The following is a 204692-nucleotide window of genomic DNA, read 5'->3' as shown; positions in this document are numbered from 1 at the left end:
GGCAACACTGCCACTGCGGTTCAGAAAGTAACTATCAACGATACTGCTGCGCCAACCATCACAGCTCCGGCAAATGTAACGGCTTCGACTGATTCAGGCTGTAGTGCTGCGTCGGTTGTTCTGGGAACACCAGCAACGGATGACAACTGTGGCGTTGCGACAGTAACCAATGATGCTCCTGTTTCTTTCCCATTAGGGGATACCAATGTAACATGGACGGTAACAGACAACAGCGGCAACACTGCCACTGCGGTTCAGAAAGTAACTATCAACGATACTGCTGCGCCAACCATCACAGCTCCGGCAAATGTAACGGCTTCGACTGATTCAGGCTGTAGTGCTACGTCGGTTGTTCTGGGAACACCAACAACGGCTGACAACTGTGGCGTTGCGACAGTAACCAATAATGCTCCTGTTTCTTTCCCATTAGGGGATACCAATGTAACATGGACGGTAACAGACAACAGCGGCAACACTGCCACTGCGGTTCAGAAAGTAACTATCAAGGATACTGCTTTGCCAACCATCACAGCTCCGGCAAATGTAACGGCTTCGACTGATTCAGGCTGTAGTGCTACGTCGGTTGTTCTGGGAACAGCTGTAACGGATGACAACTGTGGCGTTGCGACAGTAACCAATAATGCTCCTGTTTCTTTCCCATTAGGGGATACAGATGTAACATGGACGGTAACAGACAACAGCGGCAACATAGCCACTGCGGTTCAGAAAGTAACTATCAACGATACTGCTTTGCCAACCATCACAGCTCCTGCTGATGTTACAGTAACAATTAATCCACAAGATGTAACAGCTACTGTTAACTTAGAAACACCCACAGCAGCAGATAATTGTGGAATTGCATCAGTAACAAACGATGCTCCTGTTTCTTTCCCATTAGGGGATACCATTGTAACATGGACGGTAACAGACAACAGCGGTAACACTGCAAAGGCAATTCAAATGATAAGAATTAATAAGCAGTCCTCTTTAACAGCTACTATGACACAAACAAATGTCTATTGTTATGGAGAGGCTAACGGTTCAGCCAGCGTTTTAACTACTGGAGGAACCGGTCCATATTCATATAGTTGGAACACAGGAGAAACAACAGCTACTATTGAGAATTTAACTGTTGGAACTTATCATGTTACAGTAATGGACACAAAAGGATTAAAAACAACAGCCGATGTAACTATAACGCAACCTGAAATATTATCAGCACAGATTATAGTAGATGATGAGAGTTGCAGTGGATGTAAAAATGCTTTTGCAAATGTAGTAGCTGCTGGGGGTACATTACCTTATACTTATAGCTGGAGTACAGGAGCAACTACAGCCAGCGTTAATAATCTGGCAGAAGGAATTTATAATGTGGGGGTAATGGATGCTAATGGGTGTATGGTTATTAGCGAAATTACAATAACTAAACCAACGAAAGATGATGGTTTGAAAATCTTCAATGCTCTCACGCCAAACGGAGATGGTATTAATGACGAATTTATTATAAAAGGAATAGAATACTATCCTAATAATACACTCGAAATATATAATCGTTGGGGAGTTAAGGTTTATGAGACTGAAAAATATGGTCAAAACGGAAACTATTTCCGTGGTATCTCAGAAGGAAGGGTTACACTTAAACAGGATGACGGATTGCCTACAGGAACTTATTTCTATATTTTGAGGTATTCTGATGTTGAAGGAAAAGTGAGAGAGAAATCAGGATATTTGTATCTAACAAAATAAGGGTAAATTATCAGATGTAGTGTTGGTGATTAATTATTCCATATAAGATTAGCAGAAAACAACTATTTTATTATTATTGCAGTAAAAAGAAACTAAATATTTTTTTTTAAAGTGCACCTTAAAGTTTAGACAAATATATAATTAAGTTTAATAAAAAATGAGCTCGATATTTAATTGGGCTCATTCTTTTTAAATTAAGTTTACTTCTCAATTATATAGTGTCTGATATTTCCTTACTATCTATTTTTAAATTCTTTAATTGAAGTATATTTCTTCAGATAAAACAATTCAAATTTAAATATGTCAAAAAGTTTTCTATATAGACTATTGTCTAATGCTTTTATTCTCAAACTTCTGTCAGCTTGCTTAAAATATGGGAATTTTCAAGTAAAAGGCTCGAGTTTTGCACCCAGAAGTTCACTTTCACTTTATTACAATCATTAAAAAACACCTTATTTTAAAGCTGTTTTTTTGTTCCACAAATTTCTAGAATTTGATTAACAAACAAACGCTGTTACCAATTGAGCTTGCCTATTTATAGCCTGTATTTTAAAAAATGTTTTGTCATAAAAAAATGTCCTAAAACACCAATTTTAAAACTTTTTATAGACCATTTTTTCCCACCGATTAAAAGATATTTGAAAATATTTTTTAATAAAAAATGAAAAAACACATTTTAATTTTTAGCAGTATAGTAATTTTATTTTCTTGTTGTAATAAAGAGGCTTGTAGTGAAACGCTTTCAGCAGTTGAAAAAAACATCACACACCCTAAACCTCCCAAAACCGATGGGCCTCCCCGCATCTTGTTTATAGGAAATAGCCAAACAGAATATTTTGTGAGTACTCCAATATTGTTTAAGGAATTTTGCAACGTAAATAATCTATCAATCAATATTGACCAACTAATAACCGCAGGTGTTTCATTAAAAAAAGTTTATGAAACAAACAAAACAGAAGCTAATCAAATTCTTTCTAATAAGGATAAAGATGGTAATTATTATGATTATGCAGTTATTCAGGAATCAACTATCATAGCATTATCTGAAATTGAGACTTATAAAGCGAATGTGAAAATGATTGTTGAAAAAATACATAAAAACAGTCCAGATGTTGCTGTTTACATTTACCAAGGAATATCCCCCGCATCTTATACAAATTCTGATTTTATAAAATATCATAATGAAATGCGCAAAAATGCCATTTCAGTTATGAGACTTATAAAAAATGCTGGTTTATTAAGAGTCGGTGATGCCGTTAAAGATGCTTATGATGGTAAAAATGGTTATAAATATTTGGTCGCAAACAAAGACAACTTACGCTATGGAAAACATACTCTTCACCTTATAAACGATGGTGGTTTTATACAAGCAACTTTACTTTTTGCCACCATTTTCGATAAAAAACCAATCATTCCCAAAAAACTTCTATTAATTACGGGAACTAAATATTATGACAACCTAAGAAAACAAGAAGTTGTTAAGGCTATTAGCAATCCAAATGCCTTAAAAGAAATAGCTTTTAATAATCGTTAGTTTATTTTAATCAGCAACCAAGTACAACCCGACAAATAAGAAACGTACTGAAAGTTAGATTCTGCTAAAAAATTTAAACATCGGGAATCAAATGTATAGATAAAAAAAGATTTGTCTAATTTTCAATGATTTCAATTTTCACAAAAACTACACCACCGCTTTTATGGGATGCAATATCCATAAATGCATAAACATAACCAAACTATTTCAACTATCGGCGCACAATATGTTTCACTGCTAAAAGGTTTGAATTTTACATAAAGAAGTTTATTAAAACAAAAAACCTATTTCATTCCGAAATAGGTTTTTTGTTTTTTATTCAGATCGTTTTCTCGAATTCCTCACAATAATAAAAACCGAAAACGCAAAAACGATAAAATACACAATTGCGAGCGCTGGTTTGTCAAATTTCATATTCTCAAAATCAAATTGCTTATACAATGTCACACCTAAAATGACTGCTATAATCCAAAAAACAAATGTTCCTTTCTTATTTTCCATATTTTTAAGCTTTTAAGGTAAATTAATTTAGTCCTTAACTGTATTTTTATTGCTAAATATAAAACTAATTCCGGCACAAGAAAAGAGGTATTTTCAATCTAATCAAAAATTCATCACTTTTACATCAAACTCAAATCTTTCTATTTATATCAGATTATCAGATGATTACCAAAAAAAAATAGTATAAAAATTTGCGTAGTCAAATAACTACATATATATTTGTAGCCAAATAACTTCACAATGAATTTAAGACGAGATGTATTTCAGGCAATTGCCGACCCAACAAGGAGAGCTATATTATTACTAGTGACTTCGCATTCGATGACAGCAGGCACAATAGCATCTAACTTTGATACGGCACGCCCAACGGTTTCAAAACACTTAAAAATTCTAACGGAATGCGAATTATTACAGCAGACACAAAACGGTCGGGAGGTTTACTACAGTATCAATGCCCAAAAAATGAAGGAAGTTGCCGAATTTATCGAACCTTTCAGAAAAATGTGGGACGACAGATTCAACAAACTCGAGGACATAATGAAAAACTACAAACCTGAAAATTAAGCCAACATGGAACTAAAAACAAAAATAAATGCAGAAGACGGCAAACAGGAACTTGTGATTACAAGAGAATTTGATCTTCCTGTCGAATTACTTTTCAAAGCCTACACAGAACCTGAAATTGTAGCACAATGGATGGGAACCAAAGTATTAAAATTGGAAAACAAAAAATATGGCGGTTATCAATTTGAAACCAGTGATCCAAAAAGAAATGTAGTTGTTCAGATGAATGGCGTTATTCACGAATTTATTCCTAACCAAAAAATTACAAGAACATTTGAAATGGAAAACTCGCCTTTTGCTGTCCAATTAGAATTTCTCGAATTTGAAGCTCTCACAGAAAACACCAGCAAACTCACCATGCAAATTGTTTACAAATCAAATGCACTTAGAGACCAAATGCTTCAGCTTCCATTTAAACAAGGACTCAACATGGCGCACAATAGACTACAAGAAATAGTAAGCAAATTAAAATAAACACATCATGACAAAGAGAAACAAAATAATATACTGGGTTGCCACACTTTGGCTGTCATTAGGCATGCTGTCAACCGGAATCGTACAAATCTTGCAGGTAAAGGAAGAAGTAGACATGATGGCGCATTTAGGTTATCCGCTTTATTTCATGGTCATATTAGGTGTTTGGAAATTACTCGGCGTTATCGCAATACTAATTCCTAAATTTCCTGTTTTAAAAGAATGGGCTTATGCCGGTTTCTTTTTTGCAATGTCAGGTGCTATCTTTTCGCATTTTTCCCGAGGAGACGAAGCCATAGCCTATTTTGGACCGACATTATTACTTGTTTTAATTGCTCTTTCTTGGTATTTTAGACCTGCGGACAGAAAAACGATTTCAGTTTAACCAATAAAATCAAACAGCATGAATCCGAAAGTTGATTTTTATTTTAATGATGCCAAAAAATGGCAGGAAGAATTAAAACAATTAAGAATGATTGCACTCGATTGCCAGCTTACCGAAGAATTAAAATGGGGTACGCCCTGTTACACCTTCGAAAAAAGCAATATTGTTTTAATCCATGCTTTTAAGGAGTATTGTGCTTTTTTATTTTTCAAAGGTGCTTTACTAAATGATACCGACGGAATTTTAATTCAGCAAAGCGAAAACGTTCAGGCGGCACGTCAAACTCGCTTCACAAATCGTAAAGAAATTGTTGACTTAAAAGCAATATTAAAAACATACATCTACGAAGCAATCGAAATAGAAAAAGCGGGTCTTAAGGTTGAATTAAAAAAGACAGCCGACTACGAAGTGACGGAAGAATTTCAAAAGAAATTAGACGAAGACAAACAGCTGAAAAAAGCTTTTGAATCCTTAACTCCCGGTCGACAAAGAGGGTATCTTCTGCATTTTTCACAACCAAAACAATCCAAAACCCGCGAAGCCAGAGTCGAAAAATCGATTCCGCAAATTCTCGACGGAAAAGGATTAAACGATTAATTAAAATTAATTCAAATGAAGGTAAAAGATATACTAGTACAACTTGAAGCTTTAGGCGATGAAAAAATGCGTGTTCACAATAAAAAACGAGGCGCAGGCGACAATCAGTTTGGAGTTAAAATGGGCGATATTCGAACGTTGGCCAAAAAGATAAAAACCAATCATGAATTGGCATTAGAACTTTGGGACACCGAAAATGTTGACGCCCGATTTTTAGCTACCTTAATTATCGACCCTAAGAAGCTTTCAAATAATCAAATTGCCAGAATAGTTTCTTCCGAAAAATTCACACACATCGCCGACTGGTTTTATTCGTACGTAATAAAATTATATTCCGATAGAGAAACTTTACGACAAGAATGGATGCATTCATCAGATGTTATGCACGCACGCGCTGGCTGGAGCCTCACAAGTGGCTGTGTAGCGCGCAATCCAGAATTAGTTAACATTCCGGCGCTTTTAGACACAATCGAGTCGGAAATGCCAAAAGCAGCTCCTGAAATACAATGGACAATGAATAGCACGCTGGCAACTATCGGAATTAATCATCCTGAATATCGCGAACGTGCGTTGTCTATTGGAGAAAAATTAGGTATTTACAAAGATTATCCAACTTCTAAAGGCTGCACCTCACCTTTCGCCCCAATTTGGATTAATGAAATGGTTCGCAGACAAGGTTAAAATTATTGTTCTAATTATTTTCAACACATAGAAACATAGTTTTGCAACCTAAAAGGCGCTTCACTAATTTAAAAACACATAAAGCCGGACGGCAAATAAAGCATCATGAGCAAAAATAAATTATCACAGGAACATCAGGAAGAAATCATCAGCATTTTGAAAGCGCGATTTGAAAAAAACAAAACACGCCATGAAGCTCTTGACTGGAATAAAGTACAAGAGAAATTAGAAGCGAATCCGGACAAACTTTGGTCCATTCTTCAAATGGAAAAAACTGAAGGCGAGCCTGATGTTGTCGGCTACGACAAAAACACAAACGAATATATTTTTTTCGATTGCGTTGCCGAAAGTCCAAAAGGCCGTCGCAGTCTTTGTTACGATCGTAAAGCCCTAGATTCACGAAAAGAACACAAACCAAAAAACAGCGCTTTGGATATGGCCGAAGAAATGGGAATTGAAATCCTGACCGAAGAACAATATCGCCAACTTCAGGAACTCGGGAATTTTGACACTAAAACTTCAAGCTGGATCGCGACGCCTTCAGATGTTCGCAAACTGGGCGGTGCTTTATTTTCAGACTTTCGTTATGGCAGGACTTTCGTCTATCACAATGGTGCAGAATCTTATTATGCAGCCAGAGGTTTTCGCGGATTTATTAAAGTTTAACATTATCTAGGAGCTATTTCCTGCTATCCTTCCAAATCTTTTGTGCCTCCCGAAGCCTCGGGACCGGCACAAAAGGATTTTCCCTCCCATCAGGGCTAGGGAACTTATTTCCATAAGAAACACTCCCAAAAATAACCACATCCTTTTATCAATAATCATTTAAATTAAATCACGATTATTTCACAAAAGAACTTCTCCTACAAAATAAAACTTTCATAAATTCGTTGAGATTAATTAACCTACTAACCTAATCCCAAATTGGTTTATGAAAAAATTATTACTATTATCATTTATTATGATCAGCTGCTCAACATGGGCACAATCCGCAACGGCTTATTTTGACAAAGCCATGAAAAAGGCCGAAGCCGGCAACACAAAAGGCGCCATCGCCGATTACACTAAAGCAATAAACATGAATTCTAAATTTGTAGAAGCCTACCAAAACCGCGCCGTTGCAAAATTCAACACAAACGATTTAAAAGGAGCTCTTGCAGATTTCAACAAAACAATCGAATTAGATGACATGAATGTTTATGCCTACACAGGAAGAGCAAACGTTCATTACAAATTAATGAATTACAAAGAAACCATCGCTGATTGTACTTCATCGCTCGGTTTAAATCCAAAAGATTATGTCGCTTACAATTTGAGAGGTTTGGCATATAACAAAATTGGAGATAAAAAAAATTGCTGTAAAGATTTCACTAAAGCAATCGAATTAGGCAGTCAGAGTGCCATAAAAAACAAAAAAACGTTCTGTAAATAAAATCAAAATAAATTTTAAATATCAAAAAGCAATCTGTAGAAAATCATTTTTCAGATTGCTTTTTTTGTTAAAACACCTCAGCTATTTTCATATAAAAGATATCCTTACATTTGTTCTTTAAACTAACCTTGAATGGCACTTCTTAAAAAAATAAACAACCACGCACAAACCGATAAAAATTCTGGATTCGGGACTAATGCAAACAGTTACGGCGGGAGATTTGTAAATAAAAACGGCACTCCGAATATCGAAAAACGAGGAATGAACATACTGCGCCGCATCAGTTGGTATCACACCATGATTGACATGCCCAACTGGAAATTCATGCTTATTTTATTTACTTTTTACATCGTCATCAATTTTATTTTTGCAATACTTTATTACGTAATCGGGATCCAGCATCTTGATGGTATTGCGCAGTCACAAAGTGTACTGACACAATTTGGCCAGGCTTATTTTTTTAGTGCACAAACTTTCACCACAGTAGGATACGGACATATTAGTCCAACCGGGTTTTTAACCAGCGCATTATCTGCTGCTGAAGCTCTTATTGGTTTATTAAGTTTTGCCATTGCAACAGGTTTATTTTTTGGAAGATTTAGTAAACCCACTGCTTTTTTAAAATTCTCACACAATGCATTAATTTCTCCATACGGCGAAGGCAAAGGATTAATGATTCGTCTTGTCCCTTATAAAAATACCAATTTTACAGATGCAAAAGCAAAAGTCACACTCGGAATGAGTATTGAAGAAAACGGTGCACAAACAAATAAATTCTATAATTTAGAACTCGAATTAGACAAGATTAATGCACTCTCATTAAGCTGGACATTGGTTCATCCTATAACAGAAAATAGTCCTTTATACAATTTCACCGAAGAAGATTTTAAAAGAATTCATGGCGAAATTCTAGTCTTTATAACCACTTTCGATGACATGTACAGTAACACAGTAGCAGCTCGAACATCTTACACTTTCAATGAAATTATTTATGGTGCAAAATTCGTAGCCATGTACAACAGAAGCAAAGATGCCTCAAAAACTATTTTGTATCTGGACAGCTTAAATCAGTATGACACAACAAACCTCTGATAATCCAATCATTTTAATCAACTTTTAAATATAGTTTCAGTTTTTATTCTATTTTTGTTTATCCAAAAATCATATAATGATAAACAATATAAAAACGGTTTTTAGCATAAAGGACCTTGAAAACTTATCAGGAATAAAAGCACACACAATTCGTATATGGGAAAAAAGATACAATATCCTTGAACCAATGCGAACTGATACCAATATCAGACTTTATAACGTACACAATTTACAGAAGTTATTAAATATAACTTTACTACATGAATACGGTTACAAAATATCTAAAATAGCCACTTACCAGGAGGAGAAAATTCCGCAATTGGTTCGTGAAATCATTTCAAAGAAAAATTCGCAAAATTATGCCATCACATCATTTAAGATGGCGATGATGAATTTTGATCAGGAATTATTCTTTAACACATTTGACTGGCTTATTTCAGAAAAAACATTCAGCGAAGTTTTCAAGGATCATTTTCTTCCATTATTAAAAGAATTAGGCTTACTATGGCAGTCTGAAACGATAACGCTTGCAAATGAGCATTTCATGTCGCATTTGATCAAACAAAAGATTTTAATTTATACTGAAAGTCTTCAGATTTTAAAACCTACTAATACGGAACGCGTCTTTATACTTTCATTACCACTTAATGAGGCGCATCAAATTGGGTTATTATACATGCAATATGAACTTTTATTAAAGGGATACAAAACTATTTACTTAGGAGAAAGTATGCCTCTTGAAAATTTACAGGATCTTATTAAACATTTTGAGAACATTACGTTCGTTTCTTTCATGACCATTCAACCAGATCGCCGCGTAATTAACCAATATGTAAAAACAATGGGGCAGAAATTACTGGAAAAAAATAACGAAATCTGGCTTATGGGTAACATGATTGAACATATTGACGAAAAAGTTTTACCTGAAAGAATAAAACTTTTTTACACAATGGAGGAGACACTCGAAAGAATATAGTTTTTTTTGTTTATAGTTTTTGTATATTTGTTAGACAAATGAAAAAAACTATTGCTATAATTGGTTCAGGCTTCTCCTCTTTAGCCGCTTCATGTTATCTTGCTAAACAAGGTAACAAAGTGACTATTTATGAAAAAAACGAAACGATCGGCGGTAGAGCAAGACAGTTTAAACAAGATGGCTTTACCTTCGATATGGGACCAAGCTGGTACTGGATGCCAGATGTTTTCGAGCGTTTCTTCAATGATTTCAATAAAAAATCTTCTAATTATTATGAGCTCATCAAACTAAATCCAGCTTATCGGGTTTATTTTGGGGTGAATGATTTCATAAATATTTATGATAATCTTGAAGAAATAAAAACCACTTTTGAAAACATCGAGAAAGGAAGTGGTTCAAAACTTGATTCTTTTATCAATCAGGCAAAAAGTAATTATGACATCGCCATCAAAAACCTGGTTTATCGTCCGGGAGTTTCTCCATTAGAATTAATCACCCCCGAAACGATATTCAAATTAAATCAATTCTTAAGTACTGTAAGTACTGATATCCATAAGAATTTTACGAACCAAAGATTAATTCAGATTCTCGAATTCCCGGTTTTGTTTCTTGGTGCCAAACCATCAAAAACACCTTCTTTTTATAATTTTATGAATTATGCCGATTTTGGTTTGGGAACATGGCATCCGAAAACCGGAATGTTTGATGTCGTTCGCGGAATCGAAAAACTGGCACTTGAATTAGGCGTTACTATTGAAACCAATTCACCAATAGAAAAAATTATTGTTGAGAATACAACCGCCACCGGAATTGTAATTAACGGAAAAATCATAACAGCAGACATCATTTTAAGCGGTGCTGATTATCAGCATACTGAAATGTTATTGGAAAAAGAATATCGCGTTTACTCTGAAAAATATTGGGAAAGTCGTGTTTTTGCACCTTCCTCTCTTTTGTTTTTCGTTGGCTTCAATAAAAAAATAGAAAATATTACACATCACGCCTTATTTTTTGACGTCGATTTCAACCAGCATGCAGCAGATATCTACGACGATCCAAAATGGCCAGAAAACCCGTTATTCTACGCCAATTTTCCATCAAAAACTGATGAATCTGCAGCACCAAACGGAATGGAAAGCGGTTTCTTCCTGATTCCTTTAGCTCCCGGAATAAACGATACTGAAGAACTTCGAGAAGTTTATTTCGAAAAAATAATTACCCGCTTTGAAAAGCTTACACAACAAAAAATTAAAAACAACATTATATTTAAAAAGTCCTTTTGCAAGAATGATTTTGTGAGTGATTACAACGCTTACAAAGGAAATGCTTACGGAATGGCCAATACGCTTTTGCAAACTGCTTTTTTAAGACCAAAACTAAAAAGTAAAAAAGTACGTAACTTATATTTTACCGGACAATTGACCGTTCCTGGCCCCGGTGTTCCTCCTGCCTTAATTTCAGGAAAATTAGTCGCTGAGTTAATTCAAAAATCTCTAAGATCATAAAAAGATGAAATCAATATTTGACACAGTTTCTTTCCAATGCAGCAGATTGGTTACCAAGAACTACAGCACTTCATTTTCCCTTGCCGTAAAAATGCTTGCCCCAAGTATACAAGATGGTATTTACAGCATTTATGGGTTTGTTCGTTTTGCCGATGAAATAGTAGACTCTTTTCATGATTATGACAAAGAAAACCTCATTAATGATTTTGAGAAAGAACACTACAAAGCAATGGAAATGGGCATTAGCCTCAACCCCATTTTAAACTCCTTTCAGCATACCGTAAAACAATATAATATTACCGACGATTTGGTTCAGGCATTTCTTAAAAGCATGAAACTAGATTTGATAAAATCAACTTACAACACACAAACGGAATACGAAGATTACATTTACGGTTCTGCAGATGTTGTTGGCTTAATGTGCTTAAAGGTTTTTGTAAAGGGAAACAATCAAAAATATGAGCAATTGAAACACGAAGCGATGCGATTAGGATCAGCCTTTCAGAAAGTAAATTTCCTCAGAGATTTGAAAGACGATAATTTAGTTTTGAACCGAAATTATTTTCCCGGAGTCGACTTAAAATCTTTCGACGAAGATGCAAAAAACAAAATCATCGATGAAATTGAAACTGATTTCAAAATCGCTTATCAGGGAATTGTAAAACTTCCAATGGAAGCGAAATTTGGCGTTTATACTGCTTATATCTATTACAAAAAACTGCTTAATAAACTAAAAAAAACACCTTACCACGAAATTGGGAATTCGAGAATCAGAATTTCAAATTATACCAAAGCGGGACTTTTAGCCCAATCTTTTGTAACTTACAAACTGAAATTGGTATAGAGATTCGCGTTGTTTATGTAATTCCGACGAAGGAGGAATCTCCGCGACGTGAGCAACCACCAAGGATTTCTCCTTCGTCGCAATTGACAAGAGAGAATAAATTTTATTCTTTTGAGTTAATCTTTTACCATTTAAAGCTAAACTCTTAAAGTTTTAAGCAATAATTTTAATACTTCAACAAATAAAAAATGATTTCTTTTTTAATCTTATTAGGTGTATTTCTGTTCATGGAATGTGTGACCTGGCTTACGCACAAGTACATAATGCATGGATTGATGTGGTATTTTCACGCCGATCATCATCAGCCTAAATACGAGCATACTTTTGAGCGAAATGATATTTTCTTTGTCATTTTTGCTGTTCCGAGTATCGTTCTTTTTTATTTTGGTGTTCAGGGCGGGTTCAATTACTTGTTTTTTATTGCTTGTGGCGTAACTTTATACGGCATGTGTTATTTCCTGATTCACGATGTTTTGATTCATCAGCGTTTTAAATGGTTCAAAAACACTAAAAACAAATACCTCATCGGGTTACGAAAAGCACATAAAATACATCATAAGCATTTAGGAAAAGAAGAAGGAGAATGTTTCGGAATGTTATTTGTTCCTTTTAAATATTATAAAATGTAAATTGATTTATGAAAGTATACAAAATAGAAACCGTTCAACATGTCAATGCCAGTGTCAAAGAATGCTGGGATTTTTTTTCAAGTCCGAAGAATCTTCAAACGATAACACTCGATAATATGAGTTTTAAAATTCAGGATTTCGACAACAAGCGCATGTATGCAGGCCAAATTATTACGTATACTTTAAGACCTCTATTTGGAATTAAAATTAATTGGGTTACGATTATTACAGTTTCAAAAGAAAACCAATATTTTATAGACGAACAGCGTTTTGGTCCGTATGCATTATGGCATCATAAACACTTTTTTGAACCCACTGAAACTGGTACAAAAATGACTGACATTGTACATTATGCTTTGCCTTTCGGATATTTAGGACGCATGATGAATCGTCTGATTGTAGAAAACAAACTGAAAACCATTTTTAAGTACCGATATAATAAAATCGAAGAATTGTTTAATTCAAAAGTATTAGTTGAAAATCAAATCGATAAAAAGCATTTAATATTTAGCAAGCTTTAATCAGCTGAGAAACCATTTTCTCTTAAAATTCCTTTTTATAAAATAAAATCTACGTTTCTATCTGTCTAAGACAGAAACTATATATTTCTTCAGAAAAGATTAAAAATGACAAAACAAAAAGTTACTTTTTTCTGGTTTCGACGCGATTTGCGTTTAGAAGATAACACCGGATTATTTCATGCTTTACAATCAGAATTTCCGGTAATTCCGCTATTTATTTTTGATGATGATATTCTGGAAAACCTGCCAAAAAATGACGCGCGAGTGAGTTTTATTTATGATTCACTTCAAAAAATAAACGAGCAACTTCAAACCATTGAATCTTCAATTTTAATCAAAAAGGGAAAAACTACTGATGTTTGGAAAACGCTTTTAGGAGAATTTGATATTCACAAAGTGTTTTTTAATAAAGATTATGAGCCGTATGCAATTCAACGTGATTTGGCCATTTCTACCTTGTTAAAACAAAAAAATATCGAATCTTTTTCCTTGAAAGATCATGTTATTTTTGAAGAAAAAGAAATCACAAAATCAGACGGACTTCCCTACACCATTTATACGCCTTACAAAAATAAATGGCTCGAGAAATATCATTTTTCAGGGCAAGCTCCGGAATTTGATACCAAACCCCTACTATCCAATTTTGCTAAAAAACAATTTCAATTTCCTGAGTTATTAGATATTGGTTTTGAAAGAAGTGCTATAAAAGTGCTTCCGCATAACTTAACTCAAATAGCAAATTATAAGGAAACCAGAGATTTTCCGGCTTTAGACAGCACTTCTTATCTTTCGCCGCATTTGCGTTTTGGAACCGTTAGCATTCGGAAACTGGTGAATTGGGCCAACCGAAAAAACCAGACTTTTTTAAGTGAATTGATTTGGAGAGAGTTTTTTATTCAGATCCTTTTTAGCTTTCCGAATTGCGTGAGCCACAATTTCAAGCCGGCTTACGATAGTATTCAGTGGCGCAATAACGAAGATGATTTCAAACGCTGGTGCACCGGGACAACTGGTTATCCAATGGTCGATGCCGGAATGCGTCAGCTTAATGAAACCGGTTATATGCACAATCGCGTTCGTATGGTTGTAGCCAGTTTTTTATGCAAGCATTTGCTGATTAACTGGCAATGGGGAGAAGCTTATTTTGCCGAAAAATTATTAGATTTTGAGTTGGCGTCAAACGTAGGAAACTGGCAATGGGCAGCAGGAACGGGTTGCGATGCCGCGCCTTATTTCAGGGTTTTTAATCCGGAAATTCAACAAAAGAAATTTGACGAAAAAGGAATCTACCTCCGTAAATGGATTCCGGAATTTGATTTGGGTTATGATGAACCTATGATTGATCACGCTTTTGCGAGAGATCGGGCGATTGCGACTTATAAGGCGGGGATACTTAAATAAATTCCAATTTTTTAAATCCCAAATTCCAATTTTTTTATTCGCTACAATTGGAATTTGGAATTTTTATATTGGAATTTCCCCTCCTAATATTTCAAATAATTCTCCACTACAATCTTAGCCTTCAAATCAAACATCAAATTGTATAAACCAAAGAAAGTCCTGTTCATGTAAATAAAATGTTTTGAACCACGGTTTCCGTTCATTTTTTTGAGATTGGTATCGTTTGAGAAACGCTCGCCTAATTTGGCAATACTTTGAAAAAATGTTTCATCAGCAAAATCGAAAGTTTCGTTTTGAAAAGGTTTCGTGAAAAGCGATAATAAATCATGAAACATCTCTGTAAAATATTCAATTTCTGCAGGCGAATCATCTGGACGAAGAATTTCTAATTCAAATAATTTCTCATTGAAACGATTTGGATCCGTTATGATTTTTTTATTGATCAATTCAAAATATGGAATATAAAAATCGTTCGGAATTAGTTTCATACACCCAAAATCAAGTGCAATTAATTGGTTATTTTCATCTACCAAAAAATTTCCCGGATGCGGATCAGCGTGTACTTTTCGTAAAACATGAATTTGGTACATATAAAAATCCCACAATGCCTGCCCAAGTTTATCCCCAACTTCACGATCTATATTTTTTGCGGTAAATTCCGAAAGATGAATTCCTGTCATCCAATCCATTGTAATGATCTTCTCTGATGAAAATTCAGGATAATAATTTGGGAAAATTATGTTTTCGATTTTACTGCAGGCCTTAACAACTTCCTGACTTTGTTTCAGTTCAAGCAAATAATTGGTTTCTTCAATCAGTTTGTCTTCGACTTCTTTAAAATATTTATCAGAATCTTTTCCCTGCAAATTAAACATTCGGATAGCAATAGGTTTTACCAGCGCCAAATCAGACGAAATGCTGTTGGCAACACCCGGATATTGAATTTTAACTGCCAGTTTTTTGCCATCCTTAACAGCCAGATGAACCTGACCAATGCTAGCAGCGTTTACCGAATTAGCATTAAATTCATCAAAAATCTCATAAGGCGTTTTGCCAAAATTGGTTTTAAAAGTCTTCAAAACCAAAGGTGCCGAAAGTGGCGGAACGGAAAATTGCGACAACGAAAATTTCTCCACATAAGCCTGAGGCAAAAAGTTTTTGTCCATACTTAACATCTGGGCGACCTTTAGTGCACTTCCTTTTAGACTTTTTAATCCGTCATAAATGTCTTCGGCGTTATTTTCGTTTAGTTTATCACGGGTTAAATCAGAATTTACCATTTTTTCAGCATAATGCTTAATGTAGTTCACTCCTACTTTTGCTCCGGTTTGGACCAATTTACTGGCCCTTTCTATTTTTGAAGTTGGTATATAATCGATTGTTTTCATTGCTTGCTGTATATTTTTTCCTTGAACAGAAATTTTCCAAAATCAATCAAATGGTTCATTGGCGCGACATTCATCAATTCGAACGAAGCATTAACAGATTTTTCGATAAAAATATCTGTTTTTTCAAAAGCCGCAGATTCATCATCGACCCAGAATTTAATCGTCATCATGAGTTGCAGCCATGCGCTTTCCTGAATGGCTTTTTCCTGAAATTTTTGAAGTTTTTCCTGTTCCAGTCTGTAATCGTCTGTCAGGATTTCAGAAACATATTCTTTGAATGCCTCACGAAGCGAAGTGAGCTGTACGAGATTTTTTAATGGATTTCTGTCGAGTTTCAGTGATTGCAAAACATAACTTCTATTAGCAGTTAGAACTTCGAAGAAAGTAAAATAAAAACTCAACATTTTATTCTTCATATCGTATTCCTGATATTCTGAATTTTTGTGCAATAAATCAATTGTATTGACTAAAAAGAGCCTGAATATCTCTTTTTCTAAACCTTCCAGCGTTCCAAAAAAAGTATAAAATTCCGTTTCTGCGAAATCATTTTCTTTTGCAAAATGATAGACTGATTTTGGTTTTTGTCCTTTTTCTAAAACTTCATTCATGTACATTGAAACGATATCTTCCTTGCTGATTATCTTCTTTTTAGTAGCCATTTGATTTAAATTTAGAATTCGCCTTAAAGGTAAGCAATGTTTAAGTATCTTTACATAAGCTTAAACAGGATGCACTGTTAAATATATTATAATATCATGTCTGCAAATGTTTTATTAACCGGAGGCACTGGATTTGTTGGTAAACATCTAACTGATGTTCTTATCGACAGCGGATTTTCGGTGTCTGTTTTAAGTCGTTCGACCAGAAAAAATACGCCATCCATTACTTATTATAGATGGAACCTTAAAGATAATTTTATCGACAACGAAGCTATTCTGAAAGCCGATTATATTATTCATTTGGCCGGCGAAGGAATTGTAGAAAAACGGTGGACTAAAAAGCGTAAAAAAGTAATCTTAGAAAGTCGCATCAAACCCATTGAACTTATTCATACTATTCTAAAAGACAACAATAAATCCTTGGAGGCATTTATTTCAGCTTCTGCGGTTGGAATTTACGGCGCGATAACCAGACAGGAAATTTGCCTTGAAAATACGCCTCCGGCAGATGACTTTTTAGGAACAACATGTCAAAAATGGGAACATGCTGCTGATCAGATAAGTTTATTGGGAATTAGAACGGTAAAAATCAGGACCGGAATTGTTTTAGGTAAAAATGAAGGGTTTCTAAAAAAAATTATGCCCAGTTTTAAAGCCGGTTTCGGAACTATATTAGGCTCAGGAAAACAATATTTACCCTGGATTCATGTCGAAGATTTATGCCACATTTATCTAAAAGCAATAGTTGACACTGAAATGCAAGGCGCATACAATGCCACAATTACGGACAATACCACAAACGCCACTCTTTCGAGAATGCTGGCACATTTGTACGGATATACGATGTGGGTACCAAAAATACCAGCATTTTTAATCAAACTATTTTTAGGGGAAATGAGTGTTGCAGTTTTAGAAGGACAACGTGTTTCATCTGAAAAAATACAAAAGACAGGTTTTGAATTTCAATATACCGATATAGAAACCACACTTTCGCATAGTTTGTCATAAGACCTATTCCTTTATTTTAAAGTTAAAAAAATTAGGTCTTCGCTACGGATAACTCCTGTCAAATCTGTATTTGCTGTTTTCGAAATTTTTGCTTCTATTTCTTTCGGCAATTCAATATTAAAGTCGGTTATCGAAATTGGGAAATCAGAATGGATCAGGATCCCGTCGTTTACTTTTTTCAGGAATGCCTTCACTTCAACTTCTTTTGATTTTCCGCGAACGGTCAATTTTCCTTTTATTGTATATTCTTTTTCGATTTCAGTGATATCTTTCAAATCAAATTTGGCAATTTTACCTTTAAAAACTGCTTTTGGATATCGATTACTCTCCATATAATTGTCATTAAAATGCTCTTGCATTAAATCTAGTTTAAAGCGAAAATCTTTGACAACAACGGTACAGATGAAAGCGCTGGTTTTAGGTTCTAAAACAATAGCGACAGATCTATTTACAGCTTTTACTTCCTCAAACAAAGGCACAGAAGCTTCAAAATTTACAGTGGCCGTATTGGTTATAAATTTCTCCTGAGCAAATAAAGAAAATGCTGAAAAAAGCAAGATTAATAATGTAGTTCTTTTCATAATCGTCAACAATTAAACAATTATGTCATTCGGTTTTTTAGTATAATTAACTAAAAAAAGAAATCAGATTTTTAAAAATCGAATGGCAATACTCCGTGAAAATATAGTAACTTATCTATACACTTAAAGTTACGCAATTTTTTAGAGGTAAGTTGCTGATTTTATGCTAAATATTTGTGAAAAGTTTAAGGGTAAAAATATGGAATGTATTTTTTTCAATGCTTTTTTTTTAATTATTGTACTTCAGTACAAATCTCAACTAAAAACCCATCTAAATCTCTCACATACGCTACTACTTGTCCCCATGGTTTTGCGGTTGGTTCTTTTATCAAAACGGCACCAAATGAAGTCGCTTTTTGAACCAGTTCCGGAACATCATCTGTTATAAAACCAATTTCGATTGCAAAAGGTTTATTATCTAAATGACTTTCAATAAACCCATCTTTTACGTTTTGAGCTGCGAGGTTTTTTGAAGCAAATGAAAGTGTCGTTTCTCCGGTTATTAATTCCCCATAATCATTGCCTGGGGCTATAAATTTTCTAGAAAAACCAAAAACATTTTCATAAAACACAATTGATTTTTCTACATCTTCAACATATAAAATTGTATACCCGAATTTTACCATTTTAATCCATTTTTAATTAAAGTAAAGTTGCTACAACTTTAACACATAGACACATAGATTATGCGAACTTAAAAATAGGCGTTTCACTTTTTAAAAATACATATAGCTCACTATGTGCAAGAAATGTATTTCTTTTTGTTAACTTTTTTCTTAAAAATAAAATCTATGTTTCTATGTGTTAAATTAATTTTCTAACTAATTTCCAAAAGCACATTATATTGATCTAAACTCGCCAAATCTTCAATCGAATTTACTTTTGTGGTTTTCTCATGTTCCTGAAATTCTTTTTTAGCCTCATTATGTTTAATCGCTTTTCTAAAACGACGAACCTCCTCAAGATTTGATAAAATTAATCCGGGAACCTGAACGCTTTTGCCTTCTTTATCTTTGGCAACCATTGTAAAATAAGAAGAGTTACAATGTTTGATTGCTCCTGTCTGAATATTTTCTGCTTCAACACGAATTCCTACTACCATCGAACTTCTTCCCACATAATTAACTGAAGCTTTCATGGTAACCAATTCGCCCACCTCAATAGGTTTCAGGAAATTTACCGTATCAACTGAAGCTGTCACGCAATAATTACCGGAAAATTTTGATGCCGAGGCAAAAGCAATCTGATCCAGTAATTGAAGAATATAACCTCCGTGGATTTTTCCACTAAAATTGGTATGCGAAGGCAGCATCAATTCTGAAATACTAATTTTTGATGATGAAACGGGTTTGAAATCTGCAGTCATATATATGATGGTATTATTTTAATGATTGATTTTCTTCGGTATTTGAAGCTCTGGCAATAATATTTTCCGGAAGCGACTTTTTAGCCTTTGCTCCCATTTTTTTCAATTTTTCTACGCTCGAAATTAAGTTTCCTTTTCCGTCTACCAATTTATTCATGGCGCTGTCATATTCATTTTTAGTGTCTTTAATTTTGTTTCCTATTCTAACTAAATCAGAAACAAAACCTTCAAATTTATCGTATAAAGCTCCGGCCTGTCTCGCAATTTCGAAAGCATTTTCCTGTTGTTTCTGATTGCTCCACATACTATCAATAGTACGCAAAGTCGCCAATAAAGTGGTTGGTGTAACAATTACGATATTGCGATCAAAAGCTCTATTATATAAGGTAGAATCTTCGTTTAATGCAATGGCAAAAGCTGGTTCAATGGGAATAAACAGCAAAACAAAATCCGGGCTTTCTATTTGATACAAATCGTGATAATTTTTACTTCCGAGTTGTTCTACATGCCTTTTTATAGACGAAACATGTTCTTTTAGAAAATCAATTTTCAGAAGTTCTGATTCTTCGTTGATCCATTTTTCATAAGCAACCAATGAAACTTTAGAATCTACAATCATTTTTTTTCCGTCGGGCAAATTAATGACAACATCAGGAAAAACCCTGCTTCCTTCCGAGTTTGTAAAACTTTGCTGCACTTCGTATTCCCTGCCTTTTTCTAGTCCGGATTTCTCTAAAACACGCTCTAAAACCAGTTCTCCCCAATTTCCCTGCATTTTGCTTTCACCTTTTAAAGCTTTGGTTAAGTTCAGGGTTTCTTTGCTCATTTGTGCATTCATTTCGCTCAAACCTAAAATCTGCTGACGTAATGCGGCATGATAATCGATACTTTCTTTGTGTGTTTGTTCAACTTTTTGCTCAAATCCCTGAATTTTATCCTGCAAAGGCAACAAGATATTTTTCATGTTCTCGTTATTTTGTTCCGTGAATTTAACCGATTTCTCTTCGAGGATTTTATTTGCCAAATTTTCAAACTCTTTCGTGAATTTTTCCTGAAGTTCACTAATCTCCGCTTTTTGCTCTTTATGACGTTCCCATAAATTCTCGAAATCAACTTCTTTTTTAGAAAGCTGAATGGCAAGACTGTCTTTTTCGGTTCGAATACTTTCTTTTTCTGAATTATTGGATTGCAGCACTTTTTCAAAATTTCTCCTTTCGTTTTCAAACTGCTCCTTTTGTAATTGAAATTGATTCGCATTCGCATTTAATCGTTCTTCCAAACTCACTTTTTCAGATTGAAATTTAGCCGAAAACAGCATCTTTCCTAAGTAAATCCCTAGAAATAGCGCTACAACAAAAGCCATTAAAACCGGAAGAAATTCAAACATAACTTAGTTTTTTTTTACGTAAAAGTACGCAATAATACGTAGAGCTTAATTTTTAAAATTAAAATTTCACGAATTATTGTCAATTCTAAATTAAATAAACATTCAAAAAAAAACAGCCTAAAAAAAAAATAAACGCAACCATTTACAAAAAGTTCATCTACTAAATATAACCTATTAAAATAATACCATGAAAAAATTAATGCTAGGCTTGTTTATAGCTTTCGGATTTAGTGCCTGTTCTCTTAGTAACGATGAAATGAATGTAGATTGTGGAACAAATACCGATGTGGCTTTTACAGGATTTCCTCTTTTATGTAATTATAGTGTCAAAAAATTAGAAGAAAATGCCACGGCTTATGTTTTTAGCACACAAGAAAAGATGGAAAGCTACTTTACAAAACACGAAAATACTTGTACAGTTCCAAGCGATCCTACTATCGATTTTACCAAAAACTATTTGGTAAGCATTTTTGCCGGACAAAAACCTACTAGCGGCTATGAGATAAAAATTACTTCTATTATTGAAAACAATTGCGAAATTGTAATCAATTTTTACGAAAAAGCTCCTCAAGTTGGAGAGGTCGTGACACAAACACCTACGTATCCGGCAGATTACATCCTGATTCCTAAAACTTCCAAATCAATTATTTTTAACAGAAATACAGAGAGTCCGGACAATATGGTAATTGGAACATATTTTAGTAAATGCACAGGAGCTGCTTGCCAAAAGTTTTTTCAGATAAACGAATTTAATATTTTGAATTTTCAAAATGTGGTAAGCGGTAATTACGATTTTAAGCAATATAAATATACTTCAACTGGAAAAAGAGGTGAATATACTTTGTTTTTGAAAAATGTCCCAGCAGAAATTTTGAACTTAAAAGGACTAACAAAAATCTACGGTGCGCCAGATTCAGCAGATCAGGGAGGTATTTATTTTGAGTTGAAACAGGGTGCAGTTGCAACCAAAGTTTATATCGACATTAATGACACTGCTGATCAAAGTGCAGAAATAAAACTTTTCAAAAAAGCAATCCAGGATAAAATCACGAGTTTAAAATAATCTGATTATGAAAAAACTTTCTATATTATTTATTGTATTTAGCCTTTTCACGACAGGATATTCTCTGGAAACTAAAGTTGTAAGTTCAGGTTCTATTATCAATACCTGGATTTGGGAAAAATCAGTTGGAGGAACAACTAATCCTTATACGGCAACACCAAAAACTACAGGTTTCAACAAAAAAATAGTATTTACTCCGGAAGGGAGAGTTATCACTTATAAAAACGATGTAGAAATTAGAAACAGTCCTTATCAGATCGAAAAAGGCACAGGTATTTTTGACCATTCACAACATGACCTGATAACTTTTGAAGGGAAAACCTACATCATAGAAAATCTTGATAATCAAAACTTAACAATCGTCAGTAATAGTCAGGATGCAACGCGAAGCATTTATAAAAGGTAGTTTTTTAAGTTTATAAAAACTATTTTTGCAAAACCAAATAAAAACCATTTTTGAAAGACGATTTAGATATATATATCAGGCAATGCATGGAAAATGACAGAGGCGGACAACTGAAAATTTATCAGTTGTTCTCTCCTGTCTTATATGGTATTTGCTTGAAGTATATGAAAAATGAAGACGATGCGAAGGACGTTTTCCAAGAGGCATTTGTAATTGTTTTTCAAAAAATAAGCCAATACAAATTCGAAGGAAGTTTTGAAGGCTGGCTAAAACGTATTTTCATTAATAAACTAATCGAAACTTTAAATAAAAAGAAAAAAGAAAGTTTCTTTTTAGATGTTTTTGATCCTGATACTGATTTTACCGAAGAACAAGAATTAGATATTATTCCGATAGAACAAGAAAAATTACTGGAATACATCCGGGATTTACCTGATCAGTACCGGACGGTTTTTAACTTGTATGTTTTTGAAAAAATGAAACACAAAGACATAGCCGAATTATTAAAAATTTCAGAAGGAACATCAAAATCAAATTTAAATCGGGCGAAACGAATTTTGCAAAAAAGGATTTTGAGCATAAAAAATTTTAAAATAGCATGAAAAAACAAAACATAGAAGATATTTTTTCATCAATGGAAAACTTTTCAAGTATTCCGCCCCCAGAATTGTGGGCAAACATTGAGGAAAAATTAGACAAACCAAAAAAGAAAAAAAGAGCTATTCTTTGGTGGTCAGCAGCGGCATGCCTATTATTGGGCTTGCTATTGCCTTCTGTTTTATATTTTAGCTCAAATAAAGGAGCCGGAAGCATAAATAATGGCGCCGGAGGAAATAATAGTGTCGTTATCGAAGAGAATAAAAATGCGAATAAAAATGATGTAAATAATTCCAAAACAATCTCTACAGAAGAGACTAACCTAAACAAATCAAATGTTATCGAAAATTCTTCAGTAGAAAGCACAAAAAATAATACAGACCAAAACCAAATAAAAGAAACGGCGGTTGCTCATTCCGATTCTAACAATAAATCTAATACTCCAGCTTTAAAATCAAATTCCGAAAAAAGAAATGCAAATCAGGCGGTAGCCGAAAAAACTTTTAACGCCGGAAAACAAAACCAATTCAATTCACATTCAAATAATCAAACGCCCAATGCCATTTTTGAAAATCAATTGAATTCAAATTCTGCTGCTATTGCTTCAAACAATTCAAATTCAAATTTGAGCAATACGCAAACTACAATTTCTCAAAATAAAAAAGAAGTTGCGGCTACAACTGTTAAAACAGAAAAAGCGATTGCCGCTAATAATTCTCCAAAAACCAATTCTAAATTCAATGATGTTTTGAGTAAACAAGATTCTGTACAATTGGCTGAACTTCAAAATTTAGAAAAAGGAATTATAGCCCCTGAGGTTAAAAAAGAAAATGAAAAGGACACAAAAAAATCCAAAGCAGAAAAATGGGCTCTTGAAGTTTTTGCCGGAGTCGCCAATTCTGAAAATTATAAAAATGAAAAAACTTTAGGCAACGTCAACGATTCTAAACAAAGTAGTACGTACGGTGTTAAAACTAAATATAAAATCAATAAAAAATGGGCAGTTGGCTCAGGTTTTAAAATCAACGAATTAGGTCAAAGCGTGGCTAACGTTTCATACATAAGAACAAAAAACGATTTCTTTTTTGCTCCTGGTGATTACGTTCAAAGTTCTTCTTCACCTCAAATGTCAGTCGGTTCCGATGTGGTTTTGGTGTCAAACGCGACAAAAAGCACACTAAAAAGTGATAACATTGAAAGTGGGAATCTAGAGCAAAGTCTAAGATATTTTGAAATGCCTTTAGAGGTTTCGTATGCTGTCTTTTCTAAAAATAAAGCCACAATCAGTGTGAATACCGGCGGTTTTGTAGGCAAATTAATTTCTAACAATGTTGCTTTAGATGGTAATTCTATTGGTGAAAATGTTAGCGCAAATGATTTTGTGTATGGTTCAACATTAAGCAGTACCATACAATATCGTGTTTACAAAAAAACAAATGTATTTGTTGAACCTGCAATGAATTATTACATAAATCCGCTTAACACACAATCTTTCAATCAATTTCAATGGGGGTTGAATTTTGGGTTGAATGTTTCATTTTAGTAAAAATCAACCCTTTGCAATAGTTCTAAGCCAACCATAATTCTTTGAAACAAATCATCATAAAATGACAATTAAAAACTCTTGGTCAAATCAACAATCGATCGCTTCAGATTTAATTTTAGCCTTTAAAAAAGTTTACGATTGTTTTGATTTCGAGTACAGCCAACCTCAACAAGAAAGTGAAAGTACTGATTACAGTGCTTACCGTTTTTATCTTAACGAAAAGCATATTTGTTACAGAGAGGCCAAAATTACACCAACAAAAATTGGGCAATTTGTTACTTTATGGAAAAGAACAAGACAAGGAACCATTCAGCCTTTTGATGTTTCGGATGCAATCGATTTTGTTTTTGTCAGTGTTAGGAAAGATAATCTTTTAGGGCAATTTATATTTCCTCAAGCGGCTTTATTAGAAAAAGCAGTTTTTTCAACTGAATTCAAAGAAGGAAAAAGAGCTATAAGAGTTTATCCGCCCTGGGATGAAACAACCAACAAACAGGCTCAAAAGACACAGCAATGGCAGCTGAAATATTTTTATGAAATAATGCCAGACTTAGATTTGAATTCTTTCGAAAAATTAATTACTGAATTTTAAAAGTCTTACCAGAAATAAAAAAGGCATCCGTTGTGGATGCCTTTTTACATTATTACACTTATTTTTTTATGATTTTATTGCTATAAATCACCTTATTATTTTCGGTTAAGGTATAGATATAAATGCCAGATTGTAAACTGCCTATCGGAATTTCTACAGTACTTTTATCTTCTCCGCTGTTAATTTCGACAGCGTTTCTTAATAAGCGGCCATGAATGTCATAAAGTTTTAATTTCAATTTCTTATTTTCTTCTGTCTTTACAGCAATAGTTACCAAATCTGTTGCCGGATTTGGATATACTTTAACCGAATAACTGTTTTTGTTTTCGAAATCTATCGTCGATAAATTGTCTTGCTTCAACTCAAAACGAGCAATTACAGGTCCGTGATCTGAAGTTGTAGTGGTGTAATTTGCAATATCGTTACGCGGATCGTAAACAGCAACTGAATTTGGAATATATTGATCCGACAATTCATTAGAAATAACAATATGATCTAAAAATCCGCCAGAGCTTAAAAAGCTATAAGCACCAGCCTGACTAATTCCTAAAGTAAGTGCACTATAATTATTTGTGTCTTCTACTATTTTTTGATAAGAAGAAGGATTTCCTGCAATAACAGACGATTTAACATCATCATTAAAATCTCCCAAAATCATAAAATTAGAATTCGGATAATGAACATCAAGACTGTCTTTTAGCAGTTCTGCATCATATTTACGCATATTGTATTTCGAAATATCAGCTCCGCTATTAGCACGCGCATGAAGATCAATCAGATTAATTTCTTTTTTGATTCCGCCAATATTAGTTTCTATGGTAACCATATAAGGCAAACGTCCTGAAGCAAAAAAACTGTCATCCCCATCCGCACTAGGATAATTGGCTAATGTCACAGTATTAGCACGTATCTGATCATATAAATCCTTAAACATGACACGAGTTTTCTTTACTGTTGTCGTTTGCGTATTATAAAGAACCACTAATTTTTGAGGAGGAAATTTTGGATCAGGGTCTTTAAAAGAATATGACCATGATGTCGAAATTGTTTTATCGAATTTTTTTCCGTTAATACTTATTTGAGAAATCAAAGAATTTAAAGACGGTTCATCTGAAACTTCCTGAACCACATAAACATCGGCATTTAACTTATTCATTATTTTTGCCACATTCTCAACTTGCAAAACGTCATCAGTCGGGCCAAATTCTTGACCATCACTTCCGATTACATTAGAACCAAAAAACTCCAAATTGTAAGTTACAATATCGAAAGTATCTGCTTTTAGAATAGAAGAACCTGTCACTGAGCCAATTTGTTTATTTAATGACGTTCCTGTACTTGTTATTGTACCCGAAATTGTTGGCAGTTTTACAGAAGGCACAAATCTTGCATAAATTGTTTTTCCAGCCGCAGCCTCCGCTTCACTGACAATTACACTTGATTGAAAAGTAATATTATCCAGAGACAATTCAAAATTTGTAGAAACAGCAAGTGTAATGTCATTATAACCAACCGCTTTAAAAATAAAAGGCTGACTTGCTGATACATTGCCGACATTTAAATCGCCAAAATCCAAATTAGGTTTTGAATCTACATAAGATGTTTCATTAGAAATTAAAACATCATCTAAAGACCATTCTGCAGCATTATTACTTCCACCAGCTGTTGTTTCATAAACCCAGGCGACATAAGTATGATCTGTTTTATAAGCACTTAAATCTATAAATTCTGACTTAAAGTAAGTTCCTGTATTTGTTGGAAACTTGCCGTTCAGTTCTGTCCAATTAAAGTTTTCAGGATTACCTTTTCCATCATAATCAACAGAAACCATTAATTTCAAGCCAGGTCCGTCATAAAACTTTCTTGAGTAAAAAGATAATAATGGAATATTATTAAAGTTATTCAAACGTAATCTTGGCGAAATTAACCAATCCTTGCTGGCGCCTGCATCAGAATATCCATTTGCTAAAACAGCTCCTGTTCCGGTATTCACATTTCTTGTTACAATTGTTTGCGCCCATTTATTTAAACTTCCTGCAACATCATATTGGGTCCAGCCACTATTTGTTAATACGTTTACATCGTTAAATCCTTGTTTGTAAGGATCGATTCCGATTCCCGATAAAGCAAGTGTTTTAGTGGTGGCACCTACAGATTCATGTGTTATTCCTCCAGAGAAATTCCCAACTGCATTTGGAGTAAACCTAACATAAACCGTTTGTGCCGCAGCAAGTTCAGCTGTTGTAAACGTAATAGAAGATCCGAAAACATTGTTATCTTTTGATATTGTAAAATTTGATGAAGTCGAAGTTAGCACAACATCATTGGTAAGATTAGTACCTTGAATTTGATAGTTCTTAATTTCTGATGGATAAGTAGCTTCCGAAACGCCTAAATCAAGCGAAGCAATTGCAGTTGATAAAGTTGGAAGCGCACCATTTAATGTTATTGCATCAACCTTATTTACAACAGTTTGCAGATTTCCGTGAGCATCTTCTGAAACAGAAAAAACCGAATATGCAGTATTTGTATTTAAGCCCGTAAAACTATTTACATATACCTGAGATGGATTCGTAATACTTATGAACCCAGCCTGTAAAGCAGTCACATCATTTGCATCAACACCTGCTTGTATATGAGCGATGCTTGGTGTTGCACTTCCTGCTGGTAATAAAACATAATACGTTTTTGCTACTTCATCCAATTTACTTGAAAAATCAAAACTATTTGTTGAAATATTATCAACTTTTGGAAAACCTGTTTCATAGACAGGAGCAAAAATATCACTTCGAATATCAATATTATCAATTGCAAATGAAGGACGCGCACCAGCTCCTGACACCTGTCTGGCAATCCATCTTATTTGAACAACGGGTTGATTATCACACACCGGGGGCAATTTTACTTTTATTTTTTTCGAATTTACCGGCGTGGTGTTGCCTGAGTCCGTTTGGAGTTGGGTGTTACTTTGGTATGCCGAAAAAGGTAATGTAATAAAATTACCACTCGTTCCTATACGATATTGCAACGCCATTTCACTAACGCGGGTATTACCATTGCCATCATAAGGGTTACGAACTAACATAGCATCATAAGTGACCTGTATATTTTGTTGTTGAGACAATGTTGTTGTTGAAAAAGCAAAACCGATGGCCAGATCCACATTATTTGTATCAAGAAAACCTATTTTACCTTTATAATTGTGAATATTACCACTACTAGTTGATGCAGTACTATTGGGCGTTAAAGCTTTGTCTGAAAGCAAATTAATATTATAATCAGTTCCCGGAGAAGTTAAACTTGCTGCCCAGCCTTGAAATCCCACCGGATACGTTACTGAACTATGAGCTAAAGTTGATACTTCATCAAAAACCTGCTCATACGGCAAAGGTTGCGCTGTTGGATTGGTTTGTCCAAAGAGGGATACCGAACAGCAATAAAAAAAACTTAAAAAAGCCAAAAAATGGCGCACGGAGTAGCTGTTTTTCATAGGTTAAGAAATTGAGTTTTAGGGACTAAAGTTATTGCCTTTAAAGTTAACAGAATATTGTAAAAATATCAACTAATTGTAAGTTATTTTTAAATTTTATGTAAGTAAACATCAAATTATTCAAATATAATTCAAGAATTAGAATTTAAAATCTCCGCCATAGGCTGTTTACACTCAAGTTTTAAGGAAATTTCATAAAAAACATAAACATCAGATAATAAGAATTATAAACAAAAAAGCCTTCTGAATTCAGAAAGCTGTTTTTAAATTTATAATTCGTCAAATTTACTCCTCATCCAACTTCATATTTCCCCGATCTTCGTGATTGTCGGGATGTGAATTCGGGTAACGATTTGGAGTAACATCCGAATTTCGATCTTTATTTTCTACCGTTCTATTTGCTTCTTCTTCGGTTGAAACACCCCGGTTTGCATTTGGATTATCAGGATCTATTTCGCTCGAAACTTCTTTGATGTTTTCATTTACATTTCTGGCTCTGTCTACAATTTCTTTATTTCCTGATGCATCTGCAACGATTTCCTTTTTAAGTTCTGAGTCGTGCAATTCAGTATCGTGAGAAATATTTTTACCTTTCGATTCGTCTATATTTTTTTGCGCTCCATTTATTTTTTTAGAGCCGAGATTATTATTTTCCATGGCAATTTACTTTAGCATTAATACATAATATTACGAATTTTAGATTTGAAAACTAAGTCCTTTAACATAGCTTTTGGATTATAAAATTATTCACAACATCATAATTATCAAATTAATACTAAATTAGTATAACATTTTTCCGCAATTAAAAATCAAAATTATGAACTTTTTCAAATCAAAAACAAGTTGGTCAAATGCAGAATTTATCATCATAAAACTATGCATCGCTACGGCGTATCTTTTAATCGGAAGTTATTTTCATGATTTCTTTAAGGATTATTACACGCCGTTATTAATCTTATTTGGCATAACGGTAATCTGGTTCGTTTATTTATGGGTACAGAAAATGAAAAACAGAACGTAAGGATAAATTGGAAATACTCATTAAACAAAACTATCTTTGCACCAAAAATACAATATGCATCAACACTTCATTCTTTTTAAACCTTACGGCTACCTCAGCCAATTTATTTATGAATTAAAAAGAAAGAAAAAGCTTTTGGGCGAATTACACAATTTTCCTGAAGGAACGATGGCGATTGGCCGTTTGGACGAAGATTCTGAAGGACTACTTTTACTAACTACAGACGGAAAAGTAAGTGAACAAATACGAAGCAAAAAAGTCGACAAAGAATATTATGTCCAGGTTGATGGCATTATTACTCCTGAAGCGATTGAACAACTCCAAAAAGGTGTAGAAATTGGTTTTGATGGCGGAAAATACATAACCAAACCCTGTTCTGCTTTTATAGTTACTGAAATTCCTGATTTTGGCCCGAGAGCTAAAAAAATCAGAGATGAACGTCATGGACCAACTTCCTGGGCCTCCATAACTGTAAACGAGGGAAAGTTTCGCCAGGTTCGCAAAATGACCGCAGCGGTTGGTTTTCCTACTTTGAGATTAGTTCGAGTTAGAATAGGAAATGTATATTTGCAAAACCTAAAAGCCGGTGAGGTTTTAGAGGTTTCCGATTTTCAATTAGATAATTTGCCAATTAGATAATGAGATAATTGCTGGAAACTCACAATTCATAACTCATAACTCAAAAAAATGCTAAACGTTGTTCTTGTAGAACCAGAAATACCAAATAATACCGGAAATATCGGACGCTTATGTGTGGGCACGGAAAGCCGTCTTCATTTAATTCATCCGTTCGGATTTGTAATAAATGATAAAAACCTCAAACGTTCGGGTTTGGATTATTGGGTACATCTTGATGTGAACGAATATCAAAATATAGAAGAATGGATTCAGCAGATTCCGGATCAATCACGCGTTTTTTTGATGAGTTCTCATGCTGAGAGATCTTATTTAGAAACTGATTTTCAGGATGGAGACTGGTTGGTTTTCGGAAAAGAAAGTGTTGGTTTAAGCAAAGAGGTTTTGGATAGATTTGAAAATCACTTAACAATTCCGATGTCAAAATTAATCCGCAGTTTTAATATTGCGAATTCTGTAGCTTTTGTGGTTGGTGAAGCTAAAAGACAAATTGGGTTGAAGAATGTTTAATCGATTATTTGTTTAAGTGGTTAATCGATTTATATAAGCAGTTTTCTCAAAGTTTTTATTAAGCATCTACACTAGTTCTCGCAAAGTCGCAGAGTCGCAAAGCTTATTTTTAATTTTTTCTTTGCGACGCTGCGACTTTGCGTGAAATATTAAAATTATATACTTTTATTACTTTCTAAACTTTCCTAAGTAATCACAAACTTCCCTTTTTCGGCATCAAAAATAATATGTTCGTCTTTGAATAAAGTCGCAAAACTTCCTTTTGAAATTAAATTACATGGCTCGTCCTGAACAACAAATTCCGGAGTCATAATAATCATTTCGTCACTTAACTGAATCGCCAAATCGATATCATGCGTGGAAAATAAAATACACTTTTGAGTTTCCTGCGTTAGCCTTTTCAACAATTTGAAAAGCGAAACTTTATGCAGTAAATCTAAATGTGTGGTTGGTTCGTCCAGAATAATTAAAGGTGTGTCTTGCGCCAAAGCTCTTGCAATTAAAACTTTCTGCAATTGTCCGTCACTGATCTCAAAATGTTTTTTTGTTGCCAGATGTTCAATTTGTGTCAATGACATCGCTTCCTGAACTTTTTCAATGTCGGTTTCTGTTAAAGTTCCCACCCAATTGGTGTAAGGCTGTCTTCCCAAAGCAACTAATTCAAAAACTGAAAGATTGCTTGGGGGTAATTTTTCGGTTAAAACCAAACTTAAATTTTGTGCTAGGTCTAAAGGTTTGTAGGTATTTATATTTTTATCGTTCAAAAAAACATTCCCGGCCAAAGGATGCTGTATTCCTGTGATCGTTCGTAACAAGGTTGATTTTCCAATTCCGTTTGCACCAATTAAAGCGATCAGTTTTCCTGAATTAAGATTCAAATTTAGATTTTCGGCAATAGTCACAGTTGCTTTCTTGGACTTGTAGCCAATACTTAAATTTAAAGTGTTTAATATGGTTTTCATTTCTTTAAGGTACTAAGGTTCTGAGATGCTAAGGTGCTAAGCTTTTTTCTAAAAGATTAAAACATCTGTGTAAAATCCGTTTTATCTGTACAATCTGTGGGCAAAATATTATTGAAAATTTCTTTTTCGAACCAAAAGCCAAACCACAACCGGCGCACCAATTATAGAGGTTATTGCATTTATTGGCAGCGTAACATCAAATCCGGGCATTTGCGAAACGACATCACAAAATAACATAATAATAGCTCCAAAAAATAATGTACTCCAGAACAAAACAGTGTGATTACTCGTTTGAAAAGTTAGTTTCGCAATATGCGGAACTGCTAACCCCACGAAAGCAATCGGGCCGGCAAAAGCAGTAATGCTTCCTGCCAAAATACTGGTAGCAAAAATAATAATCAATCGGGCTTTATTAAAATTGAGTCCCATGCTTTTCGCATAATTCTCTCCTAAAAGCAAGGCATTTAAAGGTTTTATACTCGCAGCACTTAAAAGCAAACCAATCAAAACACAGATCGCAAGAATTCCAACCGTTCCCCACGAAAGATTTCCAAGACTTCCCATTGACCAAAAAGTGAATTTCTGAAGTTGCTCGGCTGTACTAAAATAAGTCAAAACACTAACTATTGCCGTGGTAAAACTTCCAAACATTAAACCCACAATCAAAATTGCCATAGTATCTCTTAATTTTTGCGAAACCAGCAAAACCAATAATAAAACAAGTGAACTCCCAAAGGTTGAAGCAATAACAATTCCGTATGACGACAAAGCAATTTCCCTTAAAAAAGAAGGCAAAAATCCGGCCCCTAAAATCACAAAAGCCACACCTAAACTGGCCCCGGAACTCAATCCTAAAACATAAGGCCCCGCAAGCGGATTACGAAACAACGTCTGCATCAATAAACCACTTATCGACAAACCTGTTCCTACTAAAACCGCAGTAATTGCTTTGGGCAAACGGTAATTGATAATGATATATTCCCACGTTGTTTTACTGGCGACTCCTCCTGTTAAACTCGTATAAACATCCTTGAACGGAATCGTAACCGAACCCAGGCTGATACTCACAAAAAACATCAAAATCAGACCAATAGCAAGTATGAAAAATAAAATCGTATTTCGTTTTTTGTTTGCCAATTTAGTTCAGTTTAGATGCGAAAGTAAATTCGTAGCTTGGTAATAAATCAGGGTGAAAAATCTTGATATAATCTTTTAAAACCAAATCAGGACGGCTTGGAGATAATTCGTAATAAATAGTTCCTCCTGTAGCACCCAATTTTCCTTCAAAAGTATAAATCGTTTTATTTTTAAAAGCATCAAATTCAACATAATGCGGATTAAGTTTTTCAAATTCTGCTAATGATTTTACGGATCCGGTTGCAATCCAGTAATTCGCTGTTTTTGCTTTATCCAGCACTTTTTCGAAAGACAAACCTTCGCTTCCGGTTCCTTTCAAATCTGCCCATAAATAATTGGATTGCGCATCATTCATAAATTGCGCCACCCAGCTATTTCCTTTTGCTACATACCACACATCTTCGTACATCGAACCATATAAAACTGTAGAAGTTGCTGGTTTATCCGCGACTAATTTCTTAGCCTGTTCGTAACTCAAAACAATTTTATCAAACAATTCTTTGGCCTTGTCTTCTTTTCCAAATAAAGCTCCGTAAAGTTTAATCCATTCGGCTTTTCCAAGTGGGGATTGTTCCATCCAATCGGCCTGAATGAATACATTTAAACCACTTTTTTTCAGATTATCCAACATCGGATTATTATTGTCCACACCAAAAGTAACAATCAAATCGGGTGATAATTCTATCAATTGTTCGATATTTAATTTTTCGTTTTGCCCCACATTTTTCACAGAACCTTTGTCTATTAATACTCTGGTTTTTTCAGAAGAAATATAATCAGTATGCGGAAAACCCACTAATTTATCTTCGACATCCAGCATTTCCAGATATGGGATATTTGTCGTAGAGGTTACAACAACAGATTCTAAAGGAACTTTTATCGAAGTATATTGCTGCAGACTATCCGGAACTTTTGCGTCTTTTTCTTTTAACACATACGTGAAAGTTTTATTCGCATTTGGCCATGGATTTGAAACCTTTACTACTGAAAATCCCTCGTATTTTACGATAGAAAATCCCGAAGCATATTCGATACTATTTTTAGGAATTGGAGATTGGGCAACTTCTATAGTTTCATTTTTTTTACATCCGATAAGGAGAAAAAAAGACAAAACAAAAATCGATTTTGGTAATAAATGTTTCATAAACTGGTTATACTATTTTGGAATTTTAAATCGTTAATACTCAATATCAGTACAGATTTTGAATACTGAAATTTCACAAATTAATTTTTCAATAACCACAAAGGTAAGGCAATTTCTAAATTTTTTGTTTACTTTTATTCTTACAAAATGCAACAAACCTATCTTTTACCTATTATGAATACCACAAAAACAAAAGTTTGCTCAAGTTGCGAATCTATTTTTAGCTGCGGAGATATTTCTGTTGAAAACAAATGCTGGTGTAATGATTTTCCTCCTATTTTCAATCTAGCTGAAGGAGGCGACTGTCTGTGTCCGACTTGCTTTAAAGAGGCTTGCGTAGACAAAATTGATGCATATGTAGAAACGATGACACCTAAAAAAGCACTTCAAAATAAAGCAATATCTTTACCAAAAACCGAAAAACTTTTAGAAGATTTGGATTACTATATCGAAAATGGCAATTATGTTTATACAACCTGGTTTCATTTGAAACGTGGGAGCTGTTGCGGTAATGATTGTCGTCATTGCCCTTATTAATTGTTAATTATAAATTATTAGTTGTTAATTATGAAAAACAACATTGTTAAAGATAAAAGTTTTGATTTTGCCATCAGAATTGTCAAATTATATCAATATCTATGCATTGAGAAAAAAGAATTTACACTTTCTAAACAACTCTTGAGGTCTGGAACAAGTATCGGTGCAATGGTTCGAGAAGCAGAACATGCAGAAAGCAAAAATGATTTCATCCATAAATTTGCCATTACACAAAAAGAGGCGAATGAAACCGTTTACTGGTTAGAGTTATTAAAAGCCACTGATTATTTAAATGACAAAGAATTTGAAAACATCAACACTGATGCCGTCGCAATTTTAAAACTTATAACAAGCATTCTTAAAACCACGAAAAATCAGCTCGTTTCTAAAACAGTTTCTTCTTAAAATTAACAATTAATAATTTACAACTAACAATTAATAATGATTTACCTAATTACCGGAGGCGAACGATCAGGAAAAAGCAGTTATGCGCAAAACTTAGCGCTACAACTTTCAAATGAACCAATGTATGTAGCAACAGCCAGAAAATGGGATGATGATTTTCAGACCAGAATTGACCGCCATCAACAAGAACGCGACGAACGCTGGACCAATATTGAAGAGGAAAAATATTTAAGCAAAATTGATTTTTCAGGAAAAGTAGCTTTGATTGATTGTGTCACTCTTTGGCTGACCAACTTTTTTATAGACCATAAAAACGATGTTACTTTAAGTTTGGAGGAAGCTAAAAAAGAATTTCTTTCGATTGCCAATCAGGAAAATGCCACATTAATTATTGTTACTAACGAAATTGGAATGGGCGTGCATGCCGAAACTCACATCGGCAGAAAATTCACAGAATTACAAGGCTGGATGAATCAGTTTTTAGCTTCAAATGCAAACGAAGTTGTTTTGATGGTTTCCGGAATTCCGGTAAAAATTAAAGGTTAAAAATGAAATTCCAATTTTTTTAAATTCCAAATTCCAACGCTATACTTTATCTTTACCTAAATCTTTAAACTTTTAAATTCTATATTGAAATCGAAATTGGTTTTTGCAATTGTTATTTCATTAGAATTTGGAATTTAAAAAAATTGGAATTTAAAAAATGACTTATTTAGATGATATTTTAAAATCGCGCCGTGATACCCGACATTTTACGACTGATGAAGTGCCAGATGAAGTAATTGAAAAAGCTTTGCAGGCAGGACATTGGGCGCCATCGGTTGGACTGACCGACGCTACACGATATTATCTCATCAAATCGGGAGAAGTAAAAAAGGCTATCAAAGATTTATTTTTGGATTACAATAAAAAAGCCGAATCGCTTACGGATAATCCCGAGCAAAAAGAACATTATAAATCATTGAAATTAGAAGCTATTGAAGAAGCACCAATCGGACTTATAATTGCTTACGACCGATCTGTTCTGAATCAGTTTACAATCGGCACTGTTGGCAGTAATGAAGCTGTAAAATTTAGTTCGGTTTGTGCAGCTCAGAATATCTGGCTTTCACTTACTGAACAAGGTTATGGCATGGGCTGGGTTTCGATTTTGAATTACCATCAGTTTAAAAAAATCCTTGATTTACCCGAAAACATTGAACCTTTGGGTTATTTCTGCGTTGGAAAACCGGCAACGAATTATAACAATCAGCCGATGTTGCAGCAATTGCATTGGAAACAAAAATCGGAAGCTCCTATTTGTTCAGAAATTACAAATGTCACAGAAAGTTATATTTCTGATTTGAAATTAAAATCTGAAACTAAGGTTCAGCATAGAAATGATTTCAGCAAACTTCTGCAAGAAAAAATAGATTCTAAAACCAAACCAATTGGCTCTTTAGGAACTTTGGAAACTTTGGCTTTTCAGATGGCGACGGTTTTTGAAAGTCTAAGTCCGAAAATCATAAATCCGAATATTGTTGTTTTTGCCGCAGACCACGGAATTGCAAATCACGGTGTGAGTGCGTATCCACAAGATGTAACACGACAAATGGTGGGGAATTTTCTCGAAGGAGGTGCTGCAATTAATGTTTTCTGCAAACAAAATAACATTGAATTATCGATTGTTGATGCCGGTGTTAATTATGATTTTCCGACAAACGCCAATTTAATTAATGCTAAAATTGCCAAAGGAACACAATCATTCCTGCATGCGCCAGCCATGAGCGATACCGAATTGCAATTGTGTTTTGAAAAAGGAAAATCAATTGTTGATGATATTGCAAAATCAGGGTCGAATTGCATTGGTTTTGGTGAAATGGGAATTGGAAATACTTCAACTGCTTCTGTATTAATGAGCCTTTTGACAGGTTTTTCGATTGAAGATTGTGTTGGAAAAGGAACTGGTGTAGAAGATGAAAAATTACTTCAAAAACAGGAATTTCTAAAAAGCGCCATTGCAAATTATTCCGGTCAAGCCGAATTGAAAGAGCAGTTGGCTTATTTTGGAGGTTTCGAAATCATACAAATGGCAAGTGGAATGCTGACTGCTTACGAAAATAAAATGCTGATTTTAGTTGACGGTTTTATTTGCAGTGTAGCATTTTTAATTGCATCAAAAATAAATCCTGAGATTATAAAAAATGCCGTTTTCTGTCATTGCTCCGCAGAAAAAGCGCATCAAAAATTACTTCAATATTTAAATGCAAAACCAATTTTAAATCTAGATTTGCGCTTGGGCGAAGGAACAGGCTGCGCAATTGCTTTTCCAATTTTGAAATCGGCAGAAGCTTTTTTGAATGATATGGCAAGTTTTGAAAGTGCGGGAGTTAGCAGGAAGTGATGAAGTCTCTTATTTGTCATTTCGACCGAAGGGAGAAATCACACTAGAAACTCACACACAGTACGTCGCTCTCTGGATGTGATTTCTCCCTTCGGTCGAAATGACAAAACACACATAAATTTATAACAAATCAAATGAAAAAAGAACTACATATTTTCTTTACCTGCTTAATGTTTTACACCAGAATCCCATGTCCAAAAAACATTGACCACAATCCGGATTATTTGAACAAAGCCACACGCTATTTCCCTTTTATTGGCTGGATCGTTGGTAGTATTTCTTTTTTAGCTTTTTATGTTTTTGCTCAATTTCTTTCTATTGAAATCGCTGTTATTCTGGCAATTATAGCATCAATTTTAACCACTGGTGCTTTTCATGAAGATGGTTTTGCCGATGTCTGCGATGGTTTTGGCGGGGGCTGGACCAAGGAAAAAATCCTGATGATTATGAAAGACAGCGCCATTGGTGCTTATGGAGCGATCGGACTGGTTGTATTATTTTTATTGAAATTCAAATTGCTTTCCGAATCGGTTTCTATTTTTCAAATTGAAAATGCTATTGGACTTTTACAGGTTTTCCTGTTATTTATTTCTGTTCACGCTTTAAGCCGTTTGGCCGCTATTTCAATTATTTTCACACATGAATATTCTCGTGATGACGCTACGAGCAAAAGTAAACCAATTGCAAAAAAACACAGTTGGAAAGAAATTTTTGGTGCCTTTTTCTTCGGATTAATTCCATTGCTCGCACTCTCCTATTTTCAATATAAAATGCTTTTAATTTTAATTCCTGTTTTCATAACTCGTTATTTTTTAGCTCGTTATTTCCAGAAATGGATTGACGGATATACTGGAGATTGCCTGGGTGCAACACAACAAGTCTGCGAAGTTGTTTATTATTTAAGCTTTCTTTTTTTATGGAAATTTATTTAGTTCGCCATACCGAAACGTCCTGCGAAAAAGGGATTTGCTACGGACAAGCTGATGTGGATTTAGCTAAACCTTTTGAATCGATTTTTGAAAATATTCTTTCGCAATTACCTTCGGAAGCAATTATTATTTCAAGCCCTTTGAAACGTTGTGTGACTTTGGCAAAATACATTCAGAACAATATTAAAACTATTTCGTATCACGAAGATAAACGATTGATGGAAATGAATTTTGGAGATTGGGAAATGAAAAAATGGAACGATATTCTGCCCGAACAACTCAATCCGTGGATGGAAGATTTCGTCAATATTCCTGCTTCAAACGGAGAATCATTTGTTGAATTACATAAACGTGTTGGTTCATTTTTATCCGATTTGGTTTCAAAAGAAATTAAAAACCCAATTGTTGTCGTTTGTCACGCCGGAACCATCAGAAGCATTTTATGCCATCAATCTTCATTGCCTTTAAAAGATGCTTTTCAAAATAAAGTTGATTTTGGTGAAGTCATTAAAATTCCCGTCTAAGCGAGTTTATGTTTAGAATTTCACTTAAAAAGCAAAACAAATTTGAAAATTCAATAATTTTAACTTTATATTTGCGCCAAATTAAGGTTGTGTTTTATAAATTTTAAAAACACATTAAAAGGGAATCAAGTAAAAAAATCTTGAGCTGTACCCGCAACTGTAAGCTTTGTTCTGAAAAGAATGCTTGTTGTTAACTACAAAACCACTGCTCGCTCCGGCGAATGGGAAGGTAAACAACAAGACGCAAGCCAGGAGACCTGCCTTCGTAACAAATATCGAGCTCTCGGGAAAAAGAGTGTAGAAATTATGACTTTAAAAAAACTTTTTGCTTATTGTTTGCTGTTGTTGTGCCAGATTCTTTCGGCGCAGAATGACTCTATTACAAATCTAAAAGCTGTTGTAGTTTCTGATGCTAATCTAAAAAAATACTCCACTTCACAATCGGTTTTAAAACTCAATGATTCTGTAATCAATAAAAGTGAGGCTTTATTAACCGATCTTTTAAACTTCAATTCAACTATTTATTTCAAAGAATATGGACGCGGAATGCTTTCGACGGTTGCTTTTAGAGGAACTACTGCATCGCAAACGGCAGTAATCTGGAACGGAATCAACATAAATTCTCAAATGAATGGAAGCACCGATTTTAATACAATCTCAGGTTCTGATTACAATTCAATAAGTGTGAAAGCCGGAGGCGGAAGTGTTATTTATGGTAGTGGAGCGGTTGGCGGAACTGTACATTTAAATAACGATTTGAGTTTCTATAAACGTTTTGAAAATAATCTGCGACTTGATTACGGAAGTTTTAATACAATCGGAATCAATTATAAAACCAATATTTCGAACGAAAAATGGAGCGCACAAATTGGTTTTTCTAATAATAGCTCGACAAACGATTATAAATATCTGGATCGTTATAACTGGAAAGGCGAACAACGCTGGAACCAAAACGGACAGTATGACATTTTCACCATGAGTGCGAATGTGGGCTATAAATTAAACTCAAAAAACAGCCTGAAATTATACAGTCAAACTTCTAACACAGACCGAAATACCTCTTTAATCTCAGAGTCAGAAACCAAAAGTAAATACATTAACGGTTTCAATAGAAATTTACTGGAATATGACGGGAATTTCGGCAAGTTTACCACCAATTTAAAAACCGCTTATATTTTCGAAAACTATCAATATTTTGCTGATAATTCGACTAACCAATATACTTTCGGAAAAACGGAAAACTTTATTGCCAAGGCTGATTTAGGATATACTCTTTTCAAATCGACTCAGATAAATGGAATTTTAGACTACAGCCGAACCAAGGGTTTTGGAAGTGGTTTTGGAGATAATACACGAGAAATTAGTTCTGCTGCATTATTGGTTAAACAGGATTTTTCTAAAGATTGGAAAAATGAATTTGGCATTAGAAAAGAGTTTACGGACAATTATAAATCGCCAGTTTTATTCTCTTTGGGTTCCTCTTATCAATTTGGAACATTATATAATCTGAAATTGAATTTGTCCCGAAATTTCAGAATTCCAACTTTCAATGATTTATATTGGGAAGAAGGCGGAAACCCAGATCTTAAACCTGAAAGTTCTTATCAGGCAGAAATTGGAAATGTTTTCACTTATAAAAACATTGCTCTTACGCAGACATTTTATTACATCAAGATCACAGATTTACTGCGTTGGGTTCCTGGAAGTAACGGAATTTGGACGCCCCAAAACACAGATAAAGTTAACAGCTACGGAGCAGAAACCTTGCTGAGCTGGAAAAAACAGTATGGTAAAAATTACTTTGGCGCTAATGCTACTTATGCTTACACGGTTTCTAAAGATTTAGCAACAGACAAACAACTTTTTTTTGTTCCTTTTAATAAAGTTACCGCTGCCGTTTCATATTCCAGGAATCGTATTTCGGCTTATTATCAATTTTTGTATAACGATTTTGTCTATACACAATCTGATAATGATCCGAATGAAATTGTGGATGCCTACACGGTTTCAAATATTGGAATCGACTACGATTTTAAATTTTTAAGTTCTTTCAAACTAGGATTCCAGGTTCTAAATCTTTGGAACGAAAATTATGAGAGTCTTGAAAACCGGCCAATGCCAGGCCGAAATTTTAATGTGTATTTAAACCTTAAATTTTAATATAATGAAGTTAACCAGATTATTTTTCGCAGCATTAAGTGCCTCCCTTTTTGTTTCTTGTTCAAACGATGATAGCACTGACACACCCAAAGGAGTATATGATAACGGTTTTTTCATCTTAAACGAAGGAAATTCAGGCGGCGGTTCAGTTTCATTTGCCAGTGATGATTTATCAAATTTTACGGCAGATGTATACAAGACAGTAAATGGTGGTGATTTTGCCGGAGTATATCTTCAAAACATCTTTTTTGATGGTGATAAAGCATATATTATAGCAGGTGGATCAAACGTAATTAACGTTGTAAACCGTTACACTTTTAAATTAATTGCAAAAGTTGAAACTGGTCTTGCTAATCCAAGATACGGAGTTGTGAAAGACGGTAAAGCCTATGTAACCAATGCTAATACTTACTCTTACGTGAATGCTGCAACAGGTAATACAGATGATTATATTGCAATAATCGATTTAGCCAGCAATAAAGTAGAATCCAAAATAGAACTGGGTGCAACTGCAAACAGAATTTTATTGGAAAACAATAAATTATACATTACAGATTTTTACAACGATAAAGTATTGGTTGTAAATCCGGCAACAAAAGCATTAGAAACCCCGATAACAATTGGTGACAGTGGAGACACTATGGAAGTTAAAGATGGTGTATTATACGTTTTAAGAGCTCCTTATGGCGATAATAGAAGTGAAATTGTAAAAGTAAAATTAGCTGACAAATCAATTACTAAAATCACCTTCCCTGTAACATTAGACAGAGCTGGGTATTTAGATATAGAAAAAGACAAAGTGTATTATACCATTGCAAAATCAGTTTATGCAATTAGTACTACTGCAACTGCAATTTCAACCACTCCAATATTTACGGCTGGTATTCCAACGACAGGTTCAATTTACGGTTTCGCTGTAAACAACGATAAAATTTATATTGCTGACGGAGGTGACTTCGGGTCGAACAGCAAAGCTTACATCTACAACTTAAGTGGAAGTCTGCAAAAAGAATTAACTGTTGGTGTAGGACCAAATGGTTTTTACTTCAACAATTAATATTACTTGTTTTAGATTAGTTTTTGGATTTTTTTGTTAAAAAAAAGGCTTTCATTTCTGAAAGCCTTTTTCGTTTTATTATAATTTTATTTTAATGCTTTTAAAAGACCTTCCGGTGCTTTTTCATTATACATTTGGTTTCTGATTCCGTTCATTGCTTTAGCATTCGTGAACGTTCTTAAAGCCAGTGTTTTGTCCTGTTGTATTTTTTTAGCAGTAGAACCCGTGATTTTTGAAATAGTCAAATTCAGTAATGGTTCAGATGGATCTCCTAAAACTCCCATATTACTAATATATTCTAATTGCTCATAAGTGGGTGGCAAACCATTTGTATATTCACCAAAATCAGCAGCATTTACAATTTTCAAAACTAAAGGCTGCATAGCATATTTATGATTTGGATTTCGATTTGTTTTTCCAAAACTTGGAGAATCATATAATGTAACTGAACCCACATTTTTACCCACCGTCGTCTCTCCGACCTGGACTACAGAAATATAAGGTGCAAGTCCGTTGATTACCAATTCACTTGCCGACGCAGTACCATCTGTAGTAATAATATAAATTTTGCTCAGATTCAAACTATTAATTGCAGCTCCGTCAAGTTTATCAACAAATCTAACATTTAATGATTCCGGTTCTTCGCTTTCATAATACTCATTTACTTTTGCATTCCATTTTTCTTTCGCAAATATTTTATCAGTAAACTGGCCTGTAATCATACTGGCAAGACGCGATGCAGTTTGTATAGACCCACCGCCGTTGTATCTTAAATCCAAAACAAAATCAGTTATTCCTTGTGATTTCAATGTTGCAAAAGCATCATTAAGTTGTGCATCATAATTAGCATAAAATCCATTATACATCAAATAACCAATTTTATGACCACCAGAAACTATTACCTTATTAATAAAAACAGGATTTTCATCTAAAGTCGTTTTAACAAGAGATACGCTTTTGCCATTTGTTGCAACTGTTGTTCCGTTGAAACTAGCCATATTCAAGGTATAGCTGTCAGCATTCAAAAGCGCTTGATAATTTGAAACCGTAAGTTGGGTTCCGTTCACGCCAGTAAATAAATCACCACGTTTAATATCTTTGGTTGAAGCATCAGAATTAGGAAGAATATAACGTACAAAGCCCACTAATTCAGTAGTACTATTTGGTTTATAACTCAGTCTAAAGTCAACTCCGTCATTTTTTGTTGTTCCCTGAAGTTCTTGTTCCAAAACAGTATAATCGTCAACAATCCAGCTAAAGCGGTCAATTGCTTGTCCTTTTGGGAATTTACTGATTGGCTTATTCAACAAATCCTGAAATAAATCTTCTGGCTTAGCATATCCTCCCAAAAAAGAGTTGAGTGATTCTTGAGAATTAAAACGATCATCCGCTAAATTCGGGACATCTGCCTGCCACAAATAAAACTGATTTAGTCCTTTCCAGACAAAGTCATTAACCTGCAAATCTGCAGGAGCCGCAACATCGTCCTGATCTTCACAGGATTGTAAAGCAAATGCCAATAAGAATATTAGCAATAAACTTTTTAATATTGTTTTCATATAATTAGTTATGAGTAGTATCAATAATATATTAACGTAAAAATACTACCTTTAGTTTTAACAGTAATCAATTTCAAGACGTTTTTTCATCAATATAAGTTTTTTCCAAAAAAAAATAAAAGTATTGTAACAAAAATAATAGTGTCTCGTCTTGACTATATAAGCTAACGAATAACCAACCAATTTTATGAATCAGAATGTGTTTATAGAATTAATAAATCCTTTTAAAGACAAAGTTTTTCGTCTGGCAAAAAGATTACTAACCAGCACCGAAGAAGCAGAAGATGCTACTCAGGAAGTAATGGTGAAATTATGGAATAAAAAAGACAGTTTAGACACCTATAATAATATTGAAGCTGTTGCGATGACAATGACCAAGAATTATTGTCTCGATCAGTTAAAATCTAAAAGAGCAGGAAATTTAAAAATCGTTCATAATAATTTTACAGACCGCGAGCCTCAATTAGATAAAAAATTAGAAGATTCAGACAGTCTGGATTGGGTCGAAAAAATTATAAGCCAGTTACCGGAGCAACTCCAAATATTAATTCAGCTTCGCGATGTTGAGCAATATGAATTTGATGAAATTGCAAAAATTGTCAACATGAATGAAACTGCGATTCGGGTAGCACTTTCGAGAGCGAGAAAAAAAATAAGAGAATCAATGGTTAATACACACAGTTATGGAATTAGATAAAATAGAAAATATATTAGAAAAATACTTTCAGGGAGAAACCACTATTGCTGAAGAAAATGAATTAAAAGAATATTTTTCTTCGCCAAATGTTGCGCAGCATTTAGAGCAATACAAACCGATGTTTGGTTACTTCTCTCAGGTAAAACAACAAAAAACGACGCAGGAAATTCCACTACAATCTAAAAAACAAAATGTGGCGTGGTTATCAATTGCAGCTTCAGTTGTTGTTTTACTCGGAATTGGGACCTTTTATTTTGTGAGCCAAAAAACTACAGTTCCAGCTGTAGCGCAATCAGAATTAGGAACCTACGATGATCCGGAAGAAGCCCTTGCCGCAACGCAAAAAGCTTTGGCCTTATTATCAAACAATGTTAATGTAGGTATTGGAAGTGTACAATACATTAAAGAATATGAACAATCAAAAAACAAAATTTTTAAACAGTAATTAAATTCAATCAAAAATGAAAAATTTCATCATAACACTAGTTTTCGCCTTTGTTACCACTACTTTTTATGCTCAGGGAGCATTTGACAAATTTGATGGTCAGGACGACGTAACCTCTGTAATCGTAAACAAAAAAATGTTCGATTTAATGAGCAAAGTAAAAGTTGATGCATCCGATAAAGAAATGCAGCAATACATCAGTCTGATTAAAAAATTAGACTATCTAAAAGTGTTCACAACAAAAAACCCTAAAATCGAAGCCGAAATGAAAGCTGCAGCCGATAAATATGTTAAAACGGCCGGCTTAGAAGAATTAATGCGAATTAATGATAGCGGCAGAAATGTAAAAATATCTGTAAAATCAGGAGCGACAGACTCTCAGGTAAGAGAATTGTTAATGTACGTTGATGGTGCAAAAGACGATGAAACAGTTTTACTATCATTAACAGGTAATTTTGATATCAACGAAATCTCAGTACTAACAGACAAGATGCAGCTTCCTGGTGGTGCTGACTTAAAAAAAGCCTCTAAAGGCAAAAAATAATCATGAAAGCCAGCGTTTTTACCACAGCCCTTTTAGTATTACTAACTTTTGTAAGTTGTAATTCTGAGCCTTCATTACAAAAGTATTTCGTACAGAATAGTGATAATAAAGATTTCATTGTACTTGATGTTTCACCTAGTATTTTAAACTTAGAGAAAACAAAATTATCAGCAGAGCAAAATGAAGCTTTAAAATCTTTCGACAAAATGAACATTTTGGCATTCAAAGCCAACGATAAAAATCAGGCACAAGTTGAAACAGAAACAGCAAAAGTTAAAGCGATTCTGAAAAATCCAAAATATCAGGAACTAATGAAATTTGGTTCAGGTAAAGACGGCGCTTCAGTAAGTTATGTTGGTACAGATGAAAACATTGAAGAATTTGTAATTTTTGCCAACAGAAAAGAAAATGGTTTTGCAGTGGTTCGCGTACTGGGAAAAAATATGAATCCGAATAACATCATGACATTAATGTCTGTTTTGAAAAAATCAAAAATAGACATGGAACAATTGAAGCCTTTGCAGCAATTGATGAATAAAAAATAATACATTTTTATTTTAAAACAAAAAAGCTCCATTTTCATGGAGCTTTTTTTATAATAAGAAGATTAAACTTAATAATTTTTTAATATTTATTTTTAATATATAAGAATTAACTTATATTTGTTCTTAATTTAAAAATAAAAAACATGGTACAAAAAACGTCGAATGCATTTATAGCAGCATCTTGGGTTGCTCTTGGAGCTGGAATGATTGGCTACATCGTAGGACTTACTAGAGCCGAAATGCTTCTGAACGAAAAAGGATATTATTTTACAGTTTTAATGTTTGGATTATTTGCTGTGGTTTCGCTTCAAAAAAGCGTTAGAGACAGACTTGAAAAACTTCCTGTAACCGATATCTATTATGGAATCTGCTGGTTTGGAACTCTATTATCAATAGTATTATTAGTAGTTGGACTTTGGAATGCAACTATTCTACCAAGCGAAAAAGGTTTCTATGCTTTTGCCTTTTTATTATCTCTTTTTGGTGCTATTTCAGTACAAAAAAACACAAGAGATAATATGACTTTCGACAATGAGTAAGGTCTAGACAACTATTACAAAACAAAAAAGCTCCATTTTCATGGAGCTTTTTTTATATCTGTATTTGAGATTATTTACTCAAATACATTTTTCTTCTTGAATACAATTCATAGAATTGATCGTCTTTCAAGTCATCAATAAACAAGATGCTTTCTCCAGTCGATTTCATTTCAGGTCCTAATGCTTTGTTTACATTATGGAATTTACTAAAAGAGAAAACCGGCTGTTTAATCGCGTATCCTTTTAATTGAGGCTTAAAGTCAAAATCAGTTACTTTATTGTGTCCTAACATTACCTTCGTAGCGTAGTTTACATAAGGTTCTCCGTATGCTTTTGCAATAAACGGTACAGTTCTCGAAGCTCTAGGATTTGCTTCGATGATGTAAACTGTATCATCTTTTATCGCAAACTGAATATTGATCAAACCAACAGTTTTTAAAGCTCTTGCGATTTTAAGAGTATGATCTTTTATCTGTTGCATTACGAATTCTCCTAAGTTGAAAGGAGGCAAAGTCGCATTACTGTCTCCAGAGTGAACTCCGCAAGGCTCGATGTGCTCCATAATTCCGATGATGTAAACATTACCATCAGCATCACAAATTGCATCCGCTTCCGCTTCGATTGCTCCAGCCAAATAATGGTCTAAAAGCAATTTATTTCCTGGAATAGTTTTCAATAAATTGATAACGTGCTCCTCTAATTCTTTTTTGTTGATTACAATTTTCATTCCCTGACCTCCTAATACATAAGAAGGACGAATCAATAATGGGAAGTCTAAAGTATCTGCAAGAGCAGATGCTTCATCAGCCGTTTCAGCTATTCCGAATTGTGGGAAAGGAATATGTAATTCTCTCAATAAATCTGAGAAACGTCCTCTGTCTTCCGCTAAATCAAGTGCATCAAAACTAGTTCCGATGATTTTCACTCCGTATTTAGATAATTTTTCAGCCAATTTCAAAGCCGTCTGACCACCTAACTGAACGATTACACCTTCTGGTTTTTCGTGCTGAATGATGTCGTAAATATGTTCCCAGAAAACGGGTTCGAAGTATAATTTATCCGCTGTATCAAAATCAGTCGAAACTGTTTCAGGATTACAGTTGATCATAATTGTTTCGTAACCACATTCTTTTGCTGCCAAAACTCCGTGTACACAAGAATAATCAAACTCAATTCCTTGTCCAATTCTGTTTGGTCCGGAACCTAAAACGATGATTTTCTTTTTGTCTGTTACAACACTTTCGTTATCAACATATTTTTCACCGTTTGCTTTTTCGATCTCAGCTTCAAAAGTTGAGTAGTAATAAGGTGTTTTTGCTTTGAATTCTGCCGCACAAGTATCAACCAGTTTAAACACACGGTTAATGTTCTTGTCCATTCTTAAAGTATGAACTTCACTTTCAAGACAGTTCATCATGTGAGCGATTTGTCTATCAGCAAAACCTTTTTGTTTCGCTTCAAGCAGTAACTCTCTTGGAAGATCAGCAATTTTATAGTTCGAAATTTCTTTCTCTAAAGTATAAAGCTCTTCGTATTGTTTTAAGAACCACATATCGATTTTGGTAATCTCATGAATACGGCTCAACGGAATTCCCATTGCAATTGCATCATAAATTACAAAAACACGATCCCAACTCGCAAAAGTTAGTTTCTCGATAATTTGTTCGTAGTTTTTATATCCTTTTCCGTCAGCTCCTAATCCGTTTCTTTTAATTTCTAAAGATTGAGTCGCTTTGTGTAATGCTTCCTGGAAAGAACGTCCAATTCCCATTACCTCACCAACAGATTTCATTTGAAGTCCTAAAGTTCTGTCGGCACCTTCAAATTTATCAAAGTTCCAACGTGGTATTTTAACGATTACATAATCTAAAGTTGGTTCAAAAAGAGCCGAAGTAGATTTTGTAATTTGGTTTTGCAATTCATCTAAGTTATACCCTAAAGCCAGTTTAGAAGCAATTTTAGCAATTGGATAACCCGTTGCTTTCGATGCTAAAGCAGATGAACGAGACACACGAGGATTAATCTCGATCGCTACGATATCTTCTTTTTCATCTGGCGAAACTGCGAATTGTACGTTACAGCCTCCTGCAAAATTTCCGATACTGCGCATCATTAAGATGGCATAGTCACGTAATTTTTGGAAAGTTGTATCTGATAAAGTCATTGCTGGTGCAACTGTAATCGAATCTCCGGTATGAATTCCCATTGGATCCATATTTTCGATTGAACAGATAATCACCACGTTATCATTTTTATCTCTCAAAAGCTCCAACTCATATTCTTTCCAACCCATCAAAGCTTTATCAATTAAAACCTCATGTATTGGCGAAGCTTCAAGTCCGCGCGTTAAAAGATCATCAAAATCTTCTTTTTTGTAAACGATTGCAGCTCCCGTTCCTCCAAGTGTAAACGAAGGACGAATTACAAGCGGAAAACCAAATTCCTGAGCGATTTCTTTTCCTTCTAAGTAAGAAGTCGCTGTTTTTGCAGGTGCAGTTGGTACATTAATTCTTTCTAAAAGCTGTTTAAATTGCTCTCTGTCTTCTGTAATATTAATAGCATTTACATCAACTCCGATTAATTTAACTCCGAAATCCTGCCAAATTCCTTTTTCTTCAGCTTCCAAACACAAATTCAAAGCAGTCTGACCTCCCATTGTTGGCAAAACGGCATCAATTTGTGGATGTTCCTTTAGAATTTCAATAATCGATTTTGTAGTTAGTGGTTTTAGATAAACATGATCGGCCATAGTTGGGTCGGTCATAATTGTCGCTGGATTTGAGTTTATCAAGATAACTTCAATTCCTTCTTCACGAATAGAACGTGCAGATTGAGATCCTGCATAATCGAATTCGCAAGCTTGACCAATAACAATAGGACCTGATCCTATTATTAAAACTGATTTTATTGATGTGTCTTTAGGCATTTTATTTGTATTGTGTAGTTATATAAAGTACTTTAAAAAACATTCGTAGTGTATTCTAAACTAGAACGTTGCAGCTTTTTTACCGACAAGGTATAAAAAAAGGCGATACTAAAAAAGTAATCGCCTTATGTATGTTTATACAAACATTATTTTTTGTGTCTAGGTTCACTAGAAACAGTCAATTTATGTCTTCCTTTTGCTCTTCTACGCGCTAGAACTTTTCTTCCATTCGCAGAAGCCATTCTGTCCATAAATCCGTGCTTATTTCTTCTTTTTCTTTTCGATGGTTGAAACGTTCTTTTGCTCATTGCTTTGTATCTTTAAAATGGTATCTAATATCTCTTTTCTGTTTTTGAATATCGTTATTCTAAAACCGAGTGCAAATATACAAAGACTTTTTTTTCTGGCAAGTACTTTAATAAAAATATTTTTAATTCATTTTACTATATTTGCAATCTCAAATATACATCTATTATGTTTAACAAAAATATTAAGCTTATTTTAGCCGGACTTCTTGTAGTTGCTGGCATTTGGCAATTTACAGAGAGTAATATCGGGAATGGTATTTTCCTTATATTATTGACTGCAATTCCTATTTTTCTTTATTTCAAAAACGAATTCATCCTTTTAGCCTTCCTAAAATTAAGAAAACAAGATTTCGAAGGAGCTAAAAACTGGCTGGCATACATCAAAAATCCGGAATCGGCATTAGTTAGAAAACAACAAGGATACTTTAATTACCTACACGGAATCATGTTATCTCAAACCAATATCAATCAGGCAGAGAAACATTTCAAGAAAGCAATCGAACTTGGTTTATCTATGGATATGGATTTGGCAGTAGCAAAATTAAACCTTGCAGGAGTTGCCATGTCACGCAGAAGAAAGCTTGAAGCGACTAATTTATTGAACGAAGCTAAAAAATTAGACAAGCAAGGCATGCTGAAAGAGCAAATCACAATGATGAAAGATCAAATGAAGAAAATCTAAACTTCTTTAAATTACAATATTCTAAATCCCAAATTCCAAAAGAGTTTGGGATTTTTTTGTCAATACGATCGTTTGGGATTTGGAATTTCTTTATTGGAATTTCTTTTTTTTTATTAGAAGCTATTTCCTGCTGTCCTTCCAATCTTTTGTGGTGTCCCGAGGCTTCGGACCACCACAAAAGGATTTTCCTCCCGACACTTCGGGGCCATCAGGGCTAGAGCACTCATTTTCACAAGTAGATTATATCGATTATTTGTATTTTCACACAGTATGTCATCCCGAGGAACTAGCGATGACAAGATGAAGCAGAATGCTTATACATAAATCTTTGTCAAAGTTTAAAACTTTGACAAAGATCTCATAACGATGATCGTTTTGAATTTGGGATTTGGGATTTAAAAATTGGAATTTTACAAACTTCTAATCTTCCAATATAATCGAAGGCAAATTCTCATTCAGCCATTTATATTTATTGAGAATCATAACGTGAGTTCCTCCTTTTACGATAATACAGCTCTTAATATATTTTATCGGAAAAACTTCGTCTTTATCGCCATGAATATGAATTACATTTTCATCACGTTCATTTCTATCCCATAAAATTACATTTTCAACCGCCCATTGTAGGTAATTAAGATCCCGCATCGCCAGAAACTTCTCGTACAGTTTAATACGTTTGTTGATTTTTTCTCCAAAAGAATATTTTGCAAGATTTTCAATATTCAGAATTAGCTTCATCGGAATCAGCTTATAGGCTTTTGTAGTTTTTCCTATTTTCATTCTTCTAGGGAATTCCGTGTTACTTCTAACGCTCGAAATAATAATTATTTTTCGAACCTGAATATGCTTTGCCATTTCCTGAACCAGAATTCCACCAAAGGAAACTCCAATCAAAACCGGATTCTCGTGTTTTATCTTTTTAGTAATTCGAAGCGCGTAATCAGATAATGATTCTTTCGGTTGTGGAATTTCCCATTCCAGCAAACACATTTCAAAAATAGATTCATCTAAATTAATTCTTTCAAAAATGGTCGAGCTTGCAGCCAAACCAGGCATAAAGTATACAGGAATTTTGCTCATTCTTTAAAAACGGAATTATAATTACTGATTTTAATTTCAAGTTAAATTTACTTTTTTTAATAATAGACACAGCAAATCTTACACCATAATTACAAATTAGACCATATAAACCACAAAAAGACTATCATTAGCAGTCTTTAAAAAATAATTCCATATTGAAAATCAAATGATTACCTTTGTAGTCCAAATCTATATTTACGTTTTAAACCTACTAAAAACATGTCAAATTATGGAACCTATTGAAACAACTATGGAAATTAAAGACAACACTTTTGCAAGACAGTTTGAAACCATAGCCCCCGAAGGATTACTTTCTGTCGAATATTCATTTCAGGAAAAGAAAATTTTCCTAACCAAAATCAATATTCCGGAAGGCTTCGAAGACCAGGATTTTATTGATACGTTACTCCGAAACATCATGGAAATCGTCATCGAAAAGAAATTCAAACTAATGCCAATTCACCCAAAAATTGTACAGTTTATCAAGAAGAACCCTAAGTACAAAGAACTACTTCCTCCGGGAATCAGAATTTAATCAAATAAAAAAGCACAAGTTGATTCTTGTGCTTTTTTAGTTTTATATGTTTTGAAAAATTATTTTTCAATCTCTCTCATAGAATCCATTTTTTTATGCGCCAGGAAACCAGCAACATCTTCAAAATGTTCTTTTACACGTTTGTTTCCAAATTCGAAAACCTTAGTTGCTAATCCGTCAAGGAAATCACGGTCGTGAGAAACCAGGATTAAAGTTCCGTCAAAATCACGCAATGCATCCTTAATAATATCTTTGGTTTTCATGTCTAAGTGATTCGAAGGCTCATCCAGAATCAACAAGTTAACAGGCTCCAACAATAATTTAATCATTGCCAAACGCGTTTTCTCTCCTCCTGAAAGCACTTTTACTTTTTTGGTAATATCATCACCCTGAAACATAAATGCTCCTAAAATATTTTTAATCTGCGTACGAATATCTCCAACCGCAATAGCATCAATAGTTTCAAAGATCGTTGCATTTTCATCTAACAAAGAAGCCTGATTCTGAGCAAAATACCCAATTTGTGAATTATGACCAATATCAACACTTCCTTCGTCGATACCAATTTCTTTCATAATTGCTTTAATCATCGTCGATTTTCCTTCACCATTTTTACCTACGAAAGCCACCTTTTGACCTCTTTCGATAACAATGTTGGCATCTTTAAAAACTACATGATCTCCGTACGATTTAGACAAATCTTTCACCACAACAGGATATTGTCCCGAACGTGCTGCCGGCGGGAATTTTAATTTCAAAGCTGAATTATCTACTTCATCAACCTGAACGATCACTAGCTTTTCAAGCATTTTAACACGCGACTGAACTGCATCTGTTTTAGAGAATGTCCCTTTAAAACGATCAATAAAAGCTCTGTTATCAGCAATCATTTTTTGTTGTTCGTCATATGCTTTTTGCTGGTGAATACGACGATCTTTTCTTAATTCTAAGTAATGAGAATACTTCGCTTTGTAATCATAAATTCTTCCCATTGTAACTTCAATAGTACGATTTGTAATATTATCTACAAACGCTCTATCGTGCGAAATTACCACAACAGCCTTAGCCTGATTTAATAAAAATTCTTCTAACCACTGAATACTTTCGATATCCATGTGATTGGTTGGCTCATCCAGCAAAATCAAATCTGGTTTTTGTAGAAGGATTTTCGCCAATTCAATACGCATTCTCCATCCTCCTGAAAATTCAGAAGTCTGACGTGTGAAATCTTCGCGCTCAAAACCTAAACCAACTAAAATTTTCTCAACTTCAGCTTCATAATTTACTTCTTCAATTGCATAATATTTCTCGCTCAAGTCTGAAACTCTTTCGATCAATTTCATGTATTCGTCACTTTCGTAATCGGTACGAACGGTTAATTGCTCGTTGATTTCATCAATTTCAGATTTCATTTTAAAAATCTCACCAAAAGCTTTTGAAGCTTCTTCCATTACAGTCGAACCATCTTTTGTCAATAAATGCTGAGGCAAGTAAGCCACAACAGCGTCTTTTGGAGTCGAGATACTTCCGGTAGAAGGCTTGCTTTGACCTGCAATTATTTTTAAAAGTGTCGATTTTCCCGCACCATTTTTACCCATAAGGGCAATTTTATCATTTTCATTTATAGCAAAAGAAACATCGCTAAATAATGTAGTTCCACCAAACTGAACCGAAATATCGTTAACTGTAATCATTTAGATTTTTAGATTTTAAGACTGCTTAGATTTTTAGATTTCTCAGCAAGTATTTTTTGAAGGTGCAAAGATAGATTTAATTAGAGAATGTGGCAATTCTAAATGTGGCAATTTGTCAATTAGATAATTAGATAATTTTTTAAATTCATAACAACAAAACCCGACAGGTTTTAAAAAGCTGTCGGGTTTGCTAAAATTATCTAATTGACACATTGACTAATTATCTAATTAATCCTTTCTCCATTTTTTAGTCTCTTCAAAAATATGTTCTAAAATTGATGATTCGGTTTCGTCAAAATCAATATTTCTGCGACCCATAACCAGTTTTGCAGTTTCGAAAGCTTTTTTGGTTACGTAAGTCGTAAATCCCGCAGCGCCGCCCCAGGAAAAACTCGGAACAAAATTGCGAGGAAAACCGCTTCCAAAGATATTAGCACTCACCCCTACTACAGTTCCCGTATTGAACATGGTATTAATTCCGCATTTACTGTGATCTCCCATCATTAAACCACAAAACTGAAGTCCGGTTTTAGCAAAACCTTCGGTTTCGTAACTCCATAACTTCACTTCTTCGTAATTGTTTTTCAGGTTCGAATTATTACTGTCTGCACCAATATTACACCATTCACCCAAAACAGAATCTCCTAAAAATCCTTCATGCCCTTTGTTTGAATTTGCAAAAAGAACCGAATTTTTAACTTCTCCCCCTATTCGTGACCCAGGTCCAACGGTTGTCGCTCCGTACACTTTAGCCGACATTTTTACCATGGCATTTTCGCATAAAGCAAAAGGTCCGCGAATTACAGTTCCTTCCATGATCTCAGTATTCTTACCTATATATATAGGACCAGTTGAAGCATTTAAAGTCACAAATTCTAATTTAGCTCCTTCTTCAATAAAAATATTTTCCGGCGCAATAACATTTACGCTTTTCGGAATTGACTGTGATTTTCGATCTTCCGTTAAAAATTCAAAATCGGCGCGAATGGCAGCATCATTTTTAGAAAAAATATCCCAGGTATGTTCGACAGTTAAACAATCGTCGTTATATTGAATGATTTCATAAGAATCGAAATCAACTTCTTCCTGGTTTTCAGTAGTAAAAAAAGCAATTACATCTTCTCCTTTAAAAATAGCCTGATTTTCTTTTAAATCAGAAACCATTTCAGCAAGCGTATCATTTGGTAAATACGCTGCATTGATCATTACATTTTCTTCCATTTCCACCATCGGAAATTTGGCAGATAAATAATCTTCAGTAATTGTTGTTATGGTTGAGCCCAAGCGCGCCTCCCATTTTTGACGAATCGTCATAATTCCGATTAGAATATCAGCAACAGGTCTTGTAAAAGTAAAAGGTAATAAAGCATTCCGGACAGGACCGTCAAAAAGAATGTAATTCATAAATAAAAAATTTGGTACTTGTTAAAATCTTGATTTGGTTATCGAGTTCAAAGTTACAAATATTTTATTTGTTCGATAAAGCATGTTGCTATACAAAAAGACAAATACAATTATTTTTTTCGCCACAAATTCACGAATTATTTAAAACTTAAACATAAAACTAATTCGTGAATTCGTGGCGTTTTTTTTAGCTCAATTTATGCCATAAAAAAAGCCTTCCAAATTGGAAGGCTTTTGTATAAATAAAAACAGTTATTAGTTTTTAACGTGTTTTGCATATTTAGTTTTGAATTTATCAATACGTCCTGCAGTATCGATAAGTTTAGATTTACCAGTATAAAAAGGGTGAGATGTTCTAGAAATCTCCATTTTTACAACTGGATACTCAACTCCGTCAACTTCAATTGTTTCTTTTGTATCTGCAGTAGATTTAGTAATAAAAACTTCGTCATTTGACATGTCTTTAAATGCAACTAATCTGTAATTTTCTGGGTGAATTCCTTTTTTCATCTTTTCTTTTATTTATTGTTTAGAGCATTTTTATTTTGAAGCTTTTCCATGGTTAGAAAAAGGTGTAAACATATCTACTCTTTTTTGTTTAAAACTTTTAATTATTTTTGAGTGTGCAAATTTACAATTCTTTTTTAATAAACAAACATTTAGCTCACTTTTTTTAGCAAAATTCAAAAAGCTTTTTTTCTCTCTCATTATATTGGGAATTGCTATATTTGTGGATTAATTTTAAAACATATAGAAATATGATTAGTGAAGTTATTAAAAAGAACGGGATTACTTACGGAATTATTTTAGGTATTGTTTTAGCATTGATTACTGCTACAATGTACGCAATTGATTTAAAATTGTTTGTTTCTGGCTGGATTACAGCGGTAAAAGTAGTTATTTATTTAGCTATTAGCATTTTAGCATTATCAAAAACAAAGAAAGAATTGGGGAATATTTTTCCATTTAAATCAGCTTTCACTACATGTTTTATAACTGTCCTTGTTGGTATTTTAATTGCTACATTATTTGACATTATATTATTCAATTTTGTTGATCCGGGCGCAAAAGAAACTTTAAGTGATATAGTTGTTAAATCAACTGTAGAATTCATGCAAAAACTTGGAACGCCAGCATCAGCCATAAATGATGCAATAGCCAAAATGAAAGAAACAAACAACTTTGATACGCTACAGATACTAAAAGGCACTATTTTCGTAATAATTATTGGTGCTATTTTCAGTTTAATTATGGCGGCATTTTTTAAAAGCAAAACTACACAAGAATAAAAAAATAAATGAATTTATCTATACTTATACCGCTTCTAAACGAGGAGGAATCACTGAAAGAACTCTATTCGTGGATTATTAAAGTGATGCAATCTAACAATTACTCTTATGAAATCATTTTTGTGGATGATGGAAGTACGGATGATTCTTGGAATATTATTGAAAGCTTTTCAAACGAGAATCCAAATGTAAAAGGAATTCGTTTCATGAAGAATTTTGGAAAATCACAGGCTTTGCATGCTGGTTTTGCAAAAGCAAAAGGTGATGTCATTATCACTATGGATGCCGATTTGCAGGACAGTCCTGATGAGATTCCGGGTTTATATGATATGATCACCAAAGAAAAATTCGATTTGGTTTCTGGTTGGAAAAAGAAACGTTACGACTCTGTGGTAGCAAAAAATTTACCTTCAAAATTATTTAACTGGGCTGCGAGAAAAACTTCCGGAGTTGAATTGAATGATTTTAACTGCGGATTAAAAGCATACAAAAATACGGTTGTAAAAAACGTTGAAGTTTCGGGCGAAATGCACCGTTACATTCCGGTTTTGGCAAAAAATGCCGGTTTTAATAAGATTGGAGAAAAAGTTGTAATTCACCAGGCGCGTAAGTATGGTGAAACCAAATTTGGAATGGAGCGGTTTATAAACGGTTTCCTGGATTTGATTACGATTTGGTTTTTATCGAGATTCGGAAAAAGACCAATGCACTTGTTTGGCGCAATGGGTTCTTTGATGTTTATTATCGGATTTTTATTGGCGGGATATATTGGAATTTCAAAATTGTACCATATGTATAATGGTATGAAATACAGCTTGATCACCAGTAATCCTTGGTTTTTTATCGCTTTAACAACAATGATTTTAGGAACTCAATTATTTTTGGCAGGTTTTCTTGGTGAAATTATTTTGAGAACTAAAAACAATGAATCTCGTTACAAAGTAGCCCGAGAGGTTAATTTTTAACGTAAATCACTAGCCCTGACAGAAGGGAAAATCCTTTTTTATTGTTTTTTCTACAATAAAAAAGATTGGAATGATGGCAGGAAATAGCTTCTGAAAATTATTATTACTAAAATATAAAATATACGAATGATGAATATAGCACCTGATATTTTGAATGCTGTAAACGAATGGTTAACGCCAACATTTGACAAAGAAACTCAAGCGGCGGTTAAGGAATTAATGACTACGTCGCCTAAAGAACTAGAAGAAAGTTTTTATAAAAATCTTGAATTTGGAACTGGCGGAATGCGTGGTGTGATGGGCGTTGGAAACAACAGAATCAACAAATACACGCTTGGAAAAAATACGCAGGGTTTATCTGATTATTTACATGAAGTTTTCCCAAATCAGCCTATAAAGGTTGTTATTGCTTATGATTGTCGTCATAACAGTAATACCTTGGCTAAGGTTGTTGCGGATGTTTTCTCGGCAAACGGAATTCAGGTTTATTTATTTTCTGATTTACGACCAACTCCTGAGTTGTCTTTCGCGCTTAAATATTTAGGTTGCCAATGCGGAATCGTTCTTACAGCATCGCACAATCCACCGGAATATAACGGTTATAAAGTGTATTGGGAAGATGGTGGACAAATTGTCCCTCCGCAAGATGCGGCAATTATTAATGTTATCGAAAATTTAGGTTACGATAAAATTAAGTTTGACGCAAACGAAAGCTTAATAAAATATATTGATACTGAAATCGATAAGGCTTTTATAAAATCTTCTATCGAAAATGCCAGTTTTAATACTCCGGCTGAAGCCAAAGATAATTTACAGATTGTTTTTACTTCATTGCACGGAACTTCAATAAAATCTATTCCTGATACTTTATCTCAGGCTGGCTACAAAAATGTCCATATTGTTCCTGAGCAGGCAATTCCTGACGGAGACTTTCCAACGGTAAAATCTCCAAATCCTGAAGAACCTGAAGCTTTAACTATGGCTTTGGCTTTGGCTGATAAAACAAATTCGGATATCGTTGTTGGAACAGACCCTGATTGTGATCGTCTTGGTGTTGCTGTTAGAAATAACGAGGGCAAAATGATTTTATTGAACGGTAATCAAACCATGGTTTTAATGACTTCTTTCTTATTGAAACAATGGAAAAAAGCAGGAAAAATCAATGGAAAACAATTTGTAGGATCGACCATTGTTTCCACTCCAATGATAATGGAACTGGCAACAAGTTACGGCGTTGAATGCAAAGTGGGTCTGACTGGTTTTAAATGGATTGCCAAAATGATTAAAGATTTCCCGGAACTTCAATTTATTGGCGGTGGTGAGGAAAGCTTTGGTTTTATGGTTGGCGATGCTGTTAGAGATAAAGATGCCGTTGCTGCTACCTTATTAATATGTGAAGTTGCTGCGCAGGCAAAAGCCGCAGGAAGCAGTGTTTACAAAGAACTTTTACAACTGTATGTTGAAAATGGTTTTTACAAAGAATATTTGGTTTCACTAACCAAAAAAGGAATGGAAGGGTTACAGGAAATTAATCAGATGATGATTGATTTACGTAAAAACCCATTAAAAGAAATCAACGGGCAACGTGTAATTATGGTTGAAGATTACGACTCATCAATTGCTTTGAATTTATTGACTGGCGAAGAATCTGAAATGGATATGCCAAAATCAAATGTATTGATTTATTATACTGAAGACGGTTCGAAAATCTGCGCAAGACCAAGTGGAACGGAACCAAAAATAAAATTCTACATTAGCGTTAATGCAGAATTGGATTCAGTTGCCAATTTTGATGCTGCAGAAAGTTTCTTAGATGAAAAAATTCAGAATATCATTACTGATATGCGATTGAAATAAAAATAATGAGTGACAAACTCTTTATAATCAAATTACAATTGTGCACACATTGTGTGCACAATTAAGTATCTCTAAATATTTAGGACTCTAATTTACGTTTAGAAATAATGTAAATTAGAGTTTTTTTATTAAAAAAAAGCAAAAAAAAAGCAAAAACAAACCAATTGGATTAATTTTGTGCAGTGAAAAATCTCCTGAACAAATTAATTATTTAATGCTCGATAACGACGAACAAATCAAAGTATCAGCATATTTAACCCAATTGCCAGAAAAAAAATTACTGCTGGAAAAACTCGAAAGAGCCATTGCCATAGCAGAAAATAACATCAAAAAATAAATGAGTAATTTCAAAAAAATAGTTCCTTTTATATATCCGTATAAAAAATACGCCTATCTAAACATCTTTTTTAATGTTTTGTACGCACTTTTCAGCACACTTTCGTTTGTTGCCTTAATACCAATGCTTCAGGTTTTATTTGAAAAAGGAAAAACAATCACAACAAAACCAGTATATACAGGATTACTACACATTAAGGAATACGGAGAAAATTATTTAGGTTATTATATCACCACTGCAAAACAAGATCACGAACCTGGTTTTGTATTATCTATTATGGTGGGAATTATTATTTCGATTTTTTTACTTAAAAACTTAGCTGATTATTTAGCTATGTTTTTTATTAATTTTTTGCGAAATGGTGTTTTAAAGGACATGCGAAATGCTTTGTACAAAAAAACACTGGAATTACCTTTGGCTTTTTATTCTGAAACAAGAAAAGGAGATGTTATCTCAAGGATTTCTGCTGATGTAAATGAAGTTCAAACCTCATTTTTGGCTATCCTTGAACTTATCGTAAAAGAACCTTTAACGATAATTTTCACGATCAGTACTATGCTTATTATCAGCACTAAGTTGACATTGTTTGTATTTATTTTTATTCCTGTTTCCGGTTATATTATTTCATTAATTGGAAAACAACTTAAAAAACAATCAAGCAAAGCACAACAAGAACAAGGTACTTTTTTATCTACTATTGAAGAAACAATTGGAGGTCTAAAAGTAGTAAAAGGATATAATGCTGAAAATTATTTTAATACTGTTTTTCAAAATTCAACAGAACGCTTTTTCAAATTATCGAACAGCATTGGAAATCGCCAAAACTTAGCTTCTCCGGCAAGTGAATTCATGGGAATCACTGTAATTGCAATATTACTTTGGTACGGAGGTCAAATGGTTTTGATTGAAAAAACACTTGATGGCCCGTCGTTCATTGCCTATATGGGACTAGCATACAATATTCTGACTCCTGCAAAAGCAATCTCTAAAGCTTCATACGGAGTTAAAAGAGGAAATGCTGCAGCTGAACGTGTTCTTGAAATTTTAGAACAGGAAAACACCATTACATCTAAAGATAGAGCTGTTGAAAAAACAACTTTCGATGACAATATTAAAGTTCAGAATATCAACTTTAAATATGAAGATGAAACGGTTCTAAAAGACTTTTCTCTTGAAATTAAAAAAGGACAAACTGTTGCACTTGTTGGGCAATCTGGAAGTGGAAAAAGTACTATTGCAAACTTATTGACTCGTTTTTACGATGTGAATGAGGGAACGATTTCTATTGACGGAATCAACATCAAAGACATGAATTTACAGTCGCTGCGTAGCTTAATGGGCTTGGTTACACAAGACAGCATTTTATTTAATGACACTATCAAAGCCAATATTGCATTAGGAAAATTGGATGCAACTGACGATGAAATTATCGAAGCATTGAAAATTGCAAATGCTTTTGAATTTGTAAAAGAATTGCCTTTAGGAATTTATACAAATATTGGTGACAGCGGAAACAAACTTTCTGGAGGTCAAAAACAACGTTTATCTATTGCTCGTGCAGTATTGAAAAATCCTCCGATTATGATTTTGGATGAAGCAACTTCAGCATTGGATACGGAAAGCGAAAAATTTGTTCAGGTCGCTTTAGAGAATATGATGCAAAACAGAACTTCGATTGTAATTGCGCACCGACTTTCAACCATTCAAAAAGCCGATGTTATTATTGTAATGCAAAAAGGAAGGATCGTTGAACAAGGAACTCATGACGAATTAATCGCTCACAACGGCACTTATAACAAATTGGTTACAATGCAGTCTTTCGAGTCATAAGATTCAAAAAAAACAACTCATTTACACAGATTAAGGAAATATTAAAACTATATTTAATTTCTTTAATCTGTGTTTTATTTCTAACTTTATGTAGATTATTTAATTTTCCAAAAATGTATCTTAATAATCCAAACATAAAACTTCCTGACGACCCCGATACTATTGTCTGGAAATACCTTGACTTATCTAAATTTCTTGATTTACTGCTTTCGAAAAAGTTATTCATGTCGCGTTCTGATAAATTCGAAGATCAGTATGAAGGCACTTTTAGCGAACCTACTTTTGAAGAGATTAAAAAACTCGCCATTGACAATCCTGACTTTTTAAAATACTACAAAACACAGCGTGAACAAGTTGCGATTAGCAGCTGGCATATCAACGAATACGAATCGTTTGCCATGTGGCAGATTTTCACCCAAAACAGTGAAGGTTTAGCGATTCAGTCAACCATTGGAAGATTGCAAAAAGCAGTAAAACCAGAAAATAATTTCGATCAATATATTGGTGAAGTAAATTATATCGATTACAGGAAAGAATATATTCCGTTTGATGATTTGTTCTTTCCGTTTTTATTTAAACGAAAAAGCTTTCAATATGAACGCGAAGTCAGGATTCTAACCGACACTTCAAAAAGCACAATAAAACTAAACGACGGCTTAAAAATCAATGTTGACATCAATCAATTAATTGAAAAGATATACATCCACCCAAAATCTGAAAACTGGTATAAAAAGCTCGTTATCGAATTGGTGGAACGCCTGGGATTTGGCTTTGAAATTGAAAAATCAGATTTGGAAAGCGATATTTTGATTTAGATAAATACACTTAAACCATTACACTATAGTGTTAAATTTCATAAAAAAGTTTTCTTTTTGTAAGAAAAAAATTATATTTGAATTTATGCCGCATTTGGATCAATTATTCTATTGAATTTGAAACTCACGTAAATCTCTAATTTTAAAAATAAAAAAATGTCAAAAAAAATTTTAACATTGGGAATGCTAGTAGCATTTTTTTTCACTTCTTGTAAAGAAACACCAAAACAAGAGACAGTAAAACAAGAAACACCAAAACAGGAAACAAATAAACAAGATGTCTCTGTATCTAAAGCGAATAAAGAAACCAATCCATTAATTGGCTCCTGGATAGAACCAATTCCTGGTCAGGAAAAAAAAGTACAAGGAATAAAGATAAATGATGACGGTACTGCAGAATCTATCAATATGGCAACATTACTTTATAAAAAATGGTGGGAAAAAGATGGAAAATTAATTTTAGTATCTGAAAGTATTGGAAATCATAGCTCCGGAATTGACACTCTGGAATATAAAATCGTTGTTCTTAACAACACAGATTTAGAGCTAAAAGATGGAAATTATAGTTTAAAATATAAAAGACAATAAAACGCAAAGTGTGACCAAAAGTGGATATCTATTTTCATGATTTTTTATGGCATTTTGGTTTTTCAACGTCATATTTCATTAAAAACAAAATTCCAATTCTATAATTAAAAAAGCCATTTGAAAATATAAATTCTCAAATGGCTTTTTTAATTATAAAGATTTAAAACCTTAGAATCTCAGTACCTCAGCACCTTAGAACCTCAGATAGGTTTATAACTTTTAACTTCCCACTTTTTAGAGGCCAAATCAATGTAATGATAATGCAAGACATCATTTTTATCGAATTGTCCATTTTGGTTGGTATCTTCGATTGTTCTAAAGTATAAACGACTTTTAGATTCTATTAAACTCCAATCAACCAATTCCTGAAAATCTTCTGAAATCTTAGTAAAATTTTCTCCACTAATATTACTCAGGTACAAAGTTTTAATATCACTGGTATCAATTTTACCATCTTTATTGGTGTCAGCATCGGCTAATGTATAAACCATAACTTGGTTTTGAGTTCTGTCTGCAACGGCTTTTAGATATGTTGCAGTTAAAATCAAAGCAGGTTTATCTGTTAAAGGACGAATCGAATCTGAATCAACTCTTTGAAATTTCAGGTTTTGCAAATAACCTGTGATTTCATATTCGCCTAAGTTTGAAATCGTAAAGCTCACATCATTTACACTCGAAGATCCATAACGTGCTTTTGAACCTCTTTCAAAAACCCTTAAATCTCCAACCGGATGAATTAAATAATTTGTTCCCTGCATCTGAATAGGCAAATCAGCCACTTCTATTTGCGTAGAATCAGTTTTCGTTATAACTTTTGCTTTATTTGAAGCATCATAAATTACTTTCGGCTTCTGCGCTTCATCTTTACAACTCACTACTGTACCGATGATTACTAAGGCGATATATTTTAAATAGTTTTTCATTTAAGCTAATTATATTGGAATATCAAATATAGTATTTTTGATTGTATTATTTATTGTTACTAACCAACTCGAAGTCTTGTATATTTTTCAAACGTTAAAAATTCATTTCTTATTGCCGAGTTAAAAATCCAATATTAAAACCTCGCATTAATTTTCACATTAAAAACTCTGGAAGTCATATAATTTGGAATAGCGTATTGATTTTTAGAATATACATCGCGAACCCATGTATTGGTAATTGCATTTTGATTATTGAAAAGATTATAAATCTCTAATCCTACGGATAATTCTTTAAAGCTTTTCAACCAATTTGCTTTAGCCACTTTAGTACTACTGTCCACAAAAACTTTTGCAAAACCAATATCTGCCCTTCTGTAATCATTCAATCTGTTTTGATACAAATAAGGATCTGAATATGCCGGCGCACCACTTGGCAAACCCGTATTATAAACTAGATTCAAATACAATTTCACACTTGGAATATTCGGCATATAATCCTGAAACAACATTGCGAATTTCAAGCGCTGATCTGTTGGTCTGGCAATATAACCTCTATTTTCATAATTTTCTTCGGTCTTCAAATAACCAAAACTAACCCACGATTCAGTTCCGGGCACAAATTCGCCGTTCAATCTAAAATCTAAACCTTGCGCATACGCTTTTGCATTATTGTTGGCAATATATCGAATTCGGACATTATCAATTGAATATACATTTACATCAGAAAGTGATTTGTAATATAGTTCCGTTACCCATTTGAAAGGGCGATTCCACATTTTGAAATTATAATCATTGCTTAAAACGATGTGAACGGATTCCTGCGCTTTCACATTCGGATTCACCACTCCATCTATATCACGAAGTTCCCTGTAAAAAGGTGGCTGATGATACAATCCTCCAGAAACCCTGAAAACCATATCCATATCCCAATCTGGTTTTATGGCAAATTGTGCACGCGGACTAAAAACAATTTGATTTTTTCCTTCTACAGCTGCTCCGGAAACATTCCAGCTCTGAAAACGAGCACCTATATGATACCAAACCTGATTAGAACCAATTGCAGTTTTCTGGTTCCACTGTGCATAACCCGAAATTCGATTTATAGTATTAAAATTTGTCGCACGAATGTCCTGATAAGGTAAAAGTGATCCGGTATAAGGCTGATAAGGCTGATTGTTTTTAGGCAGAATCACCAAAGGAGGATTTATAGAAAAGCCAGCAGAATCGATTACTTCCCATTCTACCACTCTATCGCGAATTGATTCTCTTGTATATTTTAAGCCAAATTCTAACTGCCTGTCATTTTTCCATTCTTTAAAACCTTTGATTTCGATGTTTGCAATTAAAGCATCTAAATCATTTCGGGCATGATTGAGCTGAGAACCAATGCCACGTGTGAAATCAATATTTTCAGTGTCATCATCAGTAATATTTCCTAAACGATATTGTGCCGAAATATCAAAATGTTCCTGCTCTTTGGTATGAAATAACGAGCCTATTAATTTTAAAGTAAAATCCGGCGCAACTTTGTAAGTTGTTTTCAGAGCCCCAAAATAAGTTTTGTATTGGTCATCTTCCTTTCCATCATAATAAACCCGCAACGCCATTGGCTGATCTACTGTTCCGAATTTAGTCTCACGGCTTAATGGTTCGTATAAATATGTATTTTGAGATATATTCCCTAAAAAGCTCATTTGCCATTTTTTGGAAATGTCGTACGTAATATTCGTTTGAATATCCGCAAATGTTGGTGTATAGTTCGTTTCTGTATCCTGACTATTTACCAGCAAACTATTATTTCTATAACGAACACCGGTAACCGCAGACCATTTTTTATTTTTAGAAACAAGATCGACTGCAGCACTTCCTCCTAAAAAACTAGCTTCAAAAGCAGCTCCAAACTGAGTTGGTTTTCGATATGTAATATCCAAAACTGATGATAATTTATCTCCAAATTTTGCCTGAAATCCACCTGCAGAGAAATCTACATTCTGCACCAAATCGGTATTAGTAAAACTTAAACCTTCTTGTTGTCCTGAACGAATTAAAAACGGACGATATACTTCGACTTCATTGACATAAACTAAGTTTTCATCATAATTCCCTCCACGAACTGCATATTGTGTACTCAGTTCATTATTAGAATTTACCCCTGGCAAAGTTTTCAGAATATTTTCGATTCCGGCATTTGCCCCGGGAATCCTTTTTATTGTAGCAACATCTATGGTAGTAATTCCCTGAACGCGTTTTTTATTTTTGGAAGATACAAATACCTCTCCCATTTGTTCTTCAGAATTATTCATTATTGGATTAAAAACAAAAATTTCATCGGGCGTTAAATTCACTGTCAAACTCATCATTTTTAAAGAAATATGAGTGAAGATCAAGGATATTTTTTTATTCGAAGGTATTTCAATTTCAAAATATCCATTTGAATCAGATTGCGCGACATTACTTAAAGCAGTAATATTCACATCTGAAACCGGGCGATTTTCATGATCTAAAATAATACCTTTTACGTGAGCATTTTGAGCAAATGAGACGCAGCTGCATAAAAAAAGGAAAACAACTATTAATTTCTGATGACTCAAATGCTTTTGATTTTATTTTTGTTGACTTCTAAAAAAATGAGTTTCAAAGATAGCAGAATTACCTACATTATCCATCACTTCAATTTTTAAATCATTTGCTCCTTCAGCCAATAATGCATCATCAAATTTATGCGTTATTTTTCTGGTTTTGTTATCATATTCAAATAAGACCCAACTTCCGTTTAGATATCCATTGTACGATTTAATACCTGATAAACTATCATTGATGGTAAACTGAATTGCTTTCACATCACTAATCCATTTACCCTCAATTGGTTTTGTAATTGCAATTGTAGGAGCGATCGTATCGAGAACTAAACCAAATTGTCCTAACGTTTTGGACTTGGCAGTAAAAACATCATTTTTTCTTGTTGTTGCATTAAAACTTTTACTACTTCCACTAATTCTACCAATAAAAAGTTTGTCACGAAGATTTTCGGCATACGAACTGTCTTTAATGGTAATTGTAAAATTGGAATGAACAGGAACAACATCATCATGAATATAAATACGGTTATTTTTTACATCAAAATTCAAATTAAAATCATCATAAAAAGTGCCTGCAGGGAAAAATACCGACATATTATCTTTTTCGAAATTGGAATCTTTATTGACTTTTATGAAATATTTTGAAGTTACAGGTTCTGCATTTACGATTGGCGTTTCAATATCATATTCAATTGGAACAGTTATCGAACTTAAATTCCCAAAATAATCCGAAACCTCAATGCGATAAGACAAAGCCAAATTTGGTTTAACCGGAATAACCCCATGAAGAGAATCAGATTTAACTATACTAAGGGCAAAAGGCGTTTTCATAAAAAGCTTTTGCACACGCTGTCCAGATTTTTTATATTTTGGATAATCAATTAATGCGTTGACAAAACGCATTTCATCAAAAGAATACGTATTGAACTGATAATTATAATTTGGATCTCCGTTGATAAATGTGGAAACATTAAAAACTCCATTTTTATTAAAAGAAACATCATCAAAATCTACAGCCGAAATTCCAAAACCTATTTTTCCATTTGCTTTTACCTTGCTCGCCAGATAAGTTCCATCTTTTTGAAGTGAAACATTTAGCAGCAATGGCTGTTTAGATTGATTTACCGTTGTATTATCCAATGGATAAACATACAGACTTGAAATAGTTGGTTTTTTATTATCGTTTAAATTTTTATCATATCCAAAAAACATTGGATTAACAACAAACTCCGACTTTGTATCTCTAATTTCAAAATGTAAATGAGGGCCTTCAGACGAACCTGTATTTCCAGAAAGCGCAATCAGCTGGCCTTTCGTAACAGGCAATTCACCCGGTTTTAGGAACATCTCAATTTCAAAAGCTTTTTCTTTATAATGCGTTTTTTGAACATACTCCTGAATTGCGCCTACCGTGGTTTGCAAATGTCCGTAAACAGATGTATAACCATTAGGATGCGTGATGTAAATACATTTTCCGTTTCCAAAAGTGGAAATTTTTATTCTCGAAACGTATCCGTCAGCAACTGCATAAACATTCAGACCTTCTCTTTGATTCGTTTTTAAATCGAAACCAGCGTGAAAATGATTTGGCCTCAGCTCCCCAAAATTACCAGAAAGCTGCATCGGAATATCTAAGGGCGGGGCAAAATAATCTTTTGGATATTGAGTCTGAGCAAAGATAAACTGGCAAAATAATATTGTAAATACTGAAAATCTCATAAGGAACATTTTTGCTAAGATAAAAAAATAACAGGCGAAATCCGACAATAAATAAGACAAAAATACAATTGATTGAATTTCATTAATTTGTCTATTTTTAATGCAAAAAAATCGATAAAAAATTGCATTAATAAAAAGGAATACTAACTTTGTATGATTAAGTAATGAATAGGATTTATAATGAGTGTAATTGCCGAAATAATTGATACTCTTGAATATAAAGTCGAGAAGCTTTTTGAAAAATCAAAAGGTTTAGAGAAAAACAATCAGGAATTACGATTACAATTAGCCAAAGCTACGCAAATCATCCAGAAACAATCTGAAGAAATGGAGGCTTTGAAGAAGCAATATGATACACTTAAAATAGCCAATTCGTTGCTCGGCAGCGACAATAACAAGAGAGAGACAAAGCTTAAAATAAATTCATTAATTCGCGAAATTGATTACTGTATAGCACAACTATCAGATTAGAAAAACATGGACGGAAAGCTTAGAATTAAAATATCAATTGCAGACCGCGTTTATCCGTTAACGGTTGAACCGGTTCAGGAAGAAGGACTTAGAAGTGCTTCGAAAAAAATTGATGCCATGATTAAGCAATTCGAAGAAAGTTACGCGGTTCGTGACAAACAAGATGTATTGGCTATGTGCGCACTGCAATTTGCATCACAGGTCGAACAAAAACAAATTGATAATGCGATAGATGGTGAAGAAACCATCGAAAGAATTAAAAGATTAAATTCGCTATTAGATCAATATCTCGAAAATTAAACGTTCTTTACAGAAACTAAGATACTGCCTACATTAGTTCACAATTGGTAAACTCAACACTAACAATTTAGAATGAGCAAATCATCACTACTATAGCATGCCTTGCTTCGGCTAGGAAACTTGAACAGTGAGTTAGCTCAAAACTTGTCTTTACGAGTTTATTCAAGCAATTAATGTAGGCTTTTTTTATATATAAATTTAAACAAACATGGACATAATAACGATCATTATTTCAGGTATTATAGGTATTGCAGCAGGTTTTGGAATAGCTAAAATTATCGAAAAAAGCAATATTTCTAACCTAATTAAAAATGCTAAAAAAGAGGCAGCTTCAATTTTAAAAGATGCTAATTTAGAAGCTGAAAATATTAAAAAAGACAAAATCCTTCAGGCAAAAGAACGATTTATAGAATTAAAATCAGAGCACGAACAAGTTATTTTGGCGAGAGACAAAAAAGTAGCTGAAGTAGAAAAAAGAGTTCGCGATAAGGAATCTCAAGTATCAAATGAGCTTTCGAAAGCAAAAAAAGTTAATGATGATTTTGAAGCTAAAACATTAGAATACAACAACAAAATTGAAGTTTTAGACAAAAAGCAAGCTGAAGTTGACAAATTACATAAGAGTCAGTTACAGCAATTAGAAGTTATTTCAGGACTTTCTGCAGAAGAAGCAAAAGAGCAATTAGTGGAAGGCTTAAAAGCTGAAGCTAAGAGCAAAGCTATGTCTCACATTCAGGATACTATTGAAGAAGCTAAACTTACTGCTCAACAAGAAGCTAAGAAAATTATCATCAATACAATTCAGAGAGTTGGAACTGAAGAAGCAGTTGAAAATTGCGTTTCTGTTTTCAATATTGAATCTGATGATGTAAAAGGTAGAATTATTGGCCGTGAAGGACGTAACATTAGAGCTTTAGAAGCTGCAACAGGCGTTGAAATCATTGTTGACGATACGCCTGAAGCTATTATTCTTTCTTGTTTCGATCCAGTTCGTAGAGAAATTGCCCGTTTGTCCTTGCACAAATTAGTAACTGACGGACGTATTCACCCAGCGAGAATTGAAGAAGTTGTTGCTAAAACAGCTAAACAAATCGATGACGAAATTATCGAAGTTGGTAAACGTACTGTAATCGACTTAGGAATTCACGGTTTGCATCCTGAATTGATTAAAGTGGTTGGTAGAATGAAATACCGTTCATCTTACGGACAGAACTTATTGCAGCACTCGAGAGAAGTTTCTAAACTTTGTGGTATCATGGCAGCCGAATTAGGATTGAATGTAAAATTGGCTAAAAGAGCTGGTTTACTTCATGATATTGGTAAAGTTCCGGATACTGAAAGTGATTTACCTCACGCATTATTAGGTATGCAATGGGCGGAGAAATACGGTGAAAAAGAAGAAGTTTGTAACGCTATTGGAGCTCACCACGACGAGATTGAAATGAAATCATTATTATCTCCGATTATTCAGGTTTGTGATGCTATTTCAGGTGCAAGACCAGGCGCAAGACGTCAGGTTTTGGATTCATATATCCAACGTTTGAAAGATCTTGAAGAAGTAGCATACGGATTTACAGGTGTAAAAAATGCTTATGCAATTCAGGCCGGTAGAGAACTTCGTGTAATTGTAGAAAGCGAAAAAGTTTCTGATGATAATGCAGCAAATTTATCATTTGAAATTTCTCAAAAAATCCAAACAGAAATGACTTATCCGGGTCAGGTAAAAGTAACTGTAATTAGAGAAACCAGAGCAGTTAACATTGCGAAGTAATCTCTTATACTTTATAAAAACAACAAAAGGCTATCAATCGATAGCCTTTTGTTGTTTTTATATTTATCTCAAACCTTTACATGTCATTAAATACGATTTTAAAACTTGTACCTACTCCTACTTCACTTTCAACTGTAACAGTTCCTTTCATAGCTTCAATTTGATTTCTGGTAATGTATAAACCAATCCCCCTGGCTTCTTCATGCTTATGAAAAGTTTTATACATTCCGAACAACAATTCGCCATGGACAGCAAGATCAATACCTAAACCATTGTCTGTAATTTTCAATGATTTATAACCTTCCTGCTCAATTCCAAAATCAAAAATTATAACAGGATCCCTGTCAGGATGCGCATATTTAATCGCATTCGTAGCAAAGTTTAACAAAACACTTTCAAGATAGGCAGGATTAAAATTTATAGTCAGATACTTCGGTACATTATTAATGATAGTAACCTTTTTTTCCTTGTCATACCCTTTAATAGTCGCGATGGTCTTTTCGATGTATTCACAAAGTTTTAAAGGAACAACAGCAATATTAATGTTACTTTGGGTTTTCACAATCTGCGTTAAATTTGAAATTGTGTCATTAAGGTCGTTTGAAACCGTTCTTAAATGCACCAACATTTCATTTACAGTCTGTTTATCAACATCGGCATCAATAAAGTCTAAAATTGATTTTATATTTCCGGCCTGTGTATTTAAATTATGCGAAACGATATGTGAAAAATTTAAAAGCCGACTATTTTGATCGCTATATAATTTCATTGTCTTGATAAGCTCCAACTCTTTTTCCTTTTGCAAAGAAACATCTGTATGCGTACCCAAAACACGCAATGGTCTGCCGTTTTCATCTCTTTCTATCACTTTTCCACGGTCTAGAATCCATTTATAATTTCCGCTTGAAGTCATAACACGATGATAATTTTCATAGTACGGAACCTTATTATCGAAATGTTCGTGTATATCGGAATAATATTTAGGTAGATCATCTGGATGTACAATTTTATCCCAACGCTCAGGATCATCAAATATATCATTTGATTCTAATTCCAATATTTTAAGCGAAAGTGATGAATAGAAGACTCTATTCGTAACCATATCCCAATCCCAGACACCAACTGTTGATGCATCAAGTGCAAATTGAAATCGTTCCTCAGAAATTCGGAGTTTCTCTTCTTTATCTTTTAAATCAGTAATATCAGAAACATGTCCGAAAAAACTAACACTTCCATCATGAGACAATTCTGTTTTAGAAGAGACCTTAAACCAACGCAACCCTCTTTTTGGCAAAATAGCCCTAAATTCAATCTCCCACGGCTGTACCTCCCGTCGCGCCTTCAACAAAGACTGAAAAAACAACTCCTGGTCTGACGGGAATATACGATCATAAATAATTAGTTTGGTTTCATTTGAAAATGTACCTGATGTAAGTTCAAAGATCTCATTAGCCGATTTACTTATTAAAGGAAAATAATAATTATTATTTCTGTCTATAACAAATTGAAAAAGCAAATCAGGCATTTCAGCCAATAATTTTTTATAAAAATTATTAACTTCCAAACAATCCTCATTCCCATATAAATCAAAGCCCATACAATACTTATTTAAACAAATTGGATTATCAAAATAACCTTTTAAAACCAAAAAGTGCAGTTTATCGATTTTATCTGCATTTAACAGAATTTAACATACAAGATATTAATTTTTCAATAAAAATGCCAATTATCAAAATAAAATTATTTTCTTGGGTGAAAAGAATGCATTACTTCTTTCAAAAAACTTCTGTCTAAGTGCACATAAATTTCTGTTGTCGTAATCGATTCATGACCCAACATAAGTTGAATTGATCTTAAATCGGCACCATTTTCTAATAGATGGGTTGCAAAAGAATGGCGCAAAGTGTGGGGACTAATATTTTTTTTCAGACCGATTTTTACTGCGAGATCTTTTATGATTGTAAAAATCATGGCGCGCGTTAATTGATTACCTCTACGGTTTAAAAACAAGGTATCTTCAAAACCTTTTTTGATAGTTAAATTTACGCGAACATCTTTCTGATAAATCTGAATATATTTCTGCGTCAATTTGCCAATCGGAACAAAACGTTCCTTGTTTCCTTTTCCGGTAATTTTTATAAAACCTTCCTCAAAAAACAAATCTGAAATCTTTAGCGAAACTAATTCTGAAACACGAAGTCCGCAACTATACAAAGTTTCCAGCATGGCTCGATTTCGTTCCCCTTCGTTCGAACTTAAATCGATTGCTGCAATAAGCGCATCAATTTCCTGAACAGCCAAAGTATCAGGTAATTTACGTCCTGTTTTTGGGGTTTCAATTAATTCCAAAGGATTATCATTTCTATAATCCTCAAAAACCAAATAATTAAAAAAACTTTTAAGTCCTGAAATAATACGTGCCTGCGAACGCGGATTTACTTGTTTAGAAATGTGATATATAAATTGTTGAATGGTTTCATCAGTAATTTTTAAAGGAGAAATTTCTATTTTATTTTCATCCAAAAAAAGACAAAGTCGTTCAATATCGAAACCATAATTTTCGATTGTGTTTTTAGACAAACCTCTCTCGATTCGTAAATACGATTGATAATCTTTTATATAGCGGTTCCAATTCATATTTACAAAGTAAAACATTTTTTGAGCATAAAAAAACCTTCCTAATTCGGAAGGTTTTTTTATATAATTATCTTTCTATTGAACACGCATTGGCTCAACACTTATAGAATATAATCCAGAATTATACTCTCTTGTAGTATAATCTGTCCCAGATTTACTAACAATAATATTATCTGCAAAATTTACGATAACTTCACCCAACATATCATTACCTTGAGTAAACGTTTTTTGCACAGTAGCAGTGCTAGTATTTTCTAAACTGGCTCCGAACTTCAATCCAACTTTTTGTATTGTTCCTTCTATTGAAAAATTTGTTGCAAACTTGACAGTTCTACTATCTGTTAGCACAGTTGTTTCTGTTAAATCAACCTCTTCGATATCTATTTTAATAGAAGATGCATATTGATCTAAATCCCAATTAAATATTGGTATATTTAAATCCATTTTTTTTAAAGCACTAATACCATTAAAAATATAAATAGTTCCACCAAAAAGAGTACTCTTTCTAAATTTAATATCAAATAAATCCTCACCTTTAGCTGTAAAATACTTTATAATTTCACTTCCTACACCATTTTTTGCATTAACAATTATTCTTACTTTAAACTCAAAATAACCACCAGTCCAAGCAGATTTTTGAACTGCACTAAAGCCATACACCTCACTATAATATGTGTCGCCAGTTTGATCGGCAATTTTATTATATGCCGCTGTTGGGTCTCCTTGTAAAGAAAACGACTTAATCCCTTCTTGAAAGTCATATTTAAACGGCCCTTTTGGACTTGACGGTGTAATATTATAGTAAATATAATCTCTCTGCCATCCATCAACATTACCGCCAGTATAAATATCATATGCAGTCACTATTTTAGAATCTAATAAATTTGGATTTACTGTTCGTGATGTCGTATTATTCAATTTCTTTGATCCGTCAAAACAATCATCTATAAATTTATAATCTAAACCATTAATTTTAGCGACATAACTTGTTTTAATATTTTTAGCTGAGGAATCACTACTAATTACAATTCTTTCATTATCTTTTAAAACAATTACAGGAAACCCAGGAGTATATTTTGCTTCAAGAACTTCTTCACTTCCGTCCTGATTTATAATTGGAATATCATTACTTGTAGTAAGTCTAATTGCTACTTTAGGGACTTGATTTGCAGTATCCCATATTTTTGCAGAAAACGAATTTTCAGGTAGTTCAGGAACTAATATAGTTAACGTAGGATTATTAAATTCAATTTGATTTAACAATTCTTCACTCCCTAAATTTTTCAAAATGCTTTCTCTAACTGTTAGATTATTTTCAAGTTTTTCATTCTTGATTATTTGATACAAAACCTCATAATCATTATCAAACATTTTCAAAGATTCATTCTTAATTAAATCTCTTAACATTTTACTTTCCTTCAATGATTTCATAAGTGCTTTACCGAACTCTCTTTTTAAGCTCGAATTGGCATCGTATAAATTATCAACTTTTAATTCATTATTCGATTTACCCTGAAAACTTTTATCATTCCCATCCTGATTATCACAACTAATAATACCAAGAGAAATCACGCCTACTAAAATCAGCATTTTAAAATTTACTTTCATAATATTTATTTTTAAAATTTAAATTATAACCTAAAAAAAAGCCTTCCCAAATAAATCAGGAAGGCAAGAACAAATTAACTAAAAATCGTTTTTTTTTAGAAGTGTAATGCAAATCCAATGTTAAATTGGAAAGCGCTTTTAGAAGCGTCCTCATTTAAAGATACATTGTAACGAATACCTGGTTCAACAGAAACATTTTTTCCAACAAACCAAGCATACCCACCTTGTAATCCTAAATAAGAAGGATTTTCGTCATAGCCTTTATAACTCATTCCGTTATAAGAAACCTCTAAAGGAAATTTGTTCGCTACATAGTACTTAGCACCAACTTTGTAAGCGAAAACACTGCTATCTCCACCGTCATCTCCGTAACCTAAACCTAACTTTACAGCTAAATTATTAGCTACAAAATAACCACCTTCGGCTCCTACATTCCAAGATGTATCTCCATCCTGAGATGTCAATCCAAATGATGTAGATCCAACTCCAGAACCAAAACCAGTGTTAGCCTCAATTAACCATTTTCCTTTTGCGGTTTGCTCTTGTGCGTTTACGAAACCGAAAGCCAATACTGCAACAGCAGCAAAAATAATTTTTTTCATAATTCTTTATTTTTAAAATTTGGCACAAAATTAAGAATTAACCTACTAAAAAATATCGAGCTTTAAACAGAAAAACAACAAAATAGGACAAAGTTTAAACATCAAATTAATACCTTGAAAAACAATGTTTTAAAAATTTATTATCAAAATAAAACACGCAAATGAATAAAAAAGAAGACTTTTATTACTATTTAACCCCAAAAAAAAACAATAAAACTACCATTCTGTAGTTTTGTTACTGTAGTTTTGTCAATATAACAACAATTTTAATTTAAAAAATCATGAAAAAAGCACTTTTAATAGCTGTAATGTTCCTTGCAACTTCAGCTACAATACATGCACAATTATTAAAACTCGGAGTAAAAGCAGGGGTAAACTTTGCAAGCCAGCCTGGTGACGCATCATTAAACGGTGTAGCATTTGATAAAGACGGAATTACCAGCTATCATATTGGAGTCGTGGCAGAAGTAAAATTATTAGAAAAATTCGCTATTCAACCAGAGCTTTTATATTCAACTCAGGGAGCAACGTACAAATTTGCTGATGCACAGGAAGATTTTAAAAATGAATTAGCCTATTTATCTATCCCTGTAATGGCTAAAATCTATATGACAAAATCATTAAGCTTAGAAGTTGGACCGCAAGCTTCATTTTTATTAAGCCAAAAAAACAAAGTAAATATCGAAGATGCTAATACTTTTGATTTTGCTCTTAACGCAGGTTTAGGATTAAAAATCACAGAAAGTATATTTGTACAAGGTCGTTATAGTTTAGGATTAACAGATGTTTCTCCAAATGCGGATATTAGAAACTCAGTAGTGCAACTTTCAGCTGGATTTATGTTCTAAAAAGAATATCACATAGTTTTATAAAAACCGTTCTATTAATTGGAACGGTTTTTTTATTTTTACATGCTTTGTGAAATGTTTTCTGTGAATTCTAAAATGAACCCAGATCACTTTAATAAATTAAAAATCATCTATGAAAATCTGCATCATCAACGGACCTAATTTGAATCTTTTAGGAAAAAGAGAACCTGAAGTTTACGGAAGCCAAACTTTTGAAGATTATTTTGAAACGTTGCAACAGAAATTCCCAAACATTGAACTTTCCTATTACCAAAGTAATATTGAGGGTGAACTGATTGGTAAAATTCAGGAATGCGGATTTACTTATGATGGTATAATTTTAAATGCCGGCGCTTACACCCATACTTCGATTGGTTTAGGTGATGCCATAAAAGCGGTCACAACTCCGGTGATTGAAGTACATATCTCAAACACTTACGCCCGCGAAAGCTTCAGACATCAGTCATATTTATCAGGAAATGCCAAAGGTGTTATTTTAGGATTTGGATTAAAAAGCTACGAATTAGCAATCCTATCTTTCCTGTAAAGTATTTTAACAAATTATTAATAAGCTCGCTTATAACTTATTATATTTTTGTGAGAGAAAAAACTTTCATGAGAAACTATACTTTACTTGCCTTTTTATTTTTTTCCATTTCAAACTTTGCGCAAATCAAAGGAACTATAACCGACGAAAAAGGAAATCCTTTGCCGTTTGTTTCTGTTTTTGAGGAAAACACCTATACCGGAACCACTTCGAACGAGCAAGGAAATTATCAGCTCAACGTAAAAGAAATTGGCAAAAATAAAATAACTTTTCAGTATTTAGGTTTTAAAACTCAGAAAATAGCCGTTGCTACAGATTTAAAAACAGTTATTTTAGATGTAAAACTTCTGGAAGAAAATTTCGAATTAAATGAAGTTGTAATTGATCCGAAAAACAATCCTGCCAACGCGATTATAAAAGGTGCGATTGCACACAAAAAAGAAAACTCGGAAAAAACAGCACGATATACTGCCGATTTTTATTCGAAAGGAATGTTTAAAGTCAAAGATTTACCAAAGAAGATTTTGGGACAAAAAGTTGATTTAGGTGAAGATATGTCTTCAAACCTAGATTCCACAGGAACAGGAATCCTTTATTTATCTGAAACTATTTCAAAAATTACATTCGAAAAACCCAATAAACTAAAAGAAAAAATCATTGCTTCTAAAATTTCCGGAAACAATAAAGGATATAGTTACAATACGGCATCTTTATCCACTTATGATTTTTACGAAAATACTTTAGAATTCGATGTAAACCTCATCTCGCCTATTGCAAATAATGCTTTTAATTATTACAAATATAAGCTTGAAGGTACTTTTTACAATGACAACAATCAGCAGATTTACAAAATTAAAGTAACCCCAAAACGTGATAAAGAACCTGTATTTGAAGGTTATATTTACATTGTCGACGATAGTTTTGCGATTTATGCGATTGATCTGGATATAAAAGGATATCGCATGAAAAATGAATTTACGGAAATAATGACGCTAAAACAGAGTTTCAGTTATAATTCAAAAAACAAAATCTGGTCTAAAAATGCGCAGACACTTTCGTTTAATGCAGGTATTTTTGGAGTTAAATTCTCAGGAACATTCAATTATATCTATTCTAATTATGAATTTCCAGCTTCATTTGAAAAGAAAACGTTCGGAAATGAAATTGTAGCTTTTGAAGCCAATGCCAATAAAAAAGATGATGCTTTCTGGAATGAAATACGTCCGATTCCCTTAACGATTGAAGAAAGCTCAGATTATAACAAAAAAGATAGTCTGCAAACTATCAGAAAATCCAGAAAATATACCGACTCAGTAGATGCAAAAAACAACAAATTTAAAGTTTGGGATATTCTAATGGGTTACGATTACAAAAACACTTTCAGGAAACATTCGTTTGAATATAAAGGCCTATTAAATTTGACATCGTTGAGTTTTAATACTGTTCAGGGATTTAATTTTGACACTGGCTTTTCATTTAAAAAATGGAATGAAGATAAAGGAAAAAGCACCTCGCTAAGTACTACTTTTAATTATGGTTTTTCAGATCAACGTTTCCGAGTAACCGGAGATTTCAGTCATCGTTTCAACAATATTAACTATGCGACAATTTCGGCCTCCGGAGGCACGAAAGTGACTCAATTTAATGGTGCTGAACCTATCAGTAAGTTTGTCAATTCAATAAGCTCTTTATTTTTCAAGGACAATTATATGAAGTTGTATAATTTAGAATATGCACAAATCAATTATTCTCAAGATGTTGCAAACGGAATTAATCTGAATGCAAAAATGGCTTACGAACAACGAAAACCTCTCTTCAATACAACAGATTATTCGTTCTTTAAAAAAGATGATATTTATTCATCAAACAATCCACTGGCACCTGACGATTTTACAACATCAGCTTTTAGCCAGCATCATTTATTTAAAACTGCATTGAGTGCGAGAATTAACTTTGGAAACAAGTATATTTCAAGACCCGACGGAAGATTTAATGTTAAGGACGAAAAATATCCTACTGTATTTTTAGTATTTGAAAAAGCATTTGCTGCGAGCGAGAAAAAATATGAATTTGAAAGAGTTGGTGCATCTGTTTTATATGATTTCTCTCTGGGAAATAAAGGACTTTTAGGAATGAATTTTAGAGCTGGGAAATTCTTTAATGCTGAGAATATTGCTTTTATTGATTACAGACATTTTAACGGAAACCAAACCCACATCGGGACAAGTGAACGTTATTTGAACGTTTTTAACTTAATGCCGTATTACTCAAACAGTACTAATGACAGTTATTTTGAAATGCATTTGGAACACAATGATATGGGATTTGTAATGAATAAAATTCCGTTATTGAATCTTTTAAAATCGACTATGAATCTTGGATTTCATTCGTTGGCAATTCCAGACAGAAAACCTTACACTGAATTTACAGTTGGTTTAGATAATTTAGGCTTTGGCAAATTCAAAGTGTTCCGATTGGATTATGTACATTCATATCAAGGGGGAGTTCAGCAAAATGGTGTTGTTTTTGGATTGAAGATTTTAAATGTTTTAGATTAAGGTCCAGAGGAACAAAGGTTCAAAGGGACAAAGGCTAAAACTTCTAACCTTTGTCCCTTTGAACCTTTGCAACTTTGAACCTCTCCTAGTGATAATCATCCGGTTCAATATGAATCAGGACATTTCCCAATTGCGGTATTTTTTCTTTTAAAGTATCTTGTAATTTATGAGATAAATCATGTCCTTCTTTTACAGAGATTTCAGCAGAAACGATGGCATGAAGATCAACATGATATTTCATTCCGGCTTTACGGATAAAACATTTTTCAGTTCCCAAAATTCCGTTAACAGTTAAAGCTTTCACCCTAATTTCTTCTACCAAATCATCATTTAAATTTTCGTCCATTATTTCGCCAAGCGCGGGTCTGAAAATTTTGTAACTGTTGTATAAGATAAAAAAAGCAGCAAAAAGCGCCGCCCAATCATCTGCAGATTCGTAACCTTTTCCCATAAACAGCGCAATCGAGATTCCGATAAACGCCGCGACCGAAGTAATGGCATCACTGCGATGGTGCCACGCATCTGCGGCCAATGAAGAACTGTTGGTTTGTTTACTGCGTTTCATTACCACACGAAATGAATATTCTTTCCAGATAATAATTGCGCCTAAAACATACAATGTCCAGGACTTTGGTAAATCATGTGGGTTTTGAATATTTCCGATACTTTCGTACCCAATAATTGTTGCCGAGGTAATTAAAAATCCAACAACTAAAAATGTAAATAACGGTTCTGCGCGCCCGTGCCCGTACGGATGATTTTCATCTGCCGGTTTATTAGAATACTTAATTCCAACTAAAACCAAAAAGGATGAAAATATATCTGCCGTCGACTCAATTGCGTCTGCAATTAAGGCATAAGAATTGCCAAAAAAACCTGCTAGCCCTTTTAAGATGGCCAAGCAGGTGTTTCCAGCTATACTAAAAATAGTAGCTTTTATAGCTTTTTGTTCATTTGTCATTTGAGACTTTTTATGCTCTCACGATTTTGGCACCAATAGCTCTCAAACGCTCATCGATACGCTCGTATCCACGGTCGATTTGTTCGATATTTTGAATTGTACTTGTCCCTTTTGCTGAAAGAGCAGCAATTAATAATGAAATCCCGGCACGAATATCCGGAGATGACATAGTTGTTGCTTTTAATTGAGATTCGAAATTATGTCCCATAACCACTGCTCTGTGCGGATCACATAACATGATTTTTGCTCCCATATCGATTAATTTATCTACGAAAAACAAACGGCTTTCGAACATTTTTTGGTGAATTAAAACATCACCTTTCGCTTGTGTTGCCACAACTAAAACGATACTCAATAAGTCAGGTGTAAATCCTGGCCAAGGTGCATCAGCAATAGTTAAAATAGACCCATCAATATCTGTTTTTACTTCGTACCCGTCTTTGTGAGCTGGAATATAAATATCATCATTACGTTTTTCAATTGTAATTCCAAGTTTTCTGAAAGTATTCGGAATCAAACCTAAGTTCTCCCAGCTTACATTTTTGATTGTGATTTCACTTTTTGTCATTGCAGCAAGACCAATCCAGGAACCAATTTCGATCATATCAGGAAGAATTCTGTGCTCACATCCTCCAAGGCTTTCAACACCTTCGATCGTCAATAAGTTTGATCCAACTCCTGTGATTTTAGCTCCCATTGAGTTCAACATTTTACACAATTGTTGCAAGTAAGGCTCACAAGCTGCATTGTAAACTGTGGTTTGCCCTTTTGCCAAAACAGCAGCCATCACAATATTTGCTGTTCCGGTAACTGATGCTTCATCCAGTAACATATCTGTTCCTTTCAACCCTTCCGCCGGAGATTCTACTCCGTAAAAGTGATCTTCTCTATTATATCTGAATTTTGCTCCAAGGTTAATAAAACCTTCAAAGTGTGTATCTAATCTACGACGACCAATTTTATCTCCTCCTGGTTTTGGAATATATCCTTTTCCGAAACGAGCCAAAAGCGGTCCAACAATCATAATAGAACCACGAAGCGCTCCACCTTCTTTTTTGAAAGCTTCCGTTTCTAAATATCCAACATTAACCTCATCAGCCTGAAACGTAATCGAACCCGGTTCATTGCGTTGAATTTTAACTCCTAAATTACCCAACAAAGTGATTAATTTATTGATGTCAATAATATCGGGAATATTATTAATTCTCACTTTATCCCCCGTTAGAAGCACGGCACATAAAATTTGTAATGCCTCATTTTTTGCTCCTTGCGGAGTGATTTCTCCTTTTAAAGGAATTCCTCCTTCGATTTTAAATACTCCCATATTTCTTTTTTAGATTCTGAGTTACTAAGGTTCTAAGTTTCTAAGGTTTCTTTTGAGATTAAGATCTTAGTTATTTAGCTGCTTAACAACTTTATTTATTTTTATGATTGTTATTTTAAAAGCTTGTAAGTTTCTGATAGTCCGTCGTTCTGAGTTTAAAAAACTTAGCACCTTAGAATCTTAGTACCTTAGCCCCTTTTTTTATTTCTGATTATTGTTTTTTTGAAATGGTTTTGGTTTTCCCGGGCCTTTATTGTTTTTGTTGCTTTGGATTTTTGGCTGTCCTGGTGGCGTGATCTTATTTGACATACGTTTATTAGTACGCAATAAATCAGTTGTATTTAAAAGCTCTTCCGTACTTTGCAGCAAGTTGATTTTTCCTCCGGATAATTCAAATAAATGTTCAAAAATCACATCATCTTTAACTGTGTCTTTGTTCCAGCTTAAATATGATTTTTTCATATGATTGGCGATTACCAACACCAATGCGTTTTTCATTTCACCTTCTTCCCATTTATTGGCAACATCAATCATGTATTTGATATTATTACCGTAAAATCTGTATTTCGGAAAGTTTTGCGGATACTGTAAAACATCTGGTTTTAACTGCAATACATCGCGAGACGGAATTGGATATGGAGATTCTACATCTAATTTAAAATCAGACATAATAAAAAGCTGATCCCATAATTTATGTTGAAAATCGGGTACATCACGCAAATGCGGATTCAAGCTTCCCATTACCTGAATGATGTATTTCGCGGCTTTGTTGCGCGTTTCAGCATCTTCAATAATAGTAGCCTGATCGATCAGTTTTTGCAAATGACGACCATATTCAGGAATAAGTAAACGCTGTCTTTCAGAATTATATTCTAAGTTAAAAACAACGTCATTTGCGACTTCTTTTTTATATTTTTCGACCATAAGTTATAATGAAACTATACCTTCTATTGTAGATACTTCTTTGTATTTGGCAATCACATCGTCAGAGCTATTCATCGTAACATCTACAGAAACACTGGTAAATTTACCAGTTTTCGATTTTGTTGTTTTGATAACCGCTCCCATATTGTCAAACGCTTTTTCAACTCGCTCAACATTATCGCCTACTGAAGGCATTATAAATTTATACAAATATTCTGCTGGCCAAGTATTTGAATTATCTAACTCAACCTTTAATCTTTCGTAAAATTCGGCGGTGTTTTTTTCTTTATCGTTCTCCATTCGTAATTAAAAATAAACGCAAATATACGGTTTTGATTTCAGATTTTAGATTTTAGATTTTAGATTTTTCAGAATGAAAAGCTGACCGTTTTTTTGCCACGAATTTCACAAATTTTCGCTAATTACTTGAAAGGGAAAGTAACGCTTATAACCTTATATATTACGGTAGTCAATCAAATTAAAAATTCGTGAAAATTCGTGAAATTCGTAGCAAACTTTTATATTTGAGAAACTTTGCTCCCGATGTCTCGGGATCGCGACTTTGCGAGATTAAAATTATACCATCATGAAAAAAATCATCTTCTTACTTTTTACAATTCTCATTTTTACAAATATTAACGCGCAGCAAGTTAAAACAATGACTTATTTCCAGAACGATACCATCAAACTCGATTTAGATTTGTATTTGCCTGAGAAAAAGTCGAATGAAAAAATTCCACTAATTATCTTCGCTTTTGGAGGAGGATTTTCTGGCGGAGAACGTACAAGCGAAAAAGAATTCGGGATGTTTATGGCAAAAAACGGTTATGCGGTTGCCAGTATTTCGTACAGTTTATATATGAAAGGAAAAGATTTTGGCTGCAAAGGAACTTTGACTGAAAAAATAAAAGCAATCCAAATTGGCGTGAGCGATATATGGCAGGCGACTTCTTTTTTAATTGAAAATGCAAATAAGTACAACTTAGATTCTTCAAAAATCTTTATTTCTGGAATTAGTGCGGGTGCCGAAATTGGTTTCCACGCTTCATTTTGGGATTATAAACTGATGAATTTATACAAAAGCAATTTACCTGAAAATTTCAAATACACTGGTTTCATTGGAGGTTCCGGAGCCATTCAGGACATCAATTTAATTACAAAAGAAAAGGCAGTTCCGATGTTATTGGCACATGGAAATAATGACCAAACTGTTCCGTATTCGGCAGGCTCGCATCGCTCCTGCCCAACAAATGCTTCAGGTTGGCTGATTCTTTTTGGTTCTTATGCGGTTTACAATCATATGATTGATTTACATAAGGATATTGAGCTAATTACATTTTGCGGCGGTGGACATGAATTTTCGGGTTATCTTTTTCATGACGGAAAACAAAATGTTCTAGATTTTGTAAATGATGTTTTGAAAGGAAAGAAATTCGAATCGCATTTGATTATTCCTTCTGGGAAGAAGAGTGTTGATTCTGGGAAGTATTTGTTTTGTGAATGATATTCGGCTTGGCCTAAACTGGACTAAAGTCCAGCTCTACAATATATTTTGAATCTACGATTCTTTTTCAAATAAGTTCCGGAGGAACGATTTTTTTTGTAGAGCTGGACTTTAGTCCAGCATCTAAAATCCAGCTCTACAATATATTTTGAACCTACGATTCTTTTTCAAATAAGTTCCGGAGGAACGATTTTTTTTGTAGAGCTGGACTTTAGTCCAGCATCTAAAATCCAGCCCTACAATATTTTTTGAACCTACGATTCTTTTTCAAATAAGTTCCGGAGGAACGATTTTTTTTGTAGAGCTGGATTTCAATCCAGCACCATAATAATTACTAATTTTTAATTAAATTTAAAAAGCTCCAGCGGAGCAAAATATTTATAGCTAATTTTCACGTTTGATGTTTAAAAGCTCCATAGGAGCGATATGTCAATAGCAAGCATGCCACCCCTAAGGGGTTTTACAAAACAACCTTATATTTTCTATAAATATTACGTCCCGCTGGGACTAAATGGCTTTATTATATTTTCATGTAAACTGGACTAAAGTCCAGCCCTACAATATATTTTGAATCTACGATTCTTTTTCAAATTAGTTCCGGAGGAACGATTTATTTTGTAGAGCTGGATTTCAATCCAGCACCATAATAATTACCAAAATTGCGAAATCATCCGCTTCACGCAAAATAATCTTTTTAAATACCAATAAGTTTAGGTAAATTTGCGCTTTATTTTAAGAAAGTGCAAAAAGAAATCATAGTTCTCATTGGTGGCCCGGGAACGGGAAAATCTACTCTTATCAACGAATTGGTAGCTCGTGGCTACTGCTGTTATCCTGAAATTTCAAGACAAGTTACACTCGAAGCGCAACAACGTGGGATCGAACAATTGTTCCTGGAACAGCCTTTATTGTTTAGCGAAATGCTATTGCAAGGTAGAATTAAACAATTCGAAAACGCCCTTGAAGAACCTGATAATGTAGTTTTTATAGATCGTGGCATTCCTGATGTTGTGGCTTATATGGATTATATTGGCGATGAATATCCGGCGCATTTTACGAAAGCCTGTGAGGATTTTAAATACTCAAAAACTTTTATTTTACCGCCTTGGGAAGAAATTTACGAAAGTGACTCAGAGCGTTACGAGAATTTTGAACAGGCATTAACCATACAAAAACACCTTGTTGACACGTATAAAAAATACGGCTACGACTTAATTGAAGTGCCTAAAGATACGGTGGAGAACAGAATTCTTTATATCTTAGATAAAATTTAGGTGTTTGTTTAAAGTTGCAAAACTAGAAACTGCTTTCTAAATTTTTTAACTTTAAAACAAGACCAATGCCAGAAGCGCAAGAAATTCTTCTAAAATACTGGAAACACGATAGTTTCAGACCGCTTCAAAAGGAGATTATTGACTCGGTTTTGGATGGTCAGGATACTTTTGCCCTTTTGCCGACTGGCGGAGGAAAATCGATTTGTTTTCAGGTTCCGGCGATGATGCAGGAAGGTATTTGTTTGGTGGTTTCGCCTTTGGTTGCCCTAATGAAAGATCAGGTTGCGAATTTGCAAAAGCGAGAAATTAAAGCGATTGCACTTACCGGCGGAATTCATACGGAAGAAATCATTGATTTATTAGATAATTGCCAATTCGGAAATTACAAGTTTTTATATCTTTCGCCTGAGCGTTTACAATCCGACTGGATTTTGGAGCGCATTAAAAATCTTCCAATCAATTTAATTGCTATTGATGAAGCACATTGTGTTTCGCAATGGGGTCATGATTTTCGTCCGGCTTATTTAAAAATTTCGGAACTAAAAAAATACTTTCCAAAAATTCCTTTTTTAGCTTTAACGGCGTCAGCAACTCCGAGAGTCATTGAAGATATTAAAACCGAACTAGGTTTAAAAGAACCAAAACTTTTTCAGCAATCTTTTGAAAGAAAAAATATTGCGTACATGGTTTTTGAAGTTGAAGATAAACTGTACCGTGTAGAACAAATTTTAAAGAAAAATCCACAACCTTCTATTATATATGTACGAAATAGAAAATCGTGTTTGAATATGTCAGCACAATTGGAATCGTTGGGTTTTAGGGCGACATATTATCATGGCGGACTTTCAGCAAAAGAAAAAGATAAAAACATGCAATTGTGGATGTCGGAACAAACGCAGGTCATTGTGGCCACAAATGCGTTTGGAATGGGAATTGACAAAGACAATGTAAAAACAGTTATTCACACACAGCTTCCTGAAAATATAGAAAATTATTATCAGGAATCTGGAAGAGCAGGTCGAAATGGCGAAAAATCTTTTTCGGTTGTTTTGACAAATTCTTCGGACAGTAATCAATCAGAACAACAATTTTTAAGCATTTTACCTGATAAAAAGTTTCTGAATTTGATGTATGTCAAACTTTGCAACTATTTTCAGATAGCATACGGTGAAGGTTTAGACGATTCATTTTCGTTTAAACTGAATCATTTTTGTCAGAAATACGACTTCCCTACTTTAAAAACATATAATGCTTTACAGTTTTTAAATCAGCAGGGAATTATTACGATGTCTCAGGAGTTTTCAGAAAAGATTACCATGCAGTTCTTAATCGAATCAAAAGAAGTGATTCGATATATGAGTTTAAATCCCAATGATGAAGAAATCATTCTGGCGATTTTGAGAACTTATCCCGGAATTTACGAAATGAAAGTTCCTTTTAATCTTTCGTTGATTTCAAAAAAATCAAATCATCCTGAAGCGCAAGTCAGTGCCGTTTTAGAAAAATTGAAAGAGAAAGAAATTATCGAATACAAATCTAAAAATAACGACGCTACTATATTATTTAATGAAGTCCGCGAAGATGACAGAACGATAAACAGAGTTTCGAAATATCTTGAAAAACAAAATCAGCTTAAAAAAGATCAGCTTTTATCTGTTTTACATTATATAAAGGATAACAAAACATGTAAAAACAGATTGATTTTGGATTATTTTGGAGAAGAAACAACTTCAAACTGTGGAGTTTGCTCGTATTGCATTACGCAAAAAGGAAAAATCACAGAAGCCGATTCTATTGCAGATAAAATTCTGTCCTTATTAAAAACGGCAACTTTGACCTCAAGAGAAATTCAGACCCAAATAAAAATGGATGCCGGCGATGTAATTCTGGCAATTCAGGAATTATTAGAAAACAATCATATTATAATACAAGCGAATAATAAATACACTTTAAAATCATAATGGAAAAATTGAGAATTATATTTATGGGAACTCCGGAATTTGCCGTTGGCATTTTGGATACCATTATTAAAAACAATTACGATGTTGTTGGTGTTATCACTGCTGCGGATAAACCAGCGGGACGCGGACAAAAAATAAAATATTCGGCAGTGAAAGAATATGCATTGGCGAACAACCTGACTTTATTACAGCCGACAAATTTAAAAGACGAAACTTTTTTAGCAGAGTTAAAAGCTTTAAACGCCAATTTACAAATCGTTGTAGCTTTTAGAATGCTTCCAAAAGCTGTTTGGGAAATGCCAAGTTTAGGAACTTTCAACCTTCACGCTTCATTGTTACCAAATTATCGTGGCGCAGCACCAATTAACTGGGCAATTATTAATGGAGAAACTACAACTGGCGTTACGACTTTCTTTATTGATGATAAAATTGATACCGGAGCCATGATTTTAAATTCGGAGATTGCAATTGACCCAGAAGAAAACGCCGGACAATTACATGATCGATTAATGCATTTAGGAAGCAAAACAGTAATTGATACATTGATGGTTATTGAAAGCGGAAATGTAACCACAAAAATTCAGGAAGATAATGCAGAAATAAAAACAGCATACAAACTTAACAAGGATAATTGCAAAATAGACTGGACAAAATCCGGAGACGAAATTAATAACCTTATTAGAGGTTTAAGTCCGTATCCTGCTTCATGGTGTTTTCTTAAAGATAAAAATGAGGAGCAAACCATAAAAATTTACGAAGCAAAACTGATTTCAGAAGCGCATTCTTATGAAGCAGGAAAGTTGATTTGCAGCAAAAAAGAAATCAAAGTTGCCGTCCAAAATGGGTTTTTACAGCTTTTGAGTTTACAATTACCCGGGAAAAAGAGAATGCAGGTAACAGAATTGCTAAATGGGATAACTTTTTCTGATGAGGCTAAAGTCTATTAAGGTCAGTAAAACAGGGGTTTCTACCTGTTTTTAATCGATTAACGACAAGCTTTATGAACAAAAAAACTAAGTTATTAACAATTTTTACTAAATTTAAAGAAAACACTTGCAAGGAACGGATTTCCTACTAAATTTGTGTATTAACAATTTTTTTTAACCAACAATTAATAACTAATTATTATGAACAAATCAGAATTAATCGATGCTATCGCTGCTGATGCAGGAATTACAAAAGCTGCGGCAAAATTAGCTTTAGAATCATTTTTAGGAAACGTAGGAGCTACTTTGAAAAAAGGTGGAAGAGTTTCATTAGTAGGTTTTGGATCATGGTCAGTATCTGCTAGAGCTGCTAGAGATGGTAGAAACCCTCAAACAGGAAAAACTATTCAAATCGCTGCTAAGAATGTTGTAAAATTCAAAGCTGGAGCTGAATTAGAAGGTGCAGTGAACTAAGTAAGAAAGTTCTCTAAACTTATAATATAATCAAAACCCTCCTCATGGAGGGTTTTTTTGTGCGGTTTAACGATTTTATTTGGGATTTTAAAAATTTTATGATTAAATTTAATAAAAATTGTAGCCGTATGATTTCAGAAAAATTAAAAAAAGGACACCTGCTCATTGCCGAACCTTCTATAATTGGAGATTTATCATTTAATAGATCGGTAATTTTATTAGCAGACCATAACAAAGAGGGATCAATAGGTTTTATCATTAATAAGCCTTTAAAGTATACTATTAATGATTTAATACCTGAAATTGACGCCAGTTTCAAGATATATAACGGAGGTCCTGTAGAACAAGACAACCTTTATTTCATTCACAATATTCCTGAATTAATCCCGAATAGTGTCGAGATTTCTAATGGAATTTATTGGGGAGGTGATTTTGAATCAACCAAAGACTTAATAAACGACGGATCGATCAGCAAAAACAACATTCGTTTTTTCTTAGGCTATACTGGTTGGGATGAAAATCAGCTGGAAAGTGAAATGCAAGGAAACTCTTGGATCATTACCGATAATAGCTATAAAAACAAAATTATTGGCAAGTCTACCACGCACTTCTGGAAAGAACAAATCATTGAGCTTGGCGGGGATTACCTTATTTGGTCAAATGCACCAGAGAATCCGTATCTGAATTAATTTTCAGCGATAGATTCGTTCAGTTTCTGCACTAATAAATGCGCCAAATTACTTGTAAACTCTTTTTTTCGATATTTGGTTATCGGCTGTATTCCCATGATTACATTGGTCAGAAATAATTCGTCAGCTTTTTGAAGATCAAATGGCGAAATTATTTCTTCTACTACTTCTATGTCTTGTAATTTCTTGGCCAAAGCTAAAATCTGTTTACGCATTACACCATTTAAGCAACCTTCAGAAACTGGCGGCGTAATAAGTTTTTTACCCATTAACATGAATAAATTACCTTGTAATACCTCAACAACATTTTTAGCATCGTTAAGCAAAATGCAATTTGCTAAGCCATTTTCGTGGGCAAAGATACTTCCGGTAACATTAATCATTTTATTCGTCGTTTTAATAGACGATAATAACTGCTTGGTCACATAGAAATCTTTATATAAATCGACTTCATATTCCGCCGTATTTAAAGCGTAAGAAGTATTTTCAAGAGCAGTTGCGTGAATTAGATATGAAACTTCATTAGTTTTTGGCAAATATAATCCGCCATCATTTCTAAAAACGGTTATTCGTACTCGGGCTGAAGCAGAAATTTCATTTTCCTGAACCAGTTTCAAAACTTCTTCTTCAAAAAACTCCATTGTAAAGTTCATCGGAATTTCCATTCTAACGACGCGCATTGAAGCCATTAATCGGAAATAATGATCTTCGAGAAACAAAATTTTATTATTGATTATTTTTAGTGTTTCAAAAACACCATCACCATATAAAAAAGCGCGATTTTGAGTTAATATGTTGTCGTCTTGCGCTACTATGTTTCCGTTAAAATTGATCATAAAAAAACCCTGAATTTTGTTCAGGGCAAATATAAGGCATAAAATAGAATTTTACTAAACAGATCCTATAAGATGTTTCAGGTCTGAAATCTGGTTCTCCCACAATTGTTTAGCCTCTCCTACTTCTTCTTTTTCAGCAAAATCGACAACCATTAATGACACATCTTTAGTTAATTCATCAACTAAAATATGTAATTCAAAAAAATATTCTGTATCCTTACTGCTTTCGTCAACCCATTTAAATTTGACTTTTTCACCAGTTTTTTTTGATGCCAAACGCGCTTTTTCCTGCGAGTCATTCCATATAAAGGTAAAGAATTCGCCTCGTGAGTTTACATTGTCTGCAAACCATTCTGACAAACCTGAAGGCGTTGATATATATTGATATAATAATTGCGGCGAAGAATTTATAGGAAACTCGATTTCGTAACGTATTTTTGGATCCATGTGCTACTTTTAATTTTTTCGAAATATAAGAATATATGTCCAAAAACAATGCATTTTTAAAAATATTTTTTTTTTTCATTTTATGCTTGTAAGCTCTAATATAATTTTTATATTTGCACCCGCAATGAGGAACACGGTTCACTTGCAATCTTGGCGAGGTAGCTCAGTTGGTTAGAGCGCAGGATTCATAACCCTGAGGTCACGGGTTCAACTCCCGTCCTCGCTACAAAAAATAAACCCCTAATCATCAACTGATTAGGGGTTTTTTATTTAAAACACTACCATATTAAGGAGGAAATCAAAGTAAATCATCCACTTACCATTCCTTATGAAGAAGCAATACAACACCCAATAGAGTGATATGCGAAATACATTTTTTCTAAAGCAACAAAAGTAGCACGTTATAATTTCTATTTTTTTTAGTAATTTCAAGGACAAAATAAGTCTTTTTAAGTAACACCTTATTTAAACTAAGTAATTTATAATCAGCATGGATATAGTCAAATTTAAAATCACATCAAAAACAATAAAAGTAGAAGTACGTAATTCCAATAATTATGTTTTTAATTTTAATACTGCGCTAGATATTGAAAAAGAAGACCGGGATGTTTTATTAAAACTGTACAATGCATTAGATATTCTTTTCAGGAAAGAACAAACTCCTGAGGTAAAAAATTACATTTCTCCCAACCAGACAAATATTCTTGATCAGATTTCTGCCGTTGATAATTTAGAAAAAGAGTAACTGACAAATGAAAAATCTTTAAAAATATTAAATTTTAATTTCACAATTCTAAACCAAGTGTGACACAAGATGAGTAATTACATTCACAAAAAGTTTGAATCGATCTCAAAAATTAATTAGGCACACGCAAATAACACAATCAAACACTTATAATAAATTTCAATTAGGCACGTTTTTTGTTTTAATCTATTCAATTAATTTTATAAATATTAAAAATCATGAAAACTTTAAAATATTTTTTGGCAGGAATAGTATTCCTTTCATTTAGTTACTCGCAAGCTCAGGTATCGGTAAATGTTAATATTGGAACACCTCCGGCATGGGGACCTGTAGGATATACGGATGCTCGTTATTACTATCTACCAGACCTTGAAACATATTATGATGTAAATACATCCAATTATGTTTATTTGAATAACGGAAAATGGGTAAGAAACAGGTCATTACCTACTGTCTATAGAAATTACGATCTCTATAACGAATACAAAGTAGTGCTAACTGATTATAGAGGAGACCGTCCTTACGACAATTTTAAAACCCATAAAACAAAATATGCAAAAGGTTATAAAGGTAAACCTCAGCAAACAATTGGGCCAAAACCAGGAAAAGGAAATAATGGCCATCATGATAATGGAAACCATAATGGGAAAGGAAATGGAAATGGGAAAGGAAATGGAAAACACTAAACTAAAAAGAGGCGTAATTGCCTCTTTTTTTATGTTCCTGCTTTTACATGAAAAAACGCTTTTTGCATCAAAATTGACATAATACACACTGTGAGTATTCTTCGAAAAAAATCTATTTTTCCAGTATTCTAAAAAATGAGTTAAAATATTCTTTTGATACAAGATTCTACACAATAAAAAATACTTTTGTTAGAACGAAAAAAAGACAACTCTTTTTGCCATTTAACAGCAACCAGAAAACATAATGGTATGGATTATGAAAAATTTATTTTCTGCCTTGAAGGTGTTCCAGATGTAGATACACACTCCAGTACTGACGTAGTTAAAAACCTGGAGGAAATCGCCATTGGCCAGGGAATTGCCAGCATTTATAAAACCTGTGATACCATTGAAGGACTTGAAGAAAGCTTAAATGTATTGCTTTATGAAGATCATAATTTTAAAGATTATGAAATTATATATCTTGTAATGCCAGGTGAATCCAATACGATTTGCCTTCATGATTATTATTATAGTCTTGAAGAAATTGCAGAACTTTTTGAAGGAAAAATGAAAGGAAAAGTAATTCATTTTGCCAATAAAAAAATATTGGATTTAAATAATGAAGAAGCACAATATTTTCTGGACATAACCGGTGCACGTGCGATATCAGGTTACGGATCAACTTATAATAAAATAGCAAGCTGCAGTACAATCGATAAAGCTTTTTTTAGTTTATACCAAGACAATGACGACCTTACGGAGGTGGTTGAAGAATTATATCAAAAACATTATGCTCTTTGCAAATTGCTTGATTTTAGATTGTATTATTAAATGAGAAATCAGGCAAACGAAAAAATAAAAACTTACGGGTCAAAGGGATTTCGGGACCGATTTCTTGGTGAGGAAAATCCAATGCACTTACTTTTCAAATCAAATTCGGATCATTTTTTCTGTCTTAAAGTAGAGGAAATGATGCAGCTTCGATATACAGTTCCGCCCTCAAAACACAGTTGTTCTACACTGCTTTTTATTACTTCGGGCACGCATATCATGAAAGTTGGATTTGAAGAATACCACACTTATGCGAATGAATTTATTGTCGTTCCAGCGGGTCAGGTCTTTTCGATAGAACAAATTAACAACAATCATCGCGGCATTATTTGCCAGTTTCATCCTGATATTTTAATCGGAAAATATGGGAACCGCGAAATGCTCAATGATTTTGATTTCCTGAAGATATCCGGAACTCCTAAAATCAGCATTCCAGAAAAAGAAACTGTTTTTATTCTAAATTTATTAAACCGTTTACAAACAGAATATCTTGAAAACGAAATAACCGATTTGAATATTGTTCAATCATATTTGATGGCTCTATTTTGCGAAATGAATAAAAATGCTGTCAAGATTCCTAAAAACGGAACAGCAGCGGCAATACTTTCTACTAAATTTAAAGAATTAATTCATGCGAATATTAAAAGTCAGCATCAGGTTAATTATTATGCTTCTTTGCTCAATGTTACTCCAAATCATTTAAATAAATCCGTAAAATCGGCAACAGGCAAATCGGCCACAAAATGGATTGAAGAAAGCATTTTACTAGAATCCAAATATTTATTGCATCAAAGCACCCTTTCTATAAGTGACATCGCAATGCAAGTAGGCCACGAAGATCAATCTTACTTTAGCAGATTCTTTAAAAAACATGAAGGTGTGACTCCTGGCCAATACAGAAAAATGATTGATAAGTCCTAATTATTGATTAAGAAATCCTATTTATTCCTTTTGCTTTTATTGAAATTTGCTCATTGAAAAAAGCAAATTATGATTTACGTTTTTAAAACCACTGTCGATTCAAAATCAAAATTAGAATCAGCCAGCAAAATACTGCATGAATTATTACCTGATTGCCAATGGAATTTTGACCTTGAGGATTGCGATAACATTTTACGAATCGAAAGCGATATCGAAATTTCTGAAATAATGCTGCAAAATGATATTTTCAATTGTATTGAGTTGGAATAAATGCAAAAGCTGTTTATCGATTATGCAAAAACAAAAGGGATGCAAAACTGCATCCCTTTTTTAATAAAACTCAATATCAAATTTTCTTATTTTATCCATTGTGGATCTCCAATTTTTTTATCAATTATAGTTTGGTTCTGAACTTTGAAGTTACCGGTAGACGCACCAGCAAATTGCGGATCTAATGTAGTCGCAGAAGCATCTGGTCTATTATTACTTCCTGTTAGCGCTAAATTAGGTGATTGAAAATTATTGTTATTTGCAAACACCGGTGCAGCCGTTGCTGTAGAATTTGTATAAACTGCATTTCCAACCGCAAACAATGTATTACGCACTGATGATGTATTTGATACAAAACGTAAATATAAAATTCTACTAGCTAATACCAATGTAGGAGCATATATAGTACATGCATCAATTGACACATTACTGCTTAAACCTGTACCTGATAACCCGGCAGCAGCATCTAAACGTATAAAGTCACGTGATGAACAAGTATCAAAAGTGCTTTTTGTTAGAGAAACACTTGCAACATAAGTAGTTCTGAAATCGATAAAGTCAGCTCCTCCTCCAGTATTTACTCTTGTAATAACACTATTGTCAACAGTAAACGATTTTAATTTAGCGTTTGCATTACCATACATTAATTGAGAAGGAAAATCATGAACTCTACTGTTGCTTATTAAAACATCACCTAATTGTGTTGTAGCGGCAGTAGCAATTGTTATCGCACCACCTGTTGTACCTGTTCCATCCAGGTCCAGATCAATTAAAGACAAACTAACCACTTCACTTGCATTAGTGGGATTATTACCAAGAGTGAAATTAACTTTTAATTTTGATTTATTGTCAGTTTTCAAACCTCTAAGAGTTAATGTTTTATTTACAGCTATTGTTCCTGTTTGAGCTGTATAATCACCAGGCATAAATACCAGAACAGACCCAGATGGTGCAGCTGTAATTTTTTGGAATAAATTATCTGTTGTTGTTACCAGGATTCCAGTTCCAATATCGATACCAGTTGTAAAAGTCTGAACACCTCTCTTTTTAGCACCATTCATTAAATTAGCTGTATAAGCTGTTTCAGGAGTCAATCCTGTTACTACTGCTACTCCGCTTGCTTTCTCTGCAGGTGTTATAGGATGAACAATATTACCCGGAGCAACTGTAATTTGAGTTACATTACTATTGGCTACCCATCTTAGAGTTACTTGTTTTGCATCAATGTCTCCATTCTGAATAGGTAAGAAAAGCTGTTCAGAAAGTGTTGTTGCCGTGGTTACAGACCATTTTGAGTCTGCTAATCCTGGCGTAATCGCTTTAACACGTATCGCATAAGTAGTTTCTCCTTCAAGTTGAATAGAGACAGGCAACTGACTTGCTTTCACCTCTACTGTTTTATAAATCACTTTAAATTCCGGATCATCCGCGCTAAACTCTACAACATAGTGATCTGCATCTGGGTTTACAGTCCAGTTAAGCTCAACAAAAGTTTGATTTTTAACTTTTGCGGTAATTCCAATTGGAGAAAATTCTCTTGTATTACCCAGCCCATCCAACAATTCCTCATTATAACTTTCACAGCTAGACACTGCAAATGCAAATAGTAATGTGGCTATTAATCCTTTTAATATATATTTTGTTTTCATCATATTAACTTTATTAATTTTTTCTAAAATTTTAATAACCGTAATCATTGGTTATTTGCCCATTACTTCCATCAATAAATACTTGCCATATTGGCCAGAATTGTCTATTATCAGGGTTAACACCTGGTTTGTAAAGCGATGCAATTTTAGCATCTGCCGATGTTCCAGTCCACGTCCAAGGCGATGCAGTATATGCTGCTCCCGGATTTGTAGTTTCACCTCTGTTTAAGCCGTAAATATCCAGAGATACATTATCAGCTTTAAATTTATAATACAAAGTAGCTGGCACATCAGCATATTCACCTGTACGTGCTGATAAATTTTTCATTTTTTGTTTAGCCTGATCTAATTTTACTTTAAGTAAATTCCAACGAATAAGCGCTTGCTTACGCTCCATCTCACCCGTAAACTCAAATTTATTTTCTTCAACAATAGCATTAAACATTGCTTCTTTGCTTGTTAATCCACTTACGTACGCATCAACTTTAACAGCCTGAGATGCTGAAGGAAATGATCTTCTACGAACTTCTTTTAAATAGGGAGCAGCTGCACCGGGACCTTCTAATTCATTTGCTGTTTCAGCAGCAATAAGAAGAACCTCAGCATAACGCATATACATTTTATTAACTCCATCATCATTAGTAGAAGTTACATAACGTTTCATCCATTCGTAACGATATTTACCAAAATACCAGGTATCTAATGTTCCTATTTCTTGCTTAGCGATATTGTTAACTGCTGCACCATATTTATAAGGTACACAAGTAACATCTCTACGGGTATCAGTTTGGTCATAGTCATAAAAAACAAATGGCAATGGACCTGCTACACCTCCACGGTTAGCCCCATTAGCCTGAAATTGGTCACTAGCGGCAGTATGTTTTACAGCAAAAGTAAATAACATTCTTCCACGTCCATCAGCAAAAGGAAGCTCCCAAAGAGATTCTCCTCCGGCAGCAGTATTTTCTTCATTGTATTTTCTCCATAATCCCTCAAATGTAGATTCTAAATGAGCAGTTCCACTTTGAATTACTTCACGAGATTCTCTTAATGCTAATGCATACATATTAGCAACTGAAAGTTCCGGATCATTACTTCTTCTTACTCCGTCAGGATATTGTTGATAACCACTTGCAGCCAAAGCTAAACGTGCTCTAAATGCTTTTACGAAAGTTTTATTTACATGTTCTACAGTATTTGTATAATTAGTTTGATTAGGCCATGCTACCAATGTTGATGCTTCTCCTAAATCTGCTATTAATTGTTTATAGATAATATCTCGACTTGATTTAGGTAAATATAAAGTTGCAGTAGTAATAGGTTCAAAACGGGCCGGAACATCACCCCATGATTTAACTAAATCAGCATAGTAAATTGCTCTTAGCGTTAACGCTTCTCCTAATAATTGTCCCATTTCTGTTCCCGGCAAAGGATTTCCATACTTACGTATACCATCAATACAAACATTAGCACGTTCGATACCTGAATACATCATTGCAAAAGCATTATTAGTAGTATTCATCTCTGTATTAGTTGGCTTTGCATCGTAAACACACAAATCTGCTTTATCTCCTGCTGTTTGTGAAGTATTATACCATTCAACGTCCGTATTTAATCCATAATAAGGTAAGAAACGCCCTCTGTAAGAATTAGTCTCTGCAAATGGTACTTTTATTCCATCAATAGCTCCTTTTGCAAGTCCGGCTGTAGAGAAAATCAAAGACGCATCTAATGTTGATTGTGCGGGTGCATCTAAATAATCATCTTCAAATTGTTGACAAGAACTGAATAAACCAGAAATAATCAATCCTGCTATTATTATTTTATGTTTCATTTTGTAATAATTTAAAATTAGAAATTAAGATTCATCCCAAAAACCATTTGTCTGCTTCTTGGATAAGGACTTGAATCAACCCCAGGTGTAAGTGGATTTTTTCTTCTCGTTGAAACTTCCGGATCAGAACCTGAATAGTTAGTCCAAACAAAAACATTGCTCGCTGTCAAATAGAATCTCAACTTAGAAACTCCAAGTTTAGATATAAACATCTGAGGGGCTGTGTAACCTAATGTTAAAGTATTCAATCTTAAAAATGATGCATCCTCAACTGCCCAATCAGTAAATATAGCACTTCTCATATATGGAGACCACATTGTAGTGTTCGCATTAAGATTTGTTAATGCAACAGGATCAGTTACTAGCTGACCTGAAACAGGATCCAAATTAGTCCATCTCTTACCATCAGCCATAGTAGAATTTAAATTTTTGTATTCTCCTGAAGCTGTAGCTGTCGAGAATTCAATTTTATCTGCATTATATATTTCATTACCAATACTCCAGTTAAAAGCTGCCATTAAATCGAATCCGTAAGCATTTCCGTTGATAACAAAACCACCAGCACTTTTAGGATTAACATTACCAATAACTGTTTTGTCATTTATATCTACTTTACCATCTCCAGTAATATCTTTCAATTTCATATCTCCCGGTTTTAGAGAACTTCCATCTCCAACTAAAGTTGTAGCAGTATTAACTACCCCACTTTTTAAAGTATATTTTCCTGCAGCATAATCAAAGTCTGAAACTTCATATCTTCCATCATTTTTATAACCATACATAGAACCTAATGAAGAACCAACAGCAATCAGGTAATCATCTCCAATTTGTGAAGAAGCCCAACCTGTGGATGCTCCAAAATTATTCATAATACCTAATGAGTTAATACGATTTTTGTTTATTCCCATATTGAATGAAAAATTCAATCCGTATTTGGCTTTTTCGATTGCAACAACATTTATAGTAGCCTCGAAACCTGTGTTTTGTGTTTCTCCCATGTTACGGTATTGGAAATCATACCCGGATCCCGGAACTGGAAAATTAATTAATAAATCACTAGTAATATTTTTATAGACGTCAAAATTACCACTTAAACGATTTTTGAAAAATCCAAAATCCAAACCAATATTCTGAGTAACAGTTGTTTCCCATTTCAAATCAGGATTAGGCATTGTTTTTGAAGGTGCCCAAATACTAGTAATCCCATTAATCCATGTTGTTGCTGTAGATTGAAAAATCTGAATTTGTTGCCCAACAGGTATATTATTATTTCCTGCTTCACCATAACTAGCTCTTAATTTTAAAAGATCTATCCATGATTTATCTTTTAGAAAATTCTCTTCTGAAATTTTCCATCCTGCTGCAAAGGCTGGGAAATATCCCCAACGATTTTCGTCTAAAAATTTACTTGATCCGTCTGCACGAAATGTAGCACTTAATAAATAACGATTTTTATAGTCATAATTCGCACGTCCGAAAAATGACAATAATTTATCATCTGGACTGTAGTAATTATCTACTGATTGCGGTGTTCCCTGAGTTGTTAATTTTTTAGCTTTGTCAAAATCAAAAAAAGTAGGGTATCCATGAATAGTTGTTGTTACACTATTGGAAGTATAATTAATACTTTCTTCTCCCAATAGAGCACTCAAATGATGATCTTCGCCCATTATTTTTTTGAAATCATAATTCAGTGTATTAGCATTTCTAAAACGTTTGTCTTTAGTATCCGTCATAATCATCGCAGGCATTCCCTGTAACGGACCTACAGGAGCATTAGCAATATAATAAGTAGTTAGTCCGTAATAACGATAATCTAAAGTGTTAAAATTATCCAGACCTAAATCTACTTTCAATTTTAAATTATCTACAAGCTCCCATCCAAAACTACCTAACATATTAAAGTTTTTACGAAACTGTTGACGATCGTTATCAGAAACAGATGCAAAAGGATTTATTAAAACATCTGTACCATCTCCAGATGCATCTTGTGAAGTTAAACCGGCAACCGGCAGCGGCGCATAACCAACAATAGTACGCATACGTGAGTCTGATGAAGATTTTTCATTTTGTTCATTTACACCACCACCATTAATCTCAGCATCTGAATAACGCATAGTAAAACCAACATCAATTCTATTGTTTAATTTACTATTTAAAGCCAGGGAAAGGTTATTTCTTTTATAATCAGAACCTATCATAATTGCCTTTTCATCGTAATGAGCATAATTAAAATTATAATTAATCTTATCACTTCCGCCTCTAATTCCTAAATCGCGACTTTGAACCTCACCTGTACGTCCAAAAATTTGTTTTTGCCAATCATCTCCCTTTAAACCTTTGTACATATCGTGATCTTGCCAATTTCCAAAATACTTAGTGTATGAAGTCGGATCAGAAGCTACTTTTGTTCCTGTTTGTGAAAGTAAAGCATATTCATATTGCCATTTAGTATAATCTTCAGGCGACAAAACATCAATTTGATTGGCCATTGTTTTCATACCATAAAACATATTGAAGTTTACAGCAACCTTACCATCTTTTCCACGTTTTGTTGTGATGATAATTACTCCATTTGCACCACGTGATCCATATATTGCAGTTGAAGCAGCATCTTTTAAAACAGTCATCGAGTCAATATCAGATGAAGAAATATCATTCATACTATTTACCGGAAATCCATCGACGATAATTAAAGGTGAAGCATCCTGAGTAAGAGAACCGCCTCCACGAACTCTAATTTTTATATCCGCATCTGGGGAACCCTCTGCTGAAGTAACCTGCACACCCGCAATTCGACCCGTTAAAGCTTCAGCGACATTTGCCACCGGAACTTTTTTCAAATCGGCACCTGAAATAGTAGAAACAGCACCTGTTAAATCAGATTTCTTGGTTGTTCCGTATCCTACTACTACAACTTCATTAAGGTTGTTTGCATCTTCAAGTAAAGAAACATCAACTTTAGTTTTCCCGGCAATAGAAACTTCTTTTGTTTTAAAACCTAAGAAAGAAAACGTCACGACTGCCTTAGGGTTAGAAAGTTTTAACTTATACTTTCCGTCAAAATCAGTAGAAGTACCATTCTTAGTACCTTTTTCTAAAACGTTAACTCCCGGAAGACTCATTCCTGCGGCATCCTTAACCGTACCCTCCAGTGTAACATTCTGCGCACTTACTTGATTGCTCATGAACAAGCACAATAAGAAAACAACTGTATAAAAACAATTTGTTCTTTTATTAAATAAATCTTTAAAATTCATGGTTTAGTGTTTAAATTAATTAATTGGTTTTTGTTTTACGTGGTTTTTTGTATTTATATAGATTCCTTTTTATACGTGATTTTATTCTCACTTCCCCTATTCTATCTGGGTTTTTCATCAATTTTTCCGGTGTAAATATGCATAATAATAGGTAAATGCAACATCGTGTAATCGATTACACAAACATAAATATTTTTTTCATATAAAAAATTAAAATTCATAAAAATTTCATAAATAAAAATTCATATGAAAAATAAAGTCGGGTTTTTCTATGAGATATGTAATTTATATCAGGAATAAATATTAAATATATTATTACAATATAATCGTTTCTTCCATTTTTTAATAAAAAAACAATCGATTACAACGATAAACATTGTCAATTTCTCAAGGAACAAAACAGATCAGATTACTAGAGTTTGTGGCAAAAATATTTTTCAAATAAGCACAAAAAAACCCTTAAACAATTAAGCTTAAGGGTTTGAAATTGTATTGCAGAAGTTTTATGCGCTCTGCAACTGAAGATTTGTTTTATGTTTTTGCATTAGAATAAATGTAATAACCATTCCGATAATTGCCATGCCAACACCTATTAGGTTTGGAGAAGCGTAACTGTAACCAGCCGTTAAAGGCAATCCTCCTAAAAATGCCCCTAGTGCATTACCTATATTAAAGCTTCCCTGCAGTGCTGCCGAAGCAATCATCTCCGCATCTTTAGCAGTTTTAATCATTAACATTTGAATTGGTGCAATAACTGCAAAAGAAATTGCTCCCGTTAAAAATGTCAGGGATAAAGAAACATATTGATTGAATGAGAAAAGGTAAACCATAATCAAATCGATTACCATTACAAACAATAAGACTAGCACTGTAGGTGCAGGCGAATATTTATCAGCTAGTTTACCACCTACAAAATTCCCCACTACCATGCCTAGTCCGGCAAGTATTAATATATAGGAAACATCCTCTGGTGAAAACTTTGAAATATTTATTAATAAAGGTGCGATATAACTAATCCATGCAAATAATCCTCCAAAACCAATAGCAGTGATTCCGATAATTAACCAAGCCTCAGTTTTCTTAAAAAATAACAATTGCGTTTTCATGTTTACATTTCCGGCCTTCTCCAGATTTGGCATCCACAGCGAAATAAATAAAAAGGTTAACATTCCTACTATTGCAATTAATACAAATGTATAACGCCAGATAAAATGATGTCCTATATAGGTACCAATTGGCACTCCAATAAGATTTGCCAGCGTTAAACCTGAAAACATAATCGCAATTGCCTGAGCCTCTTTACCTTTATCCGCCAATCGACTGGCAACTACCGCACCGACTCCAAAGAACGCACCGTGTGGTAATCCGGACAGAAATCTTGAAGCGAAAAGAAAATTATAATTAGGCGCTATAATTGATAAAGCATTGAAAACCGTTAACATTAAAGCTAGAATTAAAAGCATTTTTTTTGGTGGAAAATTTCTTCCGATGATTACTAATAAAGGTGCACCAATAACAACACCCAAAGCGTAAGCCGAAATTAAATATCCGGCAACCGGAATAGAAACTTTCATATCTGAAGCAATATCAGGCAACAAACCCATCATGACAAATTCGGTTATACCAATAGTTAAACCTCCTAAAGACAAGGCAATAAGACTCTTTTTCATTTGTTTACATAAGAAAGGAATACATTTTCTATGACGCAAATTTACGTCAGAAATGCAAGAAATAAATTGTACATTTGCGATATAAACTTGTAAATTTAAGTTATGCCAAAATTAAATCAATTCAAAACACTAATGATTGATGAGTTTGAAGATGAGAAATTTCACCTTCCGCCGCATACACATACTTATTATGAAATCATTTATATTAAAAAGGGAAGCGGAGTTCATCATCTAAACAACAACTTGTTACCTTACAAGGCCGGTGACTTATTTGTTATTTCGCCGGAAGATGAACATTATTTTGATATTAAGAAAAGTACCCGATTTTTCTACATAAAATTTACTGACAATTATTTTAATTCAAATAAAAATCTTTTCTGTGATGACTTATTACTGAATACACCCGAAGATTTCATGCGTGACAAATTATTGAAGGAAACTGTTTTAAAATTAGATGATCCGTGCAAGACTATTTTAAAAAATACAATCGATAACATTTCGAGTTATAATTGCAAAACCGATGTTTCGACTTCGCCAATTGTCTTTTATCAGATTCTTTCGATTTTTGGTTTGATAAAAGAAACAATACGCGGAATGAATCTTCAACTGAAATCGACGACAATCGATAACGAGCAAATCGCGTCTTACATTCATCAAAATATTTACCAGCCAAAATTGGTTCAAATTAAAGTAATTGCAGATCATTTTAATATTGCACAGACTTATTTTAGTGCTTATTTCAAAAGGACTTTCGCCATTAGTTATCGTGATTACATTCATAATCTACGAACTACTTTAATCGAAAAACGATTCCACAACAATCAATTACCTATTAAACAAATCGCACATGAATTTGGTTTTACGGATGAAAGTCATTTGTCGAATTATTTCAAAAAGAGAAAAAACATGAAACCGACTGATTATAAAAAACTATAGTTATCGAAATCTTAAATACGTCGTATCTCAAACAAAAAAGAGCTAAATTTGAAAGAAAAATTTTATTCGTTCAACCAAAAATATTATAAAATGAAAAAATCAATAGCAACTATAGTAACAGTAATTACCTTATTTACTGCAAACATTATTCAGGCAAATCCAATAAAAACAGCAACACTATCAACTGAAATTGCAGATTCAAATCAGTTACAACCAGTTTATGATGCCTATTTCACAGTGAAGGATGCCCTTATTAAAAGTGACAGTAAATTAACTTCCGCGAAAGCCAAAGATTTACTAACCGCAATATCTGCTGTGAAAATGGATAAACTGAAAACCAGCGAGCACACTGCATGGATGAAAGTCATTAAAAAACTTACTGCTGATGCAAAAAGTATTTCGGCAACTACTACTGATCTTAAAAAACAACGCGAAACTTTTAAATCACTTTCAAAAAACACTTACGATTTGATTAAAGTCACAAAATCGGCTCAAGTAGTATACAAACAATATTGCCCAATGGCAGATGCTGATTGGTTGAGCAAAGAAAAAGCAGTTAAGAATCCGTATTATGGTTCTTCAATGTTAACTTGCGGAAACGTAGTAGAAACTATCAAATAAATATGACGCTCTACATCAAAAACATGGTGTGCGGTCGGTGTAAAATGGTTGTGAAGTCTGAATTTGAAAAACTCGGACTTCAGACTATTTCTGTAGAATTGGGTGAAGTCGAACTACGGGAATCCATTACCGAAAACCAAAAAGAAAGTTTACTTAAAAACCTGCAAGCTTTAGGTTTTGATTTAATTGATGATAAAAAAAGTAAATCTATTGAGAAAATAAAAAACCTCATTATCGATTTGGTTCACCATAAAAACAACGAGCTCAAAACTAATTTATCTGATTATTTGGCTCAAAACCTCCATCAGGATTATAACACGTTAAGCAATTTATTTTCAGAAGTCGAAAACACAACAATTGAAAAATACTTTATCAGTCAAAAAATTGAGAAGGTAAAAGAGCTTTTGATTTACAACGAACTTTCGTTAAGTGAAATCGCTGATATTTTAAATTATAGCAATGTTGCTCATTTGAGTAATCAGTTTAAAAAGATTACGGGTTTCACTCCTACTTATTACAAACAGTTGAAAGATAAGAAACGAATTCAGATAGAGAATTTGTAATCCATTTATACAAAAAAAAACGTGCTAATAATTAGCACGTTTTCTATTTATCTAAATAATGTCCCATTGCAGAAATTACAACAACGGTTACAATTTCTTCCTCCACACTATATATAAGTCTGTCTTTTTTATTTATTTCCCTAGACCAAAATCCCGAAAAATTATGTTTGAGTGCTTCAGGTTTACCTACTCCTTCAAATGGAGTTTCACTAAGTTCTTCTAAAATTTTCGCAATCTTTTTTATACTTGCCTGATTACCTGATTTTAAATGTTTAGAAATTTCCGCTTGTGCCTCAGGAATCACTTCAACCCTAAACTTCCCCATATATCATTAGGATCAACGGTTATACCTTTAGATTTTCCACTTTTATAATCTTCGTATCGTTTTTTGATCTCCGCCACAAATTCAGGATTATAAGGACTTTCTTCTTCCTCTATTTTCACACCTTTATTTGTAACAGCTAACAACTTTGCAAGTTCAAGCAGTGTTTTGCCCGCTTTTGTTCGCTCATTAATGGTTATAGTTGTCATAATTTTAATATTTATTATCACAAAGATACAAAAATCACGCAATCTTATTACGATACAGATCTTTAACCAAAACAGAATTAATCAGTTCAAAAAGATTACGGGCTTCACTCCTACTTATTACAAACAGTTGAAAGACAAAAAACGCATTCAGATAGAGAATTTGTAAAAAGCTTATCTCTCGCAAAGTCGCAGAGTCGCAAAGATTTTGGTTTCACGCAGATTTTACAGATTTAAGCAGATTTATTTTAGATCTGCTAAATCTGTAGCTTCAAAAAAACTTTGCGACTCTGCGACTTTGCGAGATTCTTTTTTAATAAACCTTTGTAAATCTTACAAATCATTCTCAAAATTATACAAACCAAAGTAAGCGCAACTTCGGAAATTTGCATTGTAATACTTAAAAAATAAAACAATGACACATACATATCAACTTACCGGAATGACTTGTTCGAGTTGTGAGGACAAAGTAAAGAAAGCGCTCAAATTAGTTGAAAACATCACCAATGTTGAAGTTTCAAAAGAGAATAACACTGCAACGATAACAATGGATAAACACGTTGCATTGTCTGATTTACAAAATGCATTAGAAAGCAAATATCAAATTTCTACTATCAATCATAATGAAACTATAGAACAAACGAGATCGTGGCTTGAAACTTATAAACCAATTTTACTTATTTTCTTTTATATCAGTTTAGTTACAGGATTAATTCAATCGAAAAATCATCATTTCGATTTGATGGAAGCGATGCGTCATTTTATGGCAGGTTTCTTTTTGGTTTTCTCTTTTTTCAAAATGCTCAATTTAAAAGGTTTTGCCGAAAGTTATATGATGTATGATGTATTGGCTAAAAAAATTCCAGCCTGGGGATACGTTTACGCCTTTATCGAACTCGGTTTAGGAATAGCATATTTATTGAATTTCAACCCGCTTATAACAAATAGTGCTACATTTATAGTAATGAATATCAGCATAATTGGTGTTTTACAATCGGTTTTGAACAAAAAGAAAATTCAGTGTGCCTGTTTGGGAGCTGTTTTTAATTTACCAATGAGCACTGTTACTATTATTGAAGATGGATTGATGATTATGATGAGTTTAATTATGCTTTTAACATTCCTGTAAATGAATTACTCAAAACCATATTTCACACTAATACTGCTGTTCTTTTTTACACAAATAATGCTTTCGCAGAAGGTAGTTCGCTACGATTTACACGTTCGTGATACAATTGTCAATTTCTCCGGGAAAGAAAAACGGGCACTTACCGTCAACGGACAAATTCCGATGCCAACGCTGACTTTCACCGAAGGCGATATTGCAGAAATTTATGTACATAACGACTTAAAAAAAGAAAACACGGCATTGCATTGGCACGGATTATTTCTCCCTAATAAAGAAGATGGCGTTCCGTACTTAACACAAATGCCAATTACGCCTGGAACAACTCATAAATATAGTTTCCCGATTATTCAAAATGGAACGTATTGGTACCACAGTCATTCGGGATTGCAGGAACAGATTGGTTTATACGGACTTTTCATCATCAACAAAAAGAAAGATGATCCGACTTTTAGAAAAGGTATTGATGATTTACCAACCGTTCCCGTAATTTTAAGTGAATGGACCGATTTAAAGCCAGAGAATGTTCAGCGAATGCTGCACAATGCCAATGATTGGTTTGCCATCAAAAAAGGAACAACTCAAAGTTACGCAGAAGCCATTAAACAAGGTCAGTTTTCGACGAAAGTCACCAACGAATGGAAACGCATGAATGCGATGGACGTCAGCGATGTTTATTATGAGAAGTTTTTGATCAATGGAAAAAATGAAAATCAGCTTTCGCAGTTTAAAGCAGGCGATAAAATCCGACTTCGAATTGCAAACGGAGGCGCATCCAGTTATTTTTGGCTGACTTACGGAGGCGGAAAAATTACTGTGGTTGCCAGCGATGGTAATGATGTTGAACCGGTAGAAGTAGATCGTTTGATTATTGCAGTTTCTGAAACGTATGATGTTGTAGTCACAATTCCGGAAGACAATAAATCATTTGCTTTTTTGGCTACAGCCGAAGACAGAACCGGATCAGCTTCGTTGTTTTTGGGTAACGGAACTAAACAGCCTGTTGCTCATCTTCCCAAATTAAAATATTTTGAAGGGATGAAAATGATGAACGGAATGATGAAAATGAATGGAGAAATGAATGATATGGGCATGAATATGTCTTTGAATAAAATGGATATGAATGCCGTAATGTATCCTGAAATTTCAGGAGATGACGAATCATCTTCAAAAGCTGAAGACCATTCGCAACATAATATGGAAGGCATGGAAATGTCAAGCGATACATCAGCAACAGCAGAAATCACAACGCTGAATTACGATATGCTGAAATCTCCAACTATAACAACATTACCAAAAGACGCGCCGCTAAAAGAATTACGCTTTGAATTGTCCGGAAATATGAATCGATATGTTTGGAGCATGGACAATAAAGTGATTTCTGAAACTGATAAAATCCTGATTAAAAAAGGAGAAAACGTTCGGATTGTACTTTATAATAACTCGATGATGCGCCATCCGATGCATTTACACGGACACGATTTTAGAATTTTGAATAAACACGGCGAATATTCTCCACTCAAAAATGTGATTGATATTATGCCCATGGAAACTGACACAATCGAGTTTCAGGCCAATGCTGATGGCGACTGGTTTTTTCACTGTCATATTTTATATCACATGATGGCCGGAATGGGAAGGATTTTTAGTTATGAAAATTCAGCACCAAATCCGTTGATTCACCATCCCGAAATGGCGTACAAAATGCTAAAAATGGACGATCGTATGTTTCATTTTATGGCCGAAAATGATTTTGCTACAAATGGAAATGACGGAGAAGCCATTTACAGCAACACACGCTGGAGCATTGGAACCGAATGGCGTTTGGGTTATAATGACAAACACGGTTACGAAACTGAAACCCATATTGGCCGATACATTGGCAAAATGCAATGGCTAATGCCTTTTTTAGGTTTTGACTGGCGTTACAGAAAAATGGGAATGGACGAACAGGAACAAAACCTTTTCGGGCAAACGAATACCAAAGACAACCGTGCTGTTTTTAGTGCCGGACTTGAATATACATTACCAATGTTGGTAAAAGCCCAGGTTGAGGTTTATACCGATGGTAATGTGAGAGTGCAATTTGAACGAAAAGATATTCCGCTGTCAAAACGTTTGCGAATGAACTTAATGTGGAATACCGACAAAGAATATATGGCCGGTTTGAAATATGTAGTTGGCAGAAACTTTGGGGTTACAACGCACTATGACAGTGATATGGGAATTGGTTTTGGAGTGAATCTTAATTATTAAGAAGATCTTCCCGTTTAATTTTCAATTACATATTATTATTAAAACATTAACTTTTGTGTAAGAATCAACTCTAAAAAATGTCATTATATTTGATTTACCAAAATACAATATCAATCAAAAACAAAATTTACCAAAATGACAAAAGTAATTACCTTCTTAATGGCTGCTGTATTTTCAATTGGAGTAACTGCTCAAGAAACAAAACCAGTTCAAAAAGAAAAAGCCAAAAAAGAATCCTGCTGCAAAAAAACGTCAACAGATAAAAAAGACAAAAAATCTTGTTGCGTTAAAAAATAAATGAAATTCTATTTCAACAAAAAAGACCTCAAAAATTATTGAGGTCTTTTTTTATGTTTTGTTTTGCCACAGATTTCGCAGATTAAAAAGATTACTAGTCTTAGCTTTGACAAAATTTAAAACTTTGTCAAAGCTAAATCAAGATTTTGATTTTAAAAAATCATTTTAATCTGAGAAATCTGTGGCAAAAAAACTATTTTAATCTTACGCTCCATTCAAAATCCATTTCAGAAACCTGAACTCCTTCTTCATTTGTTCCAATCGATTTCATCCAGAAGGTTTGTCCCTCACCTGTTTCGATTGTTCTTTGAATCGCTTCGGTAATTAAATGCCCGTCTTTACAAACAAATGTTATTCTGCCCGTTGCTTTTTTGGTGAAGTTTCCTTTATTGTTTGCCACTAACATAGAGATTTTTCTACCGCTTTCCTGAATTTGAGAAATTACTAATGCTCCTGTAGTTAATTCTGCCGCCATCGCCTGAACTGCAAAATACATAGAGTTAAAAGGATTCTGATTTATCCAGCGATGTTTTACAGTTACTGTACAGCTATCTTTATCGATTGCTTTAACGCGTACACCACAAATATATGCTGATGGTAATTTGAATAATACAAATTTATTGAGTTTGGAAACTGAAACTGCCATGTGATTTTTATTTTTTATGTAAAAATACAAAAAAACTATGCACGCACAATAAATTGATAGCACTTTCCAAAACAACCAACAAAATCAAGTATTTCAGATGGTTTTCAGCACTTTATCATCCCTTTTAAAATTTCAACTTTGTTAAAATTTTGTTAATATTTGGTACTATGTAAAACAAGATACTGTCTTTTAGCCATATATTTGTATAAGAAATTACTATATACTTTTAATCATGGAAACAACAACACCACTCATCATGGAAAAAACATCAGAAAAGAACACTGCAACGTTCACACATTTAAGTACTTTAACACAGTACATTATTCCGCTTGGAAATTATATTTTCCCGATTCTAATCTGGACAAATTACAAAGACAAGTCGGAGTTTGTAAACTATCATGGAAAACAAACGTTAAACTTTCAATTGAGTTTATTGCTTTACACTTTGATCTTAGCATTAATTGCTATTCCGGTTTTTGTAACTGTTTTTCTTCAGAATCTGCCAATGGAAGCTATTTTTAATGACGACGACTTTGTTATCAGAAATTTTGATTTTCAGGGAAACATCGGATTACTTACTATAGGTGGAACAGCAATCGTACTTTTTCTATTATTAAAAGTTGTTGAATTCTTTTTAGTGATTTATGCTTCAATAAAAGCTTCAAACGGAGAATACTACAAATATCCATTAACGATTCCTTTTATAAAGTAATCATAGAATTATGAAGCACTTCGACTTCGCTCAGTGTGACATAATAAGATTAAAGGTTATAGAAAACGATCAATCATCAATCATCATCATCATCAATCAAAAAACGAATTGTTCAATCTAAAAAAAACAAAATGAAATTATGAACATTGAAAACACAAAAGCACAGATGCGCAAAGGTGTTCTTGAGTTTTGCATCTTATCAGTATTAAAAGAAAAAGACGCATACACATCAGAAATATTAGACACTTTAAAAAACGCAAAATTACTAGTTGTAGAGGGAACAGTTTATCCACTTTTAACTAGGCTGAAAAACGACGGTTTGCTAAATTATCGTTGGGAAGAATCGACCTCAGGGCCGCCACGAAAATATTATGGATTAACCGAGATAGGACAAACTTTTTTAAACGAACTTAGCGGCACCTGGACAGAATTATCTGACGCCGTAAATCTAATCACCAATCAAAATCAATAGTCATGAACAAAACAGTAAATATTAACTTAGGAGGTATGTTTTTCCACATCGATGAAGATGCATACTTAAAATTAACCCGCTATTTTGACGCCATAAAACGATCACTTAACAACTCATCCGGACAAGATGAAATTATTAAAGATATCGAAATGCGTGTTTCTGAATTATTAACAGAAAAACAAAAAAGCGAGAAACATGTTGTGGGATTGAAAGATGTTGATGAGGTTATTACAGTAATGGGGCAACCAGAAGATTACATCATTGAGGATGAAGAAAAAACGAATCAGTCTTTTAATGAGTACGGTGCAAGAAAGCATAAAAAATTATACCGTGACAAAGAAAAAGGTATGATTGGTGGTGTTGCAACAGGTCTAGGACATTATTTTGGAATTGACGCTGTCTGGATTAAAATCATCTTTCTAGTATTTGTTTTTGCAGGTTTTGGAACTGGGATTTTAGCTTACTTCGTACTTTGGATTGTAACTCCGGAAGCGGTTACAACTTCTGAGAAATTAGAAATGACTGGTGAACCGGTTACGATTTCGAACATCGAAAAAAAAGTTCGCGAAGAAATAGAATCACTATCTGATAAATTCAAAAGTGCAGATTATGATAAAATGGGAAACCAGGTAAAGTCGGGAGCTGAGAGAATAAGTAGTTCATTTGGAGACTTTGTCATTACAGTTTTTAAAATCTTCGCAAAATTTTTAGGCGTAATTTTAATCATGTCGGGAATTTCAGTTTTGATCGGATTATTGATTGGAGTATTTACTCTAGGAACAAATATCTTTATTGATTTTCCTTGGCAAAACTTTATTGAAGCCGGAAACTTTACAGAATATCCGATTTGGTCATTTGGTTTATTAATGTTCTTTGCCGTTGGAATTCCGTTTTTCTTTTTGACCCTTTTAGGTTTCAAATTGTTATCACCAAACTTAAAGTCTATTGGTAATATTACAAAATATACTTTGTTGGCCATCTGGATCATTGCTGTTGCCATTGCAATTAGTATTGGAATCAAACAAGCAACTGAAATTTCTTATGACGGAAAAACAGTAGAGAAAAAAGCAATCAATATTAATCCGAAAGACACACTTTACGTAAAATTCAGATACAATGATTACTTCGCAAAAGACCTGAATCACCATAGCGAATTTGAGTTTGTACAAGATTCTGCTAACAATCAGTTAATTTATTCAAATGATGTTCGTTTACACGTTTTGCATACTGATGAAGCTAATCCGTATTTACAAATTGAGAAAAGTGCCAGAGGAAATTCTTTTACAAGTTCTAAACAAAGAGCAGAAAAAATCAATTATAAGATTCAGATTAACGGAAATCATTTAATTTTGGATAATTATTTTCTTACAGATGTAAAAAATAAGTTTAGAGGACAAGAAGTTGATGTATATTTGTACCTGCCAGAAGGACAGCTATTTAAACCAGATTCATCTGTTCAAGATTATGATAATTCTGAAGATGATTTTTTCAACCTGCACTTTAGCGGTGATTACAACTACAAAGTAGAAGGTTCTAAGATTAAATGTTTGAATTGTCCTGCAGATGAAAATGACTTTGATGATGCAGATAATGACGACGATGACAACAATACGATTGACAATGATACTGTAAAAGAAGTATCGATTAAAATAAACGGAAAAGAAGTTCTAAACGGTAAAAAAACTAACGGAAAGCTAACCACTAATAAAGACGGAGTTATAATCAAAATCAACTAAGGCCATGATAAAAATAATCATTCATATTACGAAATTCATTATTGCCACTATTACCGCATTATTATTCGCTTCATGTAATTTTAGCAACATGAAATCTATAGACGGAAGTGGAAATGTTACGACCGAAAAACGTATTGTTCAGGGAGATTTCAAAAAAGTATCAGTAAGCAATGCTATTGATGTTGTAATCGAACAATCAGATAAAACTGAAATCATTGTTGAAGCTGATGACAATTTACAAAAAGAAATCAAAACAACTGTTGAAAACGGAACTCTTGTAATTCGTTGTGAGTTTACCTCTTTCCATAATGTTACTAAGAAAAAAGTAACCGTTAAAATGCCAATTATTGATGAATTAGAAGCTTCAAGTGCTTCAACTATAACTGGTAAAAACGTACTTCAGTCTACTAATATTAAACTGAATACTTCAAGTGCCGCAACAATGAATGTTAATGTAGAATCTGATGAAATTACACTTGATACAGATAGTGCAGGTTCTATTACAATTGAAGGAAAAGCATTAAAAGTAAAATCATCAGCATCCAGCGCAGCAACTATCGAAGCTGAAAAATTGCTGGCGAATGATATAGAAGCAGATGCTGATAGCGGAGCCAGCATAAACATTCATCCAATTGTGAGTTTAAAAGCTCATGCTAACAGTGGAGGAAGCATTAATTATGAAGGTTCTCCTAAATCAATCGAAAAAACTTCTAATTCGGGAGGAAGTATCAATCAGGGATAAACCTTATCATGTGTTAAATATAAAAGAAATCATTCATCAAAAGTGGATGATTTTTTTATATTTGTCAAAATCAAATCTAGCATTAATGAAAAAAAATAAAGCCTTAATCTTATTGTTATTGATAAGCACATTAACTTTTGCTCAAAAAAGAGAAAAAATAAAAGGATCTAAAATCGTTACAACTTCAGTAAAAGAATCAGGAAGTTTTGACGCCCTAGAAGTCGATGATAATATTGAAGTTTATTTAGAGAGCGGAGAAAAAAACGAAATTAAAATTGAAGCCGATGATAATTTACATGATATTATCGGGATGGATTTGAGAGACAAAACGCTTCGTTTGTATACCTCAAAAGAAAGCACGATTTTCAAAAAACTTACCGTTCACGTAATTTATACCAAATCTTTCAATAAAGTTATTACCAAAAATGACGCTGTCGTTTATGCCATTCAGGAACTTCAATTGGATGATATTACTTTTAATAGTTTCGATTATTCAAAATTATTTCTGAATGTAAATGCTAAAAAATTCAGTTTGATTACAGATGACAAATCAAAATCTGAAATTAATTTAAAAGCAGATGAGGCCGCCTTACAACTGAGTAAAAACTCAACTATAAAATCTTTAGTGTCAGCTATTAAATTCAAATGTGATTTATACCAAAAAGCTACCGCTACACTTGAAGGAATTGCAGAAAAAGCAACTATTCGTTTAGATAACAATTCGATTTTCACAGGAACAAAATTCACTATGAAAGATGCCAATGTTACTGCAGAAGGATATACAATAGCCAGCATTTTGACAGAAACAACGCTATCATTAGCTGCAGGAGACAAAACTGAAATTTCTCTTTTTGGAAGCCCCGCAATTACACTTACCCGTTTTTCTGAAGAAGCAAAATTGATAAAGAAGATAAAGTAAAAAACGTTTCAAGTTTCAAGTTTCAAGTTTCAAGTTTCAAGTTTCAAGTTTCAAGTTTCAAGTTTCAAGTTTCAAGTTTGTTGAAATCTATAAAATAAAAAAATCCATTCGCAAAACGAATGGATTTTTTTATTGTATGAATGTTCTGGAATTCAATTTCAAACAACTTGAACTTGAAACAAGAAAAACCTGAAACAAAATTACTTACTCTTTCGACGCTAAATAACGCTCTGCATCAAGCGCGGCCATACAACCGGTACCTGCAGCAGTAATTGCCTGACGATATACATGATCTGCGGCATCACCAGCTACAAAAACACCATCAACATTAGTTTTAGATGTTCCCGGAGTATTGATGATATAACCCGTTTCATCAAGAGTAATATAATCTTTAAAAATATCGGTGTTTGGTTTGTGACCAATTGCGACGAAAAACCCTGTTGCAGGAATTTCACTAACTTCTCCAGTAGATTTATTTAATGCTTTGATCGCATGTACTACATTTCCATCTCCTAAAACTTCAACAGTATCGTGATTCATTAAAATCTCAATGTTTTCCGTTTTACGAACGCGTTCTTCCATGATTTTTGAAGCTCTGAATTTTTCGCTTCTTACCAACATCGTTACTTTTTTACAAAGTTTAGATAAGTAATGCGCTTCTTCACAAGCAGAATCTCCTGCGCCAACAATTACAACTTCCTGGTTACGATAGAAGAATCCGTCGCAAACCGCACAGGCAGAAACTCCTCCACCCATATTTAAATAATGTTGTTCTGATGGCAATCCTAAATATTTAGCCGACGCACCTGTTGAAATAATAACAGTTTCACAGTGTAATTCGATCTTATCGTTAATCCAAACTTTATGAATATCTCCCGAAAAATCAACTTTCGTAGCCCATCCATCGCGAATATCAGCACCAAAACGTTTTGCTTGCTCTTGTAACTGAATCATCATTTCAGGTCCCGTAACTCCATCAACATAACCTGGAAAATTCTCCACTTCATTTGTAGTGGTCAACTGACCACCTGGCTGCATTCCCTGATATAAAATTGGATTCATATTTGCTCTGGCAGCATAAATAGCAGCAGTATAACCTGCAGGACCAGAACCTATAATAAGGCATTTAATTTTTTCGATTGTATCTGACATAATATGATTGTATTAATAAATGATGGTGCAAAAGTAAGTTTTTATTGTTTGAAAAAAGAACTGATTTCATCAGTTTTTATTATTCTAAAATAGAGAATATCAAAATGGTTTAAAAAGAAAATGTCTTTTCAAATAATATGAAAAGACTTCTGACCTCCCTGAACAATTTTCGAACTCTTTTTTTGATGATTTGGATACTGGTTAACATTGTTGAATAATTTTTTTTCGAACTTTATGTGAAGTGTATTTTTAGAAAATGTAATTAATGATTCCATCTACAATCTTTACCTTGTATAAGATTGCTGAGAAATGGATTTAAAAAAATATTAAGTAAGTGTTAGCAATCAGATCTTACATTTTAAAAAAAAACATACACAGTAGGATGCTTCACCTGTAATGTTCGTTGATGAAAATTGTAACGATGGTCTAGTTTTTAACTATCGGATAAATTCGAGATATGAAGCAAGTACACATGTCCTGATAAGACTAAAAGATTTCGAAGTGTTATAAATTATGTAGAAGAAATTAATGTGTATCACGATAAAAAGGAGTAATAGAAAGGGATTTACCTGGGTAATTTTTAAGAGAGGGGTGATTAGCCAAATGTAAATACTGCAACTATGAATGTTATTTTAAAAATTACCAGGGTCTCCACTAAATCTCAAACATTAGTATATATTTGTAATTTATATGTCTACTATAAATGCGTATTAAAAAAGTTTTATGAAGCAAATTATTCAACAGATTAAAAATCTTGAATCGATAAATTCTTTGTCTAAACATGAGCAATTAGTTCATGGAATAATTAATTCTATTGATGAAAGGTTAGTAATGAAGGGTGATTTACTTCCATCTGTTAATACTCTTATAAGTGAATTAGGTTTTGCAAGAGAAACCATTGCCAAAGCTTATAAAGAACTTGTGCATAGAGGAATCATCGAATCCAAAAATCGACTAGGTTATTTTGTGGCTACAAATGATGTGAAACAAGAGCTAAAAGTAGCTTTAGTGCTATTTGCATTTGATATTTTTCAGGAAACATTTTATGAAAATTTTAGAAAAGGACTTGGAAATAATATTAAGCTCGATATTTTTTTTCATCACAATAACTTTGAAACATTTGAAAACATTATTCAAAACGTAAAAGGTAAATATGGATTGTTTGTTATCGCTGCAATTCCAAACGTAAAAACGCCGACAGTTTTAAAGCAATTGCCAACAAACAGAGTTTTATTAGTAGATCGTTTTGTAGAAACTGATGAAGATTATAATTATGTTGCTCAAGAATTTAGAGATTCGTCTTACGATGCTTTTGTTAAGCTAAAAGATAAAATTAATAAATATCAAGAGATTGTTTTCTTTTTCAAACCTTTGTCTTCTCAACCTATTGAAATTTTAAATTCATTTAAGAGATTCATGGAGAATCATAACATCAATGGTGTCATTAAAGACAAATATATTTCAGGGACTCTTGAAAAAGGGAAAGTATATTTTACGATTCATAATCTGGCACTTTGGGAAATGCTTAAAGATTCTAAAATTAAGGGATTTAAAATTGGTACAGACATTGGATTTATTTCACACAATGATGATATCGTAAAAGAAATTATTTTTGACGGAGTTACAACATTCTCCACTGATTTCGCTGAAATGGGAAAAAAAGCTGCTGATTTTGTTTTGAATCGCAAAAAAATTCAGGAGATTATTCCCACTGTTCTTATTGATCGAAATTCGTTATAATTTATGAATATTTTCTCCAAAAATATAGCTCTTACAAGTTATAAGGCTTATAACATACATTACAATGATATGAGCCTTAAATAGTTTCCCCATTACACTTCCCTGAATTGTACATAACTTTTTGACTGCATTCTTTACACAGTTTTATTGGACATTTTTACATTTTTTTTCATAGCAACTGGATTATTGTTAAAAGAGTATTCTTATTAAGAAATCTTCTTAATATAATGCCTGTCGAATGGCGAGCAAAAATTTTAATTGAAACTGTCCATTTTTTTGGATTCTTCAAATAAATCGAATTCATTATTTATAGGAACTAAGTCTTTAATTATATTCAGGATGTTAAATTTTGCAACTCGCATATTCCTGATATTACTTGAATTTACTTCGGCAAGTTGGTTTCTTATTAATATGTTTTGCCATATTATAATTATTCTAAATAAAACTAAGATTTCCTGGACAAATCAACTAGAAGATCCTGCTACTATTTTCGTGGGATTTTAATTGTAGTTATGTGTCTTAATTCCCTTCTAAAAAGTGTGATTGCTGTTGTAGCTAGTTATAGTTATATCCCTTTTTTTTCAATTTTGATTAAATCCTACTTCATTAGTCAATGTTAATACAATAATAAATCCCCTATTTTTCTAGCTATTTCTCTTAAATGGAAAAAATTAACACTACTATTTTAAAAAAAATCATAAAAAAAAGTGAATTTTTTAAAACATAAATTTGTATGTTTGCATCATTATAGTAGTATAGTATAGTATAGTGCAAAACCATACTTATTGTCTCTTTTGTCTGCTCACTATTAACTACAGCTGCTGAAATCCAAAGCAATTAGTAGCTGTACTTTTTAAGGGTACTTATTTCTTAAGCGCGAATGGCAGTCATTTACATGTGTATTAATTAACTCAATTATATAAATTAAAACCATTGCAAAACCATGAAATTACTAATTAAAGACAGGCCAAAAAATGATCGGCTTACTTCTGAAATCTGGAAACTCACCAAACTAACATCCGGATTCCTATTAGCCATGACATTACAAGTTTCGGCAGCAACAGAATTAAAAGACACAAACTTTTCCTTGAAATTAAATAACTCTCCAACAAATAGGGTCAATGGAACAAGACCAAATCTATCCTATTCTGAGCTGACAAAAGCGATGAGCATAAATGTTTTACTCACAGTACAAAAACCAATTAAGGGCAAAGTAACAGATGAAAAAGGGATACCACTAGCTGGTGCCAACATACTTGTGAAAGGGACAAAAAATGAAGCCGTTACTGATATAGATGGTAATTTCTCAATTGATGTTCCTGATTCAAATAGCATTCTTGTCGTTTCATACACAGGTTTTTCAACCAAGGAATTTTCTGCAGCAAATGCAATGAATATTCAATTACAAGAAGAAAATGAAAACTTGCGTGAAGTTGTTGTTGTAGGATATGGCACGCAGAAAAAGGGAACGACAACAGGCGCCATCTCATCTGTTAAAGGGGGAGTTTTAACACAAAATGCTTCAGCAAACGTTTCAAATGCTATCGCAGGACGTATGTCTGGTGTTATAGCCAATAACCGTTCTGGAAGACCTGGTGATGACAACTCCAGCCTTTTAATCAGAGGGTTCAATTCGTTTGGAGGTGGTACTAGCCCTCTTGTAGTTGTAGATGGTATTCCAGATCGCGATTTGAATAGAATAAATCCCGATGACATTGAATCAGTTACTGTTCTGAAAGATGCATCGGCAGCAATTTATGGTGTTCGATCTGCAAATGGTGTAATCTTAGTTACAACCAAAAGAGGTAAAATTAGTGCACCAACTATCAAATTTGATGGTTCGTATGGTATTCAGCAATTAACAAGAATAGACGAAAAAGTTAATTCCTGGCAATACATGACTTACTATAACGAACTCAATGCGAATCAGGGAAAAACACTTCCTTATACACAATCTGACATAGACAAACACAAAGCCGGTAATGACCCTAATTACACTAGCACACAATGGCTTAAACAGACATACCGAAAAGACGCACCACAAGCCAACATGTCTCTTTCCGTTAATGGAGGTACGGAACAAGTTAAGTATTTCTTTTCAGGTCAGTTCTTAAATCAAGAAAGTAATCTTAGAGAGAGTGATGAAAGATACAGACAGTTCAATTTAAGATCAAATATTGATGTTAATATTTCATCAAACTTTAAAGTCAACCTAGATATTGCTGCCCGTAAAGAAGACAGAGTATACCCAGCGATAAGCATTGGAAACATTATGCATGAAACAGTTAGTATGTACCCATTCATTCCTCCATATTGGACAAATGGTTTACCTTCTTCAGGGATTGCAAATGGAAGAAACCCTATTTTAATGTCATCGGCAGCAGCAGGATATGACAAAGTTATTAACCTTGTGGTGAATCCAAAAATAGGATTTGACCTAAAATTGCCAAAGATTACAGAAGGTTTATCTTTAAACGGATACGCAGCATTTGATTACAATGTTCGCAGTGAAAAAAAATTCACCAAACCTTGGGATGCTTATTCTTATGACCTAACAAACGATAGCTACAACAACGTAAAAAGCAGCACTGCCGTAACAAGTGTTACGCAAGACGAGCAAATTGCAAATCAAAATACTTATTTCATAAAATTAGCATACGATCGTAAATTCGGCAAACACGGATTCAATGCATTCGTTGGATACGAGCAAACAACGATGGACAAAACAGAAACTTATGCTTATAGAAAAGATTTGTTGAGTGATCAATTGGATCAAATTTTTACAGGAAGCACTGTTGGACAAAATGCAACTGGCAGCGCATACCAAGATGGAAGAGAAAGTTATTTAGGACGCGTGGCATACAACTTTGACAACAAATATTTTGCTGAACTTTCTGCACGCTATAACGGATCATTCAATTTCCCGGCTGAAACTCGATGGGGAATGTTCCCTGCGATATCAGCAGGTTGGAAAATATCCGAAGAAGACTTTTTTAAAGATAATGTAAAAGGAATTGACCAGCTTAAAATAAGAGCTTCTTGGGGGAAAATGGGTAATGATGACATGAGAAGCAACGGTCAGTTGAACCAATACCTTTTCTTGACAAGATATCAATTAGTTACTGACCAACAGCTTTATAGCTATTTTGGTTCTGATTATATCTTAAATAATGGCATTTACCTTTCTGCTACGCCGAATCCAAACATTACTTGGGAAGTACAAAATTCAACAAATATTGGGTTTGACTTAAGTTTTTTCGACAATAGACTGACAACTAGTGTTGACTATTTCAAAAATAAACGATCAGACATTTTGACTCAAAGAAACGCATCTGTTCCTTTATATACTGGATTGGCACTTCCAAAAGAAAACATTGGAGAAACTGTTAATAGAGGTACTGATATGTCTTTGAATTATGCAGAAACAAGTGGGGAATTCAAATATAGTATTGGCTTTAATATTACTTATGCCCAAAGTGAAGTCCTTTTCCGCGACGAAGCAGCAAATATACCAGAATGGCAAAAATCAACAGGAAAATCAATTGATTCTTGGTTAGTTTATGAAACAAACGGCATTTATCGCACACAAGCAGATGTGGACAACACCCCTCATCTTTCAGGAGCAGGACCTGGTGATATTTGGATAAAAGACAAAGACAATGATGGCAAAATTACTTCTAACGACAAGGTTAGAATTCCAGAATCGGCAACACCAAAAATGGCATACGGTATTCCTATGAGAGCTGAATACAAAGGGATATCAATAGATTTGCTATGGACTGGACAATCAATGGCCAAACAAATGATACTACCACAAGCACAAGGATCTATTGTATCTCCACCTACATGGCTGTATGACGGAAGATATTCTGCAGAGAATCCTAATGGCCAGTACCCTATAGCTTTCAATAGTGCCGATTCGAGAAACAATATTGATGCAGACTTTTGGCTTAGAGACGCATCATTCTTTCGCTTAAAATCTTTAGAAGTATCATATGTTTTGCCAGAAAGCCTGCTTAGCAAATATGGTGTAAAACATACTAGAATCTATGCTGGTGGAACAAATTTATTTTCTATCGATAATATGAAAAAATATAATCTAGACCCTGAAACCGACAATAAAACGGGGATTAATTACCCACAAACCCGTATCTACAGAATAGGTTTAAGCATTGAATTGTAATAGTCCAACAAAAAATATCATTACACATGAAAAATTATAAAACCCGTAAACTAATAAGCATAAAAAATAAGGCATTCATTCTTGCCTCCTTTTTTATGGCAATTACATCTCTTATATCTTGCAGTGAAGATCCTTTAGACAAAGTTCCTTTGGATTCTTATACGGATGCGACCGTATGGAATGATTTGAAACTGGCAGAAGCTTTTGCCAATAATCTTTATAACGTAGTACCAACAACCCAGCACAATTGGAATGACAAAACAAATCGCAGTTGGGCGTTATCTGCTTCTTGTGATGAGGCTTATAACAAATTTAACGATTACAACTCCGTAACAATAAATTCCGGTGCTTTAACTCCAGATAATGCAAACGAATTTGATATTTGGAAACCCACCTATGCTACCATTCAAAATTGCAACATATTTTTATCTAGAATAGACGATGTTCCAGGAGATGAAGCTTGGCGTAATAGATTAAAAGGAGAGGTTCTTTTCTTAAGAGCATATGCTTATTTTAAGCTGACTAACGATTATGGAGGAATACCAATAATCACAAAACCTTTTGAATTAAACAGCGATTTCAAAGTGGATCGTAGCACTTACGATCAATCAGTTGATTTTATTGTGGCAGAGTTAGACAAAGCAGCTGATTTATTGCCTTTAACTGCTCCTAGCCTTGGAAGAGCCACAAAAGGTGCCGCACTTGCCATAAAATCAAGAATATTGCTTTATGCTGCCAGTCCACAATGGAATACGTCTAATGATATGAACAAATGGAAAAAAGCATCTGACGCCGCAAAAGCTGTAATTGATTTAAACATGTATCATCTTTATGACAAAAACTATGCTGATCTTTTCACAACCAATAATTCGGAGATTATTTTTTCTCGCCTATCCAGTAAAGATCCACAGTGGAATGCTTTCAATGGTGTAGAAATGTTTATGTCTCCAAGTGGTTTCCATGGATGGGCTTCATTTGCGCCAAGCCAAGGGTTAATTGATGCTTACGGAACTGCAGATGGTAAAGACATTACAGATCCTACTTCAGGGTATGATCCGCAAAAACCGTATGTAAACAGAGATCCACGTTTTTACAAAAATATTGTATACGATGGACGTGCCTATGGCAAGCCAGAATTTTGTCAAGATCGTTATGATGCTGGTAGTTCAAATAAGGCAGAATTTTATGAAGGGGGATTGGACTCTCCTCAAGGATGGGATAATTGGAACAATAGTGCAACTCGTTATACATTCCGTAAATATTGTGATACTACATTCAATTATAATTCAGAAACACAAACAAATAAACCTTGGATTGTCTCTCGTTTAGGTGAAATTTATCTTAATTATGCTGAAGCACAGTTCAAACTAGGAAACGAAACTACAGCTATACAGTACTTAAATGCAATTAGACAGCGTGCCGGAATAACAATTCCATTGGCAGGACTGACAGGTATAGCCTTAGAAAATAAAATCCGTAATGAAAGACAAGTTGAATTGTGTTTGGAAGGATACCGTTATTATGATGTTCGTCGTTGGAAAATAGCCGATGTAACAGAAAACAAACCTTTAATGGGCGTGGTCATTACCAAAAATAGTGATGGGTCAAAGACTTATAAATACACAAAGGTCCAAGATAGAATTTTCAAACCTCAACATTATTTATTACCAATACCAAGAGATGAAATAAACAGGACAAGTCTTGTTCAAAATCCTGGTTATAATTAAAAAAATAGGAGGTTTGCAAACCCACATATAATTTATGTGGGTTTGTATTTTAATTTTGACTGAACCTCAAAAATAGCACATCCGTAAAAAGACTCAATACATTATTTGATTCAACAATGCTATGCTGGGAATACCGGATTTATTATCCGTAATATGCTTTTTAATAACAATCCAAATATAAAATCGCCACATGAAAAATGGATTTATAATTATTATAGTTGCTAATTGCTGTTTCTTTTTTAATGCATTCTGTCAAAATAAAACAGTAACTTTCAAGTCATCAGATCCGGCAGTGGAGCTGGCTTTTGACCGTGCGAAGAGCATGGCTTTGAGTTACAAAGGGAATTCAAATGACCCCGTTGGCCCTTGGTACGAAGCTGCACTTCCCACCCGATCAGCTTTTTGTATGCGGGATGTATCCCACCAAAGCATTGGTGCTGAAATACTGGGACTTGGTAAAGAAAATAAAAATATGCTTTCGCTCTTTGCCAAAAACATTTCAGAAAGCAAAGACTGGTGTTCCTACTGGGAGATCAATAAATATGGAAAACCGGCACCTGAAGATTATAGAAATGACAAAGAATTCTGGTATAATCTCAACAGTAATTTTGACGTCATGTTTGCTTGTTGGAGACTGTACTTATGGACAGGTGACGAAAGCTATATAAAAAACCCAGAATTTGAAAATTTCTTTGAAAAATCCGCAACCAAATATATAAATCGTTGGGTTTTGGAGGCAGACTCATTATTGACAAGACCCGAATTTCCAAATCCCGCTACTCCATTTAACATTAAAGACGATTTTCACAGATGCCGCGGACTTGCATCATACTCCGAAGGGATACCTGGGCTAAAAATGGGCGTTGATTTAGTTGCAGCTATTTACCGTGGATTGTTAACATATTCTTCTGTTTTGAGACAAAAAGGAAATCTTCAAAAAGCAGAATTCTTTAAAAAAAAGGCAGCAAAATACCAACAACAGATAGAGCAAATTTGGTGGGACAATACGACTTCGAGTTATAATGCCATTTATACAAGCAATGGAAAATTTAGCAAAGACGGAGGAGAACTCTTTTTATTGTGGTTTGAGGCTTTGACAGACTCAGACCGAACTAAAAAAGCAATTGAACACATTATATCAGAAAAAGGAAATATTGAAAGTTCATCTTATCTTCCTTTTTTACTGTACAAATACGGTTTTGGAGACAAAGCCTATGACTATATTTTGTACCTCACCGACCCTACAACAAAAAGAAGAGAATATCCTGAAGTTTCGTATGGTGTAATCGAAGGTATTATACATGGTTACATGGGAATAGAACCCGATGCCACAAAAAAAATGGTAACTACTTTATATCGCGGAAAAAATGGAACAATCTCCGAAGTAGACAATTTACCCATTTTAAATACGGAGCTATTTGTAAAACAAGAAAGCCAAAAGACGACATTTCATAATAACGGTAGCGCTCCTATACAATGGAGAGCCACGTTTTCTGGAAATCATGAAGTGATATTTGTAAACAATAAAAAAATCACTGCCAATCACAAGAAAGACGATTACGGAAATTCATATACATTTATTGATATCCCGGTAAATTCAGGACAAAAAATAAATGCATCTTGCAAACAATAACAGAATAAGTAGAATATTCATTTAAACGTTATTAATATACTGGATAATAGCAATTTAAAAATAAATTTAATGAACAGATCATTTAAACAAAAAAGAAACCATTTTTTATTTGCCCTTGTTACTTTTTGCCTCATAACGAGTAAATCATTTTCGCAGGAAGACCGCCGTTGGCAAATCGATCAGGATGGTTCTATTTCTTGGCAAGTAAACAACAACATTCCTCATGATGACCATATTGAAATGAGTGGCAAAAAAATCTCCTGTGTTCTCCGATACGGTGTAGCTGCAGACGGTTCCTTCCACGCTAGCCGTAGCTTAGTTTGGCCAATGCTCAGAACGATTCCCAATAATACTCATGCAAGTTTTACGCGCCGATTTGCACAAGACGCTTTTGATTTGGTAACAGTGAATTACAAACCTATCGCAGCCGAAAAAGTAGTTTCACTAACCCTCAATGGGACATTGATTGTTAAGAGTAATGCCGGCACCACACTTGAGCTAACCAGACAATTCTTCCCATCAACAAATTTATCAGGCTATTGTGAAATTTACACCATTAAAAATATTTCCGGAAAAACCTGCGCAGTGGAAATTCCAAAATCAAATGCTATTTATACTTCAGATCCGACAAAAGGAACAGAAGGCAGTTATGCTGTTCATGTAGATCTTTCTAATCAAGGTAATTTTAATCTTCAAGAAAACGAAGCAATAAGTTTTTCCGTTTTCTATTCTGGTGTTAAAGCAAATGAACAAGCTCCCGTTGTAAATATAGAGGAAGAAAAAACCAAACGCCTAAAATTTATTCATGAAATATGGAACAAGCTGGTATTGGAAACCCCAGACCAAGTTTTGAATACAGAATTTGCCTTTGCTAAAATTAGGGCTTCAGAAAGTATTTTCGAAACTAAGGGCGGCCCAATGCACGGCCCGGGAGGAGAATCATATTATGCAGCCATTTGGGCCAATGACCAAGCGGAATATATTGGACCTTTTTTTCCATATTTAGGATATGATTACGGCAACCAGGCATCATTAAATGCCTACCTCCATTTTGCAAGATTCATGAACAAAGAATACAAACCCATTCCGAGTTCAATCGTTGCAGAGGGAACTGATATCTGGGATGGTGCGGGTGACCGCGGCGATGCAGCCATGATAGCCTATGGTACAACCCGTTATTCTCTTTCGAAAGGAAATGCAAATGAGGCTAACCAATTATGGCCATTGGTTGAATGGTGCTTAGAATATTGTCACAGAAAATTAAACAGTGATGGCGTAGTAACTTCAGATTCCGATGAATTAGAAGGACGTCTTCCAGCCGGAAAAGCGAACCTTAACACTTCATCTTTATACTATGATGCACTTATTTCAGCTGTTTATTTGGGCAAAGCTTTAGGAAAAGACGAAGCGCAGCTTAAAACATATAAAACTCAGGCTGAAAAATTAAGAACATCCATTTCTAACTATTTTGGTTCGAAAGTAGAAGGATTTGAAACCTATAAATATTACAAAGAAAATGATGTTCTAAGAGCATGGATATGCACACCGCTTACAATGGGTATCTATGATCGCAAAGACGGAACTATAGCCGCTTTATTTTCACCAAGATTATGGACTAATGATGGTCTTGCCAGTGTTGCAGGCGATAAAATATTTTGGGACCGATCAACTTTATATGCCCTGAGAGGCGTATTAGCTGCAGGAGAAACAGACAAAGCATTGGATTTTTTACATTATTACTCAAACCGTCGTTTATTGGGCGACCACGTTCCTTACCCAGTAGAAGCCTATCCGGAAGGAGACCAACGACACCTTTCGGCTGAAAGCGGATTGTATTGCAGAATTTTCACTGAAGGATTATTTGGTATCCGCCCGACAGGTTTGCGCAGTTTCGATTTTACGCCGCGCCTTCCTAAATCCTGGCCTTTGATGAAATTACGCCATATCTATGCATTCGAACATAATTTTGACATTACCGTTGAAAGAGTGGATAAAAAACTAAAAATCACGGTATCTGATGGGAAGAAAACATTCATTAATAAGGTTATTAATGACGGAGATACGATAAATATCAGTCTTTAATAGCTTATCGCAGACAGATTAGAAAACAATTAAAAAAAGTATGGGTATTAAGGCTAATAGACCATCTGTTATTTTATAGGACTGTCGGTTGTTCACTTGGAAATACAGATAATAATATTCAATCATAAATCAAAAATAAAATTACAACATATCATTATCAAAAAATAACTATGAAAAAAGTAATGATTCTATTAGCACTTACAGCTTTCTTTTATGAAGCCAATGCGCAAAATGGTCAAATTCAGATAGAAACTCAAAGTACAGCTTTGATTTTAAAAGCAGGAAAGAATGGCTTGCTTTATCAAACTTACTTAGGAGCAAAGCTGAAAAGTAATTCTGGATACAATGAACTTTCAAAGGAAAATGCCAAAACATTTGTAATAAATGACGGAAACCCTTTGGTTAATTTAAGACATCAAGCATATCCAACATTTGGAACGGACAACTTGTTTGAATCGGCAATTCGAATGACCCATAATGATGGGAATCCATCTTTGGAACTAACTTATGTAAGCCATCGTATAGAAAAAATTGATGCTAATACCATTGAAACCATTATAAAATTAAAAGATCAGGAATATCCCGTAGAAGTGACGCTTCATTATAAAGCGTTTTACAATGAAAACGTAATTGAGCAATGGACAGAAATTCAGCATCACGAAAAGAAACCGGTTATGTTATATAATTATGCATCTTCGATGCTGCATTTTGACGCCGATCATTATTGGCTAACTCAATTTCATGGGGATTGGGCCAAGGAAGTTCGTATGCAGGAAAGTGAATTAACTAGCGGTACTAAAGTTATCGATTCGAAATTAGGAGTCCGCAACAATATGTATCAAACACCTGTTTTCTTTTTGTCTCTTAACTCTAAAGCTGATGAAAATTCTGGAGAACTTGTGGCAGGAACAATTGCCTGGTCAGGAAATTTCAAGCTTTCTTTCGAATTAGACAATAAAAATTCTCTCCGCATAAGTTCTGGAATCAATCCATTTGCTTCAGAATATAGTCTTCAATCAGGGGAAAATTTTATCACACCTTCGTTTATTTACACTTTTTCAAATAAAGGGAAAGGACAGGCGAGTCGAAATTTACATGCATGGGCTAGAAAATACGGAATTAAAGATGGCGAAAAACCTCGTTTGACGTTATTAAACAATTGGGAAACCACCTATTTCAATTTTGATGAAAAGAAATTGACAGATATGTTTACGGACTCAAAGACATTAGGTGTTGATATGTTCTTATTGGATGATGGCTGGTTTGGAAATAAGTATCCTAGAAGTGGAGACAAATCAGGTTTAGGAGATTGGCAAGCAACTAAAACGAAATTACCTAACGGGATTGGCTTCATCATGCAAGAAGCTGAAAAAACTGGGGTAAAATTCGGAATTTGGATAGAACCGGAAATGGTCAATCCTAAAAGTGAATTATACGAAAAGCATCCTGATTGGGTTTTAAAATTGCCTAATAGACCCGAAAATTATTATCGCAACCAATTAGTTTTGGATTTATGCAATCCACAAGTACAAGATTTTGTATTCAAAACCGTAGATGACATTATGCAAATTAATTCAGGGGTGGCCTTTTTTAAATGGGATTGTAACAGAATGATGACTAATGCTTATTCAACATATCTTAAAAATCAACAATCACATTTGTTTATTGATTATACTAAAGGTTTATATAAAGTTTTAGACAGAATTAAAGCAAAATACCCAAATCTGCCAATGATGCTTTGTTCAGGCGGGGGAGGCAGAACTGATTATGCATTCCTTAAATATTTTACAGAGTTTTGGGCAAGTGACAATACTGATCCATACAATAGAGTGTTTATACAATGGGGATATTCACAGTTTTTTCCAGCCTTTTCAATTTGTAATCACGTAACATCATGGGGAAATCAATCGATTAAATTTAAAACTGATGTGGCCATGATGGGTAAACTGGGATTCGATATTAATATAAAAGAACTCAAAGAAAAAGAATTGAAGTATTGTCAAGATGCAGTTGCTAATTATAAGCGATTAAGTTCAGTAATTTGGCATGGTGATATGTACCGAATTATCTCTCCTTATGATGAAACCCGAGCAGTATTAATGTATGTTGATAATGCCAAAAGCAAAGCAGTACTATTCTCTTATACACTTCATCCGCTCTATGATCCGCAATACAATTCCGTTCGCTTTCAAGGTTTAGATCCGAATAAAACCTATAAAGTGGAGGAAATAAATTTGATGCCCGAAGGAAAAAAGACACTTGAAGAATCTGGAGATTCCTTTACTGGAGATTATCTGATGAATGTTGGGCTACGAGTTTCTTCATCTAAGGTTGAGACAAGTGTTGTTCTTGAAATTACTGAAATATAGGCAAATATTTGAAATCTTATTTTTATTGTGATTAAGATGTGTTTATTATTTGTACTTCATGTTTCTGAAGCTGCAGCGTATATTTACACGATTGATAGCAGTTTACACGGCAATAAAAAAGGACAAAACAGAAATAAATCCATTTGTCCTGTGAAGTCGGGGCGGCAGGATTCGTACCTGCAGCCTTCCCGATTTCAATCGGGACGCGTAACCGTTCAAAAGTCTTTCAAAGTAAGTCTTAAAGCTCAGTATTTTAGCAAAAAAAAAGTCTTTTCAAATACATGAAAAGACTTTTGTCGGGGTGGCAGGACGACCTACCTATTCCTTAATTCGTTGATTTTATTGGTGTTCTCAAGTACTCTTCCAAAAAGGGTAGCCGAATAGGTCTCATTTATAATGACTTACCTTGTAGCCCTTTGTTTCCTTGATCAATTTAATTGCAATGAGTCAATGTACTTTTATATGAAAATATATGAAAATTGTTGTTCAGTAGAAAATTTAGGCCTCATTGTAATAGATGTTTTTCTGTTTCGAATACGCTTTGTCCCAGCCTAACGGTACAATTCTCCAACCGCTTTCTAGATGGTTTGGAAGTATAAACATAATCAATAAGGATATTTGAAAGTGAAAAATCCATTAAGTTAGTATCCATTCATTTTCTAAAACAGCTTATAAGTGGGGTCAACATCATAAGAATCAATAAAAGTAATATTTCAGCAGATTTTAATTTTGACGAAGTTGTGAGAAAATCCTAAATAAAATATTGTTTTTTAATGTTTTATTCAAAATCAGTATTAGGATTCTATTTAAAAATTAAGTAAGAACATCATTCCGTCTAGCTTTAATTCTTTTTATCTCTTCCAAAATAAAATATTGTAAGTAAAGGAGTTGCGATCAAGTATATAACTAGATATATAAAATCCTTTTCGAGGCCAATCGCTTTAAATACCATATATGAAAAAACAGACGTGGTAATAATTGCTGTTATACATAAAAAAAATTGCATTTTTTTATATACACTTTCTCTATTCTCGTCAGTGATTTCAACTGGGTAATTAGCCGATTTTGGATTTTTTATCAAAAGCCCGAGAAAAACTAATACAAGTAGATTGACGCCAGAAGAAATCAACAATGAATTCTTATTGCTATACCCGTCTACTTTGCCAGTTATATCCAGATGAGAAGCAACTGTTTGAGGAATTTCTGAATAATGATAGAATAATATTAGAAGATAAGTTAAAAATATCGAGAGACTAATGAGATACAGTATTTTTATTTTTTTAGAGACCATAATTTAAAATTAATAGATTGATAGGTAGGATAGAGAAACAATATAAGAGCGGCACAAATGGAAAAGAAAAATGAAAATATGCCATGATAAATGATAATAAAAAAATGAAATAAAATTCCAAAACAAAGAATTGTTTTGCGATATTTTAAAGATGCCAGTAATCCTAAGAATAATAAAATTTCAAGTACAATAACACTATAAGTGAGCAGTGAGATAATAACTGGATTACTTAATAGTTTGTTCATGAATATTGAAATACTGGTTGGCATTCCAAAAACACTATGGTTAAACCAATAATAAATTGCCGTACCGTTTACCCATTCAGGCACACTTAGTTTTCCTAACGAAGCATGGTAATAGATAATGGCGACCTGAATCCGTATTATCCAGATCGAAAACAAACCTATAATATTTAATGCAGAATCGTAAGGTTGCATATATTGCCAGTGGTTTTTTCTTAGATCAGTTAAACAAAATGGTATCAATAGAAAGCTTAATATAGAGGCAATTTGATCTCCTCCGTCTATTATTGATGAAAAATAAAGAAAACTGATGCAAATCCACCAATGCAGCAATGAAGTTATTTTTATGAAATAACCCGAAATAGTTATAATAAGGATCAGGATTGCCAGTCCTTTCATGTAGACGATGTTATCAAAGCCAAATAGTGTAAAAAAATTATATTTATTTATAGGTATTACAGGGTTTAATAAAGGGTTTAGTATGGTACCGTCAATTTTTTTATGAAACAATATACCGATAGGATTGAAAATCAAAGTGAGTAAAGTACCTAAAGCAAGTATGCTTCTTGCAAATCCTACAGTATTTGTATAGGGAAAAAGCGTTAAACACGACGTTTTTATTTGGTTGTTAATTTTCTTTATCATTGCATTTTATGTTTAGGCGAATTATTTTTGCAGGCATTTTTATTCTGTGTAAAGATCTACTCCAAGCCCATGGGACTGCCTTTTGATAAATCACGATATATTCGCCGCATAGTACCTGATCTTTCATCTGATTTTGTACTGAAATTAATGACAAAGGTAATTTAGTATATAATTTTTCCTGATAGCTCCACATCGTATTCTGATAAAGGCTATCATTAATTTCCCTTTTAATGAATTGTAATTCAGACATGATCTTTGATGCCTTTCTTTTTAGTCCGAACAAGTTTTTATAAGATGAATGCCTTTGTGAAATTTCTTCGAAGGTATTGTCTGTGTTTTTCTGGTATATTACAATTTGTGCCTCCCTTGGATTTCTGGTAAAAAAAGCCCAGCCCTGTGGAACAAATGTGAAAAGTTTATTTTCTAAATTTATATTCAGTTTTATGGGATTTTCTTGTACGGTGTAGAGAAATACTCCTGAAATAAATACAAAGGTAAAAATTGAACAAATGGCAAAAGTTAAAAAATAACTCTTGCCATTAAGAAACTTACTTCTCTGCATAATATTCGGCAATTTCATTAACTAAAGTCTCTGTTTGTAAGGTAGCTTCTTCAGAATCTGTTATTGGTAAAGGCGGCCTTATATCATCGGGTCCAATATAATCCATCCCTGTATAATCTAATCCATTATCAATTGCTCCGTCATAAGTAACCTGATTGCCTCCATTAATGCTTGGCCCCCAAAATGCGAATTTAAAATATATCAGCGCAGTAACTGCCACAGTGTTGTGTGCTGCTATTGCAAAATAAGCCACACATGCGACAGCCCAGGTGCAAGGAACAAGAAACTCATTTTCATCTGTTATCATGTTCTTTCTTAGTAAACTGTCGTATTCTCCTTTGTCAATGGCAGTTTGAAATGTTTGCATGTATGTTTTAAAACTGTCTTCCTTATTAAGTTTTAGTTTACCGGTATAGATGTCGGATTTTACTTTGAGAAAAACTTTTTTTAGTTCAGGAAATATTACCTCGAAGTTTTCTTTAATCATGGTAGAGCCCAATTCAATAGCTACTTGGACTTTTCTTTGATCCCCACTTGTGATAAGTTGTTTGAATTCAGGGAAGAAGCTTGGGTTTTTAGTTTTAATCTCTTTGACTAGAATATCCAGCTTACTTACTACCTCTGTTCTTTTATCCCCTTTTAAATTATTTGTTAGATCTATTTTGCTCTTTAGTTGGTTAATATGGACTGCAAATTCTCCAACTCCAAAAAAAATGGATTTAAATAATTCTACATCGGTATAGCTGGAAGCCTTGTCTGTAGTGGTTGAGTTATTTTCAGATGGGCTGCAACTCACAAATAATACGCTAATGGCCAAAGCAAATGCTATTTTGGATAAGTGGTTTTTTAGTATTTTCATTGTTTAATATTTGGATTGATTTTATAGATTTCAAAGCTAAGATTTTTATATAGCGTCTTTCATTTATTATTGAATGGTGTAATTAATTACTCAACGCTTTAAGTCGGAAAGATGCTTTTTGATTTTAATTTAGGATGTTTCATAATGGTTTGGTTTCGAGAAGGTTCGTTGTAATAATGCTACGAAAAATTTCAGTTTAGTCTGGACAAATATAGAGGATAATGTTTTAAAAACAAGATTTTTCGTATATTTTAAAAATATAAGTTTTTTCCTTGTATTCCTTAAAAAATGCATTGACAAGTTCAGGACTTGTTAAATTTTAGATCTAGAGATAAATCGTCCTGAACAAGTTTGGGTCTCCGACATTACTTACATCGGAAAAAGAGATTATCATGTTATTTAAGTTTGATCACAGATGCTTACTCAAAGAAGATAATGGGCTATTATGTTGCAGAAAATCTTAATACACAAAGTAGTTTAAAGGCATTGAAAATGGCACTTAAATACAGAAAATCCAATACCTTGACCTTAATCCATCATTCAGACAGAGGTTTGCAATATTGCGCCAACCAATATCAAAAGGGACTAATCGAAAACAAAGTTTTATCCAGTATGACACAAAACTCAGACCCGTATGAAAATGCCGTAGCTGAAAGAATTAATGGAATTTTAAAACAAAAATTTATGATCGATAAATATCATCAAAAAATAAAAATAAAAAGACAAATTATAAAGGAATCGATCAATATTTACAATGAGCAAAGACCACATTATTCTAATCATATGCTAACACCAAATCAAATGCATTGTCAAAATCAAATGCAAATAAGAACCTATAAAAACAAAACAGTTGCAAGAACGTTCTTGCAACTGTTTAATTAATTATTTTTATCTAATAAATTAGTATCGTTATTTTAGGACGAGACACTTGAATATTTTGGAGTTGAATAAAAAGAAAAACCCCTTAAATCATACGATTTAAAGGGTTTTGACTGCCATTGAAAGGCTCTTTTGTCGGGGTGGCAGGATTCGAACCTGCGGCCTCCTGCTCCCAAAGCAGGCGCGATAACCGGGCTACGCTACACCCCGTAAGCGGGTGCAAATATATAACTATTTTTTGCTTATCCAAAACAATTTGAGAAATAAGAAATATTTTTATTTGAGATGAAATTATTGAAGGATAAAAAATGTCAAAATTTAAATTCATAGTTATATATTCAGATTGAAAATTTGTGCATTATTTTCCAAAATAATATTGAAAACAGAACGAAATTCCGCTGGCATTTTTTTTAATAGCAGAAATAAAAATCTTTAAAACACGCACCAAATAACGATTAGCCAAAGTTTAGCAAATGTTAACAAAATAGATTTTCAAAAACCATAAATAATTGTATTTTTACGGTTCAAAATTTAGAAAATAAATGGGCAAAATCATTGCGATTGCTAATCAAAAAGGAGGCGTTGGAAAGACTACTACATCTGTAAATCTTGCAGCCTCATTAGGTGTTTTAGAAAAAAAAGTATTACTGATTGATGCTGATCCTCAAGCAAATGCCACATCTGGCCTTGGGATTGACGTAGAATCTGTTGAAATCGGAACATACCAAATACTTGAGCATAGTAACACTCCTAGAGAAACTATTGTTAAATGTTCGGCTCCAAATGTTGACGTGATACCAGCACATATTGACCTTGTTGCCATCGAAATCGAATTGGTCGATAAAGAAAATAGAGAATACATGCTTAAAAAAGCGCTGGAAAGTGTTAAAGACGAATATGATTTTATCATTATCGACTGCGCACCGTCATTAGGTTTATTGACCCTGAATGCTTTAACAGCTGCTGATTCTGTAGTTATTCCTATTCAATGTGAATATTTTGCACTTGAAGGATTAGGAAAATTATTGAACACTATAAAAAGTATTCAAAAAATACACAACCCAGATCTTGATATCGAAGGATTATTACTTACAATGTATGATTCAAGATTGCGTTTATCTAATCAGGTTGTCGAAGAGGTTCAAAAACACTTTAACGATATGGTTTTTGATACCGTTATTCAGCGAAATGTAAAATTGAGCGAGGCACCAAGTTTTGGCGAAAGTATCATTAACTATGACGCAACCAGCAAAGGAGCAGTTAATTACATCAATTTAGCTCAGGAAATTATAAAGAAAAACAGTAAATAGTTTTTATGACAAAAGCAATTAAAAAACAAGCCTTAGGACGAGGATTATCAGCATTATTAAAAGATCCGGAAAACGACATTACATCAGTAGAAGATAAAAATGCTGACAAAGTTGTTGGAAATATCATAGAGCTTGAAATAAGTGCTATCGAAATAAATCCATTTCAGCCCAGAAGCAATTTTAATGAGGAATCTTTACGCGAATTAGCCACTTCTATTAAAGAACTTGGTGTGATTCAACCTATTACTGTTCGAAAATTAGAATTCAATAAATATCAGTTAATCTCCGGAGAACGTCGTTTGCGCGCGTCAACTTTGGTAGGCCTAACACATGTTCCAGCTTACATTCGTATTGCAAATGACAATGAGTCGTTAGTGATGGCTTTGGTTGAAAATATTCAGCGTCATGACTTGGACCCGATTGAGATTGCACTTTCATACCAGCGTTTAATTGACGAAATTCAGCTGACTCAGGAGCAAATGAGCGAGCGTGTTGGAAAAAAACGTTCTACAATTGCCAATTATTTACGTCTTTTAAAATTAGATCCGATTATCCAAACTGGTATTCGTGATGGTTTCATCAGCATGGGACACGGTAGAGCAATTATCAATATTGAAGATTTAGACGTTCAGACTGATATCTACCAAAAAATCGTAAGCCAGAATTTATCTGTTCGTGAAACGGAGGCTTTGGTGAAAAATTATCACGAAGGCGTAAAACCAAAACCAGAAGGAGAAGCAAAAGCAAAAACAGAGTCTTCATTCCTTGTTAAAGAAACCCAAAAAAACACTTTCAACGATTATTTTGGTGCGAAAGTTGATATAAAAGTCGCTGGCAACGGAAAAGGAAAAATTACAATTCCATTCAATTCGCAAGCTGACTTTGATAGAATTATAAAATTAATAAACGGATAGTGAATAAAATTGTCCCCATAAGTCTATTGTTCTTTCTTATAGGAACCGTTTCTCTTTTTGCCCAGGCAAAAAAAGACACGGTTTTGGTTGTTAAAGACACTACCAAGTTAGAAGAAATAGACCCGCTGACCCCAGCAAAAGCAGCCTTTTATTCGGCTATATTACCAGGTTTAGGTCAGGCATACAATAAAAAATACTGGAAGATTCCACTAGTTTATGGCGCAATTGGTACCAGCTTATATTTTTACATTGACAATAACAAAAAATACCACGATTATCGAGATGCCTATAAACGAAGACTTGAAGGCTACAACGATGATAATTACCAGTTTTTAGATGATGACAGACTTATTGCAGGTCAAAAATTCTATCAACGAAACAGAGATTTATCAGCTTTGTTTGTGGTAGGTTTTTATGTTTTAAATATTATCGATGCCAATGTCGATGCTGCATTGATTCAATTCAACGTAAATGAAAGATTATCACTCCGTCCGGAAATTTATCCCGCCGATGTAACTTTTAAACCAAATGTTGGACTAACTTTTAATTACAAATTCTAATAGTCTTAGTTTACTATTAGAAATTCAAAAAATACACAAAATGAAAATTGCACTTTTAGGATACGGAAAAATGGGTAAAGTAATTGAACGAATTGCTTTAGAAAGAGGTCATGAAATTGTTTTAAAGAAAGATGAATTCAATACTTACGACGGACTTTCAACAGCTGATGTTGCAATAGATTTCAGCGTTCCTACTGCTGCCGTTGATAACATTTCAAGCTGTTTCCATGCGAATGTTCCCGTAGTATCAGGAACGACGGGCTGGCTGGAACATTTTGATGAAATGGTCGCTCTTTGCAACGAAAAGCAAGGTGGATTCATTTCTAGCTCAAACTTTAGTTTAGGAGTTAATATTTTCTTCGAACTAAATGAATATTTAGCAAAAATCATGTCACAATTTGACTCATACAAAGTGACTATGGAAGAGATTCATCATACTCAAAAACTGGATGCCCCAAGCGGAACTGCAATTTCTTTGGCAAAAGGAGTTATTGAAAACAGTAACTACGCTAACTGGACTCTTGATGAAGCTAAAGACAATGAAATTCATATTGAAGCAAAAAGAATTGGAGATGTTCCGGGAACACATACTGTAACTTATGATTCTATTGTAGACAGCATCGAATTAAAACATACTGCACATAATCGTGAAGGTTTTGCACTTGGAGCCGTTATTGCTGCTGAATGGCTGGCTGGTAAAAAGGGTATTTACAGTATGAAAGATGTTTTAAATTTAAAATAAATAAATCTTAAGCTTAGAGTTTTTTATACGAACAGCCTTAAGCTTAAATCTTTAAACAAAATATTATGACACTATATCTTTGGTTTGTTTTTTTCTTAGCCGTACAGATTATTCATTTTCTGGGAACCTGGAAGTTATATCAGGCTGCGGGACGTAAAAGCTGGGAGGCTGCAATTCCTGTGTATAATTCTATAGTTTTAATGAAAATTATTAGCCGCCCAACATGGTGGACATTGTTACTTTTCATTCCGATTATAAACTTGATTATGTTTCCTGTTATTTGGGTAGAGACACTAAGAACATTTGGTAAAAAATCGACTTTAGATACTTTTCTAGGAATTTTTTCGCTCGGTTTTTATATCTATTATGTAAACTATACTCAAAAATTAGAATACAACGCTAATAGATCCTTAACTCCTGAAAACAAAACTGCTGATACTGTAAGTTCATTACTTTTTGCTATAATCGTAGCAACATTAGTACACACTTATGTCGTACAACCTTATACAATTCCAACTTCTTCATTAGAAAAATCATTATTAATTGGTGACTTTTTATTCGTTAGTAAATTAAACTATGGACCTAGAGTTCCAATGACTACTGTTGCCTTGCCAATGGTTCACGACTCCATTCCTTTAACAAAAAAAAGATCATACCTTAAATGGCCGCAATTACCTTATTTCAGATTACCAGCATTCGAAAAAATAAAGCGAACAGACATTGTTGTATTCAACTGGCCCGTTGATACTGTACATTATTTTTATGAACCAAAAGGAAGACCTGGCGTTTATAAACCTATCGATAAAAGATCAAATTACGTAAAAAGATGTGTTGGTATCCCTGGAGATAGTTTATCAGTACGAGATGGCTATGTATTCATTAACGGGAAAAAATTAGTTTTACCTGAAAGAGCAAAACCTCAATATTCGTATGCAGTAGCATTAGACGGAAAAACTCCAATAGATTTCGAATCACTTTTAAAAGAATTGAATGTCAATCTTGTTGATGTTAGAGGATTTAAAGATCAAGTCAAAAAGGATACTTTATTTTTTGGTGCCTTAACAGAAACTAATGCCGAAAGATTAAAAAATATTCCCGGTGTTACAGGTGTAGTGAGAGAAATAGCAAAAGGTAATGATGACAGAGTTTTTCCTCACATTAATAAATGGAACGAAGACAATTATGGTCCAATCTATATTCCTGAAGCAGGAAAAACAGTTGCTTTAACGAATGAATCATTGCCATTCTACAAAGATATCATTACTAATTATGAAGGCAATACATTGCAAATAGATGGTTCTCATTTTATTATAAATGGAAAGCAAACCAACACATATACTTTCAAACAAAACTACTATTGGATGATGGGAGATAATCGCCATAACTCTGAAGACAGTCGTTATTGGGGATACGTTCCTGAAGATCATATTGTAGGTAAACCAGTATTTATCTGGCTAAGCTGGGATACAAATGGAAAAGGAATCAACAAAATTCGTTGGGACAGGGTTTTCACTACTGTTGATGGTGAAGGACAACCACAATCGTACTTTAAATATTTCTTAATATTACTTGCTGCTTATTTTGTGGGAGAATATTTCTGGAAAAAAAGAAAAGAAAATAAAGCATAAAAAACGTTTATTCGTTGAACTGGTAAATCGTTTAATCGTTCTTTAAAAGTACGGTTAAACGATTTACCGATTAAACTAAAAATATACAATGAACTCACTATTACTTCCTACTTATTTTCCTTCGATTAGCCACTTTGCAGTTCTGGCTCAGTCTGAAAATATTACGTTTGAAATGGAAGATAATTTTCAAAAACAAACCAATAGAAACCGCACTTATATCTATAGTCCAAACGGGATTCAGTTATTAAACATTCCTGTAAAACATTCTAAAGCGGCTCATCAAAAAACAAAAGATGTATTTATTGAGAATGAATTCGACTGGCAAAAACAGCACTTCAAATCTCTTGAAGCTGCCTATAGAAGCTCTCCATTTTTTGAGTTTTTTGAAGATGACATTCGTCCTGTATTCGAAAAAAAGCACACGTTCTTAATGGACCTAAACATGGAGGTACTTGATATCGTAACAAAGTGTTTAAGAATGAAATTAGAATTCAGCAAAACAACAGAATATTTCATGACTACTGAAAACATGATCGATTTCAGAATTTTAGCTAACGGGAAGAAAGACCCCAATTCATTTGAAAAATATCCACAAGTTTTTGATGACAAACACGGCTTTATCAATAATCTAAGTGTTTTAGATTTGCTTTTTAATGAAGGGAAATTCGCTATGGATTATTTAAAGAATCAAAAATTGATTCAAATTATTCCATAGACAATATTGCTTTGATTGGATAGTGATCTGAATTTTCGAAATTAGGAAAGCTTTCAAATTTTTTGACTTTCATTTTACTATCTGAGAAAATATAATCTATTCTTGCAGGATAATATTTAAACTTGTAGGTAGCTCCAAAACCTTTTCCTGCTTCTTCAAAAGTATCCTTTAGTTTTCCCTTAATATTTCGGTAAACGTACGAAAATGGGCTATTATTCATGTCACCACAAATAATATAAGGCGTTTTACATTCTTTTATATTCTCCTTAAAAATTTCGGCCTGTTCTTGCTGTTGCTTGAATCCCTTACTTATTCTTGTAAACATAAGCTGCGATTTCTGTTGATTTACATTGTCAATGTCATTTGAAATATTTGACACATCTGGTGAAATCTTAATGGATTGCAAGTGCATATTATATACGCGAATAATATCCTTCCCACGTTTTATATCTGCATAAACGACATTATTATCAGATTTAGGAAAAATAATATTTCCTTCATTAATAATTGGGAACTTCGAAAAAATGGCCTGACCAGTTTTGATCTGATTTCCGTCGATAAAAATGTAACGATGGGGATATACTTTCAAATCCAGATGGGCAGAATTTGAATATTCCTGAATACACAAGATATCAGGATCCTGTTCATCAATGAAAGTTTTAATATTAGAGGGAATATCATCACGATCCAACCATTTAAAAACATTAAAAAGACGTACGTTATAACTCATAACCGAGAAATCCTTTTCGTCTTTGACATATTCTTTTGCAGAAAATTTATAGAATTTACTGATAAATGTAATTCCGGTAAGCAATACCAAACCAGACAAAATAAGACGCTTTTTAAACTGTATCGCCCAATAAATAAAGAATAATCCATTAAGCACAAAAAACGCTGGCATAAAAAGCGTTAGCACAGCTAAAAGTGGAAAAGTTTTAGGTGCTAAGAAAGGAAGAATATAGACACTAAAAGTTATAACTGTTAGCACTATATTCAAAAAGAACATTATTTTATTAAACCAAGACAGGTTTTTCATATTCTTTTATTAGAAGGATTATTTTCCTGCTTTAAACAAAAATTCTTTTTCTTCTTTGGTCAGACAATCGTAGCCAGATTGACTAATTTTGTCCAAAATTTCATCAATTTGCTGTTGTGTTTTATCTTTTGTCACAATTCTTGAAATAGGTTTCTCTGCAGGTTTTTTGTAATTCTTATGAACCGTTTTGAAAGGGGTTGCAGGCTTTTTAAATAAATTAGTAAAAAAATCTAATACCCTGGAAATAACGATACTCAAATCAGTTCCGTTTTGAAGCAATTTAATAAAAATAAATCCAAATGCTGCACCAGCCAAATGCGAAATATGCCCACCCATATTATCTAAACGAAACTGCATCAAGTCAAGAATTAAAATTACGCCCGTAATATGCCATAATTTTACATTGCCGAAAAACATCAAACGAACGCCCATTAAAGGCTGATAAGTCGTAGCGGCCACTAAAATCGCCATAATTGCAGCAGAAGCGCCAACTATAGATGCCGAATAATTTAAAAAATAATAGCTTAATGCAAATACAATTCCGGCAAAAATGGCACTTAAAATATACAATCCTAAATATTGCTTTTGAGTAAAAAAGGTTAGAAATAACTGACTCGCAAAGTTCAGAACCATCATATTAAACAACAAATGCCAAAATGAGGAATGAAAAAACGAGTACGTTAAAAAAGTCCAGGGTTTGAATAAAAAACTATTTGGATTTGACGACAACGCCAGCCAGTCCGGATAAGCAAAACCACCACCCGAATATTGATAAAAAAACACCAATGAAATCAAGAAACAAGCAACGTTCCAGTAAATAACACGCAGCGCAATTCCTCCTATTTTATATTGTAGTTTTAAATCATCTAAAATATTCATAAACTCTCTTTTAGTTTTTCAATTAGAACTTAAAGTTAAAAATTAATTCCAACGATTCCCATTAAACTGATTTTTTTTCCAGTACCACATAATTAAAAAACCAAAAAGTGCGCCTCCAATATGAGCGTAATGTGCTACTCCATCTCCAATTCCCATAAATGAATTTCCAAGAATTCCGAAGAAACCATCGTATAAAAGCATATAAACAGGAACGAAATATTTAGCTTTAATTGGAATAGGAATAAACATCAAAGCCAATTCAGCGTTAGGAAACATAAATGTAAAAGCAACCAAAAGCCCATAAATCGCTCCAGATGCACCAACAACAGTCCCAAAATAAGCACTTGTAAAATGACTATATTCAGAAACGGTAAGCAATTGCTGCCATCTTGTATCGATTTTTCCCTGATCTAATACTTCCATGACTTGCAATTTGTTAACCCCGTTAGCAATCAGTGTATTTAATCCATCCTGAAAATAATAATAGTTTACAGCAAAGTTTATTAAAGCCGCTCCTAAACCACATGAAATATAAAAAAACAAGAATTTTTTGCCACCCCAAAAATGTTCTAATGTTGAACCAAAAGAATACAAAGCAAACATATTAAATGCAATATGCATTACGCCACCATGCATAAACATATGCGTGATTGGCTGCCAAGCTCTAAATTCAGGATTTTGCGGAAAAAACAAAGCAAAATACTCGTAAGAAACAGGCACCAATTGGGAGCCAATAAAAAAGATGATATTAATTATCAATAATTGTTTTACTACGGGAGTCATGTTCATCATAAGGCAAACTTTTTATCTATATCTTCAACACGCATGGTGATGAAAGTAGGTTTTTGAAAAGGTGAAATATTAGGATCTTTACAGGCAAACAAACCGTTGACTAAATTATCCTGTTCTTTTTCGGTTAAATACGATCCTGTTTTAACCGCTAAACTCTTGGCCATTGATTTTGCAATGGTATCATTCTGACTGTAACTGCTCGCCGGAATTCCGTCCTGCAAGTCACTTAATAATTGTTCGATTACCAATGAAACTTCACTTTCAGTAATATTGACCGGAATTCCTGATATTACAATATGATCTGCCTGAGCATCTTCAAAAACAAATCCTGTTGTTTCTAATGAAGGTTTTAATTCCTCGATCAATGTCATTTCATCTGAAGAATAAAACAAATTCAACGGAAATAACAATTGTTGGCTTGAAGCCTGATTTACGGTCATATTCAGTAAAAATTGTTCATATAAAATACGTTGGTGTGCACGTTGCTGATCAACGATAACCATTCCGGACTTTATAGGCGAAACAATATATTTTTTATGAATCTGATAGGTTTTCTGAGGAGCCGTTTCTACCTCATCATCGTTAAATAATGATGAAGTTACTTCTTCATTTTCAAAAGTAAAAGGCGAGCTTTCGATACTTTCGGTATCCAAACCTACATATAAACTTTCCCAACTTGTAGTTGGCTCAACTCTTTTTGAATAACCGGAATAAGAATTTGATCCCGAACTATAGCTTGAAGCTGAACTTGATCCAGATCCTGAAGAACCCGATTTGGTATAATGCTGATTGGTTTTATCATCCGTAAACGGATTAAAAGTTCCATCAACCTGAATTGTAGGCGTTTCAGCTTCTAAATCTTTATAATGATATGGCGTATCTAAATTCGCATCACGATCAAAATCTAACACCGGCGCTACATTAAACTGTCCTAAACTGTGTTTAATTGACGCTCTTAAAATAGCATATAAAGCTTGTTCATCATCAAACTTAATTTCTGTTTTAGTTGGATGGATATTGATATCAATTGTATTGGGCGGAACTTGTAAATATAAAAAATAACTCGGTTGAGATCCGTCTTTCAAAAGTCCGTCATAAGCTGCCATAACCGCGTGATGCAGATAACCGCTTTTTATGAAACGATCGTTCACGAAAAAGAATTGCTCTCCCCTGTTTTTCTTCGCAAATTCTGGCTTACAAACAAATCCCTGAACATTAACAATCTCAGTATCTTCATTAACAGGAACTAATTTTTCATTTGTTTTTCCGGAGAACATTCCAACAACACGCTGACGATAACCCGCTGCAGGTAAATTATACATTTCGCTACCGTTATGGTAAAACGTAAAATGAATATTTGGATGCGCTAATGCCACACGCTGAAATTCATCCATTACATGACGAAATTCAACCGTATCTGACTTTAAGAAATTACGACGGGCGGGAATATTGAAAAATAGATTTTTAACAGCGAATGAAGTTCCTTTTGGTAAAACGGCCGCATCCTGAGAAACGAATTTACTTCCTTCGATTACGATGTGTGTCCCAAGCTCTTCCTGATCTTGTTTGGTCTTCATTTCCATGTGCGCAATTGCCGCAATCGAAGCTAAAGCCTCGCCACGAAAACCTTTTGTACATAATGAAAATAAATCTTCAGCATGACGTATTTTTGAAGTTGCATGACGTTCGAAACACAAACGAGCATCAGTCACGCTCATTCCTTTACCATTATCAATAACCTGAACTAACGATTTCCCGGCATCTTTAATAATCAATTTAATGTCGGTTGCATCGGCATCAACAGCATTTTCTAAAAGCTCTTTTACGACTGAAGCGGGTCTTTGAACCACTTCTCCAGCAGCAATTTGATTAGCAACATGATCAGGAAGTAATTGAATTATACTCGACATTTAAAATTTTAGATTGTAGATTAACGATTTGAGATTTTTTGATTTAAAATCTAAACCAAGGTGTACAAATTTAATGAATTTCTGTTGGGTTTTAGAACAACAGCCATCATAAAAAAAACAAAAAACCTATACTATTTTTACACAGTATAGGTTTTAGTATTTTTAAAACAATTGTGTTTTATTCGTTCTCGATCTTTATTGGTGTTTCTTCAATTTGAATCGCTCCTGAAGACAATAAAGGCTGGTTAAAAGGATGAGACATTGAAGCCTGCTGACGAATATACGCCATCTTAATTGCTGCGATTGCCGCTTCAGTTCCTTTATTTCCGTGAATTCCTCCACTTCTATCAATAGATTGCTGCATGTTATTATCTGTCAAAACACAAAAAATAACCGGGATATCAGTCTGAACATTCAAATCTTTAATTCCCTGCGTAACGCCTTCACATACAAAATCAAAGTGTTTTGTTTCTCCCTGAATTACGCATCCAATAACAATGACTGCATCTACATTTTGTGTTTGCAGCATTTTCTTTGCACCATAAATTAGTTCAAAACTCCCTGGAACATTCCAACGAATAATTTGCTGTGGCGGTACATCACAATCAACTAAGGCATCAAAAGCGCCATTGTAAAGTCCTTCTGTTACAGTTTCGTTCCATTCAGAAACAACAATCCCAAATCGAAAGTCTTTCGCATTTGGGATTGTGTTTTTATCGTATTCTGATAAATTTTTATTTTGAGTAGCCATCTGTACTATTTTAGATTTTTGATTTTAGATTCTTAACTACAAATCTACAATCTTAAATCTAAAGTCTAAAATTTTTATTGTGCTAATCCAATCAATACATCAACAGAAGCTGCTTCTGGAGTTGAATCGAAGTTTTCTTTAATATCAGTTAAATATTTCAAAGCATCTTCTTTTTGACCTAAAGCCAAAGCAGTTTTACCAGCTTTCAATAAGAAACGAGGTGTTGTAAAATCGTTTTTATTAGACTCAGCAGCTTTTACGTAATAGTCAAGAGCTTCTTTTTGTTGATTTTTTTGAGAATAAGCGTCTCCGATAGCACCTTTAGCCAAAGCACTTAAAATCAAATCATCAGATTTAAAGTTCCCTAGGTATTTAATAGCGTCATCAAATTTACCTGTATTCAAATAAGCCATACCAGCGTAGTAGTTCGCTAAGTTTCCAGCATCAGTGCCAGAATATTCATCAGCAATTTTCACGAATCCGAATTTACCTTCAGAACCATTCAAAGACAATTTGTACAATGAATCACTTGCAACACCGTCAGTAGCTTTTTGGAAATTTTGCTGAGCAACAAACATTTCGTTTGCAGCCTCATCTTGCTTAGGAGCTTCGATAAATTTTTGGTATGCCAAATATCCAATAGTAGCAACTGCAATACCAGCAACTAAACCAATAATGATTTTTTGATTTTTAGCAACCCAATCCTCAGTTCTTGAAGCAGTTTCATCTAATTTAGAAAAAACACCAGCTGTTGTGCTGTCTTTTTCGTCAATGATTACCTGTGTTTCTTCATTTACTTCTTTAACTTCCTTCTCTTTTGGTGCTTTATATCCTCTTTTATTGTAAGTAGCCATTTAAAATTAATTTAGTGAACGGCAAAAATAAAATTTTTATTGAAACTGAAGTAAAAAAAATCAATTTTATCACTATTTTAAAAAAAATATTTTTTCAAACCGTAAGTCATTTCTTCTCAGCACTAAAATAATTCATCCTGAAACACGCCAAAAGCCTTTTATATCAATAATTTTCGATAATTTGCACCCTCAATTTTTTGATGTTCCAAAACGCAGATTTTCTAGGCTAATACTCAAATTTTAGCCACAGATTTCACAGATTCTCACAGATTGCAAAAGGTTTTCACTGTATTTAGCAGAAAAATCCTTTAAAATCTTTTAATCTGTGGCAAAAAACAAAATCTCGCCTATAAAAACTTCAAATTTTAACTTTACAGTTCCTTAAAAAATGCATTTAAACAAAATTTCTTTATTCAATTATAAAAATTTCTCCGAAGTCAGTTTCGATTTCGACCGCAAGATCAATTGTTTTGTCGGCAAAAACGGAATTGGTAAGACGAATGTGCTCGATGCAATCTATCATTTGGCCTACGGAAAAAGCTATTTTAATCCGTTAGCGGTTCAAAATATCAAACACGGAGAAGAGTTTTTTGTTATTGATGCCGAATTAGAAAAAAATGACAGAACAGAACAAATTGTCTGTAGTTTAAAAAAAGGACAAAAGAAGGTTTTAAAAAGAAACGGTAAAGCTTACGACAAATTCTCAGATCATATTGGCTTTATTCCATTGGTTATAATTTCTCCGGCCGACCGTGATTTAATTGTGGAAGGAAGTGAAACACGCCGTAAATTTATGGATAGCGTAATTTCGCAATTAGATTCGACTTATCTGCATCAGCTTATTCAATATCAGAAAATAATTGTGCAGCGAAATGCGCTTTTGAAATATTTCGCCCTGAATCATACTTTTGATAACGACACCTTGTCTATATATAATGAGCAATTAAATGGTTATGGAAAATCTATTTTTGAAAAGCGAAAAGATTTCCTCGAGCAGTTTATACCTATATTTAATGTACATCATCAGGCTATAACCGGTTCTGAAGAAACGGTGCAGTTGGTTTATGAAAGTCATCTATATGAAAAGGATTTACTAACCCTTTTGCAGGAAAACATTAATAAAGACCGCGCGCTTCATTATACCAGTGTCGGCATTCATAAAGATGATTTATCTTTTGAAATTGATTCACATCCCATAAAAAAATTCGGATCACAAGGACAGCAGAAATCCTTTTTGATTGCTTTGAAATTGGCTCAATTTGAATTCCTGAAAAAACAAAGCGGTGTAAAACCTCTTTTACTTTTTGATGATATTTTTGATAAATTAGACGAAACCCGGGTTTCAAAAATTATCGAAATGGTGAACAGCGAAACTTTCGGCCAGCTTTTTATTTCAGACACACATCCTGAACGTACCGAAGCGATCGTAAAATCGACTCATCAGAGTTATAAGATATTCAATTTGTAATTTTTTGTTTCAGGTTCAAAGTTTCAGGTTTCAAGTTTAAAGTGTGACGTTGAAGAATGAAATCTGAAACCAAACCTCATTCCTAAATTGATTTTATAATTCTCTTATGAATTCAAAATTTAAAAATCATTACTTTAGCAGTACTATTTTTTAAACTTCAATATCATGAAATTCCCCAAAATTTTATTGCTTATAGTTTCAATTCTGCTATTTTCCTGCAACGAACAAAAAACAAAATCTTTTGAATCGATTGCACCTAAAGAATTTGCAGATAAAATCAAGACAACTGAAAATCCTCAAATTTTAGACGTTAGAACTCCGGATGAATTTGCATCAGAACATATCGACAATGCTGTAAATATAAATTGGAACAGTGATGATTTTACAACTAAAGCTGAGTCTTACGATAAATCAAAACCCGTTTTCGTTTATTGTTTAAGCGGAGGAAGAAGTAAAAAAGCGGCCGCAAAACTTCAGGAACTTGGATTTACAACTGTTTATGAATTAGAAGGTGGTTTCTTAAACTGGTCTGAAAAAGGATTATCAAATCCGTCAAACGCTCAGATTGGAATGACAATGAGTGATTTTAATGATTTATTGAAATCAGACAAAAAGGTTTTGGTTGATTTTTATGCCGAATGGTGTGGCCCATGTAAACAAATGGAACCGTTTCTTTTGAAGATGCAAAAAGAAATGGCAGACAAAGTTGTTATTGTCCGAATTGACGTGGATAAAAACAAAACATTAGCAGAAACCCTCAATATTAGCCAGCTTCCTTCTTTATTTTTATACGAAAACAAAGCAGTACAAAAGAAATTGATTGGATACATCAGTGAAGAAGATTTAAAAAAACAACTGCAATAACATACTGATATGCTAACGAAAGAATCATTGCAATTTTTAGACGATTTAAAAAGAAACAATAATAGAGATTGGTTTCAGGACAATAAAAAACGATACGAGATTTTCAAAAAAGATTATCATCAATTGGTGAGTGATTTTCTGGATGTGATGAAACCACTTGATCCTTCTTTGGAATTATTGGAGGTTAAAAATTGTACCTTCAGAATCAATCGTGACATTCGGTTTTCCAAAGATAAATCGCCCTACAAAGCACATTTAGGTGTTTGGATGTCGTGCGGGACAAAAGGCCTGAACCGAGCAGGATATTATGTTCATATTGAAAAAGGCGCGAGTTTTATTGCCGGCGGATTTTACTCCCCTGAATCTGAAGATTTGAAAAAAGTCCGAAAAGAAATTGCTTTTTTCCATGATGATTTAGAAGCTATTTTAGCCGATAAAAATTTTAAAAAAGAATTTGGAAGTTTAGATGTAAACGAAACCAATTCGTTAAAAAATCCACCGAGAGGTTACGAAAAAGACCATCCGGCCATTGAATTTTTAAAATTGAAAAGTTTTACCGCGACTCAAAAATATGATATTAGTGAAGTAACGCAGAAAGATTTCGTTACCAAAATGAGCAAAAAACTAATTGCTTTAAAACCACTAAACGAATTTATCAATCGTGCTTTAGATACAGATGAGTTTTAACCAATCCCTACCTATTTTCCGCCACGAATTCACGAATTAGCTTAAAATAATTCGTGAATTCGTGGCGGAAAAATATAAATAGCTTCACAAATAGTTACTAAGTTTACCGAATGAAAAAAAGGAAAATACTTTTTCTTGGAGAGTCGTATCGCGCCGATGCCATTACGTGGATGAAAGGCCTGAAGGAATTTGGCAATTTTGAAATATGCACTTGGGAACTACAAACACCAAACACTTCAAAACTCAACCGATTCAAACGTATTTTAGAATACGGTTTCTCTCCTATTTCTATTCGAAAAACTATCCGAAAGGAAAAACCAGATATGATTATTGCCGAAAGAACAACCAGTTACGGTTTTCTGGCAGCGATTTCAGGCATGCATCCCATTGCAATTGCACAACAAGGCAGAACTGATTTATGGCCGGAAGGTTCTGTTTTATTGCCTTTTAAAAAAATCATTCAAAAATACGCATTCAAAAAAGCCGATTTAATTCACGCTTGGGGGCCGGTTATGACGATTTCGATGCGAGATATTGGTGTTGACATGAGTAAAGTTTTAGTAATTCCAAAAGGAATTGATTTAACGCTTTTTTCTTCTTCTGTCAATAATTCAAACAAAATTGAAGCAATTGTAACACGTTCTTTACAGCCGGAATATCGCCATGATTCAATTTTGAAAGCTTTTGGAATTCTCAACCAAAAAGGAATTGACTTCTCCCTGACAATTGTCGGTGACGGAGCGAGATTACAATTTTTAAAAGATTTAGCCAAAGAACTAAAAATCGAAAACAAAGTAATTTTCACAAGAAGAATTCCCAATACTGAACTTCCAAAATTATTACAGCAGTCGAATATTTATATCAGTATGCCAGTAACCGAAGGCGTTTCTGCATCTTTATTTGAAGCAATGGCTTGCGATTGTTATCCTGTAGTTTCAGACATTCCCGGAAATCAAAGCTGGATCAAACATCGTGAGAACGGACAATTAATTACAATTGACGATATTGAAATGCTGGCCGAAGAATTGATTTGGTCTTTCGAAAATACCGAATCTCGAAATCAGGCAATTATTCAAAACAGAAAGTTCGTAGAGGAAAACGCAAATTATGATATTAATATGAAGATTATTGCAGATAAATATCATGAGTTACTTTCTAAATATTAACCGCAAAGAACACAAAGATTTACGCAATGAACACGAGCTTAGCGAACTTTGCGTAAATCCTTGTGTTCTTTGCGGTAAAATACATTTCAGCAAAATCCAACTCAAATAAATTATAATCCTTACTTTTGAAATCAGAATTATCCTGAAGTTTCGGGACACAAAAAGCCTTTTATTTATGGAAATCCAATCCAATTTTTCTTTAAAAAACTACAATACTTTTGGTATCGAAGCCAAAGCCAAACAATTTGTTGCCGTTCACTCAGTTGCTGAATTAAAAACTATTTTGGAAGAATACAAAAGCGAGAAGAAATTTATTTTAGGCGGCGGAAGCAATATGCTTTTGACAAAAGACATTGACGCGCTGGTCATTCATATTGACTTAAAAGGTAAAACAATCATCAAAGAAGATGAAGATTTTGTCTGGGTTGAAAGTCAGGCCGGTGAAACCTGGCACGACTTTGTACTTTGGACAATCGATAATAATTTTGGAGGGTTAGAGAACATGTCCCTAATTCCTGGAAATGTAGGTACAACTCCGGTTCAGAATATTGGAGCTTACGGAACCGAAATTAAAGACACTTTTGTTTCTTGCGAAGCTATTAATATTGAATCTCAGGAAATGAAGACTTTCACAAATTCAGAATGTAATTTTGGATACAGAGAAAGTATTTTTAAACACGAAGTTAAAGATCAATACATTATTACATCGGTAATTTATAAACTGACAAAACGCAATCATAAAATCAATACTTCTTACGGAGATATTACCGCTGAATTGGCGAAGAACAATATTGTAACTCCAACTTTAAAAGATGTTAGTAACGCTGTAATCGCCATTAGACAAAGCAAATTACCAGACCCGAAAGAATTGGGAAATAGTGGAAGTTTTTTCAAAAATCCTATTTTATTGAAATCTGATTTCGAAAAAATACACCAGAAATTTCCGGAAATGAAATATTACGAAGTTTCAGAAACCGAGGTAAAAGTTCCGGCAGGCTGGTTAATTGAGCAAGCTGGTTTTAAAGGAAAACGTTTTGGCGATGCAGGAGTTCATAAAAATCAAGCATTAGTATTAGTAAATTATGGAAACGCAACTGGTCAGGAAATTTTAGCTGTTTCGAAAGATGTTCAAAAAACTGTTTTTGAGATTTTCGGAATTCATATTGAAGCTGAAGTGAATGTGATTTAAAAAAATATTTTGCCAAGAATTTCACTAATCTTCACTAATTAATATTGTCAGACTGAGCGTAGTCGAAGTCCTTTATAATACCAAAGCATTTCGACTACGCTCAATGTGGCAAACGAAAATAATCATTTCTTTTCTCTAATGACAACAGAAAAAATTTCCATAAAAACTGCAAATCCAAACGACGAAAAAGTTCAGGCAATTATCGAAGAATTGTCCGCAAATCTTTATCTTCGTTTTGGAAGCGACGGGAAGAATTCTTTCACAGATTGGCAATACGATAATTCAAAATTTGTATTTGTTATAGCCGAAATTGATAGTGAAATTGTAGGTTGCGGAGCTGTAAGACCAATTTCTGAAACGACTGGCGAAGTAAAACGAATGTATTCGAAATTTCCCGGGAAGAAAATCGGTCAGACGATTTTAACATTTTTAGAGAATAGCGCTAAAACAATTGGTTTTTCTGATTTGGTTTTAGAAACACGAGTAAAAAATCAGGAAGCCATTCAATTTTACCAAAAACAAGGTTATAAAGTGATTCCGAATTACGGAAAATATAAAGATCGACCAGAAGCAATTTGTTTCATAAAACCTTTAAAATAAACTCATAAAATGCATACACCTAAAATATACAAAAATGAAGATGCGGAATCCATAAGAGCTTTTTTGAAAGAATATAGTTTTGGAATTCTGATCAATCAAACTAACGGAAAATTATGTGCAACGCATATTCCGATAGAACTTGAAGTAAATGCTGACGGAAAAGAAATTTTGCAGGGGCATATTTCGAAATTAAATCCACAAGCAGAAGGTTTTGCAGAAAACGATCAGGTTTTAGCCGTTTTTACAGGTCCGCACAGTTACATTTCTTCTTCGTGGTATGATCACGAAAATGTACCAACCTGGAATTATATAGCCGTACATGTTTATGGCCGAATTAAAATTGTTGATGAAGAAGCTACGATTGAACAACTAAAAAAACTGGTGGATAAGTACGAAGCCAATTCAGAGAATCCGGTTCGGGTGGAAAATTTATCCGCAAAAACAATGCGTGAAGCCAGAGGAATTATAGGTTTTGAAATCGAAATCGACGAAATTCAGGCCACCAAAAAACTGTCTCAAAACCGGGATGATCACAATTATAAAAACATAATTTCGGAATTAGAAAAAACCGAAAACCCTCAGGCTATTGCTGTTGCGAAAGAAATGTCGAAATGCCGAAAGTAAATTAATTTTAGACATTGAAAATTAGGAATTCATGAGTACATTTGCACGCGCAAGATTCAAAAATTAAAAGACATTAAAATCAGATGCTTATAACTTTATTCTACTTTTTTATTGCTATTGTTTTTATTCAGATTTTCTATTATTTAGGCGTTTTTGGAAAGTTTGCCTTTAGTAAACCGCAAGAAATCACACCAAAAAGAATTCCGGTTTCAGTAATTGTTTGTGCTAAAAATGAAGAAGAAAACGTAAAAAAATACATCCCGTTATTAGCCGAGCAAAATTACCCTGATTTTGAAATCGTTTTAATCGATGATGCTTCAAGCGACGAAACTCTGGAAGTTTTTGAAGAATTCGAAAGACAATATCCGAATATTCGTTTAGTTAAAGTACAAAACAACGAAGCGTTTTGGGGAAATAAAAAATATGCTCTGACATTAGGAATCAAAGCTTCAAAAAAAGATTATTTATTATTTACCGATGCCGATTGTTATCCAACATCAAAAGAATGGATTACGTCAATGACTTCGCAATTTACCATGAACAAAACTATTGTTCTAGGATATGGAGGGTACGAAAAAATCGAACGTTCCTTATTAAATAAAATTATTCGTTTCGAAACTGTTTTAACAGCTGTCCAATATTTTTCATGGGCAAAAATAGGATCTCCATACATGGGAGTTGGAAGAAACTTAGCTTATAAAAAAGACGAGTTTTTTAACGTAAATGGATTTATCGACCACATTCAGGTTCGCTCTGGTGATGATGACTTGTTCATAAATCAAGCTGCACATAAAGGAAACACTACGATTTCCTACTCCCCTGAAAGCTTCACTTATTCGAAACCTAAAGAATCTTATAAGGAATGGTTTACTCAAAAAAGAAGACATGTTTCTACTGCACAATATTATAAGTTTTTTGATAAAATGCAGTTAGGTCTTTTTTATAGCTCACAATTATTGTTCTTTTTATTGGTTATTATCTTACTGGCATTTCAATTTCAATGGATTGCTGTACTGGCAATATTGGCTACCCGCTACACTATTGCATGGACCGTTGTTGGGTTTTCAGCTGGAAAATTAAAAGAAAATGATCTTAAAATATGGTTTCCTGTTGTAGAGATGGTGCTTATATTCACACAAATTAATATCTTTATAACTAATCTCTTCTCAAAACCTGTACATTGGAAATAAATTCTAAAATAGAAAAAGCAAAAAAAGGCGACCAAATTGCCTTTACTTTTTTATTAGATTTTTATTGGAATGAAGTGTATGGTTTCATGCTGAAACGTACAGAAAATGAAACTACCGCTGAAGATATTACCATCGAAACTTTCTCAAAAGCTTTCGATAAAATTGCTACTTATAATTCGGAATTTCAATTTAATACCTGGCTAATTGCAATTGCCAAGAATGTATATATTGATTTGCTACGCAAAAAGAAAACTAATCTTTTTGTTGAAATTACTGATGCCGAAGACCAGCAAGCCTACAACATAGCCGACACTACTCCGTCGGCTGAAGATGCATTAATTAAAGAGCAAAACCTCTCTCGTTTGCTATTATGCATTAAAGAATTAAAACCCCATTATCAGGAAGTGATTCAGCTTCGTTATTTTCAGGAAATGACCTATCAGGAAATTGCCTTAAAAATCAATGAGCCATTAAGTAATGTAAAAGTCAAAATATTACGCGCTAAAAAATTATTAGCAGAAATCATCGAACGTAATAGATAATTTACTACCTTTAAGTAAAGAATAAAATATCCATGTATTTTTTCTTAAAATAATGAATTATTCACATACTAAAACAACAACTCAAACGTTGTTAGCTAAAACCAAAAACCATACTGCTTATGATTTAATGTTTACCTAACCTTAAAATCCATAAATCATGTCTAAATCAAGCATCTACGAAACCAATTGGACCGACCTTGTTTTCGAAAACAAAAACAAAGAGTACGGCGCGTACCAATTACGCCAGGAAAATTCAAAAACTACAATTACAGCACTATTTATGGGACTGCTACTATTAGCAGGACTGGGAACCGCGTCGATGTTGATTAATAAATTCAGAGGGCAAACTATTGTAGAACCTACAATTATTAATGAAACACCAATAACACCTGTAGATTTGAGCCCGATTCCAGTTCAACCTGAAACTCCAAAACCAATTGCACCACCACAGCAAAGCGCACCAGCGACAGAAATGACGCAATTGACACATCCAGTTGTAACTGCTGCAGATCAGGCAACACCAGATGTTATTGCACCAAATATGCAAAACACTCCGGTTGTTGACAATACTACATCAGGTACAGGTCCAGTAGTAGCTAATGCCATACCATCAACAGGGGGTGGCGGTAGTGATATTGCACCTGCAACAAATGATCCTGTAAATCCTGCAGTATTAGATAAGATGCCAGAATTTCCGGGAGGAATGAGTAAGTTTTATACTTATATTGGAAATAATTTTCAAAAACCAGAATTAGACGCTGAGAGAACATTGCGAGTATATGTTTATTTCGTAATTGAAAGAGACGGCTCTATTACCGACATCAGTGTAAAAAATGATCCTGGTTATGGTTTAGGAAAAGAGGCAATTAGAGTTTTGAAATCATTAAAAACAAAATGGAGTCCTGGAATAATCGATGGAAAACCAGTACGAACAGCATATAACCTTCCGATTACAATAAAAGCGGAATAACTAAAAAAAGGAAAAGCAGAATTTAGGTTCTGCTTTTTTTTGTTCATAATAAAAGCATTAATTTTAGCCTAGACAGAAAACCATATTTTATTTATAATTAAATGCCATTTACTTTTTCGCATCCTGCAATTATTCTTCCGCTTAAATATTTTCCACGAAGATGGTTTTCGTTAACAGGCCTTGTCATAGGAAGTTTAACTCCCGATTTTGAATATTTCATTCGAATGAGAGTTCAGAGCACTTACAGCCATACATTTTACGGAATATTCTGGTTTGATTTGCCATTAGCTTTATTACTGACTTTTATTTTTCACAATATAATTCGCAATAGTTTGTTTATTAATTTACCTCTATTTTTTCAGGAAAGACTATTAATTTTCAATGAATTTAAATGGAATAACTATTTTAAAGAAAATTGGATAACGGTTGTAATTTCAATTTTAATCGGAATAATTTCTCATCTTTTCTGGGATGCATTTACTCATAATCATGGTTATTTTGTGAATGAAATTTTGTGGCTCAGAAATACTATTTTCATTTTAGGAAATAATATTCCCATTTGGAAAATAACTCAACACTTAAGCTCTCTAATTGGAGCGATCGTCATCACATTTGCATTTTTAAAACTTCCTAAAAACCTTCCTTCTCAATTATTAATTAATAAAAAATATTGGATTACAGTTATCACTACTATGCTTCTAATTTTGATTCTAAAATTTTCAATTTCTTTTAATTTAAAAGCATTTGGAAATATAATTGTTGCCACAATTTCAGCTTTTTTACTTTCACTGATTTTAGTACCTATATTAATTAAGTCCAAAGTCAATTCGGAAATTTAACAAAATGGATTACTTTTACTTTTCCTTAAAAAGGCAAAACATTTTATTAAAATTAAAAACTAAAAAATGGGAATATTTTCAGCAATTCTAGGTAATGCAGGATCGGTAAGTCAGGAAGATTTACTAAAAAATTACGGACAGCTTTTAACTGATAACGAACATATCGAAATGGGTTTTAAATTAATCCGTGACACTTTTATCTTCACAAATAAAAGGTTAATCTTAGTTGATGTTCAAGGAATCACAGGAAGCAAAACAGAATACAAATCGATTGCATACAAAAGCATCACTCGTTTTAGCGTAGAAACTGCAGGAACTTTTGATCTTGATGCCGAATTAAAAATTTGGGTTGCCAGCGAATTACAACCAAGCATCGTGAAACAATTTACAAAATCTGTAAATGTTTATGAAGTACAAAAAGTATTAGCCCATCACGTTTTAGGTTAAAAATAAAATAAAAAACCCGACAAATTTTAAATCTGTCGGGTTCTGTCTTTTTATAGAAAATTGTTATTTCTTTTTAGCTGTTGTCACTTTTTTGGTTGTAGTTGCTTTTTTAACCGGAGCCGGAGCAGTATTTACAATCTTTTGCTGAACATACGGTTTATACAAACCATCTTTCTCTGCTCTTTTTTTAGCATCTTCAGCTCTTTGTTTTGAATCCGGATGCGAACTCATCATCTTATCGATGAAAGAAGCCTCTGTACCTTCACTCATTTTAGCCAAAATTCTAAAAGCAGATTCTTCGGCATTCACATTATAGCCATTTTTTTTCATAAAATTATACGAGAATAAATCGGCTTCAGCTTCTTGCTTACGGCTAAATTTACTATCAATAATAGCACTTCCAATTTTCCCTAACTGACTATCTGTAACACTTGCAACTGTTGTAGATTGTGAGGCCGCAGCATCCATTAACGCTTCTTTTTTGTAAGCAGCTTTAATTGCATCTTGCGAATCATGATTTGCTACGTGACCAATTTCGTGACCAATTACAGCTAATAATTCGTTATCATCCATAATGTCCATCAAACCTGTGTACACGCGAACGCTTCCATCTGCAGTTGCAAAAGCATTAACCTCTTTTAATTTATATACTTTGTAATTCAATGTATAACCTTCTCCTGAAGTGTATTTGCCAAAAACTCTATTCAATCTCAAAGTGTAAGGATCTGTAGGCCCTGCAACTTCATTTTCAGCATCCATTTTATCTACTGCAGCTTTAGATAAAGCAGCGGCATCTGCATTACTAAAAGTAAAACCCGTAACACCTTTTTGAACAGCACCAATTGCTTTATCTCCAAAATTAATTTGTGCATTAGCTTTCGTAAAGCCAAAAGTGGCCAATAAAACCCCTAATACAATAAATTTCTTTTTCATATTTCTTTATTATTTCAATTTAACACCAAATGTACTACAAGACTTTTATTTCTATATTTATTTCCAGTCTATTTTTTAACAAATAAAGGCATAAATTTTAAATGAGCAAGAGCGTTGCGAATTCTAAAATCATTCCTTCAAGACAGATACACAAACAAAACAACATCATTTTTACCAATGTTATTTTTAAAAACCAATAATTTAACAATTATACAAAAGAATTACCAAATCAACTTTACGTATCTTACAATTTCAAATTCAAATTAAGTCCTAAACAAATCCACAAATAAACTACATTGCTTATCTTTGTGCTTTGAATTTTGATATATGGAAACAGTCATTGAAAATATACCAACTGGAAAACCTAAATGGTTAAAAGTCAAACTTCCAATTGGACAAAAATATACTGAACTACGTGGTTTAGTAGATAAATACAGTTTAAATACAATTTGTACTTCCGGAAGCTGCCCAAATATGGGTGAATGCTGGGGTGAAGGAACAGCCACTTTTATGATTTTAGGAAATGTTTGTACACGTTCTTGCGGATTTTGTGGTGTAAAAACCGGAAGACCTGAAACGGTAGATTGGGATGAACCTGAAAAAGTAGCCCGTTCTATTAAAATCATGAACATCAAACATGCTGTAATTACCAGTGTTGACAGAGATGATTTGAAAGATGGAGGATCAATTATCTGGATTGAAACTGTAAAAGCAATCCGTAGAATGAATCCGAATACTACGCTTGAAACTTTAATTCCGGATTTTCAGGGAATCGAAAGAAATATTGATCGAATTGTTGAGGCAAATCCTGAAGTCGTTTCTCACAATGTTGAAACCGTTCGTCGCTTAACCCGCGAAGTACGCATTCAGGCAAAATACGACCGTAGCCTTGAAGTTTTACGATATTTAAAAGAAAAAGGAATCAACAGAACCAAATCAGGTATAATGCTCGGACTTGGCGAAACTGAAGAAGAAGTTTTTCAAACCATGACAGATTTACGCAATGCAAATGTTGATGTTGTTACCATTGGTCAATACCTGCAACCAAGTAAAAAACACTTGCCCGTAAAAGAATTTATAACCCCGGATCAATTTGCTAAATATGAAAAATTTGGTCTTGAATTAGGTTTCCGTCATGTTGAAAGCGGACCTTTAGTTCGTTCTTCGTACAAAGCACAAAAACATATTTTATAAAATGTTTAACCGTTTATTCGTTTAATTGTTAAATCGATTAAACAAATAAACGATTTACCGAATAAACAAAAAACTTGAAAACAAGAATTGCTATAAATGGTTTTGGTAGAATTGGAAGAAATTTATTCCGTTTACTTTTAAATCATCCAGAAATTGAAGTAGTTGCAATTAATGATATTGCTGATAATAAAACAATGTCGCATTTAATAAAATACGACAGTATTCATGGTGTTTTGCCTTTTAAAGTTAGCCATGACGAAAAAGGAATTATTGTTAACGAAAAACATTATTTATTTTTTCATGAAAAAAGCATTTCCAAATTAGACTGGAAAAGCCATAATATTGATTTTGTAATAGAATCAACAGGAAAATACAAAACACATGAAGAGCTAAATGCACATCTTGAGGCAGGAGCAAAAAAAGTAATTCTTTCTGCTCCATCAGAAGTTGACACGATAAAAACGGTAGTTTTAGGAGTAAATGAAGCTATTTTAGACGGAAGTGAATTAATTGTTTCGAATGCAAGTTGTACGACAAATAACGCTGCGCCGATGATTAAAATCATCGATGAACTATGCGGAATCGAGCAAGCGTACATTACAACAATACATTCTTACACGACAGACCAAAGTCTTCATGACCAGCCACATAAGGACTTACGCAGGTCGAGAGGTGCAAGTCAGTCAATTGTTCCAACAACTACGGGTGCAGCTAAGGCATTAACAAAAATTTTTCCTAAATTGCATCAAAAAATTGGAGGTTGTGGTATTCGTGTACCAGTTCCTGATGGTTCATTAACCGACATTACGTTTAATGTAAAACGTGCTGTTACTATTGAAGAAATTAATAAAGCATTTGAAGAATCTTCAAAAACAAATTTAAAAGGAATATTAGATTATACAGAAGATCCGATTGTTTCTGTCGACGTAATTGGCAATACGCATTCATGTTTGTTTGACGCGCAACTAACATCCGTTATTGACAAAATGGTAAAAGTTGTGGGTTGGTATGACAATGAAATTGGCTATTCATCCAGATTAATAGATTTGATTTTACTGATAAGAAAAACATAAGATTCATTGTAAAAGCATTGCCATACATGAAATACCACCTTCTTATTCTTGTTTGTTTATTTAATTCATTTTTGTATTCTCAAACTAAAAAGAAGAATACAGATAGCATTACCTATTATAATAGATTAACAGACTCAAATCTTGATAAGAAAAAATTTAATCAGGCTGTTTATTACACTAAAAAATCGATCGATTTCTGTCAGACCAATAATAAAACCGAAAATTTAGCCAACCAGACTTTCAAGCTCGGAAAAATCTTTTACAATCAGCAGAAGTATGACGAAGCACTAAAAAACTTTCACAAAACCGTTTCGCTATTTGACAAAGTAAAACCAACCTGCACCAAAGTTTTAGCTTTACATTATATTGGTTCAGCAAATACAGCAAAAGGCCATTATGATATTGCGAAGACTTACTATCAAAAAGCCGACGATCTATTAAAAGAGCTGAAGATTATTGATCATGCTGAAGTTTTAAATTATCAAAAAGCGATGGCATTAAAAGCCAGCAATAATTTACCTCTTGCTGCAAAAATCTTCAAAAAAATAGTAAAGAAACCAGATAATTCAAAAATCCTGAAAACCAAAACGGATTCTTATTATCAGTTAGGATTAATTGAATCGAAACTTAAGCGAAATGATTCGGCGCTGGTTTATTTTGATAATGCACTAGATTATAGTTCAAAAAACAATAATCTGAATCAGAAATCAAAAATCATTTTAGCAATAAGTCAATATTATAAAAAAAGCAGGAACTTTGATCTCGCCTATTCTTATTTAGATGAACATTACCAGATTGAGAATTACATCCTGAAATTAAAAAATGCCAAACTGGATCTTAATGAATATGAAAAATTCAAAAAAACACAGTCTATAAATAACACCCTTAAAAGAGAAAGTGAAGAAAAAATACAACTAAAAACCTATCGCTATTCTAAATTGGTCAGCATACTGGCTATTGCACTAATTTCGATTTTATCGCTTTTGAGTTTGGCCTTATATAAAAACAACATTATTCGGAACCAGAATAATTTGCTTTTAAGAGAAAAGAACAAAGAACTTATTCTTGCTAAAAACAAAGCTGAAAAAGCATCAAAAGCCAGATCTGAATTTCTATCTACAGTAAGTCATGAACTTCGAACGCCGTTGAACGCCATAAACGGAATTACTCATTTACTCCTCGAAGATCACCCTAAAAAAACACAGCTAAAATATTTAGAATCGTTAAAGTTTTCAGGAAATTATCTGACAACATTTATCAATGAAATTCTAGAAATAAATAAAATTGATTCGACTAAAGTTGAAATCGAAAACATAAGTTTTAATCTGAAAGAACTTCTTTTCAATATTCAGAGTTCGCTGAAAGAACTGGCAACGGCTAATAAAAACTATTTTAATCTTGAAATAGACGAAGCAATTCCTGATAATTTAAATGGCGATCCCACAAAATTATCTCAAATCATATTGAACCTAATCAATAACGCACTCAAGTTTACTCAAAACGGAAATGTAAATGTTATTGCAAAATTATATGCAATAGAAGATGAAAATGCGACTGTTTATTTTGAAATTGTCGATACCGGAATTGGAATTCCAGAAGATAAATTACAAACGGTTTTCGAAAGCTTCTCGCAAGGTTCTATAGAAGTAAACCGAAAATATGGCGGAACCGGACTCGGACTAACTATTGTCAAAAAATTAATCGAACTTTTAGGAGGCGAAATAAAACTAAAAAGTGAAGTGGGTAAAGGATCGACTTTTACTTTCAAATTAAATTTCAGCATTAATAACGAACCGCTGGCAATTGTTGAAGAAACAAAACCCTACAACGACAAACAATTAAAACATAAGTCGATTTTATTGATTGAGGACAACAAAATCAATCAGATGATTACCCGAAAAATGCTTGAAAACAAAGCTATTGACTGCGAAATTCTCGATAATGGCGAGGAAGCCGTCGAACTATTGAAAATAAAGCGTTTTGACATGGTTTTAATGGATGTTCATTTACCAGGAATCAACGGAACTACCGCTACTAAACTCATCAGAGAATTTGACAAAACTACTCCAATTATTGCATTGACAGCTATTTCACTTGACGAAAACAGAGATATGCTTTTATCTTTTGGGATGAACGATGTAATTACAAAACCGTTTGTTCCTGATGAATTTTATATGATAATCGCTAAGTTTTTTGATTGATTTTTTTTGAGGTTCTACGGTTCTGAGGTACTAAGTTGCTAAGGTCTTCGTAACATATTCTAAAATCGTTGCATCAAAATTTTGATCGTGATTTATGAAAGTGCTTTTTATAGGAAGATAATACAATTGCGAAACCAATTTGGAATCTTTTAAGCGAACATAATCCTTCTCCGTTGTGATGATTTTTTCGCCTTTTGCTTTATTTTGAATTTCATCCAAATCAGCATCTGAGAAATGATGATGATCCGGAAAAGTCAGGCATTCATCGTTTTCATTTTTTAAATATTCAAAAAACGGTGCTGGTTTTGCAATTCCTGCCAACAATAATTTTGATTCACTTTTTATTGCATCTACTGCAATCTTTTCTTCTTTACCAAAAATTGCATCATCGTAATCTATAAAAGTGAAATAGATTTGCTGGGAAACATTCAGGTTCAATTTCAATCGAATTTCTTCTTGTTTTTGCTCTGATAGATCCTTTGGACATTTGGTCACAACAATAATACCTGCACGGTTTGCCCCGCTCCTGCTTTCACGTAAATTTCCGGTTGGCAGCATAAAATCGTCCGCATACAAATCACCGTACGAAGTCAGCAAAATATAAAATCCTGCTTTTACTTTTCGATGTTGATAAGCATCATCTAACAGAATAACTTCAGGTTTTACTTTTTGAGAAAGCAATTGTATAATTCCGTTTGTCCTATTAGCATCGACAGCCACCTGAATATTGGGGAATTTTTGATAAAACTGAAAAGGTTCATCTCCTAAAATTTCAGCATTTGAAGTTCCATCAGCCAAAACAAAACCTTCAGATTTACGCTTATAGCCACGGCTTAAAGTTGCAACTTTATATTTATCAGATAATAATCGGATAAGATATTCAATCTGAGGTGTTTTTCCTGTTCCGCCAACACTCAAATTTCCAACTGCAATAACGGGAATATCAAATGAAGTTGATTTCAGAATTCCTTTATCAAAAAGAAAATTCCTGATTGAAGTAATAAATCCGTATAAAACGGCGAAAGGAAAAAGTAGTATTCGAAGTATATTCATTTTTTATTTATCAGAATAATGTCCCATTGCAGCAATTACAAAAACGGTTACAATATCTTCCTGTACTTTATATATTATTCTGTCTTTAGAATTTATTTCTCTAGACCAAAACCCACTCAATCCATGTTTTAATGCCTCCGGCTTTCCCACACCTTCATAAGGCGTTTCGCTAAGTTCATCCAATATCTGAGTGATTTTTTTAATACTACCTTGATTACCTGCTTTAAAATGTTTCTTTAAATGTGATTCGGCCAATTTTTCTATTTTAACCCTAAACTTCCCCATATATCTTTTGGATCAATCTCTTTATATTCACCTCTTTTTGCTGATTCCAAGACCATTTTCACAAATTCTGGATTATAAGAATTCTTTTCTTTTATAAGTTTCTTCGAATCTGTTTCTACTATCTCGACACCATCAGTTTTTTTTGCAAAAGTTTCAGACAAAATCGCCATGAGAGCTTTTCCTGCTTTGGTACGTTCGTTAATTTTTATTGTTATTGTAGTCATGATTACTGATTTATAATTACAAATATACAAAATTCGTACTATTAGTAATATCGTGTATTACTAGCAATACTAATTTGTAAAACACAATATCATTCAAATATTTTAAAGTTGATTTGTTTATTCGTTTATTTGTTCAATCAAAAATTGGATTGGGTCATTCTTGTAATTCTAAGTTACCAATGATCTAATCATCTAAAAATCTGATAATGAAAATCAAAAATATAATCGAAGTTCTTGAAGAAATGGCTCCTTTGGCATACGCCGAAGATTTTGACAACGTTGGACTTTTAGTCGGAGATTCTGAAGCTGAAAGCAAAGGCGTTTTGGTTTGCCATGATGCACTGGAAAATGTAATTGATGAAGCTATTGCCAAAAACTGCAATTTGGTGGTTTGTTTTCATCCTATTTTATTTTCAGGAATTAAAAAAATTACAGGCAAGAATTATGTTGAACGTGCGATTTTAAAAGCCATCAAAAATGATATTGCTATTTATGCCGTTCACACTGCTTTAGACAATCATTCGGCTGGCGTTAATAAAATCTTTTGTAATGCTTTAGGCTTGACAAATACGAAAGTTTTGATTCCGAAACAGAATTTCATTCAAAAATTAATCACTTATACTATTCCTGAAAATGCTCAGAAAGTACGTCAGGCTTTATTTGATGCTGGCGCGGGAACCATTGGAAATTACGAAAATTGCAGTTTTAATACGAACGGAATTGGCACTTACAAAGGCAATGCTGACAGTAATCCGGTAATTGGAGAGCGCCACGAATTAACTGAAACCGAAGAAATAAAAATCGAAGTCACTTTTGAAAAATATTTACAATCCAGAATTTTAAAGGCTCTTTTTTCGAATCATGTTTATGAAGAAGTGGCTTATGAGATTTATGATCTTCAAAATTCACATCAAAATATTGGTTTAGGAATGATTGGCGAATTTGAAACTGAAATCGATGAAAAAGAGTTTTTAAACTTCGTAAAAGACAAAATGATTGCTGACGGAATTCGACATTCAGCCTTTCTCGGAAAAAAAATAAAAAAAGTTGCTGTATTAGGAGGTTCAGGAAGTTTTGCCATAAAAAATGCAATTATGGCTGGAGCCGATGCTTTTTTAACCGCCGATTTAAAATACCATCAATTTTACGAAGCAGAAAACAGGTTACTTTTGGCCGATATTGGTCATTTTGAGAGTGAACGCTATACAAAAAACTATATTGTTGATTATCTTCGAAAAAAAATCCTTAATTTTGCCATCATTTTATCAGAAGAAAATACAAATCCAGTTAAGTACTTATAGAATATGGCGAATACGAAAGAATTAAGTGTTGAGGACAAGTTAAGAGCAATATACGATTTACAGCTTATTGACTCTAGAATTGACGAAATCAGAAACGTAAGAGGAGAACTTCCTTTAGAAGTAGAAGATTTAGAAGATGAAGTTGCAGGTTTGAGCACTCGTTCAGAGAAACTGAAAAGTGAACTTGAAGTGATTGAAGATCTTATCAAAGCAAAGAAAAATGCTATTGATGAGCACAAAGAGGTTATCAAAAAATACACAAAACAACAAGAATCAGTTCGTAATAACAGAGAATTTAATTCTTTGACTAAAGAGGTTGAATTTCAGGAATTAGAAATTCAATTGGCTGAAAAGCAAATCAAAGAAATGAAAGCTTCTATCGAACATAAAAAAGAAGTTATTTCTAATTTAAAAGAAAAACTTGACGCAAAAAGTTCTCATTTAAAACATAAAAAATCTGAACTTGATGCTATTATGGCTGAAACTCAAAAAGAAGAAATCTTCTTATCTGAGAAATCGGCTGAGTTTTCAGGTCAAATAGAAGAAAGACTATTAGCCGCTTACAACAGAATCAGAAGCAGTGTTCGTAATGGTTTAGCGGTTGTATCTATCGAAAGGGGAGCATCTGCAGGATCATTCTTTACTATTCCGCCTCAAACACAGGTAGAAATTGCTTCAAGAAAGAAAATCATCACTGATGAGCACTCTGGAAGAATTTTAGTTGACAGCGCATTAGCTGAAGAAGAAAAAGAAAAAATGGAACAATTGTTCTCTAAATTCTAAATAACAAGGTCCCGATTTAATCGGGACTTTTTTTTGATTATTATTTTTTGCCACAGATTAAAAAGATTAACAAGATTAAAAATCTCAAGAAGTGAGATAGAAATCCTTAAAATCTTTTTAATCTGTGGCAAAATATTTAACAGCGAGTTTAACAATGATTTTTTACCTTTAAAAAAAATTAAGTTGTGGGAATTAAAAAAGGAATTCGTTTCATTACATTAAAATCGGTCGGACAATATATCAACTTCCTAAGTTATGTGCGCCCACAAAAAGCTGTCGAACTTTCATACGCACTTTTTAGCCAGCCCAGAGTTGGAAGATTACAAAAAGACTCCTTACCAAAAATCCTAAAAAACGCAGAAACAGAAACGTTTCATCATAACGAACATCATTTTCAGACTTATGTGTGGAAAGGAAATGAAACCAAAATCCTGCTTGTTCATGGTTGGGAAAGCAATGCTTCACGCTGGAAAAAAACGTTGCCTCATCTTCAAAAATCGGGAAGCACAATTATTGCAATCGATGCGCCTGCACACGGTCAAAGCAGCGGAAAAGAATTCAATGTTCCGCTTTACGCTGAATTTATTAATAAGGCAGTTGAAAAATATCAACCTGAAATTATTATCGGTCATTCTATTGGCGGAGCAGCTTGTGTGTACCATCAATATTTATTCCCGAATACCAGCATTAATAAAATGGTGATCTTAGGAGCGCCATCTGAATTAAAAACTTTGATCGACAATTATATTTCGATGTTGAGTTTAAATACCAAAATGTTTTCTCTTTTAGAAAGCAAATTCATGAATCGTTTCAACTTTAAACTGGAAGATTTTTCAGGCCAGCGATTTGCTTCAGAATTTAATGTCGCGGGCCTAATTGTTCACGATACTTCAGATGATGTTGTTGCTTTTGAAGAAGGAAAAAAAATTGCGAGTAATTGGAAAAACAGTCAATTTATCGAAACCAAAGGTCTAGGTCACGGAATGCATGACGATGAATTGTATCAGAAGGTGATTGAGTTTTTGTTTGCTGAATAAGGTTCAAAATTGCAAAGGTTCAGAGGGACAAAGAATTTTTTCTTTAATTTCAAAATCAATAATTCATCCCGAAAATTAACCCTAAGAGATTTAAAAATGATAGCTGTAATTTTTGAAGTGATTCCACATGACGGAAAAAAAGAAGAATATCTTAATATCGCTGCAGCTCTGCGACCAGAATTAGATCATATCGAAGGATTTATTTCGATAGAACGTTTTCAGAGTTTTAGTGATCCTGAAAAAGTTTTGTCATTATCCTTCTGGAAAGACGAGGAAAGCATTCACCAATGGCGAAATTTAGAAATGCATCGTCATGCCCAGACAAAGGGACGAAATGAAGTCTTTAGAGATTATCATTTGAGAATTGCTCATGTTGTTCGGGATTATGGGATGTTTGACAGAAAAGAAACGCCGGAAGATAGCTCGGGTTTTCATTCTTAAAAAGGTTCAAAGGTGTAGAGGTTCAAAGGGACAAAGGTTTTTCTTTTGATAGTCTTCTCCAGTTTTGTCATTCCGAACGAGGGATCACACTAGAAGCTCTACAATGATTGGCGAATTTCTGTGCCGAGTTTCTAGTTTGATCCTTCCTCCGTCAGGATGACAAGATTGCCAAAAATCTAAAATTCTAAGAAGTCCAACAATCTAAAATCTAAAATCTAAACTCTAAAATTTAAATTTTGCCTACTTTTGCAGTATGGAAGAGAATTTAAAACGTCTGAATAAATTTATTGGAGAAACAGGTTATTGTTCTCGTCGTGAGGCGGATAAATTGATTGAAGAAGGACGCGTGACAATAAATGGAGTTGTGCCTGAAATGGGAACCAAAGTTTCGCCAGATGATGAAGTACGCATCGACGGGAAATTGATTGTGGAGAAACATGAAAAATTGGTTTATCTGGCTTTCAACAAACCTGTTGGAATTGAATGTACAACTAACTTAGAAGTTCGAAATAATATCGTTGATTATATTAATTATCCGAAACGTATTTTTCCGATTGGAAGATTGGATAAAGCGAGTGAAGGATTAATTTTTATGACAAATGATGGTGATATCGTAAATAAGATTTTACGTGCCAGAAACAATCACGAAAAAGAATATACTGTAACGGTAAACAGACCGATTACGGATCGTTTTATTGAGCGAATGGGAAATGGTGTCCCAATTTTAGATACCGTGACCAGAAAATGTAAAGTAGAGCAAATTAGCAAATACACTTTCAAAATTATTCTGACGCAAGGTTTAAATCGTCAGATTCGTAGAATGTGTGAATATTTAGGTTATGATGTAACTGCGTTGAAACGTATCCGAATTATTAATATTTCTTTGGATATTCCCGTTGGTCGTTATCGCGATTTGACTGATGATGAGATTAAAGAATTAAATCATTTAATTGAACCTTCCAGTAAAACTGAAGAAGCGAGTTTACCAAAAGCAGAAGCTCCAAAAAGAAGAACAGAATTTATTTCAAAACACGATCCGAGATTTAAGAAAAAAGGAGATTATTAACTTAAATCTTTTTTCGCTTTTATAAATTAAAAAAGGCTTATTGATAAATTCATCAATAAGCCTTTTCTTTATTTTACAACTTTGAATTATTATATTTTCTTGTTGAAAATTCTTAATTCATTTTCGTAGATATAATAGATGGATTGCGTTGCAGGATCAATTTCGTAAATTGGACGCATATTTTCAAAGATAATTTTATCTAATTCTACACCGTCTTCTTTTTTCACTTTCACTAATACTTTTTTACTAGTTGCTTCATCTTTAGCAAAAATATAAGAGAAATCACGATTTTGCTTCATTGCCTGGTAACGTTGTCCAAGTCTTTTAGATACATCACCTAAAACAGCAGCTCCTGCAGCTTGATTTGCAGCTCTTCTTAACTGTGCTTCACCTTTTTCTTTTACAACGGCTGTACTTTCTTTTCCTGTTGCCGGGTCAATAGTAGTCATTGTCCATTCACTTCCCATAACAGCATTTCCAAAAGAAGAAACACCTAAGCCAATAGATCCTGCAGTAGCAAGTGCTGACCCCCAAGCTCTACCACCATCTCCTGGCTGCGTGTAGATTCTTTGATATAAAACTTTACCATCTTTACTAACTCCCATAACTTCAGTTGGACCTGATAATGCAACTCCCCATGGAAACAATTCGATTGAGTTTAATTCTTTCTCTTTCTTAATATTTACTTTAGCAAACGCATCTGGTTTGTCAGTCACTTTAGTATCAAATTTAAAAAGTTTTTCGTCATTGTAAACTAAGAACGAGTTATTTTCCTCATCATAAACATTTAACAATGGACGGCTTTCATTAAATTTTAAATTTCCTCTCCATAATTTTTTACCTGACTGGTAATCAACCATATTACCATAAGTCGCTGTTAAGTATAAAACTTTATCATCAACCTTTCCTAAATAATTGATAGCATCTTCTTTGTTATCTGAAATTTCGATAAAGCTTTTCCATTTCTTTTGTCCGTCTTTATCGATCAACATCATTTCGTTTTCAGCAACATATAAATAATCTCCATCAAGTGGAATTACTTTTTTCAATCCGTCACCACGGGCATCTTTTTTCCATACTTTAGACCCATCATTTAAATTATAAAAGTTGAACCCACTGTTATGAGCAACTAAAAGTTTAGTTCCCCAATCTTCTAAGTATACAATGTATTTTGTTTTGATAGCATCCTCCCAAATTGGTTTTCCAGTTTCAGAATCCAGAACGTTAAGATATTGCTTACTAGACATCATTCCTTTGCTGTTAATTACAACAACATTTTTATTGTTTTGCGTTGGAAAAACTTTAGTATATTCAATTTCCCCAACCCATTTTAAATTACCATTATGTCTGTCAATTGCAGATAATTTTCCGAAATAAAGAGAATAAATAATATCATTACTTACTTCAGCTTCATTTGAACTGTTTGTTTTAAATGAAAACATAGAAGAGAACATGCTTTTTGCTTCGCCCTGAACAGTTTTCCATTTTACATCTCCAGTATTTAAATCGATCAAAGATGCGATAACTTTACCATCTTCTACACCTTTTACCAAATATTCATTTTCCTGATATAAAAATTGACTGTTATAAACAGTATATTTATAGTTAGCTGAATTGTAAACTACTTTTCCATCGGCAGTGTTGATTAACACCGTTTTATAATTTACCAAAGCTTCAACGTATGGAGTTCCATCAATTGGTTTCAAAATACGTTTGCTTGCAAATAAATTATCAGTATCTACTTTACTTAATGTTTCTAATGCAGTTACGTCACCAACAGATTTATCAGCATCAAAGCTCCAAACTACAGCTTTAGTTTCCGGGCTTATCCCTTTAACAATATTTCCTTCTTTAACAACGATAATACCGGTAATTGTATTTTGCGTTAAATCTTCAATTTTCGAATTCATTTTTAAAACTTCGTCGGCAACTCTCTGGGAAAAACCAGCATAGCTAACTAAGCTCAAAAAAAGTACCATAGTAATTTTTTTCATAGTGTTTTGGGGTTAAAAGTTAGTTTATTTTTAACAAAATAATTGCGACAAATATCTCACATTGGAAATTAATAAACAAGGTAATTAATAAAAAAAATCTTCATAAAAATGTGTTGATTTTTATGAAGATTTTGCGTTTTTATTTTTTAACATCGACAAAATCATAGTATAAGGCCTTTGATAAAAAAGAAGTATTCTGGTATTCATCTATTATTTCTTCTTTTCTAGTTTCAGTAGATTGTCCATCTAAATGATGTTGTAAAAAATATTCTCGTCGGCTCTCATCATTAAAATTTAAATCACTTAAAAATCTCGGCTCTACCCCTTTGTTCACAGAAATATTGTAGTTTGTAATGATACTGCCCCAGTTTACATAACTGCATAAAAGAACAGTTCCATAAAAATACCAAACCATTTGATTGACTAAATAAGCATTTGTTTTTTGTCTGGTTATTTTCAGACAAGAATAAACCAAACCGATAATAGCCAAAATCAAAAAAGCATAAACCCCCAAACGCTTATATGTTAATCCGTAAAAAGAAACATATTCTGAGTTTTTAATAATCGTACTTACAATTAGAACTACATTTAAAAGTATCCAGATTTTAGCCAGCCTTTTAAGCCAAATTGCCTGCTTATCAAAATTGAACCCGCCTTTAAAATAAAATGCAATTACACCAACTGCCATCAATATTGAAAAGATAACAGAATTTACTCTTTCATGTGTATCAGAACTTAATTTGGTTTTTTCAACCACTTCAAAAAATTGTTCGTAATTGTATGTTACAATAAAAACTAACAGCATCAGATTTAGCATTATTAAAGTAATTACACCGCTTTTTCTTTCGAAATCAAGATCAAGAAATGAAAATGTCTTTTGGTTTTTAACTTCAATTATATTAGTGAATTCATTATCAAGAAGTTCATTTTTTTGATAACACACTTCAGGCACCCAATAATTCCAGAAACTAAATGAAATATAGAAACCTAAAACACTAATTATTATAAGATTTCCAATGTTGATATCTAATGTGTAATCTGTAAATAGTGAAGAGAAATGATTACTTCCAAAAGAATAAACAATAAAAAACAGTACTAAAAAAATAGCTGGAATAACAAAAAAGGCAACTAATTTTTTAGCAAAATTATTATGGATTTTCTTTTCCGGAAGCCATTGATTAAACATTAACGTACGACCCAGAGATGTAATTCCGTTTAAAAACACAAGCGGAAAAATCTGAATGATTTTCAACTTACTATCTTGTGTCCTAAACTGCAAAAAAAGAATCGACATTGCCAATGCCAGAAAAGAAACAAAATCGCCATACCATGCAAAAGCCAGGCAAGACAAAACTGATGTGACCACTAAAATCAAATGTGCCCTTTCAGTAAATCGATCCTGAAAGAAAAAGCAAACAAACCCAGTTAATACCAGCCCAAAAATTGCCAGATTAACGCCTAGATCTTCTTTGTAAAAAAGCAGTAAAAAAATTAAACTGCAAACTAAAATAATGTGGTGTTTTTTCATGATCATAAATTTAAAAGTACTTTGTATTTCAAAGTAATTAGACAAAAAAATTTGGTTATTAAGATTTCATTAATTTTTCAAGGTACGACAAATGCTCTTTAAAGGCCAAACGGCCCCTTTCGGTTACACGGTAGGATGTTTTTGGCTTTTTACCAACGAATTCCTTTTTAACTTCAATATATTCTGATTTTTCTAATGCTGAAGAATGGCTGGCCAAATTGCCATCTGTAATATTCAACAGCGTTTTCATTTCAGTAAAATCAATCCATTCATTTACCATCAGAATGGACATAATCCCCAGTCTGACACGGCTTTCAAAATCTTTATTTAATTTATCAATGATTCCCATTGGGTTATTTATATTTTTTGAACATTATAAGTCCGTACAAGATATGTAAAATACCAAATCCTATGATCCAAAAAATTAAACCATATCCAATATAAAAAAGAGAAACACATCCTAAAATCAATTCACAAAAACCTAAATATTTAATATCTGAAAAAGTATATTTTTCAGCATTTATCAATGCCAGTCCATAAAAAATTAAAGTAGCCGGAGCCACAAAACCATAAATACTATGATATAACAAAGCCAGACAAAACACGCCTCCGGCAATTAACGGAATGGCCAGGTTAAATAACATCTTTTTTGTAGCCGATGTCCAAATTGGCAAATTGTACTTTTTACTTTTTCGGATTGTAAAAGCCACTCCAAAAACAAAAGCAGAAATCAGAATGGCAATTCCCGAGACAAATAATTCAGATACTAGCTTTGAAGGAATCTCAATTATTTCATCATTAAAATAATCGACACCATTTACCTTAAACAATTGGTACACATAAAGTCCGCCAATTAAAGCAGACAGGCCGGCAAAAACTCCTGAAAGCCCGCTTAAGGATATAAATCTTGAAGAGCGCTCCATCATGGAACGAATATGTGCTAAATCTTCTTGGTGCTTTTGATTCATAAATAAAGTACTTTGTAGTACAAAGTTAATTTTTATTTTGAAATGACAAGTAGAAAAGGTAATTTTTTTTTAGTCATTCCGTTTCCATAACCTGGACCAATCGTTTTTACAATGTTTATTATTAAATAAGCTCCATTAGGAGCGATATTGTTCTAATTACAATTATAATCATGCCACTCCTACGGAGCTCTTCTAAACAAATTCATACATATCTATAAACATGTCATCCCTCCGGGATTTGATAGATTCGTTATTTTCGCGTGAGGGATAGGAATAAGCTACCGAAGTAGCATGGATAGCCCGACCGTATTTGCGAAAGGCGCACATAAGCGGTTTGTCAAATAGCGCCTTTTGTAAATACGGTCACGCCCAAAGTATAAAAACAACAAAGCCTACTCGATTGAATAGGCTTTGCTTAATTATTTATTAGAAAAATTATTTTCTGACACTTCTCATTTTACGGGCCAAAAGCGTGTTTTTAAGTAACATTGCAATGGTCATTGGTCCTACTCCGCCCGGAACTGGTGTAATGAAAGAGGCTTTTTTGCTTACTTCGTCAAAATCAACATCGCCTTTTATAACATATCCTTTTGCGTTTGATGCATCTTCTACACGCGTAATTCCAACGTCGATAATAACAACTCCGTCTTTAACCATATCTCCTTTTAAAAATTCAGGAACTCCTAAAGCGGTGATAATAATATCAGCATTTTTAGTGAATTCTGCTAAGTTTTTAGTTCGGCTGTGCGTCAAAGTAACGGTCGAATCTCCAGGATTTCCTTTACGGCTCATTAAAATACTCATTGGACGGCCTACAATATGGCTTCTTCCGATAACTACTGTATGTTTTCCGGCAGTTTCAACATTGTAACGTTCTAACAGTTCCATAATTCCAAATGGGGTTGCAGGAATAAAACTTTCCATTTCCAACGCCATTCTTCCAAAGTTTGTTGGATGGAATCCATCAACATCTTTGTCAGGATCAATTGCTAAAAGAATTTTTTGTTCGTCGATGTGTTTTGGCAAAGGCAACTGAACGATATATCCGTCAAGATTATCATCTTCGTTTAACTCTTTGATTTTAGCTAATAAATCTGCTTCGGTAATATCTTCAGGCAATGCTACTAAAGTTGAATCGAAACCAATTTGCTGGCAAGATTTCACTTTACTTCCTACGTAAGTTAAACTTGCACCATTGTTCCCCACAATAACTGCTGCTAAATGAGGCACTTTTCCTCCTGCTGCTTTTATAGATTGAACTTCGGCTGCGATTTCGTTTTTAATGTCTTCTGCTGTTTTTTTACCGTCTAGTAGTTGCATTGTTTTTTGTTTCAGGTTTAAAAGTTTCAGGTTTCACGTTCAGGCGAAACGAATATATATTTAATGAAAAAAGTTTCAAATTTCAGTCTCAAAACGTGAAACCTGAAACTTGAAACTTTTTATTATTTTTTATCTCGGCATTCCGCCTGGCATTCCTTTCATGCCTCCCATCATTTTCATCAGGTTTTTTCCGCCCGGACCTTGCATCATCTTCATCATTTTGCTCATTTGGTCAAACTGCTTCATCAACTGATTTACCTGCTCGATTTTTGTTCCCGAACCTTTAGCGATTCTGGCCTTCCTTTTTACATCGATGATGGCAGGTTTACTTCTTTCGATTGGCGTCATCGAATGAATGATAGCTTCAATATGTTTGAAAGCATCATCTTCAATTTCCACATCTTTCATGGCTTTTGAAGCACCTGGTATCATTCCAACCAAATCTTTCATATTACCCATTTTTTTCACTTGCTGAATTTGCGTCAAGAAATCATCAAAACCAAATTCGTTTTTAGCGATTTTCTTTTGAAGTTTTCTCGCTTCTTCTTCATCAAATTGCTCTTGCGCTCTTTCTACAAGAGACACAACGTCCCCCATACCTAAAATACGCTCGGCCATACGATCTGGATAGAAAACATCAATTGCTTCCATCTTCTCACCTGTACCAACAAATTTGATTGGTTTATTTACAACCGATTTAATCGAAATTGCAGCTCCACCACGAGTATCACCATCTAATTTTGTTAAAATAACACCATCAAAGTTCAGGATATCGTTGAAAGCTTTTGCTGTGTTTACAGCATCTTGTCCTGTCATTGCATCAACAACGAACAATGTTTCCTGAGGCTGAATTGCTTTGTGAACACGAGCAATTTCATCCATCATTTCCTGATCTACTGCCAAACGACCAGCCGTATCGACAATAACTACGTTAAAACCATTTGCTTTAGCGTGTTTAATTGCGTTTTGAGCAATTTCAACAGGATTTTTATTTTCTGGCTCTGAGTAAACCTCAACACCTATTTGATCCCCAACAACATGCAACTGATTAATCGCCGCAGGACGGTAAATATCACAAGCTACAAGAAGTGGTTTTTTATTTTTCTTAGTCTTTAAAAAGTTGGCTAATTTTCCTGAGAAAGTTGTTTTACCAGAACCTTGCAATCCTGACATTAAGATCACCGATGGAGTTCCTGAAAGATTAATTCCGGCAACATCGCCACCCATTAATTCAGTCAACTCATCCTTCACTAACTTCACCAATAATTGTCCTGGCTGAAGCGTTGTTAAAACGTCCTGACCAATTGCTTTTTCTTTTACTTTGGTTGTAAAATCCTTTGCAATTTTAAAGTTAACATCGGCATCTAATAAGGCACGACGAACTTCTTTTAAGGTATCGGCAACGTTTACTTCTGTAATTTTACCGTGTCCTTTTAATATATGGAACGCTTTATCTAACTTATCACTTAAATTATCAAACATATTATTTTCTTTATTTGAAGTGCAAAGATAATCTAATTAGGTATTTCAGGCAATTTTTATTTGAGGGCATTTAACCGCAAAGTTCGCAAGGTTTTACGTAAAGTACGCTATGTTTCTTTGCTCGCAAATTCGGGAAGTCGCAAAGTTTTTTTGTTTCACGCAGATTTAAAAGTTTTAAGCAGATATTAAAAAATCTTTTTAATCCTTTAATCCGTGGCTATTAATTAAAAAGCGCAAAGGATATAAACCTTTGCGCCTCTGCAACTTTGTTCCTTTGAACCTTCCTACTAGAACTGGAAGTAGATAAACGGCTGTGAACCTGCTACTGCCGTTGCGTATACAATCCAGTAAACGAAACCTAGAATTACAGCCTTTAATAGTAACGGCGTTCTATCGAAAACCCATTTCATTTTGTCTGTAACAACTTCCGGTAAGAAGTGCCAAACATAACCGAACAACATTAATAAAAACACATTTTTATAGCCTAAAATGATAACTTTCCAGTTTTCCGGTTCGAAGGTTAACTGACCAATATTATTAATTACCTGTAATGCTGTTTCGAAATCTCGCGCGCGGAAAAAGATCCAGCAGAAAACAACAAAATGGAACGTAATTACGATCGAAAAGAATTTCCATAAGAAATTTGAACCTTCTTTTTTAGATGGAAAAAGCTCCATGAAAATTTTATGAACTGCTAATGCTAATCCGTGAAGTGCTCCCCAAACAATAAATTGCGCTCCTGCTCCATGCCACAATCCTCCTAAAAGCATCGTAGTAAATAAATTGAAATTGGTTACCAGCGTTTGATTTTTCTTCTTCGAAAGTAAAAATGAGAGACAAAAAACAATAATTGCCCCAATTGCAATTCCTAATGGAATGAAACTAATATTGATATTGGTGATTCCCCAAAGCAATAATCCGAAGAAGAATAAACTTGGAAATAAATATCCTGCGAATGAACCTTCGCGATTTCCTCCGATGGAAATATACAAGAAATCTTTCAGCCATGTTGATAATGAAATATGCCATCTTCTCCAGAAATCCGTAATAGACACCGATTTATATGGCGTTCTAAAGTTGGCTGGAAGTTTAAATCCAAGCAACAAAGCGATTCCTATTGCCATATCTGAATATCCTGAAAAGTCACAATAAATTTGAATGGCATAACCATAAGAAGCCATTAAATTTTCGAATGACGTATAACTCATCGGAGTATCAAAAACACGATCTACAAAATTTATCGAGATGTAATTTGAAATCACCGTTTTCTTAATCAATCCTCCAATAATCAAAAACAAAGCGTTGTTTACATCTTGTTTTGTCAGGTTTAATTTTTGGTAAATCTGAGGAAGGAAATCTTTTGCACGCACTATTGGTCCGGCAACTAACTGCGGGAAAAATGACACAAAAAATAAGTATTCGATATAATTTTTCGTCGGTTTAATTTCCTCGCGGTAAATCTCAATGATATAACTCATCGACTGAAAAGTATAAAACGAAATTCCGACCGGAAGAAAAACATTATGAAGTTCAAAATGACCGCTGAACATATCGTTGTAAGTCACAATCATAAAATTCATGTACTTGAAATAGCCCAGCAATCCTAAATTTAGGATGACACTTATTACCAAATATATTTTCTTAGTACTATCTTTTGTCGTCTTATAAATAATCTGACTCAAGCCATAATCGACTACAGAGGAAAGTAATAAAAGTAAAAAGTAAATTCCGCTTGACTTATAATAAAAGAAAAGCGAGAAGAGAATAACATACGTTAATCTCAAATAAAATGTCTTGCGTAAAAATCCATACACAAAATAAAAAACCAGAAATAATCCGAGGAATAAACCCGTATTAAACAGTAATTTTTCGTCAGGATTGTATATAAACCAACTTTTAGCCTGCTCTAATGTAACTTCACCAAAATTTTGAACAAACCAATTATTTATGTTATCAATTGTAATCAACTTAATTTTTCAATTTAAAATTATCGTATGCTTTTAAAAACGCCTGTGTAAACAAATTCCCCTGTTTTTCGTATCCTTTTTTAGAATAATGAACATAATCGGGACCAATTAATTTTTCAGCTTTTAATTTTCGGATTCCGTCCATTCCACCAAATTCATCATATAAATCCCAAACTGCAAAACCATCTGTTTCGGCACTTCTCAAAATATTTTTGGCGTAATCCTGCACGTAAATATTCGGTTTTCTGGCTTTTAACAAAGAAGGCGGCGGCGTCATTACTAGTATCGGAACATTAATATTTTGTTCTCTTATATTTTTTATGAATTCACGCAATTCTTTGATGTAAGCCGAAGCTTCCATGTGATCGTAGCTTTCATTTGTTCCAAGTGAAAAAACCAGCATATCGGGATGCAACGCTTTTAATTGTTCAAAGAATAAAGGATATTTATTGTAGTCTGAGAATTTTGCTCCGTTAACTCCAATACTGCTATAGATTAATCCCGGCGCATCTTTTTCTAAAACAATTCCGTTTAATTCAAATTTTGAAGCGTCTTTATTCGGGATCAAAAAGATTTTATCCAGTGCTTTTTCTGAATTGTAATAATGACAAAATGAATCTGATTCTACATCTAAAGAAACAAATGCAGAACTTTTGATCGTTTTGGGCTTGGTTTCGTTTGTTCGAATTTTTAATGTTCTTCCCGCACGAATATTGTCTGATTTTAAACGGTTATCTTTTTTAATTTCGGCAACTGAAACATTATATTTATCTGCAATAGTCGAAATTGCTTCCCCTTTTTTTATTTTATGATTAATTACTTTTCGTTCTGTTGACTGAATAATATTGGTTTGAGATGATGTTGCCAAATCAAACATATTCTGGTTTTGAGGTGTAATAATTTTAATCGAATTAAACTTGTATGCCGGATCTTTTATATTTAATTCGACTGCAAAACCGCCACTATCTCTCCAAAGTCCAATTCCGCTTAAACCAACAGGACAATTTTTGTGAGGATGAATATTGCGATAACTTTCCCAAGTTCTGTTAGAACGAAAACGCTCATTATAAGATCCGTTTGTTTTGGCTAATTGATAGGGGAAAACCAAACCTCGTCCGGCATTTCCAAATCGTTGTTGCAGGTTTTTTCTAATTTCATTGGTCATTAAATCTCCCTGAATATGTGAATCGCCAATATGAACAATGTTTATCTTCTGACTTTTATGACTATCATTTTCATTTAATTTATGAAAAAGATTTTCTAAAACTTTTGCATTATAAATTTTATCTTCAGCAAAAGATTCAACTGTAATGGTGTCAGTTTTAGTATTCATAGATTTCGTTATTGGAAGTAGAATTGTCTTTTGTATTTCATCATTTGGAGATAAAAAAAGACAACAAAAGAAAATAATTAGTTTATTCATTTACACTATCTTTTTTGACAGATATTGAATCTGTATTAGTTTTCCGAACTGCTTTTTTAGCTTTTTCAGCATCACGTTTTTCGCGTAACTGCTTATATTCTTCGTATCCTTTATTTAACTGATCGTACAATAACCTGCCAATAGCTTTTGCACCGCGCTGATTAAAATGCGTGTAATCTTTATTGGCTCTTGCAGGTGTTTCGTCAACCCATTTAACCATCGATCCATCTCCGCCCATCAAAGTGTAAAGATTCACAAATCCAGATTGAGATTCTAAAGCATATCTTTTTTGAGCTTTCATCAAAGGTACAACAGCCGAATCGGTTTTCATTTCCAAATCATATTTTGTTGATTTATCTGCAGTAGAAACAATCAAAATTGAAACTCCCGGAAAAGATGCTCTTATTTTATTTACAGCCCTTTTCATTCCTTTTTCATACCAATAGTAATTTTTGGTACCATAATTCAAAACGTTGGTTCCGTAATGCAAAACAACTAAATCATATTTTAAATTATTATTAAAAGCTCGCATTACATCTGCATCGAACATTGAAATTGGCAATCCTGAATTTCCTCTTTGCGAAAAATTATCAACATGCACACCGCTTCCGTTATCAAAATTAAAACCGTAAATCGGAATAGAATCGGCATGAACAAAGTTAGCCTTAAATGCTTTTATACTTCCAGAAGAAACTTTGATCGTGTTAACCAAATTGTTTGGAACAAGATTTTTTCGAAGTGTATCTTTTCCGATAATAAAATTCACATTTCCTCTTTTAGAAGATTTTCCATAAAACAAAGTTGGATTATCTAAAGAAGTTGAAAATTTATTTTTCCCCGCTTCGTATTCTACCCAGGTTGCATTGGTTTTATCATTTGCAAAAAACACGTGACCGTTAACCCCAAAAGGACTTAAAGGTCTTTTAACATTTAAATACGACTGCGCTTTCCAGTTTTTAGAATAAACCGATTTTATCGACCCTCTTGATGCAGCAGATTCAGAAGTTATTGATACAAATCCAACTCCATTTCCTCCAAAACGTTCCTGATAATTCGTTCGAACATCCTGAACGATCAAATCTCCATCGGTCATTGAATCTCCATAATATGCAATACGAACTCTCGATTGTGGATTTTTTTCTAGTTGATATAACTTCTCGTAAAATGAAACCAGGTATTGATATCCTTTATAGTTTTCGAAAGTTTCTGATGGAAATTCGATTCCTTCAGTATCTTCAAAAACGATTTCCTTTTGTGCTTCTTGTTGTTCCGCTTCAGCGATACTATCGTTTTCAAGAGATAAAGAATCATTGGCAACCGACTCTAAAAGCATACTATCAATTAATACATTTTTAGAATCTATTTTACTATCCGAAAAGATTTTATCCGGCAAAACTTGTTTAAATCCAATAAAAGCTACAAATGCCAACGCGACAATTGCGAAAGACTGAAAAAAATATGATTTTGTATTCACTTACTATTTATAATTTGAAGAATGGTTTCTCAGGAAAAACAATTAAGATTTCCTGTTAATTCCACATTAAAAAAACAGGCACAAAGATAGCGTTAAACATTAATTTACACCTGATTTTAACACTAAAATAAAAAAACATAAAAAGAGACCAGATAAATCCAACCTCTCCAAAAAAATAAAAAAACAAAGCTAATGAAGGAACTAATTTTTAAGTCGGATTTATTTATAGTTTAAAACATTCCGTACTTTTTTTAAATGACACATATTATTTCAAAAATGCAAATTGAAATGTTAGGCGGCCTCTTTTAAGGTTAACCAATACTCCATCAGTAAATTTTACTTTATAAACATTCCCTGAAGTATCTTTACCACATAAAAACGATCTGTTTTAAGAACAAATTGAGAAATTGAATTTCTGTTTGAATCTGTACTTGCGGTAACTCCTCTCCAGTTTGAACTAATATTTCTTTGATCAGCGGAAAATCTTCGCTACAAATGGCAAACTCTTTTTGACAGACACCAAGACTTAAATTTAGAAGCTAAAATTGATAGAAAAGTTTTGTATTCTCTTTGCTTGATTTAAAACCAGACGCTTCAAAAGCATAAACAGACAAAATTATCCACAAGTTCGTAAAATAAAAATGTTAGTTATGAAAAAACCGATAGCTCCAAAAGCTATCGGTTTTTTTTAAAAAAATTATCGGTTTCAAAAATCTATTTTTTATCCCAGAATAGTTTTGTGTTCATTAGATCACCACCAATAGCGGCAGCTGCTTTAGTATAATTAGTTCCATTTTGGAATTGTTCTACTCCAGGATAAGTATATCTAACGGGAACTGTTAAGAATCCTCTATTTTTTGCAGAAGTGGATGGTACTAGTTTTGGAAAATCTAATCTTCTGTAAGAAGTCCATGCTTCGAAACCTCTGTTGTATAGTGCAAACCAAGCTTGCATTCCAATTTTTTCTTGCCACGTGGCTCCACTAGCAGCATTTGTATAAGCTACTTTTGGTAAAAGTTTATACGCATTTGCATCAGCTTGAGTCAATCCCCAGTCAGCATAAGAAGCATCTATTCCAGCATTATAATAAATTTGGGCTTGTGCTGTACCTCCGGGAATCAAATTTTTCTCGGCAGCTTCGGCTAATAAAAATTGTAACTCAGCATAATCAAATAAAGTGCCTGGAAAGAGAGCATTATTCAATGTGCTTGTAATATGAGAATATGTACCAAAAACATTCGCTTCACCATAAGTTCCTCCTACAAATCTTCTTCCAGCTGGAATAACCGGAGCTGGCGCAGTTGCATTGGTGAAATATTTATCCATTCTTTTATCTCCTCCTACCGCATCCATTGCAGCCACAAAAGGCTCAGCAGGAATAAAGTCATCTCTTTTGCTTGTTACCAAATCAGCATACAACGGATTTTGATTTCCAGCAGTTGACAAATAATTCAGTTTTGTATTGTCAGCATTACTTGCTAGTGCGCCTGAAGCTAGTGCCGCCTGAATTTGTGCAGCAGCGTATGCAGGATCTACATCAGAAATATTTACAGCCAGTCTAATTATCATAGAATTAGCAAACTTAGCCCATTTTGCATTACTCGCTTTATCACCATTATAAATAAGATCAGCACCTCCAAAATTAGGATCTGTCGTATTAGATTTTAAGATAGTGGCATCTGCAGCTAATCTTTTAATAAGATCTTTATAAATAGTTTTAGCATCATCATAAGCAGGCAGCGGATGATTTTTAATATCTAATGCTTCTGTATAAGGAACATCACCAAAAGTATCTACCAATACACTATAGCTATAACACTCAAAGACATCAATTAAAGCCAATTTACTTTGTTTCGTCGTAATTTCAGAAGGGGAAGCCGCAATTTCAGGTTTAATTAATTCTCTGGATGCTTTTAAATCCATCAATACATCTCTGTATAAAACTAAAAAATGGGTATCTGGAATTTTTCTTCCCGTGATGTCGTATTGACTTTCATTAGGATAGGTAGTTTCTGTCCACTGTTGAGCAAATAATCTGAAAACATTATAATTCACAGATGTACTCACCATTTGGTCTGTAACTTTTTTCTGAGCATTTGTAAATAAATATTCAGCCTTAGTAATCGTTGGCCTTTTAGGATCAACATTCTCATCTGTTATATCACTACATGATGAGACTAGTGTAATGATGGATAATAAAAAAAATATCTTTTTCATAATTTAGAATTTTAAAGTTAGGTTACAACCTATATTTCTTGTTGTTGGAAGTGATCCACTTGAATAACCTGCAGCTAAGTTCCCTGAACTAAGTCCACTTTCTGGATCAGCGTCCGGAAGATTTTTATGAATTATCCACAAGTTTGAACCTACAAGAGAAAGACGTAAATCATTTAAACCTATTTTTTTAACAGTTTGTGCGGGAAAACTATAAGTAATATTTACTTCTCTCAATTTTATAAAACCAGCATCATATACAAAGGCTTTTTGAGGGTTTTTAGTGTACCCATATATACTTCCCGCAACTTCAGGATGTGGCGTTCTGATAGTATTTGGCAAACCAGTCGTCTGATCTACACCCGGAAGTATAACACCACCCCCATTTGCGATAGTATTTCTCACAGGTTTACCTAGCTCATTATTTCCCGCTGTTGATTTATACAAACCAGAATCTTGTCCATAATATTGATCAAGAGAAAAAATATCTCCACCTTTTTGCATGTCTATTAAAAAACCTAATGAAATTTGTTTGTATGTAAATTTATTACGTAAACCACCAATCCAGTCTGGAGTAACATTACCAATAACATTTGTAGTTGTAGTGGTCATTACATAAGAACCATTACTAGTGATTCTTTGTCCATCAGGTGTATAAGTGTAATCTCTTCCGATAATATCACCATACGGCTGTCCAACTTTTGCAATGATACTTACATTTCCTTGAAAAGTTCCTAATGTAATAGTTTCAATACCAGGCGCTAAAGAAACAACTGTATTCTTGTTTTTAGACCAGTTTACAAAAACATCCCATTGAAAATCTTTTGTTTTTACCGGTGTTGCATTAAACTGAACCTCAAGCCCTTTGTTCTCCACAGATCCAGAATTGATATATCTTTGTGAAAGTCCTGTCGAAGTTGAATAATCTACAGGAAATATTTGATCAGAACTTAAGCTTTTATAGGCGCTCACATCAAACCCAAGTCTTCTGTTCAAAAACTGCATCTCTAAACCAATTTCTTCTGAAGCTGTTTTTACAGGACGTAAATTTGAGTTGTTTCCAATATTGGGTATAGAATAAAGTTGTGCTGAACCAAATGGATTGAATTTAGTATAGACATCTTGTAATGAATATAAATCAATATTTCCTTGAGGATTTTCAGCATAACTTGCTCTTACTTTCCCAAAAGATAACCATGGTTGATTAATATGTTTTGTGAAAACATAACTTGCTGAAGTAGAGAAAGTATTTACTGAATTATTTCCTGTGGGTAAAGTAGAAAAAGCATCATGTCGGAAGGTTCCATCCAAAAACAAAAAATCTTTGAAACCTAAAGATACAGAAGCATAACCACTATTTACTCCAGAATTATCTTCTCTTTCTACTGCAAAAGGACTAGGTGATACTGAATTAGATAATGCGTAAATTCCTGGTATAATAAGCCCGCCTTCTGTTGAAGAGAGAGTAGATGTTCGTCTTGTTCTCAAAGCATTAGCTCCTACAAGTCCATTCAAAGAAAAATCATCTGAAAGGTTCTTCTTGAAATTTAAAGTGAATTGGTAGTTTTGTTCAGAAAACATACCTTCATATTTTTGATATCCTGAAGGTACTGTCTGTCTGTTTATTCCAAATGTAGCATTTAGAGACCCTGTCGCCTTTCTTTCTTCTCGTAGTTCGGCATAACTATCTGTACTTATTTTTCCAGAAGCAGACAACCAATTATTTATCTTATAATCTAATTGAGCATAACCAATAAAACGGTTTCTTTCATCAGACTGGTAATTTTTATATCTTGTGAAGTATGGATTATCCCAATATTTTGGACTAGTATTACCATTGGCAGGATCACCCATATTCCATGAGATATTTTGACCTTCTGATCTTTCAAAAACTTCTTTTTGTTCTTTTATATCTGCGTTTGTAGCCCACCATTGACGGAAAACGCTCGCCACGTTATCTCCACCATATCCTGTTGTATTTCGACCAACAGTATTCTGATTAGAATAATTTGCAAAAACACTTGCCGATAATTTATCCGTAAATTTATGATTCAATTTAAGGCTGAAATTATTCTTTTTCAATTCACTATTCGGTAAAATACCATTTTGCTTGAAATTGTTTAGGTTCAACACGAAATTAGTTTTCTCATTACCATCTTCTAAAGAGACAGAATTATTGAATGTCTGTGCTGTCTGAAAAAACGTAATTGGGCCATTTTTAGCAGCTTGCCACGTCGTTTTCTTACCATAATTATTTGAAAAAGGAGTATAAGCATCCCACTGATAAACAGAAAGGCCTGGATCAAAAGCCACACCATAAGAAGCATCATCAACAGTTGTCGCTACCTGATTTCCGTTTTTGTCGATTGTAAAGAATGCACCTGTAGGCCCTGTTGGAATCCCTTTTGGATTTCCGGCACTATCATATGTTGGCCCATATCCCTGGCCATATTTAGTTTGATATTCCGGGAAAGTTGACTTGTCAATAGTACCTATAGTAAATTCACTAGAAACAGTAACTCCCATTCCTTTTTTAGATTTTCCCTTTTTGGTCGTAATCATAATAACACCATTACCTGCCTGCCATCCATACAATGCAGATGCAGCTGCTCCTTTCAGAATATTTAAGGTTTCAATATCATCAGGATTAATATCCATACCTGCGTTACCGTAGTCATAAGTATTACGGGCGCCAGTAGATTGATTTGCCGAGTTTCCTTGAGACACATTAGTATTAGTATTACTATTATTAATTGGCATACCATCGATAACAATCAACATTTGATTATCACCCGTAAGGTTTTTAACTCCCCTCGAGACTACATTAGTAGATCCTCCAAAATTGGTGTTTTTTCGAATGTTAACACCAGCTGCTTTTCCAGAAAGTTCATTAAGAAAATTTGCACTAGAAGCACCCGCCGACAAATCACTACCAGAAATCTCTTGTGTAGAGTAGCCAAGCGATTTTTTTTCTCTCTTTATACCTAATGCAGTTGTAACGACTACATCAGCTAATTGAGTAGCATCATCCAACAACTTCACATGGAGCGAAGAAGAACTTGCCGATACTTCTTGAGATTTCATGCCCACGAAGCTAAATAGCAAAACATCAGTTGAAGATGCCTTAATCGTAAATTTTCCATCAAAGTCTGTTTGTGTTCCAGCTTTCGTTCCTTTAACCAAGACACTTACACCTGGAAGTGGCATTCCGGCCTTGTCTGAAACAATACCTGAAACACTTCTTCCTTGTGCAAATGTAATTTGCGACACCAGTGCTAAAAACAGCACTAAGAATCCATTTAATTTTAGTTTCATTATTTTATTTTTTTGAATTATTGGGCGCAACTTATTACTTTAAATTAATTTTAACAAGAAATTTAAAACATTTAACAATTATTATTATAATAAAAATATTACATATTTTGCATTTTAAACAGAAGACTGAATTATAACATTCAGATATAGAGACATTATAAAAATATTTTTCCTGAAATTTTGTAAGAGAAATTTCAAGACGAACTTTTCTAAAAGACGAGAAAAAATTAAATTTTCCAAACATTTTTTTTGCCGAACAATCGGGGACTAATAAATGTTGGAATAAAAAAAACCGTCCAAATTGACTTTGGACGGCTTACCTTATAATTTTTTTCACTAAAAGCTTACTAATTCAAAATAGTTAAAAATGAATATAAGGAATATGATTGTGACTACAGCAATACTCTGTAATCATCAAAATCTACAATATTTTGTAAGGATAGTAATGCTTAGAAGCGGATCGAATAATTGTGTTGTGGTATTGGAATAATTATCAACCTTGTCGCAAGAATTGCTTTTGGCTATACAAATATATAAGAATTTTAATACGTATGAAATTTTTTTGAGAAAAAATTTAAAATATTTCTTACAATAACATTCGTGTTATACTTGCAAGGTAACTACCTCACACACACAAAAAAAACAATAACTACTTTAAAACAAATATGTTATGTTTTAAAATTTAAAAAATATTCATAAAAAAAAACCGATAGTAAAAACTATCGGCTTTTCTATTTTATATCATTTTTAGATATCTACATTCTCTCCGGAACTTCAATTCCTAATAATGTAAAAGCAGATTTTATAACTTCGGCTACTTTTTGAGAAAGCTGCACTCTAAAGATTTTCTTAGTCAAATCAACTTCGCCTAAAATATGAACTGATTGATAGAACGAATTATACTCTTTTACCAAATCATACGTGTAATTTGCGATCAAGGCAGGACTATGATTTTGTGCTGCATTCTGAATTACTTCCGGGAAAAGTTCGATTTGTTTTACCAATTCTTTTTCTTTTTCATGTATTTCTTCGATGGTAGTTTTTGCTGAAAAATCAAAATCAGCTTTACGAATAATCGATTGAATTCTCGCGTATGTATATTGTATAAATGGACCTGTATTACCAGCGAAATCAACTGATTCTTCCGGATTAAACAAAATACGTTTTTTAGGATCTACTTTTAAGATGTAATATTTTAAAGCTCCAAGACCAATTGTTTTGTACAATTTAGCTTTTTCTTCTGCAGAATAACTCTCTAATTTTCCTAAATCTTCAGAAATTTGCTGTGCGGTATCAGTCATATCCTGCATTAAATCATCAGCATCAACTACGGTTCCTTCACGGCTTTTCATTTTTCCGGAAGGCAAATCTACCATTCCGTATGATAAATGATAAAGACTTGAAGCCCAGTCAAAACCAAGTTTTTTCAGAATTAAGAATAAAACTTTAAAGTGATAATCCTGTTCGTTTCCTACCGTATAAACCATTCCACCAACATCTGGCATATCTTTTACACGCTGAATAGCTGTTCCAATATCCTGCGTCATATAAACTGCAGTTCCATCAGAACGCAATACGATTTTGCGGTCCAGACCTTCATCTGTCAAATCAATCCAAACTGAACCATCAGGATCTTTTTCAAAAACGCCGCTATCAAGACCTATCTGAACAACATCTTTTCCTAATAAATAAGTGTTGCTTTCGTAGTAATATTTATCAAAATTAACACCCAGATTAGTATAAGTTGTAGCAAAACCATCATAAACCCATTGGTTCATCATTTTCCAAAGCTCAATAACTTTCGCATCTCCAGCTTCCCATTTTTTAAGCATATCCTGAGCCTCCACAATAATTGGTGCTTGTTTTTTTGCTTCTTCTTCGGTTTTGCCAGCTTCTACTAATTGATTAATTTCGGCTTTGTAAGCTTTATCAAACTCAACATAATATTTACCAACTAATTTATCTCCTTTTAAATTTGAACTTTCCGGAGTTTCTCCATTTCCAAATTTTTCCCAAGCCAGCATCGATTTACAGATATGGATTCCGCGATCATTAATGATTTGAGTTTTATATACTTTTTTTCCAGAAGCTTTAATAATTTCAGCTACAGAATATCCTAATAAATTGTTACGAACGTGACCTAAATGCAGAGGCTTATTTGTATTTGGCGAAGAATACTCAACCATAATTGCCTTATCTTCCGGGTTTGGCGTTACATAACCAAATTTAGTATTGTCTTTTATTTCATTAAAGAAATTCAAATAATAACGATCTGCAATTACAATATTCAGGAAACCTGATACTACATTAAAACGTGCTACTTCTGCAACATTTTCTACTAAATAATTTCCGATTTTATTTCCTAATTCTACAGGATTGCTTTTCGTCAATTTTAGTAAAGGAAAAATTACCATTGTTATATCTCCTTCAAACTCTTTTCGGGTTGTTTGAAATTCGATTTTATCAACAGTAACATCAAATAATGCTTGTATTGCTTTTTGTATAGAAGGTGTAAGAATTTGTGATAATGACATGTAAACTTATTTTAAAGTGAGCAAAGATACTGCTTATTCATCAATTACAGAAAACGAAAAACATATAAAATCGAACAAAACACTTAGAATTTCTTAAAAAGTTAATTGTTTTGAATGTTAAAATTATCAAAAAATTAAAACACTAATCTTCTAAAAAACAGAACACATAACGACAAAAAACATTTTTTTTACTTTTTTTCTGTAACATATCAATAGTAAAAGAGTCTTAATAGGGACTTCGAATTCATTTTCAAGTCAAAATAATCTAACAAAATCAAAATAATCATCATCAATCAAATCAAAATAATCATTTATTAATTATGAAATTAAAATTCTTTCTGCTTGCATTACTGGGTGTAATGGCAACAGCACAGGCCCAAAATTCGGGAGCGGTTTCTGGAAAAATTACCGAAAAATCAAATAATGCACCTGTTTCTTATGCAACAGTTTCTATCAAAGAAAATGGAAAAGTGGTTACAGGGGTGAATACTGATGATAACGGGGATTTTACAATTAAAAATCTGGCATTAAAAAGTTATACTATCGAAATTCAATATATTGGATTTAGAAAGTATATTGGTTCTGTAATTTTAAGCGACAGCAAAAAGACTGCGACTTTAAACGTTGCTCTTGAAGAAGAAGCTACTCAACTTAAAGGTGTAAATATCGTGGCTGAACGCTCGACTATGGAACAAAAAATTGACCGAAAAGTAATTACCGTCGGAAAAGATTTGACAACTGCGGGAGCTTCTGCATCTGATATTATGAGCAATATTCCGTCAGTAAACGTAGATCAGGACGGAAAACTTTCACTTCGTGGAAACGATAACGTGCGTGTATTAATTGACGGAAGACCATCAAATATCGATCCTGCGCAATTGTTGAAACAAATTCCTTCAACTTCTATCAAAAAAATTGAGTTGATTACAAATCCAAGTGCAAAATACAATCCGGAAGGAATGTCTGGAATCATCAACATTATTTTGCATAAAAATGCGAACACTGGTTTCAATGGAACCTACAGTGGTGGTATTACTTTTGGAAAAACTGCAAAATACAACCAATCATTAGATTTGAATTATAAGACCGGAAAAGTAAATTTCTTTGGAAACGCAGGACAAAATTTTGGTACCTATTATAATGAAGGCCATATTATCAGATTGGACCAGGATATAAATCAAAACTTGGATATCTCAAACGATAATGATAATTATTTGTATAAAGTTGGTATGGATTACTTAATCAATGATAACAATACTTTATCTTTTTATACCAATCAAAATAAATCTACCGGAACCGGAATTGTACAAACAGATATTAATTATAATAATGGTGATCCAAACGTTTTAAACATCTATCAAAATTCTACATACCAAGGCCCAGGCACAACCGGAACTTACAATTTAGCCTACAAACATATCTTTAAAAAAGAAGGACATACTTTAGATTTTGAAGGAAACTATAGTGACACTAAAGAGATTCAAGATTCAAATTTTGACACGCAAACAACAAAACCTGACAACACGTCAAGTGCTATTGTATATGAGGATTTTATTAATGATAAAAGAAAACTTAGCACTTTAAACATTGATTATGTAAATCCGTTAAATGACAAAACAACGCTTGAAGCTGGAGCTGAAGCCAGAATCACGAGAACAAATAATGATTATAATACTGGCAATCCTTTAGTTGCTCCTGAAAACCAATTTTCTAACTACACTTATGATACTGATATTTATTCAGCTTACGTAACTTTTGGTCAGAAATTCAAAAAATTCAGTTACCAGGTCGGAACCCGTTTTGAAAGTTATAAAGTTGCTGCAAACTTAAATCATGGCCAAACAAAATTTGATGATGATTATATTACATTATATCCATCAGCTTATTTAACTTATAATTTAAATGAGAAAAACGTATTGCAATTAAGCTACAGCCGTCGTGTTGACCGCCCAAGTTTAGAGCAGACAAAACCAATTCGTGAGTTTTCTACTCCATTAGTAACTTCATACGGAAATCCGGAATTAAGACCTCAGTTTACAAACTCTGTAGAGGTAAATTATACTAAAACTCTTGAAAAAGGAAGTGTAACAGGGGGTGTCTTCGTACGAAGTATTAATGATCAAATCAGTAGAACTTTAAGCCCTGATCCAAATGATGAATCGGGTTATAAACAAATTTTGAGCTATACTAATTATGATAACAGCAGCTCTTATGGTTTTGATCTTTCGTTAAACTATAAGCTTACAAAGTGGTGGGATATCCAACCGTCTGTTGATTTTTCAAGTATAAATCAGCATGGTGTTGTATTTGTATATGATCCTGCAACAAAAACAAGTTCACCATTGGAGCGCAGTGTTACAACTTCAGCATTTAATGCGCGTATGAACTCGAATTTCAAGCCTACAAAACGTTTAAGCTTTTTATTATTCGGTTTTTACAGAGGACCTGTAGAAGAAATTCAACAACACAGAAATGAAATGTACAAAATAGACATTGGTTCACGTTATACATTATTAGATAACAAGATGAACATCAGTGTACGTTTCAATGACGTTTTCAATACTATGAAATATTCTTTTGACGGAATTTATCCTTATCCGCAAAGAGGACAGTTTAGCTGGGAAAGCCAAACGGTTTATTTAGGATTAACTTACAACTTTGGAGGAGCAAAAATCAAAAACCTTCAACGTAAACAAAGAGAAGATAACACTAACAAAGGTGGTGGTGGAATGTTTTAATCCCGCTTTTATTAGTAGATTTTAATAGTTCTTGTAGAAAAGAAAAGCCTGGAGTATGCCAACTCCAGGCTTTTCTTATTTATATTCTATAAAAAGTTTTTTAATTCTTTTATTTCTTCAGGATTTGCTATTTCTGTATTATCCGTGATTGCTGACGAATGATAAAAAGTTGGCTCTAATTTATCCTGCAATAATTTGATATTTGAAGACCTTAAACCTCCACCAGGCATAATTTCAATTCTTTCTTTAGCCCATTTTTGAATCTTTTCTAAAGCAAAGATTCCTTCTTCGACATTAATCTCCTGACCAGAAGTCAGAATGGTTTGAAAACCGCAGTCAATCACATCTTTAAGAGACTGTTTAACATCTTTCACAGCATCAAAAGCACGATGAAAAGTGCATGAAAGCGGCTGCGCTAAATTAACTAATTCTTTATTTCGCCTTTTATTGACACTTCCGTTATCTTTTAAAATTCCAAAAACAAAACCATCAACACCTAACTTTTTGAATTGCTTTATATCCTGTTTCATTTCCACAAATTCATCGTCAGTGTAAACAAAATCTCCTCCTCGAGGCCTAATGATAACATGCATTTTAATCGTTAATTTTTCGCGTACTCTGACCGCCAAAATAGTATTTGGAGTGGTACCGCCAAGCTGCATATTTTCGCACAATTCGATTCGATCGGCTCCATTTTCCTGAGCGATTAATGCCGATTCGTAATTGAAACAAGCTATTTCGAGTTGATTTTTTTTCATTGTTTATAAGAATAAAAGACTTTAAATTCTCTCAGCTTAATACTATATAATAACAAAATTATTAATTAAAACCGAGATGTCACCCTGAGCGAAGTCGAAGGCTAATTTACTACTAAACTTTCTTTTTATTAAAATTTTTATGCGATGTTTCGTTTAAGCATTCTCAAAGCTTTTTTAAATCTTCCCATTTATCATTTATTATCGCCTCTTTCTTTTTCCTGCTCCAGCCTTTTACTTGTTTTTCGAATGCTATGGCTTGATTTACATCATTAAACTCTGTCCAAAAAACCAAATCTAATGGTCTTTTATTAAAAGTATAACAGTCTTTATTTAAACCAAAATTATGCTCATTTAATCTTCTATCTATATTATTTGTTATTCCGGTGTAGTAACTATTATCCGAGCATTTTAAAATGTATACATAATATCTTTTCATCCTTTAATGTTTTAAAAAACACTTAAAAGTAAGAAAAATATTTCATTTGTAGGTTGGAATGTTTTTAATAGTCATTTGTCATTCTGAGCGGAGTTGAAGGCGTGTCAATTGGAGCCGGGCTTCGACTTCGCTCAGCCTGACAATATTGCAAAACATAACAAAATTATATCTTTTAGCCACGACTGTAATCCTGAGCGAAGTAGAAGACGTGCCAATTGGAGTCGGGCTTCGACTTCGCTCAGCCTGACATGCATTACGCTCAGCCTTTCAAAATAGACATAAAAAAAACCTGCTCCAAAATGAAGCAGGTTCTCAAATATAATTTTAAGGACGGACTACCATTTAATAATAGCACTTGCCCAAGTGAAACCACTTCCGAAGGCTGCTAAAACTACTGTATCTCCAGATTTGATTTTTCCTTGTTCCCAAGCTTCTGTCAAAGCAATCGGAATAGATGCTGCAGTTGTGTTTCCGTATTTCTGAATGTTATTATGCACCTGATCATCAGATAATCTGAATTTATTCTGAATGAATTGCGAGATTCTTAAATTCGCCTGATGCGGAATCAACATATCAATATCTGAAACCTGCAAACCATTTGCTTCTAAACCTTCATTGATTACCTCAGCAAAACGAACAACTGCATTTTTAAATACAAATTGTCCATTCATATATGGATAATAACTTTCGTCATTAGGATCATTGTCTGCAATTATATCAGTTACCCAACGCGCCCCCATTCCTGGTGCCTGCAAAGCTAGTTCTTCAGCATGCTGACCTTCTGAATGTAAATGTGTTGATAAAATTCCTTTTGACAAATCTTCTTCACGGCTCAAAACAGCTGCTCCTGCTCCATCTCCAAAAATTACCGAAACTCCGCGTCCACGGGTTGTCATGTCTAATCCGGTTGAATGAACTTCAGAACCAATTACCAAAATATTTTTATACATTCCGGTTTTAATATATTGATCTGCAACAGAAATTGCATAAACAAAACCAGAACATTGATTTCTAACATCTAACGCTCCAACTGTTCTTAATCCTAAATCACGTTGTACTAAAACTCCTGGTCCTGGGAAATAATAATCAGGACTTAATGTAGCAAAAACTACAAAATCAATATCTTCTTTGGCTACGCCAGAACGTTCTATTGCAATTTTAGCTGCTTTTACTCCCATTGAAGTTGTGGTGTCCTCTCCACGAATGATGTGTCTGCGCTCCTGAATTCCGGTTCTTTCCTGAATCCATTCGTCATTCGTTTCAATTAGCTTAGACAAATCATCGTTGGTCACAACATTTGAAGGAACATAATACCCTAAGCCCGCTATTTTTGAATGATACATATTCTTTTATTATTTGTTAAAAAATTGGATTACAAATTTACGTATACTTTAAAACATAAGCGTCCAAATTACTATTTTTTTCGTTATTAGCAATTTAATATAGTTCAATTATGCATTAGGTAACGTTCTTTTATTAAAGAAAAAACAGTTTTTACAGTAAAAACCTCAAAAGTATCAAAAGAGCGCAAACTTAGTGTAACATTATTTAAGTACTTTAGTCAAACATTCTGAATACCATTTTTAAACCAATAAAATTCTAATTATGAAATTAAAGGTTACACTATTACTATTCTTAAACGTAGGTTTCTTTGCATTTGCGCAAGAAAACTTAACTTATCAAAAACCATCTAAATCCATTTTAGATTTAGCTGATTATGAAAGGGCTCCGACGGTATCGATGGATACTAAAAAAGAATACATGTTATTTATGTATCGAAGCACTTATAAAACATTAGACGATTTAAATCAGGAGGAACTTCGTTTAGGAGGATTAAGAATTAATCCTATCACCAATATTTCAAGTACGGTAACCTATCTGAATAATTTAAAAGTTCGAAAAGTAAATGGAAAAGAGGAAATTCAGGTTGCAGGTTTACCTCAAAATCCTAAGATCAGTAATATCCTTTGGTCTCCAAACGATAAAAAAATATTGTTCTCACATACTACTGCTACAGGAGTTGAACTTTGGGTTTTGGATGTTGCATCGGCGAAAGCCACAAAACTTACAGAGGCAACTGTAAACGCTAATCTTGGCAATCCGTTTAGTTGGTTTTTAGATAATGAAACTATTTTGGTAAAGATGCTTCCTAAAGACAGAAAACCATTATTAGATTCTAAAAAAGACTTACCAACAGGACCGATTATCTCAAATACATCCGGGACAAAATCTCAGAACAGAACGTATCCTGATATGCTAAAAAATCAGAATGATGAAATCAACTTTGAGAACATTATTACATCAGAATTATACAAAGTAAATCTAAATGGAACTGCAACCTTATTTAAAGATGCGGCAATGTATTTTGGCGAAAAAATTTCTCCTGATGGAAATTATGTAATGCTGACTACGATTCAAAAACCATTTTCATACGTTGTTCCTTTATACAGGTTCCCTTCTAAAACTATTGTTTATGACGCAAGAGGAAAAGAAGTTAAAACGGTAAATGATGTTCCGTTAAACGAAGTGATTCCAAAAGGTTTCATGGCGGTTAGAAAAGGAAAAAGAGACATGGCCTGGAGAACGGATAAACCGGCAACTTTATATTATACCGTAGCTTTAGACGAGGGAGATCCTGCCAATAAAGTTGATTTTAGAGACGAAGTTTTTCTTTGGGACGCGCCTTTTACAAATGACGCAACTTCATTGGTAAAAACACCACAACGTTTTAGCAACATTACTTGGGGTAACGACCATATTGCAATGATTTCTGATGAGTGGTATGATACTCGTAACACTAAAACGTATGTAATAAATCCGTCAAATCCTGCTCAACAACCAAAAGTAATTACAGACAGAAATTCTCAGGACGTTTATTCAGATCCGGGTGTTTTTGAAACAAAGAAGAATGAATACAATAAATATGTTTTGGCTATCGAAAATGATAATGCTTACCGTATTGGAGATGGCTACACAAAAGAAGGCCAATTTCCTTTTATTGATGAATTCAATTTAAAAACATACCAGTCAAAACGCATATATACTTCTCCTTATAAGGATAAAAAAGAAGATTTATTAGAAATTGAAGATTTCAAATCTGGTAAAGTTTTAGTTCAGATTCAATCGAAAAATGAATATCCTAATTATTATTTCAGAAACATCAAAAAACAAAACAGCCTGACGCCAATAACCTCTTTCCAAAATCCATTTGAAAGCATTAAAAATGTCAGCAAAGAAGTAATCAAGTATAAACGTAAAGACGGTGTTGAACTTTCTGGAACTTTATATTTGCCTGCAGGTTACGATAAGGTAAAAAAAGAGAAATTACCTTTATTAATCTGGGCTTATCCTGCAGAATATAAAGACAAAAACAGCGCTGGCCAATCGACACAAAATTCGAACGAATTTACTTTTCCTTATTATGGATCTTTTGTGTATTGGGTAACGAAAGGATATGTAGTTTTAGACGATGCGGCTTTCCCAATTATTGGAGAAGGAACGACAGAGCCAAATGACAATTTCATTTCTCAGTTAGTAGATAATGCAGCTGCTGCAATTGATGCCGTTGACGCTTTGGGATATATTAACCGTAAAAAAGTTGCCGTTGGAGGACATTCTTATGGAGCATTTATGACTGCCAATTTATTGACACATTCTAATCTTTTTGCATGCGGAATTGCGAGAAGCGGTGCTTATAACAGAACACTGACTCCATTCGGATTCCAAACTGAACAAAGAAATTATTGGGAAGTTCCGGAAGTTTACAATACAATGTCTCCCTTTATGAATGCGGACAAAATGAAGACGCCAATTTTATTGGTTCACGGTGAAGCTGATAATAATCCTGGAACTTTTACTTTGCAGACAGAACGCTACTTCCAGGCTTTAAAAGGTTTAGGAGCTAATGCAAGAATGGTAATTTTGCCCAAAGAAGCTCATAGTTATGTTGCCAAAGAAAACATTCTACACTTACTTTGGGAACAAGATCAGTTTTTAGAGAAGTACTTAAAAAACTAGATTAAAATTTTAAAATAAAAAACCCGACAGCTTCGAAAACTGTTGGGTTTATTGTTTTTATAAGGTAAAGCGAATTATCTAATTATCAAATTGACACATTTTCTAATTAAAGATAATTTAAGCCTAAGAAAATTTCCTGCTCCAGCGGCAAATCAATTTCACTTTCAAAAAAGATTAATTGTCTTTTATAAACTGTTTCAATCAAATAATGATTTCCTCTGAAATAAGTTCGTCTAATTTTAACCGGTAATTTCGATTCCGAAAGCATTTTCAACTGATGCGGATACACTAATGTTTTGTGCGTTTCATCTTCGTAATCCAGCAATAAATGAGTTGGTATTTCATTTACTTCACCAAATAATGAAGCTACATATTTAGTCTGAGGATCTTCGTAAATTTTTGTGGGATTATCTTTTACTATAATTTCTCCATTTCGCATTACTATGGTTTCATCAGCAAACGATAAAGCATCTGTACTATCATGTGTTGCGATGATACAGGTAATTCCCTTTTGCCTTAAATATCGGAACAAATTTCGGCGTAAAGCATTTTTACGAAAAGCGTCAATTTGACTAAAAGGTTCATCCAGCAAAATAACTTCCGGTTCTAGAGCCAAAACTCTGACCAAAGCTACTCTTTGTTGTTGTCCTCCACTTAAAAATTTAGTCTTTACATTAGAGAATTGTTCCATTTCTACCATTTCCAACAATTCCTGAACACGAAGTTTTTTCATGTTTGCAAAACCGTTAGAAAGAAATTTTCCAACATTTTCAGCAACTGTCTCATATGGTGACAAATCAAAATCCTGAGCCAAATATTTCATATAAGGCATTCCCGGAATAAGATTATATTTTGGACCTAAAACAGGTTTTTCATTGTAAAAAATCTTGCCTTCGTCTAAATCATACAAACCGTACATTAATTTAAGCAGCGTACTTTTTCCGCAGCCGCTTTCGCCAATAATAGCAATGTTTTCACCTTTGTTAATAGTAAAAGAAACGTTTTTAATAACGGGTTTATCGGTATACGAAAAAGAAATATTCTGGATGTCGAGCATGGGTTATAATTGAAAGGCCAAATTTACAATGTTTAAGTTCTAAAGTCAAAAAAAAAGCTGCTTCAATTAAGAAACAGCTTTCAAGAATTTTTATTGCTTTTTGAAACTATTTAGCAGCTTCAGTTTTTGCATCATTTACCATTTTGTCATTTGCAGTAATTGCAAATTCAACACGACGGTTTTGAGTTCTTCCTTCCGGAGTATCATTTGTTGCAATTGGATCAGCAATTCCTAAACCTGAAGTTTTGAAACGGCTCGATTTTAATCCTTTAGCAACTAAATATGCTTGCACAGATGCAGCTCTTTGTCCTGAAAGTGTTAAATTATACTCTGGTTTTCCAGTATTATCTGTGTATCCGAAAATTTCGATATTAGTATCTCCGTATTCAGTAAATACAGGAATTAATTTATCTAAATTAGCTTTAGCCTGTGGCGTCAAAGTTGATTTATTTGTATCAAAGCGAACCGCGTTTTCGTTCAAAGTCAAGTGAATTCCTTCACCTACTCTTTCAACATCAGCACCAGGTAAAGCCTGATCGATTTCGCGAGCTTGTTTATCCATTTTGTTTCCAATAAGTGCTCCGGTTCCACCACCTACGGCAGCACCAATTGCAGCACCTAAAGCAGCGTTTCCGCCTTTTCCTAAATTATTTCCTAAAATACCACCAATAAGACCTCCGGCAACTACACCGATTCCCGCGCCTTTTTGTGTATTATTTGCATTTTTTACTGAATCACAGCTTGCAAAAAAACTAACCAATACGAGTAAACTACTCAAACTTAATGCTGTTATCTTTCTCATTTTATATATTTTTAATATTAATTAGCTCTTTGAAATTGGTAAGTAACATCTTTCGTTTGTCCACCCACATTAATGCTATCTATCAACTCAAAAGAGTTATCAGTCACTCCGGCAACTTTTAATAAATAACCTTCTTTTACATTTTTCGATTTAGTTCCCGGATTAACAATCTTCAGTACAAAAAGTCCCTGATTGTTGATACTCCAGACAATTGGCGAAGTAAAAGCAGTACAACTTGGAGCATTTAAAGTCATATTACCTTTATTATTATTTGAAATAAAGCTCCATGTGCTTCCAATAAAACACTTAGAATCAGCAAGATCAAATGAAGTTACTTTAATATAATCTGAACCCGGATAAGATACATTAGTTAATACCCAATTACCTTTAAGGGCTACTTGAGTCGATTTGTCAAGTTTAGTGGAAAGCGTTGTCGCTTCTGTCGAAGCTGGCGTAGACGAAGCTGATTTACATGCGAATAACATCGTGGCTATCATGCAAATGAAAATAATTTTCTTCATTTTGAACATTTTTAAGTTTATACTTACAGGTTTTTAACAATTATTATACCACAAATATACAATTCATTAAAATATTTAATGTTGCAAAATCTAATTATTTTCTTTCACAATTAACACTTCGGTCATTTTGTCACCCAAAATACAATTGGTATTCTATTTGAAGGAATGGTAATCATCTCATTAAACTAAAAAATTTAAAAATATGACAACAGGTAAAATTAATGTTTCAGTAGAAAACATCTTTCCCTTAATCAAAAAGTTCTTGTATAGCGATCACGAAATTTTCTTGCGTGAGCTTGTATCAAACGGAACCGATGCTACTTTAAAATTAAAACACCTTATTAGCATTGGAGAAGCTAAAGTTGAATACGGAAATCCCGTTATTGAAATTAAAGTGGATAAAGAAGGAAAAAAAATCCACATTATTGACCAGGGTTTAGGAATGACGGCTGATGAAGTAGAAAAATACATCAATCAGGTTGCTTTTTCAGGAGCTGAGGAATTTCTTGACAAGTACAAAGATTCTGCTAAAGATTCTGGTATTATTGGTCATTTTGGTCTTGGTTTTTATTCTGCTTTTATGGTGGCTGAGAAAGTAGAAATTATTACAAAATCATACAAAGACGAACCAGCTGCACACTGGACATGTGACGGTAGCCCTGAATTTACTTTAGAGCCGGCTGACAAAACTTCACGTGGTACTGAAATTATACTTCACGTTGCTGAAGATTCTCTTGAATTTTTAGAAGATTCTAAAATCGCCGGATTATTGAATAAGTACAACAAGTTTATGCCTATTCCAATTAAATTCGGAACAAAAACAGAAACACTTCCAAAACCGGAAGATGCTCCTGAGGACTACGTGAACGAAACTGTAGAAATTGACAACATCATCAACAACCCGAATCCGGCATGGACAAAACAGCCAACTGAATTATCTGATGAAGATTATAAAAGCTTCTACAGAGAATTGTACCCAATGCAATTTGAAGAGCCGTTATTCAACATTCATTTAAATGTAGATTATCCGTTTAACTTAACCGGAATTTTGTATTTCCCTAAGTTAGGTTCAGATATGCAAATTCAGAAAGATAAAATTCAATTGTACCAAAACCAGGTTTACGTTACTGATAACGTAGAAGGAATTGTACCAGAATTTTTGACAATGTTAAAAGGAGTTATCGATTCACCAGACATTCCATTGAACGTTTCTCGTTCAGGTTTGCAGGCTGATGGAGCGGTGAAGAAAATCTCGAACTACATTACGCGTAAAGTTGCCGATAAACTAAAAGCTTTGTTCAATGAAAATCGTGCTGATTTTGAAGCAAAATGGAACGATATTAAAATTGTTTTAGAGTATGGAATGCTTTCTGAAGATAAATTCTACGAAAAAGCGGGTGCTTTTGTATTGTACCCAACTGTAGATGATACTTATTTTACTTTAGAAGAATTAAAAGAGAAATTAAAAGAAAACCAAACCGATAAAGACGGAAAACTGGTAGTTCTTTATGCTGGAAATAAAGATGCACAACACTCTTATATTGAAACAGCAAAAGAAAAAGGATACGAAGTATTACTTTTAGATTCTCCGATTATCTCGCACTTGATTCAAAAAATTGAAGGCGACAATAAAGATGTAACTTTCGTTCGTGTTGATTCTGATCATATTGATAATTTAATCAAAAAAGACGAAAACACGATTTCTAAATTATCTGATGAAGAAAAAGAAACTTTAAAAACTTCACTGGAAGCTTATATTCCAAAAGCATATTCAGTTCAACTGGAAGCTATGGACAGTCAGGCGGCTCCATTTATCATCACGCAGCCAGAATTCATGCGTAGAATGAAAGAAATGAGTCAGTCAGGCGGTGGCGGAATGTTCGGAATGGGAAATATGCCGGAAATGTACAATTTGGTTGTAAATACAAATTCTGATTTGGCCACAAGTATCTTGAATACTGAAGACAAAACACATCAGGAACACTTGGTAAAACAAGCTTTAGACTTAGCTAAATTATCGCAAAACCTATTAAAAGGTGAAGCTTTAACTGCTTTTGTAAAAAGAAGTTTTGAGATGATCAAATAAGATTTAAAAAAAAAAATCTAAAATTCAAATCCCGTAAGTTCAAACTTGCGGGATTTTTTTTGTTCCAAAATTTGAAATCTAATATTCTCAAAACACTGAAAAACAATATTTTATATCAATCATGTTAATTTTTTATATAACTTTATCTTTCCAAAGAAACCAAAAACGGAACCTACAGGATAAAAGCAAAATACATGAAGAGAGTAATACTCCTGATTATTTCCTGTTTCGTTATTTCTTGCGTTTCAAAAAAAGAATTTAACACCAAAGAACAACAAGTTGTTTCTTTACAAAAACAGTTGGACAGCATTCAAAAATTTGGATTGCTCGATACTGATGGCGATGGTGTAATTGACAAATACGACATGTGTCCAACGGACAAAGCTGAAATATTAGGAAACGGCTGCCCTGATCAAGATCAAGATGGAGTTTCAGATTTAGAAGATGCATGCCCCAATGAAGAGGGTCTAAAATCAAACAGAGGCTGCCCTGAAAGATCACCTACCTACGTACAAAGTTCATTACCGGAGCATATTATTTACTTCCAAAAATTATATCCAACCAGAACGGTTTTTTTACATTCATTTTTCAAAACAGGAACTCCATTAAAAGAAGTCAACACACAATTAGTGGCCGTTATAGAAAAGAAGCTAAAAATAACTTTTGGCGATTACAAATACTTTTACATCGGTAATGGCAACTATGCAATTGTTACCAGAAAAGAATGCATCACCAAAGATGGAAAAACGATCAATCTGGAAAAATGCACGCCAGACAAAAGTTGTTCCTGGTATGAATTATCTTGTGTAGAAGAAGGATATTCTAGATTCTACCTCTTTTTAATTACCAAAGATATTCTGGGCGATAACTCGGCAGGATTTGAAGAAAAAGAATTTAAACGTCTTTTTGAAACAGATGCTTTAAAACCTAATTGGAAATCTATTCCTGAAATCAACAAACTCCTTTCAAACACTAACAACAAACTTACCGAGGATTATTCGATAGCTGTAAAACTCTTCGAAATAAAAAAAGAAGGACAAATGGGAGATCCTGAAATACTGGTCGATCCTACTTATGAGTTTGAAAAACAAATCAAAAGCAAATTTCAACCTAATACTGCTCACTAAATGACATTTTTTATCGCACAAAAACGATTAATAAAATTATGGTTCATCTGGACGATGTTCTTAGTAATTTTTGTTAGCTACCATATTCAGTTCGGTATTTTCTTTACAATTCCTAAAGAAGTTATGGTTTGGTTTGCCAAATATCTCGCTTCCATCTTTGCATTGATATTAGGCAGTACATTTTTCAGCCAAAAGCTGTTTGTAGAGGAACTCAACGATAAAATATACTTTTATCTCGCTATTGGCACATCCATAATTTATTTGGCATTTATTACAGTCGTTTTAGTAGTTATCCCGCGCAACAAGCACTTCGATTCTAAAGAACTCTATATTGCACAATTAGACAATATGAGTTTAGTTCTTAACTTCTTGCTGCCAATATTAACAGGAGTTCTGGGGTACTTTTTCTACAAAAGCAAAAAGTAAAAAATGCCTTAGTGCAGCTCATCGATTTTTTTTTATTCTAGTTTATTTTTTTTATTACATTTGGATGCCTTTTAATCTAACCTTAAATAAAAAACTACTATGAAAAAAACAGCTTTTTTACTTCTAAGTATTTGTGCTACAGCATTAATCTACGTTTCATGTTCAAAAGATGATGTTATCAATCAAACTGACCCTACTGCTGTTGGTGCTTCTGTCGCAATTGATGCTGCGAATCAAATGGATATTAATACGGGATTGTTAGTCGCAAATAGTGCTGCGACAGCAAAATCAGCTGCAAACGTAAGCGGAATTTGCGCTACAATTACGGTTTCAGGAACTACCTATCCTAAGGTATTCACAGTTGACTATGGAACTGCTGGTTGTGCAGACAATCAATTGACAAGAAAAGGAAAACTAAAAATTACACTTTCAGGCCCAGTCATCACAACCGGTAGCAAATTGACAATTGAAAGAATCGATTATTCAATTAACGGAATAAAACTTGAGGGAACAATTGAATACACAAATACTACCACTGTTGCAACTGTACCACAATGGACCAGAAAAGTAACGAACGGTAAATTTACAGATTTGCAGGGAAGAGTTTATACCAATTCAGGAACTCACACCGTAAAACAAACGGCTGGTGTTGACACTCCTTATGTTCTAGAAGACAATGTTTACGAAATGACTGAAGGAAATCATACTGTAACTACAGAAAAAGGTGCTACTTTAACATTGACAGTTCAGGAAACATTAGTTAAGAAATATTCATGTACTTATATTTCCAAAGGAAAACTAAAAGTGGAAGGCGGATTCCTGAAAGGAGTTGTTGACTACGGAAATAATGATTGCGACAATAAATTTACATACACGCATGAGACCGGCGTAAGCTACAACTTAGAAATGTAAAAGTCTCATTTTTATAAAAATATAAAAGTCCCAATTTAGAAATAGATTGGGACTTTTATTTTTTATTAAAATTTAAAGTACGAATCATTACTTTCAAACTATTTTCTTTATTTTGCACCCAAAATCTAAAAACCAATGAAAAAATCAATTATTGCCTTTGTTACACTTGCACTACTAGCATCATGTAGCAAAAAAGAATCAACCGACAGTTTACACATTACTGGAAACATAAAAGGATTAAAAAACGGAACTTTATATATACAAAGAATTGTTGATACGTCTTTAGTTGCTATTGACAGTATTAAAATTGATGGCAATTCAGCTTTTGAAAGCGATATCAAACTAGAATCTCCAGAAATGCTTTATCTATTCCTAGATCGAGGTGTAAGCAACTCAATGGATAACAATATTTTATTCTTTGCTGAACCTGGAAACATTAACATAGATACCAATTTAGATAATTTTATTTCAAGTGCAAAAATCACAGGATCTAAAAATCAGGAATTATACGAAGAATACAGAAAAATAAATTCTCGTTTTAATGATGAAAACCTTTCTATGGTTGAATCGAAATTTAACGCTATAAAAAGACAGGATCAAAAAGCAATCGATAGTATTGATGCCAGACAACAATCAAATATAAAAAGAAAATATTTGTTCGCTACTAATTTTGCAATCAACAATAAAGATCATGAAATAGCACCTTATATTGCTTTGGCTGAAATCTATGATATCAACATTAAATTTCTTGATACTATTCAAAAATCAATGACTCCAAAAGTGGCACAATCTCTTTACGGGAAAAAGCTAACAAAATATGTTGCTGACATTAAAAAGACAGAAAAATAGTTTTGTATTTAAAGAATAAAAAAACGTCCTGAAATTATCAGGACGTTTTTGTTTATATGAGTTGCCAAACTTAAATTTCAAACTGTAACTAAGCAGGTTTGATTCTCAAGTTATCTCAATAGAGTTCCCAAAATTCCTAGAACAAGTAGTAACACATAAAAGCCTAAAACAACAAGAGTAGTTATGCCAATAAACTTATAGTGTGATTTAAGATAAGATAAAGAATTGGTTAAGGCTTCTGAATCATTATCTCTAAACGCGGCTTTTGTATTTGTTGCAAACTTATACAAATAATAAACCGGAAAGAAATAAAGTGCGGCTATAAAAAAGTACAGAATGCTAAACACTAATCCGAATGAGCCTCCCGCTGCTCCCATTCCCGGGACCATACTGCCCATCATTGCTAAAAAGGTTCCTGCAAAAACCGCAATAACTACTAAAAAAGCAATTGCAACAAAACCTAAAATAGACAAAAAGTACGCCCATTTAGCAGTTTCTCTTAAAAAGTCTTTTGCAGAGTAATCGAGCTGCAACTCAAATTTTTCAAACACTGAAGTTTCTTCCATTTGTAATAATTTTTCTGGTTATGAAACAAACATAAGAAAAATATTTCAAAACAAACAAAGTTCCAAATTTTTAAATTCCAAATTCCAATACTCAAAGTTTGAATTTGGAATTTTATCTTTTGGAATTTTTACAAAAAAAAACCACCACTAAAAAAGTGATGGTTTTATGTTGAGCCGGCGGAGGGACTCGAACCCACGACCTGCTGATTACAAATCAGCTGCTCTAGCCAACTGAGCTACGCTGGCGACTCA

189 protein-coding genes, 3 tRNA genes, 1 pseudogene and 1 riboswitch are annotated in these 204692 nt (G+C 33.6%); of the genes and pseudogenes, 118 read left to right on the top strand and 75 right to left on the bottom strand.

Annotated features, from left to right (window positions below; translation table 11 throughout):
* Both J2X17_RS14360 and J2X17_RS14355 read left to right on the top strand, forming a co-directional pair.
* Nucleotides 1-1746: HYR domain-containing protein (locus tag J2X17_RS14360; protein WP_310299363.1), on the top strand; the 1746-nt coding region annotated here is incomplete at its 5' end.
* 661 nt (nt 1747-2407) lie between these two features.
* The gene (locus tag J2X17_RS14355) at nt 2408-3280 is read left to right on the top strand and encodes a hypothetical protein (protein ID WP_310299362.1); all 873 of its coding nucleotides are present in this window, start codon (nt 2408-2410) and stop codon (nt 3278-3280) included.
* Nucleotides 3281-3595: 315 nt separating this feature from the next.
* On the opposite strand, the gene J2X17_RS14350 is transcribed toward J2X17_RS14355, so the two are convergent.
* Nucleotides 3596-3781 (bottom strand): hypothetical protein, encoded by a 186-nt coding sequence (locus tag J2X17_RS14350; RefSeq protein ID WP_310299360.1) that lies wholly within the window; start codon nt 3779-3781, stop codon nt 3596-3598.
* A gap of 240 nt (nt 3782-4021) precedes the next feature.
* Between J2X17_RS14350 and J2X17_RS14345 the strand changes: the two genes are divergently transcribed.
* The 14 genes from J2X17_RS14345 to J2X17_RS14280 all read left to right on the top strand — a co-directional run bounded on the left by J2X17_RS14345 (nt 4022) and on the right by J2X17_RS14280 (nt 14882).
* Nucleotides 4022-4345: an ArsR/SmtB family transcription factor gene (locus J2X17_RS14345; RefSeq protein ID WP_310299358.1), complete on the top strand. Its 324-nt coding sequence runs from the start codon at nt 4022-4024 to the stop codon at nt 4343-4345.
* A gap of 6 nt (nt 4346-4351) precedes the next feature.
* The gene (locus J2X17_RS14340; RefSeq protein WP_310299356.1) at nt 4352-4819 is read left to right on the top strand and encodes an SRPBCC domain-containing protein; all 468 of its coding nucleotides are present in this window, start codon (nt 4352-4354) and stop codon (nt 4817-4819) included.
* A 7-nt stretch (nt 4820-4826) separates the two neighbouring features.
* Entirely contained in the window at nt 4827-5204 is a 378-nt protein-coding gene (locus J2X17_RS14335) for a DoxX family protein (protein ID WP_310299354.1), read from the top strand.
* A gap of 18 nt (nt 5205-5222) precedes the next feature.
* On the top strand, nt 5223-5801 hold the full coding sequence (locus J2X17_RS14330; RefSeq protein ID WP_310299352.1) for a YdeI/OmpD-associated family protein: 579 nt from the start codon (nt 5223-5225) through the stop codon (nt 5799-5801).
* Nucleotides 5802-5816: 15 nt separating this feature from the next.
* Nucleotides 5817-6482: a DNA alkylation repair protein gene (locus tag J2X17_RS14325; RefSeq protein ID WP_310299350.1), complete on the top strand. Its 666-nt coding sequence runs from the start codon at nt 5817-5819 to the stop codon at nt 6480-6482.
* A 105-nt stretch (nt 6483-6587) separates the two neighbouring features.
* On the top strand, nt 6588-7148 hold the full coding sequence (locus J2X17_RS14320) for a DUF4256 domain-containing protein (RefSeq protein ID WP_310299347.1): 561 nt from the start codon (nt 6588-6590) through the stop codon (nt 7146-7148).
* A gap of 265 nt (nt 7149-7413) precedes the next feature.
* Nucleotides 7414-7914 carry a tetratricopeptide repeat protein gene (locus tag J2X17_RS14315; RefSeq protein WP_310299344.1) on the top strand — a complete coding sequence of 167 codons (501 nt, stop codon included), beginning with the start codon at nt 7414-7416 and terminating at the stop codon, nt 7912-7914.
* A 132-nt stretch (nt 7915-8046) separates the two neighbouring features.
* The gene (locus tag J2X17_RS14310; RefSeq protein ID WP_310299341.1) at nt 8047-9006 is read left to right on the top strand and encodes an ion channel; all 960 of its coding nucleotides are present in this window, start codon (nt 8047-8049) and stop codon (nt 9004-9006) included.
* Between the two features lie 76 nt (nt 9007-9082).
* The gene (locus J2X17_RS14305) at nt 9083-9982 is read left to right on the top strand and encodes a MerR family transcriptional regulator (RefSeq protein WP_310299337.1); all 900 of its coding nucleotides are present in this window, start codon (nt 9083-9085) and stop codon (nt 9980-9982) included.
* Between the two features lie 38 nt (nt 9983-10020).
* A complete protein-coding gene (locus tag J2X17_RS14300; RefSeq protein ID WP_310299334.1) occupies nt 10021-11487 on the top strand; it encodes a phytoene desaturase family protein in 1467 nt (488 codons plus the stop codon).
* A gap of 4 nt (nt 11488-11491) precedes the next feature.
* Entirely contained in the window at nt 11492-12331 is an 840-nt protein-coding gene (locus J2X17_RS14295) for a phytoene/squalene synthase family protein (protein ID WP_310299331.1), read from the top strand.
* Nucleotides 12332-12519: 188 nt separating this feature from the next.
* A complete protein-coding gene (locus J2X17_RS14290; RefSeq protein WP_310299327.1) occupies nt 12520-12960 on the top strand; it encodes a sterol desaturase family protein in 441 nt (146 codons plus the stop codon).
* 8 nt (nt 12961-12968) lie between these two features.
* Complete coding sequence (locus J2X17_RS14285; RefSeq protein ID WP_310299325.1) at nt 12969-13481, top strand: SRPBCC family protein; 513 nt, start codon at nt 12969-12971, stop codon at nt 13479-13481.
* A 105-nt stretch (nt 13482-13586) separates the two neighbouring features.
* Nucleotides 13587-14882: a cryptochrome/photolyase family protein gene (locus J2X17_RS14280; RefSeq protein ID WP_310299322.1), complete on the top strand. Its 1296-nt coding sequence runs from the start codon at nt 13587-13589 to the stop codon at nt 14880-14882.
* Nucleotides 14883-14965: 83 nt separating this feature from the next.
* Here the strand turns inward: J2X17_RS14280 and J2X17_RS14275 are convergent, their stop codons facing one another.
* Nucleotides 14966-16270 carry an ABC1 kinase family protein gene (locus J2X17_RS14275; RefSeq protein ID WP_310299319.1) on the bottom strand — a complete coding sequence of 435 codons (1305 nt, stop codon included), beginning with the start codon at nt 16268-16270 and terminating at the stop codon, nt 14966-14968.
* Nucleotides 16267-16929 carry a TetR family transcriptional regulator C-terminal domain-containing protein gene (locus J2X17_RS14270; protein WP_310299317.1) on the bottom strand — a complete coding sequence of 221 codons (663 nt, stop codon included), beginning with the start codon at nt 16927-16929 and terminating at the stop codon, nt 16267-16269. The genes J2X17_RS14275 and J2X17_RS14270 overlap by 4 nt, the downstream gene beginning before the upstream one ends.
* A gap of 96 nt (nt 16930-17025) precedes the next feature.
* On the opposite strand from J2X17_RS14270, the gene J2X17_RS14265 reads away from it, so the two are divergent.
* The gene (locus J2X17_RS14265) at nt 17026-17937 is read left to right on the top strand and encodes a TIGR01777 family oxidoreductase (RefSeq protein WP_310299315.1); all 912 of its coding nucleotides are present in this window, start codon (nt 17026-17028) and stop codon (nt 17935-17937) included.
* Nucleotides 17938-17948: 11 nt separating this feature from the next.
* Here the strand turns inward: J2X17_RS14265 and J2X17_RS14260 are convergent, their stop codons facing one another.
* From J2X17_RS14260 to J2X17_RS14245, 4 genes are all read right to left on the bottom strand, one after another.
* Nucleotides 17949-18518 carry a YceI family protein gene (locus J2X17_RS14260; protein WP_310299312.1) on the bottom strand — a complete coding sequence of 190 codons (570 nt, stop codon included), beginning with the start codon at nt 18516-18518 and terminating at the stop codon, nt 17949-17951.
* A gap of 233 nt (nt 18519-18751) precedes the next feature.
* Nucleotides 18752-19144 (bottom strand): VOC family protein, encoded by a 393-nt coding sequence (locus tag J2X17_RS14255; protein ID WP_310299309.1) that lies wholly within the window; start codon nt 19142-19144, stop codon nt 18752-18754.
* A gap of 191 nt (nt 19145-19335) precedes the next feature.
* Nucleotides 19336-19884, bottom strand: coding sequence for an acyl-CoA thioesterase (locus J2X17_RS14250; RefSeq protein WP_310299305.1), 549 nt, complete (start codon nt 19882-19884; stop codon nt 19336-19338).
* A gap of 13 nt (nt 19885-19897) precedes the next feature.
* A complete protein-coding gene (locus tag J2X17_RS14245; protein ID WP_310299303.1) occupies nt 19898-21271 on the bottom strand; it encodes a DNA recombination protein RmuC in 1374 nt (457 codons plus the stop codon).
* Between the two features lie 187 nt (nt 21272-21458).
* On the opposite strand from J2X17_RS14245, the gene J2X17_RS14240 reads away from it, so the two are divergent.
* From J2X17_RS14240 to J2X17_RS14220, 5 genes are all read left to right on the top strand, one after another.
* Nucleotides 21459-22334, top strand: coding sequence for a protease complex subunit PrcB family protein (locus J2X17_RS14240; RefSeq protein ID WP_310299299.1), 876 nt, complete (start codon nt 21459-21461; stop codon nt 22332-22334).
* Nucleotides 22335-22341: 7 nt separating this feature from the next.
* On the top strand, nt 22342-22740 hold the full coding sequence (locus tag J2X17_RS14235) for a hypothetical protein (RefSeq protein ID WP_310299296.1): 399 nt from the start codon (nt 22342-22344) through the stop codon (nt 22738-22740).
* 50 nt (nt 22741-22790) lie between these two features.
* Nucleotides 22791-23342, top strand: a complete 552-nt coding sequence (locus tag J2X17_RS14230; RefSeq protein WP_310299293.1) for an RNA polymerase sigma factor — start codon at nt 22791-22793, stop codon at nt 23340-23342.
* Nucleotides 23339-24880, top strand: coding sequence for a hypothetical protein (locus J2X17_RS14225; RefSeq protein ID WP_310299290.1), 1542 nt, complete (start codon nt 23339-23341; stop codon nt 24878-24880). Before J2X17_RS14230 ends, J2X17_RS14225 begins: the two co-directional genes overlap by 4 nt.
* A gap of 64 nt (nt 24881-24944) precedes the next feature.
* A complete protein-coding gene (locus tag J2X17_RS14220; RefSeq protein ID WP_310299287.1) occupies nt 24945-25475 on the top strand; it encodes a MepB family protein in 531 nt (176 codons plus the stop codon).
* Between the two features lie 58 nt (nt 25476-25533).
* On the opposite strand, the gene J2X17_RS14215 is transcribed toward J2X17_RS14220, so the two are convergent.
* Nucleotides 25534-28965, bottom strand: a complete 3432-nt coding sequence (locus tag J2X17_RS14215) for a T9SS-dependent choice-of-anchor J family protein (RefSeq protein WP_310299285.1) — start codon at nt 28963-28965, stop codon at nt 25534-25536.
* A 285-nt stretch (nt 28966-29250) separates the two neighbouring features.
* Complete coding sequence (locus J2X17_RS14210) at nt 29251-29622, bottom strand: hypothetical protein (RefSeq protein WP_310299282.1); 372 nt, start codon at nt 29620-29622, stop codon at nt 29251-29253.
* Nucleotides 29623-29782: 160 nt separating this feature from the next.
* Between J2X17_RS14210 and J2X17_RS14205 the strand changes: the two genes are divergently transcribed.
* The 3 genes from J2X17_RS14205 to J2X17_RS14195 are packed head-to-tail and all read left to right on the top strand — an operon-like array spanning nt 29783 to nt 31132.
* The gene (locus J2X17_RS14205; RefSeq protein WP_310299279.1) at nt 29783-29986 is read left to right on the top strand and encodes a hypothetical protein; all 204 of its coding nucleotides are present in this window, start codon (nt 29783-29785) and stop codon (nt 29984-29986) included.
* Nucleotides 29987-30040: 54 nt separating this feature from the next.
* Nucleotides 30041-30625: a pseudouridine synthase gene (locus J2X17_RS14200; protein WP_310299277.1), complete on the top strand. Its 585-nt coding sequence runs from the start codon at nt 30041-30043 to the stop codon at nt 30623-30625.
* A 48-nt stretch (nt 30626-30673) separates the two neighbouring features.
* On the top strand, nt 30674-31132 hold the full coding sequence (locus J2X17_RS14195; RefSeq protein WP_310299274.1) for a tRNA (cytidine(34)-2'-O)-methyltransferase: 459 nt from the start codon (nt 30674-30676) through the stop codon (nt 31130-31132).
* Nucleotides 31133-31317: 185 nt separating this feature from the next.
* On the opposite strand, the gene J2X17_RS14190 is transcribed toward J2X17_RS14195, so the two are convergent.
* The 3 genes from J2X17_RS14190 to J2X17_RS14180 all read right to left on the bottom strand — a co-directional run bounded on the left by J2X17_RS14190 (nt 31318) and on the right by J2X17_RS14180 (nt 34375).
* On the bottom strand, nt 31318-32094 hold the full coding sequence (locus J2X17_RS14190) for an ABC transporter ATP-binding protein (RefSeq protein WP_310299270.1): 777 nt from the start codon (nt 32092-32094) through the stop codon (nt 31318-31320).
* Between the two features lie 108 nt (nt 32095-32202).
* A complete protein-coding gene (locus tag J2X17_RS14185) occupies nt 32203-33231 on the bottom strand; it encodes an iron chelate uptake ABC transporter family permease subunit (protein WP_409025261.1) in 1029 nt (342 codons plus the stop codon).
* 1 nt (nt 33232) lies between these two features.
* A complete protein-coding gene (locus tag J2X17_RS14180) occupies nt 33233-34375 on the bottom strand; it encodes an ABC transporter substrate-binding protein (RefSeq protein ID WP_310299265.1) in 1143 nt (380 codons plus the stop codon).
* A gap of 147 nt (nt 34376-34522) precedes the next feature.
* Here J2X17_RS14180 and J2X17_RS14175 point away from each other — a divergent pair, with 147 nt between their 5' ends.
* From J2X17_RS14175 to J2X17_RS14140, 8 genes are all read left to right on the top strand, one after another.
* A complete protein-coding gene (locus tag J2X17_RS14175) occupies nt 34523-34912 on the top strand; it encodes a C1orf53 family protein (RefSeq protein WP_310299261.1) in 390 nt (129 codons plus the stop codon).
* Nucleotides 34913-34942: 30 nt separating this feature from the next.
* A complete protein-coding gene (locus J2X17_RS14170) occupies nt 34943-35317 on the top strand; it encodes a four helix bundle protein (protein ID WP_310299258.1) in 375 nt (124 codons plus the stop codon).
* Between the two features lie 36 nt (nt 35318-35353).
* The gene (cobU, locus tag J2X17_RS14165; RefSeq protein ID WP_310299256.1) at nt 35354-35863 is read left to right on the top strand and encodes a bifunctional adenosylcobinamide kinase/adenosylcobinamide-phosphate guanylyltransferase; all 510 of its coding nucleotides are present in this window, start codon (nt 35354-35356) and stop codon (nt 35861-35863) included.
* A gap of 157 nt (nt 35864-36020) precedes the next feature.
* The gene (cobT, locus tag J2X17_RS14160; RefSeq protein WP_310299253.1) at nt 36021-37700 is read left to right on the top strand and encodes a nicotinate-nucleotide--dimethylbenzimidazole phosphoribosyltransferase; all 1680 of its coding nucleotides are present in this window, start codon (nt 36021-36023) and stop codon (nt 37698-37700) included.
* A gap of 134 nt (nt 37701-37834) precedes the next feature.
* Nucleotides 37835-38632: an adenosylcobinamide-GDP ribazoletransferase gene (locus J2X17_RS14155; RefSeq protein ID WP_310299250.1), complete on the top strand. Its 798-nt coding sequence runs from the start codon at nt 37835-37837 to the stop codon at nt 38630-38632.
* Complete coding sequence (gene cobC / locus J2X17_RS14150; RefSeq protein ID WP_310299247.1) at nt 38617-39153, top strand: alpha-ribazole phosphatase; 537 nt, start codon at nt 38617-38619, stop codon at nt 39151-39153. The genes J2X17_RS14155 and cobC overlap by 16 nt, the downstream gene beginning before the upstream one ends.
* A gap of 67 nt (nt 39154-39220) precedes the next feature.
* Nucleotides 39221-39432, top strand: a riboswitch (cobalamin riboswitch).
* 27 nt (nt 39433-39459) lie between these two features.
* Nucleotides 39460-41313: a TonB-dependent receptor plug domain-containing protein gene (locus J2X17_RS14145; RefSeq protein WP_310299244.1), complete on the top strand. Its 1854-nt coding sequence runs from the start codon at nt 39460-39462 to the stop codon at nt 41311-41313.
* 4 nt (nt 41314-41317) lie between these two features.
* Entirely contained in the window at nt 41318-42370 is a 1053-nt protein-coding gene (locus J2X17_RS14140; protein WP_310299241.1) for a YncE family protein, read from the top strand.
* An 86-nt stretch (nt 42371-42456) separates the two neighbouring features.
* Here J2X17_RS14140 and J2X17_RS14135 read toward each other — a convergent pair whose 3' ends face one another.
* Complete coding sequence (locus J2X17_RS14135) at nt 42457-43929, bottom strand: S41 family peptidase (protein WP_310299238.1); 1473 nt, start codon at nt 43927-43929, stop codon at nt 42457-42459.
* Nucleotides 43930-44116: 187 nt separating this feature from the next.
* On the opposite strand from J2X17_RS14135, the gene J2X17_RS14130 reads away from it, so the two are divergent.
* The 5 genes from J2X17_RS14130 to yiaA all read left to right on the top strand — a co-directional run bounded on the left by J2X17_RS14130 (nt 44117) and on the right by yiaA (nt 46699).
* Complete coding sequence (locus tag J2X17_RS14130) at nt 44117-44626, top strand: RNA polymerase sigma factor (protein WP_310299235.1); 510 nt, start codon at nt 44117-44119, stop codon at nt 44624-44626.
* Nucleotides 44613-45071, top strand: a complete 459-nt coding sequence (locus J2X17_RS14125; protein ID WP_310299229.1) for a hypothetical protein — start codon at nt 44613-44615, stop codon at nt 45069-45071. The genes J2X17_RS14130 and J2X17_RS14125 overlap by 14 nt, the downstream gene beginning before the upstream one ends.
* 16 nt (nt 45072-45087) lie before the next feature.
* On the top strand, nt 45088-45615 hold the full coding sequence (locus tag J2X17_RS14120; RefSeq protein ID WP_310299225.1) for a DUF4252 domain-containing protein: 528 nt from the start codon (nt 45088-45090) through the stop codon (nt 45613-45615).
* Between the two features lie 2 nt (nt 45616-45617).
* A complete protein-coding gene (locus tag J2X17_RS14115) occupies nt 45618-46160 on the top strand; it encodes a DUF4252 domain-containing protein (RefSeq protein ID WP_310299223.1) in 543 nt (180 codons plus the stop codon).
* Nucleotides 46161-46303: 143 nt separating this feature from the next.
* A complete protein-coding gene (gene yiaA / locus J2X17_RS14110) occupies nt 46304-46699 on the top strand; it encodes an inner membrane protein YiaA (protein WP_310299220.1) in 396 nt (131 codons plus the stop codon).
* A 70-nt stretch (nt 46700-46769) separates the two neighbouring features.
* Here yiaA and carB read toward each other — a convergent pair whose 3' ends face one another.
* Together carB and rpmH are read right to left on the bottom strand one after the other, a co-directional pair.
* Entirely contained in the window at nt 46770-49625 is a 2856-nt protein-coding gene (gene carB, locus J2X17_RS14105; RefSeq protein WP_310299216.1) for a carbamoyl-phosphate synthase large subunit, read from the bottom strand.
* Between the two features lie 146 nt (nt 49626-49771).
* Entirely contained in the window at nt 49772-49933 is a 162-nt protein-coding gene (gene rpmH, locus J2X17_RS14100) for a 50S ribosomal protein L34 (protein WP_008464848.1), read from the bottom strand.
* A gap of 166 nt (nt 49934-50099) precedes the next feature.
* On the opposite strand from rpmH, the gene J2X17_RS14095 reads away from it, so the two are divergent.
* Entirely contained in the window at nt 50100-50615 is a 516-nt protein-coding gene (locus J2X17_RS14095) for a DUF2892 domain-containing protein (RefSeq protein WP_310299213.1), read from the top strand.
* A 420-nt stretch (nt 50616-51035) separates the two neighbouring features.
* On the opposite strand, the gene J2X17_RS14090 is transcribed toward J2X17_RS14095, so the two are convergent.
* Complete coding sequence (locus J2X17_RS14090) at nt 51036-51695, bottom strand: alpha/beta hydrolase (RefSeq protein WP_310299210.1); 660 nt, start codon at nt 51693-51695, stop codon at nt 51036-51038.
* 250 nt (nt 51696-51945) lie between these two features.
* Between J2X17_RS14090 and J2X17_RS14085 the strand changes: the two genes are divergently transcribed.
* Nucleotides 51946-52230, top strand: a complete 285-nt coding sequence (locus tag J2X17_RS14085) for a GNAT family N-acetyltransferase (RefSeq protein ID WP_409025262.1) — start codon at nt 51946-51948, stop codon at nt 52228-52230.
* A gap of 59 nt (nt 52231-52289) precedes the next feature.
* Here J2X17_RS14085 and J2X17_RS14080 read toward each other — a convergent pair whose 3' ends face one another.
* From J2X17_RS14080 to J2X17_RS14070, 3 genes are all read right to left on the bottom strand, one after another.
* Nucleotides 52290-53924, bottom strand: a complete 1635-nt coding sequence (locus J2X17_RS14080; RefSeq protein WP_310299205.1) for an ABC-F family ATP-binding cassette domain-containing protein — start codon at nt 53922-53924, stop codon at nt 52290-52292.
* A 228-nt stretch (nt 53925-54152) separates the two neighbouring features.
* On the bottom strand, nt 54153-55328 hold the full coding sequence (locus tag J2X17_RS14075) for a GlmU family protein (RefSeq protein ID WP_310299201.1): 1176 nt from the start codon (nt 55326-55328) through the stop codon (nt 54153-54155).
* A 255-nt stretch (nt 55329-55583) separates the two neighbouring features.
* Complete coding sequence (locus tag J2X17_RS14070) at nt 55584-55838, bottom strand: type B 50S ribosomal protein L31 (protein ID WP_029272307.1); 255 nt, start codon at nt 55836-55838, stop codon at nt 55584-55586.
* Nucleotides 55839-56086: 248 nt separating this feature from the next.
* Here J2X17_RS14070 and J2X17_RS14065 point away from each other — a divergent pair, with 248 nt between their 5' ends.
* The 7 genes from J2X17_RS14065 to J2X17_RS14035 all read left to right on the top strand — a co-directional run bounded on the left by J2X17_RS14065 (nt 56087) and on the right by J2X17_RS14035 (nt 63009).
* On the top strand, nt 56087-56617 hold the full coding sequence (locus tag J2X17_RS14065) for a DUF4199 domain-containing protein (RefSeq protein WP_310299196.1): 531 nt from the start codon (nt 56087-56089) through the stop codon (nt 56615-56617).
* Between the two features lie 8 nt (nt 56618-56625).
* Nucleotides 56626-57582, top strand: a complete 957-nt coding sequence (locus tag J2X17_RS14060; protein ID WP_310299193.1) for a glycosyltransferase family 2 protein — start codon at nt 56626-56628, stop codon at nt 57580-57582.
* Between the two features lie 129 nt (nt 57583-57711).
* Nucleotides 57712-59439: a phospho-sugar mutase gene (locus tag J2X17_RS14055; protein WP_310299371.1), complete on the top strand. Its 1728-nt coding sequence runs from the start codon at nt 57712-57714 to the stop codon at nt 59437-59439.
* A 127-nt stretch (nt 59440-59566) separates the two neighbouring features.
* Complete coding sequence (locus tag J2X17_RS14050) at nt 59567-59776, top strand: PDDEXK nuclease domain-containing protein (protein WP_310299370.1); 210 nt, start codon at nt 59567-59569, stop codon at nt 59774-59776.
* Nucleotides 59777-61606: an ABC transporter ATP-binding protein gene (locus J2X17_RS14045; RefSeq protein WP_310299190.1), complete on the top strand. Its 1830-nt coding sequence runs from the start codon at nt 59777-59779 to the stop codon at nt 61604-61606.
* Nucleotides 61607-61719: 113 nt separating this feature from the next.
* Nucleotides 61720-62421 carry a DUF2971 domain-containing protein gene (locus J2X17_RS14040; protein WP_194658399.1) on the top strand — a complete coding sequence of 234 codons (702 nt, stop codon included), beginning with the start codon at nt 61720-61722 and terminating at the stop codon, nt 62419-62421.
* Between the two features lie 156 nt (nt 62422-62577).
* Complete coding sequence (locus tag J2X17_RS14035; protein ID WP_310299186.1) at nt 62578-63009, top strand: lipocalin-like domain-containing protein; 432 nt, start codon at nt 62578-62580, stop codon at nt 63007-63009.
* 200 nt (nt 63010-63209) lie between these two features.
* On the opposite strand, the gene J2X17_RS14030 is transcribed toward J2X17_RS14035, so the two are convergent.
* The 3 genes from J2X17_RS14030 to J2X17_RS14020 all read right to left on the bottom strand — a co-directional run bounded on the left by J2X17_RS14030 (nt 63210) and on the right by J2X17_RS14020 (nt 68230).
* A complete protein-coding gene (locus tag J2X17_RS14030; protein ID WP_310299183.1) occupies nt 63210-63932 on the bottom strand; it encodes a CREC-EF hand family protein in 723 nt (240 codons plus the stop codon).
* A 134-nt stretch (nt 63933-64066) separates the two neighbouring features.
* Nucleotides 64067-66523: a TonB-dependent receptor plug domain-containing protein gene (locus J2X17_RS14025; protein WP_310299180.1), complete on the bottom strand. Its 2457-nt coding sequence runs from the start codon at nt 66521-66523 to the stop codon at nt 64067-64069.
* A gap of 12 nt (nt 66524-66535) precedes the next feature.
* Nucleotides 66536-68230 carry a M23 family metallopeptidase gene (locus J2X17_RS14020; RefSeq protein ID WP_310299177.1) on the bottom strand — a complete coding sequence of 565 codons (1695 nt, stop codon included), beginning with the start codon at nt 68228-68230 and terminating at the stop codon, nt 66536-66538.
* A gap of 180 nt (nt 68231-68410) precedes the next feature.
* Between J2X17_RS14020 and J2X17_RS14015 the strand changes: the two genes are divergently transcribed.
* The 3 genes from J2X17_RS14015 to rny all read left to right on the top strand — a co-directional run bounded on the left by J2X17_RS14015 (nt 68411) and on the right by rny (nt 70772).
* Nucleotides 68411-68701, top strand: coding sequence for a hypothetical protein (locus tag J2X17_RS14015; RefSeq protein ID WP_310299174.1), 291 nt, complete (start codon nt 68411-68413; stop codon nt 68699-68701).
* Nucleotides 68702-68707: 6 nt separating this feature from the next.
* The gene (locus J2X17_RS14010) at nt 68708-69001 is read left to right on the top strand and encodes a cell division protein ZapA (protein ID WP_026984116.1); all 294 of its coding nucleotides are present in this window, start codon (nt 68708-68710) and stop codon (nt 68999-69001) included.
* 208 nt (nt 69002-69209) lie between these two features.
* Nucleotides 69210-70772: a ribonuclease Y gene (gene rny, locus J2X17_RS14005; RefSeq protein WP_310299172.1), complete on the top strand. Its 1563-nt coding sequence runs from the start codon at nt 69210-69212 to the stop codon at nt 70770-70772.
* Between the two features lie 76 nt (nt 70773-70848).
* Here rny and J2X17_RS14000 read toward each other — a convergent pair whose 3' ends face one another.
* The 4 genes from J2X17_RS14000 to J2X17_RS13985 form a co-directional block, all read right to left on the bottom strand.
* Complete coding sequence (locus J2X17_RS14000) at nt 70849-72369, bottom strand: sensor histidine kinase (RefSeq protein ID WP_310299169.1); 1521 nt, start codon at nt 72367-72369, stop codon at nt 70849-70851.
* A 143-nt stretch (nt 72370-72512) separates the two neighbouring features.
* Nucleotides 72513-73409 carry a site-specific tyrosine recombinase XerD gene (gene xerD / locus J2X17_RS13995; protein WP_310299368.1) on the bottom strand — a complete coding sequence of 299 codons (897 nt, stop codon included), beginning with the start codon at nt 73407-73409 and terminating at the stop codon, nt 72513-72515.
* Between the two features lie 75 nt (nt 73410-73484).
* Complete coding sequence (locus J2X17_RS13990) at nt 73485-75017, bottom strand: hypothetical protein (protein WP_310299166.1); 1533 nt, start codon at nt 75015-75017, stop codon at nt 73485-73487.
* A gap of 95 nt (nt 75018-75112) precedes the next feature.
* Entirely contained in the window at nt 75113-75619 is a 507-nt protein-coding gene (locus J2X17_RS13985; RefSeq protein ID WP_310299163.1) for a hypothetical protein, read from the bottom strand.
* Nucleotides 75620-75900: 281 nt separating this feature from the next.
* Between J2X17_RS13985 and J2X17_RS13980 the strand changes: the two genes are divergently transcribed.
* From J2X17_RS13980 to J2X17_RS13970, 3 genes are all read left to right on the top strand, one after another.
* Complete coding sequence (locus tag J2X17_RS13980; RefSeq protein WP_310299161.1) at nt 75901-76467, top strand: porin family protein; 567 nt, start codon at nt 75901-75903, stop codon at nt 76465-76467.
* Nucleotides 76468-76600: 133 nt separating this feature from the next.
* Nucleotides 76601-77014 carry a type II 3-dehydroquinate dehydratase gene (gene aroQ, locus J2X17_RS13975; RefSeq protein WP_310299158.1) on the top strand — a complete coding sequence of 138 codons (414 nt, stop codon included), beginning with the start codon at nt 76601-76603 and terminating at the stop codon, nt 77012-77014.
* Nucleotides 77015-77082: 68 nt separating this feature from the next.
* Complete coding sequence (locus tag J2X17_RS13970; RefSeq protein WP_310299155.1) at nt 77083-79572, top strand: DUF5686 and carboxypeptidase regulatory-like domain-containing protein; 2490 nt, start codon at nt 77083-77085, stop codon at nt 79570-79572.
* An 85-nt stretch (nt 79573-79657) separates the two neighbouring features.
* On the opposite strand, the gene J2X17_RS13965 is transcribed toward J2X17_RS13970, so the two are convergent.
* From J2X17_RS13965 to J2X17_RS13950, 4 genes are all read right to left on the bottom strand, one after another.
* On the bottom strand, nt 79658-80533 hold the full coding sequence (locus J2X17_RS13965) for a cation diffusion facilitator family transporter (protein ID WP_310299152.1): 876 nt from the start codon (nt 80531-80533) through the stop codon (nt 79658-79660).
* Between the two features lie 10 nt (nt 80534-80543).
* Nucleotides 80544-81857, bottom strand: a complete 1314-nt coding sequence (gene murA, locus J2X17_RS13960; RefSeq protein WP_310299149.1) for a UDP-N-acetylglucosamine 1-carboxyvinyltransferase — start codon at nt 81855-81857, stop codon at nt 80544-80546.
* A gap of 201 nt (nt 81858-82058) precedes the next feature.
* Nucleotides 82059-82781, bottom strand: a complete 723-nt coding sequence (locus J2X17_RS13955) for a DUF4290 domain-containing protein (RefSeq protein WP_074659573.1) — start codon at nt 82779-82781, stop codon at nt 82059-82061.
* 3 nt (nt 82782-82784) lie between these two features.
* On the bottom strand, nt 82785-83081 hold the full coding sequence (locus J2X17_RS13950; protein WP_310299146.1) for a DUF493 family protein: 297 nt from the start codon (nt 83079-83081) through the stop codon (nt 82785-82787).
* A 286-nt stretch (nt 83082-83367) separates the two neighbouring features.
* Between J2X17_RS13950 and J2X17_RS13945 the strand changes: the two genes are divergently transcribed.
* From J2X17_RS13945 to J2X17_RS13920, 6 genes are all read left to right on the top strand, one after another.
* The gene (locus J2X17_RS13945) at nt 83368-84285 is read left to right on the top strand and encodes an alpha/beta hydrolase (protein WP_310299143.1); all 918 of its coding nucleotides are present in this window, start codon (nt 83368-83370) and stop codon (nt 84283-84285) included.
* Between the two features lie 740 nt (nt 84286-85025).
* Nucleotides 85026-85559, top strand: coding sequence for an AAA family ATPase (locus J2X17_RS13940; RefSeq protein ID WP_310299141.1), 534 nt, complete (start codon nt 85026-85028; stop codon nt 85557-85559).
* Nucleotides 85560-85624: 65 nt separating this feature from the next.
* On the top strand, nt 85625-87520 hold the full coding sequence (locus tag J2X17_RS13935; protein ID WP_310299139.1) for a RecQ family ATP-dependent DNA helicase: 1896 nt from the start codon (nt 85625-85627) through the stop codon (nt 87518-87520).
* Nucleotides 87520-88467: a methionyl-tRNA formyltransferase gene (gene fmt / locus J2X17_RS13930; protein WP_310299136.1), complete on the top strand. Its 948-nt coding sequence runs from the start codon at nt 87520-87522 to the stop codon at nt 88465-88467. The genes J2X17_RS13935 and fmt overlap by 1 nt, the downstream gene beginning before the upstream one ends.
* Nucleotides 88468-88647: 180 nt before the next feature.
* On the top strand, nt 88648-88920 hold the full coding sequence (locus J2X17_RS13925) for an HU family DNA-binding protein (RefSeq protein ID WP_017498096.1): 273 nt from the start codon (nt 88648-88650) through the stop codon (nt 88918-88920).
* Between the two features lie 128 nt (nt 88921-89048).
* Nucleotides 89049-89609, top strand: coding sequence for a YqgE/AlgH family protein (locus tag J2X17_RS13920; protein ID WP_310299131.1), 561 nt, complete (start codon nt 89049-89051; stop codon nt 89607-89609).
* Here J2X17_RS13920 and J2X17_RS13915 read toward each other — a convergent pair.
* A complete protein-coding gene (locus J2X17_RS13915) occupies nt 89606-90445 on the bottom strand; it encodes an aminotransferase class IV (RefSeq protein WP_310299129.1) in 840 nt (279 codons plus the stop codon). The genes J2X17_RS13920 and J2X17_RS13915 overlap by 4 nt on opposite strands.
* Before the next feature lie 54 nt (nt 90446-90499).
* A complete protein-coding gene (locus J2X17_RS13910; protein ID WP_026984135.1) occupies nt 90500-90892 on the bottom strand; it encodes an START-like domain-containing protein in 393 nt (130 codons plus the stop codon).
* Nucleotides 90893-91044: 152 nt separating this feature from the next.
* On the opposite strand from J2X17_RS13910, the gene J2X17_RS13905 reads away from it, so the two are divergent.
* The 6 genes from J2X17_RS13905 (at nt 91045) to J2X17_RS13880 (ending at nt 94327) form a co-directional block, all read left to right on the top strand.
* A tRNA-Met gene (locus J2X17_RS13905) sits at nt 91045-91118 on the top strand.
* A gap of 264 nt (nt 91119-91382) precedes the next feature.
* A complete protein-coding gene (locus J2X17_RS13900; protein ID WP_310299124.1) occupies nt 91383-91637 on the top strand; it encodes a hypothetical protein in 255 nt (84 codons plus the stop codon).
* A 218-nt stretch (nt 91638-91855) separates the two neighbouring features.
* The gene (locus J2X17_RS13895) at nt 91856-92323 is read left to right on the top strand and encodes a hypothetical protein (RefSeq protein WP_310299122.1); all 468 of its coding nucleotides are present in this window, start codon (nt 91856-91858) and stop codon (nt 92321-92323) included.
* Between the two features lie 249 nt (nt 92324-92572).
* Nucleotides 92573-93136 carry a DUF6642 family protein gene (locus J2X17_RS13890; protein WP_310299119.1) on the top strand — a complete coding sequence of 188 codons (564 nt, stop codon included), beginning with the start codon at nt 92573-92575 and terminating at the stop codon, nt 93134-93136.
* Nucleotides 93137-94057 carry a helix-turn-helix domain-containing protein gene (locus tag J2X17_RS13885; RefSeq protein ID WP_310299116.1) on the top strand — a complete coding sequence of 307 codons (921 nt, stop codon included), beginning with the start codon at nt 93137-93139 and terminating at the stop codon, nt 94055-94057. It begins immediately after the preceding gene.
* A gap of 69 nt (nt 94058-94126) precedes the next feature.
* Nucleotides 94127-94327, top strand: coding sequence for a hypothetical protein (locus tag J2X17_RS13880; protein WP_310299113.1), 201 nt, complete (start codon nt 94127-94129; stop codon nt 94325-94327).
* Between the two features lie 86 nt (nt 94328-94413).
* On the opposite strand, the gene J2X17_RS13875 is transcribed toward J2X17_RS13880, so the two are convergent.
* The 4 genes from J2X17_RS13875 to J2X17_RS13860 all read right to left on the bottom strand — a co-directional run bounded on the left by J2X17_RS13875 (nt 94414) and on the right by J2X17_RS13860 (nt 102740).
* The gene (locus tag J2X17_RS13875) at nt 94414-95979 is read right to left on the bottom strand and encodes a DUF4957 domain-containing protein (protein ID WP_310299111.1); all 1566 of its coding nucleotides are present in this window, start codon (nt 95977-95979) and stop codon (nt 94414-94416) included.
* A gap of 28 nt (nt 95980-96007) precedes the next feature.
* Nucleotides 96008-97810, bottom strand: coding sequence for a RagB/SusD family nutrient uptake outer membrane protein (locus tag J2X17_RS13870; RefSeq protein WP_310299109.1), 1803 nt, complete (start codon nt 97808-97810; stop codon nt 96008-96010).
* Between the two features lie 17 nt (nt 97811-97827).
* Nucleotides 97828-100998, bottom strand: a complete 3171-nt coding sequence (locus tag J2X17_RS13865) for a SusC/RagA family TonB-linked outer membrane protein (protein WP_310299106.1) — start codon at nt 100996-100998, stop codon at nt 97828-97830.
* A 575-nt stretch (nt 100999-101573) separates the two neighbouring features.
* The gene (locus J2X17_RS13860) at nt 101574-102740 is read right to left on the bottom strand and encodes an MFS transporter (protein ID WP_310299104.1); all 1167 of its coding nucleotides are present in this window, start codon (nt 102738-102740) and stop codon (nt 101574-101576) included.
* 102 nt (nt 102741-102842) lie between these two features.
* Here J2X17_RS13860 and J2X17_RS13855 point away from each other — a divergent pair, with 102 nt between their 5' ends.
* The 3 genes from J2X17_RS13855 to J2X17_RS13845 all read left to right on the top strand — a co-directional run bounded on the left by J2X17_RS13855 (nt 102843) and on the right by J2X17_RS13845 (nt 104860).
* Entirely contained in the window at nt 102843-103676 is an 834-nt protein-coding gene (locus J2X17_RS13855; protein ID WP_310299101.1) for an AraC family transcriptional regulator, read from the top strand.
* Nucleotides 103677-103766: 90 nt separating this feature from the next.
* Nucleotides 103767-104297, top strand: a complete 531-nt coding sequence (locus J2X17_RS13850; RefSeq protein WP_310299099.1) for a DUF3347 domain-containing protein — start codon at nt 103767-103769, stop codon at nt 104295-104297.
* Nucleotides 104298-104341: 44 nt separating this feature from the next.
* Nucleotides 104342-104860 (top strand): helix-turn-helix domain-containing protein, encoded by a 519-nt coding sequence (locus tag J2X17_RS13845; RefSeq protein ID WP_310299095.1) that lies wholly within the window; start codon nt 104342-104344, stop codon nt 104858-104860.
* 43 nt (nt 104861-104903) lie between these two features.
* Here J2X17_RS13845 and J2X17_RS13840 read toward each other — a convergent pair whose 3' ends face one another.
* Both J2X17_RS13840 and J2X17_RS13835 read right to left on the bottom strand, forming a co-directional pair.
* Entirely contained in the window at nt 104904-105185 is a 282-nt protein-coding gene (locus tag J2X17_RS13840; protein WP_310299092.1) for a Txe/YoeB family addiction module toxin, read from the bottom strand.
* On the bottom strand, nt 105161-105391 hold the full coding sequence (locus J2X17_RS13835) for a DUF2683 family protein (protein WP_310299089.1): 231 nt from the start codon (nt 105389-105391) through the stop codon (nt 105161-105163). The genes J2X17_RS13840 and J2X17_RS13835 overlap by 25 nt, the downstream gene beginning before the upstream one ends.
* A gap of 79 nt (nt 105392-105470) precedes the next feature.
* Between J2X17_RS13835 and J2X17_RS13830 the strand changes: the two are divergent.
* The 4 genes and pseudogenes from J2X17_RS13830 to J2X17_RS13815 all read left to right on the top strand — a co-directional run.
* Nucleotides 105471-105557, top strand: a pseudogene (locus J2X17_RS13830) (AraC family transcriptional regulator); the annotation flags it as partial.
* A gap of 246 nt (nt 105558-105803) precedes the next feature.
* Nucleotides 105804-106517, top strand: a complete 714-nt coding sequence (locus J2X17_RS13825; protein ID WP_310299086.1) for a heavy-metal-associated domain-containing protein — start codon at nt 105804-105806, stop codon at nt 106515-106517.
* Nucleotides 106518-106574: 57 nt separating this feature from the next.
* Entirely contained in the window at nt 106575-108770 is a 2196-nt protein-coding gene (locus J2X17_RS13820) for a multicopper oxidase family protein (protein WP_310299365.1), read from the top strand.
* 135 nt (nt 108771-108905) lie between these two features.
* Nucleotides 108906-109067 (top strand): hypothetical protein, encoded by a 162-nt coding sequence (locus tag J2X17_RS13815; RefSeq protein ID WP_310299083.1) that lies wholly within the window; start codon nt 108906-108908, stop codon nt 109065-109067.
* A gap of 193 nt (nt 109068-109260) precedes the next feature.
* On the opposite strand, the gene J2X17_RS13810 is transcribed toward J2X17_RS13815, so the two are convergent.
* Complete coding sequence (locus J2X17_RS13810) at nt 109261-109713, bottom strand: DUF4442 domain-containing protein (protein ID WP_310299081.1); 453 nt, start codon at nt 109711-109713, stop codon at nt 109261-109263.
* A 232-nt stretch (nt 109714-109945) separates the two neighbouring features.
* Here J2X17_RS13810 and J2X17_RS13805 point away from each other — a divergent pair, with 232 nt between their 5' ends.
* The 5 genes from J2X17_RS13805 (at nt 109946) to J2X17_RS13785 (ending at nt 114294) form a co-directional block, all read left to right on the top strand.
* On the top strand, nt 109946-110425 hold the full coding sequence (locus J2X17_RS13805) for a DUF4870 domain-containing protein (RefSeq protein WP_310299080.1): 480 nt from the start codon (nt 109946-109948) through the stop codon (nt 110423-110425).
* Between the two features lie 139 nt (nt 110426-110564).
* On the top strand, nt 110565-110897 hold the full coding sequence (locus J2X17_RS13800) for a PadR family transcriptional regulator (RefSeq protein WP_008464689.1): 333 nt from the start codon (nt 110565-110567) through the stop codon (nt 110895-110897).
* 2 nt (nt 110898-110899) lie between these two features.
* Entirely contained in the window at nt 110900-112633 is a 1734-nt protein-coding gene (locus J2X17_RS13795) for a PspC domain-containing protein (protein ID WP_310299071.1), read from the top strand.
* 4 nt (nt 112634-112637) lie between these two features.
* Complete coding sequence (locus tag J2X17_RS13790; protein WP_310299068.1) at nt 112638-113375, top strand: head GIN domain-containing protein; 738 nt, start codon at nt 112638-112640, stop codon at nt 113373-113375.
* A gap of 85 nt (nt 113376-113460) precedes the next feature.
* Nucleotides 113461-114294 carry a GIN domain-containing protein gene (locus J2X17_RS13785; protein WP_310299066.1) on the top strand — a complete coding sequence of 278 codons (834 nt, stop codon included), beginning with the start codon at nt 113461-113463 and terminating at the stop codon, nt 114292-114294.
* Between the two features lie 204 nt (nt 114295-114498).
* On the opposite strand, the gene trxB is transcribed toward J2X17_RS13785, so the two are convergent.
* Nucleotides 114499-115446 (bottom strand): thioredoxin-disulfide reductase, encoded by a 948-nt coding sequence (gene trxB, locus J2X17_RS13780; protein ID WP_310299063.1) that lies wholly within the window; start codon nt 115444-115446, stop codon nt 114499-114501.
* A gap of 723 nt (nt 115447-116169) precedes the next feature.
* Here trxB and J2X17_RS13775 point away from each other — a divergent pair.
* From J2X17_RS13775 to J2X17_RS13745, 7 genes are all read left to right on the top strand, one after another.
* Complete coding sequence (locus tag J2X17_RS13775) at nt 116170-117186, top strand: GntR family transcriptional regulator (RefSeq protein ID WP_310299060.1); 1017 nt, start codon at nt 116170-116172, stop codon at nt 117184-117186.
* Between the two features lie 943 nt (nt 117187-118129).
* A complete protein-coding gene (locus J2X17_RS13770) occupies nt 118130-121369 on the top strand; it encodes a SusC/RagA family TonB-linked outer membrane protein (protein ID WP_310299058.1) in 3240 nt (1079 codons plus the stop codon).
* 26 nt (nt 121370-121395) lie between these two features.
* Entirely contained in the window at nt 121396-123096 is a 1701-nt protein-coding gene (locus tag J2X17_RS13765; RefSeq protein ID WP_310299055.1) for a RagB/SusD family nutrient uptake outer membrane protein, read from the top strand.
* Between the two features lie 190 nt (nt 123097-123286).
* A complete protein-coding gene (locus J2X17_RS13760) occupies nt 123287-124729 on the top strand; it encodes a hypothetical protein (protein WP_310299052.1) in 1443 nt (480 codons plus the stop codon).
* A gap of 69 nt (nt 124730-124798) precedes the next feature.
* The gene (locus J2X17_RS13755) at nt 124799-126811 is read left to right on the top strand and encodes a hypothetical protein (protein WP_310299049.1); all 2013 of its coding nucleotides are present in this window, start codon (nt 124799-124801) and stop codon (nt 126809-126811) included.
* A 170-nt stretch (nt 126812-126981) separates the two neighbouring features.
* Nucleotides 126982-129180: an alpha-galactosidase gene (locus J2X17_RS13750; protein WP_310299047.1), complete on the top strand. Its 2199-nt coding sequence runs from the start codon at nt 126982-126984 to the stop codon at nt 129178-129180.
* A 36-nt stretch (nt 129181-129216) separates the two neighbouring features.
* Nucleotides 129217-129465, top strand: a complete 249-nt coding sequence (locus J2X17_RS13745; RefSeq protein WP_310299044.1) for a hypothetical protein — start codon at nt 129217-129219, stop codon at nt 129463-129465.
* A 556-nt stretch (nt 129466-130021) separates the two neighbouring features.
* Here J2X17_RS13745 and J2X17_RS19050 read toward each other — a convergent pair.
* Genes J2X17_RS19050 through J2X17_RS13730 form a run of 4 tightly spaced genes read right to left on the bottom strand, consistent with a single transcriptional unit; the run spans nt 130022 to nt 132779 of the window.
* Nucleotides 130022-130471 (bottom strand): DUF1648 domain-containing protein, encoded by a 450-nt coding sequence (locus J2X17_RS19050; RefSeq protein ID WP_409025260.1) that lies wholly within the window; start codon nt 130469-130471, stop codon nt 130022-130024.
* On the bottom strand, nt 130453-131358 hold the full coding sequence (locus J2X17_RS13740) for a sporulation-delaying protein SdpB family protein (RefSeq protein ID WP_310299041.1): 906 nt from the start codon (nt 131356-131358) through the stop codon (nt 130453-130455). Before J2X17_RS13740 ends, J2X17_RS19050 begins: the two co-directional genes overlap by 19 nt.
* On the bottom strand, nt 131342-131920 hold the full coding sequence (locus J2X17_RS13735; protein WP_310299038.1) for an SdpA family antimicrobial peptide system protein: 579 nt from the start codon (nt 131918-131920) through the stop codon (nt 131342-131344). Before J2X17_RS13735 ends, J2X17_RS13740 begins: the two co-directional genes overlap by 17 nt.
* A complete protein-coding gene (locus J2X17_RS13730) occupies nt 131907-132779 on the bottom strand; it encodes a sporulation delaying protein family toxin (RefSeq protein ID WP_310299035.1) in 873 nt (290 codons plus the stop codon). Before J2X17_RS13730 ends, J2X17_RS13735 begins: the two co-directional genes overlap by 14 nt.
* 351 nt (nt 132780-133130) lie before the next feature.
* On the opposite strand from J2X17_RS13730, the gene J2X17_RS13725 reads away from it, so the two are divergent.
* The gene (locus tag J2X17_RS13725) at nt 133131-133661 is read left to right on the top strand and encodes a DDE-type integrase/transposase/recombinase (RefSeq protein ID WP_310299032.1); all 531 of its coding nucleotides are present in this window, start codon (nt 133131-133133) and stop codon (nt 133659-133661) included.
* Between the two features lie 132 nt (nt 133662-133793).
* On the opposite strand, the gene J2X17_RS13720 is transcribed toward J2X17_RS13725, so the two are convergent.
* A tRNA-Pro gene (locus J2X17_RS13720) sits at nt 133794-133868 on the bottom strand.
* A gap of 332 nt (nt 133869-134200) precedes the next feature.
* Between J2X17_RS13720 and J2X17_RS13715 the strand changes: the two genes are divergently transcribed.
* From J2X17_RS13715 to J2X17_RS13690, 6 genes are all read left to right on the top strand, one after another.
* Nucleotides 134201-134968, top strand: a complete 768-nt coding sequence (locus J2X17_RS13715) for a ParA family protein (RefSeq protein WP_310299029.1) — start codon at nt 134201-134203, stop codon at nt 134966-134968.
* Between the two features lie 5 nt (nt 134969-134973).
* The gene (locus tag J2X17_RS13710; protein ID WP_310299026.1) at nt 134974-135882 is read left to right on the top strand and encodes a ParB/RepB/Spo0J family partition protein; all 909 of its coding nucleotides are present in this window, start codon (nt 134974-134976) and stop codon (nt 135880-135882) included.
* Nucleotides 135882-136442, top strand: a complete 561-nt coding sequence (locus tag J2X17_RS13705) for a DUF5683 domain-containing protein (protein WP_310299025.1) — start codon at nt 135882-135884, stop codon at nt 136440-136442. The genes J2X17_RS13710 and J2X17_RS13705 overlap by 1 nt, the downstream gene beginning before the upstream one ends.
* Nucleotides 136443-136482: 40 nt before the next feature.
* Nucleotides 136483-137184, top strand: coding sequence for a 4-hydroxy-tetrahydrodipicolinate reductase (gene dapB / locus J2X17_RS13700; protein ID WP_310299021.1), 702 nt, complete (start codon nt 136483-136485; stop codon nt 137182-137184).
* A 65-nt stretch (nt 137185-137249) separates the two neighbouring features.
* Entirely contained in the window at nt 137250-138812 is a 1563-nt protein-coding gene (gene lepB / locus J2X17_RS13695) for a signal peptidase I (protein ID WP_310299019.1), read from the top strand.
* 88 nt (nt 138813-138900) lie between these two features.
* A complete protein-coding gene (locus tag J2X17_RS13690) occupies nt 138901-139527 on the top strand; it encodes a WbqC family protein (RefSeq protein WP_310299016.1) in 627 nt (208 codons plus the stop codon).
* Here J2X17_RS13690 and J2X17_RS13685 read toward each other — a convergent pair.
* The 6 genes from J2X17_RS13685 to J2X17_RS13660 form a co-directional block, all read right to left on the bottom strand.
* A complete protein-coding gene (locus J2X17_RS13685) occupies nt 139517-140563 on the bottom strand; it encodes an endonuclease/exonuclease/phosphatase family protein (protein WP_310299013.1) in 1047 nt (348 codons plus the stop codon). The genes J2X17_RS13690 and J2X17_RS13685 overlap by 11 nt on opposite strands.
* A gap of 18 nt (nt 140564-140581) precedes the next feature.
* Nucleotides 140582-141442 carry a rhomboid family intramembrane serine protease gene (locus J2X17_RS13680; protein ID WP_310299011.1) on the bottom strand — a complete coding sequence of 287 codons (861 nt, stop codon included), beginning with the start codon at nt 141440-141442 and terminating at the stop codon, nt 140582-140584.
* Between the two features lie 42 nt (nt 141443-141484).
* Complete coding sequence (locus tag J2X17_RS13675) at nt 141485-142234, bottom strand: rhomboid family intramembrane serine protease (protein ID WP_310299009.1); 750 nt, start codon at nt 142232-142234, stop codon at nt 141485-141487.
* The gene (mutL, locus tag J2X17_RS13670; protein WP_310299006.1) at nt 142231-144144 is read right to left on the bottom strand and encodes a DNA mismatch repair endonuclease MutL; all 1914 of its coding nucleotides are present in this window, start codon (nt 144142-144144) and stop codon (nt 142231-142233) included. The genes J2X17_RS13675 and mutL overlap by 4 nt, the downstream gene beginning before the upstream one ends.
* A gap of 178 nt (nt 144145-144322) precedes the next feature.
* The gene (ribH, locus tag J2X17_RS13665) at nt 144323-144895 is read right to left on the bottom strand and encodes a 6,7-dimethyl-8-ribityllumazine synthase (protein WP_310299003.1); all 573 of its coding nucleotides are present in this window, start codon (nt 144893-144895) and stop codon (nt 144323-144325) included.
* A 74-nt stretch (nt 144896-144969) separates the two neighbouring features.
* Nucleotides 144970-145749: a tetratricopeptide repeat protein gene (locus J2X17_RS13660; RefSeq protein ID WP_310299000.1), complete on the bottom strand. Its 780-nt coding sequence runs from the start codon at nt 145747-145749 to the stop codon at nt 144970-144972.
* Between the two features lie 388 nt (nt 145750-146137).
* Here J2X17_RS13660 and recF point away from each other — a divergent pair, with 388 nt between their 5' ends.
* The 12 genes from recF (at nt 146138) to J2X17_RS13600 (ending at nt 156335) form a co-directional block, all read left to right on the top strand.
* Nucleotides 146138-147217, top strand: a complete 1080-nt coding sequence (gene recF / locus J2X17_RS13655; protein WP_310298998.1) for a DNA replication/repair protein RecF — start codon at nt 146138-146140, stop codon at nt 147215-147217.
* A 165-nt stretch (nt 147218-147382) separates the two neighbouring features.
* On the top strand, nt 147383-148081 hold the full coding sequence (locus J2X17_RS13650; RefSeq protein WP_310298996.1) for a thioredoxin domain-containing protein: 699 nt from the start codon (nt 147383-147385) through the stop codon (nt 148079-148081).
* A gap of 9 nt (nt 148082-148090) precedes the next feature.
* Complete coding sequence (locus J2X17_RS13645) at nt 148091-148768, top strand: DUF2461 domain-containing protein (protein ID WP_310298993.1); 678 nt, start codon at nt 148091-148093, stop codon at nt 148766-148768.
* A 110-nt stretch (nt 148769-148878) separates the two neighbouring features.
* Nucleotides 148879-149934 carry a glycosyltransferase gene (locus J2X17_RS13640; protein ID WP_310298990.1) on the top strand — a complete coding sequence of 352 codons (1056 nt, stop codon included), beginning with the start codon at nt 148879-148881 and terminating at the stop codon, nt 149932-149934.
* 175 nt (nt 149935-150109) lie between these two features.
* On the top strand, nt 150110-151123 hold the full coding sequence (gene murB / locus J2X17_RS13635; RefSeq protein ID WP_310298987.1) for a UDP-N-acetylmuramate dehydrogenase: 1014 nt from the start codon (nt 150110-150112) through the stop codon (nt 151121-151123).
* Between the two features lie 138 nt (nt 151124-151261).
* The gene (locus tag J2X17_RS13630) at nt 151262-151723 is read left to right on the top strand and encodes a GNAT family N-acetyltransferase (protein WP_310298984.1); all 462 of its coding nucleotides are present in this window, start codon (nt 151262-151264) and stop codon (nt 151721-151723) included.
* 9 nt (nt 151724-151732) lie between these two features.
* The gene (locus J2X17_RS13625; RefSeq protein WP_310298982.1) at nt 151733-152347 is read left to right on the top strand and encodes an FMN-binding negative transcriptional regulator; all 615 of its coding nucleotides are present in this window, start codon (nt 151733-151735) and stop codon (nt 152345-152347) included.
* An 83-nt stretch (nt 152348-152430) separates the two neighbouring features.
* The gene (locus tag J2X17_RS13620; protein WP_310298979.1) at nt 152431-153537 is read left to right on the top strand and encodes a glycosyltransferase; all 1107 of its coding nucleotides are present in this window, start codon (nt 152431-152433) and stop codon (nt 153535-153537) included.
* Complete coding sequence (locus J2X17_RS13615; RefSeq protein WP_310298976.1) at nt 153528-154079, top strand: RNA polymerase sigma factor; 552 nt, start codon at nt 153528-153530, stop codon at nt 154077-154079. The genes J2X17_RS13620 and J2X17_RS13615 overlap by 10 nt, the downstream gene beginning before the upstream one ends.
* 157 nt (nt 154080-154236) lie before the next feature.
* Complete coding sequence (locus J2X17_RS13610) at nt 154237-155049, top strand: energy transducer TonB (RefSeq protein ID WP_310298974.1); 813 nt, start codon at nt 154237-154239, stop codon at nt 155047-155049.
* Between the two features lie 101 nt (nt 155050-155150).
* Entirely contained in the window at nt 155151-155888 is a 738-nt protein-coding gene (locus J2X17_RS13605) for a DUF4184 family protein (protein ID WP_310298971.1), read from the top strand.
* 66 nt (nt 155889-155954) lie between these two features.
* The gene (locus J2X17_RS13600) at nt 155955-156335 is read left to right on the top strand and encodes a PH domain-containing protein (RefSeq protein WP_310298968.1); all 381 of its coding nucleotides are present in this window, start codon (nt 155955-155957) and stop codon (nt 156333-156335) included.
* 63 nt (nt 156336-156398) lie between these two features.
* On the opposite strand, the gene J2X17_RS13595 is transcribed toward J2X17_RS13600, so the two are convergent.
* Nucleotides 156399-157268: a M48 family metalloprotease gene (locus J2X17_RS13595; protein WP_310298967.1), complete on the bottom strand. Its 870-nt coding sequence runs from the start codon at nt 157266-157268 to the stop codon at nt 156399-156401.
* Nucleotides 157269-157595: 327 nt separating this feature from the next.
* Here J2X17_RS13595 and lipA point away from each other — a divergent pair, with 327 nt between their 5' ends.
* The 3 genes from lipA to J2X17_RS13580 all read left to right on the top strand — a co-directional run bounded on the left by lipA (nt 157596) and on the right by J2X17_RS13580 (nt 161736).
* Nucleotides 157596-158462: a lipoyl synthase gene (gene lipA, locus J2X17_RS13590; protein ID WP_047774095.1), complete on the top strand. Its 867-nt coding sequence runs from the start codon at nt 157596-157598 to the stop codon at nt 158460-158462.
* 74 nt (nt 158463-158536) lie between these two features.
* On the top strand, nt 158537-159535 hold the full coding sequence (gap, locus tag J2X17_RS13585) for a type I glyceraldehyde-3-phosphate dehydrogenase (RefSeq protein ID WP_310298959.1): 999 nt from the start codon (nt 158537-158539) through the stop codon (nt 159533-159535).
* A gap of 26 nt (nt 159536-159561) precedes the next feature.
* Entirely contained in the window at nt 159562-161736 is a 2175-nt protein-coding gene (locus J2X17_RS13580) for a tetratricopeptide repeat-containing hybrid sensor histidine kinase/response regulator (protein WP_310298957.1), read from the top strand.
* 30 nt (nt 161737-161766) lie between these two features.
* On the opposite strand, the gene lpxK is transcribed toward J2X17_RS13580, so the two are convergent.
* From lpxK to J2X17_RS13565, 3 genes are read right to left on the bottom strand one after another with little or no spacing between them, the layout of a single operon-like run.
* A complete protein-coding gene (gene lpxK / locus J2X17_RS13575) occupies nt 161767-162789 on the bottom strand; it encodes a tetraacyldisaccharide 4'-kinase (RefSeq protein WP_310298954.1) in 1023 nt (340 codons plus the stop codon).
* Nucleotides 162790-162792: 3 nt separating this feature from the next.
* Nucleotides 162793-163074 carry a Txe/YoeB family addiction module toxin gene (locus J2X17_RS13570; protein WP_310298951.1) on the bottom strand — a complete coding sequence of 94 codons (282 nt, stop codon included), beginning with the start codon at nt 163072-163074 and terminating at the stop codon, nt 162793-162795.
* The gene (locus J2X17_RS13565) at nt 163050-163298 is read right to left on the bottom strand and encodes a DUF2683 family protein (RefSeq protein ID WP_310298948.1); all 249 of its coding nucleotides are present in this window, start codon (nt 163296-163298) and stop codon (nt 163050-163052) included. Before J2X17_RS13565 ends, J2X17_RS13570 begins: the two co-directional genes overlap by 25 nt.
* A 206-nt stretch (nt 163299-163504) precedes the next feature.
* On the opposite strand from J2X17_RS13565, the gene J2X17_RS13560 reads away from it, so the two are divergent.
* From J2X17_RS13560 to rluF, 5 genes are all read left to right on the top strand, one after another.
* The gene (locus J2X17_RS13560; protein WP_310298946.1) at nt 163505-164599 is read left to right on the top strand and encodes a Nif3-like dinuclear metal center hexameric protein; all 1095 of its coding nucleotides are present in this window, start codon (nt 163505-163507) and stop codon (nt 164597-164599) included.
* A gap of 3 nt (nt 164600-164602) precedes the next feature.
* Nucleotides 164603-165382, top strand: coding sequence for a zinc ribbon domain-containing protein (locus J2X17_RS13555; protein WP_072974617.1), 780 nt, complete (start codon nt 164603-164605; stop codon nt 165380-165382).
* Between the two features lie 185 nt (nt 165383-165567).
* Complete coding sequence (locus tag J2X17_RS13550; RefSeq protein WP_310298942.1) at nt 165568-166419, top strand: alpha/beta fold hydrolase; 852 nt, start codon at nt 165568-165570, stop codon at nt 166417-166419.
* 96 nt (nt 166420-166515) lie between these two features.
* On the top strand, nt 166516-166860 hold the full coding sequence (locus J2X17_RS13545; RefSeq protein ID WP_310298939.1) for an antibiotic biosynthesis monooxygenase family protein: 345 nt from the start codon (nt 166516-166518) through the stop codon (nt 166858-166860).
* A 253-nt stretch (nt 166861-167113) separates the two neighbouring features.
* Nucleotides 167114-167926 carry a 23S rRNA pseudouridine(2604) synthase RluF gene (gene rluF / locus J2X17_RS13540; protein WP_194568543.1) on the top strand — a complete coding sequence of 271 codons (813 nt, stop codon included), beginning with the start codon at nt 167114-167116 and terminating at the stop codon, nt 167924-167926.
* An 89-nt stretch (nt 167927-168015) separates the two neighbouring features.
* Here the strand turns inward: rluF and J2X17_RS13535 are convergent, their stop codons facing one another.
* The 12 genes from J2X17_RS13535 to argS form a co-directional block, all read right to left on the bottom strand.
* Nucleotides 168016-169920, bottom strand: a complete 1905-nt coding sequence (locus J2X17_RS13535) for an outer membrane protein assembly factor BamB family protein (RefSeq protein ID WP_310298935.1) — start codon at nt 169918-169920, stop codon at nt 168016-168018.
* Between the two features lie 139 nt (nt 169921-170059).
* Nucleotides 170060-171448: a DUF4153 domain-containing protein gene (locus tag J2X17_RS13530; RefSeq protein WP_310298932.1), complete on the bottom strand. Its 1389-nt coding sequence runs from the start codon at nt 171446-171448 to the stop codon at nt 170060-170062.
* A gap of 58 nt (nt 171449-171506) precedes the next feature.
* On the bottom strand, nt 171507-171797 hold the full coding sequence (locus J2X17_RS13525; RefSeq protein ID WP_310298929.1) for a winged helix-turn-helix domain-containing protein: 291 nt from the start codon (nt 171795-171797) through the stop codon (nt 171507-171509).
* A gap of 4 nt (nt 171798-171801) precedes the next feature.
* Nucleotides 171802-172416 (bottom strand): hypothetical protein, encoded by a 615-nt coding sequence (locus J2X17_RS13520; protein ID WP_310298927.1) that lies wholly within the window; start codon nt 172414-172416, stop codon nt 171802-171804.
* Between the two features lie 435 nt (nt 172417-172851).
* Nucleotides 172852-173736, bottom strand: a complete 885-nt coding sequence (locus tag J2X17_RS13515; RefSeq protein ID WP_310298925.1) for a bifunctional 5,10-methylenetetrahydrofolate dehydrogenase/5,10-methenyltetrahydrofolate cyclohydrolase — start codon at nt 173734-173736, stop codon at nt 172852-172854.
* Nucleotides 173737-173865: 129 nt separating this feature from the next.
* Complete coding sequence (gene ffh, locus J2X17_RS13510) at nt 173866-175218, bottom strand: signal recognition particle protein (protein ID WP_310298923.1); 1353 nt, start codon at nt 175216-175218, stop codon at nt 173866-173868.
* A 287-nt stretch (nt 175219-175505) separates the two neighbouring features.
* Entirely contained in the window at nt 175506-177185 is a 1680-nt protein-coding gene (locus tag J2X17_RS13505; protein WP_310298921.1) for an MBOAT family O-acyltransferase, read from the bottom strand.
* A gap of 1 nt (nt 177186) precedes the next feature.
* A complete protein-coding gene (locus tag J2X17_RS13500; RefSeq protein ID WP_310298918.1) occupies nt 177187-178518 on the bottom strand; it encodes a GDSL-type esterase/lipase family protein in 1332 nt (443 codons plus the stop codon).
* Nucleotides 178519-178600: 82 nt separating this feature from the next.
* The gene (locus tag J2X17_RS13495) at nt 178601-180082 is read right to left on the bottom strand and encodes an SGNH/GDSL hydrolase family protein (RefSeq protein ID WP_310298915.1); all 1482 of its coding nucleotides are present in this window, start codon (nt 180080-180082) and stop codon (nt 178601-178603) included.
* A 714-nt stretch (nt 180083-180796) separates the two neighbouring features.
* Complete coding sequence (locus J2X17_RS13490; protein WP_310298913.1) at nt 180797-182299, bottom strand: SusD/RagB family nutrient-binding outer membrane lipoprotein; 1503 nt, start codon at nt 182297-182299, stop codon at nt 180797-180799.
* 3 nt (nt 182300-182302) lie between these two features.
* On the bottom strand, nt 182303-185611 hold the full coding sequence (locus tag J2X17_RS13485) for a SusC/RagA family TonB-linked outer membrane protein (protein WP_310298909.1): 3309 nt from the start codon (nt 185609-185611) through the stop codon (nt 182303-182305).
* Between the two features lie 755 nt (nt 185612-186366).
* A complete protein-coding gene (argS, locus tag J2X17_RS13480; RefSeq protein WP_310298907.1) occupies nt 186367-188145 on the bottom strand; it encodes an arginine--tRNA ligase in 1779 nt (592 codons plus the stop codon).
* A 320-nt stretch (nt 188146-188465) separates the two neighbouring features.
* Between argS and J2X17_RS13475 the strand changes: the two genes are divergently transcribed.
* Complete coding sequence (locus tag J2X17_RS13475) at nt 188466-190883, top strand: TonB-dependent receptor (RefSeq protein ID WP_310298904.1); 2418 nt, start codon at nt 188466-188468, stop codon at nt 190881-190883.
* Between the two features lie 86 nt (nt 190884-190969).
* On the opposite strand, the gene J2X17_RS13470 is transcribed toward J2X17_RS13475, so the two are convergent.
* From J2X17_RS13470 to J2X17_RS13460, 3 genes are all read right to left on the bottom strand, one after another.
* Nucleotides 190970-191641, bottom strand: coding sequence for a copper homeostasis protein CutC (locus J2X17_RS13470; protein ID WP_310298901.1), 672 nt, complete (start codon nt 191639-191641; stop codon nt 190970-190972).
* Between the two features lie 163 nt (nt 191642-191804).
* Nucleotides 191805-192077, bottom strand: coding sequence for a GIY-YIG nuclease family protein (locus J2X17_RS13465; protein WP_310298899.1), 273 nt, complete (start codon nt 192075-192077; stop codon nt 191805-191807).
* Nucleotides 192078-192412: 335 nt separating this feature from the next.
* Nucleotides 192413-193420 (bottom strand): 3-oxoacyl-ACP synthase III family protein, encoded by a 1008-nt coding sequence (locus J2X17_RS13460; RefSeq protein WP_310298896.1) that lies wholly within the window; start codon nt 193418-193420, stop codon nt 192413-192415.
* A 262-nt stretch (nt 193421-193682) separates the two neighbouring features.
* On the opposite strand from J2X17_RS13460, the gene J2X17_RS13455 reads away from it, so the two are divergent.
* Complete coding sequence (locus J2X17_RS13455; protein WP_310298894.1) at nt 193683-196094, top strand: alpha/beta hydrolase family protein; 2412 nt, start codon at nt 193683-193685, stop codon at nt 196092-196094.
* Nucleotides 196095-196200: 106 nt separating this feature from the next.
* On the opposite strand, the gene J2X17_RS13450 is transcribed toward J2X17_RS13455, so the two are convergent.
* The 3 genes from J2X17_RS13450 to J2X17_RS13440 all read right to left on the bottom strand — a co-directional run bounded on the left by J2X17_RS13450 (nt 196201) and on the right by J2X17_RS13440 (nt 198474).
* A complete protein-coding gene (locus tag J2X17_RS13450; protein ID WP_310298891.1) occupies nt 196201-197151 on the bottom strand; it encodes an ABC transporter ATP-binding protein in 951 nt (316 codons plus the stop codon).
* A gap of 106 nt (nt 197152-197257) precedes the next feature.
* On the bottom strand, nt 197258-197953 hold the full coding sequence (locus J2X17_RS13445) for a YiaD family glycine zipper/OmpA-like lipoprotein (protein ID WP_310298890.1): 696 nt from the start codon (nt 197951-197953) through the stop codon (nt 197258-197260).
* Between the two features lie 17 nt (nt 197954-197970).
* On the bottom strand, nt 197971-198474 hold the full coding sequence (locus J2X17_RS13440) for a lipocalin family protein (RefSeq protein WP_310298887.1): 504 nt from the start codon (nt 198472-198474) through the stop codon (nt 197971-197973).
* A gap of 202 nt (nt 198475-198676) precedes the next feature.
* Between J2X17_RS13440 and htpG the strand changes: the two genes are divergently transcribed.
* From htpG to J2X17_RS13415, 5 genes are all read left to right on the top strand, one after another.
* A complete protein-coding gene (gene htpG, locus J2X17_RS13435) occupies nt 198677-200560 on the top strand; it encodes a molecular chaperone HtpG (protein ID WP_310298884.1) in 1884 nt (627 codons plus the stop codon).
* Between the two features lie 194 nt (nt 200561-200754).
* Nucleotides 200755-201687: a thrombospondin type 3 repeat-containing protein gene (locus J2X17_RS13430; protein ID WP_310298879.1), complete on the top strand. Its 933-nt coding sequence runs from the start codon at nt 200755-200757 to the stop codon at nt 201685-201687.
* The gene (locus J2X17_RS13425) at nt 201688-202113 is read left to right on the top strand and encodes a hypothetical protein (RefSeq protein ID WP_310298876.1); all 426 of its coding nucleotides are present in this window, start codon (nt 201688-201690) and stop codon (nt 202111-202113) included.
* A 99-nt stretch (nt 202114-202212) separates the two neighbouring features.
* Nucleotides 202213-203025, top strand: a complete 813-nt coding sequence (locus J2X17_RS13420; RefSeq protein ID WP_310298874.1) for a hypothetical protein — start codon at nt 202213-202215, stop codon at nt 203023-203025.
* Between the two features lie 135 nt (nt 203026-203160).
* Nucleotides 203161-203874: a DUF4369 domain-containing protein gene (locus J2X17_RS13415; protein WP_310298871.1), complete on the top strand. Its 714-nt coding sequence runs from the start codon at nt 203161-203163 to the stop codon at nt 203872-203874.
* 110 nt (nt 203875-203984) lie between these two features.
* Here the strand turns inward: J2X17_RS13415 and J2X17_RS13410 are convergent, their stop codons facing one another.
* Both J2X17_RS13410 and J2X17_RS13405 read right to left on the bottom strand, forming a co-directional pair.
* Entirely contained in the window at nt 203985-204440 is a 456-nt protein-coding gene (locus tag J2X17_RS13410) for a hypothetical protein (protein WP_310298868.1), read from the bottom strand.
* 172 nt (nt 204441-204612) lie between these two features.
* Nucleotides 204613-204686 (bottom strand) — tRNA-Thr (locus tag J2X17_RS13405).
* Nucleotides 204687-204692 lie beyond the last annotated feature (6 nt).

The sequence above is a fragment of the Flavobacterium aquidurense genome (assembly GCF_031458035.1).
Classification (GTDB): Bacteria; Bacteroidota; Bacteroidia; order Flavobacteriales; family Flavobacteriaceae; genus Flavobacterium; species Flavobacterium aquidurense_C.
Note: the sequence above shows the minus strand (reverse complement) of the source record. Positions and strands in the feature narration are given on the sequence as shown.

What these genes read in the sequence shown, in the direction of transcription:
- J2X17_RS14355 (WP_310299362.1), top strand. Translation starts at nt 2,408, where the DNA reads ATGAAAAAACACATTTTAATTTTTAGCAGTATAGTAATTTTATTTTCT.
- J2X17_RS14350 (WP_310299360.1), bottom strand. Translation starts at nt 3,781, where the DNA reads ATGGAAAATAAGAAAGGAACATTTGTTTTTTGGATTATAGCAGTCATT.
- J2X17_RS14345 (WP_310299358.1), top strand. Translation starts at nt 4,022, where the DNA reads ATGAATTTAAGACGAGATGTATTTCAGGCAATTGCCGACCCAACAAGG.
- J2X17_RS14340 (WP_310299356.1), top strand. Translation starts at nt 4,352, where the DNA reads ATGGAACTAAAAACAAAAATAAATGCAGAAGACGGCAAACAGGAACTT.
- J2X17_RS14335 (WP_310299354.1), top strand. Translation starts at nt 4,827, where the DNA reads ATGACAAAGAGAAACAAAATAATATACTGGGTTGCCACACTTTGGCTG.
- J2X17_RS14330 (WP_310299352.1), top strand. Translation starts at nt 5,223, where the DNA reads ATGAATCCGAAAGTTGATTTTTATTTTAATGATGCCAAAAAATGGCAG.
- J2X17_RS14325 (WP_310299350.1), top strand. Translation starts at nt 5,817, where the DNA reads ATGAAGGTAAAAGATATACTAGTACAACTTGAAGCTTTAGGCGATGAA.
- J2X17_RS14320 (WP_310299347.1), top strand. Translation starts at nt 6,588, where the DNA reads ATGAGCAAAAATAAATTATCACAGGAACATCAGGAAGAAATCATCAGC.
- J2X17_RS14315 (WP_310299344.1), top strand. Translation starts at nt 7,414, where the DNA reads ATGAAAAAATTATTACTATTATCATTTATTATGATCAGCTGCTCAACA.
- J2X17_RS14310 (WP_310299341.1), top strand. Translation starts at nt 8,047, where the DNA reads ATGGCACTTCTTAAAAAAATAAACAACCACGCACAAACCGATAAAAAT.
- J2X17_RS14305 (WP_310299337.1), top strand. Translation starts at nt 9,083, where the DNA reads ATGATAAACAATATAAAAACGGTTTTTAGCATAAAGGACCTTGAAAAC.
- J2X17_RS14300 (WP_310299334.1), top strand. Translation starts at nt 10,021, where the DNA reads ATGAAAAAAACTATTGCTATAATTGGTTCAGGCTTCTCCTCTTTAGCC.
- J2X17_RS14295 (WP_310299331.1), top strand. Translation starts at nt 11,492, where the DNA reads ATGAAATCAATATTTGACACAGTTTCTTTCCAATGCAGCAGATTGGTT.
- J2X17_RS14290 (WP_310299327.1), top strand. Translation starts at nt 12,520, where the DNA reads ATGATTTCTTTTTTAATCTTATTAGGTGTATTTCTGTTCATGGAATGT.
- J2X17_RS14285 (WP_310299325.1), top strand. Translation starts at nt 12,969, where the DNA reads ATGAAAGTATACAAAATAGAAACCGTTCAACATGTCAATGCCAGTGTC.
- J2X17_RS14280 (WP_310299322.1), top strand. Translation starts at nt 13,587, where the DNA reads ATGACAAAACAAAAAGTTACTTTTTTCTGGTTTCGACGCGATTTGCGT.
- J2X17_RS14275 (WP_310299319.1), bottom strand. Translation starts at nt 16,270, where the DNA reads ATGAAAACAATCGATTATATACCAACTTCAAAAATAGAAAGGGCCAGT.
- J2X17_RS14270 (WP_310299317.1), bottom strand. Translation starts at nt 16,929, where the DNA reads ATGGCTACTAAAAAGAAGATAATCAGCAAGGAAGATATCGTTTCAATG.
- J2X17_RS14265 (WP_310299315.1), top strand. Translation starts at nt 17,026, where the DNA reads ATGTCTGCAAATGTTTTATTAACCGGAGGCACTGGATTTGTTGGTAAA.
- J2X17_RS14260 (WP_310299312.1), bottom strand. Translation starts at nt 18,518, where the DNA reads ATGAAAAGAACTACATTATTAATCTTGCTTTTTTCAGCATTTTCTTTA.
- J2X17_RS14255 (WP_310299309.1), bottom strand. Translation starts at nt 19,144, where the DNA reads ATGGTAAAATTCGGGTATACAATTTTATATGTTGAAGATGTAGAAAAA.
- J2X17_RS14250 (WP_310299305.1), bottom strand. Translation starts at nt 19,884, where the DNA reads ATGACTGCAGATTTCAAACCCGTTTCATCATCAAAAATTAGTATTTCA.
- J2X17_RS14245 (WP_310299303.1), bottom strand. Translation starts at nt 21,271, where the DNA reads ATGTTTGAATTTCTTCCGGTTTTAATGGCTTTTGTTGTAGCGCTATTT.
- J2X17_RS14240 (WP_310299299.1), top strand. Translation starts at nt 21,459, where the DNA reads ATGAAAAAATTAATGCTAGGCTTGTTTATAGCTTTCGGATTTAGTGCC.
- J2X17_RS14235 (WP_310299296.1), top strand. Translation starts at nt 22,342, where the DNA reads ATGAAAAAACTTTCTATATTATTTATTGTATTTAGCCTTTTCACGACA.
- J2X17_RS14225 (WP_310299290.1), top strand. Translation starts at nt 23,339, where the DNA reads ATGAAAAAACAAAACATAGAAGATATTTTTTCATCAATGGAAAACTTT.
- J2X17_RS14220 (WP_310299287.1), top strand. Translation starts at nt 24,945, where the DNA reads ATGACAATTAAAAACTCTTGGTCAAATCAACAATCGATCGCTTCAGAT.
- J2X17_RS14215 (WP_310299285.1), bottom strand. Translation starts at nt 28,965, where the DNA reads ATGAAAAACAGCTACTCCGTGCGCCATTTTTTGGCTTTTTTAAGTTTT.
- J2X17_RS14210 (WP_310299282.1), bottom strand. Translation starts at nt 29,622, where the DNA reads ATGGAAAATAATAATCTCGGCTCTAAAAAAATAAATGGAGCGCAAAAA.
- J2X17_RS14205 (WP_310299279.1), top strand. Translation starts at nt 29,783, where the DNA reads ATGAACTTTTTCAAATCAAAAACAAGTTGGTCAAATGCAGAATTTATC.
- J2X17_RS14200 (WP_310299277.1), top strand. Translation starts at nt 30,041, where the DNA reads ATGCATCAACACTTCATTCTTTTTAAACCTTACGGCTACCTCAGCCAA.
- J2X17_RS14195 (WP_310299274.1), top strand. Translation starts at nt 30,674, where the DNA reads ATGCTAAACGTTGTTCTTGTAGAACCAGAAATACCAAATAATACCGGA.
- J2X17_RS14190 (WP_310299270.1), bottom strand. Translation starts at nt 32,094, where the DNA reads ATGAAAACCATATTAAACACTTTAAATTTAAGTATTGGCTACAAGTCC.
- J2X17_RS14180 (WP_310299265.1), bottom strand. Translation starts at nt 34,375, where the DNA reads ATGAAACATTTATTACCAAAATCGATTTTTGTTTTGTCTTTTTTTCTC.
- J2X17_RS14175 (WP_310299261.1), top strand. Translation starts at nt 34,523, where the DNA reads ATGCAACAAACCTATCTTTTACCTATTATGAATACCACAAAAACAAAA.
- J2X17_RS14170 (WP_310299258.1), top strand. Translation starts at nt 34,943, where the DNA reads ATGAAAAACAACATTGTTAAAGATAAAAGTTTTGATTTTGCCATCAGA.
- cobU (WP_310299256.1), top strand. Translation starts at nt 35,354, where the DNA reads ATGATTTACCTAATTACCGGAGGCGAACGATCAGGAAAAAGCAGTTAT.
- cobT (WP_310299253.1), top strand. Translation starts at nt 36,021, where the DNA reads ATGACTTATTTAGATGATATTTTAAAATCGCGCCGTGATACCCGACAT.
- J2X17_RS14155 (WP_310299250.1), top strand. Translation starts at nt 37,835, where the DNA reads ATGAAAAAAGAACTACATATTTTCTTTACCTGCTTAATGTTTTACACC.
- cobC (WP_310299247.1), top strand. Translation starts at nt 38,617, where the DNA reads ATGGAAATTTATTTAGTTCGCCATACCGAAACGTCCTGCGAAAAAGGG.
- J2X17_RS14145 (WP_310299244.1), top strand. Translation starts at nt 39,460, where the DNA reads ATGACTTTAAAAAAACTTTTTGCTTATTGTTTGCTGTTGTTGTGCCAG.
- J2X17_RS14140 (WP_310299241.1), top strand. Translation starts at nt 41,318, where the DNA reads ATGAAGTTAACCAGATTATTTTTCGCAGCATTAAGTGCCTCCCTTTTT.
- J2X17_RS14135 (WP_310299238.1), bottom strand. Translation starts at nt 43,929, where the DNA reads ATGAAAACAATATTAAAAAGTTTATTGCTAATATTCTTATTGGCATTT.
- J2X17_RS14130 (WP_310299235.1), top strand. Translation starts at nt 44,117, where the DNA reads ATGAATCAGAATGTGTTTATAGAATTAATAAATCCTTTTAAAGACAAA.
- J2X17_RS14125 (WP_310299229.1), top strand. Translation starts at nt 44,613, where the DNA reads ATGGAATTAGATAAAATAGAAAATATATTAGAAAAATACTTTCAGGGA.
- J2X17_RS14120 (WP_310299225.1), top strand. Translation starts at nt 45,088, where the DNA reads ATGAAAAATTTCATCATAACACTAGTTTTCGCCTTTGTTACCACTACT.
- J2X17_RS14115 (WP_310299223.1), top strand. Translation starts at nt 45,618, where the DNA reads ATGAAAGCCAGCGTTTTTACCACAGCCCTTTTAGTATTACTAACTTTT.
- yiaA (WP_310299220.1), top strand. Translation starts at nt 46,304, where the DNA reads ATGGTACAAAAAACGTCGAATGCATTTATAGCAGCATCTTGGGTTGCT.
- carB (WP_310299216.1), bottom strand. Translation starts at nt 49,625, where the DNA reads ATGCCTAAAGACACATCAATAAAATCAGTTTTAATAATAGGATCAGGT.
- rpmH (WP_008464848.1), bottom strand. Translation starts at nt 49,933, where the DNA reads ATGAGCAAAAGAACGTTTCAACCATCGAAAAGAAAAAGAAGAAATAAG.
- J2X17_RS14095 (WP_310299213.1), top strand. Translation starts at nt 50,100, where the DNA reads ATGTTTAACAAAAATATTAAGCTTATTTTAGCCGGACTTCTTGTAGTT.
- J2X17_RS14090 (WP_310299210.1), bottom strand. Translation starts at nt 51,695, where the DNA reads ATGAGCAAAATTCCTGTATACTTTATGCCTGGTTTGGCTGCAAGCTCG.
- J2X17_RS14085 (WP_409025262.1), top strand. Translation starts at nt 51,946, where the DNA reads ATGGAAATTAAAGACAACACTTTTGCAAGACAGTTTGAAACCATAGCC.
- J2X17_RS14080 (WP_310299205.1), bottom strand. Translation starts at nt 53,924, where the DNA reads ATGATTACAGTTAACGATATTTCGGTTCAGTTTGGTGGAACTACATTA.
- J2X17_RS14075 (WP_310299201.1), bottom strand. Translation starts at nt 55,328, where the DNA reads ATGAATTACATTCTTTTTGACGGTCCTGTCCGGAATGCTTTATTACCT.
- J2X17_RS14070 (WP_029272307.1), bottom strand. Translation starts at nt 55,838, where the DNA reads ATGAAAAAAGGAATTCACCCAGAAAATTACAGATTAGTTGCATTTAAA.
- J2X17_RS14065 (WP_310299196.1), top strand. Translation starts at nt 56,087, where the DNA reads ATGATTAGTGAAGTTATTAAAAAGAACGGGATTACTTACGGAATTATT.
- J2X17_RS14060 (WP_310299193.1), top strand. Translation starts at nt 56,626, where the DNA reads ATGAATTTATCTATACTTATACCGCTTCTAAACGAGGAGGAATCACTG.
- J2X17_RS14055 (WP_310299371.1), top strand. Translation starts at nt 57,712, where the DNA reads ATGAATATAGCACCTGATATTTTGAATGCTGTAAACGAATGGTTAACG.
- J2X17_RS14045 (WP_310299190.1), top strand. Translation starts at nt 59,777, where the DNA reads ATGAGTAATTTCAAAAAAATAGTTCCTTTTATATATCCGTATAAAAAA.
- J2X17_RS14040 (WP_194658399.1), top strand. Translation starts at nt 61,720, where the DNA reads ATGTATCTTAATAATCCAAACATAAAACTTCCTGACGACCCCGATACT.
- J2X17_RS14035 (WP_310299186.1), top strand. Translation starts at nt 62,578, where the DNA reads ATGTCAAAAAAAATTTTAACATTGGGAATGCTAGTAGCATTTTTTTTC.
- J2X17_RS14030 (WP_310299183.1), bottom strand. Translation starts at nt 63,932, where the DNA reads ATGAAAAACTATTTAAAATATATCGCCTTAGTAATCATCGGTACAGTA.
- J2X17_RS14020 (WP_310299177.1), bottom strand. Translation starts at nt 68,230, where the DNA reads ATGAGATTTTCAGTATTTACAATATTATTTTGCCAGTTTATCTTTGCT.
- J2X17_RS14015 (WP_310299174.1), top strand. Translation starts at nt 68,411, where the DNA reads ATGAGTGTAATTGCCGAAATAATTGATACTCTTGAATATAAAGTCGAG.
- J2X17_RS14010 (WP_026984116.1), top strand. Translation starts at nt 68,708, where the DNA reads ATGGACGGAAAGCTTAGAATTAAAATATCAATTGCAGACCGCGTTTAT.
- rny (WP_310299172.1), top strand. Translation starts at nt 69,210, where the DNA reads ATGGACATAATAACGATCATTATTTCAGGTATTATAGGTATTGCAGCA.
- J2X17_RS14000 (WP_310299169.1), bottom strand. Translation starts at nt 72,369, where the DNA reads ATGGGCTTTGATTTATATGGGAATGAGGATTGTTTGGAAGTTAATAAT.
- xerD (WP_310299368.1), bottom strand. Translation starts at nt 73,409, where the DNA reads ATGAATTGGAACCGCTATATAAAAGATTATCAATCGTATTTACGAATC.
- J2X17_RS13990 (WP_310299166.1), bottom strand. Translation starts at nt 75,017, where the DNA reads ATGAAAGTAAATTTTAAAATGCTGATTTTAGTAGGCGTGATTTCTCTT.
- J2X17_RS13985 (WP_310299163.1), bottom strand. Translation starts at nt 75,619, where the DNA reads ATGAAAAAAATTATTTTTGCTGCTGTTGCAGTATTGGCTTTCGGTTTC.
- J2X17_RS13980 (WP_310299161.1), top strand. Translation starts at nt 75,901, where the DNA reads ATGAAAAAAGCACTTTTAATAGCTGTAATGTTCCTTGCAACTTCAGCT.
- aroQ (WP_310299158.1), top strand. Translation starts at nt 76,601, where the DNA reads ATGAAAATCTGCATCATCAACGGACCTAATTTGAATCTTTTAGGAAAA.
- J2X17_RS13970 (WP_310299155.1), top strand. Translation starts at nt 77,083, where the DNA reads ATGAGAAACTATACTTTACTTGCCTTTTTATTTTTTTCCATTTCAAAC.
- J2X17_RS13965 (WP_310299152.1), bottom strand. Translation starts at nt 80,533, where the DNA reads ATGACAAATGAACAAAAAGCTATAAAAGCTACTATTTTTAGTATAGCT.
- murA (WP_310299149.1), bottom strand. Translation starts at nt 81,857, where the DNA reads ATGGGAGTATTTAAAATCGAAGGAGGAATTCCTTTAAAAGGAGAAATC.
- J2X17_RS13955 (WP_074659573.1), bottom strand. Translation starts at nt 82,781, where the DNA reads ATGGTCGAAAAATATAAAAAAGAAGTCGCAAATGACGTTGTTTTTAAC.
- J2X17_RS13950 (WP_310299146.1), bottom strand. Translation starts at nt 83,081, where the DNA reads ATGGAGAACGATAAAGAAAAAAACACCGCCGAATTTTACGAAAGATTA.
- J2X17_RS13945 (WP_310299143.1), top strand. Translation starts at nt 83,368, where the DNA reads ATGAAAAAAATCATCTTCTTACTTTTTACAATTCTCATTTTTACAAAT.
- J2X17_RS13935 (WP_310299139.1), top strand. Translation starts at nt 85,625, where the DNA reads ATGCCAGAAGCGCAAGAAATTCTTCTAAAATACTGGAAACACGATAGT.
- fmt (WP_310299136.1), top strand. Translation starts at nt 87,520, where the DNA reads ATGGAAAAATTGAGAATTATATTTATGGGAACTCCGGAATTTGCCGTT.
- J2X17_RS13925 (WP_017498096.1), top strand. Translation starts at nt 88,648, where the DNA reads ATGAACAAATCAGAATTAATCGATGCTATCGCTGCTGATGCAGGAATT.
- J2X17_RS13920 (WP_310299131.1), top strand. Translation starts at nt 89,049, where the DNA reads ATGATTTCAGAAAAATTAAAAAAAGGACACCTGCTCATTGCCGAACCT.
- J2X17_RS13915 (WP_310299129.1), bottom strand. Translation starts at nt 90,445, where the DNA reads ATGATCAATTTTAACGGAAACATAGTAGCGCAAGACGACAACATATTA.
- J2X17_RS13910 (WP_026984135.1), bottom strand. Translation starts at nt 90,892, where the DNA reads ATGGATCCAAAAATACGTTACGAAATCGAGTTTCCTATAAATTCTTCG.
- J2X17_RS13900 (WP_310299124.1), top strand. Translation starts at nt 91,383, where the DNA reads ATGGATATAGTCAAATTTAAAATCACATCAAAAACAATAAAAGTAGAA.
- J2X17_RS13895 (WP_310299122.1), top strand. Translation starts at nt 91,856, where the DNA reads ATGAAAACTTTAAAATATTTTTTGGCAGGAATAGTATTCCTTTCATTT.
- J2X17_RS13890 (WP_310299119.1), top strand. Translation starts at nt 92,573, where the DNA reads ATGGATTATGAAAAATTTATTTTCTGCCTTGAAGGTGTTCCAGATGTA.
- J2X17_RS13885 (WP_310299116.1), top strand. Translation starts at nt 93,137, where the DNA reads ATGAGAAATCAGGCAAACGAAAAAATAAAAACTTACGGGTCAAAGGGA.
- J2X17_RS13880 (WP_310299113.1), top strand. Translation starts at nt 94,127, where the DNA reads ATGATTTACGTTTTTAAAACCACTGTCGATTCAAAATCAAAATTAGAA.
- J2X17_RS13875 (WP_310299111.1), bottom strand. Translation starts at nt 95,979, where the DNA reads ATGATGAAAACAAAATATATATTAAAAGGATTAATAGCCACATTACTA.
- J2X17_RS13870 (WP_310299109.1), bottom strand. Translation starts at nt 97,810, where the DNA reads ATGAAACATAAAATAATAATAGCAGGATTGATTATTTCTGGTTTATTC.
- J2X17_RS13865 (WP_310299106.1), bottom strand. Translation starts at nt 100,998, where the DNA reads ATGAGCAATCAAGTAAGTGCGCAGAATGTTACACTGGAGGGTACGGTT.
- J2X17_RS13860 (WP_310299104.1), bottom strand. Translation starts at nt 102,740, where the DNA reads ATGAAAAAGAGTCTTATTGCCTTGTCTTTAGGAGGTTTAACTATTGGT.
- J2X17_RS13855 (WP_310299101.1), top strand. Translation starts at nt 102,843, where the DNA reads ATGCCAAAATTAAATCAATTCAAAACACTAATGATTGATGAGTTTGAA.
- J2X17_RS13850 (WP_310299099.1), top strand. Translation starts at nt 103,767, where the DNA reads ATGAAAAAATCAATAGCAACTATAGTAACAGTAATTACCTTATTTACT.
- J2X17_RS13845 (WP_310299095.1), top strand. Translation starts at nt 104,342, where the DNA reads ATGGTTGTGAAGTCTGAATTTGAAAAACTCGGACTTCAGACTATTTCT.
- J2X17_RS13840 (WP_310299092.1), bottom strand. Translation starts at nt 105,185, where the DNA reads ATGGGGAAGTTTAGGGTTGAAGTGATTCCTGAGGCACAAGCGGAAATT.
- J2X17_RS13835 (WP_310299089.1), bottom strand. Translation starts at nt 105,391, where the DNA reads ATGACAACTATAACCATTAATGAGCGAACAAAAGCGGGCAAAACACTG.
- J2X17_RS13825 (WP_310299086.1), top strand. Translation starts at nt 105,804, where the DNA reads ATGACACATACATATCAACTTACCGGAATGACTTGTTCGAGTTGTGAG.
- J2X17_RS13820 (WP_310299365.1), top strand. Translation starts at nt 106,575, where the DNA reads ATGCTTTCGCAGAAGGTAGTTCGCTACGATTTACACGTTCGTGATACA.
- J2X17_RS13815 (WP_310299083.1), top strand. Translation starts at nt 108,906, where the DNA reads ATGACAAAAGTAATTACCTTCTTAATGGCTGCTGTATTTTCAATTGGA.
- J2X17_RS13810 (WP_310299081.1), bottom strand. Translation starts at nt 109,713, where the DNA reads ATGGCAGTTTCAGTTTCCAAACTCAATAAATTTGTATTATTCAAATTA.
- J2X17_RS13805 (WP_310299080.1), top strand. Translation starts at nt 109,946, where the DNA reads ATGGAAACAACAACACCACTCATCATGGAAAAAACATCAGAAAAGAAC.
- J2X17_RS13800 (WP_008464689.1), top strand. Translation starts at nt 110,565, where the DNA reads ATGAACATTGAAAACACAAAAGCACAGATGCGCAAAGGTGTTCTTGAG.
- J2X17_RS13795 (WP_310299071.1), top strand. Translation starts at nt 110,900, where the DNA reads ATGAACAAAACAGTAAATATTAACTTAGGAGGTATGTTTTTCCACATC.
- J2X17_RS13790 (WP_310299068.1), top strand. Translation starts at nt 112,638, where the DNA reads ATGATAAAAATAATCATTCATATTACGAAATTCATTATTGCCACTATT.
- J2X17_RS13785 (WP_310299066.1), top strand. Translation starts at nt 113,461, where the DNA reads ATGAAAAAAAATAAAGCCTTAATCTTATTGTTATTGATAAGCACATTA.
- trxB (WP_310299063.1), bottom strand. Translation starts at nt 115,446, where the DNA reads ATGTCAGATACAATCGAAAAAATTAAATGCCTTATTATAGGTTCTGGT.
- J2X17_RS13775 (WP_310299060.1), top strand. Translation starts at nt 116,170, where the DNA reads ATGAAGCAAATTATTCAACAGATTAAAAATCTTGAATCGATAAATTCT.
- J2X17_RS13770 (WP_310299058.1), top strand. Translation starts at nt 118,130, where the DNA reads ATGAAATTACTAATTAAAGACAGGCCAAAAAATGATCGGCTTACTTCT.
- J2X17_RS13765 (WP_310299055.1), top strand. Translation starts at nt 121,396, where the DNA reads ATGAAAAATTATAAAACCCGTAAACTAATAAGCATAAAAAATAAGGCA.
- J2X17_RS13760 (WP_310299052.1), top strand. Translation starts at nt 123,287, where the DNA reads ATGAAAAATGGATTTATAATTATTATAGTTGCTAATTGCTGTTTCTTT.
- J2X17_RS13755 (WP_310299049.1), top strand. Translation starts at nt 124,799, where the DNA reads ATGAACAGATCATTTAAACAAAAAAGAAACCATTTTTTATTTGCCCTT.
- J2X17_RS13750 (WP_310299047.1), top strand. Translation starts at nt 126,982, where the DNA reads ATGAAAAAAGTAATGATTCTATTAGCACTTACAGCTTTCTTTTATGAA.
- J2X17_RS13745 (WP_310299044.1), top strand. Translation starts at nt 129,217, where the DNA reads ATGTGTTTATTATTTGTACTTCATGTTTCTGAAGCTGCAGCGTATATT.
- J2X17_RS19050 (WP_409025260.1), bottom strand. Translation starts at nt 130,471, where the DNA reads ATGGTCTCTAAAAAAATAAAAATACTGTATCTCATTAGTCTCTCGATA.
- J2X17_RS13740 (WP_310299041.1), bottom strand. Translation starts at nt 131,358, where the DNA reads ATGATAAAGAAAATTAACAACCAAATAAAAACGTCGTGTTTAACGCTT.
- J2X17_RS13735 (WP_310299038.1), bottom strand. Translation starts at nt 131,920, where the DNA reads ATGCAGAGAAGTAAGTTTCTTAATGGCAAGAGTTATTTTTTAACTTTT.
- J2X17_RS13730 (WP_310299035.1), bottom strand. Translation starts at nt 132,779, where the DNA reads ATGAAAATACTAAAAAACCACTTATCCAAAATAGCATTTGCTTTGGCC.
- J2X17_RS13715 (WP_310299029.1), top strand. Translation starts at nt 134,201, where the DNA reads ATGGGCAAAATCATTGCGATTGCTAATCAAAAAGGAGGCGTTGGAAAG.
- J2X17_RS13710 (WP_310299026.1), top strand. Translation starts at nt 134,974, where the DNA reads ATGACAAAAGCAATTAAAAAACAAGCCTTAGGACGAGGATTATCAGCA.
- dapB (WP_310299021.1), top strand. Translation starts at nt 136,483, where the DNA reads ATGAAAATTGCACTTTTAGGATACGGAAAAATGGGTAAAGTAATTGAA.
- lepB (WP_310299019.1), top strand. Translation starts at nt 137,250, where the DNA reads ATGACACTATATCTTTGGTTTGTTTTTTTCTTAGCCGTACAGATTATT.
- J2X17_RS13690 (WP_310299016.1), top strand. Translation starts at nt 138,901, where the DNA reads ATGAACTCACTATTACTTCCTACTTATTTTCCTTCGATTAGCCACTTT.
- J2X17_RS13685 (WP_310299013.1), bottom strand. Translation starts at nt 140,563, where the DNA reads ATGAAAAACCTGTCTTGGTTTAATAAAATAATGTTCTTTTTGAATATA.
- J2X17_RS13680 (WP_310299011.1), bottom strand. Translation starts at nt 141,442, where the DNA reads ATGAATATTTTAGATGATTTAAAACTACAATATAAAATAGGAGGAATT.
- J2X17_RS13675 (WP_310299009.1), bottom strand. Translation starts at nt 142,234, where the DNA reads ATGATGAACATGACTCCCGTAGTAAAACAATTATTGATAATTAATATC.
- mutL (WP_310299006.1), bottom strand. Translation starts at nt 144,144, where the DNA reads ATGTCGAGTATAATTCAATTACTTCCTGATCATGTTGCTAATCAAATT.
- ribH (WP_310299003.1), bottom strand. Translation starts at nt 144,895, where the DNA reads ATGGCTACTCAAAATAAAAATTTATCAGAATACGATAAAAACACAATC.
- J2X17_RS13660 (WP_310299000.1), bottom strand. Translation starts at nt 145,749, where the DNA reads ATGGCTACTTACAATAAAAGAGGATATAAAGCACCAAAAGAGAAGGAA.
- recF (WP_310298998.1), top strand. Translation starts at nt 146,138, where the DNA reads ATGCATTTAAACAAAATTTCTTTATTCAATTATAAAAATTTCTCCGAA.
- J2X17_RS13650 (WP_310298996.1), top strand. Translation starts at nt 147,383, where the DNA reads ATGAAATTCCCCAAAATTTTATTGCTTATAGTTTCAATTCTGCTATTT.
- J2X17_RS13645 (WP_310298993.1), top strand. Translation starts at nt 148,091, where the DNA reads ATGCTAACGAAAGAATCATTGCAATTTTTAGACGATTTAAAAAGAAAC.
- J2X17_RS13640 (WP_310298990.1), top strand. Translation starts at nt 148,879, where the DNA reads ATGAAAAAAAGGAAAATACTTTTTCTTGGAGAGTCGTATCGCGCCGAT.
- murB (WP_310298987.1), top strand. Translation starts at nt 150,110, where the DNA reads ATGGAAATCCAATCCAATTTTTCTTTAAAAAACTACAATACTTTTGGT.
- J2X17_RS13630 (WP_310298984.1), top strand. Translation starts at nt 151,262, where the DNA reads ATGACAACAGAAAAAATTTCCATAAAAACTGCAAATCCAAACGACGAA.
- J2X17_RS13625 (WP_310298982.1), top strand. Translation starts at nt 151,733, where the DNA reads ATGCATACACCTAAAATATACAAAAATGAAGATGCGGAATCCATAAGA.
- J2X17_RS13620 (WP_310298979.1), top strand. Translation starts at nt 152,431, where the DNA reads ATGCTTATAACTTTATTCTACTTTTTTATTGCTATTGTTTTTATTCAG.
- J2X17_RS13610 (WP_310298974.1), top strand. Translation starts at nt 154,237, where the DNA reads ATGTCTAAATCAAGCATCTACGAAACCAATTGGACCGACCTTGTTTTC.
- J2X17_RS13605 (WP_310298971.1), top strand. Translation starts at nt 155,151, where the DNA reads ATGCCATTTACTTTTTCGCATCCTGCAATTATTCTTCCGCTTAAATAT.
- J2X17_RS13600 (WP_310298968.1), top strand. Translation starts at nt 155,955, where the DNA reads ATGGGAATATTTTCAGCAATTCTAGGTAATGCAGGATCGGTAAGTCAG.
- J2X17_RS13595 (WP_310298967.1), bottom strand. Translation starts at nt 157,268, where the DNA reads ATGAAAAAGAAATTTATTGTATTAGGGGTTTTATTGGCCACTTTTGGC.
- lipA (WP_047774095.1), top strand. Translation starts at nt 157,596, where the DNA reads ATGGAAACAGTCATTGAAAATATACCAACTGGAAAACCTAAATGGTTA.
- J2X17_RS13580 (WP_310298957.1), top strand. Translation starts at nt 159,562, where the DNA reads ATGAAATACCACCTTCTTATTCTTGTTTGTTTATTTAATTCATTTTTG.
- lpxK (WP_310298954.1), bottom strand. Translation starts at nt 162,789, where the DNA reads ATGAATATACTTCGAATACTACTTTTTCCTTTCGCCGTTTTATACGGA.
- J2X17_RS13570 (WP_310298951.1), bottom strand. Translation starts at nt 163,074, where the DNA reads ATGGGGAAGTTTAGGGTTAAAATAGAAAAATTGGCCGAATCACATTTA.
- J2X17_RS13565 (WP_310298948.1), bottom strand. Translation starts at nt 163,298, where the DNA reads ATGACTACAATAACAATAAAAATTAACGAACGTACCAAAGCAGGAAAA.
- J2X17_RS13560 (WP_310298946.1), top strand. Translation starts at nt 163,505, where the DNA reads ATGAAAATCAAAAATATAATCGAAGTTCTTGAAGAAATGGCTCCTTTG.
- J2X17_RS13555 (WP_072974617.1), top strand. Translation starts at nt 164,603, where the DNA reads ATGGCGAATACGAAAGAATTAAGTGTTGAGGACAAGTTAAGAGCAATA.
- J2X17_RS13545 (WP_310298939.1), top strand. Translation starts at nt 166,516, where the DNA reads ATGATAGCTGTAATTTTTGAAGTGATTCCACATGACGGAAAAAAAGAA.
- rluF (WP_194568543.1), top strand. Translation starts at nt 167,114, where the DNA reads ATGGAAGAGAATTTAAAACGTCTGAATAAATTTATTGGAGAAACAGGT.
- J2X17_RS13535 (WP_310298935.1), bottom strand. Translation starts at nt 169,920, where the DNA reads ATGAAAAAAATTACTATGGTACTTTTTTTGAGCTTAGTTAGCTATGCT.
- J2X17_RS13530 (WP_310298932.1), bottom strand. Translation starts at nt 171,448, where the DNA reads ATGAAAAAACACCACATTATTTTAGTTTGCAGTTTAATTTTTTTACTG.
- J2X17_RS13525 (WP_310298929.1), bottom strand. Translation starts at nt 171,797, where the DNA reads ATGGGAATCATTGATAAATTAAATAAAGATTTTGAAAGCCGTGTCAGA.
- J2X17_RS13520 (WP_310298927.1), bottom strand. Translation starts at nt 172,416, where the DNA reads ATGAATCAAAAGCACCAAGAAGATTTAGCACATATTCGTTCCATGATG.
- J2X17_RS13515 (WP_310298925.1), bottom strand. Translation starts at nt 173,736, where the DNA reads ATGCAACTACTAGACGGTAAAAAAACAGCAGAAGACATTAAAAACGAA.
- ffh (WP_310298923.1), bottom strand. Translation starts at nt 175,218, where the DNA reads ATGTTTGATAATTTAAGTGATAAGTTAGATAAAGCGTTCCATATATTA.
- J2X17_RS13500 (WP_310298918.1), bottom strand. Translation starts at nt 178,518, where the DNA reads ATGAATACTAAAACTGACACCATTACAGTTGAATCTTTTGCTGAAGAT.
- J2X17_RS13490 (WP_310298913.1), bottom strand. Translation starts at nt 182,299, where the DNA reads ATGAAAAAGATATTTTTTTTATTATCCATCATTACACTAGTCTCATCA.
- J2X17_RS13485 (WP_310298909.1), bottom strand. Translation starts at nt 185,611, where the DNA reads ATGAAACTAAAATTAAATGGATTCTTAGTGCTGTTTTTAGCACTGGTG.
- argS (WP_310298907.1), bottom strand. Translation starts at nt 188,145, where the DNA reads ATGTCATTATCACAAATTCTTACACCTTCTATACAAAAAGCAATACAA.
- J2X17_RS13475 (WP_310298904.1), top strand. Translation starts at nt 188,466, where the DNA reads ATGAAATTAAAATTCTTTCTGCTTGCATTACTGGGTGTAATGGCAACA.
- J2X17_RS13470 (WP_310298901.1), bottom strand. Translation starts at nt 191,641, where the DNA reads ATGAAAAAAAATCAACTCGAAATAGCTTGTTTCAATTACGAATCGGCA.
- J2X17_RS13465 (WP_310298899.1), bottom strand. Translation starts at nt 192,077, where the DNA reads ATGAAAAGATATTATGTATACATTTTAAAATGCTCGGATAATAGTTAC.
- J2X17_RS13460 (WP_310298896.1), bottom strand. Translation starts at nt 193,420, where the DNA reads ATGTATCATTCAAAAATAGCGGGCTTAGGGTATTATGTTCCTTCAAAT.
- J2X17_RS13455 (WP_310298894.1), top strand. Translation starts at nt 193,683, where the DNA reads ATGAAATTAAAGGTTACACTATTACTATTCTTAAACGTAGGTTTCTTT.
- J2X17_RS13450 (WP_310298891.1), bottom strand. Translation starts at nt 197,151, where the DNA reads ATGCTCGACATCCAGAATATTTCTTTTTCGTATACCGATAAACCCGTT.
- J2X17_RS13445 (WP_310298890.1), bottom strand. Translation starts at nt 197,953, where the DNA reads ATGAGAAAGATAACAGCATTAAGTTTGAGTAGTTTACTCGTATTGGTT.
- J2X17_RS13440 (WP_310298887.1), bottom strand. Translation starts at nt 198,474, where the DNA reads ATGAAGAAAATTATTTTCATTTGCATGATAGCCACGATGTTATTCGCA.
- htpG (WP_310298884.1), top strand. Translation starts at nt 198,677, where the DNA reads ATGACAACAGGTAAAATTAATGTTTCAGTAGAAAACATCTTTCCCTTA.
- J2X17_RS13430 (WP_310298879.1), top strand. Translation starts at nt 200,755, where the DNA reads ATGAAGAGAGTAATACTCCTGATTATTTCCTGTTTCGTTATTTCTTGC.
- J2X17_RS13425 (WP_310298876.1), top strand. Translation starts at nt 201,688, where the DNA reads ATGACATTTTTTATCGCACAAAAACGATTAATAAAATTATGGTTCATC.
- J2X17_RS13420 (WP_310298874.1), top strand. Translation starts at nt 202,213, where the DNA reads ATGAAAAAAACAGCTTTTTTACTTCTAAGTATTTGTGCTACAGCATTA.
- J2X17_RS13415 (WP_310298871.1), top strand. Translation starts at nt 203,161, where the DNA reads ATGAAAAAATCAATTATTGCCTTTGTTACACTTGCACTACTAGCATCA.
- J2X17_RS13410 (WP_310298868.1), bottom strand. Translation starts at nt 204,440, where the DNA reads ATGGAAGAAACTTCAGTGTTTGAAAAATTTGAGTTGCAGCTCGATTAC.